Consider the following 230,686-nt stretch of genomic DNA (forward strand, 5'->3'; position numbering starts at 1 on the left):
TGGCCGGAACTATATATCCTATCATTGAATTTTTTAAATTTTTTATATAAATATTTTCATTGTATTTATAATAATCCTTTGTTTTTTTGTATTCGATTATTCCATTTCTATCTGACATATTAAAAAGGTATAAAAATTCCAGTGTTTCACCTTTTTTTACCTCATAGTTATTTATAATATAAAATGAATTTTTATCTACCATAGATGGTATATAAGTAGTTTTAATTTCCCCATATGGAAGTCTTGCAATAGTTTCAAATATATTTGTTTGAGGAATAAATCTTTTAGAAATTATATAATCCGATAAAAGATAATGTTCCCCCCTGTAATATATTCCAACTTCTATACTATCTATGTCGGGTTTATAGGTTTCCATATTCCCATTAAATCTAGTTATTTTATTATATTTTTCACTGTATTTAAAACTTAGCTCTCCATTGGAAGTTATGAATTCACTGCTCGAAAAAAGGAGGGTTTTTAGAATGAAAAAAAGTAGTATATTTTTTTTCATCTGCCCCCTCCCCTTTTATTTAATAATCTTTCTCTGGAGATATCAAAACACTCTTATATTCATCAAAATTTTGTAGCAATACCTCTATTCCATTCACTACACAATTTAACGGATTCTCAGAGGGTCTGACCTCTAGTTGAATACTTTCTGCTATTTTTTGATCTAAGCCTCTAATTCCAGCTCCTCCACCAGTTAATATTATTCCCTTCCTCTTAATATCTGCTGACAGTTCAGGTGGTGTTTTTTCCAAGACTAATTTTATCTCTTCAACTACCTTCTTTATTAGAGGCATTATTGCCTCCTGTACTTCCAATGAAGATATAATAACGTTTTTAGGTAAGCCATTTAAGATGTTTCTTCCACTTATCTCATAAGTTACCTCTTCATCTCCTGCCAAGGCAGTAGCTATATTAACCTTAATATCTTCAGCTGTTTTTTCCCCTATAAGCAGATCATGTCTCTGTCTTACATACTCCCCTATAGCTACGTCAAATTTATCTCCTGCAACTTTCAGTGAAGATGTTCTTACTATCCCCCCCAATGAAATTACAGCTATCTCAGTGGTTCCTCCACCTATATCAACTATTAAATTTCCTTCAGGATCAAAGATATTTATCCCTACTCCAATGGCTGCTGCCATAGGCTCCTCAATTAAGTAAGCTTCTCTGGCTCCCGCTTCTAATGTTACATCTATTACAGCTCTTCTCTCTACTTGAGAAACTCCAGCAGGAACACATATTACCACTCTGGGACTGCTCAAAAAAGTTCTTTTATGAACCCTTTTATAAAATTCACGGAGCATCTTTTCCGTTATTTCATAATCTGCTATTACACCATTTTTTAATGGTCTTATAGCTTCACAACTATCAGGAGTTCTCCCTATCATTTTTTTTGCCTTCTCCCCTACAGCAATTATATCTTTTGTTCTTGTATTTATAGATACTACTGATGGTTCATTTAATACTACACCTTTATTTTTTACACATACCAATGTATTTGCTGTTCCTAAATCTATCCCCAGGTCCTCTGAAAAAATCCCAAACATATTTTTAGTTAACTTTAATATTTTTAACATTTGATCCTCCTACAACTCTATTATGTTTTGTATTTTTATTCCATGTTCTTTTAGATCATCTACAAATTTCGAAATTGGAAATCCCATGACATTATAAAATTCTCCCTCTATCCTATCAATTAGTATTCCTGCTCCTACACCTTGTATCCCGTAAGACCCTGCTTTATCCATTGGTTCTCCTGTTTCTATATACCAATCTATCTCTTCTTTTGATATTTCTTTAAATTTTACAACAGTTTTATCAAAACTTGAAATAAATATTTCCTTACTTTTGTTTATTAGTGAATAAGCTGTTACAACTTCATGGGTCCTTCCAGATAAGTTGGTAAGTGTTGAAAATGCATCATGACAATCTTTCGGTTTCCCTAAAATTTTCCCGTCTAAGATCACCACAGTATCTGCCGATACTACAAATTCATCGGGATAGTTTTTTGCTACTTCTATTCCTTTTTTTACCGCTATGTCTACCACTTGTTCAATCAGATCCTCTTTGTCGCTTACTTCTTCTATTTCTGTAACAACTACCTCTATTTTTTTTATTCCAAAATTACTCAGAATTTCAAATCTTCTAGGAGATTTAGAAGCCAATATCATTTTTACACCTCTTCTGTTTTAAATTTAAAGTGCAACTGCCCTTCAGTCACCTTTTCTATCTCATCTGCTTTATTTTCTTCATCTATTTTTTTTTCTTTTAATTCTTTTTTTTCTACCAGGTCTATCCCGGTGATATTTAGCTGTTTCTCCATGGATCTTTTTTTCTTATTCTCCATCTTGTTTTTTAACTGTGAAATTCTTTCTTCTCTTTGCTTTTCAACTGTTTTTTCAATTACACTTTGCTTCTGTGCCTCTATTCTTTCAGTTTTTTCTTTTTCTAAAATTTGCTTCTTTATTCTTTTTTTCTCTTTTATTAATTTTCTTATCTTTTTTCGTTTTTCACGGTTCTCCTTGTGGTAGTAACTAAGTATTCTTCGGACTAGATTTCCCGCTATTTTCCCAAAAAGTATAAACGAAGAGAAAAATAGTATAGTTCCCGTAACTGCAATATTAATATTGACAGGCACTAAAAAATAAAATTTATATAGGATCATTGTTATTAACATCCCTAGGTTTTTATCCACATAAAGATATATGAAAATTCTTTTATCCAAACCCTCTTTTTCTAGATCAGCCACATGAAACAACAACTGCAAGTTACTCAGGCATATTAAAAAAACAAAGAAAAAATTAAGTCTCATTAGAAAGACTGTTCTTTTATTTGAATCCAGTATAAAATCCGAAAGGATACTTAATATCAAGTATGGAATCAAAACACTTTTAAAGTCGCCCAAAACCTCTCCTAAAGACCGGTAACTCCCACTTAAATATATTTCTTTTCCATCTGCAACATAAACATATATTAAAAATAATATTAAAATAATTTTTAATAAAACAAATAATTTCCTCTTCTTCTCCAAATCGACCATCCTATCTATCCAAAAATCGAACTTTTATTGTAATTTTATCATATGAGGTAGCAAAATACAAGTTTAGAACATCCAAATATCCAGTAAATACGCCAATAATATCTATAATTGTCCAATTTAAGTTTATTTAAAATTTAATAGGTTGAAAATCCACTTATATTTTGAATATCATATAAAAATTTATTACTTCTATACCCATCCTCTAACTTTTCTTTTTCTATAATATAGGTATCGTTATCATCGTTCCATAACATATCAAAATATTGTTCTATATCTATAGCCAATTTGGAATTTAAAGGAGCTACCACCCTTATATTGGTATCTAGAGTATAGTCTCTGATATTTCTCTTGGTCAAATTGGCTGATCCTCCATTTACCACCATCACATCAGAAGTTTTTATAACTACCAGCTTAGTGTGATATTGCTCCCCTGAAGATCTATACCATCTCACCTCTATCTTACCCTTACTTTTATCTATCAGCTTTTTACCTGTAACTTTATTTGGTATCCCTGTTTTCTTCATCCCGAATGCCTCTTTATTTTCATCCAATATCAATCTTATTTTGACACCTCTTTTCGCCGCATCAATTAATTTTTTTACAATCACTTTATCCCCTAAATAGAACATACCTATATAGATCTCATCCCCGTTTTGACTGTTATCTATATCTATATCCAAAGCTTTTCCTATCTTCCCCTCGGTGAGTAACTGTATCTTATATTGGCCCTCATTATGAAATTCAACTGCAGGCAGTTTCATTTTAACTCCTGATAATTCTCCTACAGCTTTTTCTGATTCTACCACTGAGTTTATTATTTCACCGTCAAATTTAAAGCCTATATTGGAATGATATCCACTGGCACTGTGGGGATTCGCCGAAGTTACCAAAGCTTCTTTTTCTGTCACCAATACCTTCCTATGATTCCCCTTTAAATTAATTAATTTTAAATAGGCCCTTATGGTTACTTTAGGAGCTTCCGGACTGAATGGGTTTGGAAGCCACCCATACTTTCCTGTTCCAAACCAACTGAAAAAATATCTCCAAAATGTCGAATATACGCTATTTGCCCCATTGGTTTCTGTAAGGTCGGTTAAAATAACTGTAATTCCATTTTTTTCCAACTTTTCTAACTCATTTGTATTATAAACACCGTAAAAAGTATTTATCTCGTCGGTTATAAAATATATCTTTATGTCTTTATTTTCCTTTTTCTTTTTTATTAGTGCTTTTTTTATCCCAGAAGATACTTTAGGAAAATTAAATTCACTGGCATTATATAAATTATTAAATAAAAATACATCCATAACTATAAATTCATCAGCATTTTCTATCATTTTTTCCATCTGGTTGAAAATTCTATGCTCTGTATAGACAATACCTTCTCTTCTATGGGTCAGATCATAATAAAATTCCACATTGTCTGTCTGGTAAGTTGGACTCTCCATAGATATATTTGGCGGGAGATTACTGCATCCAAAGAAAATCAAAAAGAACAAACTTATAACCCACTTCATCACACCGACCTCCTATCTAACCAAATCAAAAGGTCATCATAAACTTCACGTCTGTTTATCTCATTCAACATCTCGTGGCGACCTTCTTCATATAGTTTTAATGTTATATCACTGTATCCAAGTTTTTTATAAAATTTATATAATTTTTTCGTTCCAGCCCCATAGTTCCCTACAGGATCATCTGAGCCAGAAAAGATATATACAGGAGTTTTTTTATATTTTCTTTTATCCCCTACCTTTGATGATTCCTTCAAAAGATAAAATAAACCTTGAAAATAACTCGTATAAGGGGTAAATCCGCAGAAGGGATCACTTTCGTATGCTTCTATACTTTTTTCGTCCCTGGATAACCACCTGAATTTTTTATCTCCTGAGAATTTCAAGTTGTTTCTTCCAAATAACAATTTATTTAATATTATGTCCCTTTTATTTCGAAATAATAAAAGAAACCTTGATAAAGAATACCCGAATTTTATCGAAATTTTAGATGGCCTAGCAGATCCTGATAAAATAATTCCGTCATTCTTTATCCCTCTTTCCAATAAAATTTGAGTAATAAAGGATCCCATACTATGCCCCAATATAAATAGAGGCTTCTCATCTCTAATTTTTTCAATGGAATCCACAAGCTCCTCCAGAGAACTCTTAAACTCACCTTTTACCAATCCCAATCCCTCTAACTCTTCTATGTTATCCCCGTGCCCTTTGTGGTCTATCATAGCCACTCTGTACCCATTATCGTTCAGGTAATCAGCCACTTTTTCATATCTTTTTGAGTATTCAGCCATACCATGAATTATGAATATCGTTCCTTTTATAGTTACATCTGCAGGAGGCTCCCACAATCTAATTTGTTTTTCCATTTCTAATGTTCCTCCTACCTTCTATTATTAATTTAATTATATTGTAATTCTAAGATTTTTCCTAATTTGTATCAAGTTTTTTATTTTTCTAAAATAAAAAATGAGACCTGCTATTAGGTCTCATCTTACAATTAATTTTTCCCTACATGTGTTTTATCAATGACAGCGCTTCTTCCCTGGTTGCAAGGTTAGTTCTAAATATTCCCCTTACTCCAGATGTGATTGTCTTTGATCCTGGTTTTTGTATTCCCCTCATAGTCATACACATATGCTCTGCTTCTATTACAACCAATACTCCCTTTGCACTAAGTTTCCCCATTAAAGCTTCTACTATCTCACTATTCAGACGCTCTTGAAGTTGTGGTTTTTTAGAAGCTACATCCACTACTCTGGCTAATTTACTCAACCCTGTTACTTTTCCGTTTTCTGGGATGTAGGCTATATGTACCTTTCCATAAAACGGCAATAAGTGATGTTCACACAATGAATAAAATTGAATATCCTTCACTATCACCATATCGTTATGCTCTACATGGAAAAATACAGAAATTTCATCTGCCGGGTCCTTGTGTAACCCTCCACATATTTCACCAAACATCCTAGCTACTCTGTCTGGAGTCTCAAGTAACCCTTCTCTATTTATATCTTCTCCCATACCTTCTAGGATTAACTTTACTCCATCCATTATCTTGTTCTTATCCATAAAACTGCCTCCTCACTCTCTCACTCTCTTTTATAATTTTCATAAAGTGCTTATAGAAATATTCTTAATTTATAGTTTTTTATATTTTATCATATTTTTCATTTAAAATCACTCAAAATTACTCCTGAATAAATTGTAATTCCCTAAAAAAATAAAAATATCTGCCATAGTAAAATATTTTTCTAAAGAATAAAAAAACACTTTACTTTTCTCCTTATATTATGAACACATTTCTTGTAATAGCCACATAAATAGTATATAATATGTCGTTAGACACTGTTATGAGGAGGAAAAAATGAAAGAAAATTTAATCCCTAAAAAAATTGTAGAAGAATTAAATAAATATATAATTTCTCAAGAAGATGCAAAAAAAAATGTAGCTATTTCACTCAGAAATAGATATAGAAGAAAGCATATTTCAGATATGAAATTAAAAAATGAAATTACTCCTAAAAATATAATCTTAATAGGACCTACAGGTGTTGGTAAGACTGAGATTGCCAGAAGATTAGCCACTATTACAAACTCTCCATTTATCAAAGTAGAAGCTACTAAATATACCGAAGTAGGTTATGTAGGAAAAGATGTAGAATCTATGATAAAGGACCTTGTTTCAATCACTTTTAACAAATTAAAGTCGGAAAAAATAGAGATGTTGAGAGAAAAATACAAGGAATCTACCTTTCTTAAGGTAGCTAAACTTATAAAACCTTATGGTACGATCAACCCTGATGAAAAAAGTGCTTTGTTAGAGGAAGTAATATCTGGAAAGTATGATGATCAGGAGATTGAAATTGAAAAACACCAAAGTTCTGATGCTCCAATGATTGAAGTGTTTGCCACTGGAAATGAGCCGGAAGAAGATGGAGTAAAAGGTATTATCGATAATATTATGAGTTCTTTCCCAGGTGGGAAGAAAAAAATAGTTAAGATGAGCGTTAAAAACGCCATTGAATATCTTTTAAGAACTGAGATTGAACAAAATATAGACATGGAAGAATTGAAACCTCTAGCAGTAGAAAAAGTAGAGGAAGACGGAATTATCTTTATAGACGAGATAGATAAGATTGCCGAAAGGGAAGGCAGCAACAGTGAGGTTTCACGTCAAGGTGTTCAAAGAGATATCCTTCCAATAATTGAAGGTACCACAGTTATGACAAAATATGGTTCTGTTCGAACTGAACATATTTTATTTATTGCAGCCGGAGCCTTTACCCAGGCAAGTCCTAGTGATTTAATGCCTGAATTACAAGGAAGATTCCCTATAAAAGTGAGATTAAACACTTTAAATAAAGATGACTTTGTGAAGATTTTGACTGAAATAGACTTTAACCTGTTGACTCAATATCAGGAACTATTAAAAACTGATAAAGTTAACTTGAGTTTTACTAAAGGCGCTATAGATGAAATAGCAGAGATAGCTATCGATCTCAATGAAGACATTGAAAATATAGGTGCTAGAAGATTAGCAGGTGTTATTGAAAAAATATTAAATGATATCATGTTTGAAGCTCCCTATGAAAAAGAAACCGCTATAAAAATTGGAAAAAAAGATGTTGTTAAAATATTTAGCTATGATCTCGTAGAGGAGAACTTAGATAACTACATCCTATAAGGCAATCAAAAAAGAAGAGTGAGGAAAATATGTATTTAAAATGTATAGAAATAGATGGATTTAAATCCTTTGCAGATAAGATTAAACTTGATTTTGATATGGGAATAACCTCTATCGTAGGACCTAATGGAAGTGGAAAGTCTAATATACTAGATGCTATCCTATGGGTATTAGGAGAACAGTCATATAAAAATATAAGAGCTAAAGAGAGCAGCGACGTAATATTTTCCGGTGGAAAAAATAAAAAACCTAGAAGTACTGCTACTGTGTCACTCTATATAGACAACGAAGACAAAGTTTTAGAGATAGATGATGAAGTGGTCAAAGTGACAAGGAAGATCAATAAAAAAAGTGAAAATGAATACTATATAAATGATCAGAGATGCCGACTAAAAGATATCAACGAATTATTTTTAGACACAGGAGTGGGTAAAAGTGCCTACTCTGTAATTGGACAGGGGAAGGTCGAAAAGATAATCAGTGCCTCCAACAAAGAGATAAAAAGTATTATAGAGGAAGCCGCCGGGATAAAAAAAATAAAACTACGTAAAGACGAAGCTTTAAAGAAACTTGCTAAGGTAGAGTTAGAAACCGATAAAATAAACCTCATTGTCAATGAGTTGGAAGAGAATAAAGAAAAAATTGGTAAACAAGCTGAAAAGGCTATTAAATATAAGAAGTTAGATGACGAGATAAACACTTTAAAAAAATCTATCTATCTGGAAGAGTATCAAACCAATCAAAAAATTCTAGATGATCTATCTAAACAGAAACACAACTCAAGCCATGCCTTAAAAGAACTCGAAAAACAATTCACAGAAAAAGAAGCTACTTTGGAAGAAGTAAACAACAAAAGAAATCTTCTCAGCGATGAGATCAATACATTGACCGACAAAAATATTAATTTAAAAAAAGATGTGGATAAATTAGTCAATGATAAAGTTTTATACGGAGAAAGGATCAAAGGGTTCAATCGTGAGATCTGTAGTAAAAAAGAAAATTTAAAAAATTTAGAGGGTAAACTAAAGGATCAAACTAATGAACTGGACAGATTAAACTCTAAAAAAGATGTTGTTTTAGAAGAATTAAAAAACCTGGAAGGGGATAACCTAAAGTATGAAAAACAAATAGGTGATTTTGAACTTCTTCAAAGAGATCTAGAGATAGAGATTGGGGTACAAAAAGAACACGTTATGGATTCTGAAGTAGGCAGACTAAAATTGATCGCTGAAATAGAAAACTCTGAAAAAAGAACTAAGAGCAGTGCCAATAAGATTCGTGGATTAGATGAAGAAGCTGCGGAATATAATAAAAAAATTGAAAAATTAACCACTGAATTGAACCTACTAGAAAGTAAACAGAAAAATATTCAAACAGAGATAAAGAAGATTGATGATACTATTGAAGATGCTGAAAAACAAATAGACACCCTCAGTCAAAAGATGAATATAATTTACGACGAGAGGAAAGAAGTGGCTTACAACCTCAGCAGACAAGGTGCAAAATTAGAAAATCTAAAAAAATTAGAAGCTAATAATGAAGGATTTTTTAAAGGTGTAAAAGCTGTTTTAAATGCCAATATTGATGGTGTAGACGGAGCTTTTATAAGTCTTATTGATATCCCGGAACACCTTGAAACAGCTATAGAATCATCTGTTGGTGGATCGTTACAAGATATTGTCGTAAAAGACAGCGGGATAGCTAAAAAATGTATCTCCTACCTAAAACAATCAAATGGTGGTAGAGCTTCATTCTTAGCCTTTGACAGCATAAAATTAAATAATTCTAAAAAGACAATATCACAGGATGGCGTTCTAGGTTATGCCAGCGAGCTAGTCGGTTACGATTCAATTTATGATAAACCTGTAGAATTTGTATTAGGAAACCTTTTGGTAGTTAAATCTACAGATGTAGCTCTAAAAATATCCAAGGAAAACCTCCACCGCGGAAATATCGTCACTCTAGGAGGAGAGCTTATCTCAGGTAGAGGTCGTATCACCGGTGGACAGCATATAAAATCTGCCAGTTCAATTATCTTTGAAAGAAAAAAAGAAATAAAGAAATTAGATAAAATAGTCGGTGAATTGGATAAAAAACATAAAGAACTAGATAATTCATATGATACACACTCTAAACAAATGGATGAATATGAGAAAAAATTGGAAAACATCGATGATCTTAGAGTTGCAAAGGAAGACTCCTACCGGGAAATTTTAAGAAATCATACAGATCTTACAGACACTCATAGAAAAGAAACAAAAAAATTGAAGGTTATAGAGATGGAAAAAGTTGAAGAAACAAATTACATAAATGAATACAATAAACAACTTAAAAATGCTACTACCCAAAGATTTGATGTTGAGGCGTTTCTAAAAAAATCTAAAGATCGTTTGGCAGATAACAATAAAAAATTAATATCTCTTAAAACAGAAATAGAATTAGTTAATAAATCTTATTCTAATATAAAGATAAATTATTTAAATAAAAAGGAGCAAGTCAAGCAGCTAGAAAGGGAGATCCAAAGAAATAAAGGATTCCTCCAAGAGTTCCAGACTGAAAATAAAAAAACTGGATTGGAAATTGAAAAACTTAACTCAGATGTAATCAAATTAAATGAGAGATTAAATAATATCCAAAATGAATTCCATAATGAAAATATAAGATACGAAAAAGAATTTTTAGAAATTAAAGAGAAGAAGAAACTCCAAGAAGAGCTTGAAGCCATGGAAAAAAAAGAAATCTTAGCAGTTAAAAACATTGAAAAAGACCTTATATTAGGTGAGAACAAGATAAAAATTCTCATTGAAAAACTGGAAAAAACTATAAACTGGGTTACTCAAATAGAGGAAAAGCTGGCTGGTCTAGTAGATATAAAAGAGGTCCCTTTAGAATCAACTGTTGCAGAATCCAAGGAGATCCTCTATCGTTTAGAGGCAAGGCTCAAAGGGTTAGGTTTAGTAAATCTCTTAGCTATCGAAGAATTTACAGAACTGACAAAAAAACATGAGTTTATAACAGCACAAAGAGATGACCTTATCGTCAGTAAAAAAGCCCTTTTAAAATTAGTTGAAGATATTGAAAAAATTATTGAGACTAAGTTTTTTACTGCATATAAGGAAATCGATAAAAACTTCGAATATATGTGTAAAGAGGTCTTAAATAATTCCATCGGTAGATTACAGCTGGTTGATAATGAAAATATTCTTGAAAGTGGCATTGACTTAATGGTAAAATTTAAGAACAAAAAATCCCAGTCTATAACTTTACTCTCAGGGGGAGAAAAATCAATGGTGGCTATTGCCTTTATTATGGCACTATTTATGTATAAACCAAGCCCATTTACTTTCTTTGATGAGATTGAAGCAGCACTAGACGAAACTAACATAAAAAAACTTATTAGTAAGTTAAAGGAGTTTACCGACAGATCTCAGTTTATTTTAATTACACATAATAAGGAAACTATGAGACGTTCTGATACTCTCTATGGTGTTACTATGAATAAAGAATTAGGAGAATCCAAGATAATATCGGTAAGTGTATAAAAGAGAGGTAGAATGAAAAAATTAAAAGAAGCACTGAATAGGTTAGACGGAAAAAGTTATGGAGGCTATAAAGAGATTAGGGGAAGGTATAATTTTTTAGATTATACCTTAGAGATCTTGAGAGTTCAGGGAGATCCATTTGCTTCTCCATCACTTTTTTCTGTAGAGATAAACCTCTTAAAATATGATTATTCAAAGGATTATTATGATAATCCCAGCAAAAAAGTTGCTTTTGAGGACTATATCTTGAGAAAACTAAATAAATTGATTTCAAAATTGGGGAAAAGATCCGGTTCAGGTAAAAGCGGCCAGTTAAATATCCTCTCTCCTAAACAAGAAATTTTAAAGAGGTCAGCCGTTGAAATTATTGATGACACCCTCATCGTAAAATTTTATGGTGGACTTCCTGCTAACGGCAGAAGGATTGCCAGCAGAGGCGCTATTGGTATGATCTTTAATGAGATCCCTAAAATTTCTAAAGAACTAAAAATTACCAATGTAGGCTTAGAAAAATTAGAGCAGCATATTAAGACTAATTTAAAATCTGACTCCATAAGGCGTGCCATAAAAAAAGAAAATTTAATAGTTTTTATCGAGAATAATTCAAAGTTAGCCAGGACAAGCTCTATCGATGACAGGGTTTTAACAGATGGAATACCATTTAATACTCCTAAATCTTTAGAAGTTACCCTCCATCTGGACAATGGTGACATCGTCACCGGGATGGGAGTTCCTAAAGGAATTACCGTTATTACCGGGGGAGGATTCCACGGCAAGTCTACCCTGCTTACTGCTATTGAAAAAGGTGTTTATAACCACATTACAGGAGATGGTCGTGAAGGTGTTATTACCGACAGAGATACTGTAAAGATCCGGGCTGAAGACGGCAGATGGATTGATGGGCTGGATATCAGTAATTTTATAAATAATTTACCTCATAAAAAAGACACCCGTAATTTTACTACGGCAAACGCAAGTGGTTCTACATCACAAGCTGCCAATATAATGGAGGCTCTCGAACTAGGAGCTACGACTCTGCTGATCGATGAGGATACTACTGCTACAAACTTTATGGTAAGAGATCGAAAGATCCAGGAATTGATCTCCCACAAAAAGGAACCTATCACCCCATTTATAGAAAGAATCGAGTCTATGAGGGCTGAAGATCTTTCTGTTATAATTGTAGTTGGAGGGTTAGGAGATTATTTCTCCATGGCAGACAGAGTTATTATGCTGGATGAATATAAGATTTTAGATGTCACTAAAAAGGCAAAACTCATCTCTGAAAAATTTGAAAATTCAAATGTTAGAGGAGTTACTGAAAAATTTAATATACCCTTTAGAAAACTGGATTCCCAGAAGACAAAAAGGTTATTTAATTCAGACCGTTGCAAGGTAAAGACCAGAGGTCTAGATGAACTCCTGATAGACAGGGAGAGTATCGACATTCGTAACTTAGAACAATATGTTGAAAATGGTCAGGTAACATTCACCGGTGAGATCATTCGAAAGGTATTTTCCCAATGTGGACATGGAACTTTTAAGGATAAGTTAGAGAAAATACAGACAGAGATAGATAAAAATAATTTAAGTAAGTTATTAAAAAGTAATAGCGGAAGTCTGGTCGAATCCAGAAAATATGAGATCGCAGGTGCTATTACCAGATTACGTAAAGATATATTTAAAAAATAATTATTATGAACAAAAAAAATAGTCGAAAAGAGGAATAACATGGAACTTTTAGCGTACCTATATCATTTAATAACAAATTTTAGAAATAGATTATATGACAAAAAAATCTTTAAGTCTAAAAAAATAGACGATATAGATATTTTTTGTGTTGGAAATATTACAGTAGGCGGGACAGGAAAGACCCCTACTGTACAATATCTAGTTCAAAAATTTTTAGATGAGGGAAAAAAAGTCGCCATAGTATCTAGGGGGTATAAGGGAAAAAGAAAAGTTGACCCCATGATCGTTAGTGATGGAAAAAACATTTTTGCAACAACAAAGGAAAGCGGTGATGAACCTCTTTTACATGCTATCAATACAAAGGTTCCAATAATTGTAGGCCGAGACAGATATTCAGCCTGTATGTTAGCCAAAGAACATTTTGATATAGATACAATTGTATTAGATGATGGTTATCAGCATAGGAAACTAGAAAGAGACTGCAACATTGTTTTAATAGATGCTACCAACCCATTTGGCGGCGGAAGACTCCTGCCGCTGGGGACACTTAGGGAAGATTTAAAACAACTTAAAAGAGCAAATGAATTTATCATTACTAAAGCTGATCTTGTAGATGATAGAGAGATAAAAAAGATTAAGAAATACCTGTCTAAATACAAGAAAAATATCTCAGTAGCCAAATATGGAGTAGTTTCTTTAAAGGACCTTAAGGGAGACAGAAAACCACTTTTCTGGGTAAACAAAAAAAAGGTATTATTATTCAGCGGATTAGCCAACCCTCTAAACTTTGAAAAAACAGTGATCTCTCTTATGCCTTCTGCAACTGACAGGATGGATTTTTTAGATCACCACAACTTTAAAGAAAGAGACTTTAAAAAGATAATGAAAAGAGCAGATGAGATGGGAGCAGACTTTATAATAACTACAGAAAAAGATATTGTAAAACTTCCGCAAAATTTTCATATGCCTAGAACGTATGTACTGAAAGTAGAATTAACTATGTTAGAAGATAATCTGTTTCAAAAGTAGGAGGAAAAATGTTTCAAATAGACGATATAAGAGAAAAAAATATAGATAAATTTTGTGAAATTTATCTTACAGGTGGAAAATTAAAATTAATTGAAGCTATTGCAGAAGGGTTAGGAAAAAGATCATATTTTACTATCGATTGTGGTGGAACTATTAAAAAAAAGCCAATGAATCATGCTCTCCCACTTATAACAACTATAAATAATGATAACTATAAAGAGATCATAGAGACTCTTTTAGAAAAAATGGTCGATCTGACTCAAAGGGAAAAGATAAAAAAGATAGAAAGATTATCTAAATATTCTATGGATACTTTAACTAATAATTTCAATAAAATTATGGCAAGTGGAGATAGGATATTTGGTCTTAAATATGGAAAAGAGCTGTTTTTAAGAGATAAACAATTATTTTTTAAGATGCTGTTTGACTATATTTTATTAGAGGATATCGAGAGTGAAAAATCAACTATGGCTTGGAGTTTATACCAGCTGATGAAGGACAGTGATTTTTCAGATGAAGTATTTTATGTGGGGATCTCATATATCCTGCAAAAAAGATCTGAATTTAGGGATTTTGAGAGGGTAAGAACTACCAGTTTTACTCCTACATCTAAGGTAGAAGTAATCGCAGCATCTAAAGTTATGGGTTCTTTAGAGATCTCTAGTTATGGAATGATCCTAAATGAATTTACATATAAAAAAGAAGATATCTATACAGAGATCTTAAAGGAAAAATTAAAATAATAGCAACGTGACGTTCCAAATAAATACAATTCATGAAATTTATAATTTCCTAGATAATAAAAAACTTAGTCACAAATTACACAGATTATAGATACAAAGAGAAGATAAAAAAAGGATGTTAATATATGGATAATAATAAAATTATAGAAAAAATAGGGATTTTCGGGGGAAGTTTCAACCCTATCCATAGGGGACACATAGAGATGGCAGACCTGGCTATTAAAGAACTTAATTTGGATAGATTATATATCGTACCTGTAGGAACTCCATCTCATAGATGTAACAAGGAATTTGTCAGTGGTCATGACAGAATGGCCATGATAAAATTAGCCTGCTCAAAGAACAAAAAGCTCTATCCCTGCGATTATGAGATCAAATCTGAAAAGGTATCCTATACCTATGATACCCTCCTCAAAATCGTAGAGATCCATCCTGACAGCCTTATCTATGAAATCATAGGGGAAGATTCAGCAGAGTATCTAACCAGCTGGAAAAATTATAATGAGATGATTGATCTCTGTAAATTTGTTTTTTTCAAAAGAAAGGGCTATCAGTCTACTACCAATGGCCTTCTGACCATTGAAGCACCACTATTTGATCTCAGTTCTACTGTAATCAGGGAAAAAATAAAAAACAACGAACCATTAGATAAATATATAGTCCCAGAAGTAGAGGCATATATAAGAGAACATCGATTATATAGATAAATTCAAGTTTAAATTTTACAATAAGTATAAGGGGGCTGAATATGATAATCAAAGAATGTGAAACAAAGAAAGTAACCAGTGAAAAACCTCGTGGCGGGAATGGTCTCATCCACGGAATGCAATATCTTGTAGGAGATGAAATAACTAATAAGGTAAAGATAGTTATGGCAAATGATCTTGAGGTAGGAGCTATGATAGGAGAACATTCTCATATAGATGACGAGGAATTTTACTATATTATAGAGGGGCAAGGTCAAGTTATCGATGATGGTATTACAAAAGAAGTTAGTGCTGGAGATCTGGTTTATACAGGATCTGACCACTCCCATTCATTAAAAAATACAGGAGATACAAAATTAAAATTTTTAGCTTTCATAGTTGAAAAGTAAGGAATATGACGTTCCATTCAATTAGAAAAATCTAAGATTTTATGAACTTTTATTCATTAAAAATATCTGCAACTTTCTAAATAAATAAAAAGAGGATGACTCAAGTAGAAAATTTACTTATGAGTTTTCCTTTTTTTTTAGAAAAAATTTGACATGCAGTATATTCAATGATATATTAATCACATAAGATGTTGTAATCAATATAAAATTATAATTAAAACAAAAGGAGAGTATAACTATGAAAAAAGAGAAAGTAGTAGTAATTGGAACAAACCATGCAGGAACTCATTCTATCCTTGAGATTGCTAATAAATATAAAGATACCCATGAGGTAGTTACATATGATAAAAATGATAATATATCATTTTTAGGATGTGGAATGGCTCTATGGATTGGTGGAGTAATTGATTCTGGAGATGGATTATTCTACGCTACTCCTGAATCACTATGCGAAGCTGGAGCAGAAGTTCACATGAAACATGATTTTAAAAATGTAGATTTTGATAAAAAAACTATAGAGATAGAGGACCTGGAAAGTGGAGAGATGAAAACTGAAACTTATGATAAACTTATCTTTGCAATCGGATCATGGCCTATCTTACCTCCTTTACCGGGACATGATTTAGAAAATATTATATATGCTAAAATCTTCCAAAATGCACAAGGAGCTATTGAAAAAATAAAAGATCCATCTATTAAAAAAGTTACCGTTGTAGGAGCTGGATATATCGGAATTGAATTGGTAGAAGCTTTCAAAGAAAATGGAAAGGAAGTTACTTTAATCAATGATATGGATGTATTAAATAGATATTATGATTCTAATTTCCAAGAGATGATGAGATCTAACTTGGAAAAAAATGGGATCATTATGAAATTAGGAGAAACTGTTACTGAATTTAAAGGTGATGGAAAAGTAAGTAAAGTTATCACAACTAAGGGGGAGTATGATACTGACCTGGTTCTTATGTCAATTGGATTCAAGCCTAATACTGGAGCTTTAGCAGATACAGGGATCGAATTAAGCCCTAGAGGAGCTATCCTTACTAACAACAGGATGGAGACAAATATTAAAGATGTCTACGCTATAGGAGACTGTTCTACTGTATACAACAATGCATCTGAACAATTTGAAAACATTGCTCTTGCAACAAATGCTGTAAGAACAGGGATCGTTGCAGGGCACAATGCTTGCGGTACACCACTTGAGATGCAGGGAGTACAGGGATCAAACGCAATCCATATATTTGGGTTGACACTATGCTCTACTGGATTAACTGAATCTGTAGCAAAAAGTTTAGGAATGGATGTTGAAACAGTTGAACACACAGATTTAATCAAAGCTTCTTTCATGCCTGAAAATGATGAGATCACAGTAAAAGTAGTCTGGGAAAAAGAAACAAAGAGAATTATAGGAGCACAAATGGCATCTACTTCAGATATCACATTAGCACTACATTTCTTCAGCTTAGCTATCCAGGAAAAATATACTATTGATAAGTTAGCACTTACAGATACATTTTTCCTACCACACTTTAACCAACCACATAACTTTATTACAAAAGCTGGTTTATTAGCACTAGGTAAATTATAAAAAATATAGAAGAGGCTCTTTGAGCCTCTTTTTTTAAGTTGCCAATTTATTGCTTCTCTTCCCTTGGAAATTAAATAGAAATATATGATGCTATATAAAAAACGTAAATTTTAAAAGCTCCTAATCTAAGATTAGGAGCTTTTTTTTTACTATTTTTTCCTATAAAATGGAATTCCAGACAAAACTATAATTATAGAATATAACATATAATACGGCTGGTTTACTGTTGCACTTATTGTGATCCCTAGTCCACCAATTGCAGCTAATACCGGTATAATTGGGTATAACGGAACTTTATATGGTCTCGCTAAGTTAGGTTCTCTCTTTCTTAATATAATCAATCCTATAAATAACACTGAATAAAAAGCCCATATAATAGCTACTGGAATATCAGCAAATATGTCAATACTCATCCCTATTACAAATGGTGCTAAAAGGTATAAACCACTGATTACAAATATTAAAAACCCAGATTTCAATGGTGTGTTAAATCTTGTACTTACTTCTGAAAAATGATTTTTCATGGGGAAATGTCCCTCAATAGCTAAGGTATAAGGGAATCTTATAGCTGCTAGAGTTAACCCATTTAATGTTCCATATGCAGATATAACTATACCACCAAAGATAGCTTTAGTTGCAATTGGTCCAAATAGAAGATTAGCTGCTCCTACTGTCCCTTGTTCTGCTAATAAATTAGCCGGTAAAGTCTTAAGTAAAGCAATATTTAATCCCACGTATAAAACTATAATCAGACCTAATCCAAAAATAATTGCCTTAGGTAAGTTTTTCGTTGGATTTTTTACTTCTCCACCTATACTACAGGCTAACATCCACCCATCATAAGCAAACATTACAGGTACCAATGCTGCTAACACCAAACTTATACTAAATGGTGAATCTACTCCTGGTGCCACACTAAATGGTGTTGGGTTTGATCCATTTAATAAACCGAAGATGAGTAATCCTGCCAATGGAATTATTTTAATTGCTGTTATCAAAGTCTGCAATCTACCACCAGATTTAGCCATAAATAGATTTATAAGAAAAACCGATAAAAACGCAGGAATAGATATCATAGCTACATTTATAGGAGTACTCTCTATTCCTAAAAATATAGTCGCAAAGAACCCGGTATAGTATGCTAATACTGCTACTAATCCCGGCAGATATAAAACCACATGCATCCATCCAGTCATAAATCCGGCAAAGTCTCCATAAATTCTTCTAATATAAGCTACTAATCCACCAGTCTCAGGGATAGCTGCTCCTAATTCTGCTGCTGTCAACCCTGCTAAGACAGTAATAGTTCCACCTAATATCCATGCTAATATAGCCACTGTCGGATTTAAACTTGCCGCTTTTAATATAGCTTCTGCCTTAAAAAATATTCCTATTCCAACTACTATTCCAATTACCATTGCTGTTGCTACTGACAGCCCGTATTTCTGTTCTAATTGAACTTCTTTTATTTCCTTCACTAATACCACACTCCTAATTTTATACTTTTATATCTAATTCCTACTCTAATACTCTAATACTTTATTCTACATTTTAGATATAAAAAACTTTAGTTATTTTATCATGAATTCAAAGATAAGTCAATTTCCATGTCTTTAGCCTCTTAGCATTTTAAAATTCATAGCCTAGAAACAGCGAAAATAGCATCCCATCTGAATCCACATCATTTGATGCTACAAATTCTAAGGGTCCAACTATAGTATCTAGTCCCAGGCCAACCCCTGCTCCCCGCTTAAAGTCTTCTCCCAGGTTCCCCTCTTCACCTTTCAATGAAAATTTAGGGTTACTATATGTAACAACATTATATTTTACATTGATATATATAGTTCTATTGATCTTATACCTCAGATTAATTCCACCCATATAAAATTCATCTACATGTTTTCTCATGGCATTCATCCCATAAAAAGAGAACTGATTTGTATCTTCGTGGTTTCTTAATCCACCTATTTTAAAATACTCATTTTCCGGTATGTTCCCCCCATTCATCTTTCCACCTGAGACAGCTAACTCTATATTAAACTTTTCATTTATGGGTATATATTTATGCAGATCATACAATCCTCCATAAAATTCTACATCTCCAACACCTTTAATATCTCCTCCAGAGAATAATTCCATACGGTTATTTGCGCCACCATTTGAAAAATAAGTGTTGTCCCTTGTATCTGTAGTTATAAATGTTCTATTTTTTACATATTCCCACGATGAACTAGAAATAAAATCCTTACTACCGCTGGTATATTCATTTTTAACTCCTATATAGTAAAATTTAGTAGCTAATAGATAGGAGTTAAATAAAGCAGTTCCTAAACCGCCGCTTATATAAAGTTTATAGTTATTATAATCTGAGATTTTATCATTTTTATCATATATAAACAACGGATCGGTGATTAAACCTAAATTTATTATTCCTAAATACTGGGACTCCTTAAATCTATAGTTTGTAATATTTTCAAACTCTACTTTAGGATATTTTGATATCTCAGCCATAATCATAGACTCATTGTCAAATAAACCATAATTTTGAATATCAGTAGCTATCCTCAATGCTGCTCCAAAATCATGGCTGTAGTTAAGCCCTAACCTCAGATGCCTACCTTCATTTTCTTTCACATTTATTATTAATTTATTATCCTCTATCACATAAAAAAACCTATTTATTATATCGACTGCCTTTAGTTTATCCATCCACAGGGTCATCTCTCCAACAGTATATTCTCCCGGAACTCTCTTTCCTGAGATTCCCAAAACTTTATCTAAAGTCAAACTTTTATTCCCTATAAGTATTACCTCATCTATCTTTACCTTTATTTCTTTATCATCAATATTCTTTAAATTTTGTTTACTTTTTTCTTCATTGCTGCTCAATTTGACCAATTCTTCCCTGTGTTGTTTTGTCTCATCCTCTCCTTTTTTCACAAGTTTTTCTAGGCCTGTAAAATCAGCTATAGAGTGATCTTTCACATCTGGTACAATCAATATATCCGCTAATTCTTTAGCTTTTTCAAATTGTGTCTCACTTTTATAAGTTGTCATCTTCTCCAAGACCTCAAAAATATTTGAATTATCTTCAATCATATTGGAATCTGCACTTATATCTACAGCAATCACAATGTCTGCTCCCATTTCAATTACTTCTCTCACGGGTAAATTTTCAACCAATCCTCCATCAACATAGTATTCTCCATTATCCTCTACCGGATCTAAGATCGTTGGTATAGCCATACTCATGAAAACAGCTTTAGCTAAATCACCTTCTCCAACAACATATCTCCCTCCAGTATTAATATTTGTAGAGACTGCCCTAAATGGAATCTTCAGGTCATCAAAATTACCTACACCTTCAACCCTCATAAAGAGTGATTTTAGCTCTAAATAAAAGGCCTCTCCAGTCAATACTCCCTTTGGAAGTTTCAAATTATAATTTTCATCCATCTCCAAATTAAATATATATTTTTCTTTTTTAGTTTTAGATTTCAAAGAAGTATGCTTCCTAGCCTGCTTATCATTTTTAAAAGAATCCCAGTCTATGTTAAATATAATAGTTTCTATCTCATCTGCTGTATAACCTACTGCATAGAGAGCTCCTACAATACTCCCAAAGCTTGTTCCGGTTATATAATCTATATGGATATTATACTCTTCTAACATCTTTAAGACCCCTACATGAGCCACCCCCTTGGCTCCTCCTCCACTGAGAACCAAACCAATTTTAGGAGAATTTTCCATTTTTTCATTTTTTTCTAAGAGCTCAGAGTACAAAATTTTTAATTCTTCTAATTCTGTTTCCTTACCCGATATCTTCTGTTCCAATATTTTTACTTTGCGATCTCCCATCTCCTCTGAATATCCTATTAAAAAGATCAAGCCAAATAAAATAATAATAATTTTAAGCCTCATAATCTCCCCCTTGTGTCGTAGGATATTCATCACAGAGTATAAACATTATGAATCCATATCTCTTCTCTTTTATCCTATGAATTTATTATTCTATGTGCCGTGGCAATAGCTACTTCATTTAGGTGTAATATCCCAATATTTAGTAGTACTGCTACAGAAATATCCTCATCTATTTTAACCAATGAGATCTTCCCTCCTACATTAAAGCCGTTTGTTTTACTACTCACTTGATTTAACGCATCTCTTACAGCTCCTACTATGATTCCATTATGACTTCTATTGTCGTCTACCAATCCATTTTTTATTGCAGCTACTATGGAGTTTTCTATTATTTTAATGGTCATATCCGGCATCTTCCCTCCTATATTTACAGCTGCTGTTAATATTCCATCTTTTTTGTATTCTTCCTTTAATTTTTTCTCCTCTTCCCTAGTTGTCAACACCATCTTTATAGCTATTTTAGAAATTTCATAACTTTTTTCCTTCATTTTTTTCCTCCTATTTTTATTTTCTTAGAAAAAGGGCTACCCTTTTTGAGGTAACCCTTTTATATTATTTCTCTTCTTCTATATCTGTATCTATTTTTTTCTCTTCCACTTCACCTTCGATTTCAGTTTCAGTTTGATTTTTATCAATTTCTAAAGGAGAGTTATCTGAATCAGAAGTTATTTTTTCTTCTTCTTTGTTAGTTAACTCTTCTTTCAGTTCATCTATCCCTTTAGCGACTACATCTTCTAATGGTTTTAATGGTTCTAATTCTCCTCCATCCATAAGAATATTAAGTTCTTCTCCGGTTATTGTCTCTCTTTCCAATAACGACTTAGATATCTTATCTAAAAGATCATAATTATCTCTCAAAGTAGTTTTAACCTCATCATAGGCATCATTGATCATCTTTCTGATCTCTTCATCTATTGACTTAGCTGTTTCTTCTCCGTAGATCTTATTTTGGAACATATCCCCCTCTTTAGTAGCATCTAATAAGATAGGTCCAAATCTATCAGACATCCCTAATTTAGTTACCATAGCATGGGCTATCCCTGTAGCTCTTTCTATATCATTACTAGCTCCAGTTGTAATATCTCCAAAGACTACCTCTTCAGCTGCTCTACCACCTAATAATCCTCTTATATCAGCCAGATATTCTTTTTTACTTCTCAAATATCTATCCTCTGTCGGTAAACTCATTGTATAACCAAGAGCTGCCATTCCCCGAGGTACTATAGTTACCTTATGAACAGGATCTACTATATCTTTATAAAAAGTTTGAATCATTGCATGTCCAACTTCATGATATGCAACTATATGCTTTTCCTTTTCTACCGTTACCCTTGATTTTCTAGCAGGACCAATAGATACTTTTTCAGATGCTTCCTCTAAATCTTCCATCATGATGATATCTCTATGCTGTCTAGCTGCTAATATAGCCGCTTCATTTAACAAGTTAGCAAGGTCTGCTCCTACAAATCCAGGAGTTTTTTTAGCTAATGTATGTAAATCTACATCTTTTCCTATTTTTTTCCCTTTAATATGTACATGTAATATAGCTTCTCTTCCCTTGATATCAGGTTTATCTACAACAACCTGTCTATCAAATCTTCCCGGTCTCATAAGAGCTTTATCTAAGATCTCTGGTCTATTAGTTGCAGCAATTACTATTATAGTTTCCTCAGTACTGAAACCATCCATCTCTACTAGAAGTTGATTTAAAGTTTGTTCCCTTTCATCGTTTCCTCCACCTTGACCAGACCCTCTCTTTCTACCTACTGCATCTATCTCGTCGATAAATACGATACAAGGTGCTGCTTTTCTAGCTTTATTGAATAAGTCTCTTACTCTAGAAGCACCTACTCCTACGAACATCTCTACAAACTCAGAACCAGATATAGTAAAAAACGGCACTGCGGCTTCCCCAGCTACTGCTTTTGCCAATAGAGTTTTACCTGTTCCAGGTGACCCTAATAACAGGACACCTTTAGGTATGCTGGCTCCTATTTTTTTATATTTTTCAGGTTCTTTCAAGAAATCTACAACTTCAACTAACTCCTGCTTAGCTTCCTCAATCCCTGCTACATCATCAAATTTAACATTGGATATATTTTCACCGTTGTCTTTAGCTCTAGATTTACCCATATTAAATACACTAGGACCACTGCTTCCTCCGCCCTTCATCTTATTCATCATGAATATCCAGATTCCAACTAATAATAGCATTGGGAACCATGAGATAAGTATTTGGACAATAAGTGGTGTTTTAGCCGGATCTTCAGACTTTATCTCAACACTTGTCTGAGTCAAAGCTTTCATAAGATTATCATCTTGTGAAACTCTGTTAGATATCATTCTGGCTCTAAAAGCTGATGTATCTTCTAATTGCTGTTTTCCGATTACATAGCCTTCTTTTTCTTGAACTACCTTAAATTCCCCATTGTTAGCTTTTTTCAAAAATTCTGTATAACTAATTACTTTTTGATCTTTTGTTTTAGCACTGTCCATCATTGACGGCAATGACATAATTATTGTAACAACAAATAATAACATTACTACTGTCTTAAAGTTAAATTTCTTTTTAGGTTCTTTTTTTGGTTCTTTATCTCCATTTTCATTATTACTTTTTCTTTTTTTCTTTTTTCTCATTCCATATTTTAACCTGTCTTTAAGCTCATTTTTTCTCTCTTCTAATTCGTTGTACTCAGTGTTTTTATCTTCTCCATTTTCCTTCTTTTTTTCATCTTTTAAATCATTATTGTTGTTGTTTTCCACTGAAGTCTACCTCCTCAATTTTTTCAATTTTCAGTTTTACAGTTTCCTTTTTTAAATCTTCAAAACGCCTATCCCCTCTAATTCCCCCTATCCATAGAATTTCATCTAAATTAGTAATAATTGGAATAGAATCTCTCTCCTCCTTTGGGATTTTCAAGTTGATAAATAAATCTTTTAGTTTTTTCCTTCCACTCATCCCAACGGGGTAAAATTTATCCCCATTTTTTCTTGAACGAACTGTTAAAACATCATCCTTTCTTAGTTTACAATAAAATTCATTTTTTCCTTCTTTGGATTTCTGATCCTCATTAATTAATTGAGCACTTATCTTATAATTATTCCAAAGAACACTCCCTGGAACAGTTAATTTTACAATTAATTGATCATTAAATTTTACTTTTTCTACTTCCACTACCTCTAAAATATCGTATGTTTTCTTGATACGGTATCTGCAATTTCCATATATTTCCTTGCTCCCATCAGAATAAATAAGTTTTTGTATTTCAAGGATTTTATTTCTATTTACAGATATATCAAATTTTTGTAAATATTCTGAGATAATGGTTCGTTGAATAAACTTTTCCTCTTTTTTTAGTTCCCTTACATCTAAAATATCATTTTTTGTGTACTTTTTCAAGTTACTATTAATAATACCATTAAACTCACCTATATCTGAAATTAAATTTATTATTTTTTCTTTAAAATTAATATTATATTCTTTTTCTATGGATGGAATTAAGTTTAACCTAATCTTATTTCTTGTATAGATCTCCTCAAAATTCGTCTTATCTATACAATAATCTATCCCATTTTCATCTAAATATTTTAAGACCTCTTCCTTTCTATAACTTAAAATAGGCCGGATAAAGAATTCCCTCATAACGGGGATTCCCTCTAACCCCTTGAAAGATGTCCCCCGGATAAGACGAAACATAAAGGTCTCCACCACATCATCTTCATTGTGGGCTAGCGCAACCTTGGTAGCCCCCACTTGATCCTTTATCTCTCTAAAAAATCCATACCTTACTTCCCGTCCAGCTTCCTCTTCGGATAAGCCGTGAAGCTTAGCATATTCTTTAATATCGACTTTTTTTGTATAGGTAGGTATATTTTCTGACTCTCCTAAACTTATAACAAATTTTTCATCTCCGTCGCTATCTTTCCCTCTGAGACCGTGATTTATATGGGTAAAGTATATTTTAAGATCCATCCTAACTTTTACTTTCTTTAGGAGGTTGTATAAAAATACTGAATCTGGTCCCCCAGACATGGCTATAACTATTCTATCTCCATATTCTATCAGTTTTTTCTCTTCATTCAATCTTTCAAATTTTTTTAAATCCATAATACACTTCCTTTTTTTACTCAATCCAACACGGATATTTTTTAATTTGTCCTCTTATATTCCTTTATTTCTACACCTTTATAATAGTGTTTGAGTATCTCCTGGTAGTTTTTCCCTTTTTGGGATAAACCATAGGCACCGTATTGACTCATTCCGACTCCATGCCCTGATCCCTTTCCAGTGAATACAAAGTAGTTACCGCTGGATCTTACTCTGAATTGGGTGCTGTATACCTTACCATATCCAACTATACTCCTAAATTTATCTCCTGTTATAGTCTGATTTTTATTTCCGTATACTTTGATCTTGTTGACCCTGTTACTTTTTACCTCTAAGACTTTAAGCCCCTTCACCTTAAATCCGAATCTTTTAGAAATTTCATTTTTAGAGATCTTTACTTCCCATTTCAGTCTAGGGGATTTATTTTCATTTCCCCTGTCATTGACCGATCGGAGGTACGGAGTTGAATTTCCCCCCCATACATCTTCATTGTTAGCAGTTATTCCACCACTGGTGGAATAGTAAAGAGCATTTATCGGTTTTCCACCGTATAATATAACCTTTCCACGGGTAGTATCTATAGATGAATTTATCTTCTGATTTTCCCTATCCATCCCCAGGTACATCTGGGAATTTACATTATCAAACAGGTCAAATTTATCATATTTTGAATATCTTAACCCATAATATAAATAAGACCTGGCTGCCAGACTCTGGGCTTTTATAGCTTCCTCTGGAAAATAGTGCCCTATCTCCGATGGAACTACCGAATATATATAATCCTCTGATTGGACACTGTTTAATGGCAGTACATTATTTTTATAGGGAATAAATTCAAAATCACCCCTGTATCTGCTGAATTTTTTCCCATCCAGACTGATCTTTATAGTCGTTTCAGGGGTTCCCTTATGCAGATAGATCTTCGGTGATCTTTTGTCTTTAAATTTTATCATATCTCCACTGATTGATATAGTCTGAATACTACCAGATTTTATCTCATAGGTATAATATTCATCTGATTTTATCTCTATAATGGCACTCCCGTTCTCTGAGCTCACATATATTTTTTTCCCTTTAAAACGATTAATTCCTACAATCAGATCATCCTGTACATATTCTCCCCCATAGATTGTCAGTCCAATAAATAAAAACATATAGAGTAATTTCATCCTAACACTCCTGTATTTTAGTTTCTTTTCCTTCATATATGAATAACAGCTTTGTTTGTTTTCTTTCACCTGTGAAGATGTCTATATCAAACTCCTCCATCTCTGTATTTTTAAATCCCTGTCTGTTATTTTTAAATTTTGATTCCTCCACCAGTTTTTCTACCAGTTCATGGTAAAGATCTTTATCCTTAGAAGAAGTGAACCACTCTGGATATTTTCCCGGTTTCCCCAAGTTGATATAATCAAATTTTAGATATTGTATAAACCTGATTTTTTCATCATTATCACCTTGTCCAAACTTTTTTTCATTGTAGAAATCCACTAAAAAGTTAAAGATAGCTAATTTTTTATGGGATACCTTAAAGTGGCCTTTCTCCTCATAGAAGTCAGCCAGATCCAAATAAAATTCAAATGGTGAACTATAAAAATTATTTATTAGATAATCCACACTCTTTATAAAATCACCTGAATTATAATAAAAGTCTAAAACTTCCTCTACATCCTTTAATTTTAGGAGTTCTTCATAGGTTATATCGTCATTGGATATAACTTCATAGGGTGGAAATCCCATATATTTATAATCAAATTCCTCTATCTGTCCAGATATCTCAGTCCCTCTCAAAATCTTTAAAAACCCCAATTGAATCATCTCAGGTTTTAAGTCATAGACATAGTTAAATGAGTTCTTAAAAGTTTCAAAATCTTCCTTTGGCAATCCTGCTATAAGATCAAGATGGAGATGGATGTTATCCTTTATAGCCAGCACATTTTTCGATAATTTTTCTAAATCATTTTTACGTCTGATCAACTTCATAGTATTCTCATTGATTGTCTGTACCCCTATCTCAAATTGAAACAGGTCTTTTGGTACTGTGGTCAAAAATTCTATAACTTCATCATCAAATAAATCTGCACTTATTTCAAAATGAAATGTCGTATTTGGTCTGTAATTTTCTATTAAAAATTTCCATACTTCCATATAATGATCTTTTTTTAAGTTAAAAGTCCTGTCTACAAATTTTACCAAATTAACCCCTGCATCTAAAAATGTCATAAGATCTCTTTTTACCCTGGGCAAGCTGAAACTTCTAACACTTTTTTCTATAGAAGACATACAATATGAACATCTAAATGGGCAGCCCCTAGTAGATTCATAGTAAAATATCTTGCCTTTATTTTCCAGCAATTCCCAATTTTCATATGGAAATGGTATTATATCTAAGTTCTCTATAGGGGATTCATGCCCGTTAAACTTTATATCATCTTTATTTTCTTTGCTTCTATAATAGAGTCCTAAAACATCTTTTTCATCTTTTTTTAGGAGGTTAGTTATTATTTGTTCCCCCTCCCCTTCTATTATTCCATCTACCTCTTTATACGTTTCCATAACCTCTACAGCATTATATGAAACTTCCGGCCCTCCTAAATAGATCTTTAGATTAGGATTTATCTTCTTTAATTCCACTATTGTTTTGAATACAAATTCTTTGTTCCAAATGTATGTAGATACCAATAATATTTCTGGTTTTGACTCTATTACTTCCCTTATAATATTCGGCAGTTGATTATTGATACTGCTCTCTACCATTGTAAGACTGTATCCATCTACTTGTTCTATCATTTTTTTTATATATCTGATAGCTAAATTTGTATGGACAAACTTACTGTTTATACCTAAAAGTGTTATGTTTTTCATATTTATTTACCTCTTTTTTATTTTGGTTTATTCTTATTCTGTTTTTGATAGTTTATATGTTCCCTATATGTCTTTGTAAAATGATGACTGTTTGTCCCATCATAGGTCGCTACAAAAAAATAATATCCTGTACTGGCAGGGTTTAAACTGGCTTCTATAGCCACACTTCCAGGGTTTCCAATAGGAGCTGGAGGCAACCCGTGATTTCGATAGGTATTATATGGAGATTCTATCTTCAGATCTTTATAGTAGATCCTCCTCTTTTCATATCCGAATATATAGTTTACCGTGGCATCCGACTCTAGCCTCATACCTTTCTTTATCCTATTATAAAATACCGATGCAATGAGAGGCTTTTCTACATCTAATACAGCTTCCCTCTCTATAATTGAGGCTAATATCAATTTTTCATAAAAATCCTGTTTATCTTTTTCACTCTTACCATAATTTTCTACTGGAAACTTCCTTAAAAACTCTCCTAACATGGTCTCTATTATCACCTTGGGATCTGACCCTATGGCAAAATAATATGTTTCAGGGAAAAAATAACCTTCAAAATTATTGTTGGGAGTAGGATATGGAAATTTAATATCCTTTAAAATATTTTGGAATTCCGATTCACTGATCATCTCATTAGATATTAGGAGTTTTTTTATCTGTTCCACTGTAAACCCTTCTGGGATAGTTATTCTTACCATCTCAGAACGCCCTTCTTTTAAGACTTTAAAAAACTCTGATATTGTATATTCTCTGTCTAGCTTATAATGTCCGGCTTTTATCTCACTGGAGATCCCCGATACTCTGAAATATACCTTTAAAAAAATATTTTGCTCTATCCCTACTTTATTTAAAAAGTCTCCTACACTTTCTCCTTTTTTAAATTCAACTTCTTTTTTTATTTCTGATTTTCTCATATGGATTTCATAATAATATGTCCCCATTCCCAAAAAAAATATTATCACTATACTAAATATAAATATTTTTATCGTTTTCATTTTTTCAACTCCCTCTCATTTTTTAAGCCTAACCTCAACGATTAATCTACTCTTATTTTTAAAGTGACACCCCTTACATTATATACTATATCCTTAGAAAATAAAACATTAAAAAAGGGAAGGTATTAATTCCTTCCCTAAAAAATATTAGTTTTTAGCTTTTTCTACTAATGGTCTTCCACCTTTTCTAGTAGCGTTTAATGCATGGATAATATCCTCTGCTTCAGAAAACGGAACCGTCATAAATGAAAATTCATTCATAATTTTGATATCTTTGATCTTTCTTCCTGGAACTTTAGCTTCTTTGTTGACGATAGCTAATAATTTTCTGGCATCTAAGTTATCTTTTTTACCCATTCCGATAAATAATCTAGTTTGGTTATCTAAAGTTTGTCTTCCGCCTCTATCATTTCTATCTCTTCTACCATCTCTATCGTTTCTATCTCTTCTGTCATTTCTATCATTTGATCTCATGTTATTTCTGATTTTTCTATAAGTTTCCTTATCGAATTCATCATCATATACATGTCTTAATAATGCTGCGATTACATCTACAGGATTACTTTCTACAGCTAGTTCAGTTGCCATATCAGAGTATACTGAGAAATCCTTCTCTGCAATTATCTCTCCTACACAAGCATACAAACTTTCCTTCTTAGCTTTTAAAACTTCATCAATTTCAGGAATAGTCGATTTTTTAATCTCTGCTTTAGCTACTCTTTTGATTCTGCTTAATTTACCCATCTCTCTAGGAGTAACAAATGTTATAGCCACACCTTTTTTACCTGCTCTACCAGTTCTACCGATTCTATGTACATATGCCTCAGCTTCTTGTGGTATAGAGTAGTTGATTACATGAGTAAGGTCATTTACATCTATTCCTCTTGCTGCTACGTCTGTAGCTACTAAGATATTTATGTTTTTTGTCTTAAACTTTCTAAGAGTTCTTTCTCTTTGAGCCTGTGATATATCTCCATGGATTCCTTCAGCTTCATATCCTCTTTCGATAAGCTTGCTAACTACATTGTCTACATCATTTTTAGTTCTACAGAATACGATTCCGTAGAAGTCTACCTCTACATCTACAACTCTGCAAAGAGCTTCAAATTTATCTCCATCTCTTACTTCAAAGTAAATTTGCTCTGTATTTTTAGTTGTAAGCTCAGTAGCTTTAACTCTCATTACTTCAAATTCACCCATATATTTTTTAGCTACTTTTAAGATTTCGTTAGGCATAGTTGCTGAGAAGAATAACATCTTCTTGTCATCGTTAGTTGCCGCTAAGATAGTTTCGATATCTTCTACGAATCCCATGTTTAACATTTCGTCAGCTTCATCTAATATAAAGAAGTCTAAATCTTCTAATACTAAAGTCTTTCTTCTGATATGATCTTGTACTCTTCCTGGAGTTCCTACTACGATATCTACTCCTCTTCTAAGAGTTCTGATCTGTTGGTCCATTGCTTGCCCACCATACACTGGAAGTACCTTTAATCTTCTTTCACCTTTTAAAGAGTTAATTTCTTCTGCTACCTGGATAGCTAATTCTCTTGTAGGAGCTAAAACTATTGCTTTTACTCCTCTTTTATTCTCGTCCATCTTTTCTAAGATAGGTAATGAGAAAGCTGCTGTTTTACCAGTTCCAGTTTGTGCTTGACCGATTACATCTTTATCTCCATTAAGAAGAGCTGGGATAGTAAGTGCTTGTATTGGACTTGGCTTTTCAAATCCTTTTTTTTCTAAAGCTGCTAAAGTCTTTTCTGACAATCCTAATTTTTTAAATTCTACCATTTTTTCCATTTTTCACATCCTTATGTTTTATTAAGGCAGGATCAAATTTTATGCTATATATAATGCTTTCACAAACAATTTATTCCATACGTGGGTATTCATTCGATCTTAAAATCAATACAATTTGAGTCCACCTTTATTTAAATTAACATCATAGTGTAACATATTAATTGAAATAATACTAATATTATTTCAAAAAGTGTATGTTTTCCGTCTTTCCTTTTTCCGAATTCCGAATCATAAAAAAAGAGATCTCCATAAATTGGGAAATCTCTTTTATATCTATATATTCATTATCTCTACTACTGTGAGCATATGATCGCTTAAACGTCTATAATGATTTAACATATCCATATGCCCTGTACTCAGCATAGGTCTTTGTTTTTTATCACTACCCATTCTTTCTAAATGACCTTTTCTTGCTTTTCTATACATATTAGTAATCTCAGTAGATTTTTTTACAGCTTCTATTGTTATGTCTACGTTATTTGTTACATATGCATTATTTACCAGGTCAAAGAACTCTACTACTGCATTATGCAGACAAAATAGATCTTCTTTTTTATGTTGATTGATAACTAGATCATTTTCTTTTAATCTGGCATATACTTTCATAATCCTTTCAGCATAGTCTGTTAAAGACTCATATTGGTCACAGATAGCTATGTTTTTTCTTGTAACCATAACTAAGTGTTGTTCTATATCTAATCCCAAAATTTGTGAATTCAGTTCCGCTACTTCACTCTGAACCATATCCACTTTTTCTTCAATTCTAAACACTTCCGCTATTTCATCAGAATTTTTTGGTAAATTATTTTCTATAACAGTTTTAACTTTTTCTAATGCTAACTTAATATCGTCACCTATAGAAGCTACCTCTGCCTTTGTTTGTTCAATAGCCAAAGTAGGAGTTTCAAGCATCCTTACATCTAGATGTGTATATTTTTTTGCTTTTACTTCATCATTTGGAATTATTTTTTTCAAAAAATTAGCCAGGGGTGTCAACAAAAATATAAATAAAATCGCATTGGTAACATTAAATATCGTATGAGCTGCTGCTAAAAAACCACTTATATTTACACTAGGATCTACAATATGTCCTATCATATTAGTGTATATTCCATATATCGGAAGTACCCATAGGAGTCCAAAGATATTTATAATCGTATGGGCATAGGCTGCTCTTTTTGCATTAGCCTTAGCACCAAATGATGCTAAGAACGCTGTAATAGTAGTCCCTACATTCAATCCCATTACTATAGCTACACCAGTTTGTGCATCGATCAGCCCTTGACTGGCTAACATTATAGTTATTCCTAAAGTAGCTGCTGAAGCCTGCACTATTGCCGTTAAGAATGCTCCTACCATAGCTACTAAGAATGCACTTCCTATCCCTGTTACATGGAATCTTTGAAACATTGCAACAAATTCCGGCATGGCTCTAAGAGGTTCAAAACCATTTTTCATAAGTTCCATTCCAAAGAATATCAGACCTATTCCCATCATTAATTTTGATTTTTCTTTGCCTTTTTCAGTTTTGGCAAACATTCCGATGATAGCCCCGAACCCAGCTAAAGGCAGTCCGTATTTACCAACCTTTAGAATAAGCAGCCAACCTACAGCAGTAGTTCCTATATTGGCTCCTAAAATAACTCCCAAAGCCTGAGTAAGGTTCATTAAACTGGCATTTACAAATCCAATTACCATAACCGTTGTTACAGATGAAGATTGAACTAAAATTGTAATTACTATCCCTACTAAAACACCTAAAAATCTATTTTTAGTCACGATTGCAATTACATTTTTTAACTTATCTCCCGCTACCTTTTGCATTGCATTGGCCATATTCTCCATTCCATATAAGAAAATTCCCAATCCACCAATTACATTCAATATTATATTCAACGCATTTCCCATTTATTTGCTCCTCTAAATAATTTTTTTGCATGTTTTACATAATCTTTACACGCAGTTTACAAGACTTTTACACAGCCTTTGAAATTATACAATAACACCTGTAAAAAGTCTAGAAAAAAAGAGCACCTAAGTGCTCAGAATCTATATTTGCAGCCAAATGTGATTTTTGTTGAACTATACAAACTTTTTTCATCTTGGTGAGGTATCCCGATATTTTGATAATTATATTTTCCATATAATATCTCTACCTCAACGTCTTTAAAAGTAATGCCAACACCTATCCCATAATTTACCCTCTGTGATAGGTCATCTAAAAATGCATCAAAAGCTATATCTTCACCTTCAACCAAGTTAACTCCCATAGAAAATAAATAATAGGGAGAAGATTGGTCTTCTAGATCCAGTAGATACTTTAGTTTTGCATAATAAGGTATTATTTTTGTGCTGACCCCCACATTTATATAGGGCTCTTCCCCTGTTTCAAACTCCAGTCTCCGATAAAATCCTGTCGGTATTCCAACCTCTCTCTCTATCATAGTCAAGAGTGTATTATCTTCCTCAACTTTTATAGTTCTCCCCTCTAGAGAAGGTAGAGGGTCTCTGCCAAAACATATTCCACAATATAAAAACATCAACAGAAGTAAACTAAATTTTATTAAAATAATAATCTACTCCTATGGAATTTTCCAAAGACAGGAATGTCTCTCCCTCTTTGAAGGTATATTCCTCCAAAAGAATATATTTTACCCCATCCTCCTCATAAATATATCTAAATTCCAAATCATTAACCTTTTTCCTGTTCACAGAATCAACTTCAAATTTTATATCTTTTTTAAAGATTTTTTTTAGGAGTTCTCCATCTTTTTTATCTAATTTACATGGAAAATTATCTTTTTTCATCAATATTTCTAGAAATTCTTTTTTCATAAAAAACACCTCAATAAATTTATTCTTGATATCTAAATATTACCAATTTTTTTGAATTTACCTTTACCTAACATCATACTACGATATCTCTATAATATCGATTTTACTCAGACAAAGAAGAAGGCCTCTTCCCTCTTTTAATTTTTCAAACATCTGTTCTCTTACCCCAAAATTACCCCAAACATCTCAAATATAACTCTAATTACTTCTGCTACACCAGATAGCACAGAGATCTTAGCAAGAACCGCATATCTCTTTAGACCCTCATATTTATTAGCACTTCTCCAGATTGCAACACATATAAAAATAGTATAAATAAAAACAAAAATATTTAAAATAAGCACAAATATAAAACCAACTTTTGTATAAAATCCGATATTTTTATGCCCAATATAAGCAAAAATAATATTAAAAAATATATTGGCAATTACACCAAACTGCCAGTATGTAATCACTAAAGGAACATCACCATACCATAGAGTTCTTATCAGGTTTTTCATTCTTCTCCACCTCTCGGAATATAAATCTATTTAATTAACAGTTAACTATAAATTGCATAATAATATAAATAAAATAACGACTTTATTAGTTTCAATATTATTAACTACTAAAAATAAACAGTTATTCCTTTAGAGATAATTTTTTTTAATGATTTTAATACTCTACATTTTTTATAAGTTTTACTTTGTAATCAATCCAAATTTTTTAATCCTTGATTTTTAAAACACCAAAAGCTACCTTTCCCCAACTTCCTCTAAAAAATTATTTATCTTTTCATTTTCCCTTTTATTCACCATATGTCTTCTTACTTTCATAGTCCCTGTATAAGTTTCATCCTCTATTGTAAATCTAGGAATCAGCAATATATCTCTCGGTTTTTGATGTGAAACCAGGTGACTTGTCAGTCTTTTCACCTCACTCTTTAATAAGATATTTAATTCGCTCTCATGTACTTCGTCATAGTTTTCCGGAACTGTCAAACATGCATATAAATTTTTGCACCCATCTCCTATAACCATCACATCATCTATAATATCTGATTTCTTTAATTCATTTTCAATAAACTCCGGGTGGATGTTCTCGCCACCTTTCAAAACTATCATATTAGTTTTTCTACCACTTATATATAATTTTTCATCTTTATAATAACCTATATCTCCAGTATGAAGCCAGCCGTCCTTTATTACCTTAGCACTCTCATCTCTATGATTCCAGTACCCTTTCATTACACAACTTCCTTTTAAAAGTAATTCTCCCTTGAGATCCTTTCCTCTATTTCCTGTTTCATCTAAAAATGTGAAATTTCCAAAAGGCTCCTCTAAGAGCCACTCTAGCAGGTCCCCAGAACTCCCGTAACTATAATTCTCTAAACTATCCACACTGACAACTGGTGATGTCTCAGATAACCCATACCCCTGCATCACCGGCAGCCCTAAATAACCAAAGTACCTTTGTAAATTTATATCCAGTGCTGCACCTCCAGAGATAAATTCTCTGAATTTTCCTCCAAAAACAGACCTGAGTTTAACCAGTAATCTCTTATCTAAGATGTCATAGGTCTGCCTGTATTCCTCATTGGGAGTAAAATCATACCTATCTCCTTTTACAAATGGGGCAACCTGTAACAACTTCTTATAGCCCTCTTCAGCTTCTAAACCAGCACTTTTCATCTGTTTTTCTATACTTCCTTTTATCATCTCCAGTATTCTCGGTACAGCCAGTATTATAGTAGGCTTAAACAGAGGTATATTCCCAACAAAATTTCTCGGATTTTCTGTAAATCCTAAACTCAACCCACTGCTTATAGAACCTATAACTTCTACAGCCAAGGAAAAACTATGCCAATAGGGAAGAATTGAATAGAGGCAGTCATCAGTTGTTAATTCTTTTACCTTAACAATAGACTTTCCATTACTGATCAAATTTTTATGGGTAAGCATCACTCCCTTTGGATTCCCTGTAGAACCACTGGTATATATTAGAGCTCCTATATCTTCTGAATCGGTGTTATTTTTATCTTCATAACTTGAATTTTCAGATAACTCACCTAAATTTTCCAAAAGGATAATCTCTGCTTCTGGATAAAGATTTTTTATTTTATCTTCCAATGAAGAGATCGTTAAAATAACTTTAGGAGTTGAATCCTCTAATATAAATTTTAATTCAGCTTCCCTGCTGTTTTCATTTATAGGAACAATAATTCCCTCTGCCATCCATACAGCATAGAGAGATTTTAGTTGTCCAATGGATTTAGGAGTTATTATTCCTACCCTGTCCCCTTTTTTTATCCCTCTTTCCATAAGATAGCCAGACCATTTTAAAACTTCTTTTATTATTTCATCATATGTATAATTTTTTAAAGCTGATTTGATAAATATATCCTCTCTATATTTTTCCTTAGCTGTCAATATACATTCTTTTAGTGTTTTCATCGGTAAATTCTCCTACTTTTTTTATTTAATATAGATTTAACATACAATTGATATCAAAACCATACACTTAATTATAGCAGATTTTAAAAGCAAATTAAAATCTAAATTTTAAAGGATTTTAATAAATTTTCTATATCTATTATAATATAGATATATCTCTATCTGTATTGAAACTGACCTTATATAAAAAAATTATTCTAGCTAATCTGGAGGTATCATTATGAAAAAATGGATGGATCACATATCGGAAGTGGATATAAAAAGTATTGAAAAAGTTCCAAATCATGAAAATTACTATACTTATTGTGATAAGCATGATATCCATCATCTAGTAGATGAGGAAAGGGAACTATGTTTTGGAAAAGAGATCGAAATCTTTGCCAACGGTGATTATGCAGTCACTAAAGATTATGATACTTGGACCCTTTATAGAGATGAAACTCCTCTTTGCAGCGGAGTTTGGGTTACTTCCCATATGGATGGTAGTTACAAATATAAATTTTATAATGACTCCTTCAATAAATATGTCGTTCGAAGTGTTACTGCTGATGGAGATCATAAGGACGAAATCGAGGGACACGAAGAGCACAAAATGGAACAGGGAGATTATAACGTGGTATAGGAAAATAGGAATTTGCCTCTAATAGAGCAAATTCCTATTTTTATTTCAATCTAATTTTTTATTCTTGATTTTCAAAGTAACCAGAAGCTACCTTCACTCCAGTACCTATCATATAAATTTCTTCCCCTAATTCAATCTCCAGCTCTCCTAATAGATGTTGAACCACCACATTATTTCCCATAAGATTCAACCTTTTAGCTACAATTGCTGATGCACAGCTCCCAGTTCCACATGCCAATGTCCGTCCTACTCCCCTCTCCCACGTTTTTATCCTTAATTTACCGTCCTCTACCTTACAAAAATTAACACTGGTATCCAATGGGAAAAATTCCAAATCATTTATAAGGGGACCATATTTATCTACAAATTCATTTGAAATATCATCTACAAAAACTACACTGTGGGTAGTTCCCATAAATAGAGAAGTTATATAAAATTCTTCATTTTCAATCTTTACCTTCTCATTAAATAACTCCCCTTGAGAACACAACTTAATAGAATCATGATAATAATTTTCCCTTCCCATATTAACCTTTACCATAAATGGATTATCGTTAATAATTTTTGCTTTTAAAATTCCTGCTCCTGTTCTAATCGTTAACTCCTCTTTATTTATTAAATTATGATTTTTTAAGTAAAGACAAAAACACCTAAATCCATTTCCACACATAGTATCAAAACTTCCATCAGCATTATAAAAGATCATTTCATTATTATTATTTTCATCTTTAGAAACAACAATTAACCCATCAGCACCAATACCAATCTTCCTGTTACAAATATTTTTAGCCAATTCAGAATATTTTAAATTTTCCTTTATTTCCCCTTCACCTATAATGATAAAATCATTTCCCAGTCCATGATATTTTTCAAACTTCATAATCATCCCTCCCAAATTTAATAAAAATTTAAAACAAAAAGCAACGTGACTTTGCATCCAGACAGGCACAATTTAAATTTACAAAGTAAATTACTGGTATTATGCCCCGACTATAATTTCCCAGATAACAAAAAAAGCCGACAGATTTTATCTGTCGGCTTCTATTTTTTTAAGCTGTTGGAAGCTCATCTGAATAAAATACCTTCAGATAGCGCTCCATTGAAAACTTCAATGACAGTGATATAATTATTCATTATATCCCCAGTAGTATTTTTCTGTAAAAAAAATACCCTTCGGCAAAAAATCCTTTCATCTAGTTTCACAGACTAACCATCTCCACTAAACTACTAATATCAAGTGCAACCTCTATCAACATTTAATTGTAATAATACATTATACCTCAAAATTATGATAAATCAATATATATAATTTAAATAATTATTATCAACTATTATTACAATATTTTTCCTGTTTATTCTTCATCTAAATAGATAGAAAAGTTAGACTAAAGAATAAAAAATACAAAGTTTTCTATTCCCCTTTATATACTAGCCCTATTCCGTCTCCAAAAGGTAGAAGTACAAAATTTTCATTTTCATGAAGATATTCAATAAATTCATTTAACTTTCTAACAATAGTCCTAAACCTTTTAGGATATTCATTATATAGATATCCTCTAAACATGATATTATCTATGAATATTACCCCGTCTTTTTTTAATAACTTATAAGAATCTTTATAAAAATCCATATATTTTCCCTTGGCTGCATCAATAAAGATAAAATCAAAGGTATCATCTAATTTGGGAATCTCTACAAGAGCATCTCCTAAAATCTGGTTTACTCTGGAGCTATATCCCATCTTTTCAAAATTCACACGGGCTTCGTTATATCTTTCTTCATCTATCTCTAGAGTTGTAATAGTGACATCTTCATTTCCCTGCAACATAACACTTCCTGAGTATCCAATAGCAGTCCCAACTTCTAATATGTTTTTACACTTATTAGATTTGATCATAAATTTAAGATACTCTGCCACTTCCTTTGTAACAATGGGTACATTATGTTCTTTTGCATATTCTTCCATCTCAAGAATAACTTCATCTCTTTCTATAATCTTAGACACTACATACTCATTTGCTTTTATTAAATCATCTATCATAAACTTCTCCTTTTTTATAAAGAAAAGGTAGACATAAAATCCACCCTTCCATATTTTTCTATTTTTCTATTTTCTTCATCTTAACCATATAGAATCCATCTAAGAACTCATCAAATATATTCAGTCCACCTAATTTATCAAAACTTCCATTTACATTAGGAGATATTTCTACTTTTTCTACTTCAAAGTTAGGATTTGTCTTTAAAAATCTAGTTATATTTTCAAGGTTTTCCTTATTAAGGATAGTACAAGTACTATATACTAGAGTTCCACCTATTTTTACTACTTTAGCAGCAGCATTTAATATATCCAGCTGTAATCTAGCTAATTCCTGAACATTTTTCATCTTCTTAGTATAAAGTACTTCCGGCTTCTTTCTGATTACTCCAAAACCACTACATGGTGCATCGACCAATACTCTATCAAAAGATTCTAATCCGAACTCTTTTTCTACTAATCTGGCATCCATAAGTTCAGCTTGAACTATATCTATTCCCATTTGCTTTGTTCTGCTCTCAATTAATTTCAACTTATGTTCATGAATGTCTAAGGCTACTATCTCCCCTTCATTGTCCATCATCTCTGCCATAGCCATAGTTTTTCCCCCAGGAGCACTACAAGTATCCAACACTCTATCTCCTGGTTGAGGATCTAAATATTTAGCCGCTAAAAATGAAGATCCATCCTGTACTGTGATTTGACCTCTTTTAAATTCATAAGTTTCCAATATGACTCCTGAATCAATATAATAAACATCTTCTACTTTTTTCAAAATATTTATGTTTTTCATCTTTAATAGATCTAGAAAATCTTCCTCATTATAGTTTAATTTATTTATCTTTACACTGATATTAGGGATTTTTTTATAAGATTTAAGTATCTCTAAATAATCTTCTTTATGCTCCCATTTAATCTCATCAAAGAACCATTTTGGATATGATAAAACTATATCTTCCTTTCCCTCTTCTAATAATTTTTCTATATCTTCATCTTTTTCCCTGATAAATGATCTAAGTACACCATTTACAAAACTTCCGATAAATGTTCCACCTCTTAATTTAGCTACTTCTACACCTTCGTAAACTACCCCTGCATCATCTGAGTCCATAAAGTGTATTTGGTACATAGATAATCTAAGTAAATTTCTTACCCATAATTTATCTATACTTTTTACCCTTTTATTTATTGAGTAGTCCAAAAATATTACATTTCTGATAACTCCATAAAATACTTCTGTGATAAACCCTTTTTCCCCACGAGTTAATCCCGGAAGCTCTGTTTCTTTCTCTTTAAAATAATCATTCAATAATATATTTGAAAATTTTCCATGCTCATACTGCGATAACAATCCTATTATATCCATTTTTAAACTCAAACTAACACCTCTTTTAATTTATTTGCTAAATATTATACCATAAATTCAAATAAAATTAATATTTAATAGTCAAGAACGACCCAATTACTAATTTTATATTCTCTTATCCAGAAATTTCATATTCTTTTAAAGATTTAAATTTTTTAAAGACTTAAATTAAGCATAACTGAATGTAACATCACGTCACTGTTTTACTTAACTTTTACTACTTTTATCTCAAAATTAAGGGTCATTCCTGCATAGGGGTGATTCCCATCTACAATGACTTTATCCTCCTCTGAAATAACTTCCTTTATAGTAAAAACTCCTACACCTTCATCTGTGTCAGCTTCAAATTCCAACCCTTCGTAAAGGCCCATCCCGTCAAATTCTTCTATAGGCATCTCGATCGTAAGATTTTCATCATATTCACCATACCCCTTATTAGGAGTTATTTTAACATTAAATTTATCTCCTGTTTTTTTCCCTAGAAGAGCTTCTTCTAGCCCTATAACTACAGCTTCATCACCATAGGTGAAAGTTAACTCATCACCCTTGGTAGTTTTATCCAATAAATTCCCCTTATCATCTCTCAATACAAATTCTAAAGTTACTTTTTTTCCATTTTCTATTTTCATTTTTAATACTCTCCTTATTAGTTATAATTTTATTTTTGTCACGAATTTCACGAACAAACCCCTACACTAAGCTCACTAAGCTTTTTGAAACAAGATCACTAAATCTCAGCTTCTCCTTATAGGCTCTTTTTTTGTTCTTTGTGAGCTTTCTACCCAAGGTTTTTAATTTTTACTTTTTTATTGTACATTATATATCTTAAATTCCAATTGGTGTCCATTGGCGGCTGAGTTATTAGCTGCTCATTAAAACTTTATAAACAGAATACCACCCATAAACTCCTAGCACTATCGATATTGGTACCAATAGATTAAAATACCACTTTCTCGTTTTATGTCTAAAGGTATACATCCCAATAAACCCACCTATTCCGCCCCCTATAAAACAAAGAAGAAACAATGTCTTTTCAGATACCCTGGAATAATCTTTTTTAGCCTTATACTTATCTATTCCAAAGATTAAAAAAGTTAAAAAATTTATTATTCCCATATAAATATATATGTATTTCATCTAATCCCTCCTATTCCTTTCGTGCAAGATTAAAAACTACATTTAGTTTAAATTATGGCTATTATTGAAATTTATAAGTTATGTTTTTTCAGATCTTTTAATTTTACCATATTTTTTCTAAAATATAACAAATTTAAAGGAGGTTTCTAGTATTTATAAACTAAAAACCTCCTTCTAATTTTATTTAATAAATTCACCCAATGCTTTAGCTAGCTGATCAGGACATGATGTAGGTCTCTTTCCACACTCAGTTCCCTGTAATCTTGTAACCACATCTTCTACTTTCATTCCCTCTACTAAAGCTGATAACCCGATAGCATTTCCTGCACATCCGCCATTAAACTTTACACTCTTAACAATACCTTCCTCTATTTTAAAATCTATTGTCTTAGCACATACTCCACTAGTTGTAAATGTTTGCATCTTTTCCTCCTAATTTTATGTATATTTTCATCAATTATTGTAGCACTTTAGTCAAGAATTATCAACTGTTTTTCCACTAACTAGCGCCTCTAAAATTAGAATTTCTTTATTTTTATTCCATGGTTTTGTATATAAGAGCTCCTAAAATAGCTCCTATAATCGGTGCTACCCAAAATAACCATAATTGATCTACAGCCCATCCCCCTTGAAAAATAGCAACTGCTGTACTTCTAGCAGGATTTACAGATGTATTCGTTACTGGAATACTTATTAGATGGATCAGTGTTAACCCTAAACCTATAGCTATTGGTGCGAACCCTTGAGGAGCTCGTTTATCTGTCGCTCCCATTATAATAATTAAAAATACTGCTGTAAGAACTATTTCCACAACTAACCCTGCCAATAAACTAAACCCCATGGGAGAATGGATCCCATATCCATTTGAAGCAAACCCATTGGCTGACACATCAAAACCTGATAAACCTGAGGCTATAATATACAGCACCCCTGCACCGAGTATCCCCCCTAATACCTGGGAAACTATATAGGGCAACAGCTCTTTTTTATCAAATCTCCCACCTATACAGAGTCCGATAGAAACCGCCGGGTTTAAATGACAACCTGATATATGTCCAATTGCAAAAGCCATAGTTAAAACTGTCAGACCAAAAGCCAGAGAGACCCCCATAAAACCTATTCCTAAATCTGGAACCCCTGCTGCAAGTACAGCACTTCCACATCCTCCTAATACCAACCAAAAAGTTCCAATAAATTCTGCTATCAGTTTTCTCTTCATAACAATCCCTCCAGAAATAATTTAATTTAGATAAGACTCATCCAATCTTTTCTGATCATTCTCGCCATATTTTTTTCAGACAGTTTCTACCTTACTTCTACTTCTTTATTTATTTTTCACCTTTAAAAAAAGAAAAAGATTAAATTAATAACCTTTTTCTCTTCCTATATCTTAATATTTATAACTTTTTAAATCATATCAGAGGTAAAAATTTTCTATATTCTTTTCCCCTCTATCTTCCATATCTCCTTTGCATATTGAGCTATTGTTCTATCACTGGTAAATTTCCCTGCATTAGATATATTCATCCATGCTTTCTTAGCCCATCCTAATCTATCTTCAAAGGCACCATCTATACTCTCTCTAACCGTTCTATAATCATCAAAATCCTGTAATACGAAGTAGTGATCTGGTGCATGCCAAGAGGCTCCTACTAATAGTGCATCATGTAACTCTTCAAACATTCCTGTGTCACCGTCACTATAAGTCCCATCTATCAGCTGATCCATTACTTTTTTCAACCCCTTAGTTTCATTCATTACCTTAGTTGGATTATACCCGGTTTTTTTCAACTCTATTATATCTTCTACCTTCATTCCAAAGATGAAGTTGTTTTCGATTCCTGCTTCCTCAACGATCTCTACGTTGGCTCCATCTAGTGTTCCTAGTGTAGGAGCTCCATTCATCATAAATTTCATATTTCCTGTTCCACTGGCTTCCTTTCCTGCAGTAGAAATTTGTTCCGATACATCTGCTGCCGGGAATATAAGTTCAGCTGGTGAAATATTATAATTCTCTACAAATACAACTTTTATTCTTCCATCTACATCTGCATCATCGTTTACAGTTTTTGCAACTTCATTGATTAATTTTATAATCCCCTTAGCTCTAAAATATCCAGATGCTGCCTTAGCTCCAAAGATATAAGTTTTAGGAGTAATTTTCATCTCAGGGTTCTCTTTTATTCTATTGTACAGATCCATTATATGGAATATATTCAATATTTGTCTCTTATACTCATGCAGTCTTTTTACTTGTATATCAAATATAGAATCAGTATCTACATCTATTCCTGTATTCCCCTTTATGAATTTAGCTAACTGCTCTTTTTTAGTGTTTTTTATATCTAAAAACCTATTTAATATTTTTTCATCTGTCACATAAGTTTCTAGTTTTTTTAGTTCACTCAGATCAATAGCCCAATTGTCACCAATTAATTCTGTAATCAACGCAGATAATTCAGGGTTAGATTTTAACAGCCATCTTCTTTGAGTAACTCCATTAGTTTTATTTTGGAATCTTTCAGGGTATAATTCATACCAGTCTTTTAATTCTGCATTCTTTAATATCTCTGTATGAAGTGCTGCTACACCGTTTACAGCATAAGAACCATAGATTGCAAGCCAGGCCATATGAATTAAGTTTGTGTTTTCATCGACTATTGCCATTTCCTTTCTTCTTTCTAGATCTGCCGGGTATTTTTCCTCCAACAACTCTTGAAATTGTACATGAATTCTTACAATTATATTGTATATTCTAGGTAATACCTCTTTAAATAATTCTGTATACCATTTTTCTAAAGCTTCTGATAAGATTGTATGATTAGTATATGCAAAGGTTTTTCTAACTATTTTCCATGCATCACCCCACAATAACCCCTCTACATCTATTAAGATTCTCATTAATTCAGGTATTGCTACCACTGGATGGGTATCATTTAATTGAATACTTGTAAAATCTGGTAACATACTAAAATCTGTTCCATGCTTTAACTTAAATTTTCTAATGATATCCTGTAGTGACGCTGAGGTAAAGAAATATTGTTGCTTCAATCTTAATTTTTTTCCCTCATTGGTATCATCGTTGGGATATAAAACTCTAGATATATTTTCCGCTTCATTTTTTTCCTTCATAGCTTCTGCATAATGCTGTTCATTGAATTCACCTAAATTCAGTTCCTCCACTGGTTCTGCCTGCCATAATCTGAGTGTATTTATATTATTAGTTCCATATCCAATGATAGGCGTATCGTAAGGCACAGCCATCACACACTCATCTTTATTAAATCTTACTTCTACCTTATCCCTGTCCTTTCTAAGACTCCAAGGATCTCCATACTTTAACCAGTTATCTGGATATTCCACTTGGAATCCATCTTCAAATTGCTGTCTGAACATCCCAAATTTATATCTGATACCATATCCTGTTCCAGGCAGGTTTAATGTTGCCATAGATTCGATAAAACAAGCTGCTAATCTTCCTAATCCACCATTACCTAATCCTGCATCTGATTCAGCACTCTCTATCTTATTTATATCAATATTCAGCTCTTCCAATAACTCCTTAACCCCTTCATATACCCCTAAGTTGATTAAGTTATTACTAAATGCTCTTCCCATTAGATATTCTGCAGAAAAATAAAAAGCTTCTCTGCCATTATTATACAGGTCTTTAGTCTCTTTCCAAGATCCACCTATCTCCTCCATTATCGTTTGAGACAATGCATCATATATTTCAAAATCCAGCCCTTCAGATATTTTTTTCCCGTATTTAACCAATAATTTTTTCTCTAAACCTGTTTTGATTACATCTTTTTTAAATTTCATGTATTCCTCCCATATCGCTTAAAGCGAAATTAAAAATGATTTAAATTTACTCTTTATATTCAACGTTTTAATTCCCAGCTATTCCTTCCTATCTACCGTATTTAATTGTCATTTCCTTTATTTTTTCAGCCAATTCATCAGTGAGTTCATCACCTTTCAATCTCCATTTCCAGTTATTTCCCAATGTTGATGGTATATTCATTCTGGCTCTATTATCTAATCCTAAAAAATCCTGCATCTGAGCTATAGTTATATGGGAATTAGATTTCCAGATAGCTTCTATAAATACATCGTTTATTTTTTCCCCCTCAAACTTTTTTAACTTTAAATATTTTTTTAAATATTTTTCAGCATGTTCCCTGTCAACTTTCACTACATTTTCATACCAGCCTACCACAGTTTCATTGTCATGGGTCCCTGTATAAGCCGCTGAATTTTCAGAATATTTATGGGGAAGATAGTCACTCTCCTCCCTCGAATCAAAAGCAAACTCCAATATTTTCATCCCTGGATACCCGCTATCTTTCAGAAGTTTCCTCACCCCTTTAGTTAAAAATCCTAGATCTTCAGCAATAATAGGCAGCTCACCCAACCCATTTTTTATAGCCTTAAATACTTCTATCCCTGGTCCCTTTACCCATCTTCCAGGTCTGGCAGTAGGAGCATTTGCCGGGATCTCCCAATAAGATTCAAATCCTCTAAAATGATCTATCCTTACCATATCATACAGCTCAAATGCTGCTCTCATCCTTTCAATCCACCACGAATAACCTCTCCTTCTCATAATTTTCCAGTTATACAGTGGATTGCCCCACAGCTGACCTGTACTGCTAAAAGCATCTGGCGGGCAGCCTGCCACAACCTTTATATTTTTTTTCTCATCGAATAAAAACAACTCAGTTTTTAACCACGCATCTACACTGTCACCGGATATAAATATAGGCAGATCCCCTATTATCTTCACCTGATTTTCATTGGCATAGTCTTTCAATTTCCCCCACTGGGTATAAAATAAATACTGTAAGTAGATATAATAATCTATTTTTTCTTTCAACTCTAATCTATATTTTTTTAAAGTATTGATATGGGCAAATTTTTCTTCCTTTACCCATTTTGTCCACTCTACTCCATTGTTTTTATCTTTTAATGCCATGAATAAAGCATAATCATCTATCCAATAGATATGTTTTTTCTTAAATTTTTCTATCTCTTCTAAAAAATCTTTCCCCTCATTTAAATAAGCTTTTTTCAAAAGTTTTAATTTATTTTTATATAGTTTTTCGTAGTCTATATATTCCCTGCTATCTCCTAAATCTGTATCTTCCACCTCTTGCCTATCTAATCCACCTCTCTCTATCAACTCTTCTAAATCAATAAAATAAGGATTCCCTGCAAAGGCCGAAAAGGATTGATATGGAGAATCTCCATATGAAGTTGTTCCCAATGGGAGAATCTGCCATAATTTTTGTCCTGATTTTTTTAAAAAGTCAACAAATTCATAGGCTTCCCTTCCAAAGGTTCCTACCCCTCCATCTCCACTTAAAGATGAGATATGCAGCAATATCCCACTACTTCTTTTAAACATATTTATTCCCCCCATCGCCTATGGCGAATTAATCATTTAAATTTTATACTTAAACTTTAAACATTCCACTAAGTAAGTGTAGTAATTATGATTTTATTTATATAATTAGTGATCTAAGTTTTAAAGGTATTCTGACTATTGTATTAATTTCCTTTTTATGGAAACGTTTCCATATAATATTAATACAAAAAACAAAACTTGTCAAGAAAAAGTCTTCTGTTTTTCTACAATTATTCTCATTTTCAAACATATAGTCTTATTAAAGTGGCTAATTTTATTGTTTTCATATTAAAATTATTGCTCATATATAAAAAAACACCCCTTTATTAGGAGTGTTTTTTAACAGACACAATTAAAACTTACTTGTATATCCAAACCTTATAAATGCTGTATCGTCTACATTACCAGTTGAGTTTTCTTCATTTTTTTCAACATAGTATCCGCCTTGAAAAAAGACTGAATTATTTTCATCCATCAATTTACTCAATTGAATCGATGGTTCTGCATACAATACATACGTTTCATGCCCTTCTACTCCACTGCCACTTACATTATTTAAATCAGTAAAATGCCTGGCACCAAATGAATAGGGATCAAATCCACCTTCTAACAGTGCTTCTAACTTTATACCATTTTCAGCCTCATAAAGAGGATAATTAGCATATACATAAGCTTCTATATCTACACTATTGTAGTCATCTGAACCTTCTCCGACAAATGTATAGTCATAATAGATATTTCCTTCAACTGCTATATAATCATTTATTGTATAGAAATTTTCAAATGATGATGTAAAAGAATAATCATTAGTTGTATCTTCTGTTTCTGGTGACGTATGTTTAAATCCTACACCTGCCCTTAAGTAGGAGCTCAGCCCTTCAACATCTGTAAATAATCCCCATGTTGGCTGTACCCTGAAATATTGTTCATTGCCACCGTCACCGCTGCCATACGTGTTTGTCTTCAACTCAGTTCTAATCAGCATATTTTTCACAGACGTTTGAGTATGTAATCTGAATCTTATCTCTGTCCCGTCATCTACAGTATTACCACTGTCTCTGGTATCTCCAAAACTTCCATAACCTACATCATTGTAATGTCTGAGTCTCATCTCTAACCTATTATTTTTATTCAGATGGAAGTTCCCGTTCATCTCTAGTCTGTTCTCATCAAATCTCACCCTGTCATTGATGTTAAAAACACTTAATTGTTTTTCCTCCTGGGTCAATACTTCTGCATCACTGTCTTCCATTGCAAAAGATATCATCCCCATAGTCATCAATCCGGCTAATACAGTTATTTTTTTTATATTCATCTCTTTCCCTCCAAAATAAATATTTTTTATCCCCAGTAAATTGTTCTTCTATAATTTACATCCCCAATCTAAAAATTCCTTTTTTATTTCCAAAAAAATAATGATAAGAACAAATAAAACAACAACAAAAACACCCCTTTACAGGGGTGTTTTTTCAATATAATTTTTATAAAAAATTAGTTTAGAATGCAGATGTAAATCCGACTCTTACGAATGCAGAGTCATTGTACTTGTCTGAAGAACCACTAAATGATTGACCTGTAGTAGCTTTTTTATCGTTAGCTTCAGTCATCTCTATATAGTATCCAGCTTGTACATAAACTGAGTTATTTTCATTTAATGTTTTAGTAGCTTTTACTGACGGCTCAGCATATAATACATATGATTCTCCACCTTCACTATCTTTTGTAACATTATTTAAGTTTTCAATGTCTCTAGTTCCGAATGTATATGGGTCTGCTCCACCTGCAAATAACGCCTCTACTTTTACGTCATTAGCATGATATAATGGATAATTAGCATATGCATACGCCTCTATATCTACATTATGGTATTTATTGCTGTTTCTAGCAAATGTATAGTCGTAGTATACATTACCTTCAATTGCGAAATAATCATTTATTGTGTAGTAGTTTTCAAACGATGATGTAAATGAGAAATCTTCTCCTGATCCAGATGTGTGGTTCATTCCAAATCCTGCTCTTGCTAATGAACTTAATCCTTCAACATCGTTGAATAAGTGCCATGTTGGTTGAACTCTGAAGTATTGAGTATTCTTTGAGTTATCATAAGTATTTGTCTTTAACTCAGTTCTAACTTCCATATTTTCTACAGATGTTTGAGTATGTAATCTCATTCTTAATTCAGTTCTTCCTGTAGTTTCCTCTTTACCAGTTCCATCTCCTGTATCTGAACCAAATGTGTTTCCTACTTTATTATAGTCTCTAACCCTTACTTCTAATCTATTGTTTTCATTTAAATGTAAGTTTCCATTCATCTCTAATCTGTTTTCATCAAATCTTACTCTGTCATTGATATTAAAGATACTTAATTCTTTTGCTTCCTGAGTTTTTAATACCTCAGCTTCCCCTTCTTCCATTGCAAATGATGCCATTCCAACTGTCATTAATCCAGCTAATAAAGCTATTCTTCTCTTGTTCATTTGTTTCCTCCTAAAAATAAATATTTTAATTTCTTCAAAACATTAATAAAGTTTAACTTTTGAGTTTCATTAATTAAAATTAATTAATCTAATTAACTTGTTAGAAGTTTACTCCATATACCTAACTTCTACAATGGTTGTTTTATTAAACCGTTCACTTATTAAACTTTTAACTGTTCAAGGTTTTTATCCACCATTCTTATTGTTTGTGTATCAAAAAAAAACACTCCCCTTAAACAGGAAGTGTTTCTTGTATTATATAATAATTTTTTTATTAAAATTTACTTGTGAATCCCACTCTTACAAATGCTGTATCATCATAGTTACTGCTTGTATTCTCTTCATTCTTTTCAATATAGTATCCACCTTGTAAATAAACATTGTTTGTTTCATTTAAGTGCTTAGTTACCTTTACTGAAGGCTCTAAATATACTACATAGTAGTCTTCACCATTTTTATTGTTATCCTTATTTACATCATTTAAATCATCAAAATGCCTGTTTCCAAATCCATAAGGGTCTATACCACCTTCGAATAATGCTTCTACTTTCATATCATTATTTTGATATAACGGGTAATTAGCATATGCATATGCTTCTATCTCTACATTATGATATTGCCCATCAGTAGCTCCATTACCAGCAAATGTATAATCATAATAAACATTTCCTTCTATTGCAAAGTAATCATTTATTGTATAGTAGTTTTCAAATGAAGTTGTTATCATATAATCTTCACCATGAGCATCTCCAGAATGCTCCATCCCTATACCTGCTCTTACTAATGAATCTAACCCATCAACATCTGTAAATAGGTGCCATGTTGGCTGTACTCTGAATAACTGCTTACTTCCACTATTTTCATATGTGTTAGTTTTAACTTCTGTTCTTATTTCCATATTTTCTATAGAAGTTTGTGTATGCAATCTTAATCTTACTTCTGTTCTATCTGATGTTTCCTTCCCACTAGATCTTGAGCTGTTTGCATCTGATCCTACTCCAGTATAGTCTCTGATTCTCATCTCTAATCTGTTATTCTCATCAAAGTGGAAGTTTCCATTTACTTCTAATCTATTTTCATCGAATCTTACCCTGTCATTGATATTGAAAGCACTTAATTCCCTCTGTTCTGGAGTCTTTAACACCTCTGCATTCCCTTCCTCCATTGCAAATGATACCATTCCCATTGTCATTAGTCCGGCTAATAAAACTATTCTTCTCTTATTCATCCTGTTCCTCCTTAAAATAATTCATCTTAATTAATTTTTTTTAATTCTTCAACTTAGATTAATTTATTTTAATAAAAAGCAAGATTAATTTCTATCCCTAATTTTTTTAATGGATTTTCTTTTGAATGGTTCATTTTTTTACCCATAAAAAAAGCACGATATCTCGTGCTTTAAAAATTACTATTTTTTCAAATATTCTGGTGTCATCGTCCCTAAAGTAAGTCTCATATTCATCAATATTTCAACCATCTTACTCCTGTATAGTTCATATTTAAATTTCTCTTCCTCGCTCAGGTTTTTTATGGTATTGTCATAGATATCTTCTACCCCTTCTACCACTATTTCCCCCCCTGATTCTGTTAAATATAATGGTTTTTTTAAAAGCGATCCTACCATCTCTGTTTTCTTCTCCAGATACCCCATTTTCTCTAACTTACTGACTATCTGATTAGCTCTGGATTTAGTTAGCATTGTATATTTTAAAAGGTTATACTGGGTCTCTCCCGGATTTTTTTGTAAATGACGTAGCATATAATACTCTACAAAACTTATATTATACTTTTCCAAAACATCATTTAACAACTCTTTTCCAGCTCTTGAAATAGCATTTGCTACTGTCAAAATATCTACTATTATCTCTTTTTCTTCCAATTTCAGCCACCTCACTTTTTCCCCTAGATAAAAAGTATACCCCTTTTTTTTGTTTTTTTCAATTTAAAATATAAAATACTCCTGTTTTTGTACACAACATTTTTGTTTTTAGCACATATTTAAAATTATTTTTTTAGTTTCTATTGATTTATAAATAATATTATTTTAAGTTATATTTAATCTATTTTTTCAAAAAGAAGTAGAAAACTTCAGCTCTTCCAAGGGGAAAATGAAGTTTTCTACTTCTTTTATTTTTCAGATCCTGCTGTTACTCCCTCTATAATGTGTTTTTGTGCAAAGAAATAAAATATTATTATCGGTATTACAGCTATTAATAACCCTGCCATGGCAAGATGCCATTGCTTTGAATATCCTCCAAAGAAAAGATACATCTTCAGTGGGATAGTTTGGGTTCCTTTTTTATTTATCATAAGCTGAGGCAATAAGAAGTCATTCCAAATCCAAATTATATTTAGGATAGATACAGTCACATGAATTGGCTTTAAAGTAGGGAATATAATCTTCCAAAATACTTTCCAAGGCCCGCAGCCGTCAATCCTTGCTGCTTCCTCCAAGGATACAGGAATACTCTTTATAAATCCATGATAGAGAAATATAGAAAAACTTGAGCCAAATCCCAGATACATAAATATTATCCCCATTCTATTTTGCAAACCCAACCTGCCCATAAAAGCTACTAAAGGCAGCATTACAGCTTGAAATGGTACCAGCATCGCTGCAATAAACATATAAAATATAATATTACTCATCTTTGATTTTGTCCGTACTAAGATCCAGGCAGCCATGGAAGAAAATATAATAATTAAAATTGTACTGGTAATAGTTATAAACATCGAATTAAATAATGCCGATCCAAAAAAACCTTCCATACTGAAGTTTTTCCCAATCCATAAAAATGATAATTTATTTAACGCGACTTTAAAGTTATCCAGCATCCATTCCTTAGGCAGAGTTAAAGTACTCCCAAAAAGTTCCCTCTTGGTTTTAAAAGCATTGACTATCAATATATAAAATGGTGATATAAATAAAATAGACGTCAGAACTCCTATGATATATAATAATACCCTCGAATTTTGTTTACTTTTCATTACATCTCCACCTCTTTTTTCTTATTGATATATACCTGTACCATGGTAATAGAAGCTACTAACAAGAAAAATACAACTGCTTTTGCCTGAGCGGCACCATAATTAGTAAATGTATATGCTGTTTTATAGATATTTAAAGCCAGCATCTCTGTAGATCCTCCTGGACCTCCATTTGTAAGGGATAAATTTTGATCAAATAATTTAAATGAATTCGCCAATGTTAGAAACATACTGATAGTAAATGCCGGCGCTACCATAGGAAATATTATATGCCTGGTCTTTGTCCAACCATTGGCACCATCTATATCTGCCGCTTCCAACAATGATTTTGGAATATTTTGTAATGCTGCAATATAAATTATCATCAAGTATCCTGACATCTGCCAAACCATGATTATTACCAGTCCCCAGAACCCAGTATTGGCATCTGCCAGCCAACCCTGAAAGAATTCCAAACCTGTGATTTCACCAATGGTCTGAAATACCCCCATAAATATAAATTGCCATATAAAACCTAAGATTAATCCTCCTATCAGGTTAGGCATAAAAAATATCGTTCTCATAAAGTTAGAAATTTTTAATTTTTTAGTCACTAAAAGTGCTAAACTAAAGCCTATTGCATTTATAACAACTACAGATACTACTGTAAATTTTGCTGTAAAGATAAAAGCATTCCTGAACCCCTCATCTTTAATTATAGCTATATAGTTACTTAAACCTATAAAGTCTGGAACCTGATCCATCCTTCCATTCCATTCTGTAAATGAGTAGTATACTCCTATGAGTAAGGGTATTACCAATACCATTAAAAATGCAATTATTATGGGACCTGCAAATAAACAAAACGTTTTTTTATTATAATTCATCCTCATCATTCCTTTTTTAGAAAAAAAGGGGTTTCCCCCTTTTTTTATTTATTAATTTATCCAGTTTTTATTTTTCTTTTCTGCTCTCATTCCATGAAGTTTTCGCTGTTTCTAAAACTTCATCCCAAGTAATTTGACCATCTATATATTTTTGTAGTTCTACTCCTAATGTCTCCATTCCCCAACCTGTAGGATACCCCATAAATACCCAAGGGATAGTGTTCCCAGCTTCCGAGAATGCCATTATGTCTTTAGCCAATGGATCTTTTGGCTGTAAGTTATCTCCATCAAAACCTTTATATGGTGGTATAAAATTAAATTTATTAATTACATAATCTTTTCCAGTCTCAGATGTATATACCCAGTTTAAAAAATCTTTGGCTGCTTTTACCTGAGCCTCACTTGAGTCTTTATTTACAGTCCAGTACATTGGAATTCCTACTGGTAACACATTTTCTTTAGCTCCTACAATTGGCATAGGTAGAAACCCTATATTTTTCGCTAATTCTTCGTCTATACCTTTAATCGATCCAAATGCCCAGTTTCCTTGCTGAGTCATAGCTACCTTTCCCATAGAGAATAATCTTTCTACCTGGGTAGAATAATCAGTTGCATTTACGGGCTTTCTACCATACTCTATCTGCAGGTCAAATAATTGCTTCATTCCATCTGAATATGTAAACTCAACTGCTTTAGCATTATAAGCATCGAATACACTTCCAAATTCTTGTGCTAGGGCTACATTTGAATAATGTAATCCTGTTACCCAAGTTTCTTTTCCTGCAGTTGCAAACACAGCTTCTAATCCTAATTCCTCTTTTTTAGAATCCAGCATCTTAACAGCAGTTTCTAAAGATTCATAACTATTTATAGTTTTTGCATCTATCCCGGCTTTCTTTAATAATTCCTTATTATATATAAACCCGTATCCTTCTTGAGTAAATGGTAATCCATATACCTTTTCATCCAATGTTGCCCCACTTAAGGCTCCATCAAATGCCTTTCCTGCTAGTTCTACATCTGATAGATCTACCAATTTGTCCTGCCAGTCATATACGTCTTGGGGTCCTCCTACATTAAATATAGTAGGTTCATTCCCTGATGCCATCTTAGCACGAAGTGCAGCACCATAGTCATCTCCTCCACCTACAGTTTCTATATTTATCTCTATATTAGGATGTGTTTCCATATAAATTTGAGACAATTCATCAAACTGTTCCGCTATCTCTACTTTAAATTGAAATATATCGACTACAGTTTTTTCCTCTTTTTGCTCTGTTCCACCACCACAAGCAGTAAGAAGCATTGCTCCTCCGACCATTAATCCCTTCATATAATTTTTCATACTTTCCTCCTAATAATCTTATTTTGTACTCTCCCTTTCTATCATATCGACTTTTAAACAAATATCCTGTTTTTTTATTTTTTTACCCTCTTCATCTTTTACATCTTCAATGAGTAATTTAGCTGCCATCTCCCCCATTAGTTTTCTCGGCTGTTCAGTTGTAGTTATAGATGGATAATAGTATTTACTTTCCTCGATCCCATCAAATCCAATTATAGAGATGTCACCTGGAACATTATATCCATTTTCTAATATATATCTTGTAGCTCCTATTGCCATGAGGTCAGATATAGCAAATATTGCATCTGGTTTTTCCTGTACAAACATTTTTTTAGCACCTTCATAGCCACCTTTAGCAGTATATTCACCTTCACATATAATTTCATAATCTAATTTTGCTTCCTTTATAGCATCTTTATATCCTTTTATCCTTTCAAGGGCCAGTTCATCTTCATAGTTTGAAATAATGATTCCTATTTTTTTGCACCCTGTATCTATCAAAAATTTTACAGATTCATAGGCAGCTTTTCTATTGTTTATACTCACCATATGAAATTTATCTGAATACGAATTATCTATTGTTGTAGAGGCCAGTACCAACGGAATTTTTACCCCTTCTAAATTATCTTTGGATTTTCCCCCTAAGTAAATTATTCCCTTCACATCATAATCTATCAATGTTGACACTGCTACCTGGAAATCTTGTAATTCTGTATAGTGGATCAGAGAAGTTAAATTTTCTTTTTTCAACTCCCTGTCGATCCCACCTATAACATCATCAAAGAATGGATTAGGATATCCAGTAATCAATATCCCTATTACATTATTTTTTTTTCTTTTTAGATCTCTAGCTAGTTCATTGGGTTTATAGTTTACTTCATCTATTATCTTTAATACTTTGTTTTTTGTTTCTTCCTTTACACTTGGATGATTATTAATCACCCTGGAAACAGTCCCTACTCCCACTCCTGCCATCTTAGCTATATCTTTAATTGTATATTTAGCCACCCTTATCCCCCCATAAATCATTTGTTTTTATTTTAAACTAATTTTCTTTTTTCAACAACTTATTTAAGAGATTAGAGGGATTTTTTAGTAGGGCAAAGAAATTCTTTGCCCTCAATTTCATCTTTAATTAGTTTGAATCGTTTCCAACTTCGGTTTAAAAAAAATTAGAACCAGATCTCTGCCTGAACACCTGCTCTTAATTCACTATCTGACCCTGCTACTGTATTGGTATCAGGTGCTACATCTGAAGTCCATCCTACATATGATCCAAATACTCTAAGCTGCGGTCTTCCCCAGAATGAATCATTTAAACTAATCGTAGGAGCTACAGTGGCCTTATAGTACATTCCATTTCTTTTATCTCCACTGGTATTTTCATTTTTATTGTATCCTTCATATCCTAACCCTAATTCAAATTGAACCGAAAAATTGTCTACTACTTTATATACAGGTCTTATCACTGCACTAGCTGTTAATTTGTTGTCATCGCTACTTGCATCACTTACATCATATTGTAAAACTGTTTGAGGCATGAATGACCATTTTTCTCCCTCAGTTACACCAAAAGTTCCTACTCTATATGAAGTATCCTTTTGCTTAGTTTCCCAGTTCCATTGAGTATGTCCTAATCCACTAGCTGAACCTAATCCGTATCCAGCTTGGAAGAACGCCTTACTGAATCCATTTTCCATACCATAGAAACCTGAGTTATTATAAGTAACAGTTGTTTGGAATCCATTTTCTGCATAATCAATATCATTTGATTTTGTTTCATTTAAGTAATCTGCATTATCGTTTGCAAACATAGCCATCCCATCAAATGTCCAATTATTAAGTCTGTAAGTAGCTATAAGGTTATGACTCATCAATTTCCCGTCACCAGTCAGAAGATCATCCTGCCAGCTAGACCCTGCAATATAGGCTAAATCTAAGTTTCCATCAGCTAAACCTTGTATCCCGGCACCTGTTCCTGAATAATCATTCCAGTAGTAATCCGTAACATGTATATCCTGTCTATTATAAAACCTTTTCCCCACCCAGTATGTTAAATCTGGGTTCCAGGCAAATCCACCCATCTCAGCATATAATTGTCTTACTGCTACATCTTCTGAACCATTTCCTTCATTCAATCTTTCTCTATTTTGATCGTGTTGTGCAAACATCAAATGCCAATTAGACCAAACACCGTTATCTGCAGTAAATTTCTTTACAAATTCAAGTTCCCAGTAGTTGTCAGTTTCATTCCCTAATCTTCCGACAAGATTTTTACTAGGTGTTCCATCGTTAAACATTCCACCAGTTACCTGCTTACCGTTTTCATTGATTAAAACTCCAGCTCTTGCATAACCATGAATCTCAAATGAGTCATTCTTTGCCAGCATATTTTCTACTTTTTCTTCTACTCTCTTATCTAACTCCTCCATTGTTATACCTGCTACTGGAGTCGCTTCCATTTTTGTTTCTGCTGCCATTGTTACTGTTCCAGCTAATAATAAAGCCATAATTCCAAAACCTAATCTTTTCATCTTTCTTTTCCCCCCTATTAATTTAGTCTTTTTCTATTCTTTATTCTAATAACTCTATGATAGAGTTCTCTAGCACTAAGCTCATAATTATTATATTCTTTTAAAATATCAGTTCTTATTAAATATTTATAGATATTTCCATTTTTTTCATTTACTCTAAAAACAATTCCATCTGCATCAGAATGAATTAGCTTTTCTCCATATTCCAGTAGTGGAAGGATATAATTATTAAATTCTATTTCAGTTCCTTCAAGATTATTCTTATAATCTAAATCAAAAGCAGTATAATTTTTGTTTTTAATCTCAGTTTTACTATAATTTTTTAATTCAAAATTACTGTCCTTTGCTATATTTTTAAAAATTTTTAAATTATCATTTTGTTCTTCTGCGGTCACCGTCTTTAGAACTTTTGAATTATTCCCATTATTTGTCTGACTTTTCAACCTTACATCTAAGACATTTGGGTATTCCCCCTCATAACTGAAGTTTTTTGCAATATAACCATTTTTTTCTACTGTAATGATCATTTTTATCATTTTTTTATCAAATTTTGCAGAATAAAATGCACCCTTATAATTTAAATCTTTTATTAAATCTCCGAACTCTATTTTTTTATTTATCTCAGCAATTCCATTTTTATTTGTCTGAAACTCCTCTCTAGTTTCATCTTTAATTGTATTTATTTTTTGTTCAAATATAAATGGCTCTTTCAACGAATCTCTAGAAATACGTTCAGAATTCATATTTTTTCTCTCATAGGTAGTAGTATTTATCGTTATCTTAACCCCTTCAATTGATTTTTCTTTATAGTCACTTACCCTTATTTTTTCAAAATTTACGAAAGGATATCCGGCCATTCTATTTTTAGGGACTTGAATTTCCTCACTATAGGTTATAGATCCTAAAATCATCAATATTCCCATTAACATTTTCTTCATATATTCCCCCCTTACTTATTTTGGAAACGTTTCATTTCGCTTCCATTATTAGTTTAGTTCACTTTTCATAAAATGTCAAATTAATTTTGCACTTTAATCTTTTTTTAAGTTTAAATTTGAAACATTTAAAACATTTACTGCACAATCAAATGAAGATTAAATAAAAAAAGACTGGTCATAGACCAATCTTTTTCCATTATTTTATCTCTATTAAGTTTAAATTTGCTACTCTGTTAAATATAGTATTTAAAGAAGTTAAGAGTGATAATCTATTATTTTTTATATTCTCATCCTTATCCATTACCATCACCGAGTCAAAGAAACTATCTATTATTTCTTTTCCTGAAAGGATAGTCTTTAGATAAGTTAGATAATCATTCTTACCTAAGATCTCTTCAGATATACTCATAAACTCCATATAGAAGTTGTAAAGAGATTTTTCAGTATCTTCCTTTAGAAGGTCTTCACTGATATTTACTGTACCTTTATAGTCTTTAGATATATTTCCTACTCTTTTTAAAAGAGAAACTAGTTCATTAAAGTTTTCATTAGAAGATACTTCATTCAGTGTTAATAATTTCTTTTCTACCTCTAATAAATTTTCATTCTTAACATCTAAAACAGCCATGATAAAGTCTCTTCTGTACCCTTTATCTAAGAATACATTTATTATTCTTTGGTTCATAAATTCCATTACATCAGATTTTACTTTTTCCTTATCTTTTTTCAATACTCCGTCTAATTCTAAAGCATCGATACTGATATTCACAAGTTCATCTATAGATAGGTCTAATTTTGAATTAAATATAATATTTACAATTCCTAGTGCCGATCTTCTAAGAGCAAATGGATCTTTTGATCCACTTGGAACAAGGCCTATTCCAAAGCAACCTACTAAAGTGTCTATTCTGTCACAGATCCCTGTAATTACTCCCTCTATATTTTGAGGTAATCTATCTCCCTGATATCTAGGGTAGTAGTGCTCCTCTATCCCCTTAGCTACTTTTTCATTTTCTCCAGATCTAAGTGCATACTCTGCTCCCATAAATCCTTGTAACTTTGTAAATTCTTTTTCTCCAATCATATTAGAAACTAAGTCTGCTTTAGATAGCTCTATTGTTCTCAATATATCAGATTTATTCCCTTCAAAACCTAACATATCTATCAATTTTTCAGCTATCTTCTTACTTCTCTCCAATTTTTGATGGATAGTTCCTAAATCTTTTTGGAATACAACATGTTTTAACTTCTCTACATTTTCAGATAATGGTTTTTTAAGATCCTCTTGATAGAAAAATCTTGCATCAGAAAGTCTAGCTGATAATACCTTTTCATTTCCTATCCTTACATGCTCAGATCCATCTATACCATTTCTAACTACTACAAATTTAGGCAATAAGTTCCCATCTGAATCTAGGATTGGAAAATATCTTTGATGTACCTGCATAGAGATGATAAGTACATCTTGAGGTACTTCTAAAAATTCTGAATTGAATGTCCCTACCATTGGATATGGGTATTCTACAAGGTTAGTTACTTCATCTAACAGTTCATTTTCAATGACTACTTTTTCTCCTGCTGATGAACAGTTTTTATTGATCATCTCAACGATCATATTTTTTCTTTCCTCTATATCAACAATTACATTGTTGGCTCTTACTTTTGTAAAATAATCATCTATATCGGCTACAGTAAATTCTTTCTCTCCGAAGAACCTATGCCCTCTAGACATTGTTCCACTTCTATACCCCTCTACTTCAAATTCAACTACATTGTTATCTGCTAAAGCTAAAATCCATTGGATCGGTCTGGCAAATTTTATTTTTTTATCTGACCATTTCATAGATTTAGGAAAAGTTAATCCTTCCACTAAACCTTTTAAAGCTTCTGGTAACAATGTTTTAGTTTCTTTTCCCTCTACAAATTTCTTAGCTGCAATATATTCTCCCTTAGGAGTTTCAATTATCTCTAAGTCTGTAGCTTCTATCCCTTGAGATTTTGCAAATCCCATCCCTGCCTTTGTAAGATCACCATTTGATCCAAAAGCAATGTGTTTTGCAGGTCCCTGGTTTAATATATTTAAATCCTCTTGTTTTTCTGCTAGATTCGATATAGATAATATCAACCTTCTAGGAGTTCCATATGTTTTTATCTCTTCAAAAACTATCCTATTCTCTTTTAAATAAGTTTTCATATTTTTTTCTAGATCATTTAATGCAGGTTTTAAAAACCTTGCAGGTATTTCTTCCATACCAATTTCTAATAAAATATTCATCTTTCACCTCTATTTTTTTATTATGAACTTTTTAATTAAATCTCTTGTTGCACAGAGATATTAATTAGAGTCTCACAGAGCTTTCTCCGAGTATCTCTCTTTTTCATCCCTGTGTTTCTCCGTGTCAAAAATTTTCAATTATTCTTTACTTCTTCAAAAGTGGGTATCCTAAGTCTTTTCTTGCCTGTAAGAATACTTCAGCACATCTTTTAGACATATTTCTAACTCTCAATATATAAGATTGTCTCTCAGTTACAGAGATAGCTCCTCTAGCATCTAATACATTAAAGATATGAGATCCTTTTAATACAAAATCGTAAGCTGGGAATACTAACCCTTCATCTAATATCTTCTGAGCTTCAGCTTCACACTCATCAAACCATCTAAAATGCATATCTAAGTCAGCTATTTCAAATGAATATTTTGATTGTTCATATTCATATTGTAATCTCATATCACCATATTTAATTCCAGGTGCCCATTCTAGATCATATACACTCTCTTTCTCTTGAATATATAGAGCTATTCTTTCTAAACCATAGGTAATTTCAACTGGAGTAACATCTAACTCAATTCCTCCCACTTGTTGGAAATAAGTGAATTGAGTGATCTCCATACCGTCTAACCATACTTCCCATCCTAATCCCCATGCACCTAAAGTTGGAGATTCCCAGTCATCTTCTACAAATCTAATATCATGCTTTAATGGATCTATTCCTAACATCTTTAAACTTTCTAAGTAAAGTTCTTGGATATTAAGTGGTGATGGTTTCATTATCACTTGAAATTGATGATGTTGATATACTCTATTTGGATTTTCACCGTATCTCCCATCTTTTGGTCTTCTTGATGGTTCTACATAGGCTGTACTCCATGGTTCAGGTCCTAATGCCATAAGTGTAGTATTAGGGTTAAATGTTCCTGCACCTGTTTCTATATCATATGGATTTCCTATTACACATCCCTTTGACCCCCAAAATTGCTGTAACGCCATTATCATATCTTGAAAATTCATTATTGCCTCCCGTTTCTCATTCTTTAAAACTAAAAACTTTTCTAGACATAGATTCTGCTGATTTTTTAGTTTTTCTTTTTTAGTTGCTTTTTCTTTCTTTCTAATATAATTACTTCTATTATTAGTAAAAATACTCCTATATTGATCCAAACATCTGCCACGTTAAATACAAACTTCCAAATACCTCGAAAATCTGCAAAATCAACTACAAACCCTCTATATATTCTATCTATCATATTCCCAATAGCACCTGCCAATATAAAAGCATATGCATATTTTGAGATAACTTCATGAGGCTTCAGTTGCTTTATCATAAAATATATTATTCCTAATATAGCTATTATAGCTACTATACTAATAGTTTTTATCTCCCCTTGGAACATTCCAAAGGCCACACCATGGTTTTTTACATAAGTTATATGAAAAAAATCATTTAAGATACCTATAGTATCTCCTTCAGACATAGAGCTTGCTACTAATTCCTTAGTCCATTGATCTATTCCTAAAAGGGCTACAATTAAAATAATTAACCTCATATTCGCTCCCCCTACTTTAATTTAGAGAAGAGAGGAAAGACCTCAATCTATCCTCTCTCCTCCTTATAACTTAATTATACTCAATTTTTATTTTGTCATTACATCTGTACATCTAGGACAAATATCAGCATATTCTGAATCTGTTCCTAAGTTTTCAGAATATTTCCAGCATCTTTCACATTTTTCTCCAGCTGCATGGCTTACTCTTAAACTTAATCCTTCTACTTCTTCTGCTACTGTAAATTCTGCTGCTGCTTCACTTACAATATCAAATTGAGATACTAAGAACACTGTTTCTAAAAGATCTTTATTAGATTCAACAAAAGCTTTTAATTTTTCATCAGCTATATGTAACTCTAATTTTGCATCTAGTGCATTACCAATTATCTTATCTTCACCTTGTCTGGCTCTTTCTAAGACTTTATTTACTTCTTTTCTAAGTTTTGAAATCTCATCCCACTTAGTTCCTAATTCCTCATTGATCCATTCAGGGTTAGCCTCATACCAAGAAGTCAATAATACTGAATCTGTATCTTTAGCTGCTTCTGGTAATTTACCCCAAATTTCTTCTGCTGTAAATGATAATACAGGTGAGATCATCTTAGTCATAGCCACTAATACTTCATACATAACAGTCTGAGCTGATCTTCTAGCAACTGAATCAGTTTTTTCTACATATAATCTATCTTTGATTATATCAAGGTAGAACGCTGACATCTCAATTCCTGCAAAATAATGAACATCGTTGAATAAATTATAGAACTCATACTTATCATAGTTAGCTGTTACATTAGTTTTTAATGTCTCTAATCTATGTAATGCCCACTTATCTATCTCTGTTAATTCTTCATAGGCTACTCTGTCTGTTGCAGGATCGAAATCATTGATGTTTCCTAAGATATATCTAGCTGTATTTCTAACTCTTCTGTAAGATTCAGAAATTTGCTTAATTGCATTATCAGATATTCTTACATCATCACTATAGTCTACAGATGCACACCATAATCTTAAGATATCTGCTCCATATGTATTTATTATATCCATAGGATCCACTGTATTTCCTACTGATTTAGACATCTTTTTACCATCTTTATCATTTACAAATCCATGAGTTAAGATAGCTTTATAAGGTGCATCTCCAGTAGAACCAATAGAAGTTAATAATGAAGTTTGGAACCAACCTCTATGCTGATCTGATCCTTCTAAATATAAGTCCGCAGGTCTTCTTAAGTAATCTCTGGTATTTAATACACTTCTATGAGATACTCCTGAATCAAACCATACATCCATGATATTTGTTTCTTTTCTTAACTCTATATCTTTTAAGTTGTACTTTTCTAATAACTCTTCTCCAATTAACTCTTCAGCTGAATATTTAACCCATGCTGCCGATCCTTCTTTTTTAACTAACGCAATAACTTTATCAGCTATTTCAGTGTTGAAGATCTCCTCTCCAGTCTTGTTATTATAGAAAATAGGGATATGTACTCCCCAAGTTCTTTGTCTAGAGATACACCAGTCAGGTCTGTTTTCCATCATAGTAGTTAATCTGTTTCTTCCCCATGCAGGTAAAAATTCCACATCTTCCAAAGCTTTTAATGCTTTTTCTCTAATGTCTGATCCCTCTATCTTTACGAACCATTGTTCAGTCGCTCTAAAGATTACAGGTGTCTTACTTCTCCAGTCATGTGGATAAGAATGTTCTATTACTTCTGTATGTAATAGATGACCTGTTTCTTCCATATATGCTAAGATAGCTTTATTTGCTTTTTGATAGTACATTCCAGAGAATCTTTCCCCGGCTTCATCTGTTAAGTGACCATCTTGGTCTACCGGACAGATTACTTCAATACCATATCTCGTAGCTACTACATAGTCATCTTGACCATGTCCAGGAGCTGTATGTACACATCCAGTACCAGCTTCTAAAGTTACGTGATCGCCTAAAATAATTAATCCAGTTCTATCTAAGAATGGATGCTTATATGTTAATTTTTCTAATTCTCCACCTTTAAATTTCTGAATTAATTCGGCACCTTCTATTCCCATATCAGCTAATGCTTTTTCTGCAAGGCCCTCAGCTAATACTAAGTTCCCTTTAGATGTCTTATAGATACCATAGTCAAATTCTTCATTTAGACAAATAGCCATATTAGCAGGAATTGTCCAAGGAGTTGTCGTCCAGATTACAAATGAAGCTTCATCTACACCCATTACTTCAAGTGCATCAGGATTAGCTTCCATCTTAAGAAACATTGTAGGAGATTTATGGTTATGGTACTCTATCTCTGCTTCTGCAAGAGCTGTTTTACTTACAGGTGACCAATGTATTGGCTTTAACCCTTTAAAGATATATCCATTTTCATATAACTCTTTGAATACTTCTAATTGCTCTGCTTCATACTCAGGATTTAAAGTTAAATAAGGTTTATCCCATTCAGCTAATATTCCAAGTCTTTTGAATCCCTCTTTTTGTTTTTCAACCCATTTTTTAGCATATTTAGTACATTTTTCTCTAACTTTTAAAGGATGCATATCCTTTATCTTATCTCCTAATTCCTCTGCAACCTTAAATTCAATTGGTAATCCATGTGTATCCCAACCTGGAACGTAAGGCGCATCAAAACCTTGTAACCTTTTATATTTTAATATAATATCTTTTAATATCTTATTTAACGCATGTCCAATATGGATATCTCCATTGGCATACGGAGGTCCGTCATGCAATATAAATTGTCTAGCACCTTCTTTTAAACTCTTCTCATATATATTTTGTTTTCTCCAAACATTTAACATTTGAGGTTCCTTATTAGCTAAATTAGCCCTCATTTGAAAATTTGTTTTTGGGAGATTTAGGGTTTTCCCATAATCTTTTTTCTCTTCAGACATTCATATCCTCCTTATATCTATTTAAAATTATTTTTATCTCTGCTCCTTCACCGAGTTTTGATTTTATTTTAATAATCCCTCTATGGCTACTGATTATCTTATTGGCTATAGCAAGGCCCAGCCCTGATGATTCCTCATTTCCACTGGCAAATGGTTCAAATAAGTTTTCCCCTAAAGCCTTTGCAGATATCCCTGATCCGTTATCAAGAATTTTTATTTTTATATTTTCATCATTTATCTTAGATATTATATTAATTCTACCATTTGTGACCCCAGTTATAGCATTCAGTGCATTATTTATAATCTCACGAAATGCTTTTGTAAGTTCTATAGAATCTCCTAAGAAAGTGGCCTCTTCACCTAAAAATAGAGAAATATCTCTATTTGGATTACATCTAACATAACTTTCTACTACCTCAGTTAAGAATTTATTGATTTTTAATTTCTCAAAATTATACTCCTTTTTATCGGAATAATCAAATAATATCGAGTCTTCCCTATTGATATTACATATCTCATCTCTAAATTCTTTAAAAGCACCACCATTTATTTGATCATTATTATAGAGTTTCATCATCATAAGGGTGTATTTTTCAATTACTTTATTTCTTCTGTAGATAATCTTTTTAAACATACGTCCTATGGCTATATCTCTTTCATTGGTTATTTTTTCCAATTCAATCTGCTGGTTTTCATAGTGAATTCCAACATTTAATAGGATTACATTGAATAGTTCAACATCTTCAATCTCTATCCTTCTACCAGAGATGTAATTATCCACTAAGATACATCCAACATTTTTATCCCCATTAAAGATCGGCAATATCATAAAGTTACTCAGACCAAACCCCATAAGAAGTTCACTTCCCAGGTAGATCTTATATCCTCTTCTATTTTCAAAGATAATCCTCTTTTCCGATATAGCCTTATGAAATAAGTTATCATCATTTTTTATCTTGATCAATGGAACTATTTCTTTCATAGTTTCATATCTTAGATCAAAACTAGAGAGTTTATCTTCCTTTATTATATTTCTATTCTTTCTGATTTTCTTACCTACCAGACATCCTTGTTCATTACTATATTCAAAAAATATCGCTCTGTCGTAATTCAAACCTACTCCAGAAGTAAATCCTTTTAATATCAGGTCTATGATCCCGCTGTCACTTGGTTCTTTTCTTACACCTAGTAGGAGTTTTTCTACTCCCTCTACCCTATGAATATAAGCCTTTAATTTTTCATTTTGATCCTCTAATATAAAATTGTTATTTTTTAATTTTTCTACCATTTTTTTTGTAGCAAGACTCAGTAGTTTAATCTCACTTGTCCCATTCAACCTTACATCTCTATCTAAATTTCCCGATGCTATGTCATCTACAGCTAAAGATAGCTCTTCTAATGGCATTAAAAGCTGCTTAAATGTTCCATTTATTATAAATGAATTGAGTAATATCAAGATTATTGTAGCTAATATTATTAAAGACATAGTTCCTGTTTTAAACTTAGTCAATGCCGGTTCTGATAAACTGAGTACTAGATACCCGACTTCCTTACCAAAAGAATTAAGTACCGGTCTGGAAACAATATTATAGTCTATCCCTTGAATAGTTAAACTTTTAACACTATACCCTTTTTCATTTAATTTTATCAGTTTAGCTTTTTCCTTTTTTAACCTGTTTAATTCTATTGCAGTTAAAGATAATGGTGCCCTTGTCTGATATAACCCTATATCTTCTACATCATCGTGGTCTGCTACCATGAGATATTTATTTCCTCTAAAATAATTTTTTTCTAAAGGTATCTCTACCAAAACAGCGTATATCTCTTTATTTTCTTCTATGGGAACTACAATTTCATAATAAAATTTTTTCTCTAGTTCATCATACATAACAGAATCTATAGTTATAGACAATTTATTTCTAACAATTCTCAGATTTTTAATAAACTCATTGTTTATTTCAGAATGTATCCCGTTTTCATCCAATATTGACCCATCTTTTCCTATGACAGTCAATCTCGATTCGTGGTAGAGGCTGAAATTTTTAGAGATCAACTCTTTTTTCATATTTTCATGGATCTCTTTATTTTCTTCCGGTGTACGGATCGAAGTTATAAAAAGATCTTTTTCTACAAATCCTTCAGAGTTAGTAAATTTTATAAGTTCATTTATAAATTCTGTATTTCTTATATCCAGCATATCCTCTATCACTTGAAATTTTTCTACCGCTTTAATAGAAAAGTTTTTTTCCAATTCTTTGAATACAAAAATAACAACTAATCCTATTATTGTAAGTCCTGTGAGTAACATAGACAAGTCGTTATATAATATTGTTTTAAAAAGTAATGAATCTCTTTTTAATTTCATCTTATAGTCCTTTCTTAGTTAGTGCTACCCTGTTCCTATTATGGTCTATGCTGTCTACTTTTACCTTTATTATCTCTCCTACTGCCAGTTCACTGGTCATATCTACTACTCTTTTATTGAATTTAGATATATGTAAAAGTGCATCATTTTTTAACCCGATATCGATAAAAGCTCCAAAGTTAACTACATTTCTTACAGTTCCTTCTAATTCCATTCCCTCTTTAAGATCAGATATCTTCAATACATCAGATTTTAGGAGTGGTTTTGGTATATCATCTCTAGGGTCTCTTCTATCCCTAATCAATGCTTCATAGATATCTTTGGCAGTTTCCTTTCCTACCTCTTCCTTGGTTATAAACTCCTCTAAATCCATAGTTTTTAAGTTAGATCTCACACCTTCTAAATCATCCTTATATTCAACTAAACTGGTCTTATTATTCTTCAACATCTTTTCAGCTATCTTGTAAGATTCCGGATGAATAATAGTATTATCTAATGGGTTTTTACTTTCCGGTACTATCAGGAACCCTGCCATCTGTTCGTAGGCTTTTGCTCCTAACCCCTTAACTTTTAGTAATTCTTTTCTAGTGGTAAATTTGCCATTTACCTTTCTATATTCCTCTATATTTTTCGCTACATTCTTCTTTACACCTGATATATAAGCTAATAATGCCCAAGATGCTGTGTTTACGTTTATCCCGACTGAGTTTACTACTCCTTCTATAACATCTCCCAAAGAACCTTCTAATTTCTTTTGATTTACATCATGCTGGTACATCCCAACACCAATAGATTTTGGATCTATCTTCACTAATTCTGCTAGGGGATCCTGGATTCTTCTAGCTATGGATATAGCTCCTCTTACTGTTACGTCAAAATCAGGAAATTCCTCAGCTGCAATTTTTGAGGCAGAATATACCGAAGCTCCTGCTTCATTTACAATAAGATATTTCACATCTTCTTTAACCTCTTTTAACAGTTCTGCTACAAAGGCCTCCGTTTCCCTGGATGCCGTTCCATTACCAATGGCTATAATATCTATCTTATATTTTTGTATATATCCCAATATTTTTTTCTTAGCTTCCTGTAATTTCCCTGGATTATGCATTCCCTTTACCAGGTATAACACATCATCCATTTGATAAAATCCATCTGAATTTATAACTACAGTTTTACATCCTGTTCTGTAAGCCGGATCCAAACCTAAGATATTTTTTTCATGCAGAGGCGGTTGTAACAGTAGATTCTTTAGATTTTCTTTGAATATCTTAATGGCATCTAATTCACCTTTTTCAGTCATGATATTTCTAACTTCTCTCTCTACAGAGGGTAAAATAAGTCTGCTTAGAGCATCTTTTACTACATCTAAATAAAATCCTTTTAGGTCTCTATTTATGAATTCACTCAACAGATGGAATTCTACCATCTCTCTAGTTTTATCATTTAATTTTATAGAAACTGAGATAATCTTTTCTTTCTCTCCACGATTTACAGCTAATATCCTATGAGATGGCATTCTCGATACATTTTCTACATGTTCATAGTAATCTTCATATGTTTTTTTCTCATCTAACTCTTTATTTTTTTTGACTAAAGTTGTATTAACTTCACCAAATTTTAACATTCTTTCCCTTATGTTTTCTCTGTATTTAGCTTTTTCACTTATATTCTGAGCCAAAATCAATTTAGCTCCTTCTATGGCATCCTTTATTTCTAATATATTTTCATTGATATATTTTTTTGCTTCTCCCTCTATGTCGCTCAATGTAATCCCTAATTTCCTTGTATACATAGCTAAAGGTTCTAAACCATTTTCTATAGCTGTATCAGCCTTAGTTTTCTTTTTCTTTTTATATGGCAGATATAGATCTTCCACTTTCTGTAATTTTTTAGCTCCTAAGATAGCTTTTTTTAGTTTCTCTGTTAATTTACCCTGGTCGTTTATTAACTTTATAACCTCTTCTTTTCTCTTCCCCAGATTTCTCAAATAAGTAATTTTTTCTAAGATCTCCCTTATTACTACTTCATCTAAATTTTCTGTTATTTCCTTTCTATATCTTGAAATAAAAGGAACGGTAGCTCCCTCATCCAATAATTTAATCGTATTTTCTACCTGTTCCACTTTAATTTTTAGCTCTTCAGCTACTATTTGGTTAATATTCAATTATTCTCCACCCGCCTTCGTATTTTTACTCATAATTATACCATATCAAACACTTTTTTTAAAATAAAAAGAGAGTATAGGAGGGATTTACCCCCTCTACACCCCTCATTTTTATTATAACTTTATCGTTTCTAAATATTCCTTCAGTCCGTCTTTCGTCTCTTCGTTACGCAGACCAAACTCTATATTAGCTTTAAGTAACCCAAGTTTACTCCCGATATCATATCTTTTACCTTTAAATCTATATGCTCCTATATCGTTTCCATCTTTTATCATAGCTAAGATTGAGTCAGTAAGCTGAATCTCACCACCTACACCTGCCCCCTGCTTTTCTAAATGTTTAAATATATCGCTGGTCAAAAGATATCTTCCTAAACAAGCCATCTTAGAGGGTGCATCCTCTAAGTTTGGTTTTTCTATAAAGTCTTCCATTAAGACAGTATCTTCATCCAAATTTTTAATTGGCTTTACAATCCCGTATTTAGATACATCTTCATCTGCTACCTCTTGAACTCCTATAACACTATTACCGTGCTTTTCATAGTTTTCAATAAGCTGCTTAGTTACAGGTTTTTCCTCATTATACATAATATCATCGCCTAGAGCGATAACAAATGGCTCATCTCCTATAAATGGTTTAGCTTTCAAAATTGCATGCCCTAATCCTAGAGGATGGTTTTGTCTTACGTAGAATATATTGGCCATATCAGATATGTCCTTTATCTTGTTCAATAATTCTAATTTTCCTTTTTTCTCAAGAGTAGTTTCCACTTCATATGAATAATCAAAGTGATCCTCTATTGAATTTTTATGTCTTCCTGTTACTATAACGATATCTGTTATTCCAGATTCTACTAATTCTTCCACTATGTATTGTAATGACGGTCTATCTACGATAGTCAGCATCTCTTTAGGCTGAGCCTTTGTTGCTGGCAATACTCTAGTCCCTAATCCTGCTGCTGGTATAACTGCTTTTGTAATTTTTCTCATTTTTTTACCTCCACACACTCGATAGTTTCTTTTTTATCACAGTTTTATAGATTTCAGGAAATTTTATAAAACTGTGATAATTTTAAAAAAAGTAAGCTCTAAACTATTTTATCTTACTTGCTACTTTTACAGCTTCATCTATAAAGATTAATTTAGTTCTCTTTTTTTCCACTGTCGTCAGTAACATCCCTTGTGATATTTCCCCCTGTAATTCTACAGAATTTAAGTTCAGCACTGCCATAACTTTTTTCCCCACTAATTCTTCAGGTTTTTTATAAGTTTTAGCTATTCCAGATACTATTTGTCTTATACCTGATCCTGTCTCTACTTTGAACTTAATCAATCTTTTAGAACCTTCTACTAATTCTGCTTCTAATATCTCTACTACTTTCATCTCTACTTTTTCAAAATCAGTAATATCGATAGGGTTTTCAATAACCAAGTCTTTATTTATCTCTAACTCCACTTTCTCTACAGGTTTTTCTAATCTTGGGAAGATAGGAGTAGCTTCTCCTAATTTATGCCCGGCTTTTAATATATCCCATGCTTTTATATCTTCTACCTTAGCTGTTTTTATATCTCCGTCAATTCCCAATTGTGCCCACATCTTAGAAGCTGATTCTGGAATATATGGATATACCATTACTGCTATTTTATTCAGTGCTTCCACTAAATTTTTCAATACTACTGCTAATCTAGGTTTCCCTTCATCAGTTTTAGCTAGAGCCCAAGGCATAGTTTCATCGATGTATTTATTCATTCTTGATACAAATCTCCATATAGCTTCCAGAGCCTTAGAAAATTCAACAGTACTCATGTATTTGTCTACCTCTGCCAATGTTTCTTCCCATAACGCCTTAATTTCATCATCATAGATCTCATGACCTTCTCCTGCTTCAACTACTGAACCAAAATATTTACTATACATTCCTAAAGTTCTATTTAATAAGTTCCCTAGGTCGTTAGATAAGTTTGCATTTACCCTGTTTATCATAGCTGTAGTGTTGTAGTCTCCATCACTTCCAAAGTGAACTTCACTAAGTAGGAAATATCTGAATGCATCTACACCATATTTTTCTATCTCTGCAATAGGGTCCACTACATTTCCCTTAGATTTTGACATCTTTTCTCCTGCTACAGTCCACCATCCGTGAGCTACTATCTTCTCTGGTAATTTTTCCCCGGCAGCCAATAACATACAAGGCCAGATTATAGCATGGAATCTTAATATATCCTTTCCTAACAGGTGTACTACCTCTCCGTCTTTCCAGAATTTAGAGAACATATCTTCATTATTTTCATATCCTACAGCAGTTAAATAGTTTGTAAGTGCATCAAACCATACATAGGTAATATGATCTTCATCTATCTTTAACGGGATTCCCCAGTCAAAGGTGTTTCTAGAGATAGAAAGATCCATCAATCCTTGCTTTATGAAAGATATAACTTCATTCCTTCTACTTTTCGGCAAGATAAATTCAGGATTTTCATCTATATGTTTTAATAACATATCTTGATATTTACTCATTTTAAAGAAGTATGACTCCTCCTTTACTACTCCTAACTCTTTACCGCAATCTGGACATCCATTTTCTCCTACGATTTGATTTTCAGGAACAAAAGTTTCACATGAAACACAATATTTTCCCTCATAAGATCCCTTATATATATCTCCGTTGTCATATACTTTTTGAATGATTTTTTGTACAGCTTTTTTATGTCTATCTTCAGTTGTTCTGATAAAATCATTGTTATCTATATTTAATTTTTCCCACATTTCTTTGAATCTCACTGACATCTTGTCTGTCCACTCTTGAGGAGTGTATCCCATCTCAATAGCTTTTTCCTCAACTTTTTGACCATGTTCATCTGAACCAGTCAAGAAAAACACATCGTATCCCATTGTTTTTTTATATCTGGCCAATACATCTGCTGCTATAGTCGTATAAGCACTCCCCACATGGGGGTCTCCATTTACATAATATATAGGGGTTGTTACATAAAAATTTTTACTCATAATATATCTCCTTCTATTTTTAATATTTATTATTTTTAATTATTTAATTTACTTTCTGCCTGCCTGTCTAACTCCAATAAGATCTTTTCTACTTTTAATGCTACTACATTTAGATCTTCTTCCGGTGCTATGCTTATAGGTTCTCCTAATATACAGACTATTTTAGAAAATGGCTTAGGTAGTTCTATCTTATCCCAAGTTTTTTCAAATACCCACTTACTTTTAGATGCAGCACCAATTGGAACCAATTTTTTCCCGGATCTTTGAGCTAAAAACAACATCCCGGGCTTAACTTTATACACCGGTCCCTTGGGCCCGTCTACTGGAGTTCCTACAATATATCCATCTTTTAAAAATTTAACCATCTTCAAAAGACCTTTAACTGCATCTCTTCCACTAGAACCTCTGACCACTTTATATCCAAATTTTTCTAAGGGTACACTTATCAATTCGCCATCTTTAGACGCACTGGCAAGAGCAGCTTTTTTCTTTAATTTATCCATAATCACAGTAATAGGAACTATTTTATTATGCCAAGAAACATATACTGCATTTTCATCCATAACTCCTTCTGCACTTATCTTTTCAACTTTATAAGTCTTAGATAAAATTCTTAAGATATAGTAGATCAGCAATCCAAATATCTTATATTTTTTCTGTTCCTTCATCGATTCACTCCCTATTCCTTTACTGATTATAAAATTTAGTTATACCACTATATTATAGCACAACTTTTTTATATTCCCAGCAAATAATCACGGTAAATCAAAAAAATTAACATAATATTGTACAAAAAAAAGAGCTCGAAAGCTCTTTTAGATATAAATTTGAAGTTATCCTTAGAATAATCCCGGGATATTCATTCCACCAGTTACTGATGACATCTCTTTTTCTGCTAATTCTTCAGCTTGTCTCATTGCTTCTCCTACTGCTGATACGATAAGATCTTCTAACATCTCTTTATCATTATCTTCTACTGCTTCCTTTAAGATTTCATCTGAGATGTTTATTGAAAGGATCTCTTTTTGCCCATTAATCTTAACGTTTACTGCTCCTCCACCTACTGAAGTTTCTAACTCTTTACCTTTTAACTCCTCTTGAATTTCTAACATTTTTTGTTGCATTACTTGTGCCTGCTTTAAGATATCCCCTTGATTTCCTGCCGCTTTATTTCCTTTAGATTTAATTTTTCTAACCAATTGTTGTTCCTCCCTTTATTCATTCTCTTTATTTGAAATGCATTTCTTGCTTCTCATATGATAATATTTTTAATTCATAAAAATATTAGTGATACCCTTTAACGGGCGTTCCTTACTTCCTAAAAGTATAGCATATCCACCTAGGACAGTGTCAATAATTTAATTAAATTCATAGGGCATCAATAAAAGTGGTTTTTTCGCCTCAAATGGTACAGCTTCTATCGTAGGTGCATCTACAAAACTTCTTACCTTACTGTATATATTTTTATATCCCAATATGATTTCATACATCCCTTTTTTCTCTGTTATTTCAACCACTTGGTAGTCTGCTAATTTTAAATCTGCTGCCAAAGTTTTTATGGTAGTTTCAAGTCCGCCAATTTCATCTACCAGTCCATTCTCTAACCCCTCTTCTCCTAACCAAATTCTACCACCTGCAATAGTCTCCAATTTGTCTAAAGGGATATTTCTTCCTGTGCTTACTCTATTTTTGAATTCGTCATATATTCCCAGACTAGACAATCTTATCTTTTCTATCTCTCCCGGTGTCATCTTTGCAGTCAACGAATTCATCCCAGAATACCTTCCTTTTTCTACCCTTTCTATATTTATCATTGTTTTTTCTACCAATCCGCTTATCTCAGGAATTATAGATACCACTCCTATAGAACCTGTTATAGTTGATTTTGTAGCGAATATTCTTTTTGCCCCTGAGGATATATAGTAGCCTCCTGATGCTGCTACTCCTCCCATAGACACATAAACAGGTTTAGTTAATTTAGATATCTCATGATGGATTACTTCCGATGCAAGAGCTGATCCCCCAGGAGAGTTAACTCTTAATACTATTCCTTTTATATCTTTATCTTCATCTGCTTTTTTCAACTCATTTTTCATACTTTCTATATCTATGCTGTTTTCACTTCCACGAGCCCCGTTATAAACTATGTCTCCAGAAGCATATATTAAAGCAATTTTTTCCTTTTTTTCTGCCTTTTTAACGGTAGTCAAATAATCCTCTAAAGATATTTTATTCCCTACTTCATATTCTTTATCAAATTCACTCTGATAACTAAGCCCATCTATAAGACCTATTTTTTCTCCATATATAGGATTTCTCATAACCAGTTCTCCACCTAATACAGCCTTATTCATTGCAATTTTTTCTATTTCTCTTCTTTTAGATATCTCTTCTATCCTGTCATTATATACTCTGTCATATACCCTTTTAATATCTTTTTTTAACTCTTTTGACATCTTTCCTTTTGAATACTGCTCTCCATAAGCTTTATAATCTCCTATGTGTATCACATTAAATTTTATCCCTACATAGTCTGCTAACCCTTTAAAATAATTAAACTCCCTATAATACCCGCTCAAATCTATCGCTGCCGATTGAATAGGCGGCATAACTATCTTTGTAGCATATATCCCCAATCTATAATTTTGATTGTTTATATTTCTGGTAAAAGCATATACTTTTTTCCCGCTTTTTTTAAACTTATCCAATGCTTCCCCAATTTCCTCTATATGGTTTGCTGAAAGATCTACATGATCAATATCCATATATATCCCGCCTATATTAGGTTCCTTAGAAGCTTCTTTAATCCCCTCTAATACCTGATATAGTTTTAAAGATTTTTCTAATTCAAATAAACCTTCTCCATCTTTTTCAACCATCCCCTTGGAAAAATCAAGTTCTAGATATGTATTTTTTTCAATCACAACTTCTTTTTTATATTCAGTTAAAGTAGCAGTTATTACTCCTGCTATAATAGCTAAAAATATTATCACCACTAAGGTTGCCTGGAACACCTGTTTAGAGAAAAACAAAATAATTTTTCCTATGTATTTTAATATCGTTTTCATTGTTACACCCCATCATTAATATTTATTATTTTATCTATAATTCAGTTTATCACAAAAAAACACCTTTAAGTGTATTTTTTTACTTTAAACCTAATTCTTTTCTATAGGTAAATTATAGATCAAAGTTATAATTTTAGCAATAAAATCTGTTTTTTTCTAAGATTCAATTTTTTATTTCATCTATTTTTTTATTTAAATCAAACTTCTATTAATTTTATTTAATTTTAACTCTTACTTTAGAAACATTTTAGTTGCTGGAAAAATACCTTTAAAGAGTAACTTATATCAAAAACAATACTATTTTTTTATAACAAAACCCTTTCATTTATGTTTTATGTTCTTTTATAGACACTTTCATCCTGTTTTCAAAATGAATTATTTGACTTTATCTTTTATCTAAGTTATACTCCTAATATAATTCTAATAAAAAACTAATATTATTAATTAAAACTCGAGGAGGAATGTATGAGTACATCAACAATTAAAACCAAGAAAAAAGTTAGTTTCGTTGACAAATTTTTAAACGTAATTGAAAAAGGTGGTAATGCATTACCACACCCAGCAACACTATTTGGTATCTTAGCACTTGTAATGGTCGTTATATCTGGAATAGGAGCAGCATTAGGCTGGTCAGTTGAATTTGAAGGAATAAATAGAAAAACAATGCAAATGGAAAATATGGTTATTCAAACTAGATCTTTGATGAATGCAGAAGGGATCAACTATATCTTCACAAATATCGTTAAAAACTTTACTGGATTTGCTCCCCTGGGAACAGTTTTAGTAGCTATCATCGGTATCGGTGTATGCGAAAGATCCGGGTTAATGGCAATCTTATTAAAGAAAACAGCACTTTCTACTCCGAAGAAGTTAGTTACTGTAATGGTAGTATTCTTAGGAATAATGTCAAACGTTGCATCTGATGCTGGTTACGTAGTATTACCACCATTAGCAGCATTAATATTTTTATCATTTGGTAGACATCCATTAGCAGGATTAGCAGCTGCCTTTGCCGGTGTATCAGGAGGATTCTCAGCTAACCTTTTAATCGGTACAATAGATCCATTATTAGGTGGTATCTCTACAGAAGCAGCTAGACTTTTAGACCATGCATATGAAGTTGCACCTACTGCAAACTACTTCTTCATGTTTGTTTCTACATTCTTAATAGCTGTCATTGGATGGTTTGTTACAGAAAAAATCGTTGAACCTAGATTAGGAAAGTATGAAGGTGACGACACTTTAGAATTTGATGAAGTTACAGCTGTAGAAAAGAAAGGTTTGAGAGCTGCCGGGTTAGCAACTATAGCTTTAATAATCTGCTTAGTACCGTTATACTTCGTATTAGGTAAAAACTTTTTAGGTCACGGATTAGTTCCTATCATCGTATTATTCTTTGCTGTACCAGGATTAGCTTACGGTATGTCTATAGGAGTTATCAAATCTGATAAAGACGTTATGGGAATGATCAGTAAATCTATGGCAACTATGTCTGGATACTTAGTATTAGTATTCTTCGCTGCACAATTTATTGCATTCTTTAACTACTCTAACTTAGGTACTATCTTAGCCGTTAAAGGAGCAAGTTTATTAGAAGCTACAGGAATGACAGGTATACCTTTAATCATTGGATTTATCTTAGTAGTAGGTGTTTTAAACTTATTCATGGGATCAGCCTCAGCTAAATGGGCTATCTTAGCACCAGTATTTATACCAATGTTGATGAGAGTAGGATATACTCCTGAATTCACTCAATTAGCATACAGAATTGGAGATTCAACTACAAATATCATCTCTCCATTAATGAGTTACTTTGCAATGATCATTGTATTTATGCAAAAATACGATAAGAAAGGATCTATGGGAACGTTGATCTCTATCATGTTACCATTCTCAATGGCATTCTTAATTGGTTGGTCAATCTTATTGATTATCTGGATGATGTTAGGATTACCTATCGGACCTGGAATCGGAATCTATATGTAATTAATAATTACACAGTAAAAGACGAGATTAATTTCTCGTCTTTTTTTATTATTATATTTTTTTATGCTATTCTAAACATAAAAAAAGACAGATAAAATCTGCCTTTTTTTATCAATATTTCTTAATTAAGTTTATTTATCTCCTCTTCTAATTGATCTAAAAGTTTATCTAAATCTTTAGTAACAGCTTCTACTGTCTCCCTCTTAGACAGGTCTACCCCTGCTTTTTTCAATTGATTCATAGGGTTGTCATTACCTCCTGATTTTAAAAGAGTAAGGTATTTTTCCAGTGCCTCTCCCCTCTCCTTCGCACTATAACTCTCATTGGTTATCCTGTCATAAAATACCGACGATGAAGCAAAACAAGTTGCATATTGGTATACATAATAAGGTGAATTAAAGAAATGTGGTATCCTAGCCCATAAAACTTCCATTATCTTATCAGTTTCTGTTGAATCTCCATAATATTCTTTGAATAACTCTGCCATAATTTCACTCAGTACATCTGGCGTTACAGGTTCCCCCTCTTCCACTAACCTATGTGCCTGGAGCTCATAATCTGCCAAAAGGGATTGGAAATAAAATGTTCCAGTTATCCCTCTGATGGCTTGTTGCAGCAGCGCGATCTTTTCCTTGGGGTCTTTGGTATTTTTCAGCATATGATCAAGTAAGAGCCTCTCATTAAATGTAGAAGCTACTTCAGCTACAAAGATAGTATAGTCATGAGTTGCAAATGGCTGATTTTCACTGGAAAGAAGGGTATGCATCGTATGGCCTAATTCATGAGCCAGTGTGAATACATTATCCAAAGTCTTATTATAGTTCATGAGCATATATGGATGGACACCATATACACCTACAGAGTATGCACCACTCCTCTTACCTTTACTTTCATATACATCGATCCAGCCGTCACTTATTGCTGTTTCCATTTTATTACTATAATCTTTCCCTAAGGGAGCTATAGAGTCGTATACATATTGTTTTGCATCATCATATTCATATTCCTTTTGAAAATCAACCAATGGAATCGAACCATCATAACTATGGTAACTTTCTAATCCCAGAATTTTTTTTCGAAGTCTGGCATATCTCTTCAATGGTTCACTATTTGTTTTAGCAACCTCTATTAAATTTTCATATACCGAAGTGGGGATATTATTTTTCTCCAGAGCAGCTTCTAAGGTAGAGTTATAATTTCTTGTTTGAGCCACTGCAAAATCCCGCTGTAGTGAACTTCTATAGATTGCACCATAGGTATTTTTATAATCTTCAAAAGTTTTATAGTGGGTATCAAACGCCTTCTTTCTTTCCCCTTGATCCAGATTAGTTGCCATTATTTTACTATAATTTCCATAGGTCATAGGTAGTGTAGTTCCGTCTTTAAATTCTACTTCACCAAATTTAATATCGGTAGTAGATAACTCCGAATATATACTCTTAGGAGCTCCCTGATACTGACCGTAATAGGAGATCAGTTTTTCTGATTTTGCATCTAATATATGTCCCTGGAGACGATATAGTTCCATCAAATTAAATTCATATGGTTTTAAATCTTCATTCTTATCTATCCAGCTGGCCATGATTTTTCTTGGAATTGTCAAAATCTCTGGAGTTACCCAAGCTGTAGAAGTACTATATTGACTAAATAGTGTTATAATACGCTGTAGATTTTCCCCGGCTTTTTGATCTGCTCCATTTAAATCTTTTTTCATATTAGGATACAGATAAACCTTATAGGATAAGATATCTACCTTTTCCTGTAATTTTAAAAATTCTATAAAGGTTTCAGGGTTTTTAGATATTTCCCCCTTATATTCATTGATCTTATCCATCATTTTTTCCATTTGGATAAAATCTTTCTCCCACAGGGACCAGTCACTATATATGTCCTTTAAATTCCATTTATATTTATTCTCCACTTTTATTGCTGCCTCCTCAGTTTCGACTTTTTTTTCTTCTACTTTGACTTTCTTTTCCTCCACTTTTTTTAAAGTTATCTTTTTTTCTTTTTTTATATAATTTTGATTCATATAGAGATGACTTGCTATCCCCAGTGCCAAAATTCCAGTTAATATTAAAATCCTTTTCTTCATATATTTTATCCTCCCCATGTTTTTTCTCTATCAATTAAAAAAGCAACGTGAAGTTGCATCCAGATAAACACAATTAAGGTTTTCTAATTTCCTATATTATCAAAAAAATATTCTCGAAGTCTCTAATTATTTCATTCCATCGATAACAATTTTCTCGACCTTAATTTTCTTTTTTTCAGCTTCCTCTTATTACTAGTATATCCCTAATTTTCAGCTTATTCAACAGATTTTATTTATTTTAAAAATACCATATTTTATAACTCTTAGTCCCCCCTTTATGTACGTTAAAATATTTTAACTTTTCCATTTACAATACCTGAAAAATAGTATACAATGTATTGTTAAGACTAAAATAATTATACAAAAGGAGAGTAAAGTAATGTCAAAAAGAAAAAAACATCTAACAGAATTTTTATTTATTAATCTAGGATTTTTTATAGCAGCAATGGGTATCACTAACTTTTTAGGACCTGCAAAGTTTACTGCTGGAGGATTTACAGGACTGGCGATTTTAATAAACACACTTTTTTCAAATTTTTCTATCGGTCAGGCTATGTTATTACTTAATATCCCTGTGTTTATTTTAGGTGCTCTTATTATAGGAAGAAAATATGCTCTTACTACTACATATGCCCTTATATTATTTCCATTCTATGAATGGTTTACCCATAGTTTTTTAAGATTCGTCCATCCTAGTGCTGATGGTTTAACGTTTAAATTTATCGCTGTTGTTGCAGGGGCTATCTGTATCGGTATTGGAATTGGACTGGCTGTAGCTTTTGGTAGTAACACCGGGGGAACTGTTATCGTGGCTCAGATTTTTCATAAACTTTTCAAATTTCCTGTAGGAAATGTAATGATGGTAGCAGACTGTATTGTAATATTAATCTGTGCTTATTTCTTAGGATTTGATACAGCTATTTACGCTGTAATCTGCTCATTCTTAATTGGAAAAACTGTTAATTTTACCATCGCCAAATCTAAAGAATTCCAGGAAAATATATTTTCTGTAGCCTAAGACAAATTCTAAAGAAACTCTTTAATAAAGAGTTTCTTTTTTTAATTATTGACATCTGCAAAGAAATAGAGTATAATTTCGAAAGTTTAAAGTAGAGGAGGTAATACAATGTTAAAAAAAGATCTGTCTTATACATTAGAAAAAGTTATAAATTCATCGGAAACTGCCATAAAAATGGAATCTGGCGGATTAGATGTTTTTTCTACTCCAAATTTAATTGCTTTTATGGAAAAAGCTGCATTTCTTAGTGTTGAAAAATACCTGGATAAAGAAAATACCACAGTAGGTATATCTGTAAATGCTAAACATCTAAAAGCTAACTTGGTAGGAGATAAATTAAGTTGTATTGCTACATTAAACGAGATCGATGGAAAAAAACTTTCTTTCGAAATTGTTGTAATCCACGAAGAAACTATCGTAGGAAGTTGTTTCCATGACAGATTTATTGTCAACAAGGAAAAATTTATAAATAAATTAATTAAAAGATAGATTTTACTATCTTTTTTTTTGAAAAAAAATTAGGAGGATTGAGAAAAAAATGCATAAAATTAATGGAAAGACAAAATATTTACTGGGGTTACAACATGTACTAGCTATGTTTGGGGCTACTGTATTAGTACCATTCTTAACTGGGCTTAACCCATCTATCGCACTATTAGCTGCAGGGGGAGGTACTCTGTTATTTCATCTTTGTACAAAGAAAGTTGTCCCTGTATTTTTAGGTTCTAGTTTCGCGTTTATTGGAGCTATCTCTTTAGTTTTAAAACACGATGGTATAGGAGCTGTAAAGGCAGGAGTTATCTCAGCAGGGTTTATCTACATTTTAATGGCTATAATCATTAAGGTATTTGGTGTCGATAAAGTAAAATCATTTTTCCCTCCAATAGTTGTCGGTCCTATCATCATGGTTATCGGTCTTAGAATGAGTCCCGTTGCTCTAAATATGATTGGATATAATAACGGCACATTTGAACCAAAAGGTTTAATTATTGCTGTAGTTGTAGTTACTACCATGGTAGTAATCTCTATTTTAGAAAAATCTTTCTTCAGACTGGTTCCTATCCTTATTTCAGTTATGGTTGGATACACATTAGCAGTTTTATTCGGACTAGTAGATTTTACTCCTATTGCAAACGCTAAATGGATTGGATTTACAGACAGTGCTCTAAAAGATCTTACGACTCTGCCTAAGTTTTCATGGACGTCTGTTATTGCAATAGCTCCTATAGCTCTGGTAGTATTTATAGAACATATTGGAGATATTACAACTAACGGTGCCGTTGTTGGAAAAAACTTCTTTGATGAACCTGGAATTCACAGAACTATGTTAGGAGACGGAATCGCCACACTTTTTGCCGGATTAATTGGTGGACCTGCTAACACAACTTATGGTGAGAATACCGGTGTTTTAGCAGTTACCAAGGTATATGATCCTGCTGTTCTTAGAATCGCCGCTGTATATGCCATCGCACTATCATTTATAGGTAAATTTGGTGCTGTCTTACAGACTATACCTACTCCTGTTATGGGTGGAATATCTATCATCTTATTTGGAATGATCTCAAGTGTAGGAGTAAGAACATTAATCGAAGCTAAATTAGATTTTGCTCATTCAAGAAACTTAATCATTGCATCTCTTATCTTTGTTTTAGGAATAGCTATCAGTAATGTAGTTTTATGGGGAACTATCTCACTATCTGGTCTGGCAGTAGCCGCTATTGTAGGAGTAGTTTTAAATAAAGTTCTACCTAAAAATATATAAGAAAATGGAAATATAAAATAGGCAGCCAACGGCTGCCTATTTTTATGTTTTACGCCAGTTTATTTATCCATCTCTTACTTACAAACCTTTTCATCCCAATTGCAATACGTACAAACTCTTCTGCCAGGGTAGCTAAATATACTATGTATATGGGAAGCCCTAAATAAAAAGCTGCAAATATTGCTCCAGGGATCCCTACCATCCATAGAGCTATAAGGTTTATCCCCATGGCGAATTTTGTATCTCCTCCACCTCTTAAAACTCCTACCATCTTTGTCATACTAAGTGCTTTAAATGGGAAAGATATACAGAATGCTATCAATGTGTATTTACCAAGTCTCAATACATTTTCATCTACATTATACATCCCAACTAACTTAGAAGAGAATAAACCTAGAGGAATTGCCAAAAGAAGTGCTAAACCAAATGAAACTTTATAGAATTTCTTACCGTCAGAATAAGCTTCCTCCAATTTTCCCTGTCCTATTTTATGAGCTATCATTACTGTAGCTGCATTGGCAAATCCAATTATTCCAACTACCGCTAATCTCTCAAAACTATTCTCTATATTTATCGCAGCCAACGACTCTGTTCCTATCCTGCCATAAACAGCACTATACACAGTCTGTCCCAATGCCCATAAGATATCATTCACTATAACGGCTCCTGCAGTCACAACAAATAACTTTAATACAACCATATCAAAACTAAAGAATTCTTTTAGTTTTATAGCTATAGGGTATCTTCTTCTATAGATGACCGCTACTACCACTACACACTCTACCCCACGGGCTATAGAAGTGGCTAATGCGGCACCTTCTACCCCTAATTCCGGGAATCCATAATTACCAAATATGAGTAGGTAATTTAATACAATATTTACCACCAACGATAAAAAACTTGTCAACATAGGCAGCTGACTCTCTCCTAACCCTCTGAGTAGTATAGAAAATGAAAATGATACCGCTGAAGCCACATATGACCAGGCTACTACCTTAAGATATTTTGAAGCAGTGACTATAACCAATGGATCTTTTGTATAGAGTCCAATGATGTACTCCGGTGTAATATATGAAATAAACCAAAAACATAGAGCCATCAATATACTCAGTATAGTAGATATAGATACGATATATTTCACCTTAGAATAATCCTTCTTACCATGGTATTGAGCAATAAATACAGCTGCTCCACTATTTACTCCCATTATAAATGTTGTCATCAAGAATACTATTTGATTAGCCAAACCTAAGGATGCCACCTGCATCCCTCCTAATTTCCCAATCATAAATACATCTGCCATATTTACAGATGCCAATATTAAACTTTGAATTGTTATTGGCAGTGCCAATATTAGTAACGTTTTGTAAAAACTTCTCTTCATTTTTCCCTCCTAAAAATATATAAACACAAAAAAAAGGCCAACTTTAAAAAGTTGACCCATAAAGGTTCAACTTAAAATATCAATTCACAGGATGAGCTTTAGCTTAATGATACTCCTGTAGCACCAATGAGATGGACAATTCTGCCTAACGACACTCTCACAGCACCATTGAATCGACTATTTCAAGTCAAACAATGTATTTAATTTTATATTACGATGCACATTATACTACTAGTTTTTATTTTTGTCAACCAAATCGACTTATAAAATTATAAAGAATATATACCGATCATTTCTATATTTCAGAGGAACCTTTTTTCCCTTTTTATAAATTAATTTTTTATATAAAAAATTTAATTTTACGTCACCTTTACCCTAAATAGGTCTTCTTTTTACATGGTTTTGTTATAGTAATTTTAGGATCAAATACAAATATAAAACAGGAGGAAAAAATGAAAAAAATCTTAAGTGGAGTAATGTTTTTTTGGATATCGGTGATGGCTTTAGCTGCACCAAAGTATGTATTTATGTTTATCGGTGACGGATTAGGAGCTTCACAGAGGCAGATGGCAGAATATTACGTTCAGCAGGAAAAAGGAGAAAATTATAAACTTACAATGAATCAAATGCCTGTAGTAGGTATCAACACCACCCATTCCCTGGATAATTTAGTTACAGATTCTGCTGCTGCAGGAACAGCTCTTGCTACAGGCCAGAAGACAGATAACGGTATGATAGCAACTCTTCCTGATGGTAGAGAAGTAAAGAGTTCATTAAAATATGCCCAGGAAAAGGGAAAAGCAGTGGGAGTAATAACCACTACCAGGGTAACTCATGCCACTCCAGCATCATTTGTTGCCCAAAACATAAATAGAGGCAACGAAAATGAGATCGCAGAAGATTTTATAATCAGCAATGTTGATTTTATAGCAGGAGGAGGATATAGGCACTTTGTTTCTCCTGGCGAAGATAGTTCTAAAAGGACAAAAGGAAACTTAGTAGCCGAACTTCAAAAAAATGGATATAAAACATTTATAGGAGAGAACTCCGCAAAAGATTTAAAAAAATATAAAGCTAAAAAAAACGAAAAAGTATTTATAGCCTTAACACCATCCCACCTTCCATACGAGGTCGATCGTATGAATAACCACAAAGATCAGCCTTCTCTGGCAGATCTTACAAATAAAGGTATCGATGTATTGGAAGCTAGAAATAAAAATGGATTTTTTATGGTAGTTGAAGGCGGGAGAATAGATCACGCTTCCCACGCCAATGATGTAGCTGGAACTGTCCATGACACCCTTGCATTTGATGAAGCTATTCAGGTAGCTATGAAATTTTATAACAACCATAAAGATGAAACCCTTATTGTTATAGCAGGAGATCATGAAACTGGAGGATTGGGAATGGGAGTTGGATTTAAAAATATAGTAAATCCTACAATTATCGATAATATTAAGGTTTCCATCGAAGATACTCTCCAAAAAAAATATAACGGAAATAGAAATGAGTACTTTAAATATATAAGTAAGAACTTTGACTTAAATAATCTGACAAAAGAGGAAAAATTAAAAATAACAAGAGCCATGGATGCAGAGGATGAAAATAAAAAAGATAATAAATCATATGGGACTTATAAACCCACATCCATTGCAGTGGCTCATATTGTAAATGAAAGAGCAGGAGTTGGATTTACAACCTTTGATCACACAGGATCTCAAATCCCCCTCTCGGCAATAGGAACAAATTCTGAATCATTTGGTGGTTTCAAAGATAATACTGAAATCGGAGATGAAATGATAAAACTTTATAATTAGGAGGTCCTATGAGGAACAATCATATAATTTTATTATCATTTATGATCGCTATGTTTCTATATTTTACAAAGGAAAATATATTGGAACCAAATGAATATCTAGCCAGGGTAGTCTCTATCAATAACAATGAATTAATACAAAGAGGTATTTCAAAAATTGGTTCTCAAAATTTAGAAATAAAAGTATTATCTAAGGATCGAAAAGGGGAGAGACTAAAGACACTAAATCGATTGAATGGAAGTGCAGAATATGATGAATTTTATGAAGTTGGAGACAAGATGCTGGTAAGAATAGTAGAAAGCAACAATAAATTAATTATCAACCCTATCTCTTTATATAGAGTTCCTACCCTCTTATTCTTACTGGGAATATTTGCGATTTCTTTAATCCTATATGCCAAAAAAGTAGGGTTTAAGTCCCTTCTTTCATTTTTGGCAGCTATTGGAATGATATATTATCACCTCATTCCAAGAATTTTAAAGGGAAGTTCTCCTATGATGACTACTTTTATCTTTATTTCAATTTTAACAGGGGTAATTGTGTTTTCAGTAGCAGGATTCAGCAAGAGAGGAGGAGTGGCTTTTTTAGGGACTATAACCGGGCTTGTCGCAGCTTTTTTAATGACACAACTTTTCTTGGATACCCTATCCTTTACCGGTTTAACTATGACAATGTCTCAAGCCCTTGTTGCAGCAGGCAACTTCCACATAAATTTAGTAGAAATTCTCTATAGTGGAATAATCATAAGTGCTTCTGGAGCAGCTATGGATATTGCTATGGATATGGCTGTCAGTATGGAGGAGATCTTGGAAAATTCACCTAATATCTCTAAAAAAAGTTTAATTAAATCAGGCTTTAACATAGGAAATGCTGTAATAGGAACCATGTCTACAACCTTACTTTTAGCTTATACTGGGGGAAATATTACAATGATGATGCTGCTAGTTGACAGAGGATTATCTTTAAACACAATTTTGAATAGTAAATTAGTTGCAGTTGAAATCGCTAAAACCCTTATAGGAACTACATCTCTTCTAATCGTAGCTCCGGTAACAGCTTTTATTGCGGCCTATGTATATATGTATAATCCTAGAATTATAGCTAAAAAAGTAGTGAAATGTTAAAAGCAGCCCTCTGGGCTGCTTTTTTTATTCTTGGGGAGATATAAAATATTCATCATTAATCTTGGTAACTTTAACCTTTACTTCGTATAAATTTTCTAAAATCTCACTTTTAAAAGTACTTTCCTTATCTCCAAAGTGAAGCTGTCTGCCATTTTTTAATAACAATAATTTATCACAAAATCTCCCTATCAAGCTTAAGTCATGAATTATAATTAAACACCTCATCTTATTCTCTTTAATAACTTCTTTAATTATTTTTAAAATATTAAATGCATTTGAAAGATCTAAATTACTGGTTGGTTCATCCATTACTATTATTTCAGAGTTTTGCGCTAAGGCCCTTGCAATATAAGCCCTTTGTTTTTCTCCACCGCTTAATGAACTTATTTTTCTGCCTTTATAATTTTTTAAATTAAATTTCATTATCAGTTCATCTACTATTTTTTTATCTTCCATTGTTTCATTATATTTGATATATGGAATCCTCCCTAACATAATAGTTTCATATACTGTTAAATTATTAGTTTGAGATTCTTGAGGAACGTAAGCTATTTTTCTTCTTTTTTTTACTAAATTGAGCCTCTTTAAATCTTTTCCTTTGAAAAATACTTCACCTTTTCCCTCTTTTATACCAATTATATTTTTTATAAGGGTCGTTTTACCACTTCCGTTAGATCCTAAAACACCTAATATTTCCCCTTCTTTCACCTGAAAATTTATATTTTTTATAGAAAATCCTGTTTTATAGTTGTACGATAAATTTTTTACTATCAATTTTCTTCCCCTTTTTTTAATATTAGATGTATAAGTATAGGTACTCCTACATAACTCATAATAATCCCAATAGGTATTATTAGAGGACTAAATAAAGTTCTTCCAATTGTATCGGATAATATAACTAATATTCCTCCGATCAACATAGAATAGCTTAGAAGATATTTATGATTTTCTCCTACTATTTTTTTAGATATATAAGGAGCTACTAACCCAACAAAACCTATTATCCCACTCATTGAAATAATACTCGCAGTTAAAACTAAAGACAATAAGCCTATAATCAGCCTTTCTCTTCCTACATTAACCCCTAAAGTAATTGCATAGTCATCATCACAATTACAAATTAAATTTAGTATCCAAACCTTCTTTTGAAACACCATAAATACTAAAACTAAAAAAATTAAAACAACATAAGCATTGCTCCACTCTACCCCATTAAAACTACCAAAAGTCCATTTGACTATAGAAGATAGCTTTTCCTCTGAAGCGATATATTGCAGTGTTGAAGTTAGAGCAGCAAAAAAATAATTTAAGGCTATTCCAATAATTATTATAGTTATAGATTCTATCTTGTTTCTTAGACTTAAAAAATAAATGATTAAAGCACATATCATAGTAGCCGAAAAAGCTCCTAAAATAATATATAACTCCCTCTCTCCAAATATAACTATAGACAATGCTGCTCCAAATGCTGCAGCTGATGATACTCCCAAGGTAAAAGGACTTGCCATCGGATTTCTTGTAATCACTTGCATAGACGTCCCGCAAAGACCTAGGCCCATTCCAGTTAAAACTGAAAAAATAACCCTTGGCCCTCTCAGGTAATATAAAATATTTAATTCATTTGAATCTACTTTAAAAATATTTATCCATTCATTTCCCATTGAAATCCCTAAAAATAACAGTATTAATAAAGTGATAACTGCATATACATAATTTTTTTTCATTTTCTCTTCCCATTCTATTATTTATTATTTACAATACTTGGATAAAAATGTCCTTTTATGTCTTTGAATCCTTGATATTCTTCCAACCAAACTTTAAATATTTCATCTGGATCTAAATCTGTTAAGATATCTGGATATATCCATTTTGCCATGTATACAGCTCCGATCATCTTAGAAGCTCCTCCATGTCCAAATTGTGACATTAGATATACATCATTATTTTTCACAGCCGTTATATTACTCCAAGCTTTTCTGTGTTTTATATTTTTAACTGTCTCTTCCATCTGTTCTTTAGATGGTGCTTGATAGACTCCTGTTCCTTTAATTATACTTTTCAAGCTTATATTTTTTACTATTACATCTGGATTTTTGCTAATTACAGCTTCTGAATCTACTTGAGCTACATTTACCTTTCCACCTACATTTTCAAATACATTCTCTCCTCCTGAAGCTACAATCATATTGTAGTAGTAGCTCCCTGGAAAAGATGTATAATAGTCTTTAGCATCTTCCCAATAAACAGTTCTTTTCTTTACACCTTTTAATTTTTTCTGAATATATTCTAATGGTTCATTATAATACCTTTCAAACTTCTCTGCTTGTTTTTCTTTACCAAAAATCACCCCAATATTCTTAACCTGGTTAGAAAAATCATTGGTATCATAACCAGATATTACAATTACTTTTATTCCAAAAGGAGCTAATTTTTTTTCTGCTTCTCTGTAAACACCATTAGATGGTAAAATAACTACTTCAGGTTTTAATTTTATTATTTTTTCATAGTTTAAGCTCTTTTGATTTTTACCGACTACATCTTCTATATTAAAATTACTCCAATACTCTCTGTCTTGGGCAGTATTCATGTCAACAGCAATTACTTTCTCTATTGCTCCACACGCTCTAATTAACTCATTGTTATATCTTAGAGTCACTACTGCTCTTTCTACAGGCACTAAAATTTCTATCTGTCTTCCTACGTTATCACTTATAGTGACTAGCTTTTTACTATTTGCTACCGCTAATGTCCCTATAATAAAATTTAATACCATTACTAATAAAAATAACCTCTTCCTATTTTTCATCCTTCCCCCTATTTTATATTTTCGACTTATCCATAATATTTAATAAAGTATCTCAGTTGGAAGATAAGTGATAGATAGTTTCTGAGTGGATATATTTCTTGAGATTTCTGTCTCTACATTAAATACCTCTCTAAAAAATTCTCTTGAAAAAACCTCTTCTGCACTTCCTTTATCCCAAAGTTTTCCATCTTTTAAAGCTATTATTTCATCACAATAAAGAGAGGCTATATTCATATCATGTACCGCCGCAACTACTGTGATCGATAGTGATTTTAATATTGCCATTATCTGAAGTTGATATCTTATATCTAAATGATTGGTTGGTTCATCCAATATTATAATATCTGCTTCCTGGGCTAAAGCCCTTGCAATTAAGGCTCTTTGGCGTTCTCCTCCTGAAAGACTTAAAAAAGCTCTATCCCGATATTCTTTCAGTCCCAGTTTTTCAATTGCCCCATTTACAATCTTTCTATCCTCTCCATTATAAGACCCCAAAAAACTTTTGTGTGGATATCTTCCCATGGTTACCATCTCACATACGCTAAAATCAAATTCACTTCCTCCATGCTGGGATACTACTGCCATATCCTTTGCTAATTCCTTAGAACTAATCACCTTAAGGCATCTGCCTTTTAAGTCTATCTTTCCTTCTCCCTTTAGAGTTCTATAGATATTTTTCAAAAGTGTCGATTTACCGCTGCCATTAGGCCCTACTATTCCTATAAATTTCCCCTTTTCTACATGAAAGGATATATTTTCTATTAGATTCTTCTCCTCTATTTCATAGGATAAATTCTTTATCTTTAACATCTCTTCCCTCCAAAATTATATCCTCTTTTTATTATCCATAGAAAAAATGGTCCACCTAGAGCTGAAGTAAGAATTCCAATAGGCAGTTCCTCCGGGATAAAAATAATCCTTGAAACTGTGTCTGCTCCCATGATAAATATTCCACCAAAAATAACACTTAAAGGTATTAATTTCCTATGAGAAGCTCCTGTTACCCTTCTTGTTATATGAGGGATAATCATTCCGACAAATCCAATAGTTCCCGTTAAAGCCACTACTGAGCTTGTCAAAAGTGAAGATAGGATAATTAAAAATAACTTCAGTTTTTCTGTTTCTATCCCCAAAATCCGTGCCTCTTCCTCTCCTAATAAGAGAAGATCTAATTCTTTGGAGAGACAAAGCCCTATTATCACAGCTAAAATCAGGATAATTCCAGGAAATAATAGTTTATTCCACTGAGCTCCTCCTAAACTTCCAGTCATCCAAAACATAGCATTTCTAACTTTAGAATCATTTTTTACCCAATAAATAAGTAAATTTATCAGTGATGAAAATACCGCTGATACAGCTATCCCTGTGAGAACTAATCTTCCTGATGAATAATCACCCCTTGTTAGACGGATCACTATAACAGTCGCTAAAAATGCTCCTAAAAACGCTCCGCCCTCCACCGAAAATCCACCTAGATTAAAAAACATCGCTGTAATTGCTCCTGCTGCTGAACCACTTGAAATACCTAATATATAGGGATCCGACAAGGGATTCTTTGTTACTGCCTGCATAAAAACTCCTACTAATGCAAGGGCTCCTCCGGTTATAAATCCCAATATCGCTCTGGGAAACCTGATCTTCCATATAATAACTTCCATCCCCTTACTCCAGTTCCTTGTAAAGATTTCAAAGTTACTGGTTTTATTCAGTGCGACCTTCCATACAGTGGTAAATGGTATGTCTACTGCACCTAAGTTTACTGCTAAAGTAAATACCATTATTAATACAAGAGTATATATAAAGATCTTTTTTTTCATATCTACATCTCCTTATAAAATCCGTTAGCCAGGTGCTCAATAGCTTTTCCTATCCTTGGCCCCGGTGAAATTTCTGCCAAAGATACAACAACAAATTTATTTTCTTTTACAGCTTCCAGCTCCTTTGTAAATTCATTTTTCTTTAAAAATTTGATCTTTTCCTGAGCTTCATCATTGCCATAATCAACTATTACTACTACATCAGGATCCTTTTCTAAGATACTTTCCCAGCTTACTGTAGCGTAATTCCCCTGAATATTTTCAAATATATTTTCTCCCCCTGCCTTGGTGATGATATCATTTCCAAGACCAGATCCCGCTACCACAAAAGGAGCTTCCTTTCCGGAGTCATAGGCAAATACTCTTATTGTTCTTTTATCTCCTTTCAATTTTTTAGCTTTTTCTACAGTTTTTTTCAAAGAATCAACTATTTTTTCAGCTCTGTCTTCTACATCAAATATTTTCCCAAGGGTGATATAATCTTCATAAACATCCTCTACTTTCGCTCCCTTCTCTAAAGATGAGATTATGTATGGACTTACCCCGTTTTCCATGAGTTCTTCTACCCCTGCAAGTCTTTTAGGATTTAATGATGAATGCCATCCACTTACAAAATCAGGCTCTACAGAATAAAAAACTTCTTTAGATGGATATCTGTCAGAAAGTATGGGTACTTTATTGTAGTCCTCTTTTAATTCTGGAAGAATTTCATTATCTGCCCAGCACGTCCCTGCCATCTTGTCCTCTAGTCCTAATGAAAGTAGAATTTCTGTCATAAAATGGGATGTTGTCACTGCTCTTTTAGGAGACTCTGTAAAAGTTACCTCATATTCTTTATTTCCGTCACTAAAATTTACAGTAACAGGTGTATAAGCATAAGATACCAAAGATAAACCCAAATATACTCCTGCAACGATATTTTTAATACTCATTATTTTCCCCCTTTAAAATCTCCTCTTTCTTTTTCTTTATATCCTCAATTTCATATTTTATAAGATCATCTATATGGTCAATAAAAAGATCCTGTACCCCTCTTCTCTCTCCCATACCTACCATAGAAACTTCTGTTCCGATTTCTTTTTCTTCCAATGCCTCTTTCCAGTCTCCAGCTATATCTTCCTCTGCATGAACTCCTGCCACTACCATCAGAGGAACTAAAGTCACCTCTTTTATACCATTAATTTCTAAGTCTTCCATAACTTCTTCCAGCCCCGGGTACCCCTCTACTGTCCCTACAAATATATTTTTATATCCTTTTTTCTGTATGGCATATTGAAGCATTCCATAAGCTGAAGCTGCATGATGGGTCGTTCCATGTCCTATTAAAACAATTGGTTTATTCGAATATTCTTTATTAAAGATATCCGCTATATCCATATAATCTTTTGTCTTGGTTAAGAGAGCAGAACCAATTTTAATCTCTTCAAATTCAAGTTTATATCTATCTATTTCCTCCTTCATGCAGTCAGCCTCAATTCCATTTATTATATGAGTTGCCTGTACTATAATATGGGTAAACCCCTCTTCCTTCATCCTTTCTATCGCTTCATTTGGCGTTAATTTTCTGACTCCCTCCTCTTTATATATTTTTTTTATTACCATCCTCGATGTATAGGCTTCTCTAACCTCAAACTTTCTAAACTCTTTTTCTATCCGTCTATTAATTGTTTCCAAAGAATTTTCTCTTGCTTTTTTTCTACTGGTTCCAAAATGGACCAATAAAATTCCTCTCCTTACTTTTTTTTCTTTTTTGTTTTCAGTAAATAACATTTTCACAACTCTCCCAATTGATTTTATAGTCTTCCACACAATAAAAAACCCTGAGTAAACTCAGGGTAAGATACGACAAAAAAAGCAGTATCTATACCCTCGTCCTCGCAAGTGATATAAAAAATAATTTAAGGCAGGTATCCTGGCTAAGTTTCATCCTACAAGCAACCTTCCCAGAGATAGTTTCTCCAGTGGTATTTGCCTTCGTCAACTCTACAGTGGCGGGACCGCGGAGGTATCTAACCTCTCTTCCCTTTTAAACTCCATTAGAGGAGTACCCTAAAATAATTTATCATTCAGATGAACTATACTAGTTCTTTTTTCAAAAGTCAACATTTTTATTTTTTAATAAAACCCATATTTTTTTAACAATAAAATAAATTTAATTTCTAATTTTTTTGATGATCTTAATATTTGTTACATATTTCATAATTTAATAAAAAAAAGAGAATCTTTTAAAGACTCTCCTTTCCATTTTTTAGTTTTTTAATTCCATTTTTATAAAATCAACTAATTCTTTTAAATTTTCTTTCGAAAAATCAAATTTTATCCCTGCCGTTTTATATATTTCATCTACTGGCTTAGAATATCCTAATTTTAAAAACTTATTATATTTATTGATTCCTGTCTCTCTATTTTTCTTATAATTTTTATAAATCCCTATAGCTCCTAACTGACTTATTGCATATTCTATATAATAAAAGGGCACTTCAAATATATGAAGCTGCATAAGCCATCTCATTTGTTTTTCCTTTGAAAGCTCTTTCCAATCCACTCCTGTATTAAATCTATCCATTATCTCACCAAATTTTTTATCTCTTTCTATACTTGTATGATTAGGATTTAAATATATCCAATGTTGGAATGAATCTACTATCATTACCCATGGTAAAATTTCCATCGTTCTGTAAAGTTGATCTAATTTAGCCTTTTTTAGTTCTGTATCATCTGTATAAAACTCATCCCAAGCTTCCATACTTATAAGTTCCATACTCATAGATGCAAGTTCTGCCACCTCACTGGGAGTATCTTTATAAGAAATCAAAGGTTCACTACTAGTAGCAAATGAGTGCATTGCATGACCCGATTCATGCATCAATGTCACCATGTCATCATGTAATCCGACTGCATTCATAAAGATAAAAGGAGCTCCTGTTTCATGAAGGGGATAGTTATATCCTCCAGGGGCTTTCCCTTCACGATTTTCTAAATCTAAAAAATCAGATTTTTCCATAAATTTTAATCTTTCCTCATAGTCTTTTTTGACCCTTCCCAGAGTATTCAAAGATTTTTTCATAAATTCTTTTATATCTTTAAAAGGCCTCAAAATAATTCCATCTGGATCTACATCCATATCCCAAGGTTTTAAAGTCTTTAAATTCAATTTTTCTTTTTTCTCCTGGTGAAGTTCTTTTAAAAAAGGCACTACAATCTTTTCTACTGCATCATGAAATTTATATAGATCTTCCGGTTTATAAGAAATTCTTCCCTTCAAGTCATGCATATAGTCACGATAATTTTGATATCCTTTATTTTTAGCCATCTCAATTCTGATTTCTTTTAATTCATCAAATAAGTTTTCCAAGACCACATGATCTTCTTCCAGTCTTTTATTTATCGTTTTCCAGGCGTCTTCTCTTATTTTCCTGTTACTGTCTTTTAAAAATTTCTTCATTTGAGCCATGGTATAGGTCTGATTCATAAATTCCACTGTCATCTTAGAATTTATCTCCCCATATTTAGTAGATAGTTCGATCTCTTTTATTTGTAAAGGAATATTTTTCTCCTCAAACATCTCTATCTCATTACTCAAAATCAGTTTATAATTTCTGTATCTTTCCTTAGGTAATTCTCCAAAATATTTATTTTCATATATTTTTTTATTTAATTTAAAGGATTCAGCCTCGTATTTAGAAAATACATTAGCATAATAATCATTAAAATCATCTGAATATTTTTTCTCATTAGCAAACCTAGTCATATTGATATATTTCCAAGCTTCTTCCTCATTTATTATAATAGATAACTCACTATATTTTAATATAAACTCTTCTAACTCCTGTACATTAAATATCTTTATTTCAAACAGTTCTTTCATTAATTCTTCTATATTTTCCTTGGTTACCTTCAGTGTTTCATCATAATATACCCTCATATTTCCCTCCATATTAATCTATTTTTCATCTCTCTTTTAACTTCTAACTTCTTTTTTTTTATTATAACATAAACTGCTTCAAGATTATTTATATACAAAAAAAAACACGGATATCCCGTGTCTAATTAAAACCCTATATAAGTAATTCTAGAAATTAAGTGGTGCTAATCTATATGTTTCTCTAACTGCATTACCTTCAATCACTAATTTTGAGTTTGTCATCTCTATTACTTTTCCTGCTATTACTTTTTCCTTACCTTTGAAGTTTTTTACAATAAATGCTCCATTTTCTTTTTTGAAAGAAACCATATTTTCCATAACTACCTTTGTCTCATTTAAATTTTTAAAAAATAATTTCATTTTCCATCCCTCCTGATATATCTTAAATAAATGATATTTTAATTTTATATACATATAATATATCATTATAACGTCAAAGTCAAGAATTATTTATTTAATTTATCATTACATATGTTTAGTATATTTGATATATATAATTTATGTGTTCAACTGTTTCAGTTTAAATCTTTTTGCATTTTTTCAAAACTAAAAACGTATTAAAACATGTTTTAAATATATAAATACAGGATGAAATATAAAATTTATATATAGTTCACGTATGTTAAAAAAGAATCATTTAATTTATTCAGACCTAATATATTTTAATAACTTAAATAAAAAAAAAGGTAAAAAGATGGACTCCTTTCACCTTTAAAGTTATATATTTATTTATAAACTAAAAAAGTTATATAATCTACAACTTCCTCCATAGGATAATTTTCCCCTGAATTTCCCCTCCTCAAAATTTCTATTTTAGGATCCTCTGCCACCAGCTTACTATACTCTAAAAGGGTCATAATAGGCCCATATCCGCATATACTTAAATTATATTCCTCTACTGTCTCTTCCACCCCCTGACTATTCAGTTCCATTATCCTGTCTATAGCTAACTGATCTAATTTATATCCCAATTCTTTTTTTACATAGTGGGAAAAGTCAGAAGAGGCTATTACCAGAATTTTTTTTCTTTGTTTTTTAGCAGTTTCATATATTTTTTCGGCCAGATATTTCGCATTTTTATAACTTTGGATCTTCATTGTTATAGGAACTATTTTAAATTTACTCTCTATAAAGTATTTTAAAAATGGCAGCATGACCTCTCCAGAATGTTCATATTTATGTGCATCTTCCGAATATGACAGATCCAATTCTTTTTCAAAATCAAGGTCTATCTCCAGGTCACCCATGGGAGAACCCCAGATTTCATTTGTATCTAAACTTATAGCCTCTCCATAACCTGTATGACTGGGATTTACTATAATTACAGTCTCAATGTCTTTCCCCTTTAAGGTATTAAAAAAATGAACTGCAGATGACCCTGAAAATTCATAACCTGCATGGGGAACTATTCCTCCTAAGACCTCACAATCTATTTTTTTAGGCGATTCTATCCTTAAAAAAAATTCAATCATCTCTTCAATTTCTTCTCTTTTAGAAGGATAAAACTTACCCTTTACAAACTCCTCCCTCTTTTTCATAACAGCCTCCTATCTCCACTACCTTTTCTCTACATTTTTTACATCGACCATCTTCACTTAACCCTACTATCTCTATATTCCAGCCATTCCTTCGAATCAATAGGTTTCCACAACTGCAGACTGTATCTAAGTCTATCCCTGCATTCCCTATATACACATAGTTCAAGTATTTTTTAGCTACCTCATGAAATTCTAAAAGAAGTTTTTTTTCTGTCGCTGGAGTTTTCAGCTTATAACTAGGATAATATCCATTTATATGTAAAACAATATTTGATCCCAATTCTTCCCTTATCCACTTAACCATCTTTAGAAATGCCTCCCTGTCATCATTTAATTCAGGAACCAATAAAAACTCTATCTCTAAATGTTTCTTCCTCCCTACTATTACTTTTAAGGTGTCTTTAACCCCTTCTAAAGTTCCACCTAATTTAGAATAGATTTCTTGTGTAAATCCTTTTAAATCTACACTGAATCCATCTATATATGGAGTTAACTCCAGCAAAGGTTCCCTCTCTATAAATCCATTGGTTATCATCATAGTTTTTTTAGAACAGCATTTAGCTAATTTTGCCACATCCAGCATAAACTCGTACCAAACAGTAGGCTCGTTATAAGTAAAAGCCACTCCAAATCCTTTAAAGTTTCTTAATATATCCTCATAGGTATATTCCTTAGTTGGTATTCCTTTAAATTCCTTGGCTATTTCATAATTTTGACAATAAGCACAATTCATATTACACCCTATACTTCCAATGGATAAAACCTCTTCTCCCGGATAGAAATGATAAAACGGTTTTTTTTCAATAGGATCTATATTGAGAGCCGAAATTATCCCATAATTTTTAGTCATCAGGGTTCCCCTTACGTTCTGTCTTACCCCGCACCTGCCCACATGCCCCTCCTCTACAATACATCTATGAGGGCATAGTTCGCAGCCTATTTTTTTCTCTTTTAACCTCTTATAAAACAAAGCTTCTTCCATCTTCTCACCTATACCTTTTCACAGTAAATTTTTTTATAACCAATCCGGGGTTACGAGTTATTCCGGCTTTATTAAGAGCTATCTCTATCTGCTGCTCCACACTATCAACCCCCTCTAAATCCGGTAAAAGTACCCCTTGAGACCTTCCATCACTTATTAATATCCCATATTTTTTAGGATCTAATTCTTTTATATCCTCTACGTCCTCCATAGGAGAAAGGACATCTACAGAAATTTCTATCCTTTCTAACTCATCTTTTTTTAATGGTTCAAATCTAGGGTCGTTGAAGGCCGCTGAGATGGCATTTCCTCTTATCTCCTCTAATAAATTTTCTCGGTATGGTATCATAGTTCCTATACATCCCCTCAGGGCACCTTCCTTGTACAAAGTGACAAAACATGGTTTTTTTTCCATCAATTCCTGCATCTCCTTATATTTATCTTCTTCCATCTCACTTTCTCCACCTAAACCTAATTTGGCTGTGATAGTTTCTAAAGCCACTTTTACATATATACTTCTAGGTTTATACATATAACCACCTCCTAAAAAATATTTATTCCCTATTCTTTATTTCATAAATTTAACAAACTTCCTCTTTTATAAAATTTTTATTTTTTCCTTATCACAGATAATATGATTAATTTTTTTTAATTAATTATATAACTTTATTATGATAACTATTCATTTGAAATATATTAGATAAAATAAAATTCCCTTAAAAAATAACAATATTATAATTAAATTTATATTTTATCCTTGATATACTTGGCTTTAAAAAAATAAGTTTATCAATTAACTAGGTAAATAAATAGGTAGTGTCACAGAAAGACTTTCCTTTCTATTTCCTCCCTGCAAGGATAAAAATTATTTTTTTCACTTGACTTTGTGTTCTTTATATAGTAAAAATGTATTGTAACGAATCTATGAATGAGTTTTCATTTTCTTAGATAGGTTACATAAACCAAATATATAATAGAGGAGCATTTATTGTGGTAACTTTTAATATTCAAAAGATCTAAAGATCTTCTGAAGTTAGGAGTGAAGGACTTAATTGCCGAAAGGTTGGAACTGCTAGAACCAACCTTGGTTAATATGGGAAAATCCATCTTGACTGTCACAACTATAGTTGTGGAGAGCTATTTCTTTTTAGTTCTTGGTAATTTTCTGTCTAAAATCATAGATAGGTGTTTTTTTGATGCAAAAAAATAAAAAAGGGGGAATGAGTTGTGAAAGAAGTAATGATTAGATTGAGGATGAGTACCCACGATGCTCATTATGGGGGTAACTTAGTAGATGGTGCTAGAATGCTAGGCTTATTTGGAGATGTCGCTACCGAGCTCCTCATCAGACAAGATGGAGACGAGGGATTATTTAAAGCCTATGACAACGTTGAATTTATGGCTCCAGTATATGCAGGGGATTTTATCGAAGCTGTAGGTTATATAGAAAAAGTTGGAAACACATCCAGAAGGATGGTTTTTGAAGCTAGAAAGGTTATCATTCCTAGAGTTGACATCAGTGATTCTGCTTGTGAAGTCTTAGAAGAGCCAATTGTTGTTTGTAGAGCTACTGGAACTTGTGTAACACCTAAAGATAAACAAAGAAATTAGGGGGAGAGAGAGATGGAAAAGTTAATCATAACAGCTGCCATATGTGGAGCGGAAGTTACTAAGGAACACAACCCTAACGTTCCTTATACTGTAGAAGAGATTGTAGAGCAAGCATATGGAGCATATATAGAGGGAGCCAGTATCATCCATCTTCATGTGAGAGAAGATGACGGTACTCCTACTCAGTCTAAGGAAAGATTTAAACTGTGTATAGACGCTATCAAAGAAAAATGTCCAGACGTTATAGTCCAGCCATCTACCGGCGGAGCTGTAGGGATGACCAATGCAGAGAGATTACAGCCTACAGAATTATATCCTGAGATGGCAACATTAGATTGCGGTACTTTAAATTTCGGCGGAGATGAAGTTTTTACTAATACAGAAAATACCATCAAAGAATTTGGTGAAAAGATGATAGAAAGAGGTGTCAAACCTGAATTGGAATGTTTTGACAAATCTATGATTGAGATGGCTGTAAGATTAAATAAAAAAGGATTCATCAAATCTCCTATGCACTTTAGTTTTGTAATGGGAGTTAATGGAGGGATCGGAGGAGAGTTAAGAGACTTCTTATTTTTAAGAGACAGCTTACCTTGCGGTTCTACCTATTCAGTTGCCGGTCTTGGAAGATTTGAGTTTTCATTGGCTACAGCAGCTATCATAAGCGGCGGTCATGTAAGAGTTGGTTTTGAAGATAACATCTATTTAGAAAAAGGTGTCTTAGCTGAGTCTAATGGTGTCTTAGTAGCCAAAGTAGTAAGGATTGCCAAGGAGCTGGGAAGACAAATAGCTACACCAGCAGAAGCAAGAGTTATATTAGGATTATAAGGGGGAAAAAAATGATAAAAGGATGTCCATTTGGAACACACAGAGTAATAGAACCTATGGGAACTATGCCACAGGCTGCAGTAAAAATCGACAATACAATGAAGATTAAAAATAACGAGTTATTACTCGATGTAATGACATTAAATATTGATTCAGCTTCATTTACACAAATAAAAGATGCGTGCAATAAAGATATAGATAAGATGACTACTATGATCAATGAGATTGTAGGAGAGAGAGGAAAGATGCAAAACCCGGTAACTGGATCTGGAGGAATGCTTATCGGTGTTGTTAAGGAGATCGGTTCTGATTTTCCTGATAAAAGTTTAAAAGTAGGGGATAAATTAGCTACCTTAGTTTCATTGTCCCTTACGCCATTAAAGATCGATAAGATTAATAATGTAAATGTATCCAATGACCAGGTTGATATAGACGGACAGGCTATTTTATTTGAAACTGGTATCTATTCTGTTTTACCTACAGATATCCCTGAAAAATTAGCTTTAGCTGCATTGGATGTAGCTGGTGCTCCTGCACAGGTAGAGAGATTAGTTAAAGAAGGTGACACTGTTTGTATTATCGGCGGAGGTGGAAAATCTGGTGTTTTATGTGCTTATCAAGCCATGGTAAATGCCGGAGATTCTGGTAAAGTTATCGTAATCGAATACAGTGAAGAAAATGCAAAGAGAATCTTGGATATGAATTTAGCTCACCATGTAATTATTGCAGATGCTACTAAACCTGTTGAAGTATATGAAAAAGTAAAGGAGATTACAGGAGAAGACGTATGTGACGTAGTTATTAATAATGTAAATGTAGCTAATACAGAGATGTCATCTATCCTTATTACAAAGGACGATGGGGTAGTTTATTTCTTCTCTATGGCAACATCATTTACAAAAGCAGCTTTAGGAGCTGAAGGTGTAGGAAAAGACGTTCAAATGATCGTAGGAAATGGATATGCCAAGGGGCATGCTGACCTTACATTAGGTATCATACGTGAATCTAAAACTATCAGAAACTTATTTGAAAAATTATATGTATAAAAAATAAAAGGGGGGGCAACAAAATTATGATGAATTTAAACTACGAAAGCAGAAGAAAAGAATTATTTCCAAATGTAAGTGATGAACAATGGAATGACTGGCATTGGCAAGTAAGAAATAGAATTGAAACTTTAGAAGATTTAAAAAAATATTTTGACCTATCACCAGAAGAGGAGGAGGGAGTAAAAACAGCTAACTCTATCCTTAGAATGGGAATCACTCCATATTATTTAACATTGATCGATCCAAAAAATCCAAAATGTCCAGTAAGACAACAGGCGATCCCTACAGCTGCTGAAGTACATAAAGCAGATGCTGATCTAGACGACCCTCTACATGAGGATGAGGATTCACCGGTTCCAGGACTTACTCATAGATATCCAGATAGAGTATTATTGTTAGTTACAGATATGTGTTCTATGTATTGCAGACATTGCACTAGAAGAAGATTTGCAGGTCAGACAGATGCTGCTTTAGGAATGGAAAAGATAGATACAGCTATTGATTATATCGCTAAAACTCCTGTAATCAGAGATGTATTGCTTTCTGGAGGAGACGCTCTACTTATCTCAGATGAGAAATTAGAGTATATCTTCAAAAGATTGAGAGCTATTCCTCATGTTCAAATCGTAAGAATAGGATCTAGAACTCCTGTTGTATTACCTCAAAGAATTACTCCTGAACTAGTAAATATGATGAAAAAATATCATCCGGTTTGGTTAAATACCCACTTCAATCATTCAGATGAGATCACATCTGCTTCTAAAGCTGCATGTGAATTGATGGCTGATGCAGGAATCCCATTAGGAAATCAATCTGTTTTACTTAGAGGAATAAATGACTGTACTCATATCATGAAAGAGTTAGTACAGGACCTGGTAGCTATAAGAGTAAGACCTTACTACATCTATCAGTGTGACCTTTCAGTAGGATTAGAACACTTCAGAACTCCTGTATCTAAAGGAATCGAGATCATCGAAGGTCTTCGTGGACATACATCTGGATATGCTATCCCAACATTTGTTGTAGACGCTCCTGGTGGTGGAGGTAAGACTCCGGTTATGCCGCAATATATCATCTCTCAAAGTCCAAAAAGAGTAGTTCTTAGAAACTTTGAAGGAGTTATCACAACATATACAGAACCAAAACCATATGAAGATAAATGTGACTGCAAGCATTGTCAAGAAGAAAGACAACACCTTGGAATAGCTAAACTATTAGATGGTAAACAGCTAGCTATTGAGCCTAAGGTACTTGACAGACACATCAGAAATGAACACTAAGAAGATGATTGCTTCCCTACTCCCCTATAATAGTATATCTATTATAGGGATGGAAAAAAACTCAGGGAAAACTACCACTTTAAATTATATATTAAAAAATTTAAAGGGGACCAAAGTTATCGGCCTCACTTCTATTGGACGTGATGGTGAAGACTGTGACAGAGTAACTAACACACATAAACCTAAAATCTATGTGGAGAAGGGCAGCCTGGTTGCTACAGCTAAAAATTTACTCTGTAAATGTGATATAACCAAGGAAATTTTAGCTGCCACAGGGATCTCCTCCCCTATGGGTGAAATAATAATTATGAGAGCATTAAGCAATGGATTTGTTGATGTGGCTGGTCCCTCCTACAATTCAGCTCTCATAAAAGTGAGGGATCTTATGTTAGATTTTGGATGCGACTTGGTCCTCATTGATGGTGCACTGAGTCGAAAAGGCAGTGCAGGAAATTTAGTTTCAGAAGCCTCTATATTGGCTACTGGAGCTAGTTTTTCTCCTGATCTTACAAGGGTAGTGGAAGAAAGCAGCCATAATGTAAAAATGTTACAGTTACCAAAATGTTCTGATAAAATAGCAGATTTAACCAGAGAGATATTAAAAACGGGAAGGATTGGATTTATAGATACCCAATCAAATATAGAGGTCTTAGACCTCCCTACTTCCCTTAATTCCCATAGGGAGATAGTAGATGCAGTTAAGCCTAGCCATAAATATTTAGTTTTAGGAGGTGCTGTATCCAAGGGATTGATAGAATCTATCATACAAAATAGAGAGTTGTTTAAAAGTTTTACGATCGTCATAGAAGATGGAACAAAGATTTTTATAGATTCTAATATGTATCATAAATTATCTATGATACCAGTCAGGCTGGAGGTACTAGACAGTATTAACCTTCTGTATCTGACCTGTAATCCCACATCCCCTTACGGATATTCATTTGAGAGTGAAAAATTTTGTGAATTATTAAAAACATCTATAGATATAGATGTTGTAGATGTTGTAGGAGGACTATTATGAGATACCTTGATCTTAAAAACAGAGAAAAAATTGGGTTGGAATACCTCACAAATAATCTGACTACAATATCTCCATATGGTAACCAAAAAAAAAGAGATATTGTTCCTATAGAAAAAGCTGAGATTTTAGAAGAAATTTTCAACCATTTGGAATTTTTCATAGATAGATGTCAGCAGAATAAAAAAGAGATCCAGAAGATAGAACTTCTCCTTATGAAATTAAAAAATATATCTAATATAGTTTTAAACATTCAAAAAGGAAAAATTTTAGATGAGGTTGAGTTATTCGAATTAAAGATAAATACTATGATCTTTATGGAGATTAAAAGTATCTCAAACGATATACTTTTAAAAGATTTTCACCTTGTTGATCTGAGCCCTATTATAGATATTTTAGACCCTGGATCAAAAAAAATTCCTACCTTCCATATCTATAACGAGTATTCAGAAAAATTAAAGGCTGTCAGAGAAAAAAAGTCAGAAATTGAAAAATTAATCTTTTCAACTAAAGATAACGAACTACAGATAAAACTAAAGGAAGAAAGGAGAGAGATTGTTGTTTTAGAAAATTGTGAAGAATCTAAAGTCAAAATAGATATAAGCAGACAATTAGTCTCTTATACTTCCGATATTCTTATAGATATCGACAAAATTAAAGATATTGACTTTACCTTGGCTAAAGCAAAACTTGCTATAAAATATGGAGCTAACAGGCCTAAAATAGGTGAACACATCGAATTTATCGGGATGTTTAATCCAGAAATTTTAGAAACTTTAAAGATTAAAAATCAAGAATTTCAAAAATTAGATATCCTATTAAAAAATGGTAATACTATCTTAACAGGAGCTAATATGGGAGGGAAAAGCGTTATCTTAAAAACCCTTACCCTCAATCTGATCCTAGCTCAAATGGGATTTTATGTTTTTTCAGATCATGCAACTATCCCTATATTAAAGTTTATACAGTTTTTATCCGATGATATCCAGGATGTTTCCAAGGGGCTCAGCAGTTTTGGAGCTGAAATAATGAAACTCAGGGAGATTACAGGATGTCTTACAACTTATGACAAGGGATTTATTGCACTGGATGAATTTGCTCGGGGGACCAACCCAAGTGAAGGTAAAAAATTTGTAAAAGGATTATCCAATTATATGAAAAACTTTGATAGTTTTTCAATCATGGCAACTCACTATGATGGTGTAGTCGATGATTCTACTCCTCATTATCAGGTTGTAGGATTAAAGAATATAGATTTTGACAGTTTAAAAAGAAAGATTGACTTAAATAATCAAAATTCAATCTCTCTGATCCAAAAACATATGGATTATTCCATAGAAAAGATTCATTCTAACTTTGAAGTTCCAAAAGATGCACTCAATGTAGCAGCTTTGATTGGAATCGATGAGAATTTAAAAGACATAATAAAAAATTTATACTAATCCCTCATCCTTCTAAAGGAGAGAGTATCTCAAGGGGGAAAGGGTAGCTTTGGAGGTAAAATAATATGCAGGATTCAAAATTACACTTAGATTGGGATGTAGTGGCAGACGCTAGAAAATCAGCTAGAAATATCGCCATAGACGTACAAACTTATATAGATGACCACTCTACTGTATCGGTAGAGAGAACAATTTGTCGTTTACTTGGTATCGACGGCATCGATAAATTTGAAGTACCACTGCCAAACATAGTGGTAGAACATATTGAAAAGGAAGGAAACCTTACTTTAGGAGTTTCTCATTATATCGGAAATGCTATGGTAGAAACAGGCCTTTCTCCCCAGGAGATTGCTGAAAAAGTATCTCAAGGAGAGTTAAATCTAGGGAAGATATCTACCCATGATGCTTTTGAAATTAAATTAGCTATAGATAAGATTGCCCGTGAAAATACAGATAAAATTGCAAACAACAGAAAGGACAGAGAGTCTTATTTAGAAAGATTTGGAGATAAAACAGGGCCGCTTTTATATCTTATTGTAGCCACTGGAAATATATATGAAGATGTAACTCAAGCTGTAGCAGCTGCCAAGCAAGGGGCAGATATTATAGCTGTTATCAGAAGTACAGGTCAAAGTTTACTGGACTACGTACCTTTTGGAGCTAGTACAGAGGGATTTGGAGGGACATTAGCTACCCAGGAAAACTTTAGAATAATGAGAAAAGCACTGGATGAAGTAGGAGAGGAATTAGGAAGATATATCAGACTTTGCAACTATTGCTCTGGTCTATGTATGCCTGAGATCGCTGCTATGGGAGCCTTTGAAAGACTTGATGTAATGTTAAACGATGCACTTTATGGAATTTTATTTAGAGATATCAATATGAAGAGAACATTTGTAGATCAATATTTTTCTAGAATAATAAATGGATTTGCAGGAGTAATCATCAATACCGGAGAAGATAACTACCTTACTACAGCAGATGCCATAGAGGAAGCTCATACGGTCCTTGCTTCTCAATTTATAAATGAACAATTTGCACTTCTTGCTAATCTGCCTGAAGAGCAGCAAGGACTAGGACACGCATTTGAGATCCATCCAGATACAGAAAATGGATTCTTATTGGAACTTTCCCAGGCTCAAATGGCTAGAGAAATATTTCCAAAGGCACCATTAAAATATATGCCTCCTACGAAATTTATGACTGGAGATATCTTCAAAGGCCATGTACAGGATGCTCTATTCAATATGGTAACTATTATGACTGGACAAAGACTTCACCTTATGGGAATGATGACTGAGGCTATCCATACTCCATTTATGTCTGACAGAGCCCTGGCAATTGATAATGCTCAATATATCTTTAAAAATATGAAAGATTTCGGTTCTGAGATAACATTTAAAAAAGATGGGATGATTGTAAATCGTGCCAAGGAAGTTCTTGAAAAAGGTAGAGACCTAATCAAAGAGATTGAAACAACAGGAATGTTTGATACCCTTCAAAAAGGTAAATTTGCAGGAATAAAGAGACCTATTGATGGTGGAAAAGGATTAAACGGTGTATTTGTAAAGGATACTACATATTTTAATCCATTTATAGAACTAATGACTGGAGGTGACAAATAATGAGTGGAGGATTATATTCAACTGAAGATAAAAGTTTTGATACTACGTTAGACTTAAAAAAATTAAAACCTTATGGGGATACCATGAATGATGGAAAGGTACAGATCAGCTTGACTCTGCCAGTTCCTGCCGATGAAAAAGGTGCTGAAGCAGCTAAAGAACTGGCTAAAAAAATGGGAATATCTGAACCAGCTGTTTCTCATTATGGAGCTTTAGACACTCACTTCTCATTCTATGTAGTATATGGATCATTGAACCATACTGTAGATTATGACGAGATCCACGTAGAAACAGTAGATATCGAAACTATGGATATGTACGGGGTACAAAACTTTATCAGTGAAAACATCAAAAGAGATGTAGTTATCGTGGGAGCCAGTACAGGAACTGACGCTCATACAGTGGGAATAGATGCTGTTATGAATATGAAGGGATATGCTGGTCACTACGGTCTTGAAAGGTATAAAGGGATAGAAGCTTATAACTTAGGATCTCAGGTAGAAAATGAGGAGTTCATCAAAAAAGCAATTGAATTGAAAGCTGATGCACTATTAGTTTCCCAGACAGTTACTCAAAAAAATATCCATATTCAAAACTTGACTCATCTGGTGGAATTGATGGAAGCTGAAGGAATCAGAGACAAGGTTATTCTTATTGCTGGAGGTCCTAGAATCTCCCATGAACTAGCCAAAGAATTAGGTTATGATGCTGGTTTTGGTCCCGGGAAATACGCAGATGATGTAGCAACATTTATTGTAGAAGAGATGGTAAAAAGAGAGATGGTGTAATAAAAAACGTTTAACTACGAATTACGCTAATAAATTTAGCCAGAACTTTTGAAAGAAAACAAAAAATATAAAGATTAAGTAACAAGAATTTTTTCTTGTTACTTTTTTCCGGTAAGTTCTTCCTATCTTTTTCCATAAAACTTAGAGTTTTTCGTAGAAATTTGAAATCTTTTATTAATTTTTTAATTTAAAAGGAGTAGATTCTATGAATAAAACCGCAGCTAAAGAAACAACTATTAGACAAAAAAGTATCTTTGAAAAATTTACAAATTTATGTGTAATATTAATACAAAAATATCTGCCTGATCCATTTATATTTTGCGCCATCTTAACATTTATAGTTTTTTTAATTGCTATGCCTATTACTAAACAATCTCCTATGTCTATTATCAACAACTGGACCAATGGATTTTGGAGCTTATTATCTTTTGCCATGCAGATGGCACTGGTATTAGTTACAGGGCATACTATGGCTAGTTCTCCATTTTTTAAAAAAACCTTATCGTTTATGGCCAGTAAATTAAAAAACCCATCTCAGGCCATAGTAGGAGTTACTGTAGTTTCTGTCTTAGCTTCATTTATTAACTGGGGATTTGGTCTTGTAATTGGGGCTATATTTGCTAAAGAAATTGCTAAAAAAGTCAAAGGTGTAGATTACCGGTTATTAATTGCTTCTGCATATACTGGATTTTTAGTTTGGCATGGAGGTTTATCCGCTTCAATACCTTTAAAACTAGCATCTGGCGGAGGTTTAAAAAGTGCAACAGCAGGAGCTATTACAGAAGCAATCCCTACATCTATGACTATTTTTTCAGCCACTAACTTAATTATATTAATCGTTCTATTTATCACTTTACCCTTTGTTAATAGGGCTATGCATCCTAAAAAAGATGATGTTATAACGATAGATAACGATCTGCTTATAGAGATCCCAGAAGAAAAACTAAATTTCGCTAATATGACTCCAGCAGAAAAAATAGAAAACAGTAAAACTGTTTCCTTACTTTTGGGAATAATGGGCTATACTTATATTGTTTCGTACTTTATGAAAAATGGGTTTGCATTAAACTTAAACATAGTTAATTTTGTGTTCTTATTTACAGCAATTCTTTTACACGGAACACCTCATAGATTTTTAAATGCAATCAAAGAAGCTTCCAAGGGTGCCGCAGGAATAATACTTCAATTTCCTTTCTACGCTGGAATAATGGGTATTATGGTTGGAAAAGGACCCGAAGGAATTTCTTTGGCAGGAGCTATGTCAAACATGTTTGTTAATATTTCCACTGAAACAACTTTCCCTTTCTTTACTTTTTTAAGTGCTGGGATTGTTAATTTCTTTGTTCCGTCTGGTGGAGGCCAATGGGCAGTTCAAGCTCCGATAATGATGCCTGCTGGTGCTGCTCTTGGTATTCCAGCAGCAAAAACTGCCATGGCAATAGCTTGGGGAGATGCATGGACAAACATGATACAGCCATTTTGGGCTCTTCCTGCTCTTGGTATTGCAGGCTTAGGTGCTAAAGATATAATGGGTTATTGTTTGGTAGTACTTATTTACTCCGGTGCTATAATTTCACTGGTTTTAATGTTTCTATAAATCTAATGTCTTAAAATAAAAAAAGGGGGAAACAAGGTTATGTCTAAGAAAATAATTGATGTTGCAGATGCAGTATCTAAAATAGAAGATGGAATGACCATCATGGTAGGAGGGTTTTTAGGTACTGGAACACCTCATACTATCGTAGATGCTATTATAAAAAAAGGTGTAAAAAATCTAACTATCATATCTAACGACACAGGAATAAAAGATAGTGGTGTAGGAAGATTTATCTATAACAATATGGTAAAAAAAGTAATCACATCACACATTGGTACAAACCCGGAAACTGGCAGACAGATGAATGAAAAAGAGATCGAGGTCGAGTTAGTTCCCCAGGGAACTTTAGCTGAGAGAATAAGATCTGGAGGAGCTGGTTTAGGAGGCGTTCTTACTCCTACTGGTCTTGGTACTATAGTTGCAGATGGGAAAGAAATAATAGAGGTAGATGGAAAACAATTTCTTTTGGAAAAACCTCTTAGAGCAGATATTGCTATCCTTTTAGGACACACTGTTGATACCAAAGGAAACATTATCTATGCCAATACTGCTAGAAATTTTAATCCTATAATGGCTACTGCTGCTGATACAGTTATAGTAGAAGCTGAAAACATAGTAGAAGTAGGAAATATCAATCCTAATGAAGTTGTTACACCTAGAATTTTTGTAGATCATATAGTAGGAAGTGATTATAATGGATAAAAAATTAATTAGAGAAATTATTGCTAAGAGAGTTGCACAAGAATTAAACGATGGAGATGTAGTTAACCTTGGTATAGGTCTTCCTACTGCAGTTGCTAACTATGTTCCAGAGAATATGGATGTTATCTTCCAATCAGAAAATGGTCTCTTAGGAGTAGGTCCTGCCCCCAAAGAGGGAGAAGAGATTAAAGACCTGGTCAATGCAGGTGGAATGCCAATTACTACCTTAGATGGAGCAGTATTCTTTGACTCTGCTATGTCTTTTTCTGTAATCCGTGGGGGACATGTTGATATGACTGTCCTAGGAGCATTACAGGTAGATGAAAAAGGTAACCTTGCTAACTGGATAATCCCTGGAAAGATGGTTCCCGGTATGGGAGGAGCTATGGATCTTGTTGTAGGAGCTAAAAAAGTAATAGTTTCTATGGAACATACTGCAAAGGGAAAGCCAAAGATCTTCCCACTATGCACATTGCCCCTAACTGCTGCTAATCAGGTAAACTTGATTGTCACAGAGATGGCAGTTATCGAGGTAACTTCTGATGGGTTATTATTAAAAGAGATCGGGCCGCATAATACTGTAGAAGATGTTATAGCTAATACACCTGCAAAATTAATCTTAGCAGATGATATAAAAGTAATGAAAATATAAATATACCCCGCTCTCCTTCTAGAGAAAGGAGGAAAGCGGCTTTTAATAGGAGGTTTCAATATGATAAAATCATTAAAAATCGGAGATTCTTTTAGTTTTAATAAGATCGTAGAAGCTGTGGATGTAGAAAAATTTGCAGAGGTAAGTACAGATCATAATCCTGTTCATTTAGATGAGGAGTATGCTAAAACGACTATGTTTAAAAAGAGAATAGCCCATGGAATGTTAGGAGTATCTTATATCTCATCTATTTTAGGGACAAAATTTCCTGGTGAAGGAACTATATATTTAGGACAGACCGTCAAATTTTTAGCTCCAGTTTATTTAGGAGATACTTTAGAAGTTAAAGCAGAAATCATTGATCTTAAAGAGGGTCGAAATGACAGGGCTACCCTGAGAACTACCTGCACAAATCAAGAGGGGAAGATGGTAATCGATGGAGAAGCCAGCGTAATGCTTCCAAAGGCATAACAGTAACGTAACGTGCATCCAAACAGACATAATTTATATTTACTAGTGTTTTTGCGACTCCTTTACGGGTGTAATTTACTATACTATTAAAAATCGAGGATTAATTTCCTCGATTTTTTTATTTATTACCAAAATAAAAAAGAGCAGAAATAAAATTCTACTCTAACTATTATTTTCATTGGTGCCACCTGCCGGAGTCGAACCGGCTACCTCTACCTTACCATGGTACTGCTCTACCTAGTGAGCTAAGGCGGCAAAATGCTACCCTCAGGCAGCGATTATTTAAAATATTTCATTGGATTTACAGGAGTCCCGTATTTCCTTATCTCATAGTGAAGATGTGGACCTGTTACCCGTCCTGTTTTTCCACTTTCTGCAATAAGCTGACCTCTATTTACCCTCTGACCTTTTTTTACTTTTATCTTATTTAGATGTGCATATCTAGTTTCATAACCTTTCGAGTGTTTAACAATAACTATCTTACCATATCCACTCATCCATCCTGCATATGTAACTGTTCCATTTTCTGAAGCTTTTACATCTACATAGTGAGCTCTTAAATCCACTCCCATATGACCTATCCATCTTTTTAACACAGGATGGAATCTTCTACCATAAGGACTTGTAACACCTTTCCATGCTGTTGGCCAGTATACATCGAAACCTTTCTTGGTTCTTGTAATTCTAGCTAGATCCACCTTGGGATTATTTATTATTAACATTTGATTCAGACGAACTGTATTCGACGTTAAATTATTGGTAGTTTTTAATTCATTTACAGTTTTCCCAAACTTTGAGGCTATTTTCGAAAGGGAGTCTCCCTTAGCTACCTTATAAGTTATAGTATTTCCTCTGGTAATTTTAAGTTTCTCTCCAATTTTTAAATACTTTCCCATATTAGGGTTGTTGTATTTTAAGACAGTCTGTGACTGCCCGAATTTATTGGCAATTCCACCTAATGTATCTCCGGATTTCACCTTATAATACGTTATTTCTGCCCTTTTTTTTGATTCTTCCTGTGTTTTTTCACTTACAACAGTATACTGCTTTTCATATACTTTAAAGTCCGAACTGAGTAATTGATAACCACCGTTATCTGCCTCTGATTCAGTGTAATAATCTGTAAAATCGCTTAAATTAACAACTTCTTTTTCTAATTTTTTGATAGTATTGTATGCTAAAAACATATTAAATACCAATAAAATTACGAGAAGCTTCTTCATTTTTTTATTCAATTTTTCGCTTCTCCTTTCGAATAATAGTTTAACAAATCTTCGTTAGTTTTTGTTTTCCTTATAGTATCAATTAATTGTTTAGAACCCTCAGCTGAACTGAGTTTACTAAGATATCTACGAATTTTCCAGATTGTTGAGAGTTTATCACTTTCAATCAATAACTCCTCTTTTCTTGTTCCCGACCTCTTTATATCGATAGCTGGATATATTCTTAATTCAGCTAAAGTTCTGTCTAGATGGATATCCATATTTCCAGTACCTTTAAACTCCTCAAAAATAACATCATCCATCCGACTTCCAGTATCTACCAAGGCTGTAGCTAAGATGGTCAAACTTCCACCACCACGAATGTTTCTTGCTGATCCAAAAAATTTCTTTGGATAATATAGAGCTGTTGGATCTATTCCACCAGATATAAGCTTACCACTAGATGGTATCACAATATTATAGGCTCTTGCAAGTCTTGTTATTGAATCCATCAATATTACAATATCCTTCCCATCTTCTAATATTCTTTTGGCTTTATCTAAAACCATCTCAGTTACCTTAATATGGTTTTTAGGATCTTCATCAAAGGTAGATGAAAAAACTTTAGCGCCACAAACTGTTTCCTTTATATCTGTTACTTCTTCAGGTCTTTCATCTATGAGTAATATCCATACTTCTAAACCCTTATTGTTCTTTATTATACTGTTAGCAATATTACTTATTAACATGGTTTTACCGGCTTTAGGAGGCGCTACAATAAGACCTCTCTGTCCTTTTCCTAAAGGTGCAATCAGATCGATAACTCTTCCTGAGACATCTCCCTGTCCTCCTAAGATGATCTTTTCATCTGGATATGCAGGAGTTAGCTCATCAAATGGTACACGATTTTCTGCTTTTTCTAAGTTATCTCCATTTATTAGAAGTATCTTTCTCATAGCATAGTTTTTTTCTGTTCCCACCGGTACCCTGGCTTCACCTAAAACTATATCACCATTTCTAACTTTAAATTTTCTTATCTGTGTAGAAGATATATATACATCCTTTTGCACGTTGGTTTCACGAAGAAAACCATACCCATCAGCAAATACTTCGATCTTACCCCAAGCTATGGTATGACCTTCACTTGACCTTATATATTCTCCTATCTTTTCAATCAATTCCAACTTTTTATAATCATAAGATTTATCTATATTTAATTTTTTAGCTATCTCCCTTAATTCCGAAAGGAGTAATCCGCTTAAATCTACCAAATTCATCATCACCTTCTTATATATAGTATATACATTGCTACAAAATAAACTAATCCAATAATATATGTATCATATCTTCTTTTTTTCTTTTCAAACATAACACCCATCATAAATACTAAAAGTATCAAGATAGAAAATATAGCCGTCATCTTGTGGAATCCACCCAATGATTGATATATATTGTTATCTCTTAAAAATAGGTCTGTAATAAATATAATCATTATATTAAATATATTACTTCCCAATAAATTTCCAGCAGCCATATCATATGACTTCAATTTAATCGCTTCAATACTTACAGTTAATTCTGGTAAAGATGTTGCTAGAGCTATTAATATAAGTCCCACAAAAGATTCTCCCAGCTCAATTCCAAAGAATGGTGTACTGGCAATTTTATCTCCTATAAAACTGAGTCCTGTTCCTAAAATAACCACTAAAAATGCATTTATCATAAATCCTTTTTTTGCCTGGGGAAGTGTGATCCCACTTTCTTCTATCTCATGAAATTCCTTTACCTCTTCCTCTAACTTTTCACTAAATTCATCATTTTGCTGATGTTCATAGATATAGATAGATTTCATAGCTATAAAATAAACTCCTAAGATCATAAGTGAAAATAAACTGATATTCCTTATTCCCTCTGTTGGAAATAAAAATCCCAATAAAAATATCAATGTTAAAATTATACTCCAGAAACCAGCCATAAAGTTTTTACTGCTTACCTTAGATGAAAAAGAAGTAGACTTTAAGACGAATATGTCAACTATAAATACTACGAATATATTAAATAAATTACTCCCGAATATATTTGATACTGCCATCTGGGGGTTTCCTAAAAGGGTAGCACTGATACTTGTAACCATCTCTGGCAGGGAAGTTACTGCAGCTAACATAACTATTCCTATCCAAGATTTTTCTATCCCCATCAAGTCTCCTATGGTATCTCCATATAAACTTAATTTTTTTCCAACCACTATTATAAATCCTGCTAATATTGCAAAGATTAATATATACAACATCCTCTCACCTCTAGTTTATACTAATTCTCCATATAAAGTCCATGTTTTTGCTGTTACAATTTTAACATCCACAAAGGTTCCTTTTAAAGAACTATCCCCTTCAAAGATAACTACTTTATTTGCACTTATCCTTCCGGTCATCTTTTTCTCATTTCTATGACTGGTACCTTCTACTAAAACTTTTACAGTTTTACCTACATAACTCAAACTGCATTCCTTTGCATTCTCATTTTGGACGTCCATCAATCTTTGTAACCTTGATTTTTTTACTTCCTCTGAAATTTGACCTTCCATAGTTGCTGCCGGAGTTCCCTCTCTTATAGAATACATAAACATATAGGCATTTTCATACTTAACCTGTTTAATTAAATCCATAGTATCTAAGAAATCTTCCTCTGTCTCTCCAGGAAATCCTACTATAATATCTGTAGTAAGAGATATATCCGGCAATGCAGTCTTTATTCTGTCTACTAAGGTTAAATAATCTTCCTTGGTATACTTTCTATTCATAGCTTTCAACATATTAGTCGATCCTGACTGTACTGGCAGATGCATATTTCTAGCTATTTTTTCTGGATGTCTAGCAGCTACTTCCAGTACATCCATAGTCAGATCCTTTGGATGAGGTGACACATATCTAACCCAGTATTCTCCCTCTATTTTACAAATTTCATCCAACAATTTAGCAAAATTTATTTCATGACTGTTCTCAAAATCTTTTCCATAGGAATTTACATTTTGTCCTAATAATAAGATATCTTTATATCCTTTTTCCACATATTTTCTCACATCGTTCACTATGTCTTCCATAGGAACCGATCTTTCACGACCCCTTACATATGGAACTATACAGTATGTACAAAAATTATTACAACCATAGTTTATAGCTACAGAAGCTGAAATCCCATCTCCAAAATTAGCATCTATCCTAGGAGGCAATTCATCTTCTTTGTCAGTTAATACTGCATGTACTACCTCTCCCTTTAGTATTTTTTCCATAATCTCCGGTAATTTTGCTATATTTTGATTCCCGATAACTATATCTACATGAGGTGCTCTTTCTAATATATGTTCCTTTTCCTCTTGAGCTACACAGCCTGTTACTCCTATTATCATCTTAGTCTTTCTAGCATTTTTTATAGTCTTTAAATTCCCTAACTTTCCCTCTATTCTTCCTGCTGCTCCACCCCTTACAGTACATGTATTTAAAAATACAGCATCTGAATTATGAATGTCATCAGTCATCTCATATCCATTTCCTTCTAATAACTTTTTCATCTTAGCTGTCTCATTTACATTCATCTGGCAGCCATATGTTATAATTGTAGCTTTTTTCTTTGTCATTTTTCTTCCTCCATCTAACGTTTCTTACATACAATTCAAGCATTTTATATTGTATCACAATACTTTAGTTTACTCAATTACACAGAGGCTTTAAAATTAATTTTTTTCATCATTTAAATACTTCTCCAGCTTCTAAATACCACAACAACAGATCAAAATGATCCATAGGTATCTCGGTCTCCCTGCAATATTTTTCGATTTTCTTCTCTATCTCTAAATATTTTTTAGGAGTTATAGTTTTAGGGATTTCATCTATCACTCCTAACCTCATTATATTTTTTAATATATGCCTGTCTAAGATAGCTATCTCATCACCAAATCCTATGTTTCTGAGAAAATGACTGGCTTCCTTATACCCTATCCCTTTGATATTTTTTACCAACCAAATTCTTTTTTCAAATACATCGCCGATCTTGTCGACCAGTGTCTTGGTAACTATCCTTCCCTCCTCATCTTTCATAAATTCACGGAGGATAACCAGATTTTTTGCTTTGGTGTTTTTAAACCTTACTACATTTAGATACGGTATCAAATCATCCTCTATCCCAGTCCAAAACACTCCGGCATTTAACATCCCATCTATTGCTTTTTCTGCACCCCTGGCCTTAGACTGAGGTGTCAGAATACAGAAAGCAAGCTCTTTATAAACATCTTCATTGTTTCCGTTAAACCAAATCGATTTATACCCGTCTATCCTGGCTTCAATTAGAGGCTTTATCCTTTTATATACTTCCCTTATCTCCATTAAATATTCATTGTTCATCTAGAATTCCTCCTATTAATCGCTATTAAATCAAAATTTTCTATATTAATTTTCTTCTTTTTCTTAGTTTTTCCTTTTTTTTATCTTCAAAACTATTAATCTTATCAATGAAATTATATAAAATATCAATAAATAAATATATTTACCATTTATTTCATTTATTAAAATTTGACACACTATGACTATATGCGTATAATGTAATGTACATAATATAAAATTTTAGGAGGCTGATATTTTGACTGGTAGAGAAATTTCCCTAGATAGGGCTAAAGAACTTAAAGGTACTATAAACGATTATTTAATAGCAAGAGAGGATATACCAACTGGTATGACTAAAGATGTAAGGAAACAATTTGAAATTTCAAAAGCGATCCTTTTAAAGCATTTTGGTGCTACTGAAAAGGACTGGAATGATTTTAAATGGCAACTTTCAAATAGAATTACTGACGTTAAAACTTTAAATCTGATCTTAGACTTGACTGAAGAAGAAAAAAAAGAAATTCAAAGTGTAGGAGATAAGTATAGATGGGCAATTTCACCATACTATGCTTGTTTATTAGATCCAAAGGATAAATATGATCCTATTAGATTACTTAGTATTCCTGCATCTATTGAATTAGACAACAACTCTGGAGATGCTGATCCTATGGGAGAGGAACATACTAATCCTGCTGGAACTATCACTAGAAGATACCCAGACAGACTTATTATAAACACAACTAATGAATGTGCAATGTATTGCAGACATTGTCAAAGAAGAAGAAATATCGGTGAGAGCGACAATGCTACCCACGATAAAGATCTTTTGGCATCGATTGAATATATTAGAAGCAACTCTGAAGTTAGAGATGTTTTACTTACTGGAGGAGATGTTTTAGCGCTATCTGATTCTAGGCTAGAGTGGATCTTAGCTGAGCTTAGAACTATCCCTCATGTAGAAATTATTAGATTAGGTAGTAGAACACCTGTTACTATGCCCCAAAGGATAACAGATGATCTAGTTAATATGATAAAAAAATATCATCCTATCTACTTAAATACACATTTCAACCATCCAAAGGAGATCACTCCTGAAGCTAAGGCTGCATGTGAAAAATTAGCAAACAACGGAGTTCCTTTAGGAAACCAGGCTGTTCTGTTAAACGGTATAAATAACGATAAATTTGTAATGAGACTTATGAATCAAGAATTATTAAAGATCAGATGCAGACCTTATTATATCTTCCATGCAAAGCATGTTCAAGGAACTGAACATTTCAATACATCTATCGATGATGGATTAGAGATCATGGAATATCTGAGAGGATTCACTTCTGGAATGGCTATTCCAACTTATATTGTTAATGCACCAAAGGGACAAGGTAAAACACCTTTAATGCCTCAATATATGTTATCTCGTGGAACTGATTATGTTATGATCAGAACTTGGGAAGGTAAAGTAATCAAGTATGAAAACCATCCTACAAAAAATATCAAAGAGATCTATTAATTAGAACTCCTATTAGCAGCTGGCCTAGGTCAGCTGCTTTTTTATTATGCCTGTTTGGATGCAACGTCACATTGCTTTTTTTAGAATCTTATGGTAATATAGATAAAATCAATTCTCATATATTTTCTTAATAAGGAAGAAAGTTTCTACTAGCTGCCGTAAATAGCTAACTATGAGTGTAATTTTAAGATCAATATTTTCTTAATAATTTCACTCAATATGAGGTGTTTAAAACATTTTTGGAGGTTTAATTATGAAAATATTACACGATACTATATTAAAAGACGGATTAGCATTATCAGACTCAATCTTAAAGGTTGATTCATTTGTTAATCATCAAATAGATCCTAAACTCATGAACCAGGTCGGGAAAGAGTTCGTTAAAAGGTTTGAAGGAAAAAAAATAGATAAGGTCTTAACTATCGAAGCTTCTGGAATAGCTCCTGCTATGATCACCGCTTTAGAACTAGGTGTCCCTATGGTATTTGCCAAAAAGCATAAACCCATTACTATGGACAAATTTTACTCTACCACTGTATACTCATTTACAAAGGAAACTAATTACAACTTAACTGTTTCTAAAGAGTTTATAACTGAGGGAGAAAATATTCTCCTCATCGATGATTTTTTATCAGCAGGAAATGCTATCCTAGGTCTTAGAGACATTGTAAATCAAGGTAAAGCAAATGTTGTAGGAGTAGGTATAGTTATTGAAAAAGGATTTAAAGAGGGAAGAAAAAATCTTCTAAAAGAGGGATTCCACCTAGAATCATTAGCTATTGTTGAAAAGATGGAAAAAGGAAAGATTACATTAAACGAAATTAAATAATAATAAAGTTCTCTGTACTGGTATCAGTATAGAGAACTTCTTTTTTTAACCTATAATATTTTTAATTTTTTTAGCTAAGCCATCTAATTTTTTACTGGGACTTCCACATATTGCAATCCTTATCCCATGGGCTACCTGGATTGGATATATATTTTCCTGATTCAGCTTTTCCAGACTTTCTTTGATTTTTTCATCTTTTATCTTTAGCGTAATAAAAAAACCTTCCTTATATGGATAAACTTCTAAACCTACTTCACGAGCTTCCTCTAAAAATATCTTAGATCTTTTTTCTAATAATTTAACATAACTATTTCTTTCCTCTGTTAAGTTACCTCTTAAGATTTCATCCCTTTGAATAGTTGAAAATAATTTCATTCCACCCTTAGGAATATTTGACCATATCCCCCGGCACGTAAATTCGTTGGCTCTCATATAGTCGTCTACATTTTTCTTTTCATTTGAAATAAAAACGCTTCCTCCTACACGAAGACCATATTTAGTAAGTGTTTTAGAACAGCTAAAGGAGAATACAACCAAATTTTTAGAAGATAAATCTGTAAAACACTCCATATATTTACGGCTTTCCTTATATCCTTTCACAGCATAGTCTATATAGGCAATATCATTTAAAAGTATATAGTTTCCATCTTTAGATAGATCATTCATAACTTTTACAACACTCTCCCATTCAGATCTACTCATAGAGTAACCTGTAGGATTATGACATGGGTCATTTATTATAGCCAAAACTTTCCCCTGTGATTTCATTATCTCAGATGATTTCTCTCTAAAACTTTCAATATTAAATTCATCTTTTTCATTGAATAATTCATAGGTTTCTATTTTTAAATCATGTTCCTTTGCCATTATCTTATAGGGACCCCAACCGATATTTGGAATAAGCAGCGTTTCTCCCGGGTCCAATATATTTTTCAACGTAGAACTCACAGATCCGGATCCACCAGGAGTAGCTATAGCTCCTACACTGAATTTCTCCTCATGTCCACCTAATACCCATGACTTTACCTCTCTCAGATAATCATTGTTTCCAATAAATGACTCTGCATAGGGTGCTATGTCCATCTTATCTAAATTTTTATATACTTCACTTACAGAATCAAAAATGGTAAATTTGCCATCTTCATCACAAAGAGCCCCTATTGTTACATCTATTACATTATCTTCTCCATACTTAACTTTAGCATCACTGGCTTTTTTTACCATTGTAAATACAGTATCTACAATATTTTTATCTTTTGACCTTTTGGCTAATATTCCCATCTTCTCCCCCTTTTTTATTTCTTATAGATCATTTCCTTTATCTTTTCATAGATTTCTTGTGTATCGTCTTCAGATATATCTCTTTCCTGCCATATTTCCTCTGCTTTTACAGCCTGTCCTACCAGCATCAGCAGACCATTTTCTCCTACTTCAAACCCCTCCAGGAACTTAGTCTTCTGAGGGTTATAGATAAGGTCTATCCCAGCACAATATTCTTTTTTCTCCTCTTCATCCAATATACTACACTCTATATTGGGATACATCCCACAGGGTGTGCAATTAACTATTAAATTCTTATCAGATATAGATTGTAGTTCATTGTAAGAGATAATATTTAAATTTTGAAAACTTTTAAAATTTATCCTGGCTTTTTCTTTATCTCTGGTAACTAAATAATTCTCTCCACCTAGATCTTCCAGACATTTAATCACCGCTCTGGCTGAACCCCCGGCACCACAGATAAAGTTTTTTTTATTTTTTATTTCTAATTTTAATTTAGTTATTATCATCCTGAACCCATAGTAATCTGTATTATACCCGATTAACTTCCCATCCTTAGAGATCACAGTATTAACTGCTCCTATCTGTTTAGCTTCTTCGGAAACTTCATCTAGATATTCTATAATATCTGTTTTATAAGGGATAGTTATATTAATTCCCGACAACTCTTCACCTCTTAATTTTTTTACCACTTCTGAGATATTATTACGAGGTACCTCTAATAATGAATATTTTCCATCTACCTCAATTTTTTCAAAGATCATATTATGGATTACAGGAGAGTAACTATGTCCTAATTTCTCTCCAATTAAAGCATATTTATTTTTCATAACTGCCAATCACCTCAAAATATTTACTTTTTTTCTCTATCTTTTCTATGGCAGGTTTCAAAGTCTCATAGTTCCCTTCTAATTCCACAAAAAAGATATATTCCCAGGGAGAATCTTTAAGAGGTCTTGATTTTATGCTCAGCATATTGATCCCGTATTTATTGAATTTTCCTAAAACACTGGAAAGATCCCCTGATTTATTATAAGTGGAAAATGCTGCCATGACCCTATTATGATCTTTATTTACAATCAATTTATTTCCAATAACCATAAATTTAGTTGTATTATCTTCATGGGTATTTATGTTTTTTGCCAGTATATCCAAATTATAGATCGCGGCCGTCTCAGCACTCCCTATAGCCCCTTTAGTTATATCCTTCATTTCACTTACATATTTTGCACTTATAGCTGTATTATAATATGGTATTTCCTTATAACCCCTTCCCTTTAAAAAAGTCTGGGATTGCTTAAATCCCTGAACATGGGAATATATCTCCACAATATCGCTTAACTTTGCCCCCTTTACTCCCAATAAATTGTGATCTATTTTTAACTCTATAATATCTATTATGTAGGCATTATATTTTTTCATAAGATCAAAGTTATCGGTGATATCCCCTGTATATGAGTTTTCAATAGGGAGTACTCCTACCTCTATCTCCTTATTTTTTAATGCTGTAAATACATCTTCAAAATTTTGATAGGAGTTTAGGAGTTCATCTTTATATTTAGTTTTTAATGCTAAATAACTAAATGATCCCGGTATCCCCTGGTATCCAACTACCTTATCTAGTCCTAGGATAGATTTTTGAAAATTTCTGGATATCTTCATATTACTTTCTAAAAATTCAACATAATATTTTTTTAGTTTCTCATCTGTAACTCTCTTGGAATTTTCCTCGATTACTACTTTTTCCCTGGCTGTATCCAGTACTTCCATCCCTGTACTCTGCTTATATCTTGCAATTCCTTCTACAACTTTCATTCTTTTTACAAATAATTCTGCCATCTCTTGATCGATTTTATCTATCTCATCTCTCCATTGATCTAATTTTTTCATCTTCACCATCCTAAGATACCACCAAAAAATCTAAGATTCCTATGGCTGTCATTGCTTCTACTACCACTAAAGCCCTTGGAACTATACAGGGGTCATGTCTTCCTATAATCTTAAATTCTGTTTCCTCATTGGTCTTCATATTTATAGTTTCCTGAGCCTTTGATATAGAGGGAGTTGGTTTTATAGCAACTTTAAAGTTTATAGGCATTCCATTGGTAATCCCACCTAAAACTCCTCCATTATTATTAGTTTTAGTTTTTACTTTATCACCGTCTATATAGATATTGTCATTGGCTTCGCTTCCAAATAGTTCGGTTATTCCAAATCCAGCACCAAATTCTACACCTTTTACAGCAGGGATAGAATACATCAGCCCAGCTAACTGACTCTCAATGGAGTTAAAAAATGGATTTCCTACTCCAGGTTTCATCCCTATAATAGAGCATTCTATCACTCCTCCTAAAGAGTCACACTTACTTTTTGCCTGGAGTATTTTTTCCCGGCTGAGGCTTTCTAAGTTTTCATCTAAAAATGGAAGCTGCTTCTCAGCTAATTTTTTAAAAACTTCTGTATTTAGATCACTTTCACAGAAATCCCTGTCTTGAAGATCTTTTATACTCTTTATATGAGTTCCTATATAAATTTCTTTATCCTTCAATATTTGCTTTGCCACTGCCCCTGCAAACACAATGGGAGCCGTCAACCGTCCTGAAAAATGACCTCCTCCACGGTAATCATTGTATCCATCATATCTTTTATAACCGGTATAGTCAGCATGAGCCGGTCTGGCTATATCCTTTATCTTGCTGTAATCCCTCGATTGCTGGTCTCTATTTCTTATTAATATACTAAGAGGTGCTCCTGTAGTGTAACCATTAAAATATCCGCTTAAAATCTCAAAAGTATCCGCTTCTTTTCTGGCAGTTGTAAGTTCATTTTTACCTGTGGCTCGTCTTTGCATCTCTGCCTTTATTGCATCCAGGTCTAACTCTACCCCTGCCGGCAGCCCATCAATAGTAATCCCTATCCCTACACCGTGAGATTCTCCAAACAATGATAATTTTATATTTTTTCCCCAAGTTGAACCCATTTTCATCCACCTTTCCTTTTATGGTTTTCTCCCATTTAAGATTAGAAAAAAGATTGCTAAAGCAACCTTTCTTCTATCTGTTCAGTTAATTTTTTTAATCTCTATTGTATAGATAAAAAAATCCCATTAACCTCTTTGATCTATATTAGAGTTTTTTATTTTTATTCCTCTATTATTTGTATCTTCCCGTTTAATTTTTCAAAATCTTTCCAAAAATCCGGGTATGATTTTTTTACTGAGTCTGCTCCTGTGAGGATAATAGGCTCATCACACCTGCTGCTGGCTACTGCTAGTGCCATGGCAACCCTATGATCGTTCCAGGCATCTACTTCTACTCCACCTTTTAAGTTTTTTACTCCCTCTATAACCATTCCATTTTCAGTTTCTACTATCTTAGCTCCTAGTTTATTAAGTTCTGTTGTCATAGAAGTTATCCTGTCAGATTCTTTTATTCTCAATCTTCCAGCATTAATTATCCTGGTAGTTCCCTCACTTAGGCTTGCTAAAACTGTTACTATGGGTCCTAAATCCGGGCATTGACTCAAGTCAATTATCGATCCTATCGATTGTTTTCCCGCTATACTAATTCTATCTTCATCTATTATTAGATCGCCACCCATATCTTTCAATATCTTTATTATTTCCCTGTCACCTTGCAATGAATTAGGATTCATCCCAAGACAATTGATACCATCATTTAAAAATCCAGCTACCAGCCAAAAAGCTACCTGGGAAAAATCTCCCTCGACCCTATAATCATGTGCCCTGTAACCTTGGTTTCCAGGAACAACAAATCTTTCATAATTTTCATTGATTATTTTAACGCCGAATTTGTCTAAAATATCTAAAGTCAGATCTATATATCCTTTAGACTCTAGATTAGTAGTTATAATTATTTCAGAATCCCCATCTAATTTTGGTAATGTGTAGAGTAGTCCTGTTATAAATTGCGAACTTATATCTCCCCTTACCTCAAATTTTCCTGATTTTAATTTCCCATCAATAGTTAATGGAAGCTCTTCTACACCTCGACTATATTTTATTTTCTGTTTATCAAAAATTTCATGAAATACATTGAGTGGTCTGGTAGTTAGTCTTCCTTCTCCTACAAATGTTACTTCCCCATCTGCCAATAGAGATATAGGTATCATAAATCTAATTGTAGACCCTGATTCTCCGCAATTTATAACCCTATTAACCCTCTTTAGATTTTTAGATCCTGTAATAATTTCATAATCTTCAAATACTTCTATATTTACACCTAGATCTTTCATAGCCTGAGTTGTTACCCTTATATCATTTGAAAAATTAAGATTTGTTATTACGCTTTTCCCCTCTGCTAATGAACCTGCAATTATAGCTCTATGTGCTAGACTTTTAGATGGTGGTATCACCACATCTCCCTTTAATTCATTTGGAATTATTCTAACCTTCATTTCTACCCTCCTACCCTGCAAAATTACTATTTATAAAAGCAACGTGACGCTGCATCCAGACAAGCACAATTTAGTTTTTTTACAACCCTTTATTTTTTATTTAAATAATTTATTGGCTATCTCTTCCTCTGCGACCTTCTTTACCTCTACCTTACCTATTTCAGATAAAAATATAAAATTTAATATCCCTGATATATTTTTTTTATCACTTTTCATAATTTCTATGAGGTCTCCTAAATTAACTTTATCCTCTATAGGAAGTTCATATTTTTTCAAAATTTCCTTCATTTTTTCTGATTCACCTTTTTTAGTTATCCCTAATTTTTCCCCCAATATAGTAATCTCATACATCCCTATAGAGATTGCCTCTCCGTGGGTATATTTTGTATAATCATAATATTTTTCAATAGCATGACCCAGAGTATGACCAAAGTTTAATATCATACGTAGTCCAAGATCTAACTCATCTATCTCTACAATTTGAGCTTTTATCTCACAACACCTTTTGATAATTTTTTCTATATCTCCCATAGAACTCTTTAGATCTTTTTTCTCTAATAGATAATTAAAAAATTTATTGTCATAGATGGCTCCGTATTTTATTACCTCAGCCATTCCGCTCCTTACTTCCCTTTCATCTAATGTTTTTAGGAGTTCCGGATCGATTATTACCATCTTAGGCTGATAAAAACTCCCGACTAAATTTTTACCTCTGGTTGTATCTACAGCAACTTTTCCTCCTACACTACTGTCTACCTGAGCTAATAGTGTCGTTGGTATTTGGATAAAATCCATCCCTCTATATATTGTAGATGCTGCAAATCCTGCTAAATCTCCTACAACTCCACCACCAAAAGCTATAAGCAGATCTCCTCTTTTTATTCCTGAATCAATCATTTTTTCATATACCTCAGTGAGGGTATCAAAATTTTTATTTTCTTCCCCTGCATCAAAGACTACCTTTACAGGTGTATAACCTGAATTTTCTAAGTTTTTTAATATTTTATCTCCGTAGAGGCTGTCTACATTTGTATCGGTTACTACAACTATTTTTTTCTTTTTATAGATTTTTGATATATATTTTCCTACCTCTTCAAATATTCCCCTCTCTATAAAAATATCATAGGATTTCTCATCTAAATTTATGTGTAATTTTTCCATCTTTAAGATATCTCCTTTCTCCTAACGGTAGATTTCCTGAACTCTTCTTTGAGAGATTCACTGTCTCCTTCCTTTAAAGAATTCTTTATTATATCTAAACTCTCCTCAAATTTCTCAATTTTTTTTATGAGATTATCCTTGTTTCCCATAAACAATTTATCCCATAGTTCTCCATTTATCATGGCTATACGGGTAAGATCCCGATATGAATCGCCTATAAATACATTAGTATCAAAGTTTTTTTCATCTGAATTAACCAAAGCAACTGCTATGGCATGGGTTAATTGACTGGTAAAAGATATTATTTCATCATGTTTTCTAGGAGTTATCCGAGAAACCCTCTTAAACCCCATCTTATATGCCAATTTTTCTATGAGATCTAAATTTTTATTATTATTCAGAGGATGGGGAGTTATTATAAAGTTAGCTCCATTAAATATTTTTTCACTGGAGTTCCATACCCCTTTTACTTCCCTTCCTGCCATAGGATGAGCTCCTATAAAATCTATATTTGATGGAAGATTTCCTATTATTCTATCTATCATATCCCCCTTCACTCCTACTGCATCTGTAATAACTGCATTAGGTTTAAAGTTATCAATATTTTTTTCTATAAACTCTTCTACTAGATCGGGATAGAGACAAATTACTACCATGTCACTTTCAGATAGAGGGATTTTAGAATCCATAAATCCCCTATCTATTATCCCTTCAGACTCTGCATAGGAGAGAGCTTTCTCATCCAGGTCTATCCCATAGATGGTGTCAAATTCATCTCTCAATGTTTTAGCATAACACCCGCCTATAAGCCCTAGCCCCACTATACTTAATGTTTTTTTCTGCTGCATAACATCCCCCTTTTTTCAAATTCTTCTCATACTTCTGCTTCCCCCTCTCAGATATTTAAAATCTATAAATTAAAGGGAAGGTTAAAGGGGAAAGTAATTACATTTTTTTCCCAACTACCTCTAGTATTTTACTTACATCCTTTACTAAATCTTCAAATTGCTCTGGTCTAAGTGATTGTGCCCCGTCACATAGAGCATTTTCAGGATCATTGTGTACCTCTACCATCAATCCATCTGCTCCTACTGCTGCTGCTGCCATAGCCAATTTTTTTACCATCCATCTTTTTCCTGTAGCATGACTTGGATCTACAATTACCGGCAGATGGCTCAATTTTTTTACCGCTAATACTGCACTTAGATCCAATGTATTTCTTGTGTATTTTTCATATGTTCTAATCCCTCTTTCACATAGGATTACTTTTTCATTTCCTCCTGCCATTATATATTCAGCAGACATCAACCATTCTTCGATGGTAGCCGATAACCCTCTTTTTAATAAAATAGGTTTATCTATCTTCCCTAGTGCTTTTAACAAGTCAAAGTTTTGCATATTTCTAGCTCCTACTTGAATTATATCTACTTCTTCAGCAAATTTTTCCACCAAGTCTACCGACATAATTTCAGTTACTATTGGCATCCCAGTTTCTTTTCTTGCTTCTTTTAATAACTCTAATCCCTCTAATTCCATTCCTTGGAAAGCATATGGAGAAGTTCTCGGCTTGTATGCGCCTCCACGTAAAATTTGAGCTCCTGATTTTTTTACTGATTTTGCTACTTCTAAAATTTGATCCCTTGATTCCACCGAACAAGGTCCAGACATAATGGTAAAGTTTCCCCTGCCTATTTTTATCCCGTTTACATCTATTATTGTACATTCTTCTTGCATCTTTCTATTAGCTTTCTTAAATGGTTCTTGTATTCTCGTCACCTTGTCTACTCCTTCTAATGCTTCCATATCTCTTATACTTAGTTTTGATGTATCTCCTATTATTCCTAGAATTCCATATTCCTTTCCTGATATCCCCTTTATCTCCATTCCAAGGTTTTCAAATACTTCTACAATGTGGTTCACTTGATCATCTGTGGCACCTTTTTTTAGTTTAATTATCATCATTTTCCTCCTAATGTATCTAAGTTTTAGTTATTCTATAAAATAAAAAAACCTGTTCCAAATAGAACAGGCTTACAATTTTCCTAATAAAAAGACCTATATTTAAAATATAGGTCTACAATTAAAAAATTTATTTTGACAAATTGTCTTAAGTTTAATAAACCTGTTGGTTATGAAATTTGATTGCTTTTCAATTCATACCAATATCTAAAGCCTTTCATCACCATCTGATTTACCTCCCTAAAATTTATTTTATATAATGATACTCCTATTGCTTCTCTTTGTCAAACATTTTTTATTTATTTTTATCATGGCTCTGTATCTATACCCTTCTATCCCTTCCACTGCCTTTTAATTCCTTGACTTTCCCCTCTATTACTTTTGGATCCCCATTAGTTTCATGAGCTAATTTTACAATAGCTGATCCGACTATGGCTCCATCTGCTATCCTGTGTATCTTCTCTACATGTTCTCTAGTAGATACCCCAAAACCAACTGCCAAAGGTAAATTTGTCTCTGTCCTCACTTCTTCCAGAAAACTTTTTAAATCTACATCAAATTTATCCCTTACTCCTGTTACACCAAAAGATGATATGCAGTAGACAAATCCGCTTCCTCCCTGATTAATTATATCCCCCAGTCTCTCCCTGGAGTTAGGAGCGACTAATGGTATTAAATCTACCCCGCTAACTTCCATTAATTCTCTGACTTCTTCCCTTTCCTCTAGGGGAAGATCGGGTATTATGAGTCCGTCTACCCCAGCTTCCTGACATTTTTTTATAAACTTTTCTATACCATGACTCAAAATAGTATTGAAATAGATTAAAAATACCAAGGGGATCTCTGTTTTTCTCCGAGTATTTTTAACAATGTCAAATACTTTAAATAACCTGGTTCCATTCTCTAGAGCTCTTTTACCGGCTGCCTGGATAACAGGCCCGTCAGCTATAGGGTCTGAATATGGTATTCCTAACTCTATTATGTCGGCTCCTCCCCTTTCCATAGCATAGATCAACTCTTCTGTTTTATCTAAGGCAGGATCTCCAGCTGTTATATATGTTATTAATGCTTTTTTTTCTCCTAATTCTTTAAATTTTTTCTCTATCCTGTTCATATTTTTATTCCCCTCCTAAGTATTCAGCCACTGTATGGATATCTTTATCCCCCCGGCCCGATATATTTATTACTAATATTTGATCTTTTTTCATCTTAGGAGCTAATTTCCCTGCATAAGCTATGGCATGGGAACTTTCAAGAGCCGGCATTATCCCCTCCTGTCTGGTTAACAGTTTAAACCCTTCCAAAGCTTCATCATCTGTCACCGATTCATATTTCACCCTTTTTATATCGTGGAGATGGGCATGTTCCGGTCCTACTCCCGGATAATCCAGTCCAGCTGATATAGAATGTGCCGGTGTTATATTTCCATCCTCATCACAGAGCATATAAGTTTTCATCCCATGTATCACTCCTACACTCCCGCAAAATGCTGCTGCATGCTGCCCTGTTCCTATCCCATACCCCGCTGCTTCCACTCCATAGAGTGCCACCTTTTCATCCTTTATAAAATCGTAAAACATCCCCATTGCATTGGAACCTCCCCCTACACAGGCAATTATTGCATCTGGTAACCTACCTTCAGCTTTTATTATCTGTGATTTAGTTTCCTCTCCTATTACCTTTTGAAAATCTCTTACCATAGTTGGATATGGATGGGGTCCAACTACTGATCCAATCACATAAAATGTATCCTCTACCCTCTGAACCCATTTTCTTATAGCTTCATTGGTTGCATCTTTGAGGGTTCCTGTTCCAGATGATACACCTGTCACCTTTGCTCCCAGCAGCTCCATCTTAAAAACATTTATCTTCTGTCTTTCCATATCTTCAACACCCATGAAAACTTCACATTCCATCCCAAACAGTGCTGCTCCTGTAGCTGTTGCTACCCCATGCTGCCCTGCTCCCGTTTCAGCAATCACTTTCTTTTTCCCCATCCTTTTAGCCAGTAAGATCTGCCCCAATACATTATTTATCTTATGAGCCCCAGTGTGATTCAGGTCCTCTCTTTTCAAGTATATCTTTGCTCCCCCTAGTTTTTCACTCATCTTTTCAGCATAAAATAATGGTGTTTCACGCCCTACATATTTCTTCAGATAGTACCTGTATTCTTTCATAAATTCCAAATCATTCTTTGCCTCTTTATAGGCTGACTCTAATTTTTTCAATGGATTCATCAATGTTTCAGCTACATATTGACCACCAAATTTTCCAAATTTTCTATCCATCTTCTCCACCTCTTCTTATTTTTTTTATAATTTCTTTTATTTTTTCCTCATCCTTAAATCCATCTGTTTCTACACCTGAACTTAAATCTATAATATAAGGATCTACCTTTTTTACAGCTTCTAATATATTTTTAGAAGTTATCCCACCGGCCAGAGCAATTTTATATTTTTCATTGATTCCTTCAATCAAATTCCAATTAAAAACCTTCCCATTTCCGCCTCTGACTCCTTTATCATAGGCATCTAAAAGACAAACATCTGTATAGTTTTTATACTCTGAAATCCTATTTTTTATCCCCCTATCCCTTACTGAAAATGCTTTCCAAATTTCATACCGAGATTTGAATTGATCACAATACTCTGCCGTTTCCTCTCCGTGAAATTGAAGTATATCCAAGCCACAATATCTCGCTATTTTTTCTACATTTTCACTTTTTTCATCTACAAATACTCCTACAGTTTTTATCCTTTTATCCAATCGATCTATTAATTCTTTAACCTTCTCTTCAGTTACTTTTCTTCTACTCTCAGCAAAAACAAATCCCACATAATCAGGTAGATTTTTATTCACCATCTCTATATCTTCCACCCTTCGTAACCCACATATTTTTATTTTTGTCATCTTTTTCCCCTTGCTACGCCTTTAAATTCTCCTGCTAATTTTCCTATATCATCACACCTCATAAACACTTCTCCTACCAAAACTCCGTCTATCCCGGCTGTAGTCAACTTTTTTATATCTAGCTCATCTTTTATTCCACTTTCAGATACTATCACCTTATCTTTTGGGATTAATTTTGCCAGCTCTACCGTTGTATTCAGATCCACATTAAATGTTTTTAAATCCCTATTATTTATCCCTATTATCTCTGCCCCTGCAATGATAGCTCTTTCAACCTCCTCCTTTGTATGTACCTCTACCAGGGCATCCATTCCTAATGTTTTAACTACCTGTATAAATTTTTTCAATGTCTTTTCATCTAAAATTGCTGTTATTAAAAGTATTGCTGAAGCTCCTAATATTTTTGCCTCATATATCTGAACTTCGTCTATTATAAAATCTTTCCTCAAGGCTGGAATTCCTACCTTAGCTGCTATTTTCTCTAAATATTCTGGGTTTCCCAAGAAAAAACTTTCCTCTGTCAGTACAGATATTGCTTCTACACATTTTTCATATTCCGCAGCTAGCTCCAATGGATAAAACTTTTCTTTTATCAATCCCTTAGATGGAGATGCTCTTTTCACTTCCCCAATTATAGATAATCCTTCTTTTTTTAGTGCATCTATAAAACTAGGTCTAGATTTTTCCGTCTCGGCTTTTTCCTTTAGTAGTTTTATATCCAAATTTAATTCTTTCAACCTCATCTTCTTTTTTTCTACTATCTTGTCTAAGATCATATCTCACCGTCCTTTTATCTATTCGTCATTTCTATTAATTCATCTAATTTAGTAAGAGCCTTTCCGCTTTCTATTATCTCTCTCGCCATCTCTACTCCCTCTTGAATAGATGATGCTTTTTTTCCTACATAGAGAGCTGCTCCACTATTTAAAATCAATATGTCTTTTTTGGCTCCTCCAATACTGCCTTTAAATATCCCCCTTACTATCTCTGCATTCTTTTTAGGAGTTCCCCCTTCTAACTCCTCTTTAAGACTTTTTTCTATCCCAAAATCCTCTGGTTCTATATAGTAGGTGTTAATTTTTCCATCCTTTAATTCACTTATTTTAGTTTTATCGGTTATTGTTATTTCGTCCATTCCATCCATCCCATGAACAACCAATACATGTTCAGTTCCTATTTTTTTCATAGACTCTGCCATAAGTTCGGTTAAATTTTCATGGAATACTCCCAATACCTGTCCATTAGCTTTAGCAGGATTTGTAAGGGGTCCCAGCATATTGAATATTGTCCTAAACCCCAGCTCTTTTCTAACTGCTGCTGCATATTTCATAGAGCTATGAAAGGCAGGAGCATATAAGAATCCAATATCTATCTTTTCTATACACTCTTTTATCCTTTTTAAACTTATGTTTATATTTATACCCAAAGTTTCCAATACATCTGCACTTCCACATTGACTGGATACCGATCTGTTACCGTGTTTTACTACTGCCGCTCCTCCAGCAGCTACTACAAATGCAGATGCTGTAGAGATATTATATGTATCTGCACCATCTCCCCCTGTCCCACAGGTATCCACAGTATATCTATCTCCTAACTCTATCGGCATCGCTTTCTCCCTCATAACCTTAGCTCCGCCACTTATCTCTTCCGGTGTTTCTCCCTTTACCCTTAGAGCTGTTAAAAAACTGGCTATATGAACTTCACTGACTCTGCCTTCCATTATTTCTGTCATTGCATAGGTCATCTGTGATTCTGTAAGGTTTTCACCATCGATTAATTTATCCATAACTTTGATCATACACTTCCTCCTACAACAAAATTTTCTATCATCTTCATCCCTTCAGGGGTATAAATAGATTCAGGGTGAAATTGTAATCCTATAACTTCATATTTTTTATGCCTTACAGCCATTATCTCCCCATCATCAGTTCTAGCTGTTATCTCCAACTCCTTATTTAATGTTTCTTCTATAATAGCCAGGGAGTGATACCGCGCTACCTGTGTGTTTTGGGTTATATCACCAAATATTCCATCTTCAGAATGAATAATCTTAGAAGCTTTTCCATGAAATGTCTCCTTGGCATAGGATATCGTTCCTCCAAATGCTTCTCCTATAGCCTGGTGTCCCAGGCATATCCCCAGGATAGAATATTTTTTATACAACTTTTTTATAAGTTCTATACATATCCCTGCTTCCTTAGGAGTTTTAGGCCCCGGGGATATAACTATCTTATCTGGGTTTAGCCCCTCTATCTCCTCCACGCTTATCTCATCATTTCTAAAAACTCTTATATCCTTTTCAAACCTTCCTAAATACTGGTATAGGTTATATGTAAATGAATCGTAATTATCTATTAAAATTATCATAAATCCCTCCTCTTATCTATTAAGTGCTGCTACCAAAGCTCTTATCTTATTTCTGCACTCCTCATATTCATTCTCCGGAATAGAATCTCCTGTAATACCTGCCCCTGCCTGCAAATATACCTTTTCATTTTTGATAACCATAGTCCTGATGGCTATACAGGTATCCATATTTCCTCCATAGGAAAAATATCCCACTGCTCCTCCATATATTCCCCTTCTGTCTTTTTCTAATTCCTCTATTATCTCCATAGCTCTTACCTTTGGAGCACCTGATAATGTTCCTGCCGGCAGGATAGAAGAGAGTACAGAAAAGTTTGTTTCTTCCTCTTTTTTCTCCCCCTCAACTAATGAAACCAGGTGCATCACATGAGAATAATTTTGTACCTTCATAAATTGAGTTACTTCTACACTGTCTATCTTTGAAACTTTCCCCACATCATTCCGGGCCAGATCCACCAACATCACATGTTCTGCCACTTCCTTTTCGTCATTTATTAGATCTTCTGCCAAAATTCTATCCTCTTCCAGATTTTCCCCTCTTCTCCTTGTCCCTGCTATTGGGCAGGTATAGATCTTACCTTCCTTTACTTCTACCAACATCTCAGGGGAACTTCCGGCTACCTGATAATCTCCAAAGTTTATATAAAATAAATATGGCGACGGGTTTGTAATCCTCAATTTTCTGTATAGGTCAAATGGTTTTTCCTTTGTTTCCATCTCCCACCTCTGGGACAAAACCACCTGAAATATATCCCCTTCATAGATATATTTTTGTGCTTTCTCTACATTTTTCATAAACTCTTCCTTTGTGATATTACCTTTTAACTCCCCCTCAGTTGTCCTCTCTTTTTTAGGTTCTAATTTCACATCTATACTATTTCCTAATATTTTTTCCATCTCTATAAATTTAATATCTGCTTTTAACTTCCCCTCTCTATCCAAAGTCTCTATTACTGTAAATATCAGATGCTGATGAAAGTGATCAAATACAATCCCCTCTTTAAAAAACATCAGATCTGAATCTGGGGTTCCAATATTATCCGGATTTTTATCCAATATTTTTTCGTATTCTCTGATCATATCGTATCCTATGGTCCCGTAGGCTCCTCCGATATATATCCCTTCCTTACCCTCTAAAGAATATTCTTTTATATATCCCTCTACAATTTCCATAAACTTCTTTCCATCTTTTTTTATCCTTTCACCATCTAACTCATATTCACTTCCAAAACTTTTCAATCTTCTAAATGGATTTTTAGCTATAAATGAATACCTGCCTTTTTCATTGTCCCTGCTTTCTAGGAGCAGCCCCACCCTGTCTCCTACGTACTTTTTAAAGATAGTTACCGGTGTTTCAGTGTCTCCTGCTACTACCTTTGTATAAACTTTCATCTGCCTTTTCTTCTCCATCTTGTCCCTCCTTTTTTAACTTTTTTACCTGATTCATCTATAAATTTATATAAAAAAAAGCCCACTCATTATGAATAGGCTTTCCCTTAGAAAAATATAACAAAAAAACCTGCTCATAGTGAACAGGCTGTTAATTTTAAAAAAATTAAATTATATATATCAAAATTAATAGATTGATTTATTACCTAAACCTGGTCCACGTGTCAAAGCTATTTTATTTGTTGAGTTATCGCTTTTCCACCACCAAGTAAATCTAATCATCTCTATCTCCTCTTTAAATTTTATTACAATTAATATATAATTTAATTTTTATTTTGTCAAACTTTTTTATTTTTAATTTTCATAAACTTTTATCTCTTCTACTCCTAATCTATGATTTATATACTTTGAAAGGGTAAATAGATAAAACCCCAGAAAATAAATTTCTGAGGTTTTTATATTACATTGTATATCTGAACCCTACATAGTATTGTCTTTCCGGTGCTGGATAGTAATAATATCCTGTTGTTGACTTGTGCCCCGCATATTCATAATACTCTTCATTGGTTAGGTTTTTGATTCCCCCGTAGATATCAAAGGAATCATTTATTTTATATGACATATTTAAATCTAACGTTAGATGAGCATCTATTTTTTCCTGTTCATTTGCAAAATCTCCGTGAGCGTATGCTTCTCCCACATAGTTTAATATTAAATTAGATTTTAATTTTTCTGTAAAATCATACTTGGCTCCTAAAGAGAACTTATTTTCAGATACTCCCGGAGTTTTATTCCCCTTATCTTCTCCCCCGTCAATCTCTGACTGTAAGTATGAGTAAGATGTAGTTAAAGTTAATTTTTTCATGAATTTTTTTTCAGCCAATAACTCAAACCCAATTTTTTTATTTGGATCCTCATAGTTTACATTTGATCCATAGTAACCTCCTGATTTATCACTCGCATCAAGATAAATTTCATTTTCTACTCTTTTATAAAACAGTGAAGAACTAATATAAGTATCCCAAATATAATCCTTTACTCCAATTTCTAAATTTTGTCCTGTTTGAGGCTTAAAATTTTTATTCGGATTTGTATATGTTAATTCATCTGTTGCAGGAGTTCTAAAATCTGTACTCCAAGAAACAAATGTTGAACCTGTATCAGAATATTTATAATTTAAAGCTAATTCATGAGCATAGTTATTATAATTTTCATCCTCTGTAGTAATTCCATTATAATCAAATTCAGTATATTGATACCTTCCTCCTGCAATTAAGTCTAGTTTATTAGTGATACTATACGTATCATGAATAAATAAACCATAGCTTTCTTTTTTAGTCCAAGAAGAAGGAGGATTCCAATAAGCATTTTCTTCAAGTTTTCCACTAGAAATATCAAAACCAGTTATAAATTTATTTTTATCTGTATTATATTTTAATTTAAAATAATTCGAGATATTAGCTGTATCATTATCAAATCCATAAAAAGAATTATAATTTTTGATATAATAATTCATATTATTAGTTATTTCTAAATTATCCTTCTTATAATTATATCCTAAATCAAATCTATGAGTTTCATTTTTCCCCCAGTCATCAGATGAATTTGTTTGTTTTGGATTTTCTTTTACCTCATCTTCATTTAACGACCCAGGAAATCCCATATAATCCTTATGATAGTCATATTTTAATGTTAAAGAATTGGCATCATTTATCTGATATTTTGTTCCTATCATTACATCATCAGATTTTAAGAATCCATTTTCCCTGTATCCGTCTGTATTTTTTCTAGCAGCATTTCCAAAAATTTTAAACTTTCCTGCTGTAGTTCCAAATCCAAAACCTGAATCTAGTTGATTATATGAACCTGCTTCTGTTTGAAGAGTCATATAGTCTTTAGCTTTTCCTTGCTTAGTAGTAATTACTACAGCTCCTCCAGCAGTATTATCTCCGTAGATTACAGATGCCCCACTTGGGATTATCTCTATCTTCTCTACAGTTTCAATAGGAATATTATATAGATTAAACCCAGACATATCCATATTATTCATCTTTATACCATCAACAATAATAGCTGTATTTTGTACTGCAGTTGCTCCCTGTCCACGGATATCGATTACTCCTGCTTTCCCTGTACCTTCACTTACTTTTACTCCGGGAACTGATTTTACAGCTTCTACTACATTTTTAGCTCCGCTTTCTTTAATATCCTGTGCAGTAACTATGGTAATATTTTTAGGTGTGTCCCTTATTGTATTCTCAAACCCGTCTCCGGATATAGTTGTTTCCTCTAATCTTATTACTCCGCTCTCTTCAAAAAACTGATCCTCATTTAAATCATTAGCATAAACTGTACACGCTAAAATTAGGGCTAAAACCCCTGCTCTTTTTATCATCTCTTTCTCTCCTTTTCCAGATTAGGTATCCTGACTTAGTTTCCTCCTACTCCCATCCCTTCCCAGAAAATAATTCCCAGTGGTTAATGATAGTTTCGTCCACTTTTACAGTAGTGAAGGCTGTACTAGATTCGCACTAGTTTCCCCATTATAATTCTCTTCGTTCTTAGTTTACAAATTCCATAAAAAAATGTCAAGATATTAAACTTTTATTAAAGAAAATTAATCATATATATTTAGTATGTTATTTATATTTTATGTCAATTATTAAAACAACACTAAGGTATGGTTAAAAAAAACTAAAAGAAGGTGACAGATTAAGATTAAGGAGTTATTGAAAAAGAATTTCTAGACATTTTTATGAATCTATCTTAATATTAGTATAATATTATAAAAAAGGAGCACCTCCCATGAAATTAAAAACTTTTCTTCTTTTCCTACTTTTAGGAATTTTAACCATAATCTTCGCCTTATCCAGCGGTGTCATAAAGGTAAATCCCTTGATTACACTAAAAATTCTTATCAATTCCATTACAACTCACAATTTTTTCGATGTCACTTGGAATCAAAATTTAGAAACAATCTTATTAAAACTTCGATTACCTCGTATATTCTTGGCGTTCCTAGTAGGAGGAGGATTATCCTTGGTTGGAGTTCTCATGCAGGCCCTTACAAAGAATTCTCTGGCTGACCCATATATCTTAGGAGTTTCCAGTGGAGCTTCTACAGGTGCAGTTTTATCCCTTATTATAGGTATCAATATTGGTGGTTTAGGTACTCCATTTATGGCATTTCTAGGTGCTGTAACAGCTGCGGTCTTGGTTTTTAGGATTGCTAACATAGGTGGTAATTATAGTTCTACCAAACTGGTTCTTACAGGTATCGCTATCTCCTCTATGTTTTCGTCTATCACTACTTTTATAACTTTCTCTGCCCAAAATGGAGATCTGTATACAGCACTCTTTTGGATTGTTGGTAGTTTGAGTGGAGCTAAATGGTCATCTATCTATATTTTAACTGTCTTACTCCTAATTGTCTTTGGAATAACTATGTTTTTTAATCGTGAATTGGATATTCTTCTTTTAGGAGAGGAAAGTTCCAAGATTTTAGGTGTCAACACCAATAAGATAAGAATTATAATTATTCTTACATCTACCCTCCTCACAGGGATATTAGTTTCCATAAGTGGCGTAATAGGATTTATTGGTCTTATTATCCCCCATATTTCAAGAAAATTAACAAGTTCTAAACATAGAGTTCTTATCCCGGTATCTATATTTTTAGGTGGTTTTTTTCTTACTCTGGCCGATACCTTTTCCAGGGTAGTGATGTCTCCCAATGAACTTCCAGTAGGGATTGTTACATCGTTTTTAGGAGCACCATTCTTTTTATGGATCATGAAAAAGAGTATCTATAATTTTAATAAATAAGCAACGTGACGTTGCATCCAGAAAAAAATCTAAAATTTGTGTAATTCGTAACAAAAAAAGTGAAAAAAGGAGGATAGATTTGAAATTAAAAATTGAAAACCTAAGTTTTGAAATAGATAGTACGAAAATTTTAAAGGATATAAATTTCCAGATAAAAAAAGGGGAATTCGTCGGCGTTATAGGCCCCAACGGATGCGGTAAATCTACCCTGTTAAAAAATATATACAATATACTAACTCCTACCAATGGCAGTATATTCATCGACAATACCTCTATAGATGATTTTTCCTCTAAGGAGTTAGCAACGAAAATATCCACCCTTACACAGCATTCAGGGGGAGACTTTGATTTCTCCATCATCGATATTGTCCTTATGGGAAGATATGCTCATTCTTCCATGTTTTCCTCAACATCAAAAAAAGATCTAAAGATAGCCAAAGATGCTTTGAATAAAGTAGGGTTATCTCACTTTGAAAACAGAAGTTTTCTCAGTCTTTCTGGAGGAGAACAACAAAGAGTTATGATTGCCAGAGCCATTGCAGGGGAAAATGATTTCTTTATCTTAGATGAGCCTACAAATCATTTGGATATTAAATATCAATTAGAGATAATGGATATTATGAAATCTTTAGATATAACTATGTTTTCTGCAATCCATGATATGAATATTGCAGCTACATACTGTGATAAACTTATCCTTTTGAAGGAGGGAAATATAATAGCTATCGGTACTCCTGCTGAAGTTTTATCCAAAGAAAATTTTAAAGAAGTATTCGGTGTAGAAGTCTATCTGTCTACCAACCCATATACCGATAAACTTTCTATTAACTATATCCCAAAATGTTTTTCCACTAAATAAAAAAGGGTTGTGAATTCACAACCCTTTTACCTATTTAATAACTTTATTGCTAGTCTTCTATTTTTCACCTATATATACTTTTTTTCTGTTAAAACCATCTTTATCTAAACCTTCTTCGCTGTATCCATCACTATCATATCCTTGTCGATTATACCCAAGATTATTATAGCCTTTTCTATCATAGCCATCGCGGTCATATCCATTTTCATCATATCCTCCTACATATATATCGGAGTTAGGAACAAAGACTACCGGTCTCCTTATTTTACTGTAAAATTCATCAAAAGTTCTGCCTTTTTTATCATATAACCCCTTTGTATACCTGTTATTTTTTTCATCATTCCATCCATATTTATCATAGTGGTTTCTGTCGTATCCATTTTTATCATATCCTTTTCTGTTATAGCCTTTTCTATTATAGCCATCTTCGTCATAACCATATTTATTATACCCTTCTCTGTTATAATTTTTTTTATCATAGCCTTTTTTATCATATCCTTTTCTATCGTAACCTTCTCTGCTATAACCATATTTGTTATATCCATCTTCTGTATATCCATAGATATTGTAACCATCTATATCATATGCTGTTTTAGTCTCTTTATTCAGCTCCTCTCTAGACCACCCATTCTTATTATATTTAGTTCCTGTTTCTTTATTTATTCCACCTATTGTATATCCTTTTTCATCATATTCGGTCTTTGTTTTTTTATTTATACCAAAATATGACCATCCATACTCATCATAGTTTGTTTTTGTCTTTTCATTCTTATAATCCCTGGACCATCCGTATCTATCATATTTAGTTCCGGTGTCTCTATTCAGCCCTTCCCTGTTCCACCCTTCATCATTCCATCCGTCTTTTCTATATCTTCTTCTGTCATATCCTTCCCGGTTATATCCATCCTTATCAAATCCATCTTTATCGTAACTCTCTATATCATAACCATATCTGTCATACCCTTCCCGGTTGTATCCTTCATCACTGTATCCGCTTATATCATAACCTTCCTTGTCTGTAAATCCCATAGAATGCCAGTTTCGTTTAGTAGTCCCATTAAATCCTGTTTTATCATAACTACTACAACCTGTCATAAATATTATTACACCTATAACTATCGTTATTTTATATTTCATAAGATCTCACTTCCAAAATTTATTTTAAAATTTGATAACTAAAGATTATCAATAAAAAAACCGACACTGATAAACCTACTTTAAGATATCTCTCTTTCCACCTCAAACTAACTCCATGATTCATCTTACCTATTATTTTTGATAGTGATCGCCCACTATGTTTTAGTGCAAAATTTTGAGAATAAAAAGTTGTATAATTCAACCTGTCTATAACTTTATCAAAAAGCTGCAGAGCATATAATACTGATATTACAGATCCCAAGAAAAAGCCAAATCCTATATATTTTTCCCCAAAATTTATAAAAACTAGAGTGAAAAATGTATTTAGGAAACAAAACAACCCTGTAACTTTTAGTGCACTTCTTAGTGCATTGAAATAAAAGAAAATAGAAATTAGGATTATTATATATATATTCGCTATTGCACCTAAAGAAACAATTTTAAATATCTCTACCAATTCTGCAGGTACGCCATAATAAATAATAAAATACCTGGAAAATAAAAGCGCTGTTATTGTAATAAAAATCTGTATTTGCAGGGCATAAAATATCTCTTTATACAACTTTCTACGCATTTTTTTTCTCTCTTTTTCTACGTCATCTAAAGTTCCATTTTTTAGAGTAAGTGCATAATATTTTTGATATATATCAAAAAATCTTGTTTCAATAAATACTACGAAAAATACAATACTGGGTATTGTCAGTAAAAACGAATAAAATACAGCATTTTCATAGTGTAAAGTTACTTTAAAGCCATACCCTATATTAACAGCCCATGGTGAAAACCAATTTATAATTATATGAGACCAGGTCCCTAAAATATAAAATAAACCTGTAAATAATAAACTTGAATAATTTTTTAAATATCCCAAGAACTCATATTCTCCCCCCTCTCCTTCTCTGAATATACTGAAAAAATAGTTTGTCAGCATATGCAGCGAAAACAAGATTCCTATAAAAAAGGAGACCAGCATATTTCCTGCTACCCTATGTTCATAAAACATAATGGGGTATTTAGTCGTAATGAAGAATACTATCACAGATAAAATAGTTGAATAAAAATATATTTTTGATATATATACATAATCTTTTAGTATACTTATATAAGTTGTAATGGTCCACAAGAGTGATAAAGTTATAAGTATCCCTATTGACAGATATTTATAATATAAGGGCAGCTCTTTCATTCCAAAAAACATTATTCCTAAAATCAACGACAATATTATTATTATTTTACTGATCCCTATAAATGATGGCCTTACCCTCTTATATTCCTTTTCATAAAACCTGTCAGATATATACCTGGTTACAAAAAATTGAAATGGGAAGCTTATTAACTGGGAAAAAATAAAACTATACACCAGTGTTGTTATAAATAACAGTTGTTCCGAAGGATTATTAAAAACTAATTTCGATACTAAAATCAATATATTTATAGACAATACCATTGCTATAAATGGTCCTACTGAGATAAAAGTAGAAAATGTTACCGCTTTTATATACCCTGAAAAAGAATCATCATCGTAGAATAATTTTCTTAGCTCAAAACCTATTCCAGCCATATTAACCCCACCCTTCCTCATATAGTTTAGTATATATATTTAAAAATTGATCTGCTCGATAATATTTATTTACTATTTCACACCCTCTCTCCCCTAATAATTTTAATCTGGTTTGATTTTTATAAAGAGCTATGATTTCTGTTGCCATTGCTGTATAAGATGTCGGGGGAACTATTACACCTGCACACCCTATCTCTTTATGACTAGTCAATACACCTCGACAGTCTCCTACATCTGTAGCTATAATAGGTAACTTAACTGACATAGCTTCCAGCATAGATAAGGGTTGCCCCTCTGATATAGATGAAAGTAAAAAAATATCCAGCTTCCCTAGATAATCCATCACATTTACTCTCCCGGTAAAGATTATCCGAGAATTTAATTTTAAATCATCTATTAATTCCATGCATTCCTCATAGTAATCCTGATCTTCTTCATAGGGACCTATAAGATATAGTTCTGCATTTTTTATAGTATTTGTAACGATCTTAAAAGCCTTTATCATCATCTTTACATCTTTTATGGGTACCACCCTCAAAATAGAACCGACAACAAACTTTTCAGTTTTTTCTTTTTTTATATTGGAAAAATAATCGACATCTACTCCATTTGAAACTACAAAAGTTTTTTCTTTAGGTGCTCCAAATAATATCTGCAGATCGCTGTTATATTTAAAAAGAGATATGATCTTATCGGAATATTTATATGCAATTTTTGATAAAAAATAAAAATAATCTATCCATATCTTTTTAAAATCATCCCCTACCCAATGAGATTTAATTATATCTTCCTCTCTTTCCCTTGCATATATCCCATGTTCCGTTAAATAATAGGGTTTATCATATTTAATCTTAGCTAATACTCCCAGTACTCCTGCATATCCAGTTGAAACTGAATGATATAGATCAGCTTTCGGGATTTCATTCTGCAAAACATTCATTAAAAACATAAAGACCGATTTATAGGACCAATAGAAGTTATTAAATTCTTTTTCTGTATACTCATTTTTATACTTAGAACATATCTTCTTCCAAAAAAAGTCACTTGTTGTAAAATCAAAAACACTGCTTTTTTCCTTATTGCTGATAAGTTCTAATGCTTTTTTGGTGTCATCGGATAATTCCATATTTATAAATCTAGATATTACATCCTCCTCTCTTTCATCATATTTCATGAATTTTTTTTTAACCACCCTATCTTCATATATATCTGCAAGATATATAGTCCGGACTTCCAATAAATTTGAAGGCAGTTTATACCTTACTTTCCCTTCCTCCTTCTCACTCGGTAAAATAGATAATATCTTAAAATCTTTTTCTGGATGTCCATTTATCAATTGGTGGATCCAACTAGATACCCCTCCAACTACGTAGGGGTAACTACCTTCTGCTATTATACATATCACCTGTCTCTTCATTTTTTTACCCCTCTATTCCGCATATTTTAAATATATTTTTTACTTCCTTTGACATCATAATTTCTTCTGCTTTATACCTGCGGTTGATAGCCTTCAATCCTGTTAAATTTTTGCTTTCATAGTATAACTTTGTTAAAATTATATATATTTCAAAATTATTTTCTTTTACTTTAGAAAGTCTTTTACACTCTTTCTCTACCTGATCATATCTTTCTGTAACTAAATAAATATTTAAAAGTTTTGTATAATTTTTTAGTCTTTTGTCATTCTCTATTCTTTCCTCTAAAATTTTTATATATAGTTCCCTATGCAGGTTTAAAATATCTCCCTCTAATATCTCACTTTTCAAAAAATTTTCATAAAATACAATCAAATCATCAAAATCTTTTTCTTTTTTTGATCCACTATATCTTTTTTTATACTTTCTCAATTGTTTATCAAATCTCTCCGATAATTGATTAAATTCAATTGCTGAATAATGGACTACCTCTATATCCTTATCAACCAGACCCTTCTTCAACATCCTTACCCGGACTTTTATATCTTCCGGTTTAAATTTTATTATAAAATCTTTCTTTTCTTTTCTGCTTTTAACATCCATAGTATCTACAGCACTTATCAATTTTAATTCCTTACTAATATCTACCTCTTTTAAAAAATTTTTCTCATCTAAATACTTTTCAAAATCAAAAACTTCATCTACTATATTAAAATCTTTTTCCTTTGAGAAAACTACATTTATCAAATAGAGAAATATCCCTGCAAAGGGAACCGCAACAGCTAATCTATTATAGATAAAAGCATCCTTTTTATTGTATTGATGATAAAAAAATAAAACAAGAGCTACCAGCCCATGTAGGATTAAAAAATTTAAAAAATTTAAATTTTCTAAATAAAAGGTCATATATGTTATCTGTGCTTCAAATATTGTCAATAATAATATTATTAATTTATACATCTTATCACCTACTTTAATATAATGGATATTTTATTTTTATCCGCTTCCAATAAATAAAGAGTACTATTTCCATCATAACTGATCAACTGAAATTCCCCTCCAATAACTTCTTTTACCTCATTATTTCTTAGCCTGAGATAGTGATACGTTTTCCCTGGAAATCTTTCAAAATAAACATCTATACTTCCTTTCTTTTTAAATATATGAACTTTAAGTCTATCCAGTTTAAGAACTTCTCTATACCCATCATAGGCTGTCTGAGCCCTTAAAAAACCAAATTTATCATTTACATTTTCAAAATATAAAGACATCTCTTTTTTTAAAGTCTTCCAATCTTTTCCTTCTCCTCTCTGTTCATCTAAAATATCATCCGGATGGATAAAATGATGAAATATTCCATAGAGGGCTATTCCATTATAGATATTTAGCATCATGACATCGTTATAGAGAACCCCGGAACTAAACCTTGGAAAATTATATAAACTTGGCTGGTCTTTGTCCCAGCCTATATGGGTGATCAAGAGTCCTTTTTCCTCTGTTCCACTATAGATTCCAGAAAGTACTTCCAGAGAAGGAAGGTTCTCTTTCAGTACTTTCTTCCCTGTAGCTCCTAACATATTTGATGGAGGCACGTAGATCCTCGCTTCTAAACCACTGTACATTCCTTTTAAATTCTCCCTTATCCTTACAATACTTTCAGCCATATCCTCCTCTGTTTCCCAGTCTTTATAGTTATAGTTATGATTTAATTCCTCTCTCAATCCCAATGGCTGATGATTGTATCCATGAATACCTATCTCTCCATTTAAAGCTAGTAGTTCCCTTCCAAAGTATATTTTATCCTGTATATTTATCTCATTAAATGCAGTAAAATTTTCCTTTTTATTAATATTTTCATAAGTTCCAATGATATAACCTGTATAGATAAGATTATTAGCTACAGCCAGTTTTTTCATATCCGGCCACCATATTTCACGAAAGAAATTTCGTGTATTCATCCTATACTGGGAATAGATTAATTCATTTTTCCCGCTAGGTAATGGAGCCGGGAAATCATCTATATCTACCACCTTGGTATTTACAATATTTTGTAAGAAAATACTATTTCCATAGGAGATCAATTGTATTAAAATTCCATTAACAGACCTGTCTACAAAAAATGTTGCGTTGGAATAAACTACCTTTCCATCTCCTATTTTTCTCTGAAAAATTATCGGATAACCTTCAAAGGTTTCAGCTATTACCTCAACATCCTTGTTTAAGCTGACATCCAGCAGAGAGTTAGTTATGCTCTCTGCTTCCTCTCCCATTATTTTTGTTTCATATATTCCTGGAAAGATATTTTTTTTAAATTTAAGCCCAGATCCAACGGTAAATCCTTTTAATTTTTCAATCCCTGCAATCTCATTAAAAGGGTTAAAATAAGAATTCATTAAAATAATTAAATTCCCACCATCAGCTACATAATCTCTTATCTCTTCATATATATCTTTTTTCAGATATTTATAGTCATCGGTAGATATAATTATACTCTCATACCTATAGACCTCTCCTTTTTTTAATTTACTTAGATAGTTTATATCATAGGATACCTTTGCATACTTAAAAACTTCTTTTATATTGAGAGCCATCTCCCTTTGAGAGTCTGAATCTATATGGGATATCAAAACCAAATGCTTTAATTCTCCATGGGGGATATCTTTTGAATCTGAATATGTTACCTCTTTATATTTATATCCCTGTTTTATATCTACCATCTCATTTAATTCATTTACCCTAAAAAATTGTAAACTCAATCCCAGAACAAGCATCAGCCCTACTAAGTATTTAATCTTCATGATACTCCTCCAAAACACCTAGATTTTTCTCCAACATTTTAGATTTTAATAATTCCATATTTTTTAACTGAGTTGCAGGAAAGATGATATATAAAAGTTTTTTATCTTCTGAATATCCTGCTTTGTCTACACTTCTTATATTCAACTCTATCTCTTTTAAGTCTTCTACCAATACTTTAAATTTAATAAGTACATAGGATAGTTCAAACATATCTCCTCTTTTTTTCTCCTCATCCACTCTTTTTTCAAAGAATTTTTCCCTCATAATCAAAGTTTTTTCATAGTATATTTCATCCTTTATTTTTTCACTATAAGATATGGCGTTGGAGATAGATTTACTGGTCCAGGAAACTAATATTTCAAAAAGTTTCTCTGTATAGGTAGTATAGGTCTCATAGGATAATCTCTCAATATTTAATATACCTATTACCTCTCCATTATTTAAAATAGGTGCATAAAATACAGGTACTTCCAAATCCTCTCCATCTCTCTTCCCATATTTTTTTTCCCTTATCACCTTTTCAAATTTTGGATATTTAGATATTTCTATAGAACTGGGTAATTTTCTATTTTCCCCTACTGCTACTTTCAGCCTCATATATTCTTTTGAACTATCAACATCATATAGAGACAAAACTTCTGCATTTATATATGTCTTAAATACTCCAATTAGGTTTGTAAGAACCTCTTCTATATCTAAAATATCCAAGGTGTTCGCTATCCCATGGAGAGCTATAATACTTTCTTCTGATTTTATAATCTGGCCTTTCATACGATTATTTAAATATACCAGCTTCGTGTTATTATCATATAAACTCTTATAGTTTTTATGGATAAGAGCAACCTCCTGGTTCCGGTCCTTTGTTTTTTCATTTTGATTATCCTTTATCCTTCCTAATATAAAAGATAGGATATAGAACATTAAAAGAAATTTATAATATTTAAAATCATAAAAAAATACTACAAGGTCGTGACCTAATTCTGAATAAACATAGATATACACCATAGTTGCCATCGTTGCACTTAATACTCCTAGATGTACCCCATATCTATAAGCCATTATTCCTGTTAAAATTAGTAGGGGATGTACATTTAACTCTAAAAATTGTTCCTGATAACCCAATATATTTCTAAATAAAGTAACTATTAAAGTAAAATAAAAAATATTTTCTAAGAAAAATATAGTATTTCTTCTTCTTTTTTCCATAATTACTCCTCCTTCTCAAAACTTTCATAGGTGTCTATTGTATCTAAAAATACTCCGTCAAAACCTGTATCTATAAATTTAATTAACATCTCATCCACTATTTTCTTCCACTCTTTCGACCAGTATTTAACAATATAGTTCCCTTCCCAATTTTCATTTTCATGGGAGATCCAATTAGGTAGTTTTCTATCCCACCCACCTTTCCAATATTCCCTATAATCTTCAGCCTCTCCAATACTAAAGTAGCCGATAACCAGCCTTTGCCCTCCCTGGGGTTTTTTCCTTAATTTTTCTATGTCTTCAGCAGTTAATTTAATACCATGGAAGTACATATCTATTATGATCACATCATATTTTGTCTGGGATAGTGCGTTTATATATTCTTTCCTATACCTGAAATTCACGGGATTTAATAGGTATAAGAAATTTTTAGCCTGAGAAATATCAAGTATATCATCCTTATTTTCAAAAAATAGCTTTTCTGATATTCCTGCTGCTTCCCTTTCCTTTGGGCAATAATTTAAAAATTCCTCCTCCTCTGCCAAACTTCTACTCCTCCATTTTCCGTAACTGCTATTTGTATAATTTACAGTCATTACCATCTTATTTAAACTTTTTAATATCCTTAATTTTTTTAAAAGACTTCTTCTCTCCTCATAGGGGGTCCTCTCTCCATATTTAGGATAACCATAAAATAACGATTCCTGGGTTATTCCATCTACAGCCCCTAAGAGTTCTTTGTCTACCTTACCCTTTTCCTGAAAAAAAATATCCGTCCCATTCTGTGAGATCATAATAAAGTTCTCCGGACTTTTATCCCTTATCTTTAATATCAATTTTTTCATCTCTGTTTTTTCATCTGTTCCCAATAAAGTAACTCCTATCATTATAAAACTGATCAACAATATTAATTTTTTCATAATAAACCACCTTTTTTATTATCTAAAAAATCATAAATTTTTTCGAATAAATAAAAATTCAGATTATGCCTGTCTGGGTGCAACCTCATGTTCCTTTTTTATTCTTTGATTAATTAATATCTTCAAAAAAAATATCATTTTTCCTTTTATTACATTTTTTTACAGGACTTTTTTATTTATTTTTGAATTATATAGATATAGTTTTATTTTTAGGAGGGTATAACATGAAAAAACTAATTTTTCTTTCAATTTTAATATCTCAACTGACATTTTCTGAAAAGAATGATTTTTATGATTTTAATATCATAAGAGATGATCTCACTTACAAAACAACTATACGGTATGAAAATATTTTAAATTTTTCAAAACCTACTAATAACCTCAATCTTTATTCAACCTATGTTGATTTCAGGCAGTATAACGACTATTCCAAAATCTATTGGAACTTGGGGCAGGGATATATCTACCTTTCAGAGACTTGGGATTTGGAGTATAGTATGGAAAAAAACTTTGTTACCTACCAGGAAAAAGATCTTGGAGATAAGGACTACGACGGATGGGAGTTGGATTTCCTCCTCCGAAATCACTTGGAAAAATTTGATTGGGCAGGACACAGATGGTCCAGGTCATGGGGCTTTGGTACCAGCTATTCCGATGGTGGAGATTTAGAATTTGACCTGTTCGATGAAGAGGTTACCGATATATTTCTTACCTATAGAATTTCTACAAACTTTGATAATATTGGGCTGGGAGGAAGCTATCTGACTCTGACTGCCAATGGTGGTGGGGTTTTAAGTTCCGTAGAAGATAATGGATACAGGTTTAATTTTATAATGGATACCTTTACCAACTGGGGATATGGGTTCCAAACTGCTAACAGCCTCACAAACGAACTGCGAAGTTATGGAAATTATAACGATTCCTACATGTTAAACTTTGCTTCTGTTACATCTTGGACTTATGAACTTTCCCATAACTTTGCATTTATTACCGATCTTTTTTTTGAGAGTGAAAATTTCTTTAACGGGACTGACAGGCCAGATAAGATAGAATTTAATATCTTTCCCCACCTGGGATACAATAAAAAATTAAACGATTCCTTTCGTTTCTTTGCTAAATTAGGAGTGACTCCTATATCCATAGTAAAATATTCCAATGGATTTGATGATAGCGGTTTCTATGCTAAGGGAGTAGCAGGAATAACATATAGGTGGTAGCAACATGATGTTGCATCATATATCCACCATTTAGGATTTTATAAACTCTATTTATCCTTTTCTAAGATTATAAAAAGAGGATGGCCCAAGTAGATTTTCTACTTGAGTCACCCTCTTTTATTTACTTTTCTTATTTTATAAGTATATCTCCATCCATCTCTTTTGGTACTTCTATTCCTAACACATTTAATATTGTCGGAGCAAAATCCGCTAATTTCCCGTCTTTTACTTCTGCATCTTTATATCTATTAGATACCAGAATAAATGGTACATCATTGGTTGTATGGGCAGTAAATGGTACATGGGTTTCCGGATCTTCCATCAGGTCTACATTTCCATGATCTGCCGTAATCATAAGTACACCATCTAACTCCAACATCTTATCTGCAATCTTAGCTACACACTCATCCACTACTGCTACAGCTTTTTTAGCCGCCTCAAAGTTTCCTGTATGACCTACCATATCAGGATTGGCAAAATTTAATATAACTACATCATATTTATCCTCTTCTAACGCCTCTAATGCGCCATCTGTAACCTCATATGCACTCATTTCAGGCTGTAAATCATAGGTAGCCACCTTAGGAGAAGCTACTAATTTTCTATCCTCACCGTCAAAGGCTACTTCCTCTCCTCCATTGAAGAAGAAAGTAACGTGGGCATATTTTTCAGTCTCTGCTGTTCTCAATTGGTTCAGGTTATTTTTAGCTAATACCTCTCCCAATGTATTTACTATCTTATCATCTTTATATATTATATCTGCATCTATAGTTGAATCATATTGTCTCATACATAGTACTTCTATCTCTTTATATTCTCTCACAAAACCTGTAAAGTCCTTATCGTTTACAGCTCTTGTGATCTGTCTGGCTCTATCTGGTCTGAAGTTGAAGTTGATAAATACATCTCCATCCTTTAACTTCCCGTCTACCCCTTCTATAACTGTGGGCATTACAAACTCATCATTTACTTTATCTGCATATGAATTTTTAACAGCTGTAATCCCGTCTTTTGCAGTATTTCCAATACCATTAGCCATAGCATCATATGCTAACTTTGTTCTGTCATAGTTATTATCTCTGTCCATTGCATAGTATCTACCAGTAATAGTAGCTATTTGACCTACACCCATCTCAGATATTTTAGCTTCTAATTCAGCTACATATTTGTCTGCTGATTGTGGAGGAGTGTCTCTTCCATCAAGGAATGCATGGATATATACTTTTTCTACTCCTACTTTTTTAGCCATCTCCAACAATCCATAGATATGTTTTATATGGGAATGAACTCCACCATCAGATAGTAGTCCACCTAAATGTACAGCACTATTATTTTTCTTGGCATGGTTAAATGCTTTTTTCAATGTCTCTATCTGAAAAAAATCTCCATCTTTAATATCTTTTGATATCTTAACCAGTGGTTGGTATATTACCCTTCCTGCCCCCAAATTAAGATGTCCTACCTCTGAGTTACCCATTTGACCATCTGGAAGTCCTACTGCTTCCCCTGCGGCCTTAATCCTGGAATTAGGATAGTTTTCTATCAACTTACATATATTTTCTGGATGCACATCTGCGATTGCATTTTTTTGTTCCTTATGATCATTTATTCCCCAACCGTCCATTATCATTAACATAACTGGTTTCTTAGCCATATTATTCCCTCCTAATTATATTTTAAAAGGCACAGATTACTCCGTGCCTTTTCTCAATGAAACTTCACGTTTCTAAAATTTAATTTTTTATTTTCCTGCTGCGATGATACCGTAGAAAGAATCAGCTTCTAATGCTGCTCCTCCAACTAATCCACCGTCTATGTTTTTTTGTGCTAATAATTCTTTTGCGTTTCCTGGCTTCATAGATCCACCGTATTGGATAGTAACTTCTTCTGCTACGTCATTTCCGTATAATTCTACTAATACACTTCTTACGAATGCATGAGTTTCTTCTGCCATCTCAGGAGTTGCTGTTACTCCAGTTCCTATAGCCCATACCGGCTCATATGCTACGATTACGTTAGCCATTTCTTCAGCTGATACTCCAACTAATCCACCTTTTAATTGAGTTCCGTTAACTTCGTTAGTTTTTCCAGATTCTCTGTCTTCTAATTGCTCTCCGATACATAAGATTGGCTTTAATCCTGCTTTTAATGCAGCTAATACTTTTGCATTTACAATTGCATCAGTTTCACCATACATAGCTCTTCTTTCAGAATGTCCTAAGATTACATATTCTACTCCTAATTCTTTTAACATAGTTGCAGATATTTCTCCAGTAAATGCTCCAGATTCATTCGCATTCATGTTTTCTGCTGCGATAGCTATTGGTGTATTTTCAGTAGCTCTTACTGCTGATTCTAATGCTGTAAAAGGAGCTCCTATAATTACTTCTACTCCACCTAAGTTTTCTTTATCTATTACTAATTCAGCTAAGTTCTTTAATGTGTTAGCTGCTTCTTTATGTGTTTTGTTCATCTTCCAGTTTCCTGCAATTATCGTTTTTCTCATTTTGTGCCTCCCAAATATTATTTTACTTTTCTTTTAAAATTCTAGCATATAAAATTTCATATTTCAAACATTAAATAGTCCACATTTTAATCACAGATGATTAAGTTATTAATCAAAATCCACCCTTCTGTATAAAACCAGGTAACCATACCCTTCTAATTCCACCCTGATTTTATCCCCCAGGATATTATATCTTTTTCCAGAGTAATAATCTGTATAACCTTTTTTTCCCTGTACCGGCAGTTCCACTGTTTTCTTTAGATTAGATCTGTTTATTACTATAATTGCACTTCTGCCCTTATACTCCCTCTTATATGAAAGCACATTCGTTTCTGGTATTTTTTCCATACTCCCATCTTTCAGATATTTATCTTTGTCCAGATCCAGTATTTCCAAGTCACCAATTTTCATTAACTCCTCATCAAACTTTCTGAATTCAGAAAGTTGTTTATACCAACCTTCCAAAGTTTTATCAGTAACCACACCATAAGATATCTCATCTTTTATAAGATCAGTTTTAAATATTTTAGCTATTTTATCCCTGTTCCTGCTGTATTTTTTCAGACTATCAGTTTCATTTTCAAAGTTTATATCGCCCCAGATCATTGGTTTTCTGCTATCAGGAGCATCTCCACCCCACATTGCTTTCTCGTTCCCATAGTATATAACCGGACTTCCATCTATAGTTAACTGAATTAAAGCAGCTAATTTTAATTTTTTTACAGCATCTTTATCGACTAAATCAGGCCTGACATTTATATAATCATCTCTGCCATAAGTATTTAACCTGTCAAATTCTCTGTTTGGATTTATCAGACTAGAATAAAATCTGTCAGTATCATAGGATTCTATAAAATTCCACTTGGTAGTTTTAATACTATAAATTTTCATACCGCCCTTTACAGTCTCTATACTGTTGCTGTTATTGTTTTCAAATAAACCCTGCATCCAGGCTCCCAGTTCATAGGAACCTATGATATCAAAACCATTTTTCCCCAAATTATTTTCATTTTCTCCAGTAGATTCTCCCGCCAGGATAAATTCATTGTCAACCTCTAAAAGTGCTTTTTTCCACCTGGTTAAAAATACCTTATTATTCAGGTCATTTTTCACATAATATCCGTCTATCCCCTTATTTTTGTAACCTTTTACCCATTTTGTCGTCGCTGCAACCAAATAATCCTGCAGTGATTCGTCCTCTAAGTTTAAAAGTATTTTTTTATTTCCATTCATTGGATTCTTCGATAACTGGTCTTCCCCGAGGATAAACCAGTTTTTGTATTTTGAATTTTCTCTATTTTTCAACAGATCCTTATATGCAAAAAATTCCGATGACACATAGGAAAAATTAATGTCCAAGACCACTCTCATATTTTTTTTATGGATCTCATCCACTAAATTTTGAAATAATTTATCTGAGTTAGTCCAGATATCACTTCCTAAACCACTTTCCAATTCTCTGTATGAACTTTTATCTGTTACTCCATAATCCGGAGAGATATGCCCATAATCTATGGTATCTAATTTATGGCTTGAATTTGAATAATATACAGGAGATAATTTTATCCCCTCAACACCTAATTCAGAGAGATAACCCAATTTTTCCACTATTCCCTGAAGGTCACCGCCATATCTTCTGGTATTTTTTTCTGCATAGGAAAAATATCTGTTTTTAGCTTCAATCTCAGAATATGGAGGTGTATTCCAGTCATCTCCCCAATCTGTTACTTCAAACCCCTGTAGAGTCCCCTTTGTTTGCCATTTTTCCGGAGAGATCAATTCTGATCTTAAAGTTCCGTCATTTAACCTTCCACTGGGTCTAAAATAATACCCGGGCCCAAATTCTGAATAGATAGGGCTGTTTTTTTTATCTCCATCTCGAAAACTGTCCACATAGATAGAGTACCAGACCATTCCTTGAGCCCAGGCAGGAATCTCCCTCTGTCTATCTTCTATAGCATATGAAAATACACTCACATCATCTGAATAATATGATGATTGTTTTCCATAAAAATATTTAAATTTACCATCTATTACTTCAAAATAATAATTTATATTTTTCTTGTTCATTTCCTCTATATCCACTGAAAAAATTTCATACTCTCCACGAAATCCAAGGGATTCCATCTCTTTTTTCTCTCCATCCAACACTAAATTTATCTTTTCTATATCATTTTTTCTTACTCTGATTAATATTTTCAGCTGTTTTTTATCCCCATCATAGATCATATACTTAGTTGTGGATCTGTGCTCTAAATCATCTAAAAATATATAACTATCTCCTTTTTTTGTAACTACAGGAATTGGAGTATCCTCCTTTATCTTTAACACTTCACTGTTTGAGCACCCCATAAATAAAGTCATCCCCATGACAACCAACCACTTTTTCATAATTTTACTCCTTTATTATGTACATAAATTAAGAGTGGTTTCCCACTCTTTTAATTATACTTATATTCCTCTATCTCCTCATCTACTATATCTTTCATATAGGTATCCAGATTTTCCTGGACAAATATCAGCTCACTGCTCATCTCTACCTCTAAGATAGTTAAGCCGCCTATATAATCTCCATTTTCTATGCATTCCTGCACTTTTTTTAAGATAGTTCTATACTCCAAAAACATCATATCAAATTCAGGATACCTAAAATCAATAGCTGTATTTTCCTTCATAGAAGCTAAAACATTGTATACCCATTCCAATCCATTTTCCACCTCTAAGAGGATCTCTACAGCATCTGTGGTCCTATTGCTGTTAAAGCTGGCGGATATTGCCATAAGGGCATCGAAGTATTTTGAGATGAAATCACTCATCCCCCCTAAAGATTCCAATATAATTATCTTGGGAGATTTACTGATAAACTCTACTACTCCTATCTGTTCCTTATTAAAGTGATCGTAATAATCCATCCCTTTCCCATCGATATACACGTCAAATAACATCCTTCCGTCTCTCTCTAAAAGATCTGTTACCTCCTCTAATACCCACGAGAAGCTCTTCTCATCTATATTATTCATCGTTATCTCTCTATTATCTAATATAATTTTCATCTATTTACCTCATTTTTAAATTTATTTTTTTAGCAGTTTTAGATAAAGCCAAGGTAAATACCACTATCTGTATAGTATCGTTATTATTTTTAATCTCAGTTATAAATTCCTTCATGGTTGAACCTGTCGTTATTATATCATCTATTATTAAAACTTTTTTTAACCCTTTTAATCCCTCTATTTTAAAGGCTGATCTTATATTTTTTCTTCTGGCCTCTGAATTCAAGAGTTCGTACATATGCTTAGTTTCTTTGATCCTGCTGCTTTTTATATAGGAATATCTACCAAATTTCAAAAGTTCCTCCACCTGATTAAATCCTCTTTCCATAAGCCTTCTATGGCTTACAGGTATCGGAATTATCCCGTCTATTTTTTCCATTTTCATCAACTTATCCAGCTCGTTGCCTATCAACTCAAAGAGCAGTTCGCCTATATAAAGTTTATTTTTAAACTTATATTCCTCTATTATTTTCTTCAATTTTTTATCATAATTCCAAAGGTAATATATGTCATTAAATCTCTTTAACTTCCCTGTATCCCTTAGGCTTTTATGGCAATTATAACACATATAATGAAGGTTGTCATTGGATTTTTCAGAACAAAGAATACAGTTATTTTTAAAAAATAACTGTCTAATGCTGTGGTTTAGGCTCTTCATCTTTATCTAATATCTTAGCAGAATACATCTCTGTATACCCGCAATTTGAACATATTTTCAGATAATATGTCCCTAATTCCAATCTCAATCCCGGTGTTTTTTCTGCCATAAATGTAGTTTTTACTATATAATCTTCCCCTTCACACTTTAAACATCTAAAATTCATAAACAATCACCCCAAATCGCATTCTCAATATGCTCTATTTCATCTCCTAATATAGATATTATATCGAATCTATATGGAATATCCTTTATTTTTTTCTCCTTCAAATAAACTGCAGCTGTCTTCACCAGTTTTCTCTGTTTGGATCTGGTAACAGACTCCAGTCCATCTCCATACTCTGCATTTTTTCTGTACTTTACCTCTACAAAAACTATCTCACTTTTTTCCCTATCCCTGCATATGAGATCTAACTCCCCATATCTGGAGTAATAATTTCTTCCCAATTCAAAATACCCTTTTTCAGCCAGATAACTCATAGCTATCCCCTCATATTTTGTACCGACTGACCTCTTATCCATCTCTTTCTTCCCTTTCCATCTCGGCTTTTTTATCATTCAATGCACACATACATATAAAGCTTACACATATTAAAGCAGTTATTGCAATACTCTGTAAGATTATCATAACCATAGTTCCCGCCCCCCGACTCAGAATTATTTGTATTATAATATTACTACATATTTTTTTATTTTAAAAATAAAAAATCCTTAAAAAGTTTTAATACTTTCTAAGGACCTCTAGGAAATTATAAATTTAAATTTTTTATATTATTACTTTAAAATAGTGTAGGAGCTAAGATCTTAGTTAAAAAACTATTTCTGTGGCAATCTACTTTCCCATGGCTCAAAAGTGCTTCACGGTGCTGTTTTGTCCCATATCCCTTATGTTTTGCAAATCCGTATTCAGGATAAAGTTCATCATATTTTACCATAATCCTGTCTCTAGTTACCTTGGCTATGATACTTGCAGCTGCAATTGCCAGACTCTTTCCGTCTCCTTTTATTACAAACTCCTGAGGCTCATCATATTCACGGATCTTATGATTTCCATCAATTAAAGCAAGTTCAAATTCTGTTCCCCCGGCCTTTAGATCTTCCACTGCTCTTCTCATAGCAAGAAATGTAGCATTTAAAATATTTATATCATCTATCTCCTTTTCATTAGCTATCCCTACCCCTACTTCACAGTTGGCTAAGATTATATCAAATAAAAACTCTCTTTTTTTCTCAGTCAATTTTTTTGAATCATTTATCATATCAAACTCTTCTACATAGTTTATTATCTTTACGGCAGATGCTACTACAGGCCCTGCAAGAGGTCCACGTCCAGCCTCATCTATCCCAATTATATTATTCCCGTATTCTTTATCAAATTCCAACATGATACTTTTATTTTCTTTCATTATATATTCTCCTTTCTTTTATGAGCCCTATCGTATTTAATATATAAGAAAAAGATTGCTAAAGCAATCTTTTTCTACTGTTTTTTTCTGTTAATTAATTTTTCTACCCGTTAAATTCTAATCCTAGTTTTTTCATTACTTTCTTAAAATCTTCCGGTAGATCTCCTATAATTTCCATTTTTTCTCCTGTAACAGGATGATTAAACTCTAATTTGTATGCATGTAGCATCTGTCTGTCTGCTTTTTTAGAAGCCTTTCCGTATACGTCATCTCCCAAAATCGAGTGATTTAAATATTTCATATGAACTCTTATTTGGTGAGTTCTTCCAGTTTCTAAATCTACCTCTACCAAACTAAAATATTCAACCTCATTTATTACCTTATAATTAGTTATAGCAGTTCTACCATTATCTCTGACAACAGTCATCTTCTTTCTGTCTTTACTGTCTCTACCTATTTGGTTTTCTATCCTACCTTCTTTATTTTTAAGGTTTCCCTTACATATGGCAAGATATGTTTTCTTTATAGTTTTATCTTTAAACATCTCTGTTAATTTAAGATGTGCTTCATTGGTTTTTGCTACAATAATAAGTCCGCTGGTATTTTTGTCCAGTCTGTGAACTATACCTGGTCTGATTACCCCGCTTATAGTAGACAGATCTTTTATATGATGCATTATAGCATTTACTAATGTCCCACTATGGTGCCCTGCTGCAGGATGGATTACCATATCCGGTTTTTTGTTTATTATTACAATATGTTCATCTTCATACACTATATCCAGTGGAATATCTTCAGCAACAACATCTAAAACTTCATCTTCTAATACAGTTACATTTATCTCTTCATTTCCCTTTAATTTGTTTCCAGGACGAGTTTTTTTCTTACCTACGATCTCTACTAACCCGTCTTCTACAAGTTTTTGCGTATACGATTTTGTATACCCCTCTATTTTTTCACTTAAAAAAGCATCCAATCTTGTACCTTTATCCTCTATCTCAGCTTTTAAATTTAATACCTCTTTTATTTCTCTCATATTCTATATCTCCTTCTATTTTTTGTTTATCATCGATTTTACAATTTTTATATAATTAATTTTTTTTCTCTTAATAAAACATTTTTACCAGCCCTGCTCCTAGAGCCAACTGCACCACCATAAGTACCAATGAATATATGATCAGCCTCTTACCGTTCATCAACAAAGTTTTTATATTTATCTTTCCCCCTATTCCAATAAGTGCAAACATCAGCAGATATTTAAAGGTATAGCTGAATATAAGTTTTAAATATTTAACCCCCTCTATATACCACTGCAGATCTATTTTTACAAGCCCATATTCTAAAAGGGTAAAGAAAGCTCCCACAGCCATAAATCCTTTGACAAAAAATGGAAGTTTTATTTTTTTGGATTCTATTTTTTTTTCACCTATAGTTTTTTTCTTTTTTATTCCGGCTATATAGATTAAAACCAGGGGAAAGAATAATAATTTTCCTGTTTTTATCAGGAGTGCCAGTCCCAAAGAATCTGCCCCGATACTATAAGCAGCAGGTATTATATGAATAAATGAACTCAGAGTCCCTCCTATATAGAGAGCCGATTGGGTAGGATCAAATCCTAAGAATCTCGATATCCCAGGCATGATGATCATAGCTGTCAATCCCAAAATATTCATGGCAATGATAGCTAGGGCAAACTCTTCCTCTGGCTCCCCCAGTACTTCTGAAGATCCGGCTATACTTGCTACTCCTCCAGACCCTAACATCAGACCAAACTCTTCTTTTTCACCCATAAATTTAGCCACATACTTGGCTGTAAACAATAACATCACAACCATTAAAAATACAAACCCTATAATTTTAACCCCTAAATCCAGCAGAATTATATAGTTTATCTTTACACCCAGACATGTAATTGCTACAGGTAAGATTTTTTTATTGGCAAAGTTAAATCCGGGATAAAATTTATATGCTTTCGGTCCTAAGAATAAATTCCCTACAATTATACCTAACATCAGTGCCGTATTTATCTCATTCCATCCAAACTTTTTAGATATCCATATGGTTACTACGAGTAAAATTGCAGTTAAACCAAGACCCAGCCCATTCTTTTTTACCATCATCATCTCCTCATTCTATTTTTTAACAACTAGTATTATATCATAATTATAGAGATAATAGTAAAAGCAATTAATAGATGCTGAAGGGGTATCCTATTTATAATTTATATGGATAAAAATTTTAATGCGATTTTTCAAACATAAATGCATCTTCATTTGAATTATATAGATCCATAAATACATTTATAATTTTAGGAGCAAACTGTGTACCTTTATTGTTTATTAGTTCGTCAATGGCTTCCTCACAGGTCAATTGATTTTTATAGGACCTTTTGGATGTCATAGCATGCCAGGAATCAGCTACAGATATAATCTGGGATAACAAAGGAATTTCATCTCCCTTCAATCCCTCTGGATAACCCATTCCATCCCAGCGTTCATGATGATATAGGATATATTTAGAAACTTTTTTTAAACTATCATTTTTAGAGACTATCTCATATCCTATTTTAGAATGATCTTTAATAATTTTGTATTCTCTATCATTTAGTTTTTCTTCCTTATTTAATATTTCAATGGGGACAATAATTTTTCCTATATCATGCATCGTTGCAGCCCAATACAAGTCGTCCAATTCATGACCTTTTAATCCCAAAGCTTCCCCTATTTCGGTACTATAGGAAGCCACAGCTTCAGAATGCCCCTTTGTATATTTATCGTGAAATTCCAAAGCAGTTATAAACGACTGGACAATATCCTGTTGAAGTTTTCTATTTGTTTCTTCCATCTTAAAATAACTACTTCTAATCATCTTAAATAATAAAAATGATGTTAAAATAACATAGAAATAACTTTTATATCTTTCTAGAATAATATAGGTCGACATATCTCTAGTTATTGAATGGAGGATCTCAGCAGATGAAAATATCCAAAAAAATCCAAAGAGCATATACGATATTACAATTTTTAGTAAACTTTTAGACTCATACTTCATAAAATCATCCCTTTTCTTAAATCAATTATTTATTAAAATTTCCCTTGCTATAATTTTTAAAATATACTAATTTAATTATACTTTATTTTTTTCACCTTTGGAAATACAATGTTTTTTTAGTTCTATTTACTCTTTTTATCTTCCTTTTCTTAAAAAAAATCTCAACTCTTTGATGAAATTTTTTGGTGGTGATTTCCATTAAAAGATGTTAAAATATAGGAAATTATATCCACTATAGGTTCATTTTGATTAAAAGGGAAATGGGTTAGATACCCATACGGTCCCGCCACTGTAAAAGTTATGAAACTACATAATCCACTGGATTTTTCTGGGAAGGAGTAGGAGTAAATTAAAACTTGAGTCAGGAGACCTGCCTAATGTGTTTTTATTTTTCTTGCGAGGACAAGAGAATAACTTTTACTCTGTAAAAAGTTTTTAAGTACCTCAAAAGGGTGCTTTTTTTATTCTATAAAATATCATAAGGAGTTAAACATATGTCGAAAATAATCATCTATTTCCTCCTATTTATAAGTTCCTATTCTATGAACTTAAATATCAGTAAATTGGATACTCAGAATAGAAAGGGTACTGTATTCCTGAGTATAAATTCATTTCATAAAATAGGAATAGATTTAACCCGTTCAGAAAATACATTTATTTTAAATACCAATATTGGAAAATATCATCTCAAAGACAACCAAATCATCACTCCCCATAAAAGGTATACATACCTCTCTGAACCATTTATATTTCAGGGAAAATATTACCTCCCGTTAGAACTTATTCTAGAATTAAATGGGTTTCATTTAGAGGGAAATAATATCGTCAGATCTGCTAAACCTAAAAACCCTGATACTCTTCCTGAAAGGGTCATCTCCCTCTCTCCCGGTATCACAGAAAAAATATTTGCTCTGGGAGGGGAAGATCTCTTAGTCGGAAGAACTTCATTTGCTTCATATCCAAAGGAAGTTGAAAGTATCGATATTGTAGGAACTATGTTTGAGCCGAACTTAGAGATAATCCTGGATAAAAACCCAGATATGATTATTGCAGAGACCCATTTCAGAGAAAAATTAATGGCTACTCTAAATTCTTTAAATATCGGAGTAACTAAATACAATACTCCTACAAATATTCCAGAGATTCATAAGAGTATCACAGATTTAGGAGCTCTGTTGGGCAGATCTTTAGAGGGTCGCGGCTTAAATGCATCTTTAAAAGATAAGATCAGCTACACACGATATATATTGAGAGATCAAAAAGTCCCAAAGGTTTACTATGTATTGGGCAGCGGCAAAACCGATATCACCCCGGGGGGAGATACTTTTATCAACGCTCTTATGGAATTAGCCGGAGGAGAAAATACAGCCAAAGAAAAAAGCGGGTGGCGGTATTCCTTGGAGGAACTGATCCTGAATAACCCGGATATTATTTTTGGGAGTCAGAGAAGTATAGACAACATGCTCATGGAGGAAAACTACCATTTTTTAACTGCTATTAAAGATAAAAATTATTATATTATAAAAGATGATAGTATCTTCAACCTCCCTGGTCCTCGGGCTCTTACAGAGGGAATCTATGAGATGGCTAAGATATTTCACCCTGAATCAGCTGAAAAATTAAAATGTATATACTAAAAAAGCAACGTGACGTTGCATCCAAACAAACACAACCTAGGTTTTTATAATCATTTATTCCATAAATTTCATCTCAAAATTCTATGTTTACATAGTAAACTAATAGTATTTTGGTGATGCCTTTACAGGTATAATTTCCCAGATAATAAAAACTTTAACTTCTAATATTTTATCAATAAAAATTTGAATTTACTTCAAGGAGAAAAAAATTATGAGACATAAAAAAATTATGGTTCAAGGAACCGGATCTTCTACAGGAAAAAGTGTTATCGTAGCTGGTTTAGCTAGAATTTTTTATAAAGATGGAAATAAAGTATCACCCTATAAATCCCAGAATATGGCACTTAACTCATATATCGATGGTGATGGATTGGAGATGGGCCGGGCTCAGGTTGTACAGGCAGAAGCCTGCAATACTCCTCCCCGGGCATATATGAATCCTATTTTAATGAAACCCAATTCCGATAACGATTCACAGATCATCATCGAGGGAATACCCCATAAAAATATGGATGCTAAGGAATATTTTAAAAATACAGATTTTTTTAAATCCATTGCCCTGAAGAACTATAAGATCATCGAAGATAATTACGATATAGGTGTTTTAGAGGGGGGAGGGTCCCCTGCAGAGATGAACCTTAGAGATGTAGACCTTGTCAATATGGGGATGGCAGAGTTAATTGACTCTCCCGTTATCCTTGTGGGAGATATTGAAAGAGGGGGAGTTTTCGCTTCCCTCTATGGAACTATTCTGATGTTAGATGAAAAAGACAGGAAGAGGATAAAAGGAATTATCATCAATAAATTCAGAGGTGATATAGATCTTCTCATGCCCGGGATAGAAGATCTGACAGATCGTCTCACGAAAGCAGGAATAGATATACCTGTTTTAGGTGTTATCCCATGGGTACCTCTAAACATTGAGGAAGAGGATATCCTTACACATAAATTCGGTAAAACCCAGGAGAAAAACGACTTAAATATTGCAGTGATCAGGCTGGATAAGATGTCAAACTATACAGATTTTGATGCTCTCTCATACTACAAGGATCTGAGCCTTAATTTTACCCTCTCAAAATCTGAAATTTGTGAGGCTGATATTATTATTATCCCTGGAAGTAAAAATACTATCCAGGATCTTATTAAATTAAAAGAATTAGGAATAGATAAAACTATCATTGAACAGAGTCAAAAAGGAAAGGTCATCGTGGGAATCTGCGGTGGCTACCAGATCTTAGGTCAGGAAATTTTGGACCCCCACATGATTGAATCCAAAGATAAAGTAATAAAGGGATTAGGACTTTTAGACATCACGACTACCATGGAAAAAGAAAAACAGACATTCCAAACTACTGAAAAAATAACCCATAATACAGGCCTTTTAAAGGGTTGTATGGATTGCAGTGTTTCCGGATATGAGATCCACCAGGGAGTTACCCTGTCAAAGGAGAGTTCTATTTTTGAAAATAAACCAAATTTAGGAGTCTTAAAAGATAACGTCTTTGCTACCTATATCCACGGAGTTTTTGATAATTCAATCTTTACCCGGACTTTTATAAATAACATCAGGGGATCTAAGGGATTAGAACCTATAGATGATTATTTTGATTTTGAAAAATTCAAGACAGATGAATATGACAGATGGGAAAAGACTTTGCGTAACTCACTGGATATAGATAAAATATATGAAATTTTAGGAGAAAGTTCCAATGAAATCTAAATTTTTTCTCCTCTCAATTGTACTTCATATGACAGTTTTTCTTGTCTTTTCAAAATTTTCTGATAAGAATTTGAAAAAAGGGGAAAGTTCTCCTAATATCAATGTTAATTTAACCATGTCTGCCCCGGGAAATGCCAATAAAACCTTAGCCAAAATGACTACAAAAAAAGAAAAGAGTCCCGAAAAAAAAATTAAACCTAAAAAAAAGAAAATCAAACCTAAAAAACAAGTGGTTCAAAAAAAGAAAGAAATTATAAAGACAGAACCAAAAATAGTTCAATCTAAAAAAACTAAACCTGAAAAAATAATAAAACCAATAAAACAAAATCAAACTGAAGAAAATAAGAATATAGAAAAAAATAACAGTGAAGTAGAGGTAGTTCAAAATACTCCTGCAAATGATGCTGTTTTAGGAGATCAGGAAAACGATAAAAATTTAATAAAGATTCAAAATGGCCAATATGCTCTCAAAAATCAAAAAGTTTCCGGGATCCATATTGTTATTCAAAAAGAAATTTCACCTGCATATCCGGATCTTGCTCTCAAGATGGGATACAAAAAAGAAACTTTAGTTAAAGTTAAATTTTTAGTGGATAAAAAAGGCAGAATTAAAGATATTAAATTTTATACAAGTTCTAAATATGGCTTTGAATCTGAAGTTGAAAAAGCCTTAAAAAAATGGGTTTTTGAACCTATTCTTTACCATGATAAACCTATGCCGATATATTTTTATAAGGTATTTCATTTTGTTTCTAAGAGTTAAAAATCCATGTTTTCCGCTGTAAAGACCACAATAATATTAAGACATATATCTTCTTTAAAATAAAAAGTTTTAATATTTTTTTAAATATGGATATTTGCTCGTCTCTGGCGGGCAAATTCTATAGCTTTTAATATTTTTACCATGATAAAAGTTCAAGAAAAAATAATTTTTCAAATTATTTTTTTCTTGACATTTATTTTTTTTAGGTGTATCATACTAAAAAATCATACAGGAGGAGAGTCAAATGTTTAACAAATCATTAATTTTTATTACAGTACATCATCATCACCATAGATAAGGATTTGTATTATGATTTAATCATAGTTACAGATCCATGTTGTTTTTCAAAAAAACTTGGTTCTATATCTATGATGATTTAAACGTTAAACTCACACTGTTGTTTAGCCATCTAGATATTCTAGATGGCTTTTTTATTTTCCGGAGATAAAATGATAACAGTCAAAACAAACTTAAGGAGGATTTATTTATGAAAAAAATATTTATAACATTAATTTTAATATTAGCTGGTGTACAATCTTTTGCATTTTCAATGGGACAAAAAGATACTTTAACAAAAATAAAAAAAGATGGTTATTTTACTGTGGGATTAGACGATACCTTTGCACCTATGGGATTCAGAGGAGAAAACGGGAATATTGTAGGTTTTGATATAGACCTGGCCAAGGAAGCTGCCAAGAGAATGGGAGTTGAGGTCAAGTTTAAACCCTGTGACTGGGATGGTATCATCTTCGAACTTAGAAGTAAAAAGATAGATATGGTCTGGAACGGGATGACCATAACAGAGGATAGAAAAAAACAAATTGGTTTTTCTAAATCTTATTTCAGCGGGGAACAAATAATCGTTACTAAAAGCGGCAGTGATATCAAAGAGATAGCAGACCTTGCAGGAAAGACAGTTGGTTTACAGATGGGAAGTTCTTCCTACTTTGCTCTGGAAAAAAATACAGTATATCCAAGTGTAAAAGAAGTTAAAAAATATGGTTCCAATGTAGAAGCTCTTCTGGATTTAGAAGCAGGTAGAACCCAGGCTGTAATAATCGATTCCATGGTTGGAAGATATTATATTGCTAAAAAAGAAAGAAAAGAAAATAAAGATATATTTTCAGTTGTAACTGAACCTTTAGCTGTGGAGTATACAGGTATAGGAATAAGAAAAGAAGATACTACCCTTATTGCCGAGATAGATAAGATCATAGACGGGATGCAAAAAGACGGAACTTATAAAAAAATATATGAAAAATGGTTTGGAAGGAGAGGTTAGATATGACTGATAGCATCTACTACATCGCAAAGGGACTGGATATAACTTTGAGACTTTATTTCATAACAGTATTTTTTTCAGTTCCATTAGGACTACTTCTAGCACTGGGAGAACTTTCTAAGATCTCAATAATAAAAAAGTTTGTAACTTTCTATACATGGATATTTAGGGGTACTCCACTACTTTTACAGCTGTTCTTTATGTACTATGGATTACCGGTAATGGGGATAACGTTATCCCCCCTTGGTGCAGCCAGTATCACCTTTATCATCAATTATGCTGCCTATCTATGTGAAATATTCCGTGGAAGTATTCAGGGTATAAACAGAGGCCAGTATGAAGCAGCAAAGGTATTGGGAATGGGTTATGGACAGACACTGATCAGGGTAATCCTACCCCAGGCTCTTAGGACTGCACTGCCTCCCCTTTCAAATGAGGCTATAGCTCTTATTAAAGATACATCTTTAGTCTCAATAATCGGTACAGCAGAGATCTTGAGAAATTCAAAGGAATTAGTGACAAGGGATTTTACAATAACTCCATTTTTCATCTGTGGAATCTTCTACCTTGTTTTATCTACTTTTATCCTGCTTATCTTCAAAAAATTAGAAAAAAGGATGGCGATCTCATGTCAATAAAAATAAGAAATATCAATAAATCTTTTGGAAACTTAAATATTTTAAAAAACATATCATTGGATATCAATAAGGGAGAGATCCTGTCTATTATCGGCCCATCAGGCAGTGGGAAATCTACCCTCCTCAGATGTCTGATAGATTTAGAGGAAATAGATTCGGGGACATTAGAAGTTTTTAGCCACCCTCTTATATGCAGCAGTAGAAATCCTAAAAAAAAGGAGAGATTTGAAATCCTAAAGAAGATGGGAATGGTCTTTCAATCCTTTAACCTTTTCCCACATAAAACAGCTATAGAAAATGTCATGGAACCTCTCGTAGTTGTAGATAAGATGAAAAAAGAAATGGCTGTAAAAAAAGCAGAAGAACTTTTAATTATGGTCGGGCTGGAAGACAGGATGAACAATTATCCATCAGCTCTTTCCGGGGGACAGCAGCAGAGGGTGGCTATTGCCAGAGTCCTTGCTAGAAATCCAAAAATACTTCTCTTTGATGAGCCTACATCTGCTCTGGATCCAGAGATGGTAAAGGAAGTCCTCACAGTTATTGAATCTCTCAAAAACACAGGAATAACAATGATCATAGTCAGCCATGAGATGGAGTTCGTAAAACAGGTTTCAGACAGAGTAGTTTTTATGGATTGCGGAACTGTCCTCAGCTGCGATATACCTGACAAAATATTCAATTCTGCTAAAAATGAAAGGATCAATAAATTTTTAAATAATTTTTAATTCCAATTATAAGTTATAAAAAGACACTAAAAAAACCCGCCTACAATAGGCGGGTTTTTTAAATATCAAATTAACATTTATAATTTTACTTAATATTTACTTTTTCCTCATCTTTATGCTTCTCCAAATATTCATTTTGTACTATATCGATTACAGTCAACATCTTTTGTTGAACAAAGTCATATCCAGTATCCTTCATATGTGTGATTATACAATTACTACAATCTTTTATCCCATGAGTATACTTAAAATTACCTCCACACTCTTCTCCTAACATATATAATGGACAATAACAGAATAAACAGTTAAATTTACTCTCATCAGCTATTGTATGACATGGAAAATACTCACATTTTTTATTTTGCACAAATTTAAAATTTGCCATTTTTATCCCTCCACTGTGCTACGCACAAATTTGTAATTTATAACGGAAAGAGAAAAAAAATTAAATTCAAAACTTTTTTCTATATCACTGATTCCTCATATTATTCCAAATTTTAATTTGGCTTTGTGTAATCTGTGACTAGTTTTTATCTTTTATTTTTTCTTTCTATTAGTTTTTAATTTTATCCATTATCTCTAGTGTTCCCCTATAATTTATAGTACCATTATCTAGAGATAGTTGTATAGGGTATATTTCCACCCCTGCAGAGATTGCTTTATAAAAATATTCATTGAATTTTGGATCTGTCTCATACCTGGGTCTAAAAATATCCGAACTTCTAAAGACCAGCAAGATCACTGCTGCTCTGTCTCCTGATTCCTTTAGTTCTATGAGCTCCTTCAGGTGTTTCACAGCTCTCTCACTGGGAGCATCTGGGAACATTGCTACCCTGTCTTCTGCCAGGGAAACTCCCTTTACTTCTACCCATATTTTCCTGCCGTCTTTTTCTAAAAGGTAATCCAGCCTGGACTTACCGTATTTTACTTCTGCCTTTAGTTTATCTATCTTTCCTATGGGGGATATCTCAAAATCATTCAATAAATTTTCCGATATATATCTATGAAAACTTGAATTGATAAGGATATCTTCCCCGTCAGAGGCTCTCCCGCTGATGAGATCCCACTTTGTTTTTCTATTGGGGTTAGCTGCCCGTCTAATTTTTACCCTATTTCCTTCATAGAGGAGTTCCTTTATCCTCCCTGAATCATGGACATGAACAATCTCTTCCGAACCATCATCTAATCTTACATGGGCAATAAACCTATTAGGTCTCTCTAAAAATAACCCCTCTTCATCTATTTGTATCTTATATAGTTCCTTCATTTTACACCTCTTTTTATTTTTCAGACAAATCCCAGATTCTCCCCCCTCACCTTTTAATGGGAGGAGGAGAATAAATATCTATTTATATATAGGAAATTTCTCACATAAAGTTTTTACTTCTGCTTTTAGATCCTTTAACCTTTTTTCATCCCCTATTGATTCCAGAGCATAATCTATATAATCAGCGATCTTTTTCATCTCCGACTCCTTCATTCCACGGGTTGTTATAGCCGGAGTCCCCACCCTTATTCCGCTGGTTATAAATGGTTTTTCCGAATCATAGGGAATCCCATTTTTATTTACAGTTATCCCTGCCATCCCCAGTACTTCTTCCGCTGCCTTCCCGGTAATATTTTTAGGAGACAGATCCACCAGCATCAAATGGTTGTCCGTTCCACCACTCACTATCCTATATCCTTTTTCCTCCAAAGCCTTGGCTAAAGTTTTGGCATTTTTTATCACTTGTCTTTGGTAAGTTATAAAGTCTTCACCCAATGCTTCTTTAAAAGAAACAGCCTTTGCTGCTATAGTATGCATCAATGGCCCTCCCTGAATCCCTGGGAAGATAGATTTATCTATCTTTTTAGCTATCTCCTCATCATTTGTCATAATCATCCCTCCACGGGGCCCTCTGAGAGTTTTATGGGTAGTTGTAGTAGTTACATGGGCATAGGGAATAGGACTTATATGTAAATTTGTAGCTACCAATCCCGCTATATGAGCCATATCAACCATAAGGTATGCTCCTACTTCATCGGCTATCTCCCTGAATTTTTTAAAATCTATTGTTCTTGAATATGCACTGGCACCTGCTATGATCAACTTAGGTCTAGCTTCGTGGGCAATCTGTCTCAATTCATCATAATCTATCGTCTCTGTTTTTTTATCTACACTATAAAATACAGCATTATAATCCTGTCCTGAAAAATTTACATTTTTACCATGAGTCAAATGACCACCGTGATCTAGTCTCATCCCTAATATTGTATCTCCTAAACCGATAAGAGCTTTGTATACAGCCATATTAGCCTGAGACCCAGAATGGGGCTGTACATTTACATATTTTACCCCGAATAATTCAGCTGCTCTGGCTATAGCTAATTTTTCTACTACATCCATATATTCGCAGCCCCCATAATATCTTTTTCCAGAATACCCTTCAGCATATTTATTGGTCATCACACTTCCATTGGCTTCCATCACAGCTTTGGAAACTAAATTTTCTGATGCAATTAACTCTATCCCATCTTCCTGTCTTTTCTCTTCTTCTTTTATAGCTTCATATACATCTTCATCTATTTCTTTTAAATATTCCATATTAGTCCTCCATCTTCTATTTATTTTCTAATAAAAGTATACAATATTTTTTTTCAAAACAAAACAAAAGTCATGGTTTCCCATGACTTAATTTTTGTTTATTTCTACATCTATAGTTGTCTTTTTTACCGCTCCACGATTAACCATATAGAGGTCCTTGGCCTTTAAATAGTCCTCCTTAGAGATGTATTTTCTCACATCTATTTGAGTTTTCAATTGGTTCTTTTTCATATTTGCATTTATCTGGCCTACCTCATCAAATAGCTGGTTGATTTTAAACCAATTCTTTTCCGGATCGTCTATCAATAATTTATTTATTTCCAACTCTTTCTGGTCCAATTCAATAAGCATTATCCTATGTTTTTTCAATGCTGTATTCAAGATATTCTTTGCATTTTCTATATTTTCATCACTTATTCCAATTGTTGATAGTTCCTTTTCCATATTACTTATAGATATACTTGAATAGGAGAATATCGATCCTAGTAGCATCAACCCCAGTATTATATATCTTCTCATCAAAATTTCCTCCCTACATTTTAAAATCGCTTACAAAAAAATCTTCCTCTTTAACATTTGACAGTTTTTTCCCTTTCAATAAACTATCATCAAAAAGATTCATCTCTACTGCATTTTTCCCCTCTAAATATTTAGGCAGATCATTTCTATTGCTTACTGTTTTTACAAGGCCTTGACTTGCTCTGACATTTTGCGGCTGACTGATATCTCTTATTTGATACAGTGCTGAAGTAGATACTATTCCTACAATAAATAACGAAAGCCCAATAGCACTATTTCTTTTATTTTTGTGTTTCTCTTCCTCCAATAAAGTCTTATATATATTGACTTTTATCCTTGCCTTCATCTCTACATTTGTTTTTTCTCTAAAATCATCCATTATAATCCCCCCATCTCCTTCAAGCCTTTATAGTAGACCGATTTTACTGTTGAGAGTTTCATATCTTTTATCTTACCTATCTCCCTAAGTTTATAACCGTATATATCTTTCATGAGTATTATCTCCCTCTCCCTTTCAGATATTAATTGCAGCTTTTCCTCTAACACTATCTTTGTAGTTACATCTTCATTGTCCTCTACACTCAGTACCTCTTCATTTAGTTCAAATGTCTCCTTCTTTCTCCTAAAAAAATCATAGGTTTTATTGATAGCTATCCGATATACCCATGTGTAGACTCCACTCTCATTTCTAAATTTTTTCAAATTTTTATAGACAGTTAAAAATACATCTTGGGCTATATCCTCTGCGTCTTCCTTGTTTTTCACCATTCCCAGTATTTTATTGTAGATCCTACTAAAATACGTCTCAAATATCTCATCAAAATTCATAATTTCATTCTCCTATACTACTTTGACGCAACAAACTCATAAAAAGTTTATTTTTTCTCCTCAATATAAGAAAAAATAATTTTTTTCTTACTATTTTTATCAATATCTAATTTAAATCTAATTATTCTATTGGATATTTTTTCATATTTTTCCTGAGATCTTAGTTTAGTCCAGACTTCTGGCAGCTGATCGTAATTTATTTCCAAATTTATTTTGTCCTCACCGGTATTTTTTATTTCAATCTCAATCTCTTTTTTTATCAGGTTATTTCCCAAAGAGTAACTGTTTTTTATTTTTTTCTCTACCACAACATTAAAACTTTTATTTAATTTCAGATCATAATTTTCTCCGCTGGGAATAAATCCCACATTTGAATCTCCTATATATTTTTTATTGTTCCATACATATATCCTCCCCATGGGAATGGTTGTCTCTCCTATGTTTTTTACCTCCACTACCCTAGTTGGATTTTTAGAATATTCTCTAGTCCAATATACATATTTTTCGGCTAAACTTATTTTTTTCGTCTCTAATTTTATATTTTTTTCACTATTTTTTTTGAGGTCAAGTTTGTCTTTTAACTTATATTCTATTCTATCGTTAGATTCATTTATGGAGATACTATCTGCCATTGCAGATTTCATCATATAGGCCCTTGGTGTTGAAAGTTCAGATATAATTTTTACCTCTGTATCCTTTAAATCTTCCCCCATATTGTTATAGACCTTTCCCCATGTTTCCAGGTTCATCTCATCTATATCCAATCTATGGAAGATATTTAGATTTAATCCTCCCGTTATATAGGACAAATTTATTTTTTTCTCCAATTTTTCTACATCCATTACCAGCTTATTCTCAGTTTTTATATGGGCATTACTCAATTTGAGATCCGGATTATTTAAGATATAGATCTCCCCTGTCTTTATGTCTTTTCCGACTATATTTTTTCCGTAATCAAGGAGTACCAGCTCATAGATCTTCCCGTCTTTTTCAGCCTGAATAATCTTCCCCAGATAAGATTTTAATATGGAGCTGGAATCTGGATTTTTTTCTAATTCCACCCCTTTGAGATCTCCTCCTATCAAATTAATAGAACTGATATCTATATTTTTAGAAACTCCTTCATAGGTTATTCTGTCTTTATCTCCATCATCTTTTAACTCCAAAGATTCATTGACAATTACCTTATTAGGATATATTATAATTTCTCTATCCTTTGTATTTTCAACCCTGTATGCAAATAAATTTATAGACCACAATAAAAATAAAGCTGTTTTTTTCATAACTCTCCTCCTATCTCTATTATTTCAGCACTGTTCCCGTTTAACTTAACAATAGAATCTTTTTCTATTTTGATCTTTTCATTGGACCGCTGGTCTACATCATTATCATTTCTTTTACTCGGCCCTCCTACACTGACACCAATACTTATATAACTTCTAGGATTCCAACTCACTGAATACTCCCCTGGTGTCAGATAATATTCATGGCCTAAGCTAGCTATATCACCACTTAAAAAGATCCTCTCAGCTCTCCCTTCAAACCTTATCTTTACAGCTCCTTCAAAATCTTGGTTTTTTAATATCTTTCCCTCTTTCATCTTCTTTTTTTCTGTAGAACTGCATGCCATCATAAGTAGTAATATTGCCATTATAAATATAATTTTTTTCATATTCCCCTCCTATTACCTCCAGAAAGACATTAAAAACTAACTTTTAAATATGAACCCAATAAAAAAATTAAATATATACATCAATTTTTTCTAATTCATAACATAAACACCTTTCATAAGTAGATTCTAATAACCTTGGTCCCAATTCTTTATGAACTTTAATAGCTAATCCAATCACTTTATAAGATAGTTTTTCAAATTCTTTATTTTTCATCTAGATCTCTCGCTCTATTTATTTTTCTTCGTGACCTCCGTGTCCAATCCTTTAAGCTTAATTTCAATGATCATCGAAAATATCATAAGAAGGAAGAGTCTTAGTTCTCCTCATCCTCCTCTATTAACTTCTGCAGCTCCTCCAAAATTTCATCCTCTTTAACTGTTTTTATTACTTTCCCCTTTTTAAACAAGACTCCTACACCATTTCCGCCGGCTACACCGTAGTCAGCTTCCCGTGCTTCTCCGGGACCATTTACCACACATCCCATGACAGCTATCTTAACCTGTTTCCCGTAGTCAGAAAACTTTTCCTCTACTTTCTTAGTCAATCCTATCAAATCAATCTCTGTTCTCCCACAGGTAGGGCATGAGATGATCTCTGTTCCTGCTTCTCCTATCCCCAATACTTTTAATATCTCTTTGGCTACACCTATCTCCTCTGTGGGATCTTCTGTCAATGATACTCGGATAGTATCTCCTATCCCGTCTATTAAAAGACTTCCTATTCCTATGGCTGATTTTATACTCCCCTGAAAATAAGTTCCTGCCTCAGTCACTCCCAGGTGTAACGGGTAATCTATCTTATCAGCTATTATTTGATAGGCTTTTCTCATTATCTTTACATTACTTGCCTTTAAAGAGATTATTATATTTTCAAACCCATATTTTTCCAATAGATTTATATGATACATCCCACTCTCAACCAGGGCTTCAGGTGTTACTTTCCCATATTTTTTTAAGATCTCTTTTTCCAGTGATCCCCCGTTCACTCCTATCCTGATGGGGATATTATATTCTTTGGCTTTTTCCACGACCTCTTTTACCCTCTCATCGGATCCTATATTTCCCGGATTTATACGAAGTTTATCTATCCCATTTTCTATTGCCAGCAACGCTAATTTATAATCAAAATGAATATCTGCCACCAGGGGAATATTAATTTGTTTTTTTATCTCCTTTATAGCTTCTGCTGCTGCCTTATTGTTTACAGTCACCCTTACCAACTGACATCCCAGATCTTCCAGCTTCTTTATCTGAGCCACTGTTCTTTCTACATCTGTTGTATTTGTATTTGTCATAGACTGGATAATTACATCTTCACTTCCGCCTATATAGATATCTCCTACCTTTATTCTTTTAGTATTTTTCATCTTCTTTCACTCCCATCTTTAACAATAATTCTATCATCTTTTCATCTTTATTTTCCCGGGCGATCCCCATAGGTGTATCCCCGTAGGAGGAATAATTTTTATCTCCGCCTGCTTTTATTATATCTTCTACTGCATGGTAATATGAGTTAGATATACTTCGAAGGTATACCTCCCCCAATACATTTTCTCCATCTTTATTTTTATAGTATAGATTCAGATCTTTACTCAGAAACATTTTAATAATATCCTCATCATATGCATAGTATACAGCTGAATTTCTCCTGTCATCTGTTAGATTTATATCAGCTTTATTTTCTATAAGGAGTTTTACTACCTCTTTATTTTTTCTCACAACTGCCCACATCAATGGAGTCCAACGATCTCTGTCTGCTATATTTAGATCAGCTCCCTCTGAGATCAATTTTTCCACATAGCTGTTATGTTTTTCCTTAATAAACTTTATAATCAGAGGCTCCCCTAAATTATCTACATAATTTATATCTATCCCTGCCTCTACCAGAATATCCAGAGATTTTTTAGTTTTTACAAAGTCTACAGCTCTTTTGGTAGCTTGGTAGGACGTTGTATTTTTCCTTTTTTTAAGAGGGGTTTCTGTCTCTAAATCTACCCCATAGGAGATGATCTCCTTCAGACTTTTCAAACTGTTATTTTTTACTATCTTCATCAGGAGAGTTTCCCCATCTTTACTTATATAGTTAGGATCAAATCCATTCTCAAAAAATAATCTTAAACTCATGGCATCATCCAGATCTATACTCTGTTCTACCATGGAATATGGTATCTCTATCTTATCCACCTCTATAGTTTTTTCTTTCTGCAGACCACTGCAGGACAATAGGAGTGTTCCCAGTATTATAGTTATCAATATTTTTTTCATAAAACCTCCTATATAAATAATTTAAATCATCTTAGATTTTTTTATCTTGAAACTATTTTGTCACGAATTACACAAATTTAAAATCTAAAGTCCTTACACGAAGATCACTAAGAATAAACTAAAGAGTTCACTAAGAGAATCTCTTTTTCTTGGTTTTAAATGAAGTTTATAGTCGTTAAGCTCCAGCTCTCTGTTTCTACAATGACGATTGTGTATTACTCAACTAAGACAATTATAAATCTTCTTGATCCTCTTTGGTTCTGTTTCTCAGATCAAGCTGAGAAATGAACCCAGTTAAGGGCGGAACCCTTAGAATTTTCTTCTTGTATCGCTAATTAAAAACTTACTAACACATAACTAAAACTTAAAGTTTTGCAAAACTAAACTTTTTTTTCATAAATTATATAATAGCATTAAAAACTTTTAACTCTCCCTTTAATTGTACATTATTTTATATAAAAAAAATAGATGTGATTTTTAATCACATCTATTTAAAGTTATCTATCTAACTGTTCCTCTAGCTGCTCTCTTTCTGTCACCCTCTGTTAAGAATTTCTTTCTCATTCTGATACTTTCAGGTGTGATCTCTACTAACTCATCGTCAGCAATATATTCTAATGCTTGCTCTAATGTAAACTCTCTACCTGGAGCTAATTTTGTAACTGCATCTGTTCCAGAAGCTCTCATATTTGTAAGCTGCTTTCCTCTAGTTACGTTAACTGTAAGGTCATTTTCTCTAGAATGTTCACCTATGATCATTCCCTCATATACTTCTAATCCAGGGTTAGCAAATAAAGTTCCTCTAGATTGTACATTTCCTAATGAATATGCAGTAGTTGTACCTTTTTCAATAGAGATTAATACTCCTCTTTGTCTAGTTGGTACTTCACCTTTATATGGCTCATAGTCGAAGAATGAATGGTTTAATATTCCTGTTCCTCTAGTTTCAGTCAAAAATTCATTTCTGAATCCGATAAGTCCTCTTGCAGGTACTTTGAATTCTAATCTTGTATATCCGTCAGTTCCTTGAACCATGTTGATCATTTCACCTTTTCTGATCCCTATCTTCTCGATTACTACACCAGTGAATTCATCTGCAACGTCAATTATTGCTAATTCGATAGGTTCACACTTAACACCATCGATATCTCTCATGATAACTTGAGGTTTAGCTACCTGTAATTCAAATCCTTCTCTTCTCATATTTTCTATTAATATAGATAATTGAAGTTCTCCTCTACCTTTTACTGTGAATGCATCAGCAGATTCAGTTTTTTCTACTACCATACTTACATTATGTTCTACTTCCTTCATTAATCTGTCTAAGATGTTTCTAGAAGTTACAAATTTTCCTTCTCTTCCAACGAATGGAGAAGTACTTACCATAAATGTCATTGCTAATGTAGGTTCATCTATATCGATCAACGGTAATGCCATTGGGTTAGTTCTATCTGCTACTGTCTCACCGATATCAAACTTCTCTGTTCCGGCAACTGTAACGATATCTCCACATACTGCTGTATCTAACTCTATTCTATTCATTCCTTCAGCACCAAATATTCTAGTGACCTTGAAGTTTACCATTTCTCCGTCTCTTTTGATTAAAGTTACTTCCTGGTTTTTCTTTAAAACACCGTTATGGATTCTTCCAGTTGCTAATTTTCCTAAGTAATTATCTGGAGCTATGTTAGTCACTAACATTTGTAATGGAGCTTCAGGATCTCCTTCAGGATCTTTTACATGCTTAACTATTGTTTCAAATAACGGTTGCATGTTTAAATCTTCATCAGCAATTTCATACTTAGCGAATCCATTTTTTGCAGAAGCAAATAGTACCGGGAATTCTAATTGGTGATCGTTTGCTCCTAATTCAACAAATAGATCGAATACTAGGTCTACTACTTCTTCAGGAGTAGAGTTTGGTCTGTCGATCTTGTTTACTACAACAATTGGATTTAATCCATGCTCTAACGCTTGCTTTAATACGTATTTAGTTTGAGGCATTACACCTTCAAATGCGTCTACTAATAATAATACTGAGTCTACCATCTTTAATATTCTTTGTACTTCTCCACCAAAGTCAGCATGGCCTGGAGTATCTACTATATTTATCTTGTATCCTCCAAAATCAAGGGATGCATTCTTAGATAAGATTGTGATTCCTCTCTCTTTTTCTATATCGTTTGAGTCCATCGCTCTTTCAACAAGTTCTTCTCTGTCTCCGAATACTCCTGATTGTCTTAACATTGCATCTACTAATGTTGTCTTACCGTGGTCTACATGAGCTATAATAGCTATATTCTTTATGTTCACTGTGTCTCCTCTTTTGCCTCGTTTGGCATATATTTAATTATTTTATCTACTATATTTAGTCTTCCACAACTTATTTAATTTTTCTAAAATCAATCTTTCATTCTTATTGTTTTGCGGAAGGTAATAAACTTTATTATTTTTTTTATACTCCTGATATACGAAGTTCCCATCATATCCGTGGGGATATTTATAATCTTTTTTACCCAGATCTGTCAGGTGTGTCGGTACTTCCTCTATAACCCCATTTTTTATATCCATCATAGCCGAATTGATAGCCTCATATGAACTGGATGATTTAGAAGATATAGCCAGGTAGATAGTCACCTGTGACAATATAATTCTTACCTCGGGCATTCCTATTTTTTCACATGCCATGATAGCAGCATTTGCCATAGTGAGTCCTTCTGGATTAGCCAGTCCCACATCTTCCGATGCACTGATCAATAATCTTCTGGCAATATATCTGGGGTCTTCTCCCCCATCTAACATCTTGGCCAGCCAATAAACTGCAGCATCCGGATCCGATCCTCTGATACTTTTAATAAAGGCCGAGATGGTGTTATATTTATCTTCTTTTTTATGATAACCGGCTTTTCTCTTTTGAAGAAGGTTTTCCACTTCCTCCAAACTCATACTTTCTCCTACTTCTGAGATCAATTCCAAATAGTTTAAAGCTACCCTTCCGTCTCCGGCAGACAGCTCCTCAATATAAAGTTTTATCTCAGAATCCAATTTTATACCTTTATAAGTCAGCGCATTATCTATGAGTTTTAATATCTCATCCCTATTCAACTTCTCGAATTCAAAGATCATGGATCTCGAAAGGAGTGCATTATTAAGGACATAGTATGGATTTTCTGTAGTCGCTCCTATAAGAACTATGAGTCCGTCCTCTGTATGAGGTAGGAGTGCATCCTGCTGTAACTTATTAAATCTATGAATCTCATCTAAAAACAGAAGAGTTCTCTTATTTTCCAATTCCAGCCTTCTGTTGGCCCTGTCTATGACCTGTCTAAAATCATTTAAATTAGCAGTGGTCGCGTTTAGTTTTTCAAAACTATAGTCCAATTCATTTGAGATCAACACACCTAAAGATGTTTTTCCTGTCCCAGGAGGACCGAAAAATATAGAGTTGATCATCTTTCCCTTTTCTATTAATTTTCTTAAAACACTGCCTCTGCCTATGATTTTTTCCTGTCCTATATACTCATCTAAAGTTTCAGGACGCATAGAGTATGCCAGGGGTCTGATCCCATCATAATTTTTTTGAAAAAGTGTATTCATTTCGATCTCCATTATATCACAAATTTCATTATCTGTACAATATTAAAGCAATCACTTATTGCATTTAATCATGAATAATTATACCTTTAAATTATTCAATTTCTATATCATAATTTTTTATCCCATACACAATTAAAGAGGCTAATCCTTTACAGATCAGCCTCCTGTCTTTAGCTTACTAGATATAGTAATAATGCTACTATTAAAAATCCAGCTGCTACAAATTCAGTAGCTTTAGCTAGGGGTCCACCATCATCGTGTACACCAAAAATACTATTGGTAGCACCAGTTCCGATTCCACCACTCATACCCTTACTTCTGTCAGGTTGAATAATTACTAAAACAATTAAAGAGATAGCAAGTATAAATAAAATTACCGTTAAAAATGTAGCCATTTTTGCCCTCCTAAAAAACCTTTTCTTTCCTAACATTATAGCTCATTTTATCCTTTTTGTAAAAAAGTATTTAAAAAATATTTAAAACCTCTCAATGCAGAGACACAGAGTTCTCAGTGATTCTTTTCTTTTATCGCAAATGACACGAATTATATACGAATATTAAATTCAAAACCCTTACACTAAGCTCACGAAGTAACAGCTAGAGAGACCACTAAGAAAATCTTGTCTCTCTTCGTGACCTCCCTTTTTTCTCTGTGTTCTCCGTGTCCAATGTTTTCTATTTTGAATTTAATTTCTTTTTCAGATTCACTAGTATTAAAGATGGAATTTTTATCTCAAAATTCTCAGCTTATAAAATAAACTATAGATATTTTGGAGATACTCCTTGCGGGTAAAACCTTCTTTTTTGTCACGAATTACACGAATTTTAACGTAGAGGTAATTTATAGAACACGGACCTCTTCGAGATACACAAAAAACCTCCAATTTACACCGATAATTCTCTTCTCTTGGTTTTAACTGAAAAATAAAAATCTTGATTCTTCATAGCTTTTGATCCATGTATGTCATGGACATACGGGTTCTGTTTCTTTTTTCTTATCTTCATTTTAACCTATATAAATTTATGCTAATTGGTGGCTAAATTTTGCTAATGATTTTTTTCGTGATAATTCGTGACTAGTTTTTTTATCTTTAACCACAACATCTAATCTGATATAGAACTATAACTTTTACAGATAATAATTTTTATTTTAAAGGGAATCTCTAAAAAAGTAGTATAAATGATATATCTCGAACTTTTATTAAAAAACAATTAATTTCTTAAATTAAATAAAGGTACAAATCATAATTTGTACCTTTATTTAATGTCTATTTTTATTTGGAAAAGGTATGGAAAAGCAGTATAATTAGTATAACTTAAATTTTAACTAAACATTAAATTTTTAAGGAGGTTTTATGAAGGTCATAGTTTTGTTTTTCATCAGCTGGACACTTTTACTCGGAGAAACTTTTAAACCTCTTACAGTTTTAATAGATTTTCCCGACTACAGATACACCGATCTTCATAGGAGAGAAAGAGAACTGGTGAATCAGCGTAAGGGAGATAAATTTACTCCTGAGCTATATGCAAATATGTTTTTTGATCCTGAAAGTTATCTGTCTTATAATGGCAAAGAATTTATTTCTGCTAAAAAATATTTCACTATGGAATCTGGTGGGACCTACACATTAGAAGGAAGTGAAGATGATATCTATGGATGGTTTACAGCTCCTAAATCCATTGAATTTTACGGGAAAAATATCAGTGAGGAGGGTGACCGTATAAGAGCTGCCCACTTAGTCCGTCTGGCTGTTAATAAGTTAGTTGATAAAAAAATAGATTTTTCCCAATATGACAGAGATGAGGATGGTGTGATAGATGGCCTTATTCTCCTCTATGCAGGAAAAGGCGAACACCTTCCAAACTCCCTTGGAAGCCGGGCAATTTGGCCCCATTTTAACAGAATGCAAAATATATCATCAAGTAAATTTTATTATTTTAAAGATCACAATAATAACCTTTGGAAAATAGATAAATATGTTTTTATTCCACAAGATATTCCTTTGGATCTTTATATCCATGAGATAGGTCATTTTTTAAATTTGTCAGACCTGTACAAAGGCGAATCAACTATAGGTTATTGGTCTATAATGGGGGAACTCTACTGCGGTAAAATCCTTGGAAGTAAATTAAATTCTTTGGGTGGTTATCACAGATACAACCTCCAAACAAAAAGTAGCAATAAAAATATCCCTGCTTTTTGGGCTGGGGTTATAAACTATAATTTAAATGAAATAATAAAAAAAGATAAATATATTAAACTTCATAACACCAATCATAAAAAATCTAATAACCTCATAAAAATAGATCTTCCAGGAAAAAGAATAGATGTTCCTGCAGAGGGAAGAGATCTCTACTATACCGATAATTACCTTAACCCAGACAGTAATATTACGTTTTCTGTTTTTCTTCCCAAGGATACAGATAATGTCTTAAAGTTTGATGCCTGGTTTAATTCTAAACCGGAGAAAGAGATAGAAAAAGTTTATATCCGCCCAAGTGGAGAAGAACACTGGCTCTTATTAAAAAATAAAAATAGCAAAAATAATAAAAGAGGGACATGGATCCCCTTGGAGTTTGATTTAAATTCATTTAACGGAAAATTTGTAGAAATTATGGTAAGTCTGGTCCCCTATAAGAATGAGGGCCCAAAAGGAGCCTATATAGCAGATCTAATGGTCATGTCCGATACCATTAAAAAATTTGACCTGAAAACTACCCAAAAAACATTTACTCACGATGGTTTTATTCACAGCTTTGGTGGTGACCTATTAAAAAAATATATCTTAATTGAGTATAGAAATCCTATAGACAAACGTATAGACGAAGGACTTCTCCGGACTAAATTAAATATTCCCTATAGAAAGGGTCTTTTAATATGGTATATAGATGAAAGTTATTCCAATTCTAATCAGTTGGTAAATATCCTTCCCTCAAATGAAAAAATGCTCTATGAAATTATAGATGGAGACCTGATCAAACTAAAATTAAAACCGTATATCGTATCCAGCTGGACTTTTTCCTCCATAGATACTAAAGAAATGGGAGTTGTTGGAGAAAAAAGAGTTTTTTATAGGGAACAGATTCATGGTTCAAGTTCATTTCTTATAAAAAAACATCTCCAAATTAAAATATTAGAAGAAAATAAAGGCGATATTAAATTAATAATAAGTTATAAAAAATAAATACATTCAATAAAATTTACTATATAAAGGGAGGAAAATTATGAATTTGAAAAAAACTATTATTTTAGGAGGGCTTTTAATAAGCACCCTTGCCATGGCTGAAAATGCAGCCAATATCGCTGCTTCATCCAGTGCACTTTCAGAGTTAAAGGAGATCTCCAAGGAAAAAAAATCTGACAAACTATTTTATTTAGTAGATGATTTCAGCGGTCTTGCCACTGCCCCTGGATTTTCTTTCGGAGCTCCATCGGGGTTAGTTCCTGGATTCGGAACAGCCTTTATGGGTCTTGCCGGAACTTCTTACAGTGACGATACCGATGGTGCATTAGCCTTTGGGGGAGGTTTTGGAGATCCGATTAAATCTGTGGGAGGAGCAGCATCTCTCTCTGTAGGTAGTATCGATCCCCGGGATGGAGGAGCTTTTAACAGAGGTTCTGCCAACCTTAGTTTAGGTAAGACTTTTACAGCTTATGGTTTGGGAGCTGCTATAGGAGTTTCCAACGTTGACCTGTGGCACGATACCGGCGATGACAAACTAGACCCCAGTTATTATGCTGCCATAACAAAACTTCTGCCAAACAATGTCGCTCCGGTTATTATAACTGCAGGGGTAGGAAGCAACAGTTATGCCGATATCAGCAAAGACGATATTGAGACTACCAGAAACGAAAGAGAACATAAATGGGGAGAATTTATTTCAGGAGCAGTATATATCCATCCTCAAATGAGTTTAGTATTAGATTATACCTCTGGTATCACTACCTTTGGTACCAGTATAGTTCCTATGCCAAACTACCCTGTTTCTATAGGGTTGGCTGCCCAGGATCTCTTCAAAGAGGATAAAGCTGTAGATGAGGTTAAATTTTTAGGTACATTGTCGGTAGGTTTCGCATTCTAATTTTTTACAATGGAGGTAATTTATATGAAAAAGATATTTTTAATATTTGCCCTCACTGCTCTCATGAGTATAGGGGCAAATGCTGAGGAAAATAGTAATGATAATAATGTACAAGCACAGCAGCAGGGAGATGTTACAGCTACTGCTGCCCCTGCTCCTCAAAGCAACCTTGCAGATTCATTTATGGCTGCTTTTGGGATGGAAGTAGATGCCGGCGGCAGCGGTGATGCCGGTCCTGGTATGGGAGAAGGAAGTTCCGGAGGTACAATGGCAGTAGGAATGTCTACTATTTCAACTACTTCTACCAATCAGGTAACACCACCTTTCACACCGTACAGCTATCAGAAATAATTTTTTATAAAAAAAGCTCTCAATCTTGAGAGCTTTTTCTTCTCTTTCTAAATCTTCATGGCCTCTACAGGCTGGAGCTTGGCTGCTTTGTACGCCGGAAGACTCCCAAAAACTATCCCCAGCCCGACCGAAGTTACAAACACAGTCACTATCTGATCGACATAATAGATAGATGGAATTCCTATTACCTTACCAACTACATATGCTCCTCCACATCCAAAGACAATTCCTATCCCCCCCCCTATGGTAGAAAGAACGGTAGATTCCAGTAAAAATATCTTCAGTATATTTTTTTCACTCATCCCCATAGTTCTCAGGATTCCTATACTGGGAGTCATCTCTCGGACCGAATTTAACAATAAATTGCTTATCCCCAGCCCTCCCATTACAAGGGCTACTATCCCCACTGCTCCCAAGAATATATTAATCATGTTTTTTATCTTTTCAATTTTTTGATATCTGACATTTCCTTCCAGGACCGTATACCTGTTCCTGTAATTTTTTCTGGACAATATCTCGATCAAATAATCTGTAGTCTCCTCTATATCTTCTCTATCCCTGTAGGTAACTACCACCGTATTTATACTTCTGGTACTTCCTAAATTATTATATTCATCTATATCCATGTATATAGTTCCTATTCCCAGGGTACTTCCCAAGTCTTCCCTGTATACTCCTGTTACCCGGAGCTCTACAGGTTTTCCTGTACTTAGGTTTATTTGAAATATTTTTCCTACTGCATGGGATGTCTTAAATATTTTTTCAGCAGTTTTATTTCCTATCAATACTTCCCTGCCTCTAATATTACTGCTCCCTTCTACCTCTAATTCCTTACCCTGGATGGCAGATTTAGTATACCCTTCTACCTTTATCTTATTCAGTTCATCATAATTAACTGTCATATTCATCTCAGGAGAAAATACATAGTCCACTATAGGCATATTTTCCAGTAGTTTTATATCTTCCAGGTTATATCCCCGGCTGCTCCCTATTAGAACTCTGTTCTCTGCTATGCTGGCCAGATCTTTTTTTACTGCTGCTTCTCCTCCGCTGGATATGGCAAAAATTCCCATAATGGACGCTACCCCTATTATTATTCCCATAAGGGGTGCTGCACTACGGAGTTTATTACCTATAATAATTTTTTTTACCATCCAAAAAACCATATTTTTTCTCCTTTAAACTTTTTATACAAATTAAAATTATTGCCGTAGATTATTAAAACCGAATTTCTTATACTAAGATCACTAGGAAAAAACTAGAGAACTCTCTAAGAGAATCTTCTTTCTTGCTTTTAAACGAAGTTTATAGTCATTTTGCTTCAGCAGTAATGTTTCTACAATGACGATCGTGACTTACTTTCTAAGACAAGATGATTTTAGGTTTGTTTTCTCTATTTTGAGATTCATATTTAAAATTCATTCTAAGGTAGAATTAATTTTGATACTCATGAAATCTCCATAAAAGAAAGAGTTATTTTACCATTACCTTCTCCCCATCTCTCACCTTAAACGGATTTACAACTACTTCCATCCCTTCTGGCAGATTCAAAACTTCATATTTAGACAGGGTCTTTATCCCTGTCTGTATTTCTACCTTTCTGGCCCTGTTGTTTTCAACGATATAAACATAATTTTTTCCATTTTCCTCTATTACAGAAAAAGCATCCACTACATTTATCCCGTTAAGTGCCTTCCCGGATATTTCTACTCCTACACTGACTCCCGGCAGCAGACCTATAGATCCGTCTAATTCTACAGTGGCAGTCAGATATCTTTCCTCATTGTTTCCATTTTTTATTACCTGAGCTATACTTGATATAGAAACTACTTTACCGCTATACTTTTTCTCCTCCAATGAACCTTTAGAAATAATATCTACACCTGCTCCCGTACTTACCCCTTGAGATTGATAGATAGGTATAAGCACCTTTACCTCTAGTCCACTGTCTAGAGATGCAAAGTTTAATAACGATTTCCCCGGAACTGCCATCATCCCATTCTCCACAAAAACTTCTGTTATTATCCCATTTTCCGGAGCTGTCATATTCTGACTCATCTCCTTCAATTCTTCATTTAAACTATTTGATTTAATCTTTAACCTCTGTTTGGCAAGGGATATATCCTGAATTACATTGTTGTATTCCAAATCTTTTAATGCCGCATCGGTAATATATTTGTTAGCTTCCAAAGAAGATACTCCGTCCTGCTCCAATAATTCTTTCATAGTTTCAGCCGTACTGTTGGCATTATTCAGCTGGAATTTCACAACCTTTTCCCTTCTCTCTAACTCTGTTACCTGCTTTTCCAAAACTTCAACTTCTAATTTTTTTTCTTCCAGCTTCATAAAAATATTGGAAACTCCTGTATTTTTAAATCCGTCGGTTCCTACACCGCTGAACCTGATCAGCTCATCTCCTTTTTTTATCATAGTTCCAGACTGAATCTTTACCTCTTCTATCATCATGGGAACTTTTTTATACAACCCATAGGTTTTCTTGGCATAAACTATCCCCTCAAATTTTAAATTTTCAGAAATATTTTCATTACTTATCCTTACCATCCTCACTGAAGCTGTATCTTTATTATTTTTATTTTTTAATACTGCATAGCCCCCCCCGATAACCAGAAGAGCTGTTACAGCTATAATTATTTTCTTTTTCATCTTCATCTCCCTAAATATATTTATCTTTTTTCTTTAAAAACTTAAAAGCTCTCCGTCACGAATTACACAAATTAAAGATTCTATTGCTAGAGTACAGAAGTTTTAAACCTAATTTTTTTGACACGGATCTTTATGTATCTAAAATCTAATTAATACGAATCCTTTAGAACTTTCTTTTTGTCGCAGATTTCTAAAACCTAAACCTCTACACTAAGCCCACAAAGAAATAACCAGAAAGTTCACTAAGAAATTCTTTTTTCTTAGTTTAAAGCGAAGTTTATAGTCGTTGAGCTCCAGCCCTCTGTTTCTACAATAACGATCGTGTATTACAATGCAAAGACAATTATAAACTTTCTTTGGTTCGTTTCTTGTGTTAATCACATTCAAAATTAGATTTAGTTACATCTAATTTTGATAATCGTGAATCGTAAATGAACCCGTATTAAAGAGGGACTCTTTAGAACCTTCAACCTAAAGTCTATAGTCATTATGCTTTGGTTTCTCCATACGAGGAATGAAAACTAGGAGGAAGAGGGGTCCCTTATCTCCACGCGTTTTCATATGTATCTATAGCTAACATAAGTTCCCTCTGGAGGGTATAGTAACCTTCCTCTGCTGCTCTTAATTTATCTATACTGTCTAAATATTCAAATGAACTCATAAGGGAGTTATTATATCTCAGTGTATCTATCTCTGCATTTTCATCAGCTATTTCCACCTTTATATTCTGTGCTTCCAGCTGCTTAGATAGAGTAATCATATTACTGTATTTTTCCTTGAGTTCCAGTTTTACCTCATCCTTCATCTTTGTCAGATCTATATTTGCCTGATCTACCCTATATTGGTTTTGAGCCACAGTATCCATATCTGCACCCCAATTAAATACATTCCAATTAAATCCTACACCTATTCTATAAGAATCCAGTCCATCGCTGTCTCTCTTGAAATTCTTTTCAAATCCCAATCCTACCTTTGGATAGTACGCTGCTCTGGCTATATTTACATCGATCTCACTTTCTTGGAGATTTATCTCTGTTTTTTTAACCTTACTTCCTTCATTCAATGCCTTGGCAATATCCTCTTCCAATAAAAATTTATTTAGATCCAAAGTTTTATAATCAAACTCTGCTATGTTTAAAGGTTCGTCCATAGATATTCCTAAGAGTATCTGTAGTTCATATGTTTTTATTTCAGACTGTTGTTTTACACCTAGAAGTGTCACTTCATTACTCAATATATCACTCTTTACCCTAAGTACATCTGATTTTTTTACCAGTTTATTGTTATTATAAAGTTTTTCCAATCTTTCCCTCTGCTTGTTCAGGGTATTGTTGACTCCTTCCAGAATATCCGCCTGTTTATTTAAATTTAATACCTCAAAATATTTTGCTATAATATCTTTTCTTATGTCATATTTCAATAAAATATTGGTCAAAGATATTTTTTCCGATTCCAATTTAGATTTTTTATATTCATTGGTAAGCTTTCCACCTGTAAAAAGAGGCATATAAATTCTAGCTTCTACTCCTACACTTTTGTCAAAAGGGTTCAAATTATCATCATATGGTGCATCCCCTTCATCCATACTGAGAGATATCACAGGTAAAAATGCTTTCATTCTCTTTTTTTCTTCTAGTTTTTTTATATCCAGAGTAATTCTTTCCCTTCTTATTTCCGGGTTTTCATTTTCTGCAATCTTAAGTGCTTCTTCTAAATTTAATTCTTTTGAAAAAACATTTAATGAAGTTATCGTCATCAATGCCAGTATCATAAATTTTTTTTTCATCTATAGTCCCCTCTATATCCTCGTTATTTACTATTTTTTCCGGATTACTTCTAAGTAACCTTCCCCTAGTTTCTCTACCTAATCTATCGTCTATCTCTGTCATTATATCTTCCAGTTCATAGTTCCTGTATTTTTTGTCATGAACATCACTGGCCAGAATATCTATAAGATCTAGTTCTATCCATCTGTATATCTCTTTTTTATTTCTCAGGGATTTGAGATTTACCTGGATTACAACCCCCATTTTTTTTAATTCATATAAGGTTTTTACTTTTATAAATGGATATCTCTCTACATGAGCCAAAACCGGTTTATATCCCAGACTTATGATCTTTTCCAATGATTTTTTTAATGCTATCTCTGTCATTCCCGGGATGGCTTCCACCAAAAGATAGTTAGTTCTATTCAGAGTTTTTACTTTTTTTTCTTTTAATGCCCGGAGGCCTTCCAAATCCAGAAAAAGTTCATTTCCCTCTAGAAGTTCTATCTCCACTTTATCTATCTCCAATTGATCTCTTAACTTTTTTAAAACTCTGTCATAATTTTTATTTTCATATTTGCCTGCTCTATAGTGGGAGGTACAACATATCTTCCTATATCCTAATTTTTGAGCGGACAAGATCAACTCCAAAGATTCTTCTATATCTTTAGAGCCGTCATCTATCTTAGGTAAAATATGACAGTGAAGATCTATCATTATTTTTCCCCTTTTATATATTCCTCATAGTAACTATAATTATTGTTATAATATCCATAATTTCCATATGAATAACCTCTTTTATCTATTTTATTTACTACTGTTCCGTATATATTAGCCCTGGCTCTGTCCAGCATCTTCTTAGACTGGAGCAGTTCTTTTTTGGAAACCATATCATATCCGCAGACATACACTACTCCGTCAGAATATTCTGAAAGAATTACTGCATCTGTAGCTACTGTAAGGGGAGGTGTATCCAGCACTATAAGGTCATACTTTTCCCTAAGTCTCTTTAATAAACCTTTCATCTTATTTCCTAAAAATAACTCAGTTACATTCTGCCTGAGATGTTTAGAAGGGAGGATATCCAGATTTTCTTCTATATTTTTTAAGATTACATCCTCTACTTTTTTATCTCCCATAAGAACGCTTCCCATACCATGGTCTATCTCAATTCCAAAACTGCTGTGAGCCCGGGGTCTTCTTATATCACAATCTACCAACAGCACCTTTTCCCCACTTATAGCTACAGACATGGCATAGTTAGCAGCTATGGTACTCTTCCCTTCCTTCGGGATAGTACTTGTAAAGACAACTACCCTGTTTTCTTTTTCTTCCATAAAATGTATATTGGTCCTTAGAACCCTGAGAGATTCTGCCAGATGACTATCCTGGTCCCCTTTAAAAAAAATCTTTCTTTTACTTGATATATGCTTATCTTCCATTATTTTTCTCCTGCCTTTTCAATATTAAAATCCGGTATATTAGCTAAAACTGAACACCCCATTATTTTTTCTATGTCTTCAGGTTTTCTTAACTTACTATGTAAAAATTCCATCATAAAGGCTACGAAAACTCCAATCATAACTCCTAATACCATTGAAACTGCCAATATAAGAGTTCTTTTTTTAGGCAGAGCCTTATCGGGTATCGATGCTTTTTCAACAATCTTTAGATTTTCAAAGCTCATTACTTTTTTTATCTTTAAAATAAATTCTCCCGCTACCTCATTGGTTAAAAGGGCAGCTCTTTGGGCATTTTTATCTGTATAACTCAGCTTAATAAACTCCGTATCATTTACGGAAGTCACTTTCAATAATTTGGCTATCTCATCTGGTTCCATATCCAGGTCTAATTTCCTAATTACATTTTTCATAATACTCTTACTCTTGGCTATCTCTGTATAAGATGATACTAATTTCTGATTTTTAGAGATCTCCGCATTATCTAAGTTGTTTATCGAATAGATCTGTCCGCTGGATACCATAAGAGTGGCTTCAGCCTGATATATATCCGGTCTTGTCATGGCAAAAATAGTCCCCAATACAATTACCGGCAATGCACTCATCACAATAAGTTTCCAGCTTCTGATAAGGATGAAAACCAGATCCATCAGCTCTATTTCATCATCATCTTCTTCTTCCCATTCATACCTCAAATCTTCCTCTCTTTTTTTTCTCTTCACTCTCTTTCCTCCTATTTTTTTCTCTTCTTCCTTTATTTAAAATTTTTTATATTTCAACGATTATTCTACCACAAATAATAGATTTTTTTAATTTTTTCACTAAAAAAATTAAAAAACAACATCGAAAGTCTTAAAAAGAACTAAAAAAAGGAAGCGTTTTTGCCACCTCCTAAATATCTTCAACATCTTATTTTTTAATGTAATTATTATAATATTTATATTCATCATATCCATATTCGTTTACATAGGTTTTTTCATCTATCTTATTTATTACTACCCCGTATATTTTAGCTCCTGCCCGCTGAAGAATTTTTTTTGTACGAAGCATTTTTTCTTTTTTCACCATATTATACCCACATACATAGACAATTCCGTCTGCATATTCTGACAGTATCGCCGCATCGGTAGCTATAGTAAGGGGAGGTGTATCCAATACTACCAGATCATATCTCTTTCTCAGCTCTTCCAATAACTCCTTAATCCTATACCCTAAAAATAATTCAGTTATGTCTCCCTTTAGGTGCTTTGAGGGCAAAATATCCAAATTCTCTTCAAACCCTTTTATAACCACCTCATCTATTTTTTTCTTTCCTAAAAGAACACTCTCTATCCCATGAGTTATCTCCATTTTTAATCCGCTAAAAGGTCTAAACCTTCTTATATCGCAGTTTACCAAAATAACCTTTTTACCTGTCACGGCTTCTGACATTGCATAATTAGAAGATATAGTAGTCTTCCCTTCATTGGGTATAGTACTTGTAAAGATGATTATTTTATTTTCTTTTTTTCTAAAAAATGCATATTACTTCTGAGAATCCTGAATGATTCCAACAGATAATTATCTGAATCTTTTTTAAAAAAAATATTTAATTTTGGCATTATTCCCCCTTTCTAAATTTAACTAAGTTTTTTATTACTTCTTCTAAAAAAATTTAGTTCTAGCTATAAACTCTCTCAATAATTTTTTCAAAAAAAAGTGCAGACCAAAAAAGATCTGCAACTGGCTGCCATTTTAAAGGCCCTATAGCTTTGCGTCATAGGATTTCCCCTATTTTGCCTATATTATATATTAATTTATACGTCGTCCATTTTTATAGTTGAGTATCCCCAATATTTTCCCGTCTGGAGAATAAGTGATCCACTCTCCATCTAATTTCTGATCTCTATAATTTATCCTTTCGCTTATTTCTCCATTATGAAAATAAATAATTGTTTCTCCTTTTTCCCCCTTATAATTCCCCCTGGCCCACTTTTTCCCGTCAGTATAGTAGATAATAGAAAATTTATCCAGCCGGCCATTTTTATAACAATGGATCCATTCTCTGGTATGCTCCCTACCCTTACAATCAATATTTTTATCCATTAGACTCAGTTTATCAAAATCTCTTACTGTCCCTGTAAATGGTCTATCTTCATCAATTACATAAGTTATTCCATTTTTTTCCGTTGTTTTTTCTATCGGCACCGATCTCTCTCGGGTATAGATAAGATTAACTAATAGTAAAAACATTATCAATATTATTTTTTTCATTCTTGCCTCCTACAACACCTTTATTTTTACTTACTTTAGCGTATTTTTTCAAAATAAAAACAAAAAACAAGATAACCATACATACTCTTAAATATAATTTTAACATACTTTTGTTTTTCTTTTAAGCATTTTTTAAGAAGTTCGTATTTATCTCGTTTAATCGCTGTAGTAAAAACTAAAAAAGCAACGTGACGTTGCATCCAGACAGGCGCAATCTAAGATTTATAATATTTTATTTATTTCATAAATTTTATCGTAAAATTCTATGTTTACAGAATAAATTACTCGTATTTTTGCACAGCCTTGCAAGTATAATTTCCTAGATTATAAAAAAAGAAGGCAGCTTTCGCTGCCTCCTAAATAAATTAGAATTCTTTTCTAAATATATTTTGAGTTCTATCTGGACCTACTGAGATCATAGTGATTTCACATCCAATTATTTCTTCCATTCTAGCTACATATTTTTTACAGTTTTCAGGTAATTTATCGTATTCTCTGATTCCTGTGATGTCTTCAGACCATCCTGGTAATGTTTCATATACAGGTTTTGCTCTTTCAGTCATCTCGATAGCTGATGGTATAGTTGTCCATACCTTTCCGTCTATCTCATACCCTACACATATATTTAATTCATCCATTCCACTTAATACATCGATCTTTGTTACTACTACATCTGTAAGACCATTTATCATTACAGCGTATTTACCTACTACACCATCTAACCATCCACATCTTCTTGGTCTTCCAGTAGTTGCACCAAATTCGCTTCCAACTGTTCTTAATTTTTCTCCTGTTTCATCATTTAATTCAGTAACGAAAGGACCTTCTCCTACTCTTGTAGTATATGCTTTCATAACACCGATCACTCTATCGATCTTAGAAGGTGCTACACCTACACCTGTAGTAACTCCACCAGAAGTTGGTGAACTAGAAGTTACATATGGATAAGTTCCGTAGTTGATATCTAACATCATAGCTTGAGCTCCCTCAAACATTACTACCTTATCGTTATCTAATGCTTCATTGATCTCAGGAACAAAGTCAGCAATTCTATGCTTTAATTTTTCAGCATATTCTGTAAAGTCTGCCATGATTTTATCGTAACTCATAGCTTCTGTATTATAGATTTTTGTAAATAATTCATTCTTTTCATCTAAGTTTATCTTTAACTTTCTTCCTAATGCTTCCATGTCTAATAAGTCTACTGCTCTTATTCCACATCTAGCTATTTTATCAGCATAACAAGGTCCTATTCCTCTTTTTGTTGTTCCAATCTTATTTTCTCCTCTAGCTTCTTCCTTTACTATATCTAGTTGAACATGGTAAGGCATGATAAGATGAGCTCTATCAGAGATAAATAAGTGATCTACCTTAGCTCCTTTTTCCTCTAAAGTTGATAATTCGTGTAATAATACCTTTGGATCTACTACTACTCCTGGCCCGATTACACATTTCCCATTTCCGTGTAACATTCCTGAAGGTAATAAGTGAAGGATAAATTTCTCCCCATTTACTACTACTGTATGTCCTGCATTGTTTCCACCTTGGAATCTAACTACATAGTCTGCCTTATGTGCTAATACATCGATAATTTTACCTTTACCCTCGTCTCCCCATTGTGTTCCTACTACTACATAACTTGCCATGATCCACCTCTTCTTAGATTTATTTTTAATATTTAAACGTTCCAACACAGAGTTCTAAAAATCCCTGACTTTCACAGAATAAAATATTATTTAATTATTTAGTGTTACTTATTTTTCTACCAACTTTAAAAGTTTTTTTGTCACGAATTACACAAATTTTCACGAATTTCTCTTTTGAATTAAAAATCTTTTTCTAGATGTTATTCTACTTCTCAGTAAATTCTCTACTTAGTCGTACAACAGAATAAGTTCCGCAGTGAAGCGAGGACTGTAGCTGTAAAAAGACGTACATTACCTTTGACTTACTCATATAACATCAAATGGTTATTGCTTCAGTTTCTTTTACGAAAAGAAACCATAATGAAAAAGTATAAAAATCTTATTATTTTCTTTTTTCTATTTCTTTTTCTGCATTTTTATTTTTTTCTAATGTTATTAGAGGAAAATAAAATATTCGCATATCTGAAAGAACTCGTATCAAGGACGAAATCCTTGGAACTTTCTTTTATTAATCCACTTAAAAATTAATTTTTTAAATTATTATTTTTTACCTAATTTCTTTATCTCTATATAGTTGATATTCTTTTGATGTTTATATGTGAATAGACTTTCGAATTCAGTCATAATATTTTCATCTGCCAACGGACTATTATGCAGGTCAGCAGTATGATATACCACTTCATACCCTTCTACTTCCGGCATAAACTCCAATACATCTGCATAATATTTATCGTGGTCAGTTTTAAAGAATAACCTTCCATCTTTTGCTAATATCTGGTCCAATAATGCAAATAACTTTGGCTGAAGGATTCTGTTCTTTTCCCTTCCTTCCCATGGATCTGGGAAGTTAATGTATAACCCTGCCATCTCTTCGTGACCTATAAAGTTAGTTATCTCTTCTCCACGTCTTTTTATAAACAATAAGTTATCTAACCCTAATTTTTCAGATCTTCTAGCTGAAAGGACCAGCCTTTTAAATCTTATCTCCAAAGCCATATGGTTTCTCTCTGGATATCTTACACACATATCATTGGCAAACATTCCGCTTCCAGAACCGATCTCTAAATAAATAGGATGTTCATTTTTAAAAAATTCATTCCACTTACCTTTATAAGAATCCATAATTTCCTTATCATACATTATATGGTTTGGATGCTCTGCTAGCTTTACCATATATGGATTATAATGTTTTCTCTCGTAGTTGAAAAAGTGTTTCCACATATCTCCTACATTATTATCATTTTTTATATTTGACATCTTGCCTCCATTTTTATCAACAATTCTTTGATTATCTCTATGTTATATATATGTTTTTTTACTTATTTTTTAGTATTTTTGTTCCTGTCATTTTCAGTACATTTCAGTATACTAAAATTTCCATATTCTGTCAATATCACTCTTTAAAACTAAGATAAAAATAATTTTCCCCACAGATATCTCTAATGAATAAAATCCTTTAAAAATAGATTTTTCTCTTTTGACACCAATCTACACAAATTAAATACCTTTATAGCCACAGATAGGTGTTATTTATTTTTTGACACAGATTACACAAATCTAAAATCTAATCTACAAAGACTCAGAGTTCAGAAAGTTTCTTAGAGGTAAATCTTTTTTTCTTGCTTAAAATCTGTATCTCTCTGTGTAATCTGTAACTTAAAAAATTCTTTCCTTTGTTAATCATATATTTTTAATTCTATTTTTCCATGATTTTTTCAAAGGTCAAATCCACAACATGGCTGTTCTCCTCAAAAAATTTATCTATCCTGTTTTCAATTTCAGCTTTAAAACCTCTTTTATCAGAATCTCTCAGTGTTTTATTTTCCACTTCATAGTTCTTGACTGCCTGGTATAGTTCCTCTACCCCGTTTACCTGGGCACCAATCTGTCTAGCCACTACTTCCCTTGCAATACTCCTCACATTTTGGACAAAAGGTCCGAAAATTGGCGGTTTCCTGTAAAACAACGGTTCTAGAAGGCTGTGTCCTCCTATATCTACCATGGTTCCTCCTACATATGCTATATCTGCAATGGCATATAGTTTACGCAGTTCCCCTATCTTATCTACAATTATTATCTCTGTATCTCTTTTAGATAATTCTTGAATTCTCTCTACATCTTCACTACCTTCTTTATTATAAATATCCGTCCATCTCTGATAGTTATACTTTTTCAGCAGTCTTTGGCATATATCTTCTGTTCTCTCTATATGCCTGGGTACCAAGATCAAAAGATAGTCATCTAGTTTATCAAAAACTTCCAATAAATATTCTTCTTCATTATCCCTTGTACTACCTGCTACCAATATTTTTTTACCCTTTTCATTTATTTTTTCCCTTAAATCATCCAATTCTTTTTCCCCATATTCTGGAAGTTCAATATTAAATTTCAGATTTCCATAGTTATAAACTTTAGTCTCAGGAGCCCCCAGAGATATTATTCTCTCTTTGTCCCGTTCAGTCTGCATGATAAATGTGTCTATCTTACAAAATATACCTCTCAATAAAGATTTTATTTTCGTATATGAGCCTATACTTCTGTCTGATATCCTTCCATTTATCAAAACTACCTCTGATTTTTTAGAGCATAAGAGGATTAAATTTGGCCATATTTCCGTCTCTATGATCACTAATTTTTTTAAAACTATCCTCTTTAAAATTTTCTTTATGCAAAAATAATCATCTAAAGGAAAAAATAAAAGATCTACCCTGGTTTCATCTGCATATTTTTTTCTAGCTGTTTCCATTCCGGTATCAGTCATCATAGTTAAAATGATTTTTTCCTGTGTTTCATCTATAAATTTATTTATTATAGGTTCCGCTAAGTTCACCTCTCCTACAGATGCACAATGGATCCATATAGTATCTTTTTTCTCCCCTATATCTATCTTTTGAAATATTCTTTTTTTTACAAATTTTCTCAACTTATTAGAAAATATCATTCCTATCCCTAAAGGAAGATATAGTATTGTTCGTATCAAATTATATAAAATTATCCTCATCCCCTATATATGCTGCACTAAATAATAAGTAAGGGCAATCCGTGAATCACCCTTTCATAAATTCATTTTTTTATAATTTCTCGATTTTTATTTGTTTTTTCTCTTTCCCCTTTACACTTACTAAAACTATCCCTATAAATATTAGACTTCCTCCCCCTACTATAGCAGCACTAAAGGGTTCTCCTAAAAATAAGATTCCGCATATAGCAGCTACAAATATTCTACTAGAAGATATCAAACTACCCTCCAATGCTTTCACATATTTAAATCCATTGGTTACAGTATATTGTCCTAAATATGAAAATACTCCCATTCCCAATAAAAGCATCCCTTCTCTAGAAGTCGGTATCTTAAATTGATGTCCAAATGGAATCAAAGTCATAACCATTCCTATACTCATAAGGTAAAATAAAATTGTACTAGAACTATCTGTTATCCGAGCTTTTCTTAGGGCTATTATCCCAATTGCTGCTACAAATCCCATAAATAATCCCAATCCATCTACCCAGCTGACAACTCCTAGAGCCAATCCAGATATTAGGAATATTCCTACAAAAGCTATAGCTACTCCTATAATATTTTTTACTGTCCACCTTTCATCCGCAAGTAAAAGAGGCCCAAATATCGTGACAAATATCGGGTATGTCAAATTATATATATTTGCCTTGGTTGTAGTGGAATATTCTATCACCATAAAAAATAATAATATTGCTAAGGCTGTAAAAAAACCTCTTCCCAGTACCGCTTTTTTATTTACCATTTTAATTTTATACCCTGTTTTCATAAGACCTATATTTACCATTATAAATCCGATTAAAAATCTAAAAAACGTTACCTCTGTGCTGGGTATCCTACCATCCTTTGTTATCAACTTTACAAATAAAGTCATTATATAAAAAAACATTGTAGAAGCAAACACCATGGTATAACCCTTTACACTACTCTCTCTCTTTTTCATTTCTCCTCCAAATTCCTTTCGTTACCTTTTTTATTCTAATACTTCACTGATCGGTACTAATTCTACTCCTTCATCTTCTATATAATCCAACATCTCATATATAGCTTCTGCTGTTTCCTTTCTGTAGTGTCCAATCACTAAGACTTTTTTCCTTTCCTTGGCTAATCCTACAGATACTTTTATAGCTTCCATAATATCTTCCTTCTTGTGGGAATTATCTATAAAATAGGATGTATAGTAGGTCGGTATATCCAATTCCTTAGCTATCTTATATCCCTCTTTCTTACTGTTGGTATTAGAGTCTATAAAAAACATCTCTTTCTTCTTTACATAGGATAGAAGCTCCCTCATCTTTTCCGGGTCATTTGTAAACCTGGATCCCATATGATTATTAAACCCCTTCACCGCTCCTAGATTCTCTATTGCACCATCAAATTTATCATAGATCTCTTTTTCAGTCATAGATGGTTTTATAAGTCCCTGGGTCCTCCTATTCAGAATATCGTTAGACCCTTCCATAGGCATATGCAGGATAACTTCAAATCCTACATCCTTTAATATCTTGGTTGCCTGACTAGTCTTAGGTAGATATGGTATAGTTGCAAAGCTCAAGTCCCTGTCTATTTTTTTAAAATAAGCTGTAGTCTTTGTATTCATTCCTACATCATCTATTAATATGGCTAATTGAGGAGGTGTAAAATAATTTATCTCCAAGATTAATTTTTCCTCACCCTTGGAATCATTATAAACTATCTCTTTTTGATCCCCTTTTGAAACTTCCTTCATCTGTAAGGCAGCATTCTCTAAGTCTAAGTTCTCTCCTTTTTTCAGATCAAATATATACTTAATTCCATCTTCCTCAACAGGTCTCCCGCTTACAACCGCATAATCATTTACTTCCTTTATTATTTTTTCCACAGCCATATCTTCCTGTAACTTTATTTGCCTTTCATATTTATTCCCGCTATGCCACTTAAACAATACAGCTATTATCAGGATAGATATTACTCCTATTCCATATACAATCTTTTTATTTATCCCACTCACCCCTTACGGTTTCTAACCACATTTATAATTTAAATTTTTTTCAAAACTTTTTTTGTCACGAAGGATATACGAATATTAAATTTCACTATACTCAAACAAAGAAATTTAAATGTATAATTAGAATTCACTTAGCTTTCTCTAGGCAAACCTTTCTTTTCTCTGTGTTCTCCGTGTCCAAGAAAGTTTCTTTTTCTTGGTTAAAATCTGTATCTCTCTGCGTAATCTGCAACTAAATCTTTCAATTTTCAACTAGCTACTTTCAACTAATGTTTCTTCGTGTAATTCGTGACTAGCTTTTTTATCTTCTCTTTTAATTCTAAATTTTTAATTATACATTGTGCACTGTCAATTATTTCTTCTCTTCTACTAGTTCCGATATAGCTCCTACTACTTCATCTATATTCATAAAACTTGTATCTATCTCTACAGCATCTTCAGCTTTTTTTAGTGGACTTTCCTTCCTATTAGAATCAAATTCATCCCGTCTGATGATTTCACTTAAAACATCTTCAAAATTTTCAACTATCCCTTTATTTTTAAAGTCTAAAACTCTTCTCTTGGCTCTTTCCTCTGGAGATGCCACTAAAAATATTTTAAGATCTGCATTTGTAAATACCACAGTCCCAATATCTCTTCCATCTAAGATAACATCCTTTCCTTCTGATATTTTTCTTTGAAGATCTACCAGTTTTACCCTTACTTCTTTTATAGCAGCTACTTTAGATACTATTGCAGTAACCTCTGGAGTTCTTATTTCTAAGCTTACATCATCACCGTCCACATAAAATTTATCATCTTTCATATCGATATTTACTTTATCCAATAAGTTTACTACCTCTGCTGTATCATCCAGATCTACCCTATCCCTTATAGATGTAAAAGCTATCATCCTATACATAGCCCCTGTATCTAAATAAGTTAATCTATATTTTTTTGCTACCATCTTTGATATGGTACTCTTTCCAGAACCCGCCGGACCATCTACTGCTACTATAAAACTCACTATCTCACTCCTTTTTCTAGACACAGAGATACACTGAGAATTTTTTAAGATTCACAGAGTTTTTCTTAGTCTAGTATTAAAATTAATTTTTAAACCTTTTTATCCTATTTTTTTTAATCTTAACATTAAAATTTATCAATAAACCAAGCTCTTTATCTAATAATTTTAAATAAGTTAACAATTGAGCTTCATGAATTTCTTTTATTTTTTCAACTGATTTTAATTCCACAATAACTCTATTATTTACTATTAAATCTGTTTTATAAGCTTTTTTTATAGTTATTCCTTTATAATCTAGATTAAATTCTTTTTGTTACTCAACTTTTAGACCTATATTTTCTAATTCAAATTTTAGACACTCTTCATATGACTTTCTAACAACCCAGGTCCTAAGTTTCTATGTACTTCTATCCCAGCACCAATTATTTTCCCGCTCAATTCATTTAATTCTATATCAACCCTCCGTGTAGCCCAGTCTTACATCAATGAATCTCTGCATCCAAAATAAATTAATATAGTTTTTCCACACTTATATTTGTATTGGTATAGATGCATATCTCCCCTGCTATTTGAAGACTTTCACAGACTATTTCATGGGGCTCCAGTTGTGTATGCCTTTTCAAGGCTTTGGCTGCTGAATAGGCATAAGTTCCTCCAGAACCGATAGCTGCAATATTATCATCTGTTTCCAATACATCTCCTGTTCCCGATAAAATCAGAAGATTTTTTTTATCTGCCACTACCAGCATTGCATCGAGTTCACGCAAAGCCTTGTCCGATCTCCACTCCTTAGCCAATTCTACTGAAGCTTTTTTTAGATTTCCGCCATACTCATCCAATTTATTTTCGAATTTATCAAATAGTGCAAAGGCATCTGCTGCTGCTCCTGCAAATCCTGCCAATATTGAATCGTTATAAAATTTTCTTATTTTTTTTGCTTTATTTTTAAATACGGTATCTCCAAAAGTTACCTGTCCGTCTCCGGCAATAGCTACCTTATCTCCATCTTTTACCGCTAATATTGTAGTTGATCTAAATTTCAATTATACTCCTCCTTCCAAAATATTTTTTCATTTTAACCTTTTCTATCACCAATTACACAAATTAAAAAAATTTGCCACTAATCGACACCAATCATCACTAATTTTTAATTTCTTACTGCTACAGCACAGGAGTTTTTATTTTTGGAGAACACAGAGATTCACTGAGTATCAGATGAGAAGTTCAAAGAGGTTTTCTCCGAGCAGCTCTGTTTTTCCTCTGTGTATCTCCGTGTCCAAGGGTTTTATTTTTTTCTTAGTTTAAATCTGAATTTATCTGCGTAATCTGCGACTAAAGTTTTTCTCTGTTATCTTTCCTCTATTCTTTATTCTCTATTCAATTGTTTTTTCCCCTTCGAACTACTATCATATGTTCTTCATATATCCTTGTGCTTTCCGGACTGGTATGTCCCATAAGTTCCTGTAAAAAATGAATATTCATACCTTTTTCCAGGAGATACACTCCAAAGGTATGTCTGAATGTGTGGGGACTTATCTCCTTTTCCAGCATCGCTTTTTTGGCGTACCTATCTATAATCCTACGGAGAGACCTGTCACTTAATCTTGTTCCGCTTCCATTTACAAAAATGATATCAGGATTATATTTTTCACCATATTTTTCTTTTTTTGCAGCTAAATAATCTTTTAAAAATCTCTCTGCCGTCTGGCTAAAAAATACAGTCCGGCTGCTGTTACCAACTATCTTTATCTCCCGTTCTTCCAGATCCACTATATTTTCTCCCAATGAGAGCAGTTCCCCTGCTCTTATCCCGCTGGAATACAGCAGCTCTATTATAAGCCTATCTCTAATTCCATTGGTTTTAGTGGTATCGATCACCGATCTCAGTTTTTCTAACTCATCTTTTTTTAAAAGAGTCGGGAATTTATTTACAAAGGATGGGTTATTCAAAAGTATTATTGGGTTTTTATCTATAACTTTATTTTCCTTTAAATATTTAAAAAAAGTTCTCAAGGTGGATAACTTCCTGCTTATTGATCTCTTGCTTATACTAATAGATCCTAAGTAGAGTATAAAACCTCTTAAATTCAGCTCCTCTACTTCACCTATATTTTCAATGAGTTCATGTCCTACAATAAATTCTACAAATTGTTCTAAATCTTTTTTATAGGATTTTATGGTATTTTCACTTTTTTGCTGTCCAAACTGTTCATAGTAGATAAATTCTTTTATCAGTTTTTCCAAAATTACAACACCCCCTTTTGATCCTGTTTTACTTTAAACCTACCCATAGAACGCAAATCTCTTCGAGATACACTAAAAACATCTAATCTACGCTGATAATTCTTTTCTCTTAGTTTTTACCCAAAACAAATATCTATGGCCATTAAAGTTTTTTCTGTGTCTGTGATAGCATTCGCGTTCTATTTTTTTAGAAACACAGAGATTCATCGAGGTAAAGTTAGAGTTCCATAGAGATTTCTCCGTGCACTCTTTTTTTCTCTGTGCTCTCCGTGTCCAAGGCTTTCTCTTTTTATTCATTTTTTAGAATTAATTGGTGGATAAATTATTAATTACCTTAATATTTTATTTCCTTTATCTTTTCTTTCATATACTCTACCGATCTTTCTCCTAAGGCTGTATTTCTGTCCCTTTTATCCCTTACTCTTGGTCCTTCCAATGCTCTTACAATTCCAAAGTTCGGTCCCATAGGCTGGAATTCTTTCTTTCCTTCCTCTGTGATATAGTTAATTATCGATCCTGTAGAAGTCAGGTCTTCCAACACAAATTCCTCTTCTCCCAACATATGGTGGTATAAGTTTATAGCTGACATCATCCCTGTTGCCATAGCTGCTACATAACCCTCTCCTCCTGTTATTTGTCCGGCAAAAAAGATCTTTTCATTAGTTTTTAAATTTAAACCTTTGTTTAACAGTTTTGTAGAGTCTATAAAGGTATTTCTATGCATCACACCATATCTTATGAAATCAGCATTTTCCAATCCTGGAATCATTTGGAACACTCTCTTTTGTTCTCCCCACTTTAAATTAGTTTGAAATCCTACTAAATTATATAATTTCCCGTCTTTATCATCCTGTCTCAACTGAACTACTGCATAATCTTTCTCTGTTTTATGCGGATTTGTCAATCCCTTTGGTTTTAATGGTCCGAACAACAGTGTCTTTTCACCTCTGCTGGCCATTTTTTCCACTGGCATACACGCTTCAAAAACCTTTTCTTCCTCAAAAGTTTTAAGTGGTGATCTTTCAGCATTTATCAGTTCATGATAGAAGTTTTCATATTCTTCCTTTGTCATTCCACAGTTTATATATTCCCCGTCTCCCTTGTCGTATCTAGACTGGTAGTAAACCTTCTCTTGATCTATCGATTCCAAAGTTACTATAGGAGCTACTGCATCGTAGAAATACAGGTTAGTTCCCTTTGTTAATTTTAAAATTTCATTCGTTATTCCTGTCGATGACAGAGGTCCACTGGCTATAATTACATATCTATCCTTTGGAATTTCTGTTAACTCCTCCCTGATTATCTCTATATTTTCCTCTGCTTCCAACCTCGCCGTTACCATCTCGGCAAATTCTTCACGGCCTACTGCCAATGCCTGCCCTGCTGGTACACGAGTTTCATCTGCTATCTCTACCAAAAGAGATCCCATCATACGAAGTTCTTCCTTCATTAAGCCAGATGCATTGGATAATAGATTTGAACCCAACGAGTTACTGCAAACCAATTCTCCAAATTTATCTCCAGTATGAACCTCTGTATTCTTTACAGGTCTCATCTCATATAATTTTACCTTTACCCCTCTTTTAGCAAGCTGATATGCTGCTTCACTTCCTGCTAATCCTGCACCTATTACTATTACTTCCTCTATCTTTTTCATATTATATTCCACTCCTTATACTCTTTCACTTTTATTTTTCAGTTTCTCATGATTTTTTACTCTTCATTATACTAAGTTTATCGGACTTTTAAAAGTTTTTTCTATATAATTGCAAAAAAAGAAGAAATTGCCATTACAGCAACCTCCTCTTATATAAATTGTTATTCAAATACTTCTGTTGCGTTATCCACTTCCATCCCCAGAGCTACCCTTAAGGCTACCATACTTACCTCTAATTGCTCTAAATCTGGTTCTTTAGTTGTTATTTTTTGCAGACTAAGCCCCGGTACTGCTATCATCTTATACATGGGATTGTCCAGATGTTTACTGCTATATTTTTGAAATTCATAGGCTAACCCCGCCACCAACGGCATAAATACAATTCTTAAGACAGCTTTTAACCCAACCTTCACCCACATATTGTCAGGCTGAGGGATCATGAAATCCAGACTTGAAAATACAATTATACTTATCAGCATCACTATAAGCAAAAAACTAGTCCCGCATCTAGGGTGGAGAGTCGTGTACTTTACCGCGCTTTCCTTGACTAACTCCTCACCATTTTCAAAAGCATAGATACATTTATGCTCAGCTCCATGATATTCAAATACTCTCTTTATCTCCTTAGAAAAAGATATCGCCTTTATATATACAAGAAAAAATAATATTCTGAGTATTCCTTCAAAAATATTTGCATTCATCCTGTTGTCTTTAAACATAAAACTGCTCAAAATCGAAGGTAAAACCATAAATAGCCCTACTCCTAAAGCCAGAGCTGCCACTACAGTCATCATCAATTCCTTGTCCCCTAACTTTTCTTCCTCTTCTCCCGCTTCGTTGGCAGAAAATGACAATTCTTTGGTTCCCAAAATTAGAGTTTCAAACAGGATAGCGCCTCCCCTGATAAATGGAATTTTAGTCAAAAAATTCATAGATGGTTTTAATTTTGTTGTTTTATAAACTATTTCCCCTGTGGGTCTTCTCACAGCTGTAGCCAATGCTTTGGGCCCTTTCATCATGACTCCCTCTATTACAGCCTGTCCACCTACCGAAATCTTTTTTCTATCCATAATTATATTATTCCTCCTGTTCCGTATTACATATTTTTTATCATAAGAGTAATTTATGAATCACCCCTTCACAAAATAAAACTTTTTTGGCACAGAGTTTCACTGAGACCGGATTTAGAGGTCCTCAGAGTTTTTTCTCTGTGTTCTCTCTTTTTCCTTCTGTGTATCTCTGTGTCTAGTTTTCTATGTTTTCTCTTTTAATTTTCATCTATTATTAATAGATTCAATTTTATCACGAAAGGAGTTTTTTTTCAATTTTACACATATTCCAAGGTAACCGATTTTCCAAAGTCTTTTAAGATGGCCTCTAGTTCTGTAACGACTTTTAATTTAATATTAAAATCTATGGGGAAATCTGGGTTTTGATGGGCAGGATTCACAGCAGTCCCCGCCACTATCTTTATGTGACTGGCATCAAATAAAAGCAATCTTCCCAAGATTCCTGCTCCATCATTGCTGGTAACTTCCTTCCCTTCACAGATATATTCCTTTATATATTCCACAGTTTTATTGAGGGTCAACAATCCTTCTGTCACTAAACCTACTCCCCTCATATAACCTACTGGGGGCAGGTTATTTTCATATCCATCCAGATCGATCTTAACCTCTTCATCCCAAGCTTTAGATATTATATTAGCTGTAGTCCCCCCGCTGAGAACTACAACTCCCTGAGACTCCTCCACCCTCTTTATAAATTTTTCATCATCTTCTATATTTTTAGGAGGTCCTGTAAATAGATTTAAATATTTTACAGGCTGAAATTTAATCGATAAAACTGTTGTATCATCTCCCGGTTTATCATTATATAGGGTTTTGCAGACATCCAGCAAACTATTAGTTATATCCGTTGCATATTTTTGCTGGGATATATCCCTCAAAAAATCATTTATATTTTCCCATTGCCAGCCTAAATTAAGGTATTCGCCCACCCCGGCATGAACCGCTCCATCACTGACTACAGTCAATAAATCATCGGGACAAAATTTGAAATGACTCTCAAAAATCGTTTTTCCCTTTATGATTCTTTCCTTTCTATCTATAGACATATCACAGCCGTCTCTATAAAAAAATGTAGGAGGGTTTTCGTATTCGACCATATAACAGTCCCCATTATTATTTAACTTTATAATTGTAAAGGTAGAATAAGCAAGTTTTCTCACCTTACACTCAGGGAGGGTATTTATTATCGTTTCCAGAGTTTCCTCTATACTAGAACCGCCCTTTAACATGGTAATAGCTATCTTTGAAGTCAGAGTAGCCAAGATATTTGCCTTAACCCCACTTCCAAGACCGTCAGAAAGCACTAAAAGACACCCATCCTCTGTTTTTACAGTTTCCACCTTATCTCCACAGAGTTCCTCACCAAATTTATTTATACTTTTATATGAAGCATCAATATAATATTCCATTAAAGACTCTCCTCTTTGTTGAATACATCCTTCAATTTGTTGAAGGCCACCTTGGATTCTGCTGTTGTTTCTCCCAATAAACTAGCTATCTCCTGAGCTATCCTCATTTGTTTTTCCACTACTGTCTGGGTTATCTCAAAAGTTTTTTCTTTCAAACCTCTTATCTCTTCCTTCCTCAACTCGTCACTGGTTATGTCAGTAAGCACTATTAATATCCCTTCTTTAGAATTCATAGATATAATACTCATTCTCATATAGAGTTCCCCGTTCAGAAATGATTGTTTTTTCCAGATAATATTTTCCCCTTCCGAGGATACCTTATCTAATTTCCCTTTGGATATAAACTCCTCTATAGATCTCTCCTTAACTTCTTTTGGGGATATCCCAAAATACCTGCTGAAAGCCATATTACTCTCTATTATCTCATATTCATTGTTTAATATAAGGATAGCGTTAGGGGAATTTTCAAATATTTCATTGGTAACCTTATCAGCACATTTTTTCATATAGTGGATACACATCTCCTTGTGAGACATCCCCCTATATATAGATATAGCTTTTTGACGGCAGGTATCATACCCACATCCGCCGCAGTTCAATTCATCTTCCTTACTATATTTTTCCAAAGTTCCTAAAATTTCTATAATTTCTTCCTCAGTAGGCATCTTTTCCTCAAATTTTTTATTGTGGAAACTGGCACTAAAATCTATCTCACAGATATGATCGTTCTTTTCTGCTTTTTTATCATTTTCATTTAAATATTTTTTTAAGGTCTGTACTCTGGAAAAAGTAGTTGAAGAAGCATTTGATCCCCCCGGCCCTCCAAGACAACTTTGTTTACAGACACTTACTTCTACACAGGTTCCTGTAATAGTTCCTCTGGATAATTCATCAAAAAGTTCGATACATTCGTCTAATCCATCTACCCTTAATTGGGTCATTCCCTTCTCCTCGATACTCTCTCTTATCCCTTCTAAGATCCCCCCTACAACAGGATAGCTGCTCCCGAAATTACTTCCAAATCTGTCTACTTCTATGGATTCCTGATTTTGATAATCTATTCCCTCATCTTTTAACCACTGGGATACCTCATCAAAAGTTAAAACTGCATCTATGGCTCCTGTGTGTTTTTCAGACAATGACTCACACTTCTTAGCTATACAGGGTCCCAGAAAAACTGTTTTTTCCTTTGGATTCTCTTTTTTTAACAGATACCCATGGGAGATCATAGGAGATGTAAAGGGCATTAAATATGGTATCAATGCAGGATAATATTTTTCTATCAGGAGAACTACCGACGGGCAGCAGGTAGTTATATAGATCCCTTGATCTGTAGTCGATATATATTTTTCATATAATTTTGAGGTGATATCTGCTCCTACTGCTGTTTCCTCTATAAGATTAAATCCTAATTTTTTCAATCCCCATATAAATTCATTGGATTTTTCATAAAACCCCCTGAAAGATGGAGCTATAGAGATATTTACTTCCTCTCCACTCTTAAGTATTTTTTTCACAAAATCGAGATCCGAATGGATATTCCTGGCATTTTGAGGACAGCTGGAAAAACAATGGCCGCAGACAATACAATGATCTGAAACTATGTGAGCCTGATCATCCTCTATCTTTATGGCTTTTACCCGGCATGTTCGAACACATTTATAACAATTACTACAATTTGCTTCTGAAAAATTCATTATCTTCATAACACTCTCTCCTTTATGATATCTTTAAATTTCTTCTCTGAATTTTCTTTAGAAAATGAATAGATTTTTTCTTCCCCATCTACAATAACAGAAACTCCCTCTGTACAATTATTTAAACAAAAACAAGCTTTTAGCTCTACCTCTTTTTCCAGTCCCTCTTCCTCTATAATTTTTGTGATTATTTTTATAACATCATAAGAACCCTTTATATGACAGGCACTTCCTACACAAACCTTTAAAATCATCTTTTCCTCCTCAATGGATTTCAATCATCTATAAAATACTAAAAAATTTCCTCACAAATTACATATCTCAACAGTAATAATTTTTCCTATTTTCTTAATATTAATTCCTAATTTTTTTAATTATCTTTTAATAATAATATACCATATTATTATAGTTATTTCACAATTTTAAAGGGAGATATCTGACGATTAATTCCACTGTATTTTTAGGTGATTTTATCAACATTTAAAACTTTTATTTCAAATGCTTTAACAGATTCCCCTAAACTAATTTCTGAATCACTAGAGAGACTTTTTGACTTTGCTTAGATGTCAAAAAAGCGATTGACATATTATGATAGATATGATATTATGATCTAGTTACGCGTAGGTGGGGTTATCAGCAACCTGTGCCTGGCGATTAAATTTATGGAGGTGTTACAATGTACGCAGTAATCAAAACTGGAGGAAAACAGTACAAAGTTGCAGAAGGTGAAATATTAAGAGTAGAGAAATTAAATGCTGAAGTTAACGAAACTGTTGAAATGACAGAAGTTTTATTAGTATCTAACAACGGAGAAATGAAAGTAGGAACTCCTGTAGTAGAAGGTGCAAAAGTGTTAGTAGAAGTATTATCACAAGGTAGAGCTAAAAAAGTTATTAACTTCAAATACAAACCTAAAAAGTCAACTCATAGAAGAAAAGGTCACAGACAATCATTCACTGAAATCAAAATTACTTCTATCAAAGGATAATGACAGAGATCACTCTCATTAGACAGGATGAAGAAATTGTAGAATTTTATGGATGGAATCATGCTGAATATGATGAACATGGTAGCGATATCTTGTGTGCCGCGATTAGTATGATTTTACAACAAGGAGCAGCCGGTATTCTAGAATATCTAAATATCCCTGCTACTTATTCAACTAATAATGAAACAGGATTCTTAAGACTAGATCTTAAAACTCCAGATGAAGAGAAGTTGGAAAAATTGGATATGACTATTCATAGTTATAATCAAATTGTTTTAAAAAACAAAAGGGAAATAAATGCAATATTAGGAAGTATGGTAGTAATGCTAGACCAACTAAAAGAGCAATATCCCAAATATATGAAGATTTTCGAAGAGGAGGCTAATTAATGTTTAGAATTGAATTACAACTATTTGCTAAGAAAAAAGGACAAGGTTCTGTAAAGAACGGAAGAGACTCTAATCCTAATTACTTAGGTGTTAAAAAATATGATGGTGAGAAAGTAGTAGCTGGAAACATCGTTGTTAGACAAAGAGGAAACAAATTCCATGCTGGAACTAACATGGGGCAAGGTAAAGATCATACTTTATTTGCTTTAGTTGATGGATATGTTAAATTTGAAAGATTAGGTAAAACTAAGAAACAAGTTTCTATCTACTCTGAAAGAAAAAGTTTAGTATAAGCTTTTCAGATAAATCCCAGCATTTGCTGGGATTTATTTATTATATAGGTAAAATTCACAAGCAGATAAAAATTGAAAATTGAAAGTGGAAGACCAAAATATAAAAATTTTAATTTTCAACTTTCAATTTTCAATCGTGTTAACAATAGGAGGAAAAATATTTATGTTTATAGATGAGGCGATAATCACCGTCAAAGCCGGTAAAGGTGGAGATGGTGCAGCAACATTCAGAAGGGAAAAATATGTACAATTTGGTGGTCCCGATGGTGGAGACGGTGGAAACGGTGGAAGTATCGTATTCGTCGCTGACAACAACATCAACACCTTAGTAGATTTCAGATATAAAAGAGCATTTGTTGCAGAGAGTGGTACCAATGGTGCAAAAAAAAGAATGCATGGTAAAACAGGAGCTGACCTGATCATCAGAGTACCTGTAGGTACCATGGTAAGAGACTTTGAAAGTGGAGCTCTATTACTTGACCTAAATGAAAATGGTGAAGAAAGAGTTTTATTCCAAGGTGGAAAAGGTGGAGGAGGAAACATCCACTTTAAAAATGCAGTAAGAAGAGCTCCTAAGATGGCCGGTAAAGGTCGTAAAGGTAAGGAACTTAGAGTAAGATTAGAATTAAAATTATTAGCTGATGTAGCCTTAGTTGGATACCCAAGTGTAGGTAAATCAAGCTTTATCAATAAAGTTTCAGCTGCTAAATCAAAGGTTGCAAACTATCACTTTACTACTCTGGCTCCTAAATTAGGTGTTGTAAGAGTAGGAGATAACAGATCATTCCTAATGGCTGATATCCCTGGACTTATCGAAGGAGCCCATGAAGGTGTTGGACTAGGAGATAAGTTCCTAAAGCATATCGAAAGATGTAAGATGATCTACCATGTAGTAGATGTATCTGGTATGGAAGGTAGAACTCCAGAGGAAGACTTTGAGAAGATCAACAACGAATTGGAAAAATTCAGTAAAAGACTTGCAGGAAAAAAACAAATAGTTTTAGCTAACAAGATGGATTTATTATATGATATGGAAAACTATGAAAAATTCAAAATATATATGGCAGCAAAAGGGATCGAAGTATTCCCTATATCTGTAATTCTTAATGATGGACTAAAGGAAGTTGTAAACAGAACTTGGTCATTATTAGAGGAAATTCCTAGAGAAGAATTAGAAGAAGAAACAGACGTATTAGATATTTTAAAAGCTATCGAAGACGAAAAACCTGACTGGCATGTAGAAATAGATGAAGAGGGTGTCTTCGTCGTTACCGGTAAAATCGTTGAAAATGTACTTAATACCTATGTCTTTAATGACGATGAAGCTATTGTAAGTTTCGTACACGTTCTTAAAAACTTAGGATTGGAGAATCAGTTAATCAAAGCTGGTATCGAAGAATGGGATACTGTAAGAATTGAAAATGTAGAATTTGACTATATTGTTTAAGGATAAATAATAAGTTTATAGTTGAAAAATTAAAAAGATCTGAGAAAATTTCTCAGATCTTTTTTCCTCTTTAATGAAGTTTTCAACCCTGAACAACTATCTTTCTCTATCTCTTCTGTCATCTCTCCTTTTTTCCTGTTCTCTCTGATACCTTAAAAAGTCAACATTTTCAACCTTGGTAGAGCCATCCTCATAGGTGGTAACCATAATTTTATTATTTTCTTTATATTCTATAGAAACAACTTTTTTAGCAGGCTGAAAGTTACTGCATCCGATAAAAATTATAGATATTAATAACAACATTAGATATTTAAATACTTTCATAATATAACCTCCTCATTTACTACAACTATTAAAAAAATTAATGTAGATCAGGAGATTTTTCAGGGTCAAAAACTTCACTAAAAAGGGATTGATCGCTCAATCCCTCTTAATTATATTATATAAATATATTTTTTCTTATCTTTAAATTAGAATTTCGTACCGAATCTAACACCTAAATTTAATTCATTTCTTGACTCATCATCTACATTTGCAGAATATGCAGCGTAGTTAACATAAGGAACTACATCAAACGAACTAACTTTAGCTCTATATTGTAATTCAGGAAGTACAAATATATCTCCCGTTCCTTCACTACTTAATACTGAATAAAATTCTATTCCAATTTCATTTATAAAGTATAAATTCTTTGCAATTTCTTTTTCATAACCTAACGTTTGATAAATTGTTACATCGTATTTATTATCTTCATCTATCGATCCTTCAAATAAATCATTTGAGTATGTATCTGTTCCTTTTTTTACTTTATCATTTTTAGTTCCAGCAACATCTAAATAAACATCTCCATAAGTTGTCCAAGAATCATTTAATTTTCTAAAGTTTGAAAAAATAAATTGTGACGCAACTGTTCCCTCGACATCATCGTATCCAACATTAGCTACATAGTCCGTTGCAAATCCATAATATGTTGTTGATATTTTTGCTGTTATTGTAGTTAATCTTTTTTTCTCATAATCACCTTTTTCTTTTGCTGTACCATGATCAACATGTTTAGAAGTAAAGTTTTCAGCAGTATCATAACCATATGAAATTCCAGGTACGAATGTCCACTCTTTACCCATCATATCAAATGTTCCACCTTGATAGTCTAATCCAAAACTAGTATCCCAACCTTCATTAGTTTTATTCCAATTTTTATCAAAGTTAGTATCTCTATCAACATCATAGATAAATCCTAATTTACCCATATTCAATTTACCTTTACCCAAAGTAGTTGTAACATAATTAAGATCACTAATTTTATAATTACCATTTGTTGCTTTAGCAGATCTTCCAGGACCTTGTTGCATTCCTACTAAAACTTCACCAGCATAAGAACCGCTGAATCCATTTTCTCCTTCTTGTCTACCTATTACTAATCCCTCAATAGTACTGCTACTAGTAATAGTACTAATTTCAGCAGCCTTTTCAGCCGTTAAAACCGCTTCTTCTCCTGCTGGAGTATGTGCTGCAAATGTTGTAGCTCCTAAAGCTAGGATTCCTGCTAGTAATAATAATTTTTTATTCATGTTTTTTTCCTCCTAAAATAATTTCAAATTTGTTTTCTTAATGTTTCCTTTAAATTCTTTCTGGTTGAAAATGTTTCTGTTTATCCTGGTATCAGTGTAGTTTAGTAATTATTAATAGTCAATAGTCACAATTTTAACTATCATTAAAAGAGAATTAATATTCTATTATCTATTCAGCATAAATAATAAAAGATAGCAAATAAAAAACCTCTAACATTAAAAATTAATAATCTTTAATGTTAGAGGTTCTTATCTATTTGTTATAATTCTTATATTTTTTTTAGTCTTAAACACCATTGTGGATATAGAATCTAAAGAGTGAAGTCTTTAACCTTCTACCTATCTAGTTTTAAAGCCCTCTTTCTCGCCTGTCACTTTTTCTTTCTTCCCGTTCCTGTCTTTCTTGCAACTTTATAAAACCTAAATTTTCTACCTTAGTTGATCCATCTTCATAGGTAGTAATCCTTATATTCTCTGTTTTTTTATCTTCTACTGAAACAATCTTTTTATATGGCTCTAAATTGCCACAACTTATAAAAATTAATGATATTAATAATATCATTAAAAATTTTATTTTTTTCATAATATCCCCTCCATTATACGACTACGATTATTAAAAATAATTTTTTATTAATAAATTATTTTTAAATGTAGATTAGGAGATCTATTAAATATGTCAAAAACTTCACTCTTATTTAAAATATAACACATATCTACTAAAAAAATAATGTCTGCTGTCTTAAAAGAAGTTAATTTAATAAAATTATTTCAACCTTTAATCTTAATTTTATTTTAAATAATAGTAAAATTTTAAACTTTATTGGAGGGATTGACTACTCAATCCCTCCAATTATAATTTGTATTTTAAATTTTCATTTTTTTGAATTTTCATTACAATTTGTATTTTTCTTAAAAAATATTCACTATAGTTTATGAAATTACATTGCGTATGAAAGTCCTACAGCTACATAACCTTGTGCTCCAACGTTAGATGTATGAGTTTTGAAATCATCCTCTGTTAATAAACCAACTGTACCATATGTACTGAAGTTATTTGTCCACTCATGGTTTAATTCTATGTATGTCTCTGTATTTACTAGAGTTGAATCACTGTGTAATTCATTGTCTTCATGGTTAAACTTAACAGGTGTTATACTCGCTTCTGTATGGAAAGCTAATGTAGTAGCTTCATCAGCTGATGTATATAAGTTATAGTCATAGAATAAAGCAGTGTATAATGCTGACTCTGTAGCTTTACCTGTAGAAGTAGTTATAGATCCTAAAAATTCTATCTCTGTAGAGAAACCATATCCTAAAGTCCATCCCATATCTATATCATATAATATTTTTTGAACATCATCACTATATCTTGTTCCATCTGTAGAGTATGCGTAATCAGCTTTTATATCATTTTGTGTTTCATTCACTGTTCTTCCTGAAGTGTTTCTTACATGTGTAAATTCTAAACTTGCATCTGCATAGTCTGCACCTATATAGCTTGAAAAGTCAACAACTGGTCTGTATGAATAAATTCCTGCATTAGATCCTGCCTTATACATTCTTACCCTTTGGCTTAATCCTAATTCTGTATCACCAATTTTACCATTGTTGTAAGTCATATCAAATCTGAAGTTGTCATCTGATTTTTGAGCTTTTCCTGGATAGTCCATATATGTTCTCGTTCTTAAAGCCACAGATACTTTATCTGTTAAGTTTAACCCGATTTCATTTTGTAATCTCATTTGTCTATCATCTTTAGCTTCAGTGTCGGTATAGGCTTTAAATCCTTGATTCCAGTAACCTGTGATATCTTCCTTTGGTGCTATTACATCTTTAAATGTATCTAATAAGTCTCTTGTTCCTTCTGCTGCAAATGTTGTAGCTCCTAATGCTAAGATTCCTGCTAGTAATAATATTTTCTTGTTCATGAATTTCCTCCCTAAAATAAATCAAAATTTGTTTTAAAACTTCTTCCCTAGTTTTTCAGAATAACCGGTGTTCCCAGTAATTTCTTACTATCAGTTTAGGTTAGTAACCTCCAATAGTCAATAGCCTTTTAATACCAACAGATTAAAAGAGAATTAATGTTCTAATATAACTTTAGAAAAAATAATCAAAAGGAGGATCAAAAAAAACTTAAAATTAAGAATTAATAATTATTAATATCAGAATTCTGAATAATTTTGTTCCAATTCTCTGTGTTTTTTTTAATTTCCGAACATAAAGTAAGATTAAAAAGTATTAATCTAATAAATTTTATAACTTGATCTTAAACGATAACACAAAATTTATCATAATATGCATTACTATGAAAAACCATACATTATAATGAAAACTAAAGGACGAATTATATAAAGAAATCAATCTATTTAGATGACTTTCATTTTCTCAAAACCTCCTCAGTGTAAATCTACACCAGTTATATGGTATAATTTAAGAAAAAATGGAGGTATTGTTTATGAAAGGTATTGTTATCTTGGGTCCTACTGCTGTAGGAAAAACAAGTTTATCTATAAAGTTAGCAAAAAAATTAAATACAGAGATAATCTCAGCTGATTCAGCTCAGGTGTATACTGGAATGGATATAGGTACAGCAAAGGTCGATTCAGAGGAAGCACAGGGAATATTTCATCATATGATTGACATAGTAGAACCTATAAATAAATATAATGTAGGAGAGTTTCAAAGAAGAGTAAATATGATCCTGGAAACTTTTGAAAATGAGAAAAAAACACCTATACTGGTCGGAGGAACAGGCTTGTATATAAACTCTGTAACTAATGGTTTGGCAGAACTGCCTCAGTCAGAGCCTTTACTTAGGGAGCAATTAGACCGTAAAAGTGCTGAGGAACTATATGAAGAGTTAGAAAGAATCGACCCCTGTGCAGCCAAAGATATCCATCCCAATAACAAACGTAGAGTAGGACGAGCTGTAGAAATTTTTCACCTTACAGGAGAAAAATTTTCTGTCATCAGTAAAAGAAATATCAAAAGAAATAACTTTGATTTTATTAAGATAGGTTTAGAAAGAGACAGAAACAATCTATATGAAAGAATAAACTTGAGGGTTGATCTTATGGTTCAGGGAGGACTCATCGAAGAGGTTAAGAAACTCTATACTATATATGGAGAAAATCTGAGAAAGATCAATGTCATAGGATACAGTGAAATTATAGATTATTTTAAAGGTGAGATAACTTTTGAAGAAGCCGTTTTTCAAATAAAGCAAAATTCCCGTCGATATGCCAAAAGGCAGTTTACATGGTTTAAAAATGACCCGGATGTTGTCTGGTTTGATGTGGAAAAAATGAGCGAAGAGGAAATTTTGGAAGAGATTCTAAAATTAATTTAAAAAAATAACTGACATTGGTAAAAAACATATGAAAAAAGGTTATAAACCACACTAGTTGGTTGATATTTTATTTTTAGTGTGCTATCATTGTAATGATGATATTATAGGAGGAGAAGATGCTAAAAAAATTAAGTTTAACTCTGATTTTACTGCTTCTGCTAGGGTGTACAAATACGCCTTTAAAAAATAGTTCAGAATCTCCACAAGAGCAGTTATTAGAGCAAAAAATTAATAACTGGGAGTTAGATGAAGCTAAGGGCTTATTTTCTCAAATGAGTACAACTCTAGATCCTAAAAAATTAGATAAATATGAAAATTTAATATCGGAAAGAGAGAAAGGGGTTAAGGACCTCAAAAAACTAATAAACGTATTAAAGACGGCTTTTTCCAAAAATCAGGTCTTTATCATTGAACAATACACTGACAGGGGAATAAAAAATAAAATAAAATTAAATGAACTAAAAAAGCTGGATTTGAGTAGCGGAAACATATATACCACAGACCCGAAATTCAATGAAAACCATGCTGAAATTTTAGCTCTTATTAATTTTTACGACGAAAGCCTCTATTTAGATATTGTATTTAATTTTAAAGATGGACAATGGAAAATAATAGACTTTAATGAAAGAGGGTGAAATATTGCAAGGCGAAGGAATCAAAATAATTGTTCCATCTTCTTTAAAAAATCTTTCTTTAATCAGAGCCCTTGTAAAAACATATTTAATTGCAGAATCTGTATCTAAAAAAGATATTCTTAGACTTCTGACTGTTATAGATGAACTGGCAACCAATGCAATCGAACATGGATACAACTATCATAATGGAGAGATCTCTTTCTTTATGATAAAGGAAGGCAACTTCGTAAAAATTACTGTAGAAGATTTTGGAGCTGGATTCAACAGATTAAAAGAAAGTAAGTCTGAAGGGGGCATGGGATTAAATATAGTTAGGGGTCTTGTAGACAATCTAGAGATTAAACCTAAGAAAGTTGGAACGAAGTTTGAAATATTAAAAGAAGTTGAGGAGGAAACAAAATAATGAACTCTAATTTTGAATTAATCGAAAAGGACATTAATGGAATAAAGGTAATTAAAATCACAGGTGAACTTGATGCTATGGTAGCTCCTAAGTTAAAGGAGAGACTGGCTAAGTTAGTTGAAAATGAAACTTATAACTTTATAATTAATTGTGAAGAATTAAGTCACATTAACAGTTTGGCTATGGGAATTTTAAGAGGAAAATTAAGAGAAGTTAAGGGACATGATGGTGATATAAAGCTATCAAACTTAAATGATCATATCAAAACAATTTTTGAAATGGTTGGGTTAGATGAGATATTTGAAATTTGCGCTACTGAAGAAGAAGCTTTAGCTAAATTTTAATCAATATCCCAAAACATTATTTTTTAAAAGGGGATTTAAAATATGAATACAATTATTATGATAGCAGCAGTTATAGTTGCAGCAGGAATTTTTTCCTCTGTACTCTATAAAAAATCTGTTGTAGATAAAAAAATCGAAGATCTAAACAACCTTGAGAACAGCGTTGAGCAAGCAAAAATTAAAGCTGAAAAAATCGAGAGAAGAGCTACCTTTGATGCTGAATCAAAGGCTAAAGAGATAACTATAAAAGCTAAAGAAACAGCATATAAGATTAAAGAAGATGCTGAAAAAGAAGTTAAATTAGCTAAAAATGAAATAAATCAAAAGGAAAACAGACTTATTAAAAGAGAGGAATCTTTAGACAGTAAGTTAGACAGAATTGAAGCAAAAACTGTAGAAGTAAATAATTATGAAAAAAAGTTAAACCTTAAAGAAAATGAGATCGAAGAATTAAAACAAAAACAAGAGTTGGAATTAGAGAAAATCTCTGAATTATCTAAAGAGGATGCAAAAAACATCTTATTAGATAAATTAAAAGACGATCTTACTCATGACTCAGCTGTTATGATCAGAAGTTTTGAACATAAATTAGAGGAAGAAAAAGATAGAATGACTCAAAGAATACTATCTACTGCTATTGGAAAAGCTTCAGCAGAATTCGTCTCCGATGCTACTGTATCTGTAGTGCAGCTACCAAACGATGAGATGAAAGGTAGAATCATAGGACGTGAAGGTAGAAATATCAGAACTATTGAATCTTTAACTGGAGTAGATGTAATCATCGACGACACCCCGGAAGCTGTAGTTTTATCATGTTTTGATGGTGTTAAAAGAGAGATAGCTAGAAGTGCTCTGGAAAAATTAGTAAATGATGGAAGAATCCATCCTACAAAGATTGAAGAAGCTATTAAAAAAGCAACTAAAGAAGTGGATAAAGGAATCCGTGAAGCTGGAGAACATGCACTATTTGAACTTGGTATTACAGGAGTTCATCCTGAAGTAACTAAAGTATTAGGTAGCCTGAAGTTCAGAACCAGTTATGGACAAAATGTTTTAACTCATGCTATAGAAGTAGGTCACCTGGCTGCTACATTAGCTGCCGAAATCGGAGCAGATGTAAAATTAGCTAAAAGATCTGGTTTATTCCATGATATTGGTAAGGTATTAACTCATGAAACTGAAACTTCTCATGGACTATTAGGAGCGGAATTTTTAAGAAAATTCGGTGAAAAAGACCTGGTAGCCAATGGTGCAGAATCACATCATCATGAAGTTGAATTCAAATGTATCGAATCTGTTTTAGTTCAAGCAGCAGATGCTATATCAGCATCTAGACCTGGAGCAAGACGTGAGACATTAAATACATATATCAAAAGATTAGAAGAACTAGAAGCTATTGCGAGCTCTTTTGAGGGTGTAGATTCATCTTATGCTATCCAAGCTGGTAGAGAGATGAGAATCATCATAAACCCTGAAATCATAAGTGACGATAAGACAACTATCTTATCTCGTGATATAGCTAAAAAAATAGAAGAAACTATGCAGTATCCTGGTCAGATCAAAGTAACTGTAGTCAGAGAGACTAGATCTGTAGAGTATGCAAAATAATTCTCCTTCAGCTGCAAAAACAGTTGTACATAAAGAGAGTTGAGAAAACTTTTAAAATACAAAAAATGAGCTGATCTTATCGGCTCATTTTTTATGGTAGAATTACAGTATAAATTTTATTGAAAATATGATATAATTATACATTGTAAAGCAAAAGATATCGTGAGAAAAAAATCAAAAATAAATATTATATATAAAGAAAAGAGGGGTTAAATGAAAGTTTTAATAATAGGAGATGTCGTTGGTAAACCAGGTAGAAATATCTTAACCGACTATCTAGAGAGAAAGAAAAGTGAATATGATATGATTGTTGTCAATGGTGAAAATGCCGCTGCAGGATTTGGACTAACTGAAAAAATAGCTAAACAATTTTATGAAATCGGAGTAGATGCCATTACTTCTGGTAACCATATTTGGGATAAAAAAGAGATGGTGGAGTACCTTAAAACCGATCATAAAATTTTAAGACCACTGAACTATCCAAAGGGAGTATCTGGAGTAGGTTGGAACATCTTTACAACTCCTGCCGGGGAAAAAGTAGGTGTTGTTTCATTACAGGGAAGAATCTTTATGCCTCCTATTGATTGTCCATTCCAAAGAATAACAGAAGTTTTGGACGAGATCAGAAAACAAACAACTAATATTATCGTAGATTTTCATGCTGAGGCTACATCTGAAAAGATGGCTATGGGAAGATTCCTTGATGGTAAAGTTTCTGTAGTCCTAGGAACTCATACCCATATTCAGACTTCTGACAGCAGAATCTTAGATGGCGGTACCGGGTATATTACAGATGTGGGGATGACTGGATCTCATGACGGGATAATTGGAATGACTGTAGACTCAGTTCTACCTAGATTTTTGACTTCCCTTCCGACTAAGTTTGCTATCTGTAATGACAATGTAAGGATCAATGGTATTGAGGTAGAATTAGATCAATATGGAAAATGCAGTGATATCAAGAGGGTCGATATGTCTATCGAAGAGTTAGATTTTGCAGATTTTTTATAAGGAGTAATTTATGAATATATTAATTTCAAATGATGACGGTATCTATGCTGAAGGGATAAAAATTTTAGTTAATCACCTTCAAGATGCTGGTCACACAACATATGTAGTTGCTCCCCTGGAGGAACAAAGTGGTACCGGACACGGGATTACCCTGCACCAGCCCTTGAGAGTAAAGGAAGTTTATAGAGATAATACTCTATTTGGTCATTCTGTTTCTGGTAAACCTGCAGACACTATAAAGGTGGCATTGACCCACCTATACGATGAAAAGAATATTGACTTTGTAATCTCAGGGATAAATCGTGGGGCTAATTTAGGTACCGATCTATTTTATTCGGGAACTTTTGCTGCGGCCTCTGAGGGAACTTTTTGGAGAAAAAATGCCATCGCTCTCTCCCTTATCGTAGATGGGAATGATCTGTACTTTGAGAGTGCAGGAGAATTTATAGCGGAGTATTTAAAAGATATAAAAGATATAAAATTTCCTATTGGAACCCTCTTAAATATAAATGTTCCCAACCTTCCTACAGAAGAGATTAAAGGGATTAAGTATACTAAGCAGAGCAATAGAAAATTCCAGGAAAAATTAATAGAAAGGGAAGATTCCCAGGGAAATAAATATTTTTGGTTAGGAGGTCACCCTATAAAAGGTGACCATGTGGAGAACTCAGATTTAGAAGCTGTTGAAAATGGCTATATATCTATCACACCAGTAAAGTTAAATTTATATGACAATGAATTAGGAGTATTACTTAAAGAAAATGCTAAAAAGGAGAAATATGAAATTAATAGAAGTTAGATTAATATTTGATGCCGATGAGCCTCAATACGTAAAAAAAGAAATAACCGATTTGTTTTATGAGTTTGGAGTTCAAGGGCTTAAGATCGATGAACCGATGGAAAGAGATTCTTTGGATTACTATAGAGATGAAAAGATATTTTTACAGAGAGATTATGCTGTATCAGCATATTTCCCTATAAATTTGTATGTAGAGAAGAAAAAAGCTCTTATTGTTGATACTTTTAAAGAAAAGTTTAACGACCGTGAGGACCTTATCTATTCATTGGATTTTTACGAATTAGATGAAGAGGATTATCAAAATTCTTGGAAAAAATATCTTTACCCTGAAAAAGTAAGTGAAAGATTTGTGGTAAAACCTACTTGGCGTGAATACGAAGTTGAAGGAGACGAGATAGTAATCGAATTAGATCCTGGAAGGGCTTTTGGTACTGGATCACACCCGACTACTTCCCTTTGTATCAAACAGATGGAAGAGTATATCAATGAAGGGGATTCTGTTATAGATGTTGGTACCGGATCTGGAATACTTATGGTTGCAGCCAATAAATTAGGAGCATCTGAAGTATGGGGTGTTGATATCGATCCTCTGGCTGTAGAAGTAGCCAAAGAAAATTTAGAGTTAAATAAAGTAGATATGGATAGTATCAAACTATTCAAAGGTGATTTAGTTAAAGTTGTAGAAGAGAAAAAGTTTGATGTAGTAGTAGCTAACATCTTAGCTGATGTAATCTTACTCCTACTAAACGATATGTCTACAGTTGTAAAAAAAGGCGGTCTTATGATCCTTTCTGGAATAATTGAAGATAAAGCTGAGGAGATAAAGAAAAGAATAGTTTCATTGGGATACGAAGTTATCTCAGAAACAAAAGATAAAGAGTGGGTAAGTTTTACTGCCAAAGCGTAATGATAAACGGAGGTTTAAATTTTGAGTAATATAATAAAAAAATGTAACGGTTGTGGTATTGAACTACAGAGTGAAGATAAAAGTAAACAGGGTTATGTCCCTAAAGAGATGTTAAAAGGAAAAAAAAGTGCAACCTGCCAAAGATGTTTTAAATTAACTAACTACGGTGACTTTATTCCTATGGAGATGACTGCTGAAGATTATAGAAAAGAGGTTCAGCGTTCTGCTAAAAGTGCTAAAATAGTCTTAGCTGTATTCGATATTATTGACTTTGAAGGATCATTTGACGATGAAATATTAGATATTTTAAGAGAGAAAGATTCTATTGTAATCATCAATAAGATCGATCTAATCCCTGGAGGAAAACATGCCAGTGAAGTAGCTAACTGGGTAAAGGAAAGACTTGCAGAGGAAGGTATCGTTCCCCTGGATATCGCTATAGTCAGTGCTAAAAATACTTATGGTGTTAACGGTATAATCAGAAAGATAAACCATTTCTGCCCGCATGGTGCAAAAGTTATGGTAATGGGAACTACAAATGTTGGAAAATCAAGTATCATAAATAGATTATTGGGAGAGAAGAAAGCTACTATCTCTAAATATCCTGGTACTACACTTAAGGCCACTAAAAATGTAATCCCTGATTCTAATATTACAATAATAGATACTCCTGGATTGATACCTACTGGAAGAATATCTGACCTGGTATGCGAGAAATGTCATTTGGATATCGTTCCTTCTAAGGAGATCTCTAGAAAAACATTTAAAGTGAATGCGGATAAAATAATCTTAATCGGTGGATTAGTTAAAGTTAAAGTTCTGACTGATAATGAGATGAAACCTATATTCAGTATATTTGCTTCTAAAAATGTAACTTTCCATGATACAAAAGAAGAAAGGGTAGAAAAACTTATTACAGAACATACAGGGACTTTAATAACTCCTCCATGTGAGAAGTGTAAGGATGAATTCTATGCTCTACCTACAAAGACTGAAGTTTATGATCTAAATGTAGAAGAGGAACTTGTATTTAAGGGACTTGGGTGGATCTCTGTAAAGAGAGGACCGTTAAAAGTAGAGGTTACCCTTCCAAAAACTGCAGAAGTTATAGTAAGGGATGCATTTATCCAACCCAAAAGGCCAGTAAAATAAAAGCAACGTGACGTTGCATCCAGATAAGTATAATTATATATTTTCTAGATAAACAAAAAGCTGGAAGGGTTACCCTTCCAGCTTTTTGTTTATTGCTATACCTAATCCCATAAAAAACCAAAAATATGGTGCTACCGATACTGCACTGTCATTAAACATCCCAGCAGCCAGATAACCACTTATAGCTAGTGCTGTAGCTAAGCCCACAACTTCATAAAAACTATTAAATTCTCTATTTCTATAAATTTTTACAGATTGAATCAGGTAAGATCCAATAAAAACTACAAAGCCTATAAAGAATAGATACCCCATATTGATGAGTATTTGTAAATACAGATTATGGGGTTTATCCACTATCATACTAGGATTTCCAAAGGCTATCCTCTTTCCAAAATTGTCCTCTTGGGGGAAGATTAAAGAATAGGTGTCAGGTCCTCCTCCTAAAAATCCAGTCTGTTTTAATTTTGGAATAGTTCTAGACCATATATATATTCTTGAACTCCCCTTTGTCTCATACCCGTCCATCCATTTAACCCTATCAGCCATATGGATATCACTAAGTCTCCCCTGAAATCCAATGGTTTTAAAACCATTATTTCTTAAGATTAAAGGATAACTAAACTTATCATAGACTATATTATAGTAATCTTCTTTTCTTTTCTCAATTTCAAACTTTCCATACCTTTTATCGGTAAATTTATATTGATTATTCATAAATTTAGGTGAAAGTAATCTGCCTTCCTCATCTTTAAAAATTAACTTATTATCTTTTGTGATAATATTTAATGAAACTCTATCTGTTGTAACCACCAAATCATTGGGATTATTTAGAACCATCTCTCTTATAGGATTATATTTTGACAGTTCTGTATCATATAACTTTTTACCCAGGGAGTTTTCTGAAAAATTATCCATTATTATACCTATGATTAAAGATGTAACTATGAGCAGGATTATTTTTTTTGATTTTTTAATTATTTTTTTCCTATAAAAGAAAATAAAAAACATCAATGTGAATTGTCCTGCTAAAAAACCGGCTCTAGATCGGCACCCCAGCCAATTTATATAGATCAGGATATAAAATAAATAAGTCAAAACATTATATAACTTCCCCTTTACACTCAAAAAAGTCATTGCAGCAAAGAATAAAAACATAACCATCAATGACCCGCCATAGTTTGGATTAAAGTAGGTAGCATAGATAATATATTTATCAAATTTAAAATTTAGAGTGTCAGCTATTCCCCAAAGGTCTTTAGGCAGGATCAGGTGTTTACCGAAATCACTCTTAAATAGGTCCAATCCAAAAAACTGAAAGCTCCCTAGAATTGATATTATAATAACCCCTGCAAAGGCTGCTCCTAAAAGTATTTTTATATCTTTTTTAGTCCTCGCCAAGTTGACAGTTAAAAAAGTTATTATCAGATATGACAGCCACACAAAAATCCCCTCGTACCTGTCTCCAACCCCTTTTAAAACTATCGATGTAAAGGGAGAAAATACTGTAGATAAGTTAGCTAATATCCCCATGAATATTAAAGGGATATAGTATTTTGTTTTTATAACCTCACCCTTTATGAAAAAAAACATGAGCCCTATAGTCGAAAGAGCTACAATAAAGACAGCCTTGTAGTAGGAGAAAAAATCAAAGTTATTCTCTCCCAATGGATATGCCAGATAATCCAGACTTCCTATGGGAGTTGGTATAATCTTTAATCTCACTATTAAGGGTACCACTCCCAGGATAATCATCAACGGTAATAATTTTATTTTTTTTAACATCTAGTTCCTCCTAATAACTCTCGATTTCCTTTAAAAGTATACCTCTATTTAGTTAATATTTCCATCCACAATGTGGAACAGTTTCTTTTTTTATGATTATTCTATTAAAATGAGTAAATTAGAATTATTAAAACACCATAATCCTTTGCAAATTCCTTATTTTTATTATATAATTTCTTTAGATAAAACAAAATAAAATTAAATATATCAGGGGGAAAACATGATAAATGAAAAAAGAATCGTAGATAATTTTTTAGATATGGTTAAAATCCCATCACCATCTCTAAAAGAAAGAGCTATGGCTGATTGTGTAAAAGTTGAATTAGAAAAGATCGGTCTTGAAGTTACTGAAGATAACGCAGGTGAAAGTTGTAACGGTAATGCCGGTAATATCATTGGTGTCTTAAAAGCTAAAGGTTCTAATAAAAAGAAAATATTATTTAGTGCTCATATGGACACTGTTTTACCTTGTGATAAGATTACTCCGATTATAGAAGATGGAATCATTAAATCAGATGGTACCTCTGTTTTAGGGGGAGACGACAAAGCTGGTATTGCAGCTATCTTAGAGATGCTTAAACAATTAAAGGAAAATAACTTAGATCACCCTGAGATTATAGTTGTCTTTTCTATTGCAGAAGAGATCGGTCTTTTCGGTGCTCGTGCTATGGATATAGAAAAATATGCTCCTGATTTTGGAATCATCATCGACTCAGGTGGTAAACCTGGAACTGTTACTATACAGGCTCCATTTGCAGCGAAAGGAAAGATCGAAATCATTGGTAAACCAGCTCATGCAGGTTTAGAGCCTGAAAATGGGATAAATGCATTGGTAGTGGCATCCCACGCCATCACTAAATTAAGATTAGGAAGGGTAGATGAAAACACCACTTCTAATATTGGTGTAGTAACTGGAGGAGCCGCTGTAAATATTGTAATGCCTAGTGTATCTATGATGTATGAGGCTAGAAGTTTTGATGGTAAAGTTTTAGACAAATTACTATCTGAAACTAAAGCTATCTTCACTGAGACAGCAAAAGAGTTTGGGGCAGAATTTAAAGAATCAATCGTAAAGGGATATGATGGATTTAAAATCGAAGCAGGTAGTGAGATTTTAGAGATTTTAGAGGGTGCTTGTAAAGATATAAATATCGAATATAAACCTATGAAATCTGGTGGTGGAAGTGACACTAATATCTACAATGGAAAGGGAATACCTTCTGTTAATCTAGGTATAGGTATGAGTAAAGTACATACTAAAGAGGAATTTATTAAAATCAAAGATATGGTAGGATGTACAAAATTATTACTTTCTATTATAGATAAAATATAGATGAATTTTAAACAAAAAAAGACTAAACAAAAGTGGTGGTTATCTTTAATCATAGTTATTTTAATAACTGCCGCTTTTTCGCGGTCTGATTTTCTTATATCTAAAACCAATAATCTGCTACTTCCCCTCAAATTAAAAGTATATAAAACTACCAGCAATATTCAGAATTATTTTAATACTTTTTTTTATATCAAAGAGATCTCTAAAAAAAATGAAATCTTAGAATTAACCATAGAAAAACAAAAACATATTTCCTTTGAAAATAAGAATCTTTTAAAGGAAAATCAGCATCTAAGGGAACTGCTTCAAATGAAGAAAAAAGTCAAATATAAAATTATAGTAGCACAAATTTCCTATATTGATGCACTAAATCCTTACGAAACTATATCAATTGATAAAGGAAAAAATGATAATATAAAACAAAATATGGCGGTTACTTCCACTCTCGGTGTAGTTGGAAGGATCAAAGAAGTCTTTGATGACCACTCCACAGTGGAATTAATCACTTCTAATCAAAGTTATACCAGTGCTACCAATGAAAACGGAGACACTCTCTCGATTTTAAGTGGCCAGGGAAATGAGATACTCAGTCTGGAATACGTTGTTACTGACTCAAATATCCAGGTAGGCGATAAAATATTTACCTCTGGTATCAGTGATATCTATAAAAAAAACCTTTTTTTAGGAGAGATTACATCTATCGATAATAACGACGAGATGTTTAAACAAATAACAGTAAAATTACCATATAATATATTTAATCTTAAAGATGTTATGGTTATAAAAAAAGAGAGGTGAGTCTATGAAAAAATTTGTTCTTTATTTTTTTATATTTAGCTTGAGTTTGTTTGCTGAAGATAAAAATGAATTTAATAAAATTAATACTTTTAAAGCTGTAATTATTGAAACCAGCCATTTAAACAATCGAACAAAAACAAAAGAATACGAAATTTTAGCCGATCTGCCAGATAAACTTATAAAAAAAATGATTTCTCCTTCTATAAACAAGGGAGAAATTTATCTATATAATGGGTTCGATAAAACTATCTATTACCCACTTTTAGAGCAGACAATAAACCAGAAAATAAACGAAGATGAAAATTATACTTTAAAATTTATTCGGGACCTAAAATCATATGACGGAGATGTAGATTTTAAAGTGGTAAAATCTAATAACCAAATCCAAAAAATTGTCTATAATGATGGAATAACTATAAAATTTGAATCTTTTTCAAAAATAAATGAGATTAATTTTCCAACACATGTTAGAATACTAGATAGAAATATTGAAATCTCAGAATTAATAATTAAAGATATTAAAATAAATATACCTATATCTAAAAAGGATTTTTCCCTCGATGAAATTATTAAAAACTGATGGCATAGTAATAAAAAAAGTGGATCACTCTGAAGCTGATCGAGCATTGACATTGTTTACTAAGAATTTTGGCAAGATCAATATCAATATTAGCGGCATCAGAAAATCAAAAAAAAGACATCTTAATGGAGCTGATTTATTCGGGATCTCTAACTTTATATTTTATAAGAAAGATGAATACTATATCTTGAGTTCTTTTGAATTGAATGAGACTTTTTTTAATCTCAGAAAAGATTTGGAAAAATTAAATATTTCTTTTCATATCTTAGAAATTTTAAACTCTATCTTAGTTGAAAATGAAACACGAACAAGTTTATACAAATTACTTTTGAACTCCTTTCGGTTTTTGGACAAAAATAATAAACCTACCAAGGATTATCTCCTTTTAGGTTATTTTTTAGCTCTCCTTATTAAAGAGGAAGGAATTATGTTCAATATAAAAGACGGACTATATTTTAATATAGAAAATTCCATAATAGATAATATCCCGACCTCTAATAAATTAACTGAAATTCAAAAAATTATAATTATACACTTATTCGATGAAAAAATAAATGATATAATCTCTCTAGATCCATGTATAGATGATATTAAAAATATAATTTTACTCTTGGAAGATTATATGAACTACCATTTAAATTTAAAAATAAATTTTAAAAAATATTTTTAGGAGGACCACATGAACATTGCAAAAATAACAGATTATATAACTTTGGATATGATTTCCCTTGATTTAAAAGCTAAAAATAAAAAAGAAGCTCTTTCGGAATTATCTCAACTACTTGGAGCTTCAGATACTGTCGACGACCCTAAAGTCATCGAATCAGCTCTTATTGAAAGAGAAAAACTAGGAAGTACTGGAATAGGAAAAGGTGTGGCTATTCCCCATGCTAAAACTGATTTTGCTAAAAAATTAACTATCGCCTTTGGAAGATCTAATGACGGACTTAACTTTGAATCTTTAGACGGTCAAGATGTTAAGCTGTTTTTTGTATTTGCTTCACCACTTAGTGACAGCATCGTATACCTTAAGATCTTAGCTAGGATTTCAAGATTGATCAGAGATGAGAATTTTAGAAATAAATTATTAAATGCAACAAATCCACAAGAAATTTTAAATATCATAAGTTCAGAAGAGGGGTAAACTATGGAATGTCCTTACTGTGGAGCTATGGATACTAAAGTTATTGATAGTAGACCTTATAGCACAGATAACTCTATAAAAAGAAGACGGGAATGTGTCGTTTGCTGTAAAAGATTTACTACTTACGAAAAAATAGAACCTATTCCTATTTTTGTAATAAAAAAAAATAATATCAAGGAAGTCTTCAATAAAGACAAATTATTAAAAGGTCTTGAAAGGGCTGTCATTAAAAGAAATGTCAACCTGGAAGCTTTGGAAAGATTTGTAGGAGAAGTTGAAGACACTATCAGAAAAACTAATCATCTAGAGATAGAAAGTACTGAATTAGGTGAACTGGTTATGGAAAAACTAAAAAAATTAGATGAAATTGCATATATCCGATTCGCCTCTGTATATAAAGATTTTTCAGATGTAAAATCTTTTATCAAAGAAATTGAGGGGATGGTTAACAGTGATTAAAAATATAATCAGTGGTGCTTTTATTGGAATAGCTAATATTATTCCTGGAGTCTCTGGTGGAACTGTTGCTCTCCTTTTAGGGGTCTATGAAAAACTTACAGAGTCTGTAGGAGAATTTTTCACTGCTCCTAAAGAAAAAAAGATAGAATTTATTAAATTTTTATCACAGATATTTATAGGGGTTATCATTGGACTACTCGTATTTGCAAAAGTGATTGGTTTTCTCTATACAAACTATAAAGAGAGCACTAGCTTTTTCTTCTTAGGACTGATAGTGGCATCTCTGCCGCTAGTTTTGACCCATCGAGATAATAAAAAAATAAATAAACATGGAAAACTATGGTTTTTATTTGGATTACTTTTAATGATTGGTTTTACAATCCTTCAGTCTTTCTATGGTGATGGTGAAACTTCTAGCAGCTTATATCAGTTGACAGGAGGATATAGTATAAAATTAATCCTGGCTGGCGCTTTGGCTGGAGGAGCTATGGTCATCCCTGGAATCTCTGGATCCCTCCTACTGGTTATGTTAGGAGAATATTATAATATTTTAGGATTTGTAAATAGCAGGATGATACTGCCTGTTGCCTTGGTAGGTATCGGAGCTGTCATAGGTATTGTTGGTTTTGCTAGAATCATTGACAAACTTTTAAAATCTCATAGAGATAATACTTTGTATTTTATAATCGGGCTTATTGTAGCTTCCCTTGTGGAGATTTGGCCTGGATTTACTTTAACTTTATCTAGCGGAATTACAAATATTATAATTTTTGCTCTAGGAATATATATCGTTAAATTAATGAAAAAATTAGAAGGTAAGAAATAATGAAAAGAATTAATGGTTTTTTTATATTCATTGTCCTTGGAATACTAGGAATATTTCTCTATATTCCTAGAATTTATCGTGGATACCGGACACTGGATCATCTACAGAAGGAGTTAAAAGCTACAACTATTCAATCTGAGAAGTTACACCGTGAAATGGATGACATAAGTCTACAATTAGATAATTTTAATAATCTTTATTATATAGAAAAATTTGCAAGGGATAAACTAGCCATGAAGAAAAAGAACGAAACTATCTATAGAGTTATATACGAGGAGGAACAAGATTAATGAAAAGAGAACTAGCTATCGAATTTGCAAGGGTAACTGAGGCTGCCGCATTAGCAGCACACAAATGGGTCGGTAGAGGTGACAAAGAAGCAGCTGACCAAGCAGCTGTTGACGCTATGAGAACTATGTTGAACAAGATCCATATCAATGGAGAGATAGTTATTGGAGAAGGGGAAATTGATGAAGCACCTATGTTATACATCGGTGAAAAAGTTGGCCTAAGAAAAGATATGGATATCGCTGTAGATATCGCTGTAGATCCTGTAGAAGGAACTCGTATGACTGCCCAAGGTCAAGGAAATGCCTTAGCAGTTATGGCTATCGGAAATAAAGATAGTTTTTTAAAAGCGCCAGATATGTATATGGAAAAGTTAATCGTAGGACCTGACGCACGTGGAGCTATCGATCTTAATTTACCACTTTTAGACAACGTAACTAACGTAGCTAAAGTTTTGGATAAATCTTTAGATGAATTAGTTATGGTTATCTTAGATAAACCTAGACACCATAAGATCATCAAAGACCTACAAAAAATGGGTGTTAGAATATTTGCTATTCCTGACGGGGATGTAGCTGGTTCTATCTTAACTGCTATTATTGATTCTGACGCAGATATGTTATACGGAATCGGAGGAGCACCTGAAGGTGTTATCTCTGCTGCAGTTATCAAAGCTCTTGGTGGAGATATGCAGGCTAGATTAAAATTAAGAAATGAAGTTAAGGGGATCTCTTTAGAAAATGATAAGATTTCTAACTTTGAAAAATCTAGATGTGAAGAGATGGGGATAGATATTTCCAATGTCTTTACTATAGATGATTTAGTTAAAGATGACGAAGTTATATTTTCTGCTACAGGAATTACCGACGGAGATCTTTTAACAGGAGTTAATAGAAAGAAGAACATAGCTAGAACTCAGACTCTATTAATCAGAGGTAAGACTAAAACTATCAGATATATCAATTCAGTTCATAACTTAGATTTTAAAGATGAAGAGTTAAAGAAACTTATAAAGTAAACTTTTTATAGAGTGTAGATAACTTCTACACTCTATATTAATATCTAAAAACATAAGGAGAAAAAACATGTTATTTTATGATGATTTTATTAAAAAATTAAACAACACAAATGTAGTATTAAAAGACAAGCACAAATACGGATTAAATTTCACAAAAAAAATTGTCTGGCTGGGAACAGGAATTCCTATAACTTTGATTGGAGGATTCCAACTTTGGGTTCTTAAAACCAATGGTGGCAATCCAATAGGCTATATTTTAGCCCTCTTGATGGTTTTATTTGGTCTGTATAACTTAAAGATGTCTTGTTCTTATAAGATTGAGATCGATGTAGTCAATAAAAAGTTAATTAATAAACAACTTACTATAGAGTTAGATAAAGTAAAATTAGTTGAACTTCGTAAGATGGTAGCTCCTAAGAGCAAAAAACTAGAAGCTTGTTTAGATATCATTACCCACGATAAAAAACAAATTATCCTTCCTCTAATTATGAATAATAAGTTAGAATTTACATCTGTTATCAAGGAGATAGTTGCCGATAAATTTGTAATTATAAAGGATTAATTATGGATATTTGTAAATGTGTTTCAATCAATGAAACCAGGGTAGATAAAGCAAAAAAAACACTAGAAGATCAGACTTCTCTAGAGCAGACTGCTAAATTCTTTAAAATTTTAGGAGACGGGACAAGGTTTAAAATTATTACTATTCTTTTAGAGGGAGAGATGTGTGTGTGCGATATTGCAACCACTCTGAACATGACCCACTCCTCTATCTCCCATCAGCTTAAGGTTTTAAGGGAAAACAGAGTTCTTAAAAATAGAAAGGATGGAAAAATAGTATACTACTCCCTAAATGACAGTCATGTTAAAAATATAATTCTGCAGGGATTAGAACATCATAATCATTAATTTTATCTTCCTCAAAACGTTGAGTTTTTGCACTTATTGTGCTAATATAGTATAAATTCAATGTAGAGGAGGAGATAAGATGACTAAATCAAAAAATAAAATATTTAAATCTTATCTGCTTTTGCTGGGAGGAAGTCTCATCCCTCTCTTTATGTTTATCTCTTTCTTATATCAGTTAAATGTATCTCAAAATATAGTTAAAATGAAATCTGAGAAAAAAATGATTTTAAACTTAATAAAAAAAGATATTGAAAGGGAATTTGTTGACTATATAGATGACGTACAGTTTTTATCTGAAACTCCCCAGTTGAGATCACTTCTATATAGAAGATCTAATTT

General features: G+C 32.9%; 208 protein-coding genes, 1 tRNA gene, 4 pseudogenes and 7 riboswitches (2 of these 220 only partly in view). Of the genes and pseudogenes, 66 read left to right on the forward strand and 147 right to left on the reverse strand.

Annotated elements, in window-relative coordinates:
• The 7 genes from NRK67_14890 to folE all read right to left on the reverse strand — a co-directional run.
• Window positions 1-511: the start of a hypothetical protein gene (locus NRK67_14890; protein UUV18560.1), read on the reverse strand. It extends 1,142 nt beyond the left edge of the window; 511 of the gene's 1,653 nt are visible here — the first part of the coding sequence; its start codon is at window positions 509-511; the stop codon falls past the left edge of the window.
• A gap of 19 nt (window positions 512-530) precedes the next feature.
• Window positions 531-1,556: a rod shape-determining protein gene (locus tag NRK67_14895; GenBank protein UUV19951.1), complete on the reverse strand. Its 1,026-nt coding sequence runs from the start codon at window positions 1,554-1,556 to the stop codon at window positions 531-533.
• Window positions 1,557-1,595: 39 nt separating this feature from the next.
• The gene (locus NRK67_14900) at window positions 1,596-2,180 is read right to left on the reverse strand and encodes a Maf family protein (protein ID UUV18561.1); all 585 of its coding nucleotides are present in this window, start codon (window positions 2,178-2,180) and stop codon (window positions 1,596-1,598) included.
• Window positions 2,181-2,182: 2 nt separating this feature from the next.
• Window positions 2,183-2,914, reverse strand: coding sequence for a hypothetical protein (locus NRK67_14905; GenBank protein UUV18562.1), 732 nt, complete (start codon window positions 2,912-2,914; stop codon window positions 2,183-2,185).
• 269 nt (window positions 2,915-3,183) lie between these two features.
• Window positions 3,184-4,566, reverse strand: coding sequence for a phospholipase D-like domain-containing protein (locus NRK67_14910; GenBank protein ID UUV18563.1), 1,383 nt, complete (start codon window positions 4,564-4,566; stop codon window positions 3,184-3,186).
• Complete coding sequence (locus NRK67_14915; protein UUV18564.1) at window positions 4,566-5,429, reverse strand: lysophospholipase; 864 nt, start codon at window positions 5,427-5,429, stop codon at window positions 4,566-4,568. Before NRK67_14915 ends, NRK67_14910 begins: the two co-directional genes overlap by 1 nt.
• 142 nt (window positions 5,430-5,571) lie before the next feature.
• Window positions 5,572-6,132 (reverse strand): GTP cyclohydrolase I FolE, encoded by a 561-nt coding sequence (gene folE / locus NRK67_14920; GenBank protein ID UUV18565.1) that lies wholly within the window; start codon window positions 6,130-6,132, stop codon window positions 5,572-5,574.
• A 295-nt stretch (window positions 6,133-6,427) separates the two neighbouring features.
• On the opposite strand from folE, the gene hslU reads away from it, so the two are divergent.
• The 8 genes from hslU to NRK67_14960 all read left to right on the forward strand — a co-directional run bounded on the left by hslU (window position 6,428) and on the right by NRK67_14960 (window position 17,440).
• Entirely contained in the window at window positions 6,428-7,747 is a 1,320-nt protein-coding gene (hslU, locus tag NRK67_14925; GenBank protein UUV18566.1) for an ATP-dependent protease ATPase subunit HslU, read from the forward strand.
• 29 nt (window positions 7,748-7,776) lie between these two features.
• Window positions 7,777-11,289, forward strand: coding sequence for a chromosome segregation protein SMC (gene smc, locus NRK67_14930; protein ID UUV18567.1), 3,513 nt, complete (start codon window positions 7,777-7,779; stop codon window positions 11,287-11,289).
• Between the two features lie 12 nt (window positions 11,290-11,301).
• On the forward strand, window positions 11,302-12,981 hold the full coding sequence (locus tag NRK67_14935; GenBank protein UUV18568.1) for an ABC-ATPase domain-containing protein: 1,680 nt from the start codon (window positions 11,302-11,304) through the stop codon (window positions 12,979-12,981).
• Between the two features lie 39 nt (window positions 12,982-13,020).
• Window positions 13,021-14,010 carry a tetraacyldisaccharide 4'-kinase gene (gene lpxK, locus NRK67_14940; GenBank protein ID UUV18569.1) on the forward strand — a complete coding sequence of 330 codons (990 nt, stop codon included), beginning with the start codon at window positions 13,021-13,023 and terminating at the stop codon, window positions 14,008-14,010.
• A gap of 8 nt (window positions 14,011-14,018) precedes the next feature.
• A complete protein-coding gene (locus tag NRK67_14945) occupies window positions 14,019-14,753 on the forward strand; it encodes a hypothetical protein (GenBank protein ID UUV18570.1) in 735 nt (244 codons plus the stop codon).
• A gap of 125 nt (window positions 14,754-14,878) precedes the next feature.
• Window positions 14,879-15,460, forward strand: coding sequence for a nicotinate-nucleotide adenylyltransferase (gene nadD / locus NRK67_14950; GenBank protein ID UUV18571.1), 582 nt, complete (start codon window positions 14,879-14,881; stop codon window positions 15,458-15,460).
• Between the two features lie 41 nt (window positions 15,461-15,501).
• The gene (locus NRK67_14955) at window positions 15,502-15,849 is read left to right on the forward strand and encodes a cupin domain-containing protein (GenBank protein UUV18572.1); all 348 of its coding nucleotides are present in this window, start codon (window positions 15,502-15,504) and stop codon (window positions 15,847-15,849) included.
• 238 nt (window positions 15,850-16,087) lie between these two features.
• On the forward strand, window positions 16,088-17,440 hold the full coding sequence (locus tag NRK67_14960; GenBank protein UUV18573.1) for an FAD-dependent oxidoreductase: 1,353 nt from the start codon (window positions 16,088-16,090) through the stop codon (window positions 17,438-17,440).
• A 149-nt stretch (window positions 17,441-17,589) separates the two neighbouring features.
• On the opposite strand, the gene NRK67_14965 is transcribed toward NRK67_14960, so the two are convergent.
• From NRK67_14965 to NRK67_15030, 14 genes are all read right to left on the reverse strand, one after another.
• Window positions 17,590-18,918, reverse strand: a complete 1,329-nt coding sequence (locus tag NRK67_14965) for an amino acid permease (protein ID UUV18574.1) — start codon at window positions 18,916-18,918, stop codon at window positions 17,590-17,592.
• Window positions 18,919-19,069: 151 nt separating this feature from the next.
• Window positions 19,070-21,361 (reverse strand): patatin-like phospholipase family protein, encoded by a 2,292-nt coding sequence (locus NRK67_14970; protein ID UUV18575.1) that lies wholly within the window; start codon window positions 21,359-21,361, stop codon window positions 19,070-19,072.
• A 74-nt stretch (window positions 21,362-21,435) separates the two neighbouring features.
• The gene (locus tag NRK67_14975; protein UUV18576.1) at window positions 21,436-21,849 is read right to left on the reverse strand and encodes a HutP family protein; all 414 of its coding nucleotides are present in this window, start codon (window positions 21,847-21,849) and stop codon (window positions 21,436-21,438) included.
• 64 nt (window positions 21,850-21,913) lie between these two features.
• Window positions 21,914-23,902: an ATP-dependent zinc metalloprotease FtsH gene (ftsH, locus tag NRK67_14980; GenBank protein UUV19952.1), complete on the reverse strand. Its 1,989-nt coding sequence runs from the start codon at window positions 23,900-23,902 to the stop codon at window positions 21,914-21,916.
• Window positions 23,903-24,104: 202 nt separating this feature from the next.
• On the reverse strand, window positions 24,105-25,469 hold the full coding sequence (gene tilS / locus NRK67_14985) for a tRNA lysidine(34) synthetase TilS (GenBank protein UUV18577.1): 1,365 nt from the start codon (window positions 25,467-25,469) through the stop codon (window positions 24,105-24,107).
• Between the two features lie 41 nt (window positions 25,470-25,510).
• Window positions 25,511-26,638 (reverse strand): SpoIID/LytB domain-containing protein, encoded by a 1,128-nt coding sequence (locus NRK67_14990; GenBank protein ID UUV18578.1) that lies wholly within the window; start codon window positions 26,636-26,638, stop codon window positions 25,511-25,513.
• Between the two features lies 1 nt (window position 26,639).
• A complete protein-coding gene (locus NRK67_14995) occupies window positions 26,640-28,334 on the reverse strand; it encodes a B12-binding domain-containing radical SAM protein (GenBank protein UUV18579.1) in 1,695 nt (564 codons plus the stop codon).
• Window positions 28,335-28,351: 17 nt separating this feature from the next.
• Window positions 28,352-29,329: an endolytic transglycosylase MltG gene (mltG, locus tag NRK67_15000; GenBank protein ID UUV18580.1), complete on the reverse strand. Its 978-nt coding sequence runs from the start codon at window positions 29,327-29,329 to the stop codon at window positions 28,352-28,354.
• 147 nt (window positions 29,330-29,476) lie between these two features.
• Window positions 29,477-31,129: a DEAD/DEAH box helicase gene (locus tag NRK67_15005; protein ID UUV18581.1), complete on the reverse strand. Its 1,653-nt coding sequence runs from the start codon at window positions 31,127-31,129 to the stop codon at window positions 29,477-29,479.
• 273 nt (window positions 31,130-31,402) lie between these two features.
• The gene (locus NRK67_15010) at window positions 31,403-33,037 is read right to left on the reverse strand and encodes a Na/Pi cotransporter family protein (GenBank protein ID UUV18582.1); all 1,635 of its coding nucleotides are present in this window, start codon (window positions 33,035-33,037) and stop codon (window positions 31,403-31,405) included.
• A gap of 134 nt (window positions 33,038-33,171) precedes the next feature.
• Window positions 33,172-33,573: a porin family protein gene (locus tag NRK67_15015; GenBank protein UUV18583.1), complete on the reverse strand. Its 402-nt coding sequence runs from the start codon at window positions 33,571-33,573 to the stop codon at window positions 33,172-33,174.
• A gap of 109 nt (window positions 33,574-33,682) precedes the next feature.
• Entirely contained in the window at window positions 33,683-33,964 is a 282-nt protein-coding gene (locus NRK67_15020; GenBank protein UUV18584.1) for a hypothetical protein, read from the reverse strand.
• Window positions 33,965-34,125: 161 nt separating this feature from the next.
• Entirely contained in the window at window positions 34,126-34,464 is a 339-nt protein-coding gene (locus NRK67_15025) for a hypothetical protein (protein UUV18585.1), read from the reverse strand.
• A 234-nt stretch (window positions 34,465-34,698) separates the two neighbouring features.
• Window positions 34,699-36,396 (reverse strand): AMP-binding protein, encoded by a 1,698-nt coding sequence (locus NRK67_15030; protein UUV18586.1) that lies wholly within the window; start codon window positions 36,394-36,396, stop codon window positions 34,699-34,701.
• A 220-nt stretch (window positions 36,397-36,616) separates the two neighbouring features.
• Between NRK67_15030 and NRK67_15035 the strand changes: the two genes are divergently transcribed.
• Window positions 36,617-37,018: a hypothetical protein gene (locus NRK67_15035; protein ID UUV18587.1), complete on the forward strand. Its 402-nt coding sequence runs from the start codon at window positions 36,617-36,619 to the stop codon at window positions 37,016-37,018.
• Between the two features lie 58 nt (window positions 37,019-37,076).
• On the opposite strand, the gene dapF is transcribed toward NRK67_15035, so the two are convergent.
• The 30 genes from dapF to sppA all read right to left on the reverse strand — a co-directional run bounded on the left by dapF (window position 37,077) and on the right by sppA (window position 75,436).
• Window positions 37,077-37,898 carry a diaminopimelate epimerase gene (dapF, locus tag NRK67_15040; protein ID UUV18588.1) on the reverse strand — a complete coding sequence of 274 codons (822 nt, stop codon included), beginning with the start codon at window positions 37,896-37,898 and terminating at the stop codon, window positions 37,077-37,079.
• Between the two features lie 201 nt (window positions 37,899-38,099).
• Window positions 38,100-38,275: riboswitch (Lysine riboswitch) on the reverse strand.
• A gap of 154 nt (window positions 38,276-38,429) precedes the next feature.
• The gene (locus NRK67_15045) at window positions 38,430-39,059 is read right to left on the reverse strand and encodes an O-methyltransferase (GenBank protein ID UUV18589.1); all 630 of its coding nucleotides are present in this window, start codon (window positions 39,057-39,059) and stop codon (window positions 38,430-38,432) included.
• Window positions 39,060-39,117: 58 nt separating this feature from the next.
• Window positions 39,118-40,434, reverse strand: coding sequence for a 16S rRNA (cytosine(967)-C(5))-methyltransferase RsmB (rsmB, locus tag NRK67_15050; GenBank protein UUV18590.1), 1,317 nt, complete (start codon window positions 40,432-40,434; stop codon window positions 39,118-39,120).
• A gap of 191 nt (window positions 40,435-40,625) precedes the next feature.
• Window positions 40,626-41,051, reverse strand: coding sequence for a peptidylprolyl isomerase (locus NRK67_15055; GenBank protein ID UUV18591.1), 426 nt, complete (start codon window positions 41,049-41,051; stop codon window positions 40,626-40,628).
• Window positions 41,052-41,283: 232 nt separating this feature from the next.
• Window positions 41,284-41,559: a DUF1294 domain-containing protein gene (locus NRK67_15060; GenBank protein UUV18592.1), complete on the reverse strand. Its 276-nt coding sequence runs from the start codon at window positions 41,557-41,559 to the stop codon at window positions 41,284-41,286.
• 180 nt (window positions 41,560-41,739) lie between these two features.
• Entirely contained in the window at window positions 41,740-41,982 is a 243-nt protein-coding gene (locus NRK67_15065; GenBank protein UUV18593.1) for a TIGR03905 family TSCPD domain-containing protein, read from the reverse strand.
• Window positions 41,983-42,094: 112 nt separating this feature from the next.
• Complete coding sequence (aqpZ, locus tag NRK67_15070) at window positions 42,095-42,778, reverse strand: aquaporin Z (GenBank protein ID UUV18594.1); 684 nt, start codon at window positions 42,776-42,778, stop codon at window positions 42,095-42,097.
• A gap of 215 nt (window positions 42,779-42,993) precedes the next feature.
• Complete coding sequence (locus tag NRK67_15075; protein ID UUV18595.1) at window positions 42,994-45,384, reverse strand: glycogen/starch/alpha-glucan phosphorylase; 2,391 nt, start codon at window positions 45,382-45,384, stop codon at window positions 42,994-42,996.
• 88 nt (window positions 45,385-45,472) lie between these two features.
• The gene (gene malQ, locus NRK67_15080) at window positions 45,473-46,969 is read right to left on the reverse strand and encodes a 4-alpha-glucanotransferase (protein UUV18596.1); all 1,497 of its coding nucleotides are present in this window, start codon (window positions 46,967-46,969) and stop codon (window positions 45,473-45,475) included.
• A gap of 352 nt (window positions 46,970-47,321) precedes the next feature.
• Entirely contained in the window at window positions 47,322-48,284 is a 963-nt protein-coding gene (locus NRK67_15085) for a hypothetical protein (protein UUV18597.1), read from the reverse strand.
• 181 nt (window positions 48,285-48,465) lie between these two features.
• Window positions 48,466-49,446: a hypothetical protein gene (locus NRK67_15090; protein ID UUV18598.1), complete on the reverse strand. Its 981-nt coding sequence runs from the start codon at window positions 49,444-49,446 to the stop codon at window positions 48,466-48,468.
• Between the two features lie 274 nt (window positions 49,447-49,720).
• Window positions 49,721-50,674, reverse strand: a complete 954-nt coding sequence (locus NRK67_15095; GenBank protein UUV18599.1) for a hypothetical protein — start codon at window positions 50,672-50,674, stop codon at window positions 49,721-49,723.
• Window positions 50,675-50,854: 180 nt separating this feature from the next.
• The gene (locus NRK67_15100; protein UUV18600.1) at window positions 50,855-51,340 is read right to left on the reverse strand and encodes a MarR family transcriptional regulator; all 486 of its coding nucleotides are present in this window, start codon (window positions 51,338-51,340) and stop codon (window positions 50,855-50,857) included.
• A gap of 233 nt (window positions 51,341-51,573) precedes the next feature.
• Window positions 51,574-52,434 carry a carbohydrate ABC transporter permease gene (locus NRK67_15105; GenBank protein UUV18601.1) on the reverse strand — a complete coding sequence of 287 codons (861 nt, stop codon included), beginning with the start codon at window positions 52,432-52,434 and terminating at the stop codon, window positions 51,574-51,576.
• A complete protein-coding gene (locus tag NRK67_15110) occupies window positions 52,434-53,300 on the reverse strand; it encodes a sugar ABC transporter permease (protein ID UUV18602.1) in 867 nt (288 codons plus the stop codon). The genes NRK67_15105 and NRK67_15110 overlap by 1 nt, the downstream gene beginning before the upstream one ends.
• Window positions 53,301-53,367: 67 nt before the next feature.
• Window positions 53,368-54,645, reverse strand: coding sequence for an ABC transporter substrate-binding protein (locus tag NRK67_15115; protein UUV18603.1), 1,278 nt, complete (start codon window positions 54,643-54,645; stop codon window positions 53,368-53,370).
• An 18-nt stretch (window positions 54,646-54,663) separates the two neighbouring features.
• The gene (locus NRK67_15120; protein UUV18604.1) at window positions 54,664-55,653 is read right to left on the reverse strand and encodes a LacI family transcriptional regulator; all 990 of its coding nucleotides are present in this window, start codon (window positions 55,651-55,653) and stop codon (window positions 54,664-54,666) included.
• Window positions 55,654-55,817: 164 nt separating this feature from the next.
• Window positions 55,818-57,179: a carbohydrate porin gene (locus tag NRK67_15125; GenBank protein ID UUV18605.1), complete on the reverse strand. Its 1,362-nt coding sequence runs from the start codon at window positions 57,177-57,179 to the stop codon at window positions 55,818-55,820.
• A 17-nt stretch (window positions 57,180-57,196) separates the two neighbouring features.
• Complete coding sequence (locus NRK67_15130; protein ID UUV18606.1) at window positions 57,197-58,117, reverse strand: hypothetical protein; 921 nt, start codon at window positions 58,115-58,117, stop codon at window positions 57,197-57,199.
• Between the two features lie 196 nt (window positions 58,118-58,313).
• Window positions 58,314-60,392, reverse strand: a complete 2,079-nt coding sequence (glyS, locus tag NRK67_15135) for a glycine--tRNA ligase subunit beta (GenBank protein UUV18607.1) — start codon at window positions 60,390-60,392, stop codon at window positions 58,314-58,316.
• 145 nt (window positions 60,393-60,537) lie between these two features.
• The gene (gene glyQ, locus NRK67_15140) at window positions 60,538-61,407 is read right to left on the reverse strand and encodes a glycine--tRNA ligase subunit alpha (GenBank protein ID UUV18608.1); all 870 of its coding nucleotides are present in this window, start codon (window positions 61,405-61,407) and stop codon (window positions 60,538-60,540) included.
• 65 nt (window positions 61,408-61,472) lie between these two features.
• Window positions 61,473-61,943 (reverse strand): signal peptidase II, encoded by a 471-nt coding sequence (gene lspA, locus NRK67_15145; GenBank protein UUV18609.1) that lies wholly within the window; start codon window positions 61,941-61,943, stop codon window positions 61,473-61,475.
• Window positions 61,944-62,030: 87 nt separating this feature from the next.
• Window positions 62,031-64,832, reverse strand: a complete 2,802-nt coding sequence (ileS, locus tag NRK67_15150) for an isoleucine--tRNA ligase (protein ID UUV18610.1) — start codon at window positions 64,830-64,832, stop codon at window positions 62,031-62,033.
• Window positions 64,825-67,197 (reverse strand): ATP-binding protein, encoded by a 2,373-nt coding sequence (locus tag NRK67_15155; GenBank protein UUV18611.1) that lies wholly within the window; start codon window positions 67,195-67,197, stop codon window positions 64,825-64,827. Before NRK67_15155 ends, ileS begins: the two co-directional genes overlap by 8 nt.
• Before the next feature lies 1 nt (window position 67,198).
• Complete coding sequence (locus NRK67_15160) at window positions 67,199-69,361, reverse strand: RNA-binding transcriptional accessory protein (protein UUV18612.1); 2,163 nt, start codon at window positions 69,359-69,361, stop codon at window positions 67,199-67,201.
• Window positions 69,362-69,475: 114 nt separating this feature from the next.
• Window positions 69,476-70,351, reverse strand: coding sequence for a UTP--glucose-1-phosphate uridylyltransferase GalU (gene galU, locus NRK67_15165; GenBank protein UUV18613.1), 876 nt, complete (start codon window positions 70,349-70,351; stop codon window positions 69,476-69,478).
• A gap of 103 nt (window positions 70,352-70,454) precedes the next feature.
• A complete protein-coding gene (metG, locus tag NRK67_15170) occupies window positions 70,455-72,368 on the reverse strand; it encodes a methionine--tRNA ligase (GenBank protein UUV18614.1) in 1,914 nt (637 codons plus the stop codon).
• A 35-nt stretch (window positions 72,369-72,403) separates the two neighbouring features.
• Entirely contained in the window at window positions 72,404-73,036 is a 633-nt protein-coding gene (locus NRK67_15175; protein ID UUV18615.1) for a lysophospholipid acyltransferase family protein, read from the reverse strand.
• Window positions 73,037-73,207: 171 nt separating this feature from the next.
• Window positions 73,208-73,567 (reverse strand): YbaB/EbfC family nucleoid-associated protein, encoded by a 360-nt coding sequence (locus NRK67_15180; GenBank protein UUV18616.1) that lies wholly within the window; start codon window positions 73,565-73,567, stop codon window positions 73,208-73,210.
• Between the two features lie 159 nt (window positions 73,568-73,726).
• On the reverse strand, window positions 73,727-75,436 hold the full coding sequence (sppA, locus tag NRK67_15185) for a signal peptide peptidase SppA (protein UUV18617.1): 1,710 nt from the start codon (window positions 75,434-75,436) through the stop codon (window positions 73,727-73,729).
• Between the two features lie 465 nt (window positions 75,437-75,901).
• Here sppA and NRK67_15190 point away from each other — a divergent pair, with 465 nt between their 5' ends.
• Window positions 75,902-77,422 (forward strand): AbgT family transporter, encoded by a 1,521-nt coding sequence (locus NRK67_15190; GenBank protein UUV18618.1) that lies wholly within the window; start codon window positions 75,902-75,904, stop codon window positions 77,420-77,422.
• Window positions 77,423-77,543: 121 nt separating this feature from the next.
• On the opposite strand, the gene pepF is transcribed toward NRK67_15190, so the two are convergent.
• Window positions 77,544-79,517: an oligoendopeptidase F gene (gene pepF, locus NRK67_15195; protein ID UUV18619.1), complete on the reverse strand. Its 1,974-nt coding sequence runs from the start codon at window positions 79,515-79,517 to the stop codon at window positions 77,544-77,546.
• Window positions 79,518-79,896: 379 nt separating this feature from the next.
• On the opposite strand from pepF, the gene NRK67_15200 reads away from it, so the two are divergent.
• From NRK67_15200 to NRK67_15210, 3 genes are all read left to right on the forward strand, one after another.
• Entirely contained in the window at window positions 79,897-80,535 is a 639-nt protein-coding gene (locus tag NRK67_15200) for a YitT family protein (GenBank protein UUV18620.1), read from the forward strand.
• A 108-nt stretch (window positions 80,536-80,643) separates the two neighbouring features.
• Window positions 80,644-81,024 (forward strand): thioesterase family protein, encoded by a 381-nt coding sequence (locus tag NRK67_15205; GenBank protein ID UUV18621.1) that lies wholly within the window; start codon window positions 80,644-80,646, stop codon window positions 81,022-81,024.
• 49 nt (window positions 81,025-81,073) lie between these two features.
• Window positions 81,074-82,297, forward strand: coding sequence for an NCS2 family nucleobase:cation symporter (locus NRK67_15210; protein ID UUV18622.1), 1,224 nt, complete (start codon window positions 81,074-81,076; stop codon window positions 82,295-82,297).
• 49 nt (window positions 82,298-82,346) lie between these two features.
• Here the strand turns inward: NRK67_15210 and NRK67_15215 are convergent, their stop codons facing one another.
• Window positions 82,347-83,681 carry an MATE family efflux transporter gene (locus tag NRK67_15215; GenBank protein UUV18623.1) on the reverse strand — a complete coding sequence of 445 codons (1,335 nt, stop codon included), beginning with the start codon at window positions 83,679-83,681 and terminating at the stop codon, window positions 82,347-82,349.
• A gap of 452 nt (window positions 83,682-84,133) precedes the next feature.
• Here NRK67_15215 and NRK67_15220 point away from each other — a divergent pair, with 452 nt between their 5' ends.
• Together NRK67_15220 and NRK67_15225 are read left to right on the forward strand one after the other, a co-directional pair.
• A complete protein-coding gene (locus NRK67_15220) occupies window positions 84,134-85,498 on the forward strand; it encodes an alkaline phosphatase (protein UUV18624.1) in 1,365 nt (454 codons plus the stop codon).
• Window positions 85,499-85,506: 8 nt separating this feature from the next.
• Window positions 85,507-86,622, forward strand: coding sequence for a YibE/F family protein (locus tag NRK67_15225; protein UUV18625.1), 1,116 nt, complete (start codon window positions 85,507-85,509; stop codon window positions 86,620-86,622).
• Window positions 86,623-86,646: 24 nt separating this feature from the next.
• On the opposite strand, the gene NRK67_15230 is transcribed toward NRK67_15225, so the two are convergent.
• The 12 genes from NRK67_15230 to amrA form a co-directional block, all read right to left on the reverse strand.
• The gene (locus tag NRK67_15230) at window positions 86,647-87,396 is read right to left on the reverse strand and encodes an ABC transporter ATP-binding protein (GenBank protein ID UUV18626.1); all 750 of its coding nucleotides are present in this window, start codon (window positions 87,394-87,396) and stop codon (window positions 86,647-86,649) included.
• Window positions 87,393-88,346, reverse strand: a complete 954-nt coding sequence (locus NRK67_15235; protein UUV18627.1) for an iron ABC transporter permease — start codon at window positions 88,344-88,346, stop codon at window positions 87,393-87,395. Before NRK67_15235 ends, NRK67_15230 begins: the two co-directional genes overlap by 4 nt.
• A gap of 17 nt (window positions 88,347-88,363) precedes the next feature.
• Complete coding sequence (locus NRK67_15240) at window positions 88,364-89,428, reverse strand: ABC transporter substrate-binding protein (protein UUV18628.1); 1,065 nt, start codon at window positions 89,426-89,428, stop codon at window positions 88,364-88,366.
• A gap of 39 nt (window positions 89,429-89,467) precedes the next feature.
• Window positions 89,468-90,238: an ABC transporter ATP-binding protein gene (locus NRK67_15245; protein UUV18629.1), complete on the reverse strand. Its 771-nt coding sequence runs from the start codon at window positions 90,236-90,238 to the stop codon at window positions 89,468-89,470.
• Complete coding sequence (locus NRK67_15250) at window positions 90,232-91,245, reverse strand: iron ABC transporter permease (GenBank protein ID UUV18630.1); 1,014 nt, start codon at window positions 91,243-91,245, stop codon at window positions 90,232-90,234. Before NRK67_15250 ends, NRK67_15245 begins: the two co-directional genes overlap by 7 nt.
• Window positions 91,246-91,247: 2 nt before the next feature.
• Complete coding sequence (locus tag NRK67_15255) at window positions 91,248-92,177, reverse strand: ABC transporter substrate-binding protein (GenBank protein ID UUV18631.1); 930 nt, start codon at window positions 92,175-92,177, stop codon at window positions 91,248-91,250.
• The gene (locus tag NRK67_15260) at window positions 92,167-93,015 is read right to left on the reverse strand and encodes a sirohydrochlorin cobaltochelatase (GenBank protein UUV18632.1); all 849 of its coding nucleotides are present in this window, start codon (window positions 93,013-93,015) and stop codon (window positions 92,167-92,169) included. Before NRK67_15260 ends, NRK67_15255 begins: the two co-directional genes overlap by 11 nt.
• A gap of 114 nt (window positions 93,016-93,129) precedes the next feature.
• A riboswitch (cobalamin riboswitch) is annotated at window positions 93,130-93,312 on the reverse strand.
• A gap of 181 nt (window positions 93,313-93,493) precedes the next feature.
• On the reverse strand, window positions 93,494-95,170 hold the full coding sequence (locus tag NRK67_15265; protein UUV18633.1) for a M3 family oligoendopeptidase: 1,677 nt from the start codon (window positions 95,168-95,170) through the stop codon (window positions 93,494-93,496).
• A gap of 147 nt (window positions 95,171-95,317) precedes the next feature.
• On the reverse strand, window positions 95,318-95,530 hold the full coding sequence (locus tag NRK67_15270) for a CooT family nickel-binding protein (GenBank protein ID UUV18634.1): 213 nt from the start codon (window positions 95,528-95,530) through the stop codon (window positions 95,318-95,320).
• Window positions 95,531-95,895: 365 nt separating this feature from the next.
• Window positions 95,896-96,708, reverse strand: coding sequence for an AmmeMemoRadiSam system protein B (amrB, locus tag NRK67_15275; protein ID UUV18635.1), 813 nt, complete (start codon window positions 96,706-96,708; stop codon window positions 95,896-95,898).
• Entirely contained in the window at window positions 96,677-97,690 is a 1,014-nt protein-coding gene (gene amrS, locus NRK67_15280; GenBank protein UUV18636.1) for an AmmeMemoRadiSam system radical SAM enzyme, read from the reverse strand. Before amrS ends, amrB begins: the two co-directional genes overlap by 32 nt.
• A gap of 4 nt (window positions 97,691-97,694) precedes the next feature.
• The gene (amrA, locus tag NRK67_15285; GenBank protein ID UUV18637.1) at window positions 97,695-98,222 is read right to left on the reverse strand and encodes an AmmeMemoRadiSam system protein A; all 528 of its coding nucleotides are present in this window, start codon (window positions 98,220-98,222) and stop codon (window positions 97,695-97,697) included.
• A gap of 434 nt (window positions 98,223-98,656) precedes the next feature.
• Window positions 98,657-98,838: riboswitch (Lysine riboswitch) on the forward strand.
• A gap of 91 nt (window positions 98,839-98,929) precedes the next feature.
• Here amrA and NRK67_15290 point away from each other — a divergent pair.
• The 12 genes from NRK67_15290 (at window position 98,930) to NRK67_15345 (ending at window position 110,753) form a co-directional block, all read left to right on the forward strand.
• Complete coding sequence (locus tag NRK67_15290; protein UUV19953.1) at window positions 98,930-99,301, forward strand: 3-aminobutyryl-CoA ammonia lyase; 372 nt, start codon at window positions 98,930-98,932, stop codon at window positions 99,299-99,301.
• A gap of 12 nt (window positions 99,302-99,313) precedes the next feature.
• Window positions 99,314-100,129 carry a 3-keto-5-aminohexanoate cleavage protein gene (locus tag NRK67_15295; GenBank protein ID UUV18638.1) on the forward strand — a complete coding sequence of 272 codons (816 nt, stop codon included), beginning with the start codon at window positions 99,314-99,316 and terminating at the stop codon, window positions 100,127-100,129.
• 11 nt (window positions 100,130-100,140) lie between these two features.
• A complete protein-coding gene (locus NRK67_15300) occupies window positions 100,141-101,175 on the forward strand; it encodes an L-erythro-3,5-diaminohexanoate dehydrogenase (GenBank protein UUV18639.1) in 1,035 nt (344 codons plus the stop codon).
• 26 nt (window positions 101,176-101,201) lie between these two features.
• Complete coding sequence (gene ablA, locus NRK67_15305) at window positions 101,202-102,458, forward strand: lysine 2,3-aminomutase (GenBank protein UUV18640.1); 1,257 nt, start codon at window positions 101,202-101,204, stop codon at window positions 102,456-102,458.
• On the forward strand, window positions 102,448-103,479 hold the full coding sequence (locus NRK67_15310; protein ID UUV18641.1) for a hypothetical protein: 1,032 nt from the start codon (window positions 102,448-102,450) through the stop codon (window positions 103,477-103,479). Before ablA ends, NRK67_15310 begins: the two co-directional genes overlap by 11 nt.
• A complete protein-coding gene (locus NRK67_15315; GenBank protein UUV18642.1) occupies window positions 103,476-104,918 on the forward strand; it encodes a hypothetical protein in 1,443 nt (480 codons plus the stop codon). Before NRK67_15310 ends, NRK67_15315 begins: the two co-directional genes overlap by 4 nt.
• A gap of 65 nt (window positions 104,919-104,983) precedes the next feature.
• Window positions 104,984-106,543, forward strand: coding sequence for a lysine 5,6-aminomutase subunit alpha (locus NRK67_15320; protein UUV18643.1), 1,560 nt, complete (start codon window positions 104,984-104,986; stop codon window positions 106,541-106,543).
• A complete protein-coding gene (locus tag NRK67_15325) occupies window positions 106,543-107,331 on the forward strand; it encodes a cobalamin-dependent protein (protein UUV18644.1) in 789 nt (262 codons plus the stop codon). Before NRK67_15320 ends, NRK67_15325 begins: the two co-directional genes overlap by 1 nt.
• Window positions 107,332-107,536: 205 nt before the next feature.
• The gene (locus tag NRK67_15330) at window positions 107,537-108,928 is read left to right on the forward strand and encodes a short-chain fatty acid transporter (GenBank protein ID UUV18645.1); all 1,392 of its coding nucleotides are present in this window, start codon (window positions 107,537-107,539) and stop codon (window positions 108,926-108,928) included.
• Between the two features lie 39 nt (window positions 108,929-108,967).
• Complete coding sequence (atoD, locus tag NRK67_15335) at window positions 108,968-109,630, forward strand: acetate CoA-transferase subunit alpha (protein ID UUV18646.1); 663 nt, start codon at window positions 108,968-108,970, stop codon at window positions 109,628-109,630.
• The gene (locus NRK67_15340; protein ID UUV18647.1) at window positions 109,623-110,282 is read left to right on the forward strand and encodes a 3-oxoacid CoA-transferase subunit B; all 660 of its coding nucleotides are present in this window, start codon (window positions 109,623-109,625) and stop codon (window positions 110,280-110,282) included. Before atoD ends, NRK67_15340 begins: the two co-directional genes overlap by 8 nt.
• A 60-nt stretch (window positions 110,283-110,342) precedes the next feature.
• A complete protein-coding gene (locus NRK67_15345; protein UUV18648.1) occupies window positions 110,343-110,753 on the forward strand; it encodes a MaoC family dehydratase in 411 nt (136 codons plus the stop codon).
• 179 nt (window positions 110,754-110,932) lie between these two features.
• Here the strand turns inward: NRK67_15345 and NRK67_15350 are convergent.
• The 7 genes and pseudogenes from NRK67_15350 to NRK67_15380 form a co-directional block, all read right to left on the reverse strand.
• Window positions 110,933-111,008, reverse strand: a tRNA-Thr gene (locus NRK67_15350).
• A gap of 35 nt (window positions 111,009-111,043) precedes the next feature.
• Window positions 111,044-111,325: pseudogene (locus tag NRK67_15355) on the reverse strand (M23 family metallopeptidase).
• 150 nt (window positions 111,326-111,475) lie between these two features.
• A pseudogene (locus NRK67_15360) lies at window positions 111,476-111,940 on the reverse strand (LysM peptidoglycan-binding domain-containing protein).
• 44 nt (window positions 111,941-111,984) lie between these two features.
• Window positions 111,985-113,235 carry a transcription termination factor Rho gene (gene rho / locus NRK67_15365; GenBank protein ID UUV19954.1) on the reverse strand — a complete coding sequence of 417 codons (1,251 nt, stop codon included), beginning with the start codon at window positions 113,233-113,235 and terminating at the stop codon, window positions 111,985-111,987.
• A complete protein-coding gene (locus tag NRK67_15370) occupies window positions 113,235-114,245 on the reverse strand; it encodes a hypothetical protein (GenBank protein UUV18649.1) in 1,011 nt (336 codons plus the stop codon). The genes rho and NRK67_15370 overlap by 1 nt, the downstream gene beginning before the upstream one ends.
• A gap of 15 nt (window positions 114,246-114,260) precedes the next feature.
• Window positions 114,261-115,589 carry a tRNA (N6-isopentenyl adenosine(37)-C2)-methylthiotransferase MiaB gene (gene miaB, locus NRK67_15375; protein ID UUV18650.1) on the reverse strand — a complete coding sequence of 443 codons (1,329 nt, stop codon included), beginning with the start codon at window positions 115,587-115,589 and terminating at the stop codon, window positions 114,261-114,263.
• A 109-nt stretch (window positions 115,590-115,698) separates the two neighbouring features.
• Complete coding sequence (locus NRK67_15380; GenBank protein ID UUV18651.1) at window positions 115,699-116,352, reverse strand: N-glycosylase/DNA lyase; 654 nt, start codon at window positions 116,350-116,352, stop codon at window positions 115,699-115,701.
• A gap of 232 nt (window positions 116,353-116,584) precedes the next feature.
• Here NRK67_15380 and eam point away from each other — a divergent pair, with 232 nt between their 5' ends.
• Window positions 116,585-117,841: a glutamate 2,3-aminomutase gene (eam, locus tag NRK67_15385; GenBank protein ID UUV19955.1), complete on the forward strand. Its 1,257-nt coding sequence runs from the start codon at window positions 116,585-116,587 to the stop codon at window positions 117,839-117,841.
• A 95-nt stretch (window positions 117,842-117,936) separates the two neighbouring features.
• A riboswitch (purine riboswitch) is annotated at window positions 117,937-118,034 on the forward strand.
• A gap of 60 nt (window positions 118,035-118,094) precedes the next feature.
• On the forward strand, window positions 118,095-118,670 hold the full coding sequence (locus tag NRK67_15390) for a xanthine phosphoribosyltransferase (protein ID UUV18652.1): 576 nt from the start codon (window positions 118,095-118,097) through the stop codon (window positions 118,668-118,670).
• Window positions 118,671-118,715: 45 nt separating this feature from the next.
• Here the strand turns inward: NRK67_15390 and NRK67_15395 are convergent, their stop codons facing one another.
• From NRK67_15395 to NRK67_15470, 16 genes are all read right to left on the reverse strand, one after another.
• Window positions 118,716-119,951, reverse strand: a complete 1,236-nt coding sequence (locus NRK67_15395) for an aminotransferase class I/II-fold pyridoxal phosphate-dependent enzyme (GenBank protein ID UUV18653.1) — start codon at window positions 119,949-119,951, stop codon at window positions 118,716-118,718.
• 14 nt (window positions 119,952-119,965) lie between these two features.
• On the reverse strand, window positions 119,966-120,781 hold the full coding sequence (aroE, locus tag NRK67_15400; GenBank protein ID UUV18654.1) for a shikimate dehydrogenase: 816 nt from the start codon (window positions 120,779-120,781) through the stop codon (window positions 119,966-119,968).
• Window positions 120,771-121,841 (reverse strand): chorismate mutase, encoded by a 1,071-nt coding sequence (locus NRK67_15405; GenBank protein UUV18655.1) that lies wholly within the window; start codon window positions 121,839-121,841, stop codon window positions 120,771-120,773. Before NRK67_15405 ends, aroE begins: the two co-directional genes overlap by 11 nt.
• A gap of 10 nt (window positions 121,842-121,851) precedes the next feature.
• Complete coding sequence (gene aroC / locus NRK67_15410; protein UUV18656.1) at window positions 121,852-122,931, reverse strand: chorismate synthase; 1,080 nt, start codon at window positions 122,929-122,931, stop codon at window positions 121,852-121,854.
• Between the two features lie 161 nt (window positions 122,932-123,092).
• Window positions 123,093-124,367, reverse strand: coding sequence for a 3-phosphoshikimate 1-carboxyvinyltransferase (aroA, locus tag NRK67_15415; GenBank protein UUV18657.1), 1,275 nt, complete (start codon window positions 124,365-124,367; stop codon window positions 123,093-123,095).
• A gap of 96 nt (window positions 124,368-124,463) precedes the next feature.
• Window positions 124,464-125,528 carry a 3-dehydroquinate synthase gene (aroB, locus tag NRK67_15420; GenBank protein UUV18658.1) on the reverse strand — a complete coding sequence of 355 codons (1,065 nt, stop codon included), beginning with the start codon at window positions 125,526-125,528 and terminating at the stop codon, window positions 124,464-124,466.
• A 2-nt stretch (window positions 125,529-125,530) separates the two neighbouring features.
• On the reverse strand, window positions 125,531-126,376 hold the full coding sequence (locus NRK67_15425; protein UUV18659.1) for a prephenate dehydrogenase: 846 nt from the start codon (window positions 126,374-126,376) through the stop codon (window positions 125,531-125,533).
• A gap of 97 nt (window positions 126,377-126,473) precedes the next feature.
• Window positions 126,474-127,487, reverse strand: a complete 1,014-nt coding sequence (gene aroF / locus NRK67_15430) for a 3-deoxy-7-phosphoheptulonate synthase (GenBank protein ID UUV18660.1) — start codon at window positions 127,485-127,487, stop codon at window positions 126,474-126,476.
• A 322-nt stretch (window positions 127,488-127,809) separates the two neighbouring features.
• Complete coding sequence (gene trpA, locus NRK67_15435; GenBank protein ID UUV18661.1) at window positions 127,810-128,601, reverse strand: tryptophan synthase subunit alpha; 792 nt, start codon at window positions 128,599-128,601, stop codon at window positions 127,810-127,812.
• 4 nt (window positions 128,602-128,605) lie between these two features.
• On the reverse strand, window positions 128,606-129,775 hold the full coding sequence (trpB, locus tag NRK67_15440; protein ID UUV18662.1) for a tryptophan synthase subunit beta: 1,170 nt from the start codon (window positions 129,773-129,775) through the stop codon (window positions 128,606-128,608).
• Window positions 129,768-130,397: a phosphoribosylanthranilate isomerase gene (locus tag NRK67_15445; GenBank protein UUV18663.1), complete on the reverse strand. Its 630-nt coding sequence runs from the start codon at window positions 130,395-130,397 to the stop codon at window positions 129,768-129,770. The genes trpB and NRK67_15445 overlap by 8 nt, the downstream gene beginning before the upstream one ends.
• Window positions 130,394-131,173, reverse strand: a complete 780-nt coding sequence (trpC, locus tag NRK67_15450; protein UUV18664.1) for an indole-3-glycerol phosphate synthase TrpC — start codon at window positions 131,171-131,173, stop codon at window positions 130,394-130,396. Before trpC ends, NRK67_15445 begins: the two co-directional genes overlap by 4 nt.
• Before the next feature lie 14 nt (window positions 131,174-131,187).
• The gene (gene trpD / locus NRK67_15455) at window positions 131,188-132,198 is read right to left on the reverse strand and encodes an anthranilate phosphoribosyltransferase (protein ID UUV18665.1); all 1,011 of its coding nucleotides are present in this window, start codon (window positions 132,196-132,198) and stop codon (window positions 131,188-131,190) included.
• Window positions 132,195-132,767, reverse strand: coding sequence for an aminodeoxychorismate/anthranilate synthase component II (locus tag NRK67_15460; protein ID UUV18666.1), 573 nt, complete (start codon window positions 132,765-132,767; stop codon window positions 132,195-132,197). The genes trpD and NRK67_15460 overlap by 4 nt, the downstream gene beginning before the upstream one ends.
• 12 nt (window positions 132,768-132,779) lie before the next feature.
• The gene (gene trpE, locus NRK67_15465; protein ID UUV18667.1) at window positions 132,780-134,177 is read right to left on the reverse strand and encodes an anthranilate synthase component I; all 1,398 of its coding nucleotides are present in this window, start codon (window positions 134,175-134,177) and stop codon (window positions 132,780-132,782) included.
• 439 nt (window positions 134,178-134,616) lie between these two features.
• Window positions 134,617-136,551 (reverse strand): TonB-dependent receptor, encoded by a 1,935-nt coding sequence (locus NRK67_15470; protein ID UUV18668.1) that lies wholly within the window; start codon window positions 136,549-136,551, stop codon window positions 134,617-134,619.
• A 2-nt stretch (window positions 136,552-136,553) separates the two neighbouring features.
• A riboswitch (cobalamin riboswitch) is annotated at window positions 136,554-136,740 on the reverse strand.
• A gap of 221 nt (window positions 136,741-136,961) precedes the next feature.
• Here NRK67_15470 and NRK67_15475 point away from each other — a divergent pair.
• Together NRK67_15475 and NRK67_15480 are read left to right on the forward strand one after the other, a co-directional pair.
• Window positions 136,962-137,981, forward strand: a complete 1,020-nt coding sequence (locus tag NRK67_15475) for an iron ABC transporter permease (GenBank protein ID UUV18669.1) — start codon at window positions 136,962-136,964, stop codon at window positions 137,979-137,981.
• Window positions 137,982-138,060: 79 nt separating this feature from the next.
• Window positions 138,061-138,840, forward strand: coding sequence for an ABC transporter ATP-binding protein (locus tag NRK67_15480; GenBank protein UUV18670.1), 780 nt, complete (start codon window positions 138,061-138,063; stop codon window positions 138,838-138,840).
• Between the two features lie 57 nt (window positions 138,841-138,897).
• On the opposite strand, the gene NRK67_15485 is transcribed toward NRK67_15480, so the two are convergent.
• From NRK67_15485 to NRK67_15515, 7 genes are read right to left on the reverse strand one after another with little or no spacing between them, the layout of a single operon-like run.
• A complete protein-coding gene (locus NRK67_15485) occupies window positions 138,898-139,977 on the reverse strand; it encodes a hypothetical protein (protein ID UUV18671.1) in 1,080 nt (359 codons plus the stop codon).
• A 19-nt stretch (window positions 139,978-139,996) separates the two neighbouring features.
• The gene (pelG, locus tag NRK67_15490) at window positions 139,997-141,538 is read right to left on the reverse strand and encodes an exopolysaccharide Pel transporter PelG (protein ID UUV18672.1); all 1,542 of its coding nucleotides are present in this window, start codon (window positions 141,536-141,538) and stop codon (window positions 139,997-139,999) included.
• Window position 141,539: 1 nt separating this feature from the next.
• Window positions 141,540-142,955 (reverse strand): GT4 family glycosyltransferase PelF, encoded by a 1,416-nt coding sequence (gene pelF, locus NRK67_15495; protein UUV18673.1) that lies wholly within the window; start codon window positions 142,953-142,955, stop codon window positions 141,540-141,542.
• A 4-nt stretch (window positions 142,956-142,959) separates the two neighbouring features.
• On the reverse strand, window positions 142,960-143,913 hold the full coding sequence (locus tag NRK67_15500) for a hypothetical protein (protein ID UUV18674.1): 954 nt from the start codon (window positions 143,911-143,913) through the stop codon (window positions 142,960-142,962).
• A gap of 8 nt (window positions 143,914-143,921) precedes the next feature.
• Window positions 143,922-145,751, reverse strand: a complete 1,830-nt coding sequence (locus NRK67_15505; protein ID UUV18675.1) for a DUF2194 domain-containing protein — start codon at window positions 145,749-145,751, stop codon at window positions 143,922-143,924.
• On the reverse strand, window positions 145,741-146,958 hold the full coding sequence (locus NRK67_15510) for a hypothetical protein (protein ID UUV18676.1): 1,218 nt from the start codon (window positions 146,956-146,958) through the stop codon (window positions 145,741-145,743). Before NRK67_15510 ends, NRK67_15505 begins: the two co-directional genes overlap by 11 nt.
• A gap of 2 nt (window positions 146,959-146,960) precedes the next feature.
• On the reverse strand, window positions 146,961-147,878 hold the full coding sequence (locus tag NRK67_15515) for an endo alpha-1,4 polygalactosaminidase (GenBank protein ID UUV18677.1): 918 nt from the start codon (window positions 147,876-147,878) through the stop codon (window positions 146,961-146,963).
• A 224-nt stretch (window positions 147,879-148,102) separates the two neighbouring features.
• On the opposite strand from NRK67_15515, the gene NRK67_15520 reads away from it, so the two are divergent.
• The gene (locus tag NRK67_15520; protein UUV18678.1) at window positions 148,103-149,095 is read left to right on the forward strand and encodes a hypothetical protein; all 993 of its coding nucleotides are present in this window, start codon (window positions 148,103-148,105) and stop codon (window positions 149,093-149,095) included.
• Between the two features lie 130 nt (window positions 149,096-149,225).
• On the opposite strand, the gene gpmI is transcribed toward NRK67_15520, so the two are convergent.
• From gpmI to NRK67_15575, 11 genes are all read right to left on the reverse strand, one after another.
• Window positions 149,226-150,749, reverse strand: coding sequence for a 2,3-bisphosphoglycerate-independent phosphoglycerate mutase (gpmI, locus tag NRK67_15525; protein ID UUV18679.1), 1,524 nt, complete (start codon window positions 150,747-150,749; stop codon window positions 149,226-149,228).
• A gap of 87 nt (window positions 150,750-150,836) precedes the next feature.
• Window positions 150,837-151,601, reverse strand: a complete 765-nt coding sequence (gene tpiA, locus NRK67_15530) for a triose-phosphate isomerase (protein ID UUV18680.1) — start codon at window positions 151,599-151,601, stop codon at window positions 150,837-150,839.
• A 108-nt stretch (window positions 151,602-151,709) separates the two neighbouring features.
• Window positions 151,710-153,992 (reverse strand): alpha amylase N-terminal ig-like domain-containing protein, encoded by a 2,283-nt coding sequence (locus tag NRK67_15535; protein UUV18681.1) that lies wholly within the window; start codon window positions 153,990-153,992, stop codon window positions 151,710-151,712.
• A 50-nt stretch (window positions 153,993-154,042) separates the two neighbouring features.
• Complete coding sequence (locus tag NRK67_15540; protein UUV18682.1) at window positions 154,043-154,654, reverse strand: hypothetical protein; 612 nt, start codon at window positions 154,652-154,654, stop codon at window positions 154,043-154,045.
• Window positions 154,655-154,658: 4 nt separating this feature from the next.
• Window positions 154,659-155,132 carry a phosphoribosyltransferase family protein gene (locus NRK67_15545; GenBank protein ID UUV18683.1) on the reverse strand — a complete coding sequence of 158 codons (474 nt, stop codon included), beginning with the start codon at window positions 155,130-155,132 and terminating at the stop codon, window positions 154,659-154,661.
• Between the two features lie 154 nt (window positions 155,133-155,286).
• On the reverse strand, window positions 155,287-155,478 hold the full coding sequence (locus tag NRK67_15550) for a zinc ribbon domain-containing protein (protein UUV18684.1): 192 nt from the start codon (window positions 155,476-155,478) through the stop codon (window positions 155,287-155,289).
• Complete coding sequence (locus tag NRK67_15555; GenBank protein ID UUV18685.1) at window positions 155,475-155,834, reverse strand: YraN family protein; 360 nt, start codon at window positions 155,832-155,834, stop codon at window positions 155,475-155,477. The genes NRK67_15550 and NRK67_15555 overlap by 4 nt, the downstream gene beginning before the upstream one ends.
• Window positions 155,835-156,091: 257 nt before the next feature.
• Window positions 156,092-156,718 (reverse strand): ribonuclease HII, encoded by a 627-nt coding sequence (locus NRK67_15560; protein UUV18686.1) that lies wholly within the window; start codon window positions 156,716-156,718, stop codon window positions 156,092-156,094.
• A gap of 103 nt (window positions 156,719-156,821) precedes the next feature.
• Window positions 156,822-157,754 carry an RluA family pseudouridine synthase gene (locus NRK67_15565; protein ID UUV18687.1) on the reverse strand — a complete coding sequence of 311 codons (933 nt, stop codon included), beginning with the start codon at window positions 157,752-157,754 and terminating at the stop codon, window positions 156,822-156,824.
• Window positions 157,755-157,824: 70 nt separating this feature from the next.
• A complete protein-coding gene (locus tag NRK67_15570) occupies window positions 157,825-158,835 on the reverse strand; it encodes a putative sulfate exporter family transporter (protein ID UUV18688.1) in 1,011 nt (336 codons plus the stop codon).
• Between the two features lie 121 nt (window positions 158,836-158,956).
• Entirely contained in the window at window positions 158,957-159,769 is an 813-nt protein-coding gene (locus NRK67_15575) for an HD-GYP domain-containing protein (GenBank protein ID UUV18689.1), read from the reverse strand.
• A gap of 219 nt (window positions 159,770-159,988) precedes the next feature.
• A riboswitch (cobalamin riboswitch) is annotated at window positions 159,989-160,162 on the forward strand.
• A gap of 101 nt (window positions 160,163-160,263) precedes the next feature.
• On the opposite strand from NRK67_15575, the gene NRK67_15580 reads away from it, so the two are divergent.
• The 6 genes from NRK67_15580 (at window position 160,264) to NRK67_15605 (ending at window position 166,537) form a co-directional block, all read left to right on the forward strand.
• Window positions 160,264-161,406, forward strand: a complete 1,143-nt coding sequence (locus tag NRK67_15580; GenBank protein ID UUV18690.1) for a helical backbone metal receptor — start codon at window positions 160,264-160,266, stop codon at window positions 161,404-161,406.
• Window positions 161,407-161,617: 211 nt separating this feature from the next.
• A complete protein-coding gene (locus NRK67_15585) occupies window positions 161,618-163,126 on the forward strand; it encodes a cobyric acid synthase (GenBank protein ID UUV18691.1) in 1,509 nt (502 codons plus the stop codon).
• Window positions 163,116-163,889, forward strand: coding sequence for a TonB family protein (locus tag NRK67_15590; protein UUV18692.1), 774 nt, complete (start codon window positions 163,116-163,118; stop codon window positions 163,887-163,889). The genes NRK67_15585 and NRK67_15590 overlap by 11 nt, the downstream gene beginning before the upstream one ends.
• 487 nt (window positions 163,890-164,376) lie before the next feature.
• Complete coding sequence (locus NRK67_15595; GenBank protein ID UUV18693.1) at window positions 164,377-165,171, forward strand: amino acid ABC transporter substrate-binding protein; 795 nt, start codon at window positions 164,377-164,379, stop codon at window positions 165,169-165,171.
• A gap of 2 nt (window positions 165,172-165,173) precedes the next feature.
• Window positions 165,174-165,809, forward strand: a complete 636-nt coding sequence (locus NRK67_15600; GenBank protein UUV18694.1) for an amino acid ABC transporter permease — start codon at window positions 165,174-165,176, stop codon at window positions 165,807-165,809.
• Window positions 165,800-166,537, forward strand: coding sequence for an amino acid ABC transporter ATP-binding protein (locus NRK67_15605; protein UUV18695.1), 738 nt, complete (start codon window positions 165,800-165,802; stop codon window positions 166,535-166,537). Before NRK67_15600 ends, NRK67_15605 begins: the two co-directional genes overlap by 10 nt.
• An 85-nt stretch (window positions 166,538-166,622) precedes the next feature.
• Here NRK67_15605 and NRK67_15610 read toward each other — a convergent pair whose 3' ends face one another.
• The 14 genes and pseudogenes from NRK67_15610 to secG form a co-directional block, all read right to left on the reverse strand.
• Window positions 166,623-166,922 (reverse strand): cysteine-rich small domain-containing protein, encoded by a 300-nt coding sequence (locus NRK67_15610; GenBank protein ID UUV18696.1) that lies wholly within the window; start codon window positions 166,920-166,922, stop codon window positions 166,623-166,625.
• A 168-nt stretch (window positions 166,923-167,090) separates the two neighbouring features.
• Window positions 167,091-167,804: a DNA/RNA nuclease SfsA gene (sfsA, locus tag NRK67_15615; GenBank protein UUV18697.1), complete on the reverse strand. Its 714-nt coding sequence runs from the start codon at window positions 167,802-167,804 to the stop codon at window positions 167,091-167,093.
• Between the two features lie 78 nt (window positions 167,805-167,882).
• Entirely contained in the window at window positions 167,883-169,121 is a 1,239-nt protein-coding gene (locus tag NRK67_15620; protein UUV18698.1) for a serine hydroxymethyltransferase, read from the reverse strand.
• Between the two features lie 87 nt (window positions 169,122-169,208).
• Complete coding sequence (locus NRK67_15625; GenBank protein ID UUV18699.1) at window positions 169,209-169,640, reverse strand: hypothetical protein; 432 nt, start codon at window positions 169,638-169,640, stop codon at window positions 169,209-169,211.
• A 13-nt stretch (window positions 169,641-169,653) separates the two neighbouring features.
• Window positions 169,654-170,019, reverse strand: a complete 366-nt coding sequence (locus NRK67_15630) for a hypothetical protein (GenBank protein ID UUV18700.1) — start codon at window positions 170,017-170,019, stop codon at window positions 169,654-169,656.
• Window positions 170,019-170,468: an RNA polymerase sigma factor gene (locus NRK67_15635; GenBank protein ID UUV18701.1), complete on the reverse strand. Its 450-nt coding sequence runs from the start codon at window positions 170,466-170,468 to the stop codon at window positions 170,019-170,021. Before NRK67_15635 ends, NRK67_15630 begins: the two co-directional genes overlap by 1 nt.
• A gap of 47 nt (window positions 170,469-170,515) precedes the next feature.
• Window positions 170,516-171,751 carry a hypothetical protein gene (locus NRK67_15640; protein ID UUV18702.1) on the reverse strand — a complete coding sequence of 412 codons (1,236 nt, stop codon included), beginning with the start codon at window positions 171,749-171,751 and terminating at the stop codon, window positions 170,516-170,518.
• Entirely contained in the window at window positions 171,748-172,140 is a 393-nt protein-coding gene (locus tag NRK67_15645) for a hypothetical protein (GenBank protein ID UUV18703.1), read from the reverse strand. Before NRK67_15645 ends, NRK67_15640 begins: the two co-directional genes overlap by 4 nt.
• Window positions 172,141-172,225: 85 nt before the next feature.
• Window positions 172,226-172,354, reverse strand: a pseudogene (locus NRK67_15650) (GxxExxY protein).
• 100 nt (window positions 172,355-172,454) lie between these two features.
• The gene (gene ispG, locus NRK67_15655) at window positions 172,455-173,507 is read right to left on the reverse strand and encodes a flavodoxin-dependent (E)-4-hydroxy-3-methylbut-2-enyl-diphosphate synthase (GenBank protein UUV18704.1); all 1,053 of its coding nucleotides are present in this window, start codon (window positions 173,505-173,507) and stop codon (window positions 172,455-172,457) included.
• Window positions 173,494-174,405, reverse strand: a complete 912-nt coding sequence (locus NRK67_15660; protein UUV18705.1) for an ankyrin repeat domain-containing protein — start codon at window positions 174,403-174,405, stop codon at window positions 173,494-173,496. Before NRK67_15660 ends, ispG begins: the two co-directional genes overlap by 14 nt.
• A gap of 501 nt (window positions 174,406-174,906) precedes the next feature.
• The gene (gene typA / locus NRK67_15665; GenBank protein ID UUV18706.1) at window positions 174,907-176,718 is read right to left on the reverse strand and encodes a translational GTPase TypA; all 1,812 of its coding nucleotides are present in this window, start codon (window positions 176,716-176,718) and stop codon (window positions 174,907-174,909) included.
• A 42-nt stretch (window positions 176,719-176,760) separates the two neighbouring features.
• A complete protein-coding gene (locus tag NRK67_15670; protein UUV18707.1) occupies window positions 176,761-178,002 on the reverse strand; it encodes a replication-associated recombination protein A in 1,242 nt (413 codons plus the stop codon).
• Between the two features lie 170 nt (window positions 178,003-178,172).
• On the reverse strand, window positions 178,173-178,397 hold the full coding sequence (gene secG / locus NRK67_15675) for a preprotein translocase subunit SecG (GenBank protein UUV18708.1): 225 nt from the start codon (window positions 178,395-178,397) through the stop codon (window positions 178,173-178,175).
• A gap of 960 nt (window positions 178,398-179,357) precedes the next feature.
• Here secG and NRK67_15680 point away from each other — a divergent pair.
• From NRK67_15680 to NRK67_15690, 3 genes are read left to right on the forward strand one after another with little or no spacing between them, the layout of a single operon-like run.
• Window positions 179,358-181,187, forward strand: a complete 1,830-nt coding sequence (locus tag NRK67_15680; GenBank protein ID UUV18709.1) for an immune inhibitor A — start codon at window positions 179,358-179,360, stop codon at window positions 181,185-181,187.
• A 40-nt stretch (window positions 181,188-181,227) separates the two neighbouring features.
• Entirely contained in the window at window positions 181,228-182,085 is an 858-nt protein-coding gene (locus tag NRK67_15685) for a hypothetical protein (GenBank protein ID UUV18710.1), read from the forward strand.
• A 24-nt stretch (window positions 182,086-182,109) separates the two neighbouring features.
• Complete coding sequence (locus NRK67_15690; GenBank protein UUV18711.1) at window positions 182,110-182,436, forward strand: hypothetical protein; 327 nt, start codon at window positions 182,110-182,112, stop codon at window positions 182,434-182,436.
• Window positions 182,437-182,483: 47 nt separating this feature from the next.
• Here NRK67_15690 and NRK67_15695 read toward each other — a convergent pair whose 3' ends face one another.
• The 22 genes and pseudogenes from NRK67_15695 to NRK67_15800 form a co-directional block, all read right to left on the reverse strand.
• Window positions 182,484-183,602 carry an ABC transporter permease gene (locus tag NRK67_15695; GenBank protein ID UUV18712.1) on the reverse strand — a complete coding sequence of 373 codons (1,119 nt, stop codon included), beginning with the start codon at window positions 183,600-183,602 and terminating at the stop codon, window positions 182,484-182,486.
• 307 nt (window positions 183,603-183,909) lie between these two features.
• Complete coding sequence (locus NRK67_15700) at window positions 183,910-185,100, reverse strand: HlyD family efflux transporter periplasmic adaptor subunit (protein UUV18713.1); 1,191 nt, start codon at window positions 185,098-185,100, stop codon at window positions 183,910-183,912.
• 541 nt (window positions 185,101-185,641) lie between these two features.
• Complete coding sequence (locus NRK67_15705) at window positions 185,642-186,886, reverse strand: TolC family protein (protein UUV18714.1); 1,245 nt, start codon at window positions 186,884-186,886, stop codon at window positions 185,642-185,644.
• Window positions 186,798-187,583 (reverse strand): hypothetical protein, encoded by a 786-nt coding sequence (locus NRK67_15710; GenBank protein ID UUV18715.1) that lies wholly within the window; start codon window positions 187,581-187,583, stop codon window positions 186,798-186,800. The genes NRK67_15705 and NRK67_15710 overlap by 89 nt, the downstream gene beginning before the upstream one ends.
• Window positions 187,583-188,308, reverse strand: coding sequence for a CpsD/CapB family tyrosine-protein kinase (locus NRK67_15715; GenBank protein ID UUV18716.1), 726 nt, complete (start codon window positions 188,306-188,308; stop codon window positions 187,583-187,585). Before NRK67_15715 ends, NRK67_15710 begins: the two co-directional genes overlap by 1 nt.
• Entirely contained in the window at window positions 188,308-189,048 is a 741-nt protein-coding gene (locus NRK67_15720) for a Wzz/FepE/Etk N-terminal domain-containing protein (protein UUV18717.1), read from the reverse strand. The genes NRK67_15715 and NRK67_15720 overlap by 1 nt, the downstream gene beginning before the upstream one ends.
• Window positions 189,049-189,235: 187 nt before the next feature.
• Window positions 189,236-189,799 carry a CpsD/CapB family tyrosine-protein kinase gene (locus NRK67_15725; GenBank protein UUV19956.1) on the reverse strand — a complete coding sequence of 188 codons (564 nt, stop codon included), beginning with the start codon at window positions 189,797-189,799 and terminating at the stop codon, window positions 189,236-189,238.
• Between the two features lie 241 nt (window positions 189,800-190,040).
• A riboswitch (cyclic di-GMP riboswitch) is annotated at window positions 190,041-190,116 on the reverse strand.
• A 1-nt stretch (window position 190,117) separates the two neighbouring features.
• On the reverse strand, window positions 190,118-190,579 hold the full coding sequence (locus NRK67_15730) for a hypothetical protein (GenBank protein UUV18718.1): 462 nt from the start codon (window positions 190,577-190,579) through the stop codon (window positions 190,118-190,120).
• A gap of 365 nt (window positions 190,580-190,944) precedes the next feature.
• Entirely contained in the window at window positions 190,945-192,225 is a 1,281-nt protein-coding gene (locus tag NRK67_15735) for an adenylosuccinate synthase (GenBank protein ID UUV18719.1), read from the reverse strand.
• Between the two features lie 540 nt (window positions 192,226-192,765).
• Window positions 192,766-193,482: a tRNA (guanosine(46)-N7)-methyltransferase TrmB gene (gene trmB, locus NRK67_15740; GenBank protein UUV18720.1), complete on the reverse strand. Its 717-nt coding sequence runs from the start codon at window positions 193,480-193,482 to the stop codon at window positions 192,766-192,768.
• Window positions 193,483-193,921: 439 nt separating this feature from the next.
• The gene (locus NRK67_15745; protein ID UUV18721.1) at window positions 193,922-195,205 is read right to left on the reverse strand and encodes a 3-deoxy-D-manno-octulosonic acid transferase; all 1,284 of its coding nucleotides are present in this window, start codon (window positions 195,203-195,205) and stop codon (window positions 193,922-193,924) included.
• A gap of 91 nt (window positions 195,206-195,296) precedes the next feature.
• Window positions 195,297-196,184, reverse strand: a complete 888-nt coding sequence (locus NRK67_15750) for a DMT family transporter (GenBank protein UUV18722.1) — start codon at window positions 196,182-196,184, stop codon at window positions 195,297-195,299.
• Between the two features lie 30 nt (window positions 196,185-196,214).
• A complete protein-coding gene (locus NRK67_15755; GenBank protein ID UUV18723.1) occupies window positions 196,215-197,231 on the reverse strand; it encodes a divergent polysaccharide deacetylase family protein in 1,017 nt (338 codons plus the stop codon).
• 349 nt (window positions 197,232-197,580) lie between these two features.
• A complete protein-coding gene (gene cmk / locus NRK67_15760; GenBank protein UUV19957.1) occupies window positions 197,581-198,237 on the reverse strand; it encodes a (d)CMP kinase in 657 nt (218 codons plus the stop codon).
• A 79-nt stretch (window positions 198,238-198,316) separates the two neighbouring features.
• Window positions 198,317-198,687: pseudogene (locus NRK67_15765) on the reverse strand (GxxExxY protein).
• A 56-nt stretch (window positions 198,688-198,743) separates the two neighbouring features.
• Window positions 198,744-199,277, reverse strand: a complete 534-nt coding sequence (gene hslV / locus NRK67_15770; protein UUV18724.1) for an ATP-dependent protease subunit HslV — start codon at window positions 199,275-199,277, stop codon at window positions 198,744-198,746.
• A gap of 334 nt (window positions 199,278-199,611) precedes the next feature.
• Entirely contained in the window at window positions 199,612-200,478 is an 867-nt protein-coding gene (locus NRK67_15775) for a tyrosine-type recombinase/integrase (GenBank protein ID UUV18725.1), read from the reverse strand.
• Window positions 200,479-200,812: 334 nt separating this feature from the next.
• Complete coding sequence (gene trmFO / locus NRK67_15780; GenBank protein UUV18726.1) at window positions 200,813-202,135, reverse strand: methylenetetrahydrofolate--tRNA-(uracil(54)-C(5))-methyltransferase (FADH(2)-oxidizing) TrmFO; 1,323 nt, start codon at window positions 202,133-202,135, stop codon at window positions 200,813-200,815.
• Window positions 202,136-202,296: 161 nt separating this feature from the next.
• Window positions 202,297-203,205 (reverse strand): DUF1385 domain-containing protein, encoded by a 909-nt coding sequence (locus NRK67_15785; protein UUV18727.1) that lies wholly within the window; start codon window positions 203,203-203,205, stop codon window positions 202,297-202,299.
• Window positions 203,206-203,462: 257 nt separating this feature from the next.
• Window positions 203,463-204,614 carry a serine/threonine-protein phosphatase gene (locus NRK67_15790; GenBank protein ID UUV18728.1) on the reverse strand — a complete coding sequence of 384 codons (1,152 nt, stop codon included), beginning with the start codon at window positions 204,612-204,614 and terminating at the stop codon, window positions 203,463-203,465.
• On the reverse strand, window positions 204,614-206,320 hold the full coding sequence (locus tag NRK67_15795) for a PAS domain S-box protein (GenBank protein UUV18729.1): 1,707 nt from the start codon (window positions 206,318-206,320) through the stop codon (window positions 204,614-204,616). Before NRK67_15795 ends, NRK67_15790 begins: the two co-directional genes overlap by 1 nt.
• The gene (locus tag NRK67_15800) at window positions 206,317-206,565 is read right to left on the reverse strand and encodes a (2Fe-2S) ferredoxin domain-containing protein (protein UUV18730.1); all 249 of its coding nucleotides are present in this window, start codon (window positions 206,563-206,565) and stop codon (window positions 206,317-206,319) included. The genes NRK67_15795 and NRK67_15800 overlap by 4 nt, the downstream gene beginning before the upstream one ends.
• A gap of 422 nt (window positions 206,566-206,987) precedes the next feature.
• Here NRK67_15800 and rplU point away from each other — a divergent pair, with 422 nt between their 5' ends.
• The 4 genes from rplU (at window position 206,988) to obgE (ending at window position 209,428) form a co-directional block, all read left to right on the forward strand.
• The gene (rplU, locus tag NRK67_15805; GenBank protein ID UUV18731.1) at window positions 206,988-207,299 is read left to right on the forward strand and encodes a 50S ribosomal protein L21; all 312 of its coding nucleotides are present in this window, start codon (window positions 206,988-206,990) and stop codon (window positions 207,297-207,299) included.
• The gene (locus tag NRK67_15810) at window positions 207,299-207,688 is read left to right on the forward strand and encodes a ribosomal-processing cysteine protease Prp (GenBank protein UUV18732.1); all 390 of its coding nucleotides are present in this window, start codon (window positions 207,299-207,301) and stop codon (window positions 207,686-207,688) included. Before rplU ends, NRK67_15810 begins: the two co-directional genes overlap by 1 nt.
• The gene (gene rpmA, locus NRK67_15815) at window positions 207,688-207,981 is read left to right on the forward strand and encodes a 50S ribosomal protein L27 (protein ID UUV18733.1); all 294 of its coding nucleotides are present in this window, start codon (window positions 207,688-207,690) and stop codon (window positions 207,979-207,981) included. Before NRK67_15810 ends, rpmA begins: the two co-directional genes overlap by 1 nt.
• A 163-nt stretch (window positions 207,982-208,144) precedes the next feature.
• On the forward strand, window positions 208,145-209,428 hold the full coding sequence (obgE, locus tag NRK67_15820; GenBank protein ID UUV18734.1) for a GTPase ObgE: 1,284 nt from the start codon (window positions 208,145-208,147) through the stop codon (window positions 209,426-209,428).
• 96 nt (window positions 209,429-209,524) lie between these two features.
• Here obgE and NRK67_15825 read toward each other — a convergent pair whose 3' ends face one another.
• From NRK67_15825 to NRK67_15840, 4 genes are all read right to left on the reverse strand, one after another.
• The gene (locus NRK67_15825; protein ID UUV18735.1) at window positions 209,525-209,752 is read right to left on the reverse strand and encodes a hypothetical protein; all 228 of its coding nucleotides are present in this window, start codon (window positions 209,750-209,752) and stop codon (window positions 209,525-209,527) included.
• Window positions 209,753-209,898: 146 nt separating this feature from the next.
• Complete coding sequence (locus tag NRK67_15830; GenBank protein UUV18736.1) at window positions 209,899-210,999, reverse strand: hypothetical protein; 1,101 nt, start codon at window positions 210,997-210,999, stop codon at window positions 209,899-209,901.
• Window positions 211,000-211,348: 349 nt separating this feature from the next.
• Entirely contained in the window at window positions 211,349-211,582 is a 234-nt protein-coding gene (locus NRK67_15835) for a hypothetical protein (protein UUV18737.1), read from the reverse strand.
• Between the two features lie 355 nt (window positions 211,583-211,937).
• A complete protein-coding gene (locus tag NRK67_15840; protein UUV18738.1) occupies window positions 211,938-212,927 on the reverse strand; it encodes a hypothetical protein in 990 nt (329 codons plus the stop codon).
• Between the two features lie 515 nt (window positions 212,928-213,442).
• Between NRK67_15840 and miaA the strand changes: the two genes are divergently transcribed.
• The 9 genes from miaA (at window position 213,443) to yqeH (ending at window position 221,210) form a co-directional block, all read left to right on the forward strand.
• Window positions 213,443-214,351, forward strand: coding sequence for a tRNA (adenosine(37)-N6)-dimethylallyltransferase MiaA (miaA, locus tag NRK67_15845; GenBank protein UUV18739.1), 909 nt, complete (start codon window positions 213,443-213,445; stop codon window positions 214,349-214,351).
• A 116-nt stretch (window positions 214,352-214,467) separates the two neighbouring features.
• Complete coding sequence (locus NRK67_15850; protein UUV18740.1) at window positions 214,468-214,986, forward strand: hypothetical protein; 519 nt, start codon at window positions 214,468-214,470, stop codon at window positions 214,984-214,986.
• Window positions 214,973-215,389, forward strand: coding sequence for an ATP-binding protein (locus tag NRK67_15855; GenBank protein UUV18741.1), 417 nt, complete (start codon window positions 214,973-214,975; stop codon window positions 215,387-215,389). Before NRK67_15850 ends, NRK67_15855 begins: the two co-directional genes overlap by 14 nt.
• Window positions 215,389-215,733, forward strand: coding sequence for an STAS domain-containing protein (locus NRK67_15860; protein ID UUV18742.1), 345 nt, complete (start codon window positions 215,389-215,391; stop codon window positions 215,731-215,733). The genes NRK67_15855 and NRK67_15860 overlap by 1 nt, the downstream gene beginning before the upstream one ends.
• Before the next feature lie 42 nt (window positions 215,734-215,775).
• A complete protein-coding gene (gene rny, locus NRK67_15865) occupies window positions 215,776-217,341 on the forward strand; it encodes a ribonuclease Y (GenBank protein ID UUV18743.1) in 1,566 nt (521 codons plus the stop codon).
• A gap of 213 nt (window positions 217,342-217,554) precedes the next feature.
• The gene (locus NRK67_15870) at window positions 217,555-218,352 is read left to right on the forward strand and encodes a TIGR00282 family metallophosphoesterase (protein UUV18744.1); all 798 of its coding nucleotides are present in this window, start codon (window positions 217,555-217,557) and stop codon (window positions 218,350-218,352) included.
• A 10-nt stretch (window positions 218,353-218,362) separates the two neighbouring features.
• On the forward strand, window positions 218,363-219,151 hold the full coding sequence (surE, locus tag NRK67_15875; protein UUV18745.1) for a 5'/3'-nucleotidase SurE: 789 nt from the start codon (window positions 218,363-218,365) through the stop codon (window positions 219,149-219,151).
• Window positions 219,132-220,058 carry a 50S ribosomal protein L11 methyltransferase gene (gene prmA / locus NRK67_15880; GenBank protein ID UUV18746.1) on the forward strand — a complete coding sequence of 309 codons (927 nt, stop codon included), beginning with the start codon at window positions 219,132-219,134 and terminating at the stop codon, window positions 220,056-220,058. Before surE ends, prmA begins: the two co-directional genes overlap by 20 nt.
• A 30-nt stretch (window positions 220,059-220,088) precedes the next feature.
• On the forward strand, window positions 220,089-221,210 hold the full coding sequence (yqeH, locus tag NRK67_15885) for a ribosome biogenesis GTPase YqeH (GenBank protein UUV19958.1): 1,122 nt from the start codon (window positions 220,089-220,091) through the stop codon (window positions 221,208-221,210).
• Window positions 221,211-221,279: 69 nt separating this feature from the next.
• Here the strand turns inward: yqeH and NRK67_15890 are convergent, their stop codons facing one another.
• A complete protein-coding gene (locus NRK67_15890) occupies window positions 221,280-222,992 on the reverse strand; it encodes an O-antigen ligase family protein (protein UUV18747.1) in 1,713 nt (570 codons plus the stop codon).
• A gap of 220 nt (window positions 222,993-223,212) precedes the next feature.
• Between NRK67_15890 and NRK67_15895 the strand changes: the two genes are divergently transcribed.
• The 12 genes from NRK67_15895 to NRK67_15950 form a co-directional block, all read left to right on the forward strand.
• Complete coding sequence (locus NRK67_15895) at window positions 223,213-224,325, forward strand: M20/M25/M40 family metallo-hydrolase (GenBank protein ID UUV18748.1); 1,113 nt, start codon at window positions 223,213-223,215, stop codon at window positions 224,323-224,325.
• Window positions 224,326-225,123, forward strand: a complete 798-nt coding sequence (locus NRK67_15900) for a rod shape-determining protein MreC (GenBank protein ID UUV18749.1) — start codon at window positions 224,326-224,328, stop codon at window positions 225,121-225,123.
• Window positions 225,124-225,127: 4 nt separating this feature from the next.
• Complete coding sequence (locus NRK67_15905) at window positions 225,128-225,703, forward strand: hypothetical protein (protein ID UUV18750.1); 576 nt, start codon at window positions 225,128-225,130, stop codon at window positions 225,701-225,703.
• A complete protein-coding gene (gene recO / locus NRK67_15910) occupies window positions 225,684-226,373 on the forward strand; it encodes a DNA repair protein RecO (GenBank protein ID UUV18751.1) in 690 nt (229 codons plus the stop codon). Before NRK67_15905 ends, recO begins: the two co-directional genes overlap by 20 nt.
• A 9-nt stretch (window positions 226,374-226,382) precedes the next feature.
• Window positions 226,383-226,847, forward strand: coding sequence for a PTS sugar transporter subunit IIA (locus NRK67_15915; protein UUV18752.1), 465 nt, complete (start codon window positions 226,383-226,385; stop codon window positions 226,845-226,847).
• Window positions 226,848-226,850: 3 nt separating this feature from the next.
• Window positions 226,851-227,306, forward strand: a complete 456-nt coding sequence (gene nrdR, locus NRK67_15920) for a transcriptional regulator NrdR (GenBank protein UUV18753.1) — start codon at window positions 226,851-226,853, stop codon at window positions 227,304-227,306.
• Entirely contained in the window at window positions 227,299-228,132 is an 834-nt protein-coding gene (locus tag NRK67_15925) for a DUF368 domain-containing protein (protein UUV18754.1), read from the forward strand. The genes nrdR and NRK67_15925 overlap by 8 nt, the downstream gene beginning before the upstream one ends.
• On the forward strand, window positions 228,132-228,422 hold the full coding sequence (locus tag NRK67_15930) for a septum formation initiator family protein (GenBank protein UUV18755.1): 291 nt from the start codon (window positions 228,132-228,134) through the stop codon (window positions 228,420-228,422). Before NRK67_15925 ends, NRK67_15930 begins: the two co-directional genes overlap by 1 nt.
• On the forward strand, window positions 228,422-229,438 hold the full coding sequence (gene glpX / locus NRK67_15935; GenBank protein UUV18756.1) for a class II fructose-bisphosphatase: 1,017 nt from the start codon (window positions 228,422-228,424) through the stop codon (window positions 229,436-229,438). The genes NRK67_15930 and glpX overlap by 1 nt, the downstream gene beginning before the upstream one ends.
• Before the next feature lie 67 nt (window positions 229,439-229,505).
• Window positions 229,506-230,000 carry a hypothetical protein gene (locus tag NRK67_15940; GenBank protein UUV18757.1) on the forward strand — a complete coding sequence of 165 codons (495 nt, stop codon included), beginning with the start codon at window positions 229,506-229,508 and terminating at the stop codon, window positions 229,998-230,000.
• Window positions 230,001-230,002: 2 nt separating this feature from the next.
• Window positions 230,003-230,347, forward strand: coding sequence for a metalloregulator ArsR/SmtB family transcription factor (locus tag NRK67_15945; GenBank protein ID UUV18758.1), 345 nt, complete (start codon window positions 230,003-230,005; stop codon window positions 230,345-230,347).
• 79 nt (window positions 230,348-230,426) lie between these two features.
• Window positions 230,427-230,686 carry the 5' end (the start) of a sensor histidine kinase gene (locus NRK67_15950; protein UUV18759.1) on the forward strand. The gene runs 1,420 nt beyond the window's last position, so 260 of the gene's 1,680 nt are visible here — the first part of the coding sequence; it begins with the start codon at window positions 230,427-230,429; its stop codon lies beyond the right edge, outside the window.

The sequence above is a fragment of the Fusobacteria bacterium ZRK30 genome, from assembly GCA_024628785.1.
Classification (GTDB): Bacteria; Fusobacteriota; Fusobacteriia; order Fusobacteriales; family Fusobacteriaceae; genus Psychrilyobacter.

What these genes read in the sequence shown, in the direction of transcription:
- NRK67_14895 (UUV19951.1), bottom strand. Translation starts at nt 1,556, where the DNA reads ATGTTTGGGATTTTTTCAGAGGACCTGGGGATAGATTTAGGAACAGCA.
- NRK67_14900 (UUV18561.1), bottom strand. Translation starts at nt 2,180, where the DNA reads ATGATATTGGCTTCTAAATCTCCTAGAAGATTTGAAATTCTGAGTAAT.
- NRK67_14910 (UUV18563.1), bottom strand. Translation starts at nt 4,566, where the DNA reads ATGAAGTGGGTTATAAGTTTGTTCTTTTTGATTTTCTTTGGATGCAGT.
- NRK67_14915 (UUV18564.1), bottom strand. Translation starts at nt 5,429, where the DNA reads ATGGAAAAACAAATTAGATTGTGGGAGCCTCCTGCAGATGTAACTATA.
- folE (UUV18565.1), bottom strand. Translation starts at nt 6,132, where the DNA reads ATGGATAAGAACAAGATAATGGATGGAGTAAAGTTAATCCTAGAAGGT.
- hslU (UUV18566.1), top strand. Translation starts at nt 6,428, where the DNA reads ATGAAAGAAAATTTAATCCCTAAAAAAATTGTAGAAGAATTAAATAAA.
- smc (UUV18567.1), top strand. Translation starts at nt 7,777, where the DNA reads ATGTATTTAAAATGTATAGAAATAGATGGATTTAAATCCTTTGCAGAT.
- NRK67_14935 (UUV18568.1), top strand. Translation starts at nt 11,302, where the DNA reads ATGAAAAAATTAAAAGAAGCACTGAATAGGTTAGACGGAAAAAGTTAT.
- lpxK (UUV18569.1), top strand. Translation starts at nt 13,021, where the DNA reads ATGGAACTTTTAGCGTACCTATATCATTTAATAACAAATTTTAGAAAT.
- NRK67_14945 (UUV18570.1), top strand. Translation starts at nt 14,019, where the DNA reads ATGTTTCAAATAGACGATATAAGAGAAAAAAATATAGATAAATTTTGT.
- nadD (UUV18571.1), top strand. Translation starts at nt 14,879, where the DNA reads ATGGATAATAATAAAATTATAGAAAAAATAGGGATTTTCGGGGGAAGT.
- NRK67_14955 (UUV18572.1), top strand. Translation starts at nt 15,502, where the DNA reads ATGATAATCAAAGAATGTGAAACAAAGAAAGTAACCAGTGAAAAACCT.
- NRK67_14960 (UUV18573.1), top strand. Translation starts at nt 16,088, where the DNA reads ATGAAAAAAGAGAAAGTAGTAGTAATTGGAACAAACCATGCAGGAACT.
- NRK67_14970 (UUV18575.1), bottom strand. Translation starts at nt 21,361, where the DNA reads ATGAGGCTTAAAATTATTATTATTTTATTTGGCTTGATCTTTTTAATA.
- NRK67_14975 (UUV18576.1), bottom strand. Translation starts at nt 21,849, where the DNA reads ATGAAGGAAAAAAGTTATGAAATTTCTAAAATAGCTATAAAGATGGTG.
- ftsH (UUV19952.1), bottom strand. Translation starts at nt 23,902, where the DNA reads ATGTTATTATTTGTTGTTACAATAATTATGTCATTGCCGTCAATGATG.
- tilS (UUV18577.1), bottom strand. Translation starts at nt 25,469, where the DNA reads ATGGATTTAAAAAAATTTGAAAGATTGAATGAAGAGAAAAAACTGATA.
- NRK67_14990 (UUV18578.1), bottom strand. Translation starts at nt 26,638, where the DNA reads ATGAAATTACTCTATATGTTTTTATTTATTGGACTGACAATCTATGGG.
- NRK67_14995 (UUV18579.1), bottom strand. Translation starts at nt 28,334, where the DNA reads ATGAAAAACATAACACTTTTAGGTATAAACAGTAAGTTTGTCCATACA.
- mltG (UUV18580.1), bottom strand. Translation starts at nt 29,329, where the DNA reads ATGAAAACGATAAAAATATTTATATTTAGTATAGTGATAATATTTTTT.
- NRK67_15005 (UUV18581.1), bottom strand. Translation starts at nt 31,129, where the DNA reads ATGGAAAAAATGGTAGAATTTAAAAAATTAGGATTGTCAGAAAAGACT.
- NRK67_15010 (UUV18582.1), bottom strand. Translation starts at nt 33,037, where the DNA reads ATGGGAAATGCGTTGAATATAATATTGAATGTAATTGGTGGATTGGGA.
- NRK67_15015 (UUV18583.1), bottom strand. Translation starts at nt 33,573, where the DNA reads ATGATAGAGAGAGAGGTTGGAATACCGACAGGATTTTATCGGAGACTG.
- NRK67_15020 (UUV18584.1), bottom strand. Translation starts at nt 33,964, where the DNA reads ATGAAAAAAGAATTTCTAGAAATATTGATGAAAAAAGATAATTTTCCA.
- NRK67_15025 (UUV18585.1), bottom strand. Translation starts at nt 34,464, where the DNA reads ATGAAAAACCTGATAAGAACTCTATGGTATGGTGATGTTCCTTTAGTG.
- NRK67_15030 (UUV18586.1), bottom strand. Translation starts at nt 36,396, where the DNA reads ATGAAAACACTAAAAGAATGTATATTGACAGCTAAGGAAAAATATAGA.
- NRK67_15035 (UUV18587.1), top strand. Translation starts at nt 36,617, where the DNA reads ATGAAAAAATGGATGGATCACATATCGGAAGTGGATATAAAAAGTATT.
- dapF (UUV18588.1), bottom strand. Translation starts at nt 37,898, where the DNA reads ATGAAGTTTGAAAAATATCATGGACTGGGAAATGATTTTATCATTATA.
- NRK67_15045 (UUV18589.1), bottom strand. Translation starts at nt 39,059, where the DNA reads ATGATAGATGATTTAATAAAAGCAAATGAGTATGTAGTGTCTAAGATT.
- NRK67_15055 (UUV18591.1), bottom strand. Translation starts at nt 41,051, where the DNA reads ATGAAAATAGAAAATGGAAAAAAAGTAACTTTAGAATTTGTATTGAGA.
- NRK67_15060 (UUV18592.1), bottom strand. Translation starts at nt 41,559, where the DNA reads ATGAAATACATATATATTTATATGGGAATAATAAATTTTTTAACTTTT.
- NRK67_15065 (UUV18593.1), bottom strand. Translation starts at nt 41,982, where the DNA reads ATGCAAACATTTACAACTAGTGGAGTATGTGCTAAGACAATAGATTTT.
- aqpZ (UUV18594.1), bottom strand. Translation starts at nt 42,778, where the DNA reads ATGAAGAGAAAACTGATAGCAGAATTTATTGGAACTTTTTGGTTGGTA.
- NRK67_15075 (UUV18595.1), bottom strand. Translation starts at nt 45,384, where the DNA reads ATGAAATTTAAAAAAGATGTAATCAAAACAGGTTTAGAGAAAAAATTA.
- malQ (UUV18596.1), bottom strand. Translation starts at nt 46,969, where the DNA reads ATGTTTAAAAGAAGTAGTGGGATATTGCTGCATATCTCATCTTTAAGT.
- NRK67_15085 (UUV18597.1), bottom strand. Translation starts at nt 48,284, where the DNA reads ATGAATATAAAAAAAATAACTGTATTAGCCGGATTGATGACTATGGGG.
- NRK67_15090 (UUV18598.1), bottom strand. Translation starts at nt 49,446, where the DNA reads ATGAACAAGAGAAGAATAGCTTTATTAGCTGGATTAATGACAGTTGGA.
- NRK67_15095 (UUV18599.1), bottom strand. Translation starts at nt 50,674, where the DNA reads ATGAATAAGAGAAGAATAGTTTTATTAGCCGGACTAATGACAATGGGA.
- NRK67_15105 (UUV18601.1), bottom strand. Translation starts at nt 52,434, where the DNA reads ATGAAAAGTAAACAAAATTCGAGGGTATTATTATATATCATAGGAGTT.
- NRK67_15110 (UUV18602.1), bottom strand. Translation starts at nt 53,300, where the DNA reads ATGAATTATAATAAAAAAACGTTTTGTTTATTTGCAGGTCCCATAATA.
- NRK67_15115 (UUV18603.1), bottom strand. Translation starts at nt 54,645, where the DNA reads ATGAAAAATTATATGAAGGGATTAATGGTCGGAGGAGCAATGCTTCTT.
- NRK67_15125 (UUV18605.1), bottom strand. Translation starts at nt 57,179, where the DNA reads ATGAAAAGATTAGGTTTTGGAATTATGGCTTTATTATTAGCTGGAACA.
- NRK67_15130 (UUV18606.1), bottom strand. Translation starts at nt 58,117, where the DNA reads ATGAAGAAAATGTTAATGGGAATATTGATGATTTTAGGATCTATAACC.
- glyS (UUV18607.1), bottom strand. Translation starts at nt 60,392, where the DNA reads ATGAATATTTTATTAGAAATTGGTATGGAAGAAATACCTGCAAGGTTT.
- glyQ (UUV18608.1), bottom strand. Translation starts at nt 61,407, where the DNA reads ATGAATTTTCAAGATATGATAATGGCGTTACAGCAATTTTGGGGGTCA.
- lspA (UUV18609.1), bottom strand. Translation starts at nt 61,943, where the DNA reads ATGAGGTTAATTATTTTAATTGTAGCCCTTTTAGGAATAGATCAATGG.
- ileS (UUV18610.1), bottom strand. Translation starts at nt 64,832, where the DNA reads ATGTCTGAAGAGAAAAAAGATTATGGGAAAACCCTAAATCTCCCAAAA.
- NRK67_15155 (UUV18611.1), bottom strand. Translation starts at nt 67,197, where the DNA reads ATGAAATTAAAAAGAGATTCATTACTTTTTAAAACAATATTATATAAC.
- galU (UUV18613.1), bottom strand. Translation starts at nt 70,351, where the DNA reads ATGAGAAAAATTACAAAAGCAGTTATACCAGCAGCAGGATTAGGGACT.
- metG (UUV18614.1), bottom strand. Translation starts at nt 72,368, where the DNA reads ATGAGTAAAAATTTTTATGTAACAACCCCTATATATTATGTAAATGGA.
- NRK67_15175 (UUV18615.1), bottom strand. Translation starts at nt 73,036, where the DNA reads ATGAAGGAACAGAAAAAATATAAGATATTTGGATTGCTGATCTACTAT.
- sppA (UUV18617.1), bottom strand. Translation starts at nt 75,436, where the DNA reads ATGAAAACGATATTAAAATACATAGGAAAAATTATTTTGTTTTTCTCT.
- NRK67_15190 (UUV18618.1), top strand. Translation starts at nt 75,902, where the DNA reads ATGAGTACATCAACAATTAAAACCAAGAAAAAAGTTAGTTTCGTTGAC.
- pepF (UUV18619.1), bottom strand. Translation starts at nt 79,517, where the DNA reads ATGAAGAAAAGGATTTTAATATTAACTGGAATTTTGGCACTGGGGATA.
- NRK67_15200 (UUV18620.1), top strand. Translation starts at nt 79,897, where the DNA reads ATGTCAAAAAGAAAAAAACATCTAACAGAATTTTTATTTATTAATCTA.
- NRK67_15205 (UUV18621.1), top strand. Translation starts at nt 80,644, where the DNA reads ATGTTAAAAAAAGATCTGTCTTATACATTAGAAAAAGTTATAAATTCA.
- NRK67_15210 (UUV18622.1), top strand. Translation starts at nt 81,074, where the DNA reads ATGCATAAAATTAATGGAAAGACAAAATATTTACTGGGGTTACAACAT.
- NRK67_15215 (UUV18623.1), bottom strand. Translation starts at nt 83,681, where the DNA reads ATGAAGAGAAGTTTTTACAAAACGTTACTAATATTGGCACTGCCAATA.
- NRK67_15220 (UUV18624.1), top strand. Translation starts at nt 84,134, where the DNA reads ATGAAAAAAATCTTAAGTGGAGTAATGTTTTTTTGGATATCGGTGATG.
- NRK67_15225 (UUV18625.1), top strand. Translation starts at nt 85,507, where the DNA reads ATGAGGAACAATCATATAATTTTATTATCATTTATGATCGCTATGTTT.
- NRK67_15235 (UUV18627.1), bottom strand. Translation starts at nt 88,346, where the DNA reads ATGAAAAAAAATTATGTATATGCAGTTATCACTTTATTAATACTGTTA.
- NRK67_15240 (UUV18628.1), bottom strand. Translation starts at nt 89,428, where the DNA reads ATGAAAAATAGGAAGAGGTTATTTTTATTAGTAATGGTATTAAATTTT.
- NRK67_15245 (UUV18629.1), bottom strand. Translation starts at nt 90,238, where the DNA reads ATGTTAAAGATAAAGAATTTATCCTATGAAATAGAGGAGAAGAATCTA.
- NRK67_15250 (UUV18630.1), bottom strand. Translation starts at nt 91,245, where the DNA reads ATGAAAAAAAAGATCTTTATATATACTCTTGTATTAATAATGGTATTT.
- NRK67_15255 (UUV18631.1), bottom strand. Translation starts at nt 92,177, where the DNA reads ATGAGTATTAAAAATATCGTTGCAGGAGTATATTTGGGTTTATCTTTG.
- NRK67_15260 (UUV18632.1), bottom strand. Translation starts at nt 93,015, where the DNA reads ATGTTATTTACTGAAAACAAAAAAGAAAAAAAAGTAAGGAGAGGAATT.
- NRK67_15265 (UUV18633.1), bottom strand. Translation starts at nt 95,170, where the DNA reads ATGAGGGTATATTATGATGAAACACTGAAGGTAACCAAGGAAAATATA.
- NRK67_15270 (UUV18634.1), bottom strand. Translation starts at nt 95,530, where the DNA reads ATGAAATTATTTTTTAAAAATTTAAATGAGACAAAGGTAGTTATGGAA.
- amrB (UUV18635.1), bottom strand. Translation starts at nt 96,708, where the DNA reads ATGAAAAAGAGGGAGGAGTTTGTAAAGGGTAAGTTTTATCCTTCTAAA.
- amrS (UUV18636.1), bottom strand. Translation starts at nt 97,690, where the DNA reads ATGGAAGAAGCTTTGTTTTATAAGAGGTTAAAAGAGAAAAAAATAGGC.
- amrA (UUV18637.1), bottom strand. Translation starts at nt 98,222, where the DNA reads ATGTATAAACCTAGAAGTATATATGTAAAAGTGGCTTTAGAAACTATC.
- NRK67_15290 (UUV19953.1), top strand. Translation starts at nt 98,930, where the DNA reads ATGATTAGATTGAGGATGAGTACCCACGATGCTCATTATGGGGGTAAC.
- NRK67_15295 (UUV18638.1), top strand. Translation starts at nt 99,314, where the DNA reads ATGGAAAAGTTAATCATAACAGCTGCCATATGTGGAGCGGAAGTTACT.
- NRK67_15300 (UUV18639.1), top strand. Translation starts at nt 100,141, where the DNA reads ATGATAAAAGGATGTCCATTTGGAACACACAGAGTAATAGAACCTATG.
- ablA (UUV18640.1), top strand. Translation starts at nt 101,202, where the DNA reads ATGATGAATTTAAACTACGAAAGCAGAAGAAAAGAATTATTTCCAAAT.
- NRK67_15310 (UUV18641.1), top strand. Translation starts at nt 102,448, where the DNA reads ATGAACACTAAGAAGATGATTGCTTCCCTACTCCCCTATAATAGTATA.
- NRK67_15315 (UUV18642.1), top strand. Translation starts at nt 103,476, where the DNA reads ATGAGATACCTTGATCTTAAAAACAGAGAAAAAATTGGGTTGGAATAC.
- NRK67_15320 (UUV18643.1), top strand. Translation starts at nt 104,984, where the DNA reads ATGCAGGATTCAAAATTACACTTAGATTGGGATGTAGTGGCAGACGCT.
- NRK67_15325 (UUV18644.1), top strand. Translation starts at nt 106,543, where the DNA reads ATGAGTGGAGGATTATATTCAACTGAAGATAAAAGTTTTGATACTACG.
- NRK67_15330 (UUV18645.1), top strand. Translation starts at nt 107,537, where the DNA reads ATGAATAAAACCGCAGCTAAAGAAACAACTATTAGACAAAAAAGTATC.
- atoD (UUV18646.1), top strand. Translation starts at nt 108,968, where the DNA reads ATGTCTAAGAAAATAATTGATGTTGCAGATGCAGTATCTAAAATAGAA.
- NRK67_15340 (UUV18647.1), top strand. Translation starts at nt 109,623, where the DNA reads ATGGATAAAAAATTAATTAGAGAAATTATTGCTAAGAGAGTTGCACAA.
- NRK67_15345 (UUV18648.1), top strand. Translation starts at nt 110,343, where the DNA reads ATGATAAAATCATTAAAAATCGGAGATTCTTTTAGTTTTAATAAGATC.
- rho (UUV19954.1), bottom strand. Translation starts at nt 113,235, where the DNA reads ATGATGAATTTGGTAGATTTAAGCGGATTACTCCTTTCGGAATTAAGG.
- NRK67_15370 (UUV18649.1), bottom strand. Translation starts at nt 114,245, where the DNA reads ATGTTGTATATATTAATCTTTGCAATATTAGCAGGATTTATAATAGTG.
- miaB (UUV18650.1), bottom strand. Translation starts at nt 115,589, where the DNA reads ATGACAAAGAAAAAAGCTACAATTATAACATATGGCTGCCAGATGAAT.
- NRK67_15380 (UUV18651.1), bottom strand. Translation starts at nt 116,352, where the DNA reads ATGAACAATGAATATTTAATGGAGATAAGGGAAGTATATAAAAGGATA.
- NRK67_15390 (UUV18652.1), top strand. Translation starts at nt 118,095, where the DNA reads ATGAAAATATTACACGATACTATATTAAAAGACGGATTAGCATTATCA.
- NRK67_15395 (UUV18653.1), bottom strand. Translation starts at nt 119,951, where the DNA reads ATGGGAATATTAGCCAAAAGGTCAAAAGATAAAAATATTGTAGATACT.
- aroE (UUV18654.1), bottom strand. Translation starts at nt 120,781, where the DNA reads ATGAAAAATAAATATGCTTTAATTGGAGAGAAATTAGGACATAGTTAC.
- NRK67_15405 (UUV18655.1), bottom strand. Translation starts at nt 121,841, where the DNA reads ATGAAAAAATTAGATCAATGGAGAGATGAGATAGATAAAATCGATCAA.
- aroC (UUV18656.1), bottom strand. Translation starts at nt 122,931, where the DNA reads ATGGGTTCAACTTGGGGAAAAAATATAAAATTATCATTGTTTGGAGAA.
- aroA (UUV18657.1), bottom strand. Translation starts at nt 124,367, where the DNA reads ATGAAGGTTAGAATAATTCCAAATGAATTAAAGGGAGATGTGGTGATA.
- aroB (UUV18658.1), bottom strand. Translation starts at nt 125,528, where the DNA reads ATGGAAAAATTACACATAAATTTAGATGAGAAATCCTATGATATTTTT.
- NRK67_15425 (UUV18659.1), bottom strand. Translation starts at nt 126,376, where the DNA reads ATGCAGCAGAAAAAAACATTAAGTATAGTGGGGCTAGGGCTTATAGGC.
- aroF (UUV18660.1), bottom strand. Translation starts at nt 127,487, where the DNA reads ATGATAATTAAACTAAAAAAAGGTGCCACAGATGATCAAGTGAACCAC.
- trpA (UUV18661.1), bottom strand. Translation starts at nt 128,601, where the DNA reads ATGAACAGGATAGAGAAAAAATTTAAAGAATTAGGAGAAAAAAAAGCA.
- trpB (UUV18662.1), bottom strand. Translation starts at nt 129,775, where the DNA reads ATGGATAGAAAATTTGGAAAATTTGGTGGTCAATATGTAGCTGAAACA.
- NRK67_15445 (UUV18663.1), bottom strand. Translation starts at nt 130,397, where the DNA reads ATGACAAAAATAAAAATATGTGGGTTACGAAGGGTGGAAGATATAGAG.
- trpC (UUV18664.1), bottom strand. Translation starts at nt 131,173, where the DNA reads ATGATCTTAGACAAGATAGTAGAAAAAAAGAAGATGAGGTTGAAAGAA.
- trpD (UUV18665.1), bottom strand. Translation starts at nt 132,198, where the DNA reads ATGATCAAAGTTATGGATAAATTAATCGATGGTGAAAACCTTACAGAA.
- NRK67_15460 (UUV18666.1), bottom strand. Translation starts at nt 132,767, where the DNA reads ATGATAATTTTAATAGATAATTACGATTCATTTACATATAACCTATAC.
- trpE (UUV18667.1), bottom strand. Translation starts at nt 134,177, where the DNA reads ATGGAGAAGAAAAGGCAGATGAAAGTTTATACAAAGGTAGTAGCAGGA.
- NRK67_15470 (UUV18668.1), bottom strand. Translation starts at nt 136,551, where the DNA reads ATGATAAAAAGAGCAGGGGTTTTAGCCCTAATTTTAGCGTGTACAGTT.
- NRK67_15475 (UUV18669.1), top strand. Translation starts at nt 136,962, where the DNA reads ATGAAATTAAAAACTTTTCTTCTTTTCCTACTTTTAGGAATTTTAACC.
- NRK67_15485 (UUV18671.1), bottom strand. Translation starts at nt 139,977, where the DNA reads ATGAAATATAAAATAACGATAGTTATAGGTGTAATAATATTTATGACA.
- pelG (UUV18672.1), bottom strand. Translation starts at nt 141,538, where the DNA reads ATGGCTGGAATAGGTTTTGAGCTAAGAAAATTATTCTACGATGATGAT.
- pelF (UUV18673.1), bottom strand. Translation starts at nt 142,955, where the DNA reads ATGAAGAGACAGGTGATATGTATAATAGCAGAAGGTAGTTACCCCTAC.
- NRK67_15500 (UUV18674.1), bottom strand. Translation starts at nt 143,913, where the DNA reads ATGTATAAATTAATAATATTATTATTGACAATATTTGAAGCACAGATA.
- NRK67_15505 (UUV18675.1), bottom strand. Translation starts at nt 145,751, where the DNA reads ATGAAGATTAAATACTTAGTAGGGCTGATGCTTGTTCTGGGATTGAGT.
- NRK67_15510 (UUV18676.1), bottom strand. Translation starts at nt 146,958, where the DNA reads ATGGAAAAAAGAAGAAGAAATACTATATTTTTCTTAGAAAATATTTTT.
- NRK67_15515 (UUV18677.1), bottom strand. Translation starts at nt 147,878, where the DNA reads ATGAAAAAATTAATATTGTTGATCAGTTTTATAATGATAGGAGTTACT.
- NRK67_15520 (UUV18678.1), top strand. Translation starts at nt 148,103, where the DNA reads ATGAAAAAACTAATTTTTCTTTCAATTTTAATATCTCAACTGACATTT.
- gpmI (UUV18679.1), bottom strand. Translation starts at nt 150,749, where the DNA reads ATGGCTAAGAAACCAGTTATGTTAATGATAATGGACGGTTGGGGAATA.
- tpiA (UUV18680.1), bottom strand. Translation starts at nt 151,601, where the DNA reads ATGAGAAAAACGATAATTGCAGGAAACTGGAAGATGAACAAAACACAT.
- NRK67_15535 (UUV18681.1), bottom strand. Translation starts at nt 153,992, where the DNA reads ATGAAAAAGTGGTTGGTTGTCATGGGGATGACTTTATTTATGGGGTGC.
- NRK67_15540 (UUV18682.1), bottom strand. Translation starts at nt 154,654, where the DNA reads ATGAAAATTATATTAGATAATAGAGAGATAACGATGAATAATATAGAT.
- NRK67_15550 (UUV18684.1), bottom strand. Translation starts at nt 155,478, where the DNA reads ATGAATTTTAGATGTTTAAAGTGTGAAGGGGAAGATTATATAGTAAAA.
- NRK67_15555 (UUV18685.1), bottom strand. Translation starts at nt 155,834, where the DNA reads ATGGATAAGAGGTCAGTCGGTACAAAATATGAGGGGATAGCTATGAGT.
- NRK67_15560 (UUV18686.1), bottom strand. Translation starts at nt 156,718, where the DNA reads ATGAAAGAAAATAAAAGTATCATGTTGGAATTTGATAAAGAATACGGG.
- NRK67_15565 (UUV18687.1), bottom strand. Translation starts at nt 157,754, where the DNA reads ATGAGAGAAATAAAAGAGGTATTAAATTTAAAAGCTGAGATAGAGGAT.
- NRK67_15570 (UUV18688.1), bottom strand. Translation starts at nt 158,835, where the DNA reads ATGGTAAAAAAGAATGGGCTGGGTCTTGGTTTAACTGCAATTTTACTC.
- NRK67_15575 (UUV18689.1), bottom strand. Translation starts at nt 159,769, where the DNA reads ATGAAGTATGAGTCTAAAAGTTTACTAAAAATTGTAATATCGTATATG.
- NRK67_15580 (UUV18690.1), top strand. Translation starts at nt 160,264, where the DNA reads ATGTCGAAAATAATCATCTATTTCCTCCTATTTATAAGTTCCTATTCT.
- NRK67_15585 (UUV18691.1), top strand. Translation starts at nt 161,618, where the DNA reads ATGAGACATAAAAAAATTATGGTTCAAGGAACCGGATCTTCTACAGGA.
- NRK67_15590 (UUV18692.1), top strand. Translation starts at nt 163,116, where the DNA reads ATGAAATCTAAATTTTTTCTCCTCTCAATTGTACTTCATATGACAGTT.
- NRK67_15595 (UUV18693.1), top strand. Translation starts at nt 164,377, where the DNA reads ATGAAAAAAATATTTATAACATTAATTTTAATATTAGCTGGTGTACAA.
- NRK67_15600 (UUV18694.1), top strand. Translation starts at nt 165,174, where the DNA reads ATGACTGATAGCATCTACTACATCGCAAAGGGACTGGATATAACTTTG.
- NRK67_15605 (UUV18695.1), top strand. Translation starts at nt 165,800, where the DNA reads ATGTCAATAAAAATAAGAAATATCAATAAATCTTTTGGAAACTTAAAT.
- NRK67_15610 (UUV18696.1), bottom strand. Translation starts at nt 166,922, where the DNA reads ATGGCAAATTTTAAATTTGTGCAAAATAAAAAATGTGAGTATTTTCCA.
- sfsA (UUV18697.1), bottom strand. Translation starts at nt 167,804, where the DNA reads ATGAAGGAACTATATAAGATACAAATAGATGAAGAGGGGTTATTTTTA.
- NRK67_15620 (UUV18698.1), bottom strand. Translation starts at nt 169,121, where the DNA reads ATGGAATATTTAAAAGAAATAGATGAAGATGTATATGAAGCTATAAAA.
- NRK67_15625 (UUV18699.1), bottom strand. Translation starts at nt 169,640, where the DNA reads ATGAGAAGATATATAATACTGGGGTTGATGCTACTAGGATCGATATTC.
- NRK67_15630 (UUV18700.1), bottom strand. Translation starts at nt 170,019, where the DNA reads ATGGATGATTTTAGAGAAAAAACAAATGTAGAGATGAAGGCAAGGATA.
- NRK67_15635 (UUV18701.1), bottom strand. Translation starts at nt 170,468, where the DNA reads ATGAATTTTGATGAGATATTTGAGACGTATTTTAGTAGGATCTACAAT.
- NRK67_15640 (UUV18702.1), bottom strand. Translation starts at nt 171,751, where the DNA reads ATGAAAAAAACAGCTTTATTTTTATTGTGGTCTATAAATTTATTTGCA.
- NRK67_15645 (UUV18703.1), bottom strand. Translation starts at nt 172,140, where the DNA reads ATGAAAAAAATTATATTTATAATGGCAATATTACTACTTATGATGGCA.
- ispG (UUV18704.1), bottom strand. Translation starts at nt 173,507, where the DNA reads ATGAAAAATACTAAAAGAATAAAGGTAGGAGATATCTATATAGGCGGA.
- NRK67_15660 (UUV18705.1), bottom strand. Translation starts at nt 174,405, where the DNA reads ATGAAAAAAATATTGATAACTATAATACTGGGAACACTCCTATTGTCC.
- NRK67_15670 (UUV18707.1), bottom strand. Translation starts at nt 178,002, where the DNA reads ATGAATACACTTTTTCAAAAAAATTATGATGGGATCAGACCCCTGGCA.
- secG (UUV18708.1), bottom strand. Translation starts at nt 178,397, where the DNA reads ATGGCTACATTTTTAACGGTAATTTTATTTATACTTGCTATCTCTTTA.
- NRK67_15680 (UUV18709.1), top strand. Translation starts at nt 179,358, where the DNA reads ATGAAGGTCATAGTTTTGTTTTTCATCAGCTGGACACTTTTACTCGGA.
- NRK67_15685 (UUV18710.1), top strand. Translation starts at nt 181,228, where the DNA reads ATGAATTTGAAAAAAACTATTATTTTAGGAGGGCTTTTAATAAGCACC.
- NRK67_15690 (UUV18711.1), top strand. Translation starts at nt 182,110, where the DNA reads ATGAAAAAGATATTTTTAATATTTGCCCTCACTGCTCTCATGAGTATA.
- NRK67_15695 (UUV18712.1), bottom strand. Translation starts at nt 183,602, where the DNA reads ATGGTTTTTTGGATGGTAAAAAAAATTATTATAGGTAATAAACTCCGT.
- NRK67_15700 (UUV18713.1), bottom strand. Translation starts at nt 185,100, where the DNA reads ATGAAAAAGAAAATAATTATAGCTGTAACAGCTCTTCTGGTTATCGGG.
- NRK67_15705 (UUV18714.1), bottom strand. Translation starts at nt 186,886, where the DNA reads ATGAAAAAAAAATTTATGATACTGGCATTGATGACGATAACTTCATTA.
- NRK67_15710 (UUV18715.1), bottom strand. Translation starts at nt 187,583, where the DNA reads ATGATAGATCTTCACTGTCATATTTTACCTAAGATAGATGACGGCTCT.
- NRK67_15715 (UUV18716.1), bottom strand. Translation starts at nt 188,308, where the DNA reads ATGGAAGATAAGCATATATCAAGTAAAAGAAAGATTTTTTTTAAAGGG.
- NRK67_15730 (UUV18718.1), bottom strand. Translation starts at nt 190,579, where the DNA reads ATGAAAAAAATAATATTGATAATGTTTTTACTATTAGTTAATCTTATC.
- NRK67_15735 (UUV18719.1), bottom strand. Translation starts at nt 192,225, where the DNA reads ATGGCAAGTTATGTAGTAGTAGGAACACAATGGGGAGACGAGGGTAAA.
- trmB (UUV18720.1), bottom strand. Translation starts at nt 193,482, where the DNA reads ATGTCAAATATAAAAAATGATAATAATGTAGGAGATATGTGGAAACAC.
- NRK67_15750 (UUV18722.1), bottom strand. Translation starts at nt 196,184, where the DNA reads ATGAAAAAGAGAGAGAGTAGTGTAAAGGGTTATACCATGGTGTTTGCT.
- trmFO (UUV18726.1), bottom strand. Translation starts at nt 202,135, where the DNA reads ATGAAAAAGATAGAGGAAGTAATAGTAATAGGTGCAGGATTAGCAGGA.
- NRK67_15785 (UUV18727.1), bottom strand. Translation starts at nt 203,205, where the DNA reads ATGGATAGAAAAAAGATTTCGGTAGGTGGACAGGCTGTAATAGAGGGA.
- NRK67_15790 (UUV18728.1), bottom strand. Translation starts at nt 204,614, where the DNA reads ATGGAATATTATATTGATGCTTCATATAAAAGTATAAATAAATTTGGT.
- NRK67_15795 (UUV18729.1), bottom strand. Translation starts at nt 206,320, where the DNA reads ATGAAGATAATGAATTTTTCAGAAGCAAATTGTAGTAATTGTTATAAA.
- NRK67_15800 (UUV18730.1), bottom strand. Translation starts at nt 206,565, where the DNA reads ATGATTTTAAAGGTTTGTGTAGGAAGTGCCTGTCATATAAAGGGTTCT.
- rplU (UUV18731.1), top strand. Translation starts at nt 206,988, where the DNA reads ATGTACGCAGTAATCAAAACTGGAGGAAAACAGTACAAAGTTGCAGAA.
- NRK67_15810 (UUV18732.1), top strand. Translation starts at nt 207,299, where the DNA reads ATGACAGAGATCACTCTCATTAGACAGGATGAAGAAATTGTAGAATTT.
- rpmA (UUV18733.1), top strand. Translation starts at nt 207,688, where the DNA reads ATGTTTAGAATTGAATTACAACTATTTGCTAAGAAAAAAGGACAAGGT.
- obgE (UUV18734.1), top strand. Translation starts at nt 208,145, where the DNA reads ATGTTTATAGATGAGGCGATAATCACCGTCAAAGCCGGTAAAGGTGGA.
- NRK67_15825 (UUV18735.1), bottom strand. Translation starts at nt 209,752, where the DNA reads ATGAAAGTATTTAAATATCTAATGTTGTTATTAATATCTATAATTTTT.
- NRK67_15830 (UUV18736.1), bottom strand. Translation starts at nt 210,999, where the DNA reads ATGAATAAAAAATTATTATTACTAGCAGGAATCCTAGCTTTAGGAGCT.
- NRK67_15835 (UUV18737.1), bottom strand. Translation starts at nt 211,582, where the DNA reads ATGAAAAAAATAAAATTTTTAATGATATTATTAATATCATTAATTTTT.
- NRK67_15840 (UUV18738.1), bottom strand. Translation starts at nt 212,927, where the DNA reads ATGAACAAGAAAATATTATTACTAGCAGGAATCTTAGCATTAGGAGCT.
- miaA (UUV18739.1), top strand. Translation starts at nt 213,443, where the DNA reads ATGGAGGTATTGTTTATGAAAGGTATTGTTATCTTGGGTCCTACTGCT.
- NRK67_15850 (UUV18740.1), top strand. Translation starts at nt 214,468, where the DNA reads ATGCTAAAAAAATTAAGTTTAACTCTGATTTTACTGCTTCTGCTAGGG.
- NRK67_15855 (UUV18741.1), top strand. Translation starts at nt 214,973, where the DNA reads ATGAAAGAGGGTGAAATATTGCAAGGCGAAGGAATCAAAATAATTGTT.
- NRK67_15860 (UUV18742.1), top strand. Translation starts at nt 215,389, where the DNA reads ATGAACTCTAATTTTGAATTAATCGAAAAGGACATTAATGGAATAAAG.
- rny (UUV18743.1), top strand. Translation starts at nt 215,776, where the DNA reads ATGAATACAATTATTATGATAGCAGCAGTTATAGTTGCAGCAGGAATT.
- NRK67_15870 (UUV18744.1), top strand. Translation starts at nt 217,555, where the DNA reads ATGAAAGTTTTAATAATAGGAGATGTCGTTGGTAAACCAGGTAGAAAT.
- surE (UUV18745.1), top strand. Translation starts at nt 218,363, where the DNA reads ATGAATATATTAATTTCAAATGATGACGGTATCTATGCTGAAGGGATA.
- prmA (UUV18746.1), top strand. Translation starts at nt 219,132, where the DNA reads ATGAAATTAATAGAAGTTAGATTAATATTTGATGCCGATGAGCCTCAA.
- NRK67_15890 (UUV18747.1), bottom strand. Translation starts at nt 222,992, where the DNA reads ATGTTAAAAAAAATAAAATTATTACCGTTGATGATTATCCTGGGAGTG.
- NRK67_15895 (UUV18748.1), top strand. Translation starts at nt 223,213, where the DNA reads ATGATAAATGAAAAAAGAATCGTAGATAATTTTTTAGATATGGTTAAA.
- NRK67_15900 (UUV18749.1), top strand. Translation starts at nt 224,326, where the DNA reads ATGAATTTTAAACAAAAAAAGACTAAACAAAAGTGGTGGTTATCTTTA.
- NRK67_15905 (UUV18750.1), top strand. Translation starts at nt 225,128, where the DNA reads ATGAAAAAATTTGTTCTTTATTTTTTTATATTTAGCTTGAGTTTGTTT.
- recO (UUV18751.1), top strand. Translation starts at nt 225,684, where the DNA reads ATGAAATTATTAAAAACTGATGGCATAGTAATAAAAAAAGTGGATCAC.
- NRK67_15915 (UUV18752.1), top strand. Translation starts at nt 226,383, where the DNA reads ATGAACATTGCAAAAATAACAGATTATATAACTTTGGATATGATTTCC.
- nrdR (UUV18753.1), top strand. Translation starts at nt 226,851, where the DNA reads ATGGAATGTCCTTACTGTGGAGCTATGGATACTAAAGTTATTGATAGT.
- NRK67_15930 (UUV18755.1), top strand. Translation starts at nt 228,132, where the DNA reads ATGAAAAGAATTAATGGTTTTTTTATATTCATTGTCCTTGGAATACTA.
- glpX (UUV18756.1), top strand. Translation starts at nt 228,422, where the DNA reads ATGAAAAGAGAACTAGCTATCGAATTTGCAAGGGTAACTGAGGCTGCC.
- NRK67_15940 (UUV18757.1), top strand. Translation starts at nt 229,506, where the DNA reads ATGTTATTTTATGATGATTTTATTAAAAAATTAAACAACACAAATGTA.
- NRK67_15945 (UUV18758.1), top strand. Translation starts at nt 230,003, where the DNA reads ATGGATATTTGTAAATGTGTTTCAATCAATGAAACCAGGGTAGATAAA.